Below are 228,810 nucleotides of genomic sequence, written 5' to 3'. Positions count from 1 at the left end.
CTCGGTCCTCATGAGCGACAGGCACATCAGTCAGCACTTCGAGACCCTCGCGATCCACGCGGGCAACACCGCCGATCCCCTCACCGGCGCGGTGGTCCCGCCGATCTACCAGGTCTCGACCTACAAGCAGGACGGCGTCGGCGGTCTGCGCGGCGGCTACGAGTACAGCCGCAGCGCCAACCCGACCAGGACCGCCCTGGAGGAGAACCTCGCCGCCCTCGAAGGCGGCCGCCGAGGTCTCGCGTTCGCTTCCGGACTGGCGGCCGAGGACTGCCTGTTGCGTACGCTGCTCAGCCCCGGTGACCACGTGGTGATCCCGAACGACGCCTACGGCGGCACGTTCCGGCTCTTCGCGAAGGTCGTCGCCCGCTGGGGTGTGGAGTGGTCGGTCGCCGACACCGGCGACGCCGCCGCCGTGCGGGCCGCGATCACCCCGAAGACCAAGGCGGTGTGGGTGGAGACCCCCTCCAACCCGCTCCTCGGCATCACCGACATCGCCGCCGTCGCCCAGGTCGCCCGGGAGGCGGGCGCGCGTCTCGTCGTCGACAACACCTTCGCCACGCCGTACCTTCAGCAGCCCCTGTCGCTCGGCGCGGACGTCGTGGTGCACTCCCTGACCAAGTACATGGGCGGTCACTCGGACGTCGTCGGCGGCGCGCTGGTCACCGGCGACGCGGAGCTGGGCGAGGAGCTGGCGTACCACCAGAACGCGATGGGCGCGGTCGCCGGGCCCTTCGACTCCTGGCTGGTGCTGCGCGGCGCCAAGACGCTGTCGGTGCGCATGGACCGGCACAGCGAGAACGCCACCAAGGTCGCCGACATGCTGACCCGGCACGCGCGCGTGACGAACGTGCTGTACCCGGGGCTGCCCGACCACCCCGGTCACGAGGTCGCGGCCAAGCAGATGCGGGCGTTCGGCGGCATGGTCTCCTTCCAGGTCGCCGGTGGTGAGGAGGCGGCCGTCGAGGTGTGCAACCGCGCCAAGGTGTTCACCCTCGGCGAGTCGCTGGGCGGCGTCGAGTCCCTGATCGAGCACCCGGGGCGCATGACGCACGCGTCCGTGGTCGGCTCGGCGCTGGAGGTCCCCGGTGATCTCGTCCGGCTCTCCGTCGGCATCGAGAACATCGACGACCTTCTCGGCGACCTGCAGCAGGCTCTCGGCTAGAGAGTCTGCCGCTGGAGAGCCGTCCGCCGGTCTTCGGGGTCACCAGCCGGTCAGCGGTGGAGTCGTCTGCGACGGCGGCTCCACCCACGGCTGGGCCACCACCGCCCAGATCGTGAACGCCAGCGTGGCCGCCAGCAGCAGCAGCCACAGCAGCCGCCGGGCGAGCGTCCGGCGGCGCAGTATCCGGCCGCCCCGGCGTACGACGTCCGCGTGGAGTTCCGTCGGTACGTGCGGCGCGGTCCGCTCCATGAGCTGCCGTACGGCGGCCTCCCGCTCGGGCCGGTTCACGACGCCGCCGCCTTTGCCCGGCGCACCGCGGGCGCCGGGCCCCGAGGCGGATGCAGAAGCGTCGCCGTCGCCCGGTCGCAGACCGTGCGGATCCGTTCCACCGGCAGGCCGAGCAGGGCCGCCACCTGTTCGTCGGCGACACCCTCGTAGAGCCTCAGGACCAGGACGAGGCGCTCCTGGGGGGTGAGTCCCGCCAGCGGACCGACGGGGGTGAGCGGCCGGCCGCGGCCGAGGGGCAGAGCGGTGTACCGGTGCCAGGCGCCGTGGGCGAAGCGGGTGGCCAGATGTTCGCGGGCCCGGTTGTAAGGGTCCTCGCCGTGCAGCCGGTCCCAGCAGGCGTACGTGTGCGCGAGGGCGAGCGTCAGCAGGCGCCGCGCGCGCGGGTTGTCGGCCGGGGCCTCCGCCGTGAGCAGTGTGGCGGCGTGCAGCAACCGCCCGCCCGCTCCGGCGACGAACGCTTCGAACTCCCGTGCCCGGCGGGCTTCCCGGGCCGTACGCCGCTCTCGCACACCGAGCCTCCCGCCTGACGGCGTCCCCCTGGAGGGCCATATGCCCCGGTCTCATATGAGGCCAGGGGTGGGCTTTCGGTCAAGAGCCGCGCACGGCCGTCGGAAAGTCGCCGCACGCGCGCGTGCGACCGGTTCAGGAGGCGGTCGACGACGTCTCCGCGCCCGGTACGCCCTGGGCCGCCATCCGGGAGGACAGCGCGGTGTTGAAGCGGGTGAGGAGATCGCAGAACGTCTCGCGCTCCTCCGGCGCCCAGTCGTCCGTCAACTCGGCCATCAACTGGCGCCGGGACGAACGTACTTCCTCCAGCCGGGACTGCCCGCGCGGGGACAGCTGGAGCACCACGGCCCGTCCGTCCTCGGGGTGCGAGGTCCGCTTGACCAGGCCGGTGTCGACGAGCGGAGCCACCTGCCGGGTGACGGTGGACGAGTCGATGCCCATGCTCGCGGCGAGTGCCTTGACGCCCATCGGGCCTTCCTTGTCGAGGCGGTTGAGCAGCAGGTATGCGGCGCGGTCCATGGAGTTGCGCACCTGCCCGACGCCGCCGAGCCGGGTCTGTTCGGCACGGCGGGCGAACACCGCGACCTCGTGCTGCAAGGTGTCGAGAAGACCGGTGTCACCGACGGTCGTCATGTCCATCGACATTTCAGGTGTTGTGGGCATGGCCGGGGGCTCACTTCATGAAGGGGCTGCTGGAATGGGGGACAGAGTACGCGGCTGGAAGGCGGGTCGTACCGACGCTGCGGAAACCGGTCTCGGAGGTTGGTCACAGAGGTCGTGGCCGCCTGTGAACTGCGATGCTGGAGTCATGAGCTACCGCACGGCTGACTCCTTGCGTCCCGTCACCCTCGACGATGTGCGCGGGGCCCAGAAGATGCTGTCGGGTGTGGCGCGGACGACCGCGATGGAGGGCAGCAGGCACCTGTCCCAGCTGGTCGGGGCGCCGGTGCACTTCAAGTGCGAGAACCTCCAGCGCACGGGGTCGTTCAAGCTGCGCGGCGCGTACGTGCGGATCGCCGGGCTGCTGCCGGAGGAGCGGGCCGCCGGGGTGGTCGCGGCGAGCGCGGGCAACCACGCGCAGGGTGTGGCGCTGGCCTCGACGGTGCTGGGTGTGCGCTCCACGGTGTTCATGCCCCAGGGCGCTCCGCTGCCGAAGATCAGCGCCACCCGGGAGTACGGCGCCGAGGTGCGTCTGCACGGTCAGGTGGTCGACGAGACGCTGGCCGCGGCGCAGGAGTACGCGGCGGAGACGGGTGCGGTCTTCATCCATCCCTTCGACCACCCCGACATCATCGCGGGTCAGGGCACGGTCGGCCTGGAGATCCTGGAGCAGTGTCCGGAGGTGCGCACGATCGTCGTCGGGATCGGCGGTGGCGGGCTGGCGGCGGGCATCGCGGTGGCGGTGAAGGCGCTGCGGCCGGACGTGCGGATCGTCGGGGTGCAGGCGGCCGGGGCCGCGGCGTACCCGCCCTCGCTGGCGGCCGGGCGGCCGGTGTCGATCCGCACCCCGGCGACGATGGCCGACGGCATCAAGGTCGGCCGGCCCGGTGACGTGCCGTTCTCCATCGTCGGCGATCTGGTGGACGAGGTGCGCACGGTCACGGAGGACGAGCTGGCCGCGGCGCTGCTGCTCTGCCTGGAGCGGGCCAAGCTGGTCGTCGAGCCGGCCGGGGCGAGTCCGGTGGCCGCACTGCTCAGCGCGCCCGGTGCCTTCGAGGGCCCGGTCGTCGCGGTGCTGTCCGGCGGCAACGTCGATCCGGTGCTGATGGAGCGCGTCCTGCGGCACGGCATGGCGGCGCAGGGCCGCTACCTGGCCGTACGCCTGCGGCTGACGGACCGGCCGGGCGCCCTTGCCACGCTTCTGGGGACGTTGTCAGTGGTCGACGCTAACGTCTTGGACGTGAGCCATCTGCGGACCGACCCCCGGCTCGGGCTGACCGAGGCGGAGGTCGAGCTGCACCTGGAGACGAAGGGGCCGGAGCACTGCGCCGAGGTCGGCCGAGCCTTGCGCGAGGCCGGTTACACCGTCATCGACTGACGCCGACAGGGGCGTCGACCGAGGTCGAAGCCCCGGCCGGAACCCGTTCCGAGCGCGCCCGGAGCCCACCCGGAGCCCGCTTCGAGTCCCTTCGTCACTCGTTCGAGAAAGACCATTGTGAGACGCGATACATCGCGTTATGGTGTGTCTCGCGCCGCTCCCCTCACCTCTCATCGGGCGGAACGAAAAGTACCTACCTAGGCTTTCCGAAGAATCCTCAATGACGTGGAGACTGTTATGCCAGGTGCCATCTATGCCGAAGGCCTGGTGAAGACCTTCGGCGACGTAAAGGCTCTGGACGGCGTGGACCTGGACGTCCCGGAGGGCACGGTTCTGGGCCTGCTCGGGCCGAACGGAGCGGGCAAGACCACCACGGTCCGCTGTCTGACCACGCTCCTGCGCCCCGACCGCGGCCGGGCCGTGGTCGCCGGCCTCGACGTGCTCAAGCACCCCAACGAGGTCCGCCGCTCCATCGGTCTGTCCGGCCAGTTCGCGGCCGTCGACGAATACCTCACCGGCCGCGAGAACCTCCAGATGGTCGGCATGCTGTACCAGATGAAGGCGGGCGCGGCGAAGGCCCGGGCCGCCGAACTGCTCGACCAGTTCGGCCTCGCGGAAGCCGCCGACCGCACGGCCAAGACCTACTCCGGAGGCATGCGCCGTCGACTCGACCTGGCCGCGGCACTGGTCGTCTCGCCGCCCGTGATGTTCATGGACGAGCCGACGACCGGCCTCGACCCGCGCAACCGCCAGATGCTGTGGGAGGTGATCAAGCGTCTCGTCTCCGGCGGCACGACCCTGCTGCTCACCACCCAGTACCTCGAAGAGGCCGACCACCTCGCGCACGACATCGCGGTCGTCGACCACGGCCGGGTGATCGCCCGCGGCACCTCCGACCAGCTCAAGGCTCGCACCGGCGGAGAGCGCGTGGAGGTCGTGGTGCACGACCGCGAACACATCGCCACGGCCGCGGAGGTGCTGGCCGGCTTCGGCAAGGGCGAGACCACCGTCGAGCAGCACACCCGCAGGCTCACCGTGCCCGTCGCCGGCGGCGCCAAGCTCCTCGCCGAGGTCATCCGCGAGCTCGACGGCCGAGGCATCGAGATCGACGACATCGGCCTGCGCCGCCCCACCCTCGACGACGTCTTCCTGTCCCTGACGGGACACGTCGCCGAGACGAAGGCCGAGGAGAGCGAAGAGGACCGACGGGACGCCCCGCGCGGTAAGAGCGGCCAGAGCGGCCAGAGCGAGAGGGAGACCGTCAAATGAGTGCCGTCACCGACGCCGTGCGCGGCGCGGCGCCCAAGCCCGCCCACCCGCTGGGACAGTCCGTCCGCGACTCACTGGTCATCGCGAAGCGCAACCTGATCCGGATGTCCCGCATCCCGGAGATGGTCATCTTCGGGCTCATCCAGCCGATCATGTTCGTGGTGCTGTTCACCTACGTGTTCGGCGGATCCATGCAGATCGGCGGCAGCACGAGCGCCACCGACTACACGAACTTCCTGATGGCGGGCATCTTCGCGCAGACCGTCACCTTCGCCACCGCCGGAGCCGGCGCGGGCATCGCCGACGACATGCACAAGGGCCTCATCGACCGCTTCCGGTCCCTGCCCATGGCGCGTGGCGCGGTGCTCACCGGCCGTACCCTCGCCGACCTCGTGCAGACGGCGCTCACCCTGCTCGTCCTGGCGGTGGTCGCCCTCCTGGTCGGCTGGCGGGTCGGCTCCGACGGCAACACCGACGCCGCCCGGGTCCTGGCCGCCTTCGGGCTGCTGCTCCTGCTCGGCTACGCGTTCACCTGGATCGGCGCCCTGATCGGCCTGAGCGTGCGCACCCCCGAGGCGGCCACCTCCGGCGGACTGATCTGGCTCTTCCCGGTGACCTTCATCTCCAACGCGTTCGTGGACACCAGCAACATGACGCCGTGGCTGCGTCACATCGCCGAGTGGAACCCGTTCAGTGCCACCGTCCAGGCCTGCCGGGTGCTCTTCGCCAACCCGGGCCAGTCGGCGTCCGACGCCTGGCCCATGCAGCACCCGGTCTGGGCCTCGCTGATCTACTCGGTGCTGATCGTCGTGATCTTCCGGACGCTGGCGGTCCGCAAGTACCGCTCGGCGACGGCCTGAGCGTTCCTGACATGACGAAGCCCCCGGCGGCGTGGGCGCCGGGGGCAGGTCACAGCGGGGCGACGGACAGGGGCCGGTCAGCCGCTGTAGGCCTCGGCCTTGAGAATGCGCACGGAGGCCTTCTTGCCGTTGGGCAGCTCGTACTCCGCGTCCTCGCCGACCTTGTGGCCGATCACGCCGGTGCCGAGCGGGGACTGCGGCGAGTAGGTCTCGATGTCCGAGCTCGCGTACTCGCGCGAGGCGAGGAGGAACGTCATGGTGTCGTCCTCGTCACCGTCGAAGGCGATCGTCACGACCATGCCGGGCGCCACCGCGCCGTCGGCGGAAGCCGGGGTCTCGCCGACCTTGGCGTTGTCGAGAAGCTGGGTCAGCTGGCGCACACGGAGCTCCTGCTTGCCCTGCTCCTCCTTGGCCGCGTGGTACCCACCGTTCTCACGCAGGTCCCCCTCCTCGCGCGCGGCCGCGATCTTGGCGGCGATCTCCGTGCGCGCAGGACCAGTAAGGTACTCAAGCTCGACCTTGAGCTTGTTGTACGCCTCCTGGGTCAGCCAGGTGACGGACTCGCTGGTCTGGGTCACAGGTGCTCCTCGTCGGTACTGGGAATACAAAGCATCGCCCTACCAAAAGCATGTTCCTCAGGTGATGGGCGAAACCACGAGCCTAACAATTCAGTGGCCGAAGGGGGAGGACATAAGCCATCAGAATTACGTCACCGCAGGTCAGCGTGTACGTATTGCGGAGGATGCGGTTCGCCCGGCGGCCCCCGCGTCAGTCCCTGCCGGTCGGCGTCAGTCGGCGTGACAGCCGAGCAGCTCGGCCGTCGTGCCCTTGGCCGTCGTACGCAGCGTGACCGTCCGGTCGATACGCGTGTCCGAGCCGGCGAAACGGAAGTCCGCCCGGCCCACCTCGGCGCCGTCGGCCGCCTGCGAGCGCACCGTGCAGTAGCCGCTCGCGCCCGCGTCCTTGCGGACCTCCAGGTGGAGCTGCACCGCCTCGTCCGAGGTCGCCTTGAAGGTGATCACCTCGGCGCTGATCTTGTTCTGGCCGACGTAGTGGTAGGCGAAGTAGCCGACCAGGGCGAGCAGGAACGCGCCCAGTACGGCGCCGGTGATCCTGAGCTTGTGGTCGGCCCGCTCGTCCGAGGAACGGCCGTAGCGGCCCTCGGGGAGTCGCGTGCTCGCCGTACTCATGATCGTCCTCCCGGCACGGAATTATTCGCCTCCCGATTCGGTCACTATAGAAGCCTGCGATCGCGCCGGTTCACACCGGGCGCCGACTTACCGAGGATTGAGTCTTGACTGACCAGCTGCGACTGATGGCCGTTCACGCGCACCCCGACGACGAGTCGAGCAAGGGCGCGGCCACCATGGCGAAGTACGTGTCCGAGGGGGTGGACGTGCTGGTCGTGACCTGCACGGGCGGGGAGCGCGGCTCCATCCTCAATCCCAAGCTTCAGGGCGACAAGTACATCGAGGAGCACATCCACGAGGTACGCAAGAAGGAGATGGACGAGGCTCGCGAGATCCTCGGCGTCAAGCAGGAGTGGCTCGGCTTCATCGACTCGGGCCTGCCCGAGGGCGACCCGCTGCCGCCGCTGCCCGACGGCTGCTTCGCCCTGGAGGACGTCGACAAGGCGGCCGGCGAACTGGTGAAGCAGATCCGCTCCTTCCGTCCCCAGGTGATCACCACCTACGACGAGAACGGCGGCTATCCGCACCCCGACCACATCATGACCCACAAGATCTCGATGGTGGCGTTCGAGGGCGCGGACGACGCCGCGAAGTACCCCGAGGCCGAGTTCGGTCCTGTCTACCGGCCGTCGAAGCTGTACTACAACCAGGGCTTCAACCGTCCCCGCACCGAGGCGCTGCACCACGCGATGCTCGACCGCGGCATGGAGTCGCCCTACGGGGAGTGGCTCAAGCGCTGGGACGAGTTCGGCCAGAAGGAGCGCACCCTCACCACGCACGTTCCGTGCGCCGACTTCTACGAGATCCGCGACAAGGCGCTGATCGCGCACGCCACGCAGATCGACCCCGACGGCGGCTGGTTCCGGGTGCCGATGGAGATCCAGAAGGAGGTCTGGCCCACGGAGGAGTACGAACTCGCGAAGTCCCGCGTCGATACCTCCCTCCCCGAGGACGACCTCTTTGCGGGCATCCGCGACAATGCCTGACATGAGCGCAAGCGTGAGTCTGGCAATGACGCACCTCGTCCCCCTCGCCAAGGAGGTCGACGAGAACAAGGTCACCCCCGGCGTCCTCGGCTTCATCGTCTTCGCGGCGATGGCCGTGGCGGTGTGGGGCCTGATGAAGTCCATGAGCAAGCACATGGGCAAGGTCGACTTCAAGGAGCCGGCGGACCCCGAGCAGACCTCCGCCGCCGGCACGGCGAAGGCGACGGGGAAGCCCTCCTCGACGTCTTGAGGCCAGTGCGAGAACGCACGGCGCGGCGACGCGTGGCGCCGGGGTGAGGGCTGACCGCCTCACCCCGGGGCATGCCCTGCTCCGGCGCCCGCTTCACCCCGGCGCCTGCCGTGCCCCCGCCCCCGGGGCGGGCCTCACCCCCGTGCGCCCCGCCCGGTTCGCGCGCCTACTCGTCGCTGACCGCCACGCCCATGACCTCTCGGCCGTGTCTGCCCGGTACCAGGCCCAGGCGCCAGGCCTGCCAGCCGGATTCCAGGCGGATGCCTCGTTCCAGCAGTAGCCCGTAGGCCTCCAGGCACTCGGTCAGTCGGGTGTCGCGCAGCGGGTGGTGGGTGCGGACCAGCTGGGCCAGTTCCTCCTGGGCCACCGCCGTGCCGACGTCGACCCCGCCCGGGGCCGCGTAGGGCAGCAGGGTGCAGCGCAGGAAGCGGGCCCAGTCCTCGCCGCGCCGGTCGCCGTACGACGCGAACAGGCCGGCCGCCTCGTCGCACAGGGCCAGGGCCGCCTGCGTACGGGCGTTCCCCGCGTCGACGATCGCGAGCTCCACGCAGGTCCAGGCCTCGCCGTGGGCGACGCCGATGCGCTGGAAGTCGGCGCGCGCGTCGACCAGGAGCTGCCGGGCGAAGCCCGAGTTGCGCAGCGAACCGGTCTGGGCGGCGCGCTGGTCCCGGGTCACCCGGGCCGAGTGGTGGCGGGCGCAGGCGAGGCCGTAGACGTCACGCATGCGGGAGAAGAGGGAGCGGGAACGTTCCAGCTCGCGGACGGCGTGGTCCAGGTCGCCCGTCTCCTCCAGGGCCAGGCCCAGGTAGTAGACCGTCCAGGCCTCACCACGCGCGTCCTCGTTGTCCCGGTGCCGCGCCGACGCCCGGCGCAGGTCCTCCGCCGCCGGGCCCTGGTCCCCGGCGATGAGCCGGGCCCGTGCCAGCTGGGTCAGCGCCCAGGCCTCGCCGCGGGCGTCGCGGGTGCGACCGTACAGATCGAGGGCCTCGCGCAGATCGGCCTCGGCCCGCGGGACGTCGCCGCGGCGCAGGTTCAGCTGGCCCAGCTGGAAGTGCGCCCAGGCCTCGCCGTGCACGGAGCCGCCCTCGCGGTGCAGGACCAGGGAGCGGGTGAGCAGGTCGAGGGCCTCGGCGAGATGCCCCCTGTCCCGCTCGACCGCCGCCAGCGCGTGCATCGTCCAGGCCCGGTCCGTGGCCAGCTCGGGCGCGGCCTGCAGGTCCATCGCCTCCCGCAGCTTCGCCGCCGCCTCCGTCAGCTGGCCCTGGTGGTGCAGGGTGATGCCCAGCGAGCACAGGGCGCGAGCCGCCCCCGCGTCGTGGTGGGCCTGGAGATAGAGGTCGACGACCGAGCTGAGCGTCGTACGGGCCTTGTCCAGCTCGCCCAGTTGACGGGCCGCGATACCGGTACGCCACTGCACGGACCGCACCAGCAGGTCCTGACCGACCGACTGCGCCAGCTCGCTGATCTCACCGAGCCGGTAGAGGTCGCCGCGCAGCAGGCAGTAGTCGCACAGGGCGCCCAGCAGGCTCAGTACGGCGTTCTGGTCGACGCCCTCCGCGTGCCGCAGCGTCGCCGTGATGAAGCTCGACTCGTCGTCCAGCCAGCGCAGCGCCTCGTCCAGGGAGGTGAAGCCGTGCGGGGTGAAGCGGTCGGAGCGGGTCGACATGTTGCCGTCGACCAGCCGCAGCACGGAGTCGGCGAGCTCGGCGTAGCTGACGATCAGGCGTTCCTGGGCCGCCGAGCGCTCGGTCTGCTCCTCCTCGTCGAGGAGCCGGGCCTGGGCGAAGGCGCGGACCAGGTCGTGCAGGCGGTAGCGGTCGCCGCGGACGTGGTCGACCAGACCGGCGTCGGCGAGGGCCGTGAGATGGCGGGTCGCCTCCGCACGGTCCGTGGCGAGGAGCGCGGCCGCCGCGGCCGTCCCGAGCGAGGCCCGTCCGGCCAGGGCCAGCCGGCGCAGCAGTCTGCGGGTCACGTCCGGCTGGTCGGTGTAGCGCAGCCACAGGGCGCGCTCGACCGGCTCCACCGGTCCGTACACCCCCAGGTCCGCCGCCAGCGCGCGCGGTGAGCGCGGGCCGAGCGAGGAGCCCACAACGCGCAGCGCCAGCGGCAGCCCGCCGCACAACTCCCGAACGCGGTCGGCGGATTCGGCGTCGTACGGGCCGGATGCGTCCTGGGCGGCCGCGCCCAGCAGCTCCTCCGCGCCCGCCGCGTCCAGGGGCCGCACCGCCAGTTCGTGCACCCACGCGGACAGTTCGGCCGTCAGCTCCAGCGGGGTCCGGGCGGTGACCAGGACCAGGCTGTCGGAACGTTCCGGCACGAGGGCGAGGACCTGTTCGGGGTCCGAGGCGTCGTCCAGGATCACCGTGACCGGCAGGCCGGTCAGGTGCTGCTGGTACAGCTCGGTGAGCCGCTTGACCTGCTGGTCCGCGGAGGAGCGCTCACGGAAGAGGAGCTGTTCGCGGGGTGCGCCGAGCCGGTTCAGCAGGTGCAGCAGGGCGTCCCGGGTGGGCAGTGGCGTCTCCTGCGTGCTGTGGCCGCGCAGGTCCACCACACAGGCGCCGCGGAACTGGTCGCGCAGATCGTGCGCGGCCCGCACCGCGAGGGTGGTGCGGCCGCTGCCGGGAGGCCCGTGCAGCACGACCACCGTCGGCCGTGTCTGCGTGCTGGCGCGTGCCGCCTGCACCCACTGCCGGAGCTGCCCGAGTTCGGTCCGCCGCCCGGCGAACGGGCCCGCCGCTTCCGGTAGTTGGGCGAACGACTGGGCCAGCACGGTCCGTCCGCGGGCCGCCGCGCTCTTGTCGGCGCCGCGCAGCTGCGGTCCCGGCGCCTTCTTCGGTCCGGTCGTCGCGCTCAGCATCCGCTGCTGGTCCAGGAACGGCCGGATGCCCCGCACCTCCAGCGCGGTGAGCCATTGCAGCCGCAGTTGCTCGGCTCCGCCGGGCTGCCCCGCCTCGCCGGCCCGGTGATGCGCGGCCGGCAGATGGGAGCCCGCCACCTTCACCACGGTCGCCGCGGCGCCGACGACGCCGACGGCCACCCCGGCGCCGAGCGCCGTGCCCGGCCCGGTGCCCAGCGCGAGATCGGCGACGGCCGTCGTGACGGCGGCAACACCCGCCACCAGCAGGGGAGTCCGCCCGCCCTCGCGCGCGTACCGCTGTCCGAAGCTGACCTGGTGGGACTCCGTCTCCTCCAGGGCGCGCGCGTACGCCTCGTACTCCTCGGCGGCCGTCTGCGCCATGGCGTCCAGCGCGCCGCGGGCCCGGGTCATCAGCACCTGCCGGTCGCTGCGCCCGCCGGACCGCCGTACTTCCTCCTCCACGGCCCGCGCCAACAACCGCTCGGCTTCCGCCCTATGGCCGTCCCGCATGTCCCGTCCCCCTCCGGAGGTCACAGCTTTCCTTGGTCAAGTGTGCGGCGGGCGGCTCCGCGAAGCGAGGGGGCGAAGAGCCTCGGGTCGCCGGGGCGGTGATCGCCCGGGGGCGCCTGACGTCTGCCGGGCGGGGTACTGCGGCAGGATGGACCCCATGCCGAACCGACTGGCCCATGAGACGTCCCCGTACCTCCTCCAGCACGCCGACAACCCCGTCGACTGGTGGCCCTGGTCGGCGGAGGCCTTCGAGGAGGCGCGCAGGCGGGGCGTGCCGGTGCTGCTGAGTGTCGGGTATTCGAGCTGCCACTGGTGCCATGTGATGGCGCACGAGTCCTTCGAGGACCAAACGACCGCCGACCAGCTCAACGAGCACTTCGTCAGCGTCAAGGTCGACCGGGAAGAGCGTCCCGACGTGGACGCCGTCTACATGGAGGCCGTGCAGGCGGCCACCGGCCAGGGCGGCTGGCCGATGACCGTGTTCCTGACGCCCGACGCCGAGCCCTTCTACTTCGGGACGTACTTCCCGCCCGCGCCCCGGCACGGCATGCCCTCCTTCCGGCAGGTGCTGGAGGGGGTGCGGCAGGCCTGGACCGAGCGGCGGGACGAGGTGGCGGAGGTCGCCGGGAAGATCGTCCGGGATCTGGCGGGACGGGAGATCTCCTACGGGGACGGCATGGCCCCCGGGGAACAGGAGCTGTCCCAGGCGCTGCTGGGGCTGACCCGGGAGTACGACCCGCAGCGGGGCGGGTTCGCCGGCGCGCCGAAGTTCCCGCCGTCGATGGTGATCGAGTTCCTGCTGCGCCACCATGCGCGGACCGGCGCCGAGGGCGCTCTCCAGATGGCCCGGGACACCTGCGAACGGATGGCCAGGGGCGGGATCTACGACCAGCTCGGCGGCGGGTTCGCCCGGTACTCCGTAGACCGTGACTGGGTCGTGCCGCACTTCGAGAAGATGCTGTACGACAACGCCCTGCTGTGCCGGGTCTACGCCCATCTCTGGCGGGCCACCGGCAGCGAGCTGGCCCGGCGGGTCGCCCTCGAGACGGCCGACTTCATGGTGCGCGAACTGCGTACCGAGCAGGGCGGGTTCGCCTCCGCGCTCGACGCCGACAGCGACGACGGGAGCGGGAAGCACGTCGAGGGCGTGTATTACGTCTGGACGCCCGAGCAGCTCACCGAGGTGCTCGGGCCGCAGGACGCCGAGCTCGCCGCCCGCTACTTCGGCGTCACCGAGGAGGGCACCTTCGAACACGGCTCCTCCGTCCTCCAACTCCCGCAGCAGGAGGAGGTCTTCGACGGGGAACGGATCGCCGGGATCAAGGAGCGGCTGCTGCGCGAGCGCGGCGGACGGCCCGCCCCGGGCCGGGACGACAAGGTCGTCGCCGCCTGGAACGGGCTCGCGATCGCCGCGCTCGCCGAGACCGGCGCCTACTTCGACCGGCCGGATCTCGTCGAGGCCGCGGTCGGGGCCGCCGATCTCCTCGTCCGGCTGCATCTCGACGAGCAGGCCCGTATCGCCCGTACCAGCAAGGACGGACAGCCCGGGGCCAACGCGGGGGTCCTCGAGGACTACGCCGACGTGGCCGAGGGGTTCCTCGCCCTCGCCTCCGTCACCGGGGAGGGCGTCTGGCTGGAGTTCGCCGGATTCCTGCTCGATCACGTCCTCGTCCGGTTCGTCGACCCCGAGTCCGGTGCGCTGTACGACACCGCGGCCGACGCCGAGCGGCTCATCCGGCGTCCGCAGGATCCGACGGACAACGCGGTGCCCTCCGGCTGGACCGCCGCCGCCGGCGCGCTGCTGAGCTACGCCGCCCATACCGGTTCGGAGCCCCACCGCACCGCCGCGGAGCGGGCGTTGGGCGTCGTGAAGGCGCTCGGGCCGCGGGTGCCCCGGTTCATCGGATGGGGGCTCGCCGCCGCCGAGGCGCTGCTCGACGGGCCGCGCGAGGTCGCCGTGGTCGTACCCGGCAGGGCCGACCCGGCTTCGGCGGCGTTGCACCGTACGGCGCTTCTGGGCACCGCCCCGGGGGCCGTCGTGGCGTTCGGCACGACGGGGAGTGACGAGTTCCCGTTGCTCGCCGACCGCCCGCTGATCGATGGTGAACCGACCGCGTACGTCTGCCGTAACTTCACCTGTGACGCGCCGACCGCCGACCCGGAGCGACTGCGCACGGCGTTGACGACCGTGGTGAGCGGCTGAAACACCCCCAAAGCGACACGGGAACACCGTGGCTCCGCAGGGAAAGCTGAGCATCTGTTCGGATAAGTCGGCTTACAAGCGGCAGAGTTCCGAAACGATCTATTTATCGGAAGAGTTCCCGGACTTCACAGAGTCCCCCTAGTCTCTCCACAGTGACGCGACGGATGTGACACGCCGTCGCGACAGGGGGCTCTGGGATCTGGGGGGATCTGCTTGCTCACGTCTGTCTTCATCGCTGCCGTCTCACTGGCCTTGTTCTGGATGGCGGCGTTCACCTTGTGGTGGCAGATGCACGCGTGGCGTACGCCCGAAGTGCTCGCGTCCACCCGGTTCAGCAGCCCGGACGGCGACGAACACGTCTCCTTCTCGCTGCTGCTTCCGGCACGGCACGAACAGGCCGTGCTGGACCACACCATCCGGCGGCTGCTGGAGTCCGGCCACACCGACTTCGAGATCATCGTCATCGTGGGTCACGACGACCCCGAGACCACGGCGGTGGCCGAGAGCGCCGCCGAACGCGACCCGCGCGTCCGTGTGGTCGTCGACACCCACGAGAAGAAGAACAAGCCGAAGGCCATGAACACGGCGCTGCCGCACTGCCGGGGCGATGTCGTCGGGGTCTTCGACGCCGAGGACCAGGTCCATCCCGAGCTGCTCTCCCATGTCGACCACGCCTTCCGGACCACGGGGGCCGACGTCGTGCAGGGCGGGGTGCAGCTCATCAACTTCCACTCCAGCTGGTACAGCCTGCGCAACTGCCTGGAGTACTTCTTCTGGTTCCGCTCCCGGCTCCATCTGCATGCGCAGAAAGGATTCATCCCACTGGGTGGCAACACCGTATTCGTACGGACGCACACCCTCAGGGAAGCCGGTGGCTGGGACCCGGACTGCCTGGCCGAGGACTGCGATCTCGGTGTCCGCCTCTCCAGCGTCGGCAAGAAGGTCGTCGTCGCCTACGACTCCGCCATGGTGACCCGGGAGGAGACCCCGGGCTCGCTGATGTCCCTGCTCAAGCAGCGCACCCGCTGGAACCAGGGCTTCCTCCAGGTCTACCGGAAGAAGGACTGGAAGCAACTCCCCGGTTTCGGGCAGCGGTTGCTGGCCCGCTACACCCTCATGACGCCCTTTCTCCAGGCGTTCTCCGGGGTCGTCATCCCGCTCAACGTGGCGATCGCGCTCTTCCTCGACGTGCCCGTCGGGATCGCCTTCGTCACCTTCCTGCCGGCCGTGACGGCACTCGTCACCTTCGTCTTCGAGCTCGTCGGCCTGCACGACTTCGGCAAGCAGTACGGCCTGCGCGTCCGCCTCGTCCACTACCTCAAGCTCGTCGTGGGCGGACCCTTCTACCAGGTCCTCCTCGCGGGGGCCGCGATGCGCGCGGTCTGGCGTGAACAACGCGGCCGTACCGACTGGGAGTTGACCTCGCATGTCGGCGCGCATCTGACCGCCGCCGCCGGGGCCGTAGCCGGGGCCGTAGTCGGTCCCGCGGCCGTGGCCGGGCCCGCTTCCGATCCCGCAGTGATCCGAGAGGACGTTCCTGCGTGACCTCCACCCTTCCCGCGGTGACCACCGGCACGGTCCCCGCGCAGCGCCGGCCTGTGCCAGATCCGCGTTCGACCGGTCGAACCGCTGTGTCCAAGCGGCTGCGCCGGTCCCGTCCCGACCTGATCCTGTGCGGCGTGCTCCTCGTGGCGATCCTCGTCGTGCAGGGCTGGAACATCGCCGACTACCCGACCCTCAGCGACGACGAGGGCACCTATCTGGCCCAGGCCTGGGCCGTCCAGGAGGGCAGGGGTCTCGCCCACTACACCTACTGGTACGACCACCCGCCCCTGGGCTGGATCCAGCTCGCCCTGCTGACCTGGATCCCCAAGCTGGTCAGCCCCGACTCGATGACCGTCGGCGCGATGCGGCCCGCGATGCTCGTCGTCAGCGCGATCAGCGCCGTTCTCGTCCACGTCCTCGGGCGGCGGCTGTCGCTGCCCCGATGGGCGGCCGGGCTCGGCATGGTCCTGTTCGGGCTCTCCCCGCTCTCGGTCGTCCTCCAGCGGGAGATCTTCCTGGACAACCTCGCGGTGATGTGGACCCTGCTCGCGTTCACCCTGGCCGCCTCGCCGAGCCGCCACCTCTGGCACCACTTCGCGGCGGGTGTCGCCGCCGCGACGGCCGTGCTAACCAAGGAGACGATGCTCTTCGTCCTCCCGGCGGTCTTCGTCACCATGTGGCGGCACAGCCACCGCGACACCCGTAAGTTCGCCCTCACCGGCGCGGTCACCGCCTGCGTGCTGATCGGCCTCGCGTATCCCCTCTTCGCCCTGCTCAAGGGCGAGTTGCTGCCGGGCAGCGGCCATGTCTCCCTCTGGGACGGCATCGCCTACCAGATGACCAGACCCGGGTCGGGCTTCATCCTCGACCAGGGCTCGGGGTCCTACGACGCGCTCCGGTCGTGGCTCTACTACGACCGGGTGCTGATCCTCGGCGGCCTCGCGGGCGCGCTGCTGCTCCTGCTCACCTGGCGCTGGTCGGTCACCGCCCGAGCCCTCGCCGGACCGTCGCTGGCGGTGGCGATCCTCGCGGTCGTCGCGATGCGGCCCAGCGGCTACCTGCCCGCGATGTACGTCATCCAGGCGCTGCCCTTCCTCGCACTCGTCCTCGCCGGCGGCACGGCGAGCATCGCCCACGCCGTCCTGCGCAGACGGCGCGGGCCGGACGAGGCACGGTGGCGGACCGGCGGCCGCTACGCCCTCGCGGCCGTCCTCGCCCTGGCTGCGGGCGCGTACGTCGTCCCGCGCTGGTACGACGGCGACCGCACCGCCGTCACCGCCGACGCCAACGCCCCCTACCGGGCCGCCTCCACATGGCTGGCCACCGAGGTCGAGGACCCGGCCGGCACCCGTGTCCTGGTCGACGACGCGCTCTGGTTGGACCTGGTGCACGCCGGCTACCGGCCCGGACCCGGGGCCATCTGGTTCTACAAGGCCGACCTCGACCCCGCCGTCACCAAGACCCTGCCGAACGGCTGGCGGGACATCGACTACGTCGTCGCCTCGCCGACCGTCCGGCGGGACGCGAGCGACCTGCCGCAGGTCGGGGCGGCTCTCGAGCACTCGACGCCGGTGGCCACCTTCGGCTCCGGTGAGGACCGGATCGAGATCCGGCGGATCCAGACCGACTCCGGAGGCGTCCGATGAGCCACGAACACACCGAATACAGCGCTCCCGTACCCGATCTGAGCGCCGCCCAGCTCGCCGAGCCCGGCGCGGTCACCATCGTCGTACCGACCTTCAACGAGTCGGCGAACATCCGCCAACTGCTGCACCGGATCACCGAGTCGGTTCCCTCCCGGCTGCCCTGCGAGGTCGTCTTCGTGGACGACTCCACCGACGACACCCCCGAGGTCATCCGGGACGCGGCGCGCGACTGCCCGTTCCCGGTGACCGTGCTGCACCGGGAGGAACCGGTCGGCGGGCTCGGGGGCGCGGTCGTCGAGGGGATGAGGACGGCCGGCTCGGACTGGATCGTCGTCATGGACGGCGACTGCCAGCACCCCCCGTCCCTGGTACCGGAGTTGGTGGCCACCGGGGAGCGGTCCAACGCCGCGCTCGTCGTCGCCTCCCGGTACGTCAAGGGCGGCAGCCGCGCCGGGCTCGCGGGCAGCTACCGGGTGGCCGTCTCCCGCGGGGCCACCTGGCTCACCAAGTCCCTCTTCCCCCGGAAGCTGCACGGCATCAGCGATCCGATGAGCGGGTTCTTCGCGATCCGGCGCAGCGCGGTCACCGCCGACGTCCTCAGGCCGCTCGGCTACAAGATCCTCCTCGAACTCGCCGTCCGCAGCCGCCCGCGCGCGGTCGGCGAGGTCCCGTTCGTCTTCGAGGAGCGCTTCGCCGGCGAGTCCAAGTCGAGCGCGCGGGAGGGCTTCCGCTTCCTGCGCCACCTGGTCGGACTGCGCACCGCGTCGCCGGTCGCCCGCATGATCGGCTTCGGGCTGATCGGGGCGACCGGGTTCCTGCCCAACCTGCTGGGGCTGTGGGCCCTCACCGCCGCCGGAGTGCACTATGTGCCGGCCGAGATCCTCGCCAACCAGCTCGGCGTCGCCTGGAACTTCGTCCTCATCGAGCATCTGCTGTTCCGCGACCGCCGGGCCCATCGACGCTGGTGGGACAGGGCCGGCCGGTTCGCGCTGCTCGCCAACGCCGATCTGGTGCTGCGCATCCCGCTGATCGCGCTGTTCGTGCACCGGTTCGGGATGGGCGCGCTGTCCGCGACCGCGCTGGCCCTGGTCACGACGTTCGTCGTGCGCTTCGCCGGTACCGAAGCGCTGGTCTACCTCCCCCGCCGGAGGCCGCGGGGGAGCCGCACCGCAAGGAGAGCCGTGTGAACAGACGCCGCAGACGGATCGCCATGCTGGCGGTGACGGGCCTCACCTCAGGCCTGTTGCTGGCCGGCCCGCAACCCGCGTCCGCCGCCAACCTCATCAAGAACGCCGGCTTCGAGACGGCGGGTACGGACGGCATGCCGTACTGCTGGGAGAAGTCGGGCTGGGGCGACAACGACTTCGTCTTCGCGCACACCTCGGACGCGCACACCGGCGCCAAGGCGATGAAGGTGACGCTGACCCGCCGGGTCGACGGCGACCGCAAGGCGCTGATCACCGAGTCGGCGGAGTGCGCGCCCGCGGCGACGCCGGGCAAGCAGTACGACCTGTCGCTCTGGTACAGGTCGACGACCCCCGACACCTCGGTCACCCTCTTCCGGCACGACACGACGGCGGGTTGGCAGTACTGGACGGACCTCAAGACGCTGGACATGGCGTCCGCCTACACCCAGGCCACCGTCCGCACCCCCGCGGTGCCGGCCGGCACCGACCGCATCACCTGGGGCGTCTCCGTCTACGGGACCGGCTCGGTGACCACCGACGACTACACGATGGAGCAGGTGCCGGACGTCCTCCCGCCCGCGACCTGCACGGGCACCGCCGACACCTGCGCGAACGGCCGCTGGGACGTGCTGCCCACGCGGAACCCGGTCCGCTCCATGCACTCCGTCGTCCTCAACAACGGCAAGGTGCTGCTGATCGCCGGCTCCGGCAACAGCGAGGAGCAGTTCGACGCGGGCACGTTCACGTCGGCGGTGTACGACCCGGCGACCGGCAGCTACAAGGTCGTCCCCACGCCGAAGGACATGTTCTGCTCCGGGCACGTGCAGCTCCAGGACGGGCGCGTCCTCGTGATGAGCGGCAACAAGGCCTACCCGGTGGCCGGCGGGCACGGCTACGAGGGCTTCAAGGACTCCTACGTCTTCGACCCCGGCACCGAGACGTACAGCAGGACCAACGACATGAACGACGGCCACTGGTACCCGTCGGCCACGGTCATGGGCAACGGTGACGTGCTGTCCTTCGGCGGGCTGCGCGAGGACTCGACCGGATCGGTGACGGCCGAGCTGTTCTCGCAGGCCGAGCAGCAGTGGCAGCCGCTGTGGAAGGTCAACCAGACCTGGTCGTACTGGGGTCTGTACCCGTCGATGATCCTGATGCAGGACGGCCGCCTCTTCTACTCGGGCAGCCATGTCTTCGGCAACAACATCCCGGGCACGGGTTCGGCGATCTACGACTACGACGCCAACACGGTCACCCAGATCCCCGGTCTGCAGAACAAGGACCAGCGCGACCAGTCGGCGAGCGTCCTGCTGCCTCCTGCGCAGGACCAGAAGGTTCTCACTCTCGGCGGCGGCAACATCGACTCCAACCCGGACGGCAACCGGCTCACCGACATCATCGATCTGAAGGCCGCGAACCCGTCGTACGTCGCCGGACCACCGCTCCCGCAGGGCACGGTGGACCTCGGCAACGGCCCGGTCGCCGAGACGGGCAACCAGGGGAAGATGTACGTCTCCGCCGTGCTGCTGCCCGACGGCAAGGTGCTGGAGACGGGTGGGGCGCTGCACAACCGGGCCGACCCGGTCTTCGAGTCGTCGATCTACGACCCCGGCACGAACACCTTCGATCCCGTCGCCGCCGACCCGCAGGCCCGCGGCTACCACTCGTCCTCGTTCCTGCTGCCCGACGGCCGGGTGATGTCGACCGGCGACAACCCGGGCAACGGCACCTGGAACCACAACGTGTCGATCTACACCCCGCCCTATCTGCTCAAGGGCACCCGGCCGGCGATCACGTCGGTCATCGACACGGAGTGGACGTACGGCGACACCCAGCGCATCACGGTCGACCGGCCCATCGCCAAGGCGGAGCTGATCCGCCCGGCGGCGGTGACCCACTCCTCCGACCCGAACCAGCGCTTCGTGGACCTCCCGCTGTCCGTCGACGGCAACAACGTCGACCTCAACGTGACGAGCAACCCGAACCTGGCGCCGCCCGGCTGGTACATGCTCTTCGCGGTGGACGCGAACGGGGTGCCGTCGGTGGCGAAGTGGGTGCACCTCCAGGGGCCGGCCGGACTCGCCGCGGACTCCGCGTCGACGTTCTCGGTGTCCTCGGGCACCGCGGCCGCACCGCACGTGCACTCCTTCGCCGACGACCTGACCGGCAAGGTCACCGGACCCGGCAGGAAGCGGACCTCGCAAGCGGTCGGCCCGACCGTCTCCGGCTGCGACCGGCACTACGGCTCGATCAACGTGTGCGTGCCGACGGCGTTCCCGGCGACGGTGAAGAGGACGACGGCCGCCCGCTGCTCCTGGCTCAAGGCCAACGACTACGGCCGGCTGAAGGTCAACGGCAAGGACGACCCACTGGGTCTCGACCCCGACCGGGACGGCCTCGCGTGCGGAAAGGGCGACCTGCGCAAGGCCTAGGGCTTGCCCTGTCCCGCGAACTCCGCCAGGGCGCGCTCCACGATGGCCACCAGCTGCTCGTGGTGCGCGCCCTTCCAGTACGCGCGCCCGCAGGACAGGCACTGCGCGAACACGTCGTACGACTGCTGCGTGCCGTGGCGCAGCTGGTCGGCGACCTCCTCCTTGGTGGCCGTGCGCAGCAGACCGTTGCAGGCGGTGCACCTCGTCCAGGGAAGCAGCTCGGGCGCGAACCGGCCGAGGATGTCGCGGAGCTGCTCATCGGGGTCGGTGCTGTAGACGAACGCGCCCGCCCACAGTTCGCGCCGCCGCAGCAGGCCCCGGTCCCGGCTCAGCATGACGCGCTGTTCGGCCGCCGACCGGGTGGCGAGCGCCGGGTCGCCGATGTCGGTCGACTCGTACGCCGTGTCCACGCCGAGCAGACGCATCCGGCGGGCCAGGGTGCCGAGGTGGACGTCGAGGAGGAAGCGCAGCGGCGCTTCCGGGATCCGCTGGGGGCGGGCCACCGGGCGGACGGTCACCGACTCGCCGGCTGCGGGGATGTGCGAGACCGGTACCGCACGGCCGTCGACGAGCAGGGTGCCGACCTCGGTGAGGGGTACCCCGAGTGACTCGACGACATGGCCGAGGGTGGAGACGCCGTCGACGGCGAGCGAGGTGGCTCCGGCACGTCGCGCGGGCGGGACGAACAGGGCCAGCTCCGGGGCGACTTCGACGCGGATCTCGAATGCGTTCACCTGGTCAGGATGGCACGGCCCAGGGGTGCAGGCTCAGCTGTTTTCCTTGCTCAGGCCGTGCTCCAGGACGTCCAGGGTGCGGTCGAGGAGGGCGCCGAAGTCGTCCTCGTGGCCGTGCTCGCCCCAGTACAGGGCCGTCTCCATCAGGCCGCCGAGCAGGGACATCGTGTAGACGCGGACCTCCAGGCTGTCGGGGTCGCGGCCGGAGCGCTCGCCGATCGCGACGCAGAGCATGCGGCCGAGGACCGACATGCTCTCCGTCATCCGCGAGCGCACCGCCGGGACCTGGACCATCAGGTGGGTGCGCAGCCGTGCCGTGTCCGGGTCCTCGTCGAAGCCGAGGCGGGCGCCTTCCCGCATCACGTACCGCATGGTGTCCGCCACCGCCTCGCGGGCGGGCCGGGAGCGCAGCAGCGCCAGCAGGATCGGGTCCTGCTCGTCGGTGAGGACGATGTCCTCCTTGGTCGGGAAGTAGCGGAAGACGGTCGACGGCGAGACCTCGGCGCGCTCGGCGATCTGGTCGATCGTCGTGGCGTCGTACCCCTGCTCCTTGACCAGCGCGTAGGTCGCGGCGCGGATCGCCTCGCGGGTCTTGGTCTTCTTGCGCTCCCGGAGACCCGGCTGCGGGTGGTCGGCGGGAGAGCTGGTGCGTGCGGCCGTCATGGGCTCATTGTCGGGCATCGGCCGCGGGGGTGACCAAGCCGGGACCGGCGTCCTCCGCCGGGCCCTCCACCGCATCGCTCCTGTCGACCTGCGCGGTTCCCGGCGGGAACGCGGCCGCCAGCAGCGCGGAGGCCAGGGCGGCGACCACCGAGTCCCCGGCGGTGTCGGCGGCCCCCGCGGGCAGACCGGTGACGTCGAGGCGGTCGCGGAAGGCGCTCGCGAGCAGGCTGCCGAGCAGCGCGATGCCGATGGCGGCGCCGACCTGGCGCAGGGTCATCAGCAGGCCGGAGCCGCTGCCGGCGCGGTCGGTGGGCAGGGTGCCCAGCGCGCCGGCCATCGCGGGCACGATCGAGAAGCCGAAGCCGAAGCCGAAGCCGAAGCCGAAGCCGACGATCGACAGCCACAGCGCGGTGAAGCCGTAACCGGAGTCGACCGTCGTCCGGCTGCCCAGCAGCATGGAGTGGTTGAGCAGCCGGCCGCCGATGATCGGCCCGAGCGGCAGGCCCAGCGTCGAGCCGGCCGAGACGATGCCGACGGCCCTGGTGCGCTCGTCGGGCGCGAACAGCGAGGGCAGCACCGACAGCGCGAGCGGCGTGACCAGCGCGGCCCCGACGCCCGTCACGGCGCGGGCGGCGATCACCGCGTTCACGTCCCCGGCCAGGGTGCCGACCAGCGAGCCGACGAAGAAGATCCCCAGCCCGGTGATCAGCATGTTCCGTCGGCCGAAGCGGTCGCCCAGCAGACCGGCCGGGAGCATCAGAGCCGCGAAGACGACGATGTACGCGTCCGCCATCCACTGCTGCTGACCGGTGCCGGCGCCGAGCTGTTCCGCCATCGTCGGGAGGGCCACATTGAGGATCGTCGTGTCGAAGCCGAGCGTGAGCATGCTCGCGACCAGAGCCCCCAGGGCCCACCAGCGGCGGGGGTCGGCCCCCACAACAGCAGAGTCGTGACAGCAGCAATGAAATGAGAGTAGCTATCATAAGATGGTGTGTGTCAATTGATATGGTCTCCCGGTATGTGGAACCGGCGCACAGAAAAGGGCCACGGCTCGGAAGCCGTGGCCCGGAGGGGGCGGAGCAGGGGTGCTATCCGTGCTGGTAGGCCACCAGGGAGATGCCGACGTAGTGCACGACGAAGGCGGCGAGGGTCAGCGAGTGGAAGACCTCGTGGAAGCCGAACCAGCGCGGTGAAGGGTTGGGGCGCTTGATGCCGTAGATCACGCCGCCCGCGCTGTAGAGGAGCCCGCCGACGATCACCAGGACCATGACGGCGATGCCGCCCGCCCGCATGAAGTCCGGCAGGAAGAAGACGGCCGCCCAGCCCATCGCGATGTAGCACGGCGTGTAGAGCCAGCGCGGGGCGCCCACCCAGAAGACCCGGAAGGCGATGCCCGCGATCGCCGCGGCCCAGATGCTCCACAGCAGCCACTGCCCCTTCGACTCCGGCAGGAGCAGCAGGGTGAGCGGTGTGTAGGTGCCCGCGATGATCAGGAAGATGTTCGCGTGGTCGAGTCTGCGCAGGACGCCGTCCATCCGCGGGCTCCAGTTGCCGCGGTGGTAGAGGGCGCTCACCCCGAACAGGAGGCAGGCCGTCAGGGCGAAGATTCCGCAGGCGATGCGGCCGCGGGACGAGTCCGCCAGGGCGGTGAGGACCAGTCCGGAGACGAGAGCGGCCGGAAACATGCCGAGGTGCAACCAGCCGCGGAGCTTGGGCTTGATCTCTTCCGACAGGGAGTGCGCGACGGACGCGGGGCCGGCGGCCGGCGAGTCCGTGGGCGCGTCGGGGACGGACGCAGTCATGGGCGAATCGTACCTACGGAACCGTAACTTACGTGTCGGTCCGGCATATCCGGGCGTCAAGAGTGGTCATCGTCTCACGCGGACGGGTCAAGGGGTCGTCGGCCGAACGTCATGTGGACGCAAAACGGCGCCGCTACACGTGGCCATCCTCACTCCGCTCACCTGTGAGGCCCTCTGGACATATGGGCGGTAGCATCGGATGATCAAATGAGTGCGGTCGACACCGGATGAGCGCCAAGGTCACCATCAGAAGCATCCGGGTCGCAGCCCCCACGGGGCCTCCAAACAAAAAATCCCTCATTTAGGAGCAATCGTGGCGCGCGACATCGCGGCTCCCCCCGTCATCCCCACCCAGCACCAGGAACTCGTCTCCTGGGTGAACGAGATCGCCGAACTGACGCAGCCGGACAACGTGGTCTGGTGTGACGGATCCGAGGCCGAGTACGAGCGACTGTGCGACGAGCTCGTGGAGAAGGGCACCTTCAAGAGGCTCGACCCGGTCCAGCGCCCGAACTCCTACTACGCGGCCTCCGACCCCACCGACGTCGCCCGCGTCGAGGACCGCACCTTCATCTGCTCCGAGAAGGAGGAGGACGCCGGCCCGACCAACCACTGGAAGGCGCCCGCCGAGATGCGGGAGATCTTCAGTGGTGACAAGGGGCTGTTCCGCGGCTCCATGCGCGGCCGCACGATGTACGTCGTCCCCTTCTGCATGGGCCCGCTGGGCTCCGACCTCTCCGCGATCGGCGTCGAGATCACCGACTCCGCCTACGTCGCCGTGTCCATGCGCACCATGACCCGCATGGGACAGCCGGTGCTGGACGAACTCGGCACCGACGGCTTCTTCGTGCGTGCCGTGCACACGCTCGGAGCGCCGCTTGCCGAGGGCGAGGCCGACGTCCCGTGGCCCTGCAACAGCACCAAGTACATCTCGCACTTCCCCGAGAGCCGCGAGATCTGGTCCTACGGCTCCGGCTACGGCGGCAACGCCCTGCTCGGCAAGAAGTGCTACGCCCTGCGCATCGCGTCCGTCATGGCCCGCGACGAGGGCTGGCTCGCCGAGCACATGCTGATCCTCAAGCTGACCCCGCCGCAGGGCGAGTCCAAGTACGTCGCCGCCGCCTTCCCGAGCGCCTGCGGCAAGACCAACCTGGCCATGCTGGAACCCACCGTCTCCGGCTGGACCGTCGAGACCATCGGCGACGACATCGCCTGGATGCGGTTCGGCGAGGACGGCCGCCTGTACGCCATCAACCCCGAGGCCGGCTTCTTCGGCGTGGCGCCCGGCACCGGTGAGCACACCAACGCCAACGCGATGAAGACCCTCTGGGGCAACTCGGTCTTCACCAACGTCGCCCTCACCGACGACAACGACATCTGGTGGGAGGGCATGACGGAGGAGACTCCCGCCCACCTCACCGACTGGAAGGGCAACGACTGGACGCCGGAGTCCGGCACCCCCGCCGCCCACCCCAACGCCCGCTTCACCGTCCCCGCCGCGCAGTGCCCGATCATCGCGCCCGAGTGGGAGGACCCCAGGGGCGTGCCGATCTCGGCGATCCTCTTCGGCGGCCGACGCGCCTCCGCGGTCCCGCTGGTGACGGAGTCCTTCGACTGGAACCACGGCGTCTTCCTCGGCGCCAACGTGGCCTCCGAGAAGACCGCCGCCGCCGAGGGCAAGGTCGGCGAGCTGCGCCGCGACCCCTTCGCCATGCTGCCGTTCTGCGGCTACAACATGGGCGACTACATGGGCCACTGGGTCGACGTCGCCAAGGGCAAGGACCAGTCGAAGCTCCCGAAGATCTACTACGTCAACTGGTTCCGCAAGAACGAGGCGGGCAAGTTCGTCTGGCCCGGCTTCGGCGAGAACAGCCGCGTGCTGAAGTGGATCGTGGAGCGCCTGGACGGCAGGGCCGAGGGCGTCGAGACCCCGATCGGCATCCTGCCGACCAAGGACGCCCTCGACACCAAGGGCCTCGAACTCGCCGACTCCGACCTTGAGTTCCTCCTCACCGTGGACAAGGAGGTCTGGCGCGAGGAGGCCTCCCTGGTCCCCGAGCACCTCAACACCTTCGGCGAGCACACCCCGAAGGAACTGTGGGACGAGTACCGCGCGCTGGTGCAGCGCCTGGGCTGAGGCCCACCGAGAACTCCGCGGCCGGCACGGGATTGCCCTGACCAGTGATCGTCACGGCCGGCCGCGGTGCGATGCGGCGAGCCGCGTACAACGGCGTACGTGGCCATGGGCCTGTCGTCGTCTCCCCGTCCGCCCCGACGAGGAGACGACGACAGGCCTTCGCCTATGTGGGGCGCCGGTCGGGCGAACGGTCCTGCAGGTACCGCGTGTGCGTCTCCTGGCGGCGCGCCTCGATCTCCCTGAGCCCGGCCGTCAGCCGCTCGGCCTCCTCCTGGAGGAGCGCCAGCTGGCGCTCCAGGTGCCGCTCCGGTGGTTCCTGGCCGGGGGCCATCCGCGTCCACCAGCGCGTCCGTACGAAGCTGTCGACGGCCTCGGGCAGGTCCTGCCGTACGGTCCGGGAGAGCGTGTGGACGCCCTCCGGGTCCTGGGCGAGGACCTCGGCGACCCAGCCGGGCTCCAGCAGCGCGGCCAGCAGGCCGGTGAGTTCGGTGAGACGTCCGGCGGCGGCCGGCGGCAGCTCGATCTCCGCGAGGTACCCGCCGAGCCGCTCGAAGTCGTCGCGCACCGCGTCCAGCTGGGCCGACGGATCCGGGAAGTCGGGCAGCGGCGGCCGCTCCGGCGGGGCGATCAGCGCGCCCGCGCCGTACAGACCGACCACCACGACGGGCCAGTACGCGCCCGCCGCCCCCGTGAAGGTCGGCACCAGTGCGGCCAGCCCGGCCGCGCTGCCCGCGATGTTCTTGCGGGACTCCAGGTACCCGACGAACCTACTGGTAGCCACGGATCTCCTCGAAGGCGCCGTCCAGCGAGCCCTGCTGCGCGTCGAAGAGCCGGCCGCCGGTCAGCTCGGCGATGTGCTCCAGTTCCGAGCGGTCGGAGTCGCCGAAGAGGATGGGGAAGACGGGTATCCGCCTTCCGGCCGGGGTGAGGTCGTCCCGGTAGAAGGCGTCGAAGTCGTCGGCGTCGTCGCCCTTGGTGTTCTCGCCGTCCGTCATCAGCACGATGGAGGTGAAGGTGTCCCGGTCGGTGCCCAGATGGTCGTAGGCCTTCTCCAGCGAGGTGTAGATCGCGGTCTCGCCGTCGGCCGTGAGCTCCTCGGTGTCCTCGCGGATCGCGGCCGGCCCGGTCTGCGGGTCGGCGGGGCTGACGACATGCGTGGCGACGCTCTTCACGTCCGACCCGAACGGCATCAACGTCACCTCCTCGCGGTCGCGGAAGTCACCGGTGAGATCGGCGAGGGCGTCCTTCAGCCGGCTCAGCCGGTCGCCCTCCATCGAGCCGGAGGTGTCGAGGACGTACACGGTCCGCGACGGGCGGCGCAGCTCGTTCTCGTAGGCGTCGAGCAGCCCGTCGGCGACGGAACGGCTGCCGGGGAAGGGCAGTTCGCGCCGGCGGGTGGTGTCGAGGCCGGCCGCGGGCGGTACGGAGGCCACGACCGGGCGGCGGTGCGTCCGGGTGGTGATCAGCCGCTGGACGGCCTCGGTGCGCAGGGCGTCGGTGACCCGCTTGACGTCTTCGCGGGTCGTCGCGTCGGTCGCGGCGAGGGAGGAGAGCGGGTAGTCGGCGGTGACGACACCGTCCGTGGGGCGGATCACGGTCAGCCCCGGGACGCCCTTCAGCACGGACTCGTAGTTGAGCAGCGCGTCGACGTCACCGCGCCGGGTGTACGCAGCTGCCAGCCAGCCCGACGACCCCGAGGTCAGCTGCTGCCCCTCGAAGAACTCCTTCAGCCTCGGCGTCGCCTTGGTGACGTCCGCGTCGGTGAGCGCCGACTGGGCTCCCGAGAGCGCCGAGGCGACCGAGATCAGCGTGGCGAAGCCGGAGTTGGAGCGGGCCGGGTCGGTCATGCCGTAGGTGAGCTTCCCGTCCCGCACCGCCTGCTCGATCTGTGTCCAGGTGACCTGGCCGGCCGTCCAGCCGAGGGCGCCGAGCTTGGCGGTCCTCACGCCGAGGGCCACCGGGCTCGACATGATCGGTGTCTCCGAGACGACCTTCTTCGCCGCGTCGGGGCGCAGCCGCAGATAGTCGTCGGAGGACAGCCACAGGGCGTCGTACTTCCCGTCGGTGCCGCCCTTCGCCAGCAGGTTCACGGCGTCCAGGGTGCCCATGTAGGTCGGCCTGACCTCGACGCCGGTGTCCTTGCGGACCTGTTCGAGCACCGGTGCCATGTCGCTCAGCTCGCTGGAGGCGAGGATCCGCAGGGTGCCCGGCTCGGGCGCGTCGGGGTCCTCGGCGCCGCTCTGTGCCGAGCAGGCGGTCAGCAGGAGGGCGAGGGCCGTCCACGCCGGGAGGGAACGTCTCATGCGAGCCCGCCTTCCAGGGCGCCCCGCGAGCGGCTGCGGTCCAGATAGCCGCTTGCCTGCCGGAGTTCGGCCGTCAGGTTCTCCACGGTCACCGCCATCGCCTCGGTGGCCTGCACCTTGTAGGTGTCGATGGCGTCGAGGGTGCGGTAGATCTGCTGGAAGGCGGAGCGCAGGGTCTCGGCGCCGACCGCCGGATCGGCGGCGATGCGCTGGATCTCCCCGCTCTGGGTCGCCAGCATCTCCGCGTTGCCCCGGATGAGATCCTCGGTGGTGCCGCGCAGCGCGTTGACCTGTTCGACGACCTTCTTCTGGTGGTCCAGCGCGGAGGCCAGCATCACGGAGATGCGCAGGGCCGCGACCGTGGTCGTGGCCGCTCGGTCGACGCCCTTGATCAGCTCGTCGTTGTTGCGTCGTACGACGTCCATGGCGAGGTAGCCCTGCGCGCAGACCGCGAGCTGGGTGAGCAGGTCCTGGTGCTTCTGCCGGACCGGGAAGAGGACGTCGGCGCGCAGGCCGTCGGCCCGCTCGGGGTCGGTGGCCTCGGCGCCGGCGATCCGCTGCCCGACCGCCGCGTCGAGGGCGTCGGTCAGCACCACGTACTCCTGGAGCTTGCCCATCGTCTCCCAGAGCCGGACGCGTTCGGTCTGCAACGCGGCGTTGTCGCGCCGCAGTTCGTCCTGGCCGCCGCGCAGCGAGCCCACGATCCGGTTGAGCGTGCCCTGTGCGGAGGCGTACTTGGCGACGTGGTCGCGCAGCCTGTTCCCGCCGGGCAGCCGGGACAGGAACTTGCGTCCCCTGGAGGCCGGCAGGTCACGCGGGTCCAGGTCCTCGACCACGCGCCGGAGTTCGACGAGCGAGCCCGCGACCTTCGACTGGGCGTCCCCGCCCGTGTCCGGCAGGCTTCTGATGGTCCGCTCCAGCATGCGGTTGGACTGCGCGGCGGCCGTGCGCATCTCACCGGCGCCGAGCGCGGTGATCTCGCCGACCTTGCCGGCGAACTCGGGCGAGCGGGCGTCGAGCGCGGCGAGCCCCTCGACGTACGCGGCGGCCTTGGTCGCCATGTCCGTGACGACGGAGGCGTCGAGGGGCACGAGCCCGCCGGCCTTCTCGCGCGGCACGGCGGCGACGGCCTCGGGCGGCGTGAGGGTGAAGGTGCTGTCGTCGGTCATGTGCCGTTCCCCCTATCCGCGCGCCCGTCGCGCCAGCTCGTGCAGCACCGTGGAGGTGGGCACGGGCGCCTGGCGGACGCCGGTCAGTTCCTGCTTGAGGTAGGTGGTGGCCGAGGCGAACTCGGCGGTGACGCCCTGCGGACGGAACCCGTGCCGGATCTCCAGCTTCCGCAACTGCGGGTCGGTGGAAAGGAGCTGGGCGAGTGCGCTGCCGCTCTCGGTGAGCGGGACGGCGGTGTGGTCGCTGTTGACGGTGGTGTCCGGGTAGAGCACCACCAGGTCGTCCGGCTGCTGCCCGTCCGCCAGGAGGGAGGCGACCTGCGACTCGTAGACCAGGACGAGCGGATTGCCGGCGCCGCTGACGAAGTCCCGGAAGGCCGCGTCCGTGCTGGACTGCTGGGCGCCCTGGACGCTGACCAGCTTGTGCAGCAGGGGCGCCGTGCGCTCGACGTCCGCGTCGCTCGCGACCACCTTGCCGCCGTTGTCCACGTAGGACGCGGCGGCCAGGTAGAGGGCGCCGGAGCTGGAGGTCTCCGGGTCGGTGCTGGACAGGTAGAGGGTGCCGGTCAACTCCCCGTACTTCCCGGCCCCCTTGAGCTGCTGCCAGGTCCGGTCGGCGCGGGCCGCGTCGAGGTAGGCGGCCATCTTCAGGGTGCCGCGGTGTTCGGCGTCCAGCGTGGCCAGGCCGTTGCCCGCGAGCACCCCGGCGGCGTTCTGGTGCGCCACGACGACGAGGGGCGAGTAGAAGGGGCGCGGGAGGGTCCCCCGCACCTTGTACTTCGCGGCCAGCTCGATGGCGGGCGCCTGACTGGAGGGGAAGGCGAGGTCGTACCCCTTGAGGTCCAGTCCCTCCATGGCCCAGGACCCGGAGGTCTCGGCCTCGACGGTGTAGCCCTTGGCGGCGAGGGTCTTCACCACGTCCGGATCGGCGAAGAACTCCGCCTTCTCCGACCCGATCACCATCCGCACGGTCTTCGTTGCCGTGCCCTTGTCCTCATCGCTGCGGCCCGCGACGACGGCTACCACCACACCCGCCGTCAGCAGTACCGCGAGGACGATTCCTGCGATTCGTCTCACAGGGGGAGCGTGCTCGCGGAACCCCACGTTCCCGGGTGGTCCGGGTGAACGGGGGGTGAAGGGGGTGACCCGGAACGCAACAGGAAGGGGAGGTTCCGACCAGGGCGAACAAAAGATGGCGCCCGGTCCGCGCGTCGCTGCGGGTGCACGCGGACCGGGGCCGTTCACGGTCCCCGGAGGGGAGCCCCGGCCAGGGGCGGTGCCGGGGAGGGGTTCACCGGGAGGGTGGCCCCGGTGAGGGGGTTCAGCCGGCGGTGCTCAGTTCCTGGTCCTCCACCAGGGCGGCGGCGTGCGCGTCCATGCGCTGGGCCGCCAGGATCGCCGCCGCGGTGTCCGCGCGGGACGCGGCGACGAGGAGGGCGCGGCCCGCCAGGGCGTGCGCCCGCTCGTGCAGGACCGCGAGGCGCGGGTCCGCCGGGTCGGCGGCGAGGGTGGAGCGGACCGGCGTCCGCCCGCCCCGCAACCGGGTCACCTGCTGCGCGAGCCGTGCGGTCGCGGTGTCCAGGTCGGCGGACGGTGCCGCCGCGCGGAGCTCGTCGGTGACGGCGAGCAGCGCCGCGAGATGCGCTGCGAGCTGGATGTCCAGCTCCTCCTCGCGGGAGCGGTGGGGGAAGTCCGAGGGCTTGCCGGCCATCGTGGTGTGGGCGGACCCACGGGACGCGGGGGTGCGGATCGGCTCGTACATGAGGATGGCCTCCTGTGCTGTCAGGAAACCATCCTAGCTTAGATCTCGTCTAAAGTTGAGTCGTCCATAAAGCCGCCGCTACGGCTGGCTGTAGCCGTCCAGGAAGCGGGCGATCCGGCCCACCGCGTCCCGCAGGTCCGTCGCCGTCGGCAGTGTGACGACCCGGAAGTGGTCCGGCTCCGGCCAGTTGAAGCCGGTGCCCTGGACGACCATGATCTTCTCCTGGCGCAGCAGGTCCAGGACCATCTGCCGGTCGTCCTTGATCTTGAAGACGGTGGGATCCAGCCGCGGGAAGAGGTACAGCGCCCCCTTCGGGCGGACGCAGGTCACGCCCGGGATCTGCGTCAGCAGCTCGTACGCCGTGTCCACCTGCTCCTTGAGCCGCCCGCCCGGGAGCACCAGGTCCTTGATCGTCTGACGCCCGCTGAGCGCGGCCACGACCCCGTGCTGCCCCGGCATGTTCGCGCACAGGCGCATGTTCGCCAGGATCGTCAGACCCTCGATGTAGGAGTCGGCGTGCGCGCGCGGACCGGAGATCGCCATCCAGCCGACCCGGTAGCCGGCCACCCGGTACGCCTTCGACATGCCGTTGAAGGTGAGGGTGAGCAGGTCCGGGGCGACCTTGGCGGTCGGGGTGTGCGTGGCGCCGTCGTAGAGGATCTTGTCGTAGATCTCGTCCGAGCAGACCAGGAGGTTGTGGCGGCGCGCGATGTCCGTCAGCCCGCGGATCATCGCCTCGTCGTACACCGCGCCCGTCGGGTTGTTCGGGTTGATGATGACGATCGCCTTGGTGCGGTCGGTGATCTTGCGCTCGACGTCGGCGAGGTCGGGCATCCAGTCCGACTGCTCGTCGCACCGGTAGTGCACGGCGGTGCCGCCGGAGAGCGAGACGGCGGCGGTCCACAACGGGTAGTCGGGGGCCGGTACGAGGACCTCGTCCCCGTCGTCCAGCAGCCCCTGCATCGCCATGACGATCAGCTCGGACACGCCGTTGCCGATGAAGACGTGCTCGACGTCCGTCTCGATGCCGAGTGTCTGGTTGTGCATCACCACGGCCCTGCGCGCGGCCAGCAGGCCCTTCGCGTCGCCGTAGCCGTGTGCCGTCGAGACGTTGCGGAGGATGTCCTCCAGGATCTCCGGCGGACAGTCGAAGCCGAAGGCGGCAGGGTTGCCGGTGTTCAGCTTGAGGATGCGGTGACCAGCCGCTTCCAGGCGCATCGCCTCCTCGAGAACCGGGCCCCGGATCTCGTAACAGACGTTGGCGAGCTTGGTCGACTGGATCACCTGCATGTCTGGGAGCTTACGGCCCGGTAACGCTTCCGGGGGCGTGTTTCCCGCCACGTGAGACGGGTGGTTTGGGTCGTTATCGCCGGTAGCTGTCCCAGGAGTCGCTCCTGTCCCTACAATCCGCGGCATGTTCAGGCCAGGTGAGAGTGGCGTGCCTCCGGTGCGGCCGATCGTGTACCACCCGTCCGCCGAGACCGATCCGGCGGCGTACGAGCGGTACACCGATCCGGCGGCCGCCCATGGGTGGGAGAACGCCTACGACGAGACCGCCGAGCTGCCTCGGGTTCGCCCTTCGGAGGGGGAGCCGGGTGGCCGCGCGGAGCGTCGGCGCGCCGTGCGCCGGGCGGGCGGCCGGCCTTCGCGCCGCGTGCTGGCCGCCGCCGGGGCGGTGGGGGCGGTGGCGCTGGCCGCGGTGGTGGCGGGGATGTCCTTCTCCGGGGATCAGGCCGGGGACCAGCGGGGCAGGCAGGGGGACACGCGCTCGGCGACGGACGACGCGGTGAGCCCGTCGGACGGGCCGGCTTCGGCCGCGAGCGGCTCCGCCGGGTCCGCGGGGCCGACTCCGTCCGCCTCGGTCGCTCCGGTGCCGTCCTCGGGGGTCACGGCGTCCGAGGCGCCCTCGGCCGGGTCGTCGGGCGAAGCCGCCGCGAGCCGGGCGGCGAGCGTCGCGCCCTCCGCCTCGGCGTCCGGGTCCGGGAAGGGCAATCCCGGGAAGGGCCGGGGTCGGGACAAGGGGGGCAGGTAGGCCGGGGCGCCCCGGAACCGAGCCCCCCGCGGCAGTACCCCGCGGCTGAAAAGCGACCCTTGTTCTCTCCCCTCCGTGCACTAACAATGCGCATGACAAAACAGCGGGCGGCCGGAAGATCTCCGGTCGCCTTGTCGTAAGAGGGGACCCCCACATGAGAAAGCCTCTCGTTGCCGCGCTCTTCGCCCTGGCCATCGCCGGGGCGGGTGCGGCACCCGCGGTCGCCGCGCCGGTGAGCGCGAAGCCCGCGACGGCCTCCGCCGCCTCCGCCACCGCGGCTTCCGCCGTCACGGCGGACACCGAGGTCGCCGCCGCGCCGACACTCCAGGCCGTCAACCTCGCCGGGACCGTCGCGCTCAGCAACTGCTCCGGCTCGGTCGTCCGCTTCCCCAACTCACTGGACACCGACCCGGCGCTGGTGCTCTCCAACGGCCACTGCCTGTCGACCGGCTTCCCGGAGCCCGGCGAGGTGCTCGTCAACCAGGCCTCCAGCCGCACCTTCGGCCTGCTCAACTCCGCCGGCACCCGGGTCGCGACCCTGCGCGCCAGCAAGCTGGCCTACGGGACGATGACCGACACGGACATCTCGATCTACCAGCTCACCAGCACGTACGCCACGATCAAGAACTCGTACGGGATCTCCGCACTGACCGTGCAGGACACCCACCCGACCGCCGGCACCGCCATCACCGTGGCGTCCGGCTACTGGAAGCGGCTCTACAGCTGCAACATCGACGGGTTCGTGTACCGCCTGAAGGAGGGCGACTGGACCTGGAAGGACTCGGTCCGTTACACCTCCGCCTGCCAGACCATCGGCGGCACCTCCGGCTCGCCGGTGATCGACCAGTCCACCGGCAAGGTCGTCGCCGTCAACAACACCGGCAACGAGGACGGCGCGCGCTGCACGGAGAACAACCCCTGTGAGGTCGACGCGAGCGGCAACGTCACCGTCCGCCAGGGCATCAACTACGCCCAGGAGACCTACCTGATCCCGGCCTGCTTCACGACCGGCAACCAGCTCAACCTGAGCGCGACCGCCTGCACCCTGCCCAAGCCGTAGGGCTCGGGCCACCGGGCGCGGCGTTCCGTCACACGGGACTGCGACGGACCGCCCGCCCCGCCAGTACGTCCGTGCGCCGGCCGTCCTCGATGACGAAGCGGCCGTCGATCAGGACGTGGGGGATGCCGGTGGGCAGGGTGCGCGGGGCTTCGTAGGTGGAGCCTGCCGCCACGGTCTGCGGGTCGAAGAGCACCAGGTCGGCGCGGTGGCCCTCGCGGACCAGGCCCCGGTCCGGCAGGCGCAGGCGGGCCGCCGGACGGCCGGTCAGGTGGGCCACGCACTCCTCCAGGGACAGGATCCCCGACTCCCGAACGTAGTGGCCGAGGTAACGCGGGAACGTGCCGTACGCCCGCGGATGCGGCTTGGCGCCCGTCAGGACGCCGTCCGAACCGCCCGTGTGGACGCGGTGGCGCATGATCGTGCGCACGTTCTCCTCGTGGCCCACGTGCTGGAGGATCGTGGGCGCCAGCCGGTCCTCCAGGAGCAGACGGCGGGCCGTCGTCCAGGGCTCCTCACCGCGCAGGAGCGCCGACGCGTGGACCGTGCGGCCCACATGGCCCGCCAGCCGCTCGTCGCCCACGCCCGAGATCTCGATCGTGTCCCAGTCCACCGGCACCCCGTGGCAGCCGTCCGCGCCGGTCACCTCCAGGTCGTGGCGGATGCGGGCGGCCGTGTCGTCGTCCGCGAGGCGGCGCAGGATCTCCGGCGGACCGCCCTCGCTCGCCCAGCTGGGCAGCAGGGCCGCGAGGGTCGTGCAGCCGGGGGTGTAGGGATAGGTGTCGAGGGTGATGTCGGCGCCGGCGGCCAGGGCCTCGTCCAGGAGGGTCAGGAGCTCCGGGGCGCGGCCCTCGTTCACGCCGAAGTTCATGGTGGCGTGGGCCAGGTGCAGCGGGCAGCCCGCCTCGCGGGTCAGCTCGATCATCTCCGTGTACGCCTCCAGCGCGCCGGCTCCGTAACTGCGGTGGTGGGGGCAGTAGTAGCCGCCGTACCCGGCCACCACCCGGCACAGTTCGGTCAGTTCGGCGCCTCGCGCGTACATGCCGGGTGTGTACGTCAGCCCGGAGGACAGGCCGACGGCGCCCTGTTCCAGCCCTTCCGCGACCAGCCGGCGCATCCGGTCCAGCTCCCGGTCGGTGGCCGGGCGGTCCTCCCAGCCGACGACCAGGGCACGGACCGTGCCCTGGGGGACGAGATAGGCCGCGTTGACGGCGATGCCCCGGCCATCGAAACCGTGGTCCAGTCGGTCCAGGTACTCGCCCACCGAACGCCAGTCGAAGTCGAGGTCGTCGCCGTGGCCGTTCCAGCCGGTGATGGCCCGGCGGACCCCTTCGAGGGTGCCCTCGTCGACCGGGGCGTACGACAGCCCGTCCTGGCCGAGGACTTCGAGGGTGACGCCCTGCGCGGCCTTCGCGCTGTGGTCGGGGTCGCGCAGCAGGGCGAGGTCGCTGTGGGCGTGCATGTCGATGAAGCCGGGGGAGAGGACCAGCCCCTCCGCGTCCAGCTCCCGTACCGCCTTCGGGCGCTGGCAGCCGGCGGCCGCCGCCTCCTTCACGATCGAGACGATCCTGCCGTCGTCGATCGTGACGTCCGCGCGGTAGGAGTCCGCGCCGGTGCCGTCGACGACGTCCGCGTCCCGGATGACGAGGTCTTCCACGTTCCCGCTCCCTAGAAGAATGTGCGGATGTAGTCGACGACGGTGCCGTCCGCCTCGGCCAGCGGGATCAGCGGCCACTTGTCGAAGGACGTGCAGGGGTGGGAGAGGCCCAGGCCGACCCAGTCGCCGACCTCGACGTCCGCCTCGGCGTCGGTGCGCAGCCAGGCGTGCTGGTCGGAGAGCGCGGTCACCGAGACCCCGGTGGCGGGGCGTTCCGTGCCGTCGCGGCGGATCACCTGGGCGAACGGCAGGTCCAGGTCGTAGGCCGCGTCCCGCTTGCCCGCGTTGACGAAGGCCTGGTCGGGGGCGGGGCGGGAGACGACCTGGGTCCACAGCCGGAACGCGGGCTCCAGCGCGCCCTCCTCGGGGACCCGGTTGAACGGGGTCAGCCTGCGGTAGTGGCCGTCGTCGTGCGAGACGTACGCGCCGGAACGCAGCAGCTTCAGCACCGGCAGGGAGAGTGCGGGGATTCCGGCGAAGACCTCGGCGACGGTGTCGAACCAGGCGCTGCCGCCCGCGCTGACCACGATCTCCTCGGCGCCCGCGAACCGTCCCGCCTTGTCGAAGTCGGCGGCGAGGGAGACCAGTCGGTGCAGCCAGGCCCGCACCCGCTCCGGGTCGGCGCGGGGGACCTCGCCCTCGTAGCCCGCGACCCCGATCAGCCGCAGGGTCGGCGCGGCGGCCACCGCGTCCGCGACCGCCGCGCACTCCGTCTCCGTACGGACCCCGGTGCGGGCGCCCTCGCCCGCGGCCAGTTCGACGACGACGTCCAGGGGGCGCCGGGCGCCGCGCAGGGCGGTGTCCATCAGCTCGACCCCGCGCACCGAGTCGACGTAGCAGACGAGGTGGAAGGCGGGGTCGGCGTCGAGCTGCGCGGAGATCCAGCGCAGGGCGGCCGGGTCCACCAGTTCGTTGGCGAGGAAGACCCGCTGGACGCCGTAGGCCCGGGCCACCCGCACCTGGTGCGGGACCGCGAGGGTGATGCCCCAGGCGCCGCGGTCGATCTGGCGCTGGAAGAGCTGCGGGGCCATGGAGGTCTTGCCGTGCGGGGCGAAGGCGAGCCCGTGGCGGGTCGCATAGGTCTCCATGAGGGCGAGGTTGTGTTCGAGGCGCTCGGCGGAGAGGGCCAGCACGGGGGTCGCGAAGCCGTCGGTGAAGAGGTTGCGGCGCTGGGCGGCCAGCTCGCCGACGGTGAGGCCGTCGGCGTCCGGCGGGAGGCCCTTGAAGCGGTGGTCGACGCGTTCCCCGGCCAGTCGGGCGAGCGCCTCGAGTGCCTCGGTACTCATGGAACCTCCTGATCAGGAGCGTTGCACTCACTGCAACGTCCATTGCGTATATCGCTTACTGCTGTCTAACATCTCGGCCAACGCGGGGTCAACGGAGCCTCCCCCAGCCTTCGGCCGGGGGGACCCCATCTCGCTTCGCTCGCCCGCACCAGCACAGGAGCCAAGACGATCGTGACCGCCACCGGACCCTGCAACGCCCCCGACGCCGTGGACGTCGTCGCGCTCGGCGAGTCCATGGTCACCTTCCTGCCCTCCCGGCCCGGCCGCCTCGCCGACGTTCCCGCCTTCGACCGGGGCATCGGCGGCGCCGAGTCCAACGTGGCCTGCGCGCTGGCGGCGGCCGGACACACGGTGCGCTGGGTCAGCCGGGTGGGGGCGGACGGGTTCGGCGACCATCTCGTCGAGACCATCGGCTCCTACGGGGTCGACGTGACCTCCGTACGGCGCGATCCCGACCGCCCGACCGGCGTCTACTTCCGCACCGCCGGCGACCGGGCCACCGACGCGCACGAGGTCGCCTACTACCGGGCCGGGTCGGCGGCGTCCGCGATGTCCGTCGACACCGTCGGCCTCGACGCCGTACGGGCCGGCCGGGTGCTGCACCTCACCGGGATCACCGCGGCTCTCTCCGCCGACTGCCTCGGCCTGCTGCGGGAACTGACGGCCCCCCGGCCCGGCGGCCGTCCCCTCGTCTCCTTCGACGTCAACCACCGGCCCCGGCTGTGGACGGACGGCAACAGCCCCCGGGTCCTCCTCGAACTGGCCCGCGGCGCCGACCTGGTGTTCGTGGGCGAGGACGAGGCGGCCGAGGTGTGGGGCCTGGACGGCGTCGACGCCGTACGGACCGCGTTCCCCGACCCCGAGGTGCTCGTCGTCAAACAAGGGGCGCTCGGGGCGACCGTCTTCGACCGGGAGCGCGTCCTGCACGTCCCCGCCCCGCACGTCGACGTCGTCGCCGCCGTCGGCGCCGGGGACGCCTTCGCCGCCGGGTTCCTCTCCGCCACCCTGCGCGGGCTGCCCGTGCGCGACCGCCTCCGGCACGGGCACCTGATGGCCGCCGCCGCCCTCACCGTCCCCGGTGACCTGGCCGTGCCACCCTCCCGCGACCACGCCGACCGGCTCGCTGCCCTCGACGACGCCGCGTGGGGGAGACTTCGACTCGGCCCCGGCTGGACGCACGCCGAAGACCGGGCCGACGAGGAGGTACCCACCCCATGAGCCAGACCGTCGACCGAGCACTGAGCATCCTGCCGCTGCTCGCCGAGGGCCCCGCCGACCTCGGACAGGTCGCCGACCGCCTCGGCGTGCACAAATCGACGGCCCTGCGGCTGTTGCGCACCCTGCACGAGCACGGCCTCGTCTACCGCCAGTCCGACCAGCGCTACCGCCTGGGCGCCCGTCTCTTCGCCCTCGCCCAGGAGGCGATGGAGAACCTCGACATCCGCGAGATCGCGCATCCGCACCTCGCCCGTCTCAACGAGACCTGCGGGCACACCGTGCACCTCGCCGTGTACGAGGAGGGCGAGGTCCTCTACATCGACAAGGTGGAGAGCCGCTACCCGGTGCGCATGTACTCGCGGATCGGCAAGCCCGTCGCCATCACGGTCGCCGCCGTCGCCAAGCTGCTCCTCGCCGATCTGCCCGAGCCCGAGCGGCGGGTGATCGCCGAGAAGCTCGACTACCCCCTCTACACGGCCCGTTCGACCCCCAACGCCCCCGCTTTCCTGCGCGAGCTGGAAAAGGTGCGCGAACAGGGCTGGGCCACCGACCTCGGTGGCCACGAGGAGTCCATCAACTGTGCCGCCGCGCCGATCCGGGGCGCCGACGGCCGGGTGGTCGCCGCGATGTCGGTCTCCGCGCCGAACGTCGTCGTCACCGCCGACGAACTCCTCACCCTGCTCCCGCTGGTACGCCGCACGGCGGACGCGATCAGCGGCGAGTACTCCGGCAGAACCCCGATCAAGGAAGCCCCGAAGGAATGAGCCCGGCATGACCGAGAAGACCGCCCTCACCCCCAAGACCCACACCACCCCGCCCGCGAAGTTCTCGCACGGGGTGAAGAAGGGCAACATCCTCCAGGTCGCGGGCCAGGTCGGCTTCCTGCCCGCCGAGGAGGGCAAGCCCCCGACGCCCGCGGGCCCCACCCTGCGCGAGCAGACCCTCCAGACCCTCGCCAACGTCAAGGCGATCCTCGAGGAGGGCGGCGCGAGCTGGGACGACGTGATGATGATCCGCGTCTACCTGACGGACACGGCGCACTTCGCCGAGTTCAACGAGCTCTACAACGCGTACTTCGGGGAGCAGTCCCTCACCGCCCCGCCCGCGGCCCGTACGACGGTCTACGTCGGCCTTCCGGCCGGGCTCCTGGTCGAGATCGACGCCCTCGCCGTCCTCGGCTGACCCACACCACGCCGACCGGCCCGATCCGCCGGCCCCACCGGCCCCACCGACCCGGCCGGTCCGGCCGGTCCGGCCGGGTCGGCCGGGTCGGCCGACACATCGTCAACTCCCGCACGTCGTAACGCCTCACGGTGCGGTGTCCCCTCTCGCCGGGGACGCCGCACCGCGATACCCCCTGCCCGAAAGCACCGTGAACCCCAGCAGAGGACCCCCGAATGCCCCTTCCGCTCGCGGCCTCCACCCCCGCCGATGCGCCACCCCACACCGGCGGACTGCTTCTCCTGATCGACGGCACCGCAGGCCTGCTGACGGTCGCCGCCCTCGGCATCGCCCTGCTCCTCTTCCTGATCATCAAGGTCAGGATCCAGCCCTTCGTGGCCCTCCTCGCGGTCTCCATAGCCGTCGGTCTGCTGGCCGGTCTGTCCGTGACCGAACTCTTCGGCACCGTGCAGCGGTCGGACGCCGTCTCCACCATCGAGTCGGGGATGGGCGGCATCCTCGGCCATGTCGCGATCATCATCGGACTGGGCACGATGCTCGGCGCGGTCCTCGAAGTCAGCGGCGGAGCCGAGGTGTTGGCGTCCCGGCTGCTCGGTGTGTTCGGCGAGCGGCGGGCGCCCCTCGCGATGGGCCTGACCGGCCTGATCTTCGGCATCCCGGTCTTCTTCGACGTCGGCATCTTCGTGCTGGCCCCGATCGTCTACGCGGCCGCCAAGCGGGGCGGCAAGTCGATCCTGCTGTACTGCCTTCCGCTGCTCGCGGGTCTGTCGATGACCCACGCGTTCCTGCCCCCGCACCCCGGCCCGGTCGCGGCCGCCGGCCTGCTGCACGTCGACCTCGGCTGGGTCATCCTCATGGGGGTCGTCTGCGGCATCCCGGCGGTGCTGGCCGCCTGGGTGTTCTCGGCGTGGATCGGCCGCCGCATCTTCGTCGCCGTTCCGCAGGACATGGTCGAGGCGGCGGCGGAGGCGAAGCGGGCGGTCGTCGAGGAGCAGCGGACGCAGGGCGTCGTCCCCCGCGAGGACCCGGTACCGCTCGGCACGGTCCTCGGGATCATCGGCACGCCGCTGGTGCTGATCCTCGCCGCCACGTTCTCGTCGATCGCACTGGACCCGTCCACCCTTCGCTCGGTGATCGAGTTCTTCGGCAGCCCCTTCGTGGCGCTGACCATCGCCCTGCTCCTCGCCTACTACCTGCTCGGCATCCGGCGCGGCTGGTCCCGCAAGTCGCTGGAGACGGTCTCGACGGCCTCGCTGAAGCCGGTCGGCAACATTCTGCTGGTGGTCGGCGCGGGCGGGATCTTCGGTGCCGTCCTGAAGGCGAGCGGGGTGGCCCAGGCGTTGTCGGACACCTTCAACGACGTGGGCCTGCCGGTGATCGTCCTGTCCTACCTGATCTCGGTGGTGCTGCGCGTCGCGCAGGGCTCGGCGACGGTGGCGATCGTGACGACGGCGGGCATCGTGGCGCCGCTGCTCGCCGAGGGCGACCACTCGCAGGCCTTCGTGGCCCTCGTCATCATGGCGATCTCGGCGGGCTCGATCTTCGCCTCGCACGTCAACGACGGCGGATTCTGGATGGTGGCCAAGTACTTCGGCATCAGCGAGCGCGACACCCTCAGGACGTGGACCGTGCTGGAGACGGTGCTGTCGGTGGCCGGGTTCGTGATGGCGGCCGGAATGAGCCTCTTCGTGTAGGACTCCGGTAACGAAGTCAGGGGCTGACTGTGTCCGGCACAGGATCTTCGACCATACTGCCCGCTGTGGAGCAGCGCATAGGTTCGAGCAGCCAGCCCCTGGAGGGCGCCGGGTTCGACCCGGCATTCATCCCCGGGCTCACGTCGCCCGTGACCGCGGAGCCGGAGGACAAGAGGCCGGCCGAGGACGACGGCGTCGACGCCGTCGAGCCCGAGGCGGGGAAGGGGGAGTCAGCGGCGCCGGAGCGCCCGGACGGGTCGGCGGAGCCGGACCCGTCCGACGGGCCCGACGGGTCCGAAGAACCGGACGAGTCCGCCGAGTCCGTCGAGGGCCCCGTCTTCGAGGCCTCCGACCGCCGTGCGCGGATCGCCGCCGACGCGCAGGGCGTCCGGCTCCGCCTCGACGAGGAGTCGTGCGAATTCCGCTGGGACGAGATCGGCGCGGTCGAGACCGAGGCACCGCGCTTCGGCAAGCGGTTCACCATCACGGTGCACACTCCCGACCGCCGCTGGTACCCGATCGAGATCGAGGCGACGGCCAGGTCCCGCTTCAAGGAGTGGGAAGAGCAGTTGGACGCCGTCCTCGACGCCTACTTCGAGGACGGGGAAGCCGAAGCGGAAGCGGGCGCCGACGACGAGGCCGTCGAGGCCGTCGAGGCCGACGCCGCGAACGCCGCCGACCCCGACGCCGACGCCGAGGACACCGAGGCCAAGGCCGCCGAGGCCGAGGACGACGAGGTCAAGGGAGCCGACGCCAAGGACGCCGGCGCCAAGGCCGCCGACTAGGCGCGGTACCTAGACGCAGTACTGGGACTGTTTCCCGATGGACCGGTACATGCAGTCCGCGTTCTCGAGAAGCTGAAGCACCGCGTCCCGGTTACGGGAGGTCTCCCGCTCGATGATCTCGTCGGGCGGGTAGAACCCCCCTCCGGAGGCCGACGACGGGTACATCTCGAAGGTGTACGAGAAGATCTTCTGCGTCCCCCAGAGGTAGTCGTCGATCGACCCGTCGGTGATGTACAGGTCGCTCGACTGCTCGGGGGTGTACCCGTTGCTCGCGGCCATCTTCTGCCCGACGGCCTTGAACGCGGCGTTGTCGTCCGCGGTCATCCCGGTCGCCGTGTCCGCGGTGGTGTAGCCGAACGGCCACAGCACCAGCTGGCTGTACGTGTGGAAGTCGATCCCGGCGGTGATCTGCTGCTTCCCGCCCACGATCCGGCTGCGCACGAAGTCGGCGACGACCTTCACCTCGGGCGCGGACTCGGCGGCCGCGCCCCGGTAGGTCTCGGAGGACGTGGACCCCGAAGAGCCGCCACAGCAGCCGAACCTGTAGTTCCAGTTCCGGTTGAGGTCCGTACCGACGTACGAGCTGCCGGAGTTGGGCTGCCGGTTCTTGCGCCACGAGCGGTAGGAGCCGGAGGCGATGTCGTACTCGCCGCCGTCCGGGTTGAGGTCGGGGACGATCCAGATCTCGCGGCCGTTGACCATGCTGGTGACGCGGGAGTCGGAGCCGTAGCCGGCGCCCAGTTCGCGGATCAGGTACAGCGCCATCTCGACGGTGAGGTGCTCGCGGGCGTGCTGGTGGTGGGTGAACAGCACCTCCGGCTCGGCCTCGTCGGTGGCGACGTTGTCGCTGATCTTGACGGCCACGATGTCCCGGCCCTGGTACGACTTGCCGATGACCCGCTTGCTCATGATGCCCGGGTAGGCGGCGATGCGCTGGTCGATCTCCGTCGTCATCTCGGCGTAGTTGTGGTACTTCGAGTCGGCGGTCGGGAAGTCGAAGAGCCGTACCTCGTCCTCGGCGACCCGGTCGGGTGCCGAGCCCAGCAGGGACACCTCGTACCCCTGCGCGCGCAGCTTCCTCACCTGGTCCGCGCGGCCGGAGACCACGACGGTCTCCTCGTCGGCCTCGTCGACGCTCACCCCGGACGCGGCGATCGCGGTGCGCATCTGGGGGGTGCTGTGGTGGACGTGGATCTCGTACTGGCGGATGTCGTCGGCGGAGGGGGCCGCCTTCGGTGCGCTGCCCGCCGCCGCGTCGGTGACCGTCGCCGAGACCGGGGCGGCGAGAGCGAGGGCGAGCAGTGCGGCGAGGACGGCGGTCCGCCTGCCGCTGCGGGCGCTTGTGGCGCCGGCGCCTGAGCCGCGAATGCGAAGTCGCATGAACTCTCCTTGTGGGGAGCCGGGTCGTGGGGGGCTGTGCGCTTGCTGTGTGCGGCGGTGCGGTGCCGCTCATCGTCGAGGCATGGCATGAGCAGGTCAAGGGACGACAAAGGGCCGCTGGCCGAAATCATGCGGAATGCGACGAGCGGCCGGCCGCGCAGTTTATCCGCGCCCGCGCCGGTCGGCCGGTACCCGGGGTTTGACCGGAGTGTGAGCACATCGGGTGGAGATCCCGCACGCACCCTTGCCGGAGCGGCCTCTTTGGGTTTTCTTGACCTCCATGGCGGACACCACGGGACCCCCCACGGGAAACTCCACACACACCGAGGCACCATCCGGCATCGACAACGCGGCCCCCCGCAGATCCAGTTGGAAGTACATCGGCCCCGGCATCGTCGTCGCCGCGACCGGCGTCGGCGCCGGCGACCTGGTGGCCACGCTCATCGCCGGCAGCAACTTCGGCTACACCCTGCTCTGGGCGGCGGTCGTCGGCTGCCTGGTCAAGATCTCCCTCGCCGAGGCGGCCGGCCGCTGGCACCTCTCCACCGGCCGCACCCTCTTCGACGGCTGGGCCAGCCTCGGCCGCTGGACGACGTGGTTCTTCGTCGTCTACGTGGTCGTCTGGGGCTTCGTCTACGGCGCGGCGGCGATGTCGTCGAGCGCGCTGCCCCTCCAGGCGCTGTTCCCGGACGTGATGGACCTCGAGTCGTGGGCCATCGCCTGCGGTCTGGTGGGCCTGGTGTTCGTCTGGTTCAACAAGTACGCCGTCTTCGAGAAGGTCATGACGGTCCTGGTGGGCGTCATGTTCGTGGTGACGGTGTATCTGGCGATCCGGGTCACCCCCAACCTCGGCGACGCCTTCGCGGGCCTCCTGCCGGTCCTGCCGGACGAGAAGGACTCCGTCCTCAACACCCTGGGCCTGATCGGCGGCGTCGGCGGCACCATCACCCTCGCCGCGTACGGCTACTGGGTGAACGCCAAGGGCTGGACGAACACCGGCTGGATGAAGGTGATGCGGCTCGACAACCGGGTCGCGTACGTGACGACGGGTGTCTTCGTCGTCGCCATGCTCTTCGTCGGCGCGGAACTGCTGCACTCCGCGAACGTGGCGATCGCGAGCGGCGACAAGGGGCTCGTCCAGTTGAGCGACATCCTGGAGGCGGAGTACGGCACGGCGACCGCCAAGTTCTTCCTGATCGGCTTCTTCGCCACCTCCTTCACCTCCCTGATCGGCGTCTGGCACGGTGTGAGCCTGATGTTCGCCGACTTCGTGGCCCGCTACCGCGGCCGGGGCGACGCGAGCGGGGCGGAGGTCGCCTCCGGCGAGCGGGAACGCTCCTGGCCCTTCCGCGCGTATCTGCTGTGGCTGACCTTCCCGCCGATCGTGCTGCTCTTCCAGGGCGAGCCGTTCCGGCTGATCATCCTGTACGGCGTGCTGGGTGCGGCCTTCCTGCCGTTCCTGGCCGGGACGCTGCTGTGGCTGCTCAACTCCTCCCGCACGCCCGGCGAGTGGCGCAACGGACTGCTGAGCAACGCGATGCTGGTGCTGGCGGGCCTGCTGTTCCTGGTGCTGTGCGTCAAGCAGGTCTGGGACCAGCCGTGGTCGGAGTTCTTCTGATGATCGCCACGGCTCGAACTTGCGTAACTCAAGCTTGAGTTACGCAAACATCTCTCCTAGGCTGCTGACCCCCTAGGAGAGGTGCCGTCGCCGTGGCTGTGACCGTGCTGGACGACAAGACCGCGCTCGTGCTGATCGACCTCCAGGCCGGCACGCTCGCCGCCCCCACCGTGCCGTACCCGGCGGCGGACGTGGTGGCCCGGGCCGCCGAACTCGCGGACGCCTTCCGCGCCGCGGGCGCCCCCGTCGTCCTGGTCCGCATGTCCACCTCGCCCGACGGCGCCGACGCGGTGCCCGGCCGCAGCGAGGCGGCGCGGGCGGCCGGCGGCCGCTCCCGCCCCTACGACCTCGGCCCGATCGCCGAACCGCTGACCGGCCACGAGGGCGACATCCTGGTCACCAAGCGGACCTGGGGCGCCTTCCACGCCACCGACCTCGACCTTCAGCTGCGGCGCCGGGGAGTGACCCAGGTCGTCCTCGCCGGCATCGCGACCAGCCTCGGCGTCGAGTCGACCGCCCGCGCCGCCCACGAGCACGGCTACCACGTCACGTTCGCGGTCGACGCGATGACCGACATCAACGAGGACGCGCACCGGCACCGGGTGTCGTACCTGTTCCCGCTGATCGGCGAGCCGGGCACGACGCGGGAGATCCTCGACCTGCTGTCGGGCGCCCGAGCCTGAACCCGAGGGCCAGTCCATTCGCGGTCTCCGTCCGTCAGTCCTCGGTGGCCGTCCACCGGGGGCTGAGCGCGACGGCCCGCAGTTGCTCGATCGTGAGGGCGGGCTTCGCACGGGTCGCGGCCTTGTCCTGCTCGGCGGAGTTGAAGGCACTGACGACCACCCGCAGACCGCCCTTGCGCAGGGTGTCCACCGTCCACATCACGACCCCCGCACCGCCCTTCTCGCCGGGGCCCTGCTTCACCGAGACGCGGGTGCCGTCGGGGAGGGTCTCGGTGCCGGAGCCGTACAGCTGACCGGCCACGTCGGACATGTTCGGCTGCACGTTGACCTGGACCAGGCTCGCGCCCTTGCCGTCGTCGACGACGAAGTAGCCGTACCCGGTCTCCTGGCTGCCGTTCCCGACGCGTTCCAGGCCCTTGGGCAGCAGGAGGGCGAGCTTGCGCAGGATGAGCCAGCCGGCCATCTCCGTGGGCCGGGCGGAGGAGCCCGTCGGGGAGACCGGCTTCTTCTCCTCCCCGGGGATGGCGTCGGCGATCCGGCGCCACTCCGAGGCCGCGGCCAGCGTCTTCAACCGGCCAGCCGTCAAGGGGGGTTCGGGGCGAGTGGCGGGCTTGCCCTTCTCCGCCGCGGCGTTCCACTCGATGACGCTCACATGGTGCCCGGCCGGGGTGACCAGGTCCGCGCCCCACGACTTGAGGTTGTCGCGGTGGTCGGGATACTCGTAGCCCTGGTAGACGGTGATCGCGGACCTGTCGGGCAGGAGCTCGGTCTTGCAGCTGTCGAGGTGAGTCTCCTCTTCGTCCGGGCAGGGCATCACGGCGGTGGAAGGATCGACCTCACCCGCGTCCGCCGGGATCCGGGCCAGGCCCACGGAGATGGACCCCTTGCCCTTGCCGTCGTCGAACACGCCCATCGCCAGCGGTGGCCGCTCCTCGCCCGTGCCACGCGCGTCCGTCATGCTGAACTCCCCTTCGGGAAGCAGCTGTTGGAGGGTGCGGATCATGTCGTCGGGGGAGTAGACGGTCTTGGCACTGCTGCTGCCGGACGCGGCGACGGAGGAGGGCAGGGACGCCGGCTTGCCGCCCCACGGCACGAGCAGCGCCCCGCCCACCCCCACCAGGGCGAGGCTCGCCGCTCCGCCCGCGACCGCGGTCCTGCGCCGCAGCCGCATGCGGTCGCCGCGGGCCCGCCCGGCGGCGGCGAGCGCGGCGGGGCTGTCGAAATGGCCGCCGGCCTCACGCAGGGCGGCGGAGAGCTGCTCCTCGAAGGGGTCGCTGTACTGGTCGACGGGCATGGTGAACCACCGCTTTCGGCGAGACGGGTCGAAAAGAGTTCGAAGAAGGGGGGCGGGGGAGGTGCGCGGGGCGCGGTACCGGGGGCCGGGTGCCGGACGGCTCAGGGGCGGGCGTACTCGCCGATGTCCTCGCCCAGCAGCTCCCGCAGCCGCCCCAGCGCCCGCGAGCAGCGCGTCCGCACGGCCGCCGAGCTCGCGTTCATCGCGCCTGCGGTCTCCTCGATCGAGCGGTCCTCCCAGTACCGCAGGACCACGACCGCCCGGTCCTTGGCGGGCAGCCGCCCGAGGGCCTGCATCAGGGTCAGCCGCAGCGGTGTGTCGGTACCGCTGCCGTCGGCCACGTCCGGGAACGCCTCCACGGCCCGCTCGCGGCTGCTGCGCCGCCGCTGGTGGGCGAGGAAGGTGCGGGTGAGGACGGTCTGCGCGTAACCGGCCGGGTTGTCGACCCGGGACACCCGCCCCCAGCGGACGTACAGCCTGCCGAGGGTCTCCTGAACCAGATCCTCGGCGAGGTGGGTGTCCCCGGCGGTGAGCAGACAGGCCGACCGGTACAGATGCCCGGTACGCGCCGCCGCGAACTCGGCGTACTCGTCCGCGCGGGCGGCCTGCCTCATGAGTGTTCCCCCTGTGTCGGTTGCCGTGCTGTCCTCAACTCCCTAATGCGGTGGGGTGCGGGAAATGTTTCAGGGGAGACCGAAAGTGGCCGCACAGGATCGCGGGGGTACTTTTTCGTTGTGACAGACCAGCCGCCCTCCCCTCCGCCGCCGCCGGGCTTCGGCCCGCCCCCGCCGCCGTATGTCCCGCAGCACCCGCAGCACCCGCAGCACTATGCCCCGCAGTACGCCCCGCAGGCGGAGCCGCCGCCCGGTCCGGAGTTCCTCGCGGTCGACAAGCGCAACTCGGTCGTCGTGGACGCGGCGGGCGTCGCCTTCGAGATGTACGACATCACGGTCGAGTTCCCCTGGCCCGAGGTCCGCAGCGTCCACTACAAGGCGAGCCCCGACGGCAAGGCCCTCATGGTCGCCGTGGTGCACGTGGACGGCAGGGTCTACGAGTGCGTGGTGACGGCGAAGCCGAGGGAACGGTTGCAGGGCTGGTTCGCCCAACTGGCCTGGGTGCTGGGCCACTACCGGCCGACGGGGTACTGACGGACTGCCGGGCGGCGGCAGCGCCGGACGCACGGGAGGGTGCCGCCCACGGTCGTCCCGTGGAGCGACACCCTCCGTCACCGGCTACCGGCTACCGGCTACCGCCCCCGCGCCGCTACGGCAGCCCGTGCACATGCGGGCCCACGGCCGCCGACCACGCGTTGCCCGCCGACGCGTCCCAGTTCGTCGACCACGTCATCGCGCCCCGCAGAGCGGGATAGGTCTTCGACGGCTTGAAGGAGCCGCAGCCCGTGCCCTTGGCGAGGCAGTCCAGGGCGTTGTTGACCACCGTCGGCGACACGTATCCGCTGCCCGCGCCGCTCGTCGAGGCCGGCAGTCCCAGGCCCACCTGGGACGGGTCCAGACCGCCCTCCAGCTGGATGCAGGCCAGCGCCGTCAGGAAGTCCACCGAGCCCTGGCTGTAGACCTTGCCGTCGCAGCCCAGCATCGAACCGCTGTTGTAGTACTGCATGTTGACGACCGTGAGGATGTCCTTCACGTTCAGCGCCGTCTGGAAGTAGCCGTTCGACGTCGACTGCATGTCGATCGTCTGCGGGGCCATCGTCAGGACCAGCCCGGAGCCCGCCTTCGACGACAGCGACCGCAGCGCCTGCGACATGTACGTCGCGTTCAGGCCGTTCTCCAGGTCGATGTCGACACCGTCGAACCCGTACGTCTGCATCAGCGCGTACACCGAGTTCGCGAAGTTCGCCGCGGACGTCGGGTCGCTCACCGAAACGGTGCCGTTCTGGCCGCCCACCGAGACGATGACCTTCCTGCCGGCCGCCTGCTTCGCCCTGATGTCCGCCTTGAACTGGTCCACCGTGTAGCCGCCCAGGCCCGCGGAGTCCAGGTTGAAGGTCACGGCACCCGGCGTCGTCGTCGCGTCCGCGAAGGCCACGGCGATGATGTCGTACTGGGAGGGGACGTCGGAGATCTTCTGGACGGTCGCGCCGTTGTTGAAGTTCTGCCAGTAGCCGGTCACCGCGTGCTTGGGCACGGTCCCGCCCCCGGTGCCGACCGCGGTCGTCGTGCCCGTGACCGCCGTCGACTTCACCGACTCGCCGGCCGCGTTGGTCGCCGTGACCTGGAAGCTGTACGACGTCGAGGCCGCGAGGCCGGTCACGGTCGCCGAGGTCCCGGTCACCGCCGTCACCTTCGTACCGCCGCGGTAGACGGAGTAGCCGGTCGCGCCGGAGACCGCGTTCCACGAGAGGGACACGGACGACGAGGTCGTGCCCGACACGGCCAGCCCGGCCGGTGCGCCGGGCACCGTCGGGGCCGGGTCGCCGCCCCCGCCGCCGTCGGGGCCGTAGACCGACACGTCGTCCGCGTAGTACGCCGCCTGGCCGTACCAGCCGTGCGTGTACACGGATACGGACGTGGTCGACGCGCCGGTGGTGAAGGTCGTCGACAGCTGCTTCCACGACGCCGAATCGGGCGTCCAGGTCGACACGTCCGTCGTGCCGGTGCCGGTCACGCCCAGGTAGGTGTAGCCGCCCTGGACCCACGCGCTGAGCGTGTACGTCGAGTTGGGCTTCACGGCCACCGTCTGGGCGCACCTGGCGTTGTCCTGCCCCGCCGGGGTCGCCTTCAGCGCGGCCGCTCCCGCGTGCGTCGGCGAGGAGACGGTCGTACCGCTGCCCGCCGAACAGGTCCAGTTGGTCAGGCCGGACTCGAAGCCGGCGTTCCTCGCGTTGTTCAGGTCCGCGGCGGACGCCTGAGCCGCGCCCGTCATGGACAGGGCGAGGGCGGCGGCGAGGACGCCCGCGGCTCCCGGCCCGAGTCGTGTCGTTCTTTTCAGTGGGGACATGGCAGTAAGTTGGTCCAGACCAATTCTGTTGTCAAGAGGTCCGGCCGTGGAGGGCCGGTGGAGGACGCGCGTGCGTAACCTGCCCCGATTTGACGGGACTTGCGCGAAGAAGAGTTGCTTGGCAGCCAGGGAAAGCTGTTCTCCGGCCACAGAGGCGTGGATACAGTGCTGGGGTAGTCACGCAATGAAGTCACCCCGGTGCACCGGAGTAACGCCGGTGGGCCGGACCGCGGGAATCGGGGAGCTGCGCGTGCCAACAGCCATTGCCGTGACCGGAGCCGACCTGGCGCTGCCGCCGCAGGACGAGCGCACCCTGCCCGCCACCGTTCTCGCCGACCTCGACCGACAGCCGCTGGACCGTGCCCTGGCCGCCGTCCAGGCCCTCGTCGATCAGTACGGACACGTGATCGTCGTGTACTCGCGGTCCGTCCCCGTCGCCGTCGAGCAGCGACTGCACACCATCCGCTCCCTCCTGGAGAGCGACCGCATCGCGCTCTTCCGCCCCGACCTTCCCCCGCTCGCGACGGCCGTCCTCGCCCGCCAGCTGCGTCAGCTGGCCTCCTGCGACCTCGGCCCCGGCGTCCTCGCCTCCGCGGGCCGGCTGCTCACCCACTACCTCCACGCGGGCGCGCTGCTCGGCTCGGTCGCCCGCCTCGACCGGGTGCCCGTGGTCGGCCTGACCTCGCATGCCAGGTCATGGGTTCCGGGTAGTCAGTTCGGTGTGCTCGCCCACCCGCAGCCGGAACTGGTCAAGGCCACCCCCGAAACAGTGCTGCCCGGACCGGAGTTCGGTACCTGGCTGCTCGTCGCCCGCGGACAGCTGCAGTCCGACTGGGTCACCGACGTCCTCGCCCCCGCCTGGAAGGTCCAGGGGCTGCGCGAGACGCATCTGCCCGCCGAGTCCGCCGACTGGTGGGGCACCGGCAAGGCGATCGAGTTCTGCGCCTACCTGCCCGACCTGTCGGTCCTCTACCAGCTGGTCACGTCCGTGCGGCAGAGCGTCTGCCACTGGTGCGGCATCGACGTCATCGGCGACCGCTGCGTCTTCTGCTCCGCGACCCCGCCGCCCGCCTCCGACCTCACCGCCCGTCCCGCCGCCCGCGCGCTCACCGCGGGCGACTGAACCGCCTTGAGCACCCCGTCCCAGGCCCCTGTCCCGTCCGCTCGACCGACCCCCACAAAGCAAAGAAGCGAGGTTGCACGGCTCTTGACTTCCTCCCCCTCCTGACAGAGGGGAATTCCTACGGCTCGCGCCGTGGGGTTTTCTGCTTCGTCGCCGACCGCCCCGTCCGGGAGGACTCCCGTTGAGGTCTTACACCGGCTCCACAGACAGATGCCGTCAGCCCGACGGCCAGAAGGTTCTTCGCCGCATTCACGTCCCGGTCATGGGTCGTGCCGCAGCCGTCGCACGTCCAGGTACGGACGTTGAGCGGCATCCTCTCGGCGAGGGCGCCGCAGTGCGAGCACAGCTTGGAGGAGGGGAAGAAGCGGTCGACCGCGATCACTTCCCGTCCGTACCAGGCGGCCTTGTACTCCAACATGCTCCGGAAGTCGGCCCATGCCGCGTCGCTGATGGCGCGGGCGAGGCTCCGGTTTCTGACCATTCCGCGGACGGTCAGGTCCTCGATCACGAGCGTTTGGTTCTCACGCACGAGCCGAGTGGTCAGTTTGTGCAGCATGTCGCGGCGGCGGTCGGCGATCCGCGCGTGGACGCGGGCGGCCTTGACACGGGCCTTGGTCCGGTTCGCGGAACCCGTGGCCTTGCGGGACACCTGCCGCTGGGCCCTCGCCAGGCGGGCCCGGTCGCGGCGCTCATGCCGTGGGTCGGCGACCTTCTCCCCGGTGGACAGGGTCACCAGGTGACTGAGGCCGACGTCGATGCCGATGGCCGTGCCGTTGGCAGGGAGCGGCTGGACGGCGGGGTCCTCTACGAGGAGGCACACGAACCAACGTCCGGCCGCATCGTGGGACACGGTCACCGTCGAGGGCTTCGCGCCCTCGGGCATGGGGCGCGACCAGCGGATGTCCAGTGGCTCGCTCATCTTCGCGAGAGTCAGCCGCCCGTCGCGGAAGCGGAACGCGCTGGTGGTGTACTCCGCGCTCCTGCGGGACTTCTTCCGGGACTTGAACCGCGGGTACTTCGCCCGCTTCGCGAAGAAGTTCGAGAAGGCGATCTGCAGATGCCGCAGCGCCTGCTGGAGCGGGACCGACGACACCTCGCCCAGGTAGGCCAGCTCCTCGGTCTTCTTCCATGCGGTCAGCAACGCGCCTCGGATGGGTGAGCGCGCTTCCGCTCTGGCGGCCGACCGGCTCTCCCCGCCCCGCTCCGCAGGAGTCCATTTCCTCCCCGGCCTGAAAGCCGGGGTATCCACGGAGGAACCCCGATGAACTCCCGTCAGCGCCGCGGCGTGATTCTCCTGCTCCTGTCGATCCTGTGCGCCCTCGGCGCGTTCGCCGGCGTCCTCTCCGTCATCGACGACGTGAAGTCCAAGGTCGGTCCCGAGGTCACGGCGTACGAGCTGCGTTCCGACGTGGCGCCCTACACCACCCTGAACGCGGGCCAGTTCAAGAAGATCGAGATGCCGGAGCGCTGGCTGTCGGAGAACGCGGTCACCGACCTCGCCGCCATCCGCGGCAAGATCGCCGTGACGACGCTGAAGAAGGGCTCCCTGCTCCAGAGCGACATGATCGTCGACCAGCCCGCCCTCCAGCCGGGCCAGCAGGAGGTCGCCATCATGATCGACGCGGCCACCGGCGTCGCCGGCAAGATCACCCCCGGGTCGTCCGTCAACGTCTACGCCACCTTCGAGGGCGCCCGGGAGAGCGACCCCGACCAGTCGAAGATCATCGTCACCAACGCCCGGGTCCTCGACGTGGGCGAGCTGACCGCCCTCGAGCCGGACGAGAACAACCGCAGCCAGTCGCCCACCGACGCGGTCCCCATCACCTTCGCACTGTCCACGCTCGACGCCCAGCGCATCACGTACGCCGAGTCCTTCGCCAAGCGCGTCCGCCTCGCCCTCGTCGCGCCCGGCGGCGACACCACGGTCCCCGACCAGGACCGTACCTACGAACTCGTCACGGACAAGTGAGAGGCCGCCGCCCATGCCCACGAGGATCCTCCCGGCCGTCGGCGACGCGGACGCGGTCCGTTCCCTCACCACCCTGCTCAGCCAGCTCCCGGACGCCGAACCGGTCGCCCCGGTCTCCGACTCCACCCAGCTCGTGGACACCCTGGCCCGGCTCGCCGCCGAGTCGGTCGACGAACTGCCCGAGGTCGTCGTCGTCCACGAACGCATCGGCCCCGTACCGGCGCTCGAGCTGGTCCGGGAGGTGGCCCTGCGGTTTCCCGCGGTCGGCGTCATCCTCGTCACCACCGACGTGGGGCCCGGCCTGTTCGCCGCCGCCATGGACTCAGGCGCCCGCGGTCTGGTCACCCTCCCGCTGAGCTACGAGGACCTCGCCAACCGCGTCCAGGCCGTCGCCCAGTGGTCGGTCGGCGTACGGCGCCATCTCGGCCACGGGGCCGACGTGTTCACCGGCGTCGGCGGCACCGTCGTCACCGTCAGCGGCGCCAAGGGAGGCGTGGGCACCACCCTCACGGCCGTACAGCTCGCCCTCGCCGCGCAGGCGTCCGGCCGCCCCACCGCCCTCGTCGACCTCGACCTCCAGTCCGGTGACGTCGCCTCCTACCTGGACGTCCAGTTCCGCCGCTCGGTCGTCGACCTGGCCGCCATCACCGACATCTCGCCCCGCATCCTCGCCGAGGCCGTCTTCCGGCACGACACCGGCGTGGCCCTCCTCCTCGCCCCCGCCGAGGGCGAACGCGGCGAGGAGGTCACCGACCGCGCCGCCCGCCAGATCATCAGCGCCCTGCGCTCCCGCTACGAGGTCGTCGTCGTCGACTGCGGCGCCCAGCTGAGCGGCGCGGGCGCGGCCGCCGTCGAACTGGCCGAGCGGGCCCTGCTCGTCACCACCCCCGACGTCGTCGCCGTCCGCGGCGCCAAACGCACCGTCCGCATGTGGGACCGGCTCCAGATCCGCAAGGCCGAGGAGACGACCGTCGTCGTCAACCGCCACACCCGGAGCACGGAGATCCAGCCCCCGCTCATCCAGAAGATCACCGGCACGGCGATCGCCGCGACCACGGTCCCCGCCAACTTCCGGGAACTCCAGGCCGCGGTCGACGCCGGCCGGGTGCACGCCCTCGACGGCAAGGGCACCGTCCGGCAGGCCCTGTGGGCGCTCGCGGCGGAACTGGGGCTGGTCAAGGCGCCGGAGACCGCCCTCGTGCGCAGGGCGGGCGGCCGGGCGCGCGGCGGGGACCGGGGCGCGGCCGGGTTCCGGCGGCGGAGGGAGTGAACGGCATGTGGGGACACAGGGCACGCGACCGGGGCCAGGTCACGATCGAGTTCCTCGGCATGACACCGCTGATCATCGTGACCTTGGTGGTGGTGTGGCAGTTCGTCCTCGTGGGGTACACGTTCACGCTCGCGGGGAATGCTGCCGACGAGGCGGTGCGGGCGGGGACGGCGGCCCCTCCGGGGGAGCGGCTCGCGGCATGCCGACAGGCGGGCCTGGACAAGCTCGGGGACGCGTGGAAGGGGAACGCCGTGGTCGATTGCGGCGGCAGTGGCTATGTCACGGCGGACGTCTCCCTCAAGGTGCCGGTCCTGTTCCCCGGCACCATCGACTTCCCGTTCACGGTGCACGGGCACGCGGGCGCCGTCGAGGAAGAGGACGGCGACTGAGATGGCCCACGGACGCCGCGCACGCGCAGGAGCCCGCTCCCGCGACCGGGGCCAAGTGGCCCTGGAGTACCTGGGGTTCCTGCCGCTCCTGCTGCTGGTCGCGCTCGGTGCCGTACAGCTCGGCCTGATCGCGTACGCGGCACAGCAGGCGGGCACCGCGGCCCGGACCGGGGCCCGCAGCGCCTCCCTCGACGAGGACTACGGCGCCGACTGCGCGCAGGCGGTGAGCAGTTGGCTGGACGTGAGTTGCAGCGCGGCCGGCCTGGGCGACGAGGTCCGGGTCACCTCCACCGTCACCATCCCGTCCGTCATTCCCGGCATCGGGAACTTCGGCCAGGCCCACAAGACGGCCACGATGCCGGTCGACCACTGAGGGAAGGGCATCCGACATGAGCCTGCGGGCACGCATCACCTCCCCCGAGGAGAACGGCGGCCGGGGCGAGGACGGCCACCTGGTGACCTCCTACCGCGCCAAGCTGCTGGAGGAGATCGACCTCGCCGAGATGAGCTCGCTGGCCGCCGCCGAGCGCCGGGCGCGGCTGGAGCGGGTCCTGGGACACATCATCAGCCGCGAGGGCCCCGTCCTGTCCACGGTGGAACGCGCACAGCTGATCCGCCGGGTGGTCGACGAGGCACTGGGCCTGGGCATCCTGGAGCCGCTCCTCGAGGACGCGTCGATCACCGAGATCATGGTGAACGGCCCCGACGCGATCTTCGTCGAACGGGGCGGCAGGGTGGAACAACTCCCCATCCGCTTCGCGTCGAACGACCAGCTGATGCAGACGATCGAACGCATCGTCTCCACCGTCAACCGCCGCGTCGACGAGACCAACCCGATGGTCGACGCGCGGCTGCCGTCGGGCGAGCGGGTCAACGTCATCATCCCCCCGTTGTCGCTGACCGGCCCCACCCTCACCATCCGCCGCTTCCCGCGGTCCTTCACCCTCCACGAACTGATCGGCTTCGGCTCGCTGGACGAGCAGATGCTGTACCTGCTGGCGGGCCTCGTGCAGGCCAAGTTCAACGTGATCGTCTCGGGCGCGACGGGCACCGGCAAGACGACGTTGCTGAACGCGCTCTCCGGCCTGATCCCGGACGGCGAACGCATCATCACCATCGAGGACTCGGCGGAACTCCAGCTCCAGCAGTCGCATGTGATCCGCCTGGAGTCCCGGCCTCCGAACGTCGAGGGCAACGGCCGCATCACCATCCGCGACCTGGTCCGCAACTCCCTGCGGATGCGCCCGGACCGGATCGTGGTCGGCGAGGTCCGGGGCGGCGAGTCGCTCGACATGCTCCAGGCGATGTCGACCGGCCACGACGGCTCCCTGGCCACGGTCCACGCCAACAGCGCGGAGGACGCCCTGATGCGCCTGCAGACCCTCGCGTCGATGTCGGACGTCGAGATTCCCTTCATCGCGCTGCACGACCAGATCAACAGCGCGGTGGACGTCGTCGTCCAGCTCACCCGCTTCGCCGACGGCGCCCGCCGCATCACCGAGATAGCCGTGCTCGACAGCCACGGCGGAGAGCCGTACCGGCTGGCGACGATCGCCCGCTTCAACGCCCAGCCGATGGCCGCCGACGGCCGCGTCTACGGCGCCTTCGAGTACTTCCCCCTCCCACGCCGCACCGCGGACCGCCTGTACATGGCGAGCCAGCCGATCCCGCAGGCGTTCGGGGTGGCGCGCGCGGCACACGAACTGACGACAAGGGAAGCCCGGTAACGCTGATGGACCTCGAGACCCTGATTGCCCTCACCACCGGCGGAACCGTCCTGACCTGCGCCCTGGCCGTCGCGGGCCTGCACGCGTACGCACGCGGCCGGGACCGGCGGGCGGAGCTGGTGGAGCGCCTCTCCTACACCGGCCAGCCTCCCGGCACCGGCCGCCGACGCCGCTTCCGCACCCTGGACCGACGACTGCGCCGTACGCAGACGGGCCGCAGGCTGGAGCTGAAGCTGGCGGCGACCGGCCTGGACGTGACCCCCGGCGAGTTCTTCGTCCACATGCTGGCGACGGTGGCCGGCCTGTGGCTGATCGGCCAGGCCACCCTGGCCCCCTTCTTCGGCCCGATCGCCGGCCTCCTCGGCGTCTGGGCGGCCTGGCAGTTCCTCAACTGGCAACGCCAGAAACGCATCGAGAAGTTCATCAACCAACTCCCCGAACTGGCGCGCATCCTGGCCAACGCCACCCACGCGGGCCTGGCGCTGCGCACCGCGATCGGCATGGCGGCCGAGGAACTGGAGGCCCCGGCGGGCGAGGAACTCGCCAAGGTGGCCAACCAGTTGGCGGTGGGCCACTCCATGGACGACGCCCTGGGCGAACTCGCCGACCGGCTCCCCTCCCGCGAACTGGTCGTCCTCGTCACCACCCTGGTCCTCTCCAACCGGGCCGGCGGCCAGGTCGTCGGCGCCCTGCGCAACCTCACGGAGACGCTGGAGGAACGCAAGGAGACCCGGCGCGAGGTCCGCACCCAGCTGTCGCAGGTGAACATGACGTCCTACGCGGTGCCCGCGCTGGGGATCGGGGCGTTGTTCCTCATGAACAGCGTCGAGGACGGAACGCTGGACCGCATGACGGGCTCGGCCGTCGGCCAGGCCTGCGTGATCATCGCGTTCGGTCTCTACGCGGTCGGCTTCGTCCTCATCCGCCGCATGTCCCGTATCGACGTCTGAGCAGGAGGTGGCGTAGGAGATGGAACTTCTGCTCGCACTCGCCGTGGGCCTCAGCGTCTGGGGCATGTTCGCCGGTATCCGCATGTACCGGGCCGACGTGAAGCTGCCCAGCGACCTCGCGCTGGCCCTGGAGGTCGGCTCGACGCGTACCAGTGCCGTCGGCTCGCTCGTCGACCGCATGGGCATGCGCTACGCCCCCGCCGTCCTGCGGCTGATGGGCCCCAAGCAGGTCACCAGGTACCGGCGCAGGATAGACCTCGCGGGAAACCCGGGCGGCCTGACCATCGACCGCTACGCGGCCCGGCGCGCCGTCTACGGAGCGATCGGCGCGCTCGGCGCGTTCGCCGCGCTGCTCCAGGGCAGCTTCTTCGTCGGGCTGCTCATGCTCGCCTTCGGCGCGTTCTGGTCCGAGGTCGGCATCTGGTCCGCGATCCGGGTCCGCAAGGACGCCATCGAGCGGACCCTGCCGGACTTCCTCGACGTCCTCGCCGTGGTGGTGAGCGCGGGCCTCGGCTTCCGGCAGGCCCTCGACCGGGTGGCGTCCCACTACGCGGGCCCCTGGGCGGACGAGATCCGCATCACGCTGCGTCAGATGGACCTCGGCGTGAGCCGCCGCGAGGCCTTCCAGGAGCTGCGCCGCCGCAATGACTCCGAGCAGGTCGCCATGTTCGTCACGGCGCTCCAGCAGGGCGAGGAACTCGGCGCGCCGATCGTCGACACGCTCGTCTCGATCGCCAAGGACATGCGCCGGACGGACGCGCAGAACGCCCGCCGCAAGGCGGCCCGCGCGGTCCCCAAGGCCACTTTGATGATCACCACGTTCATGGTCCCGGCGACGATGCTCCTCCTCGGCGCGGGGATGCTGCTCGGCTCCGGTACGGACTTCACCTCGATCACGGGCGAGTAGGCGGACGGGATGACGGCCATGACGACGGCGACGACGAGCGTGACGGTGAGCGCGCGGGCGAGGGCACGGGCGCGGGCACGGGCGCGGGCGCGCGGCGGGGTGCTGGGGCGCCGCCCGGAGCGGGAGGCCGGCCCGGTACCGGCGGACACCACGCCGACCGACACCGGCACCGGCTCCGGCACCGGGGTGCAGAAGTCCGAGGTGCGGAAGTCCGAGGTTCCGAAAGCCGAGGTGCCGAAAGCCGAGGTGCCGATACTGGAGGGCGTTCCTCTTCAGGTCAACGCGCTCCAGGCGATGTGCCGGCAGGTGTTCGGGTTCCGGCTGGCCATGATCGCGGTCGCCGCGCCCGCGGCCCTCCTCAACGCCGCCCCGGGCCTGGGCACCCGCCTGGTGGGCGCGGCCGTGGTCGTCACCTTCATGGGGTCCTACGTCCTGTTCCGCGACTGGGAGCGCTTCGGCCCCCTCCTCCTGCGCCACCCCTCGCTGCTGGCCGTGGACACCCTGTTCGGCACCCTGCTGCTGATCTCGGCGGGGCCGGACACCACGCTCGCCTACGTCAGCGTCTGTACCCCGCTGCTGGCCGGCATCGTCTACGGCTGGCGGGGCGCCGCCTGTTTCGCGTCCCTCCAGTCACTGATCCTGCTGCTGGTCCACGCGACCCTCGTGCAAGAGCCCGGCGTCGGCCTCGCCGAGAGACTGCTGCTGCCGGGCCTCTGCGTCATCACCGGCGCGATGGGCTCGTCGCTGCGCCACCTGATGCTCCGCTTCGGCGCGGCCACCCAGGCCCTGACCGCGGTCAGGGCGCGCCTGGCCGGCACCGAGGCGGTCGCCGCCGAACGCGCCCGTCTGGCCCGGGAGATGCACGACTCCGTGGCCAAGACGCTGCACGGCGTGGCCCTCGCCGCGGACGCCCTGGCCCATTCGGCGGGCTCGCCGGGCATGGACCCGGTCATCGTGCGGCAGCACGCCGAGCTGGTCGCCCGCGCCGCGCGCCGCGCCGCCGCCGAGTCCCGGGAGCTCCTCACCGACCTCCGCCGGGAGTCGGACCCGGCGCAGGACGTCGACCTCCTGCCCGAACTGGCGTCCCACGCGGACGTGTTCGGGGACCGGACGGGCCTGCCGGTCAGCTACCACGCCTCCGGCGACCGCGCGACGCTCCCCGTCCCGCCCGCGGTGGCCCGACAGCTCCTCACGATCACCTCCGAGGCCATGGAGAACGCCCACCGCCACGCGGCCCCGACCCATGTGGAGGTGCGAGCGGCCGTGAACGGCGAGCTCCTCACCCTGAGCGTCCGCGACGACGGCCGTGGCCTCCCGCCCGGCGTCACCCTCGAACAGCTGCGCCGCACGGGCCACTTCGGCCTGGTCGGCATGACCGAACGGGCCGCCTCCGTCGGCGCCCGCATCCGTATCGGCCACGGCCACGACTCCCGGGGCACCGAGGTGCGCCTGGAGCTCCCGCTGGCCGCGCTCACAGAGGAGGTCGTCTGATGCCGGACCGACCGCCCCACCGCCCCGGCGCCGAGCAGCCGCTCTTCCCGCCACCGCCCAGGCCCTGCCCCGTACGCGTGGTCGTGGCCGACGACAACCCGGTGGTCCGGGCGGGCCTGACCGCCCTGCTCTCCGGCCGGCAGGACATCACGGTCGTCGCGCAGGCGGCGGACGGCCGCGAGGCCTACGAGGCGGCCCGCCTGCACCGCCCCGACGTGGTCCTCCTGGACGTCCGCATGCCCGGGGTGGACGGACTCTCGGCCCTTCCGCACCTGGCACGGATCGCCCGGGTCGTGATGCTGACGTACAGCCACGAGGCCGAGATCGTCCAGGAAGCCCTGCGCGGGGGAGCCGGGGGCTACCTCGTCCACGGGGAGTTCACCGTGGAGGAGTTGGTGTCGGCGGTGCGGGACGTCACCCGGGGCCGCGCCCACTTCACCCCGACGGCGGCGACAGCGGTACTGGCACAGCTGCGGGGCGATGCGACTGCACACGTGAAAGTGGACCCATCCCCCCTATTTCCAGAGACTTCCACGGAAGTGCTTTCGCAGTTGCAACCAATCGTGAGACAGTCTTCTTCCTCGGTATTCCGGGCGGGGTTCCAACTCAGCGCGAGGGAGGCGGAGATCATGGACCTCATCGCGTCGGGCATGAACAATCAGCAGATCGCCGCCACCTGCTTCATCAGCGAGAAGACGGTCAAGAACCACATCAACCGCATCTTCGCCAAGCTGCACAGCAGCAGCCGCTCCGAGGCCGCGGCCAAGTGGCTGGGCACGGCGGTGACCTCATGAGATACCGCCGGACTTTACTTCTGCCCTCCGACTGGGTCCGGGATTGGGCCCAGGGGCCCTTCTCCGAGGTGGACACACGGTCATACGTTGCCGGTCACGCCACCGATGGAGAGGAACGCCATGAGCGACCTGCTGCTGAAGACCGCCGTCGCGGCCAGGGTCCGGGTGAGCGGCTGGACGAACACGACGGTGCGGGCCGTACGCCGCCGCGCCGACGACGACAGGGGACAGACCGCCGTCGAGTACCTGGGCATCATCGCGGTGGTGGTGGCGATCGTGGTCCTGATCGCCAACACGAACCTGGGCCAGACGATCGTCGACAAGCTGAGGACACAGATCGAAAAGGTGGCCCCCTGATCCGACCTCGCACGTACGGCGACGCAGGGCAGGTCTTCCCCATCTACATCGTGGTGGTGGCGGGCCTGCTCTTTCTCGCGTTCGCCTACTTCGCGGTCGGCCAGGCGGCGGTGAACCGCAACGGCGCGCAGACGGCCGCCGACGCGGCGGCGCTGGCGTCGGCGCAGGAGGCCAGGGACGAGCTCGCCGATCTGTGGAAGCTGGCCGTCCTCGACCCCACGCAGTGGCAGAGGATCTTCGACGGCGATGTGGGACTGAAGCCCTCGTGCTGGCGCGCCTATGAGCTCGCGGCGCAGAACGACGCCAGTGTGGACGATTGCGAAGACGGCTTCCGGACCACGGTCAGGGTGCAGGCGAACAAGCCGGCGGGGGACTCCGTAATCCCCGTCACGAGTACCACGAGGGCACACGCCTCGGCCACCGCGGTGATCGAGTCGCTGTGCACGTTCGAACTGCCCTCCGTGCCACCGTCCGAGCCGCCGGTCGAGCCGTCTGGCGAACCGTCGGGTGAGCCGCCGGGCGAGGATGCCGAAGACGACGTGCTGCCGACGCTCACCTGCAAGGGTGGGGACTGGGAGCTGGACCCGGACGATCCCACCGATCTGCCCGGACCCGAGGACCTCTTCGATGTCCACCTGGCCACCGACTGACGTGCGATCGACGAGTGCAGAAAGAAGCGGAGTGATGAGCATGCGGTTCACTGCGAAAGCCCGCAGGGGGATGGTCGCGCTCGCGGTCGTGACCGGGCTGGCAGTCGGCTCGGCCGCCTGCGGCAGCGGCGACGACGACAAGAAGCCGCAGAGCTCGTCGTCCGCCTCGCGAACCGGTGGGTCGCAGCCGAACCCGCAGGAGGGGCAGTCGGAGGAACCGATCGCCGAGCTGAAGGGCCCGAGCGGGCTCCTGCTCCAGATCACCTCTGCCGTGCGCGACTCAGGCGGCTTTGTCACCGTGAACGGGGCTCTGAAAAACGACAGCGGGACGAAAGTTGTGATCCCGTCCGCGTTGAGCGGCAACGAGACCGAAATCATCAACAATGGCCTCTCCCTGGGTGGCGCTACCCTCGTCGACTCCAAGAGCAAGAAGCGCTACTACGTCCTGCGCGACACCGAGGGGCGTCCCCTCACCACCACGGGCTTTTCGGCACTCAAGGCCGGGGAGTCCATCGACGTCTTCCTCCAGTTCCCCGCGCCCCCCGCGAGCTCGACGGACGTCTCCTTCCAACTCCCGCTGTTCCCCAGCGGGGTCATCAAGATCTCCGGGTGAGGCCGATCATGACCCCACGTCTCACTCTGGCGGTGGCCGCGGCCACCCTCGTGATGGTCGGGACGGCGCCCGCCGCCGAAGCCGACACCACCCCCAGCGTTCCCCCCGGTACCGAGCCCACCGCCACCGCGCCCGTGGAGGTCGACCCCAACGACCCCGACCTCAAGCTCCCCGAGGGCGGCACCCTCGCCGAGCCCAAGGTGCTGGACATCAAGCAGGTCGTCGAGGACGAGTCGGGTGACGAGCGCCGGGAGGACACCAACGCGGACGTGACGTTCGCGCTCCAGGCCGAGGTCCTCTTCGGCAAGGACAGCGCGAAGCTCGGCACGGAGGCGAAGTCCCGTATCGCCACGATCGCCGCGGAGATCAAGAAGCAGAACAACACCACCGTGGTCCGGGTCTTCGGCTTCACGGACAACCTGGGCTCCTCCGCTCACGGCGACGTCCTGTCGAAGCAGCGGGCGGACGCCGTCCAGGCGGAACTCGCGGGAGACCTCAACGACCCGGGCATCACCTTCGAGGTGCGCGGCTACGGCGAGCAGTACCCCATCTCCGACAACTCCACCGAGGCCGGCCGCAAGAAGAACCGTCGGGTGGAGGTCACGTTCCCGCGTACGGCGAGCTGACCCTCACCTCCACCCGCACCCCCACCCGCAACCCCCACCCCTCCATCGCCCCGGCCGCCGCCTCCAGCACATGCCGGGACCGCGGCCGGGGCAGGCCCAGCCGCCCCGGCCGCATGGTGCGTACGGCGATGACGCGGAGCCGCCGGTCCAGGTACGCGACGTCGATGGGCATGCGCATACCGAAGGTGTGCACGCTGCCGGCGGGCGACAACAGCATCGCCCCGTCCACCGAGTCCCGCCCGAGCAACCCCCGGGTACGGGCCCGGTAGGAGGCGGCGATCTCCAGGGGCACCCGAAGGCCGCCCCCGGCCCCGCCGTCCCCTCCGTCCGCGTGGCCCCCCACCACGAGTTCTCCCCACCCGTCCCGCCAGCGCGCCATCCCCGTCTCCCCTCGGTCGTGTGACTACCCTCTCGACCCTCTGGATCGTTCGCACCGTAGCGAGCCGGAACACGAAGGGGACCGTCGTATGGGGAAGATCGTCCTGATCATGTCGATGTCTCTCGACGGGTACATCGAGGGCCCGGACCGCGACATCTCCTGGCACCAGGTCGACGACGAACTGCACCAGCACTTCAACGACATGGTCGGGGAGCTGGGCGCCCTGCTCAGCGGCCGGACCACGTACGAGCTCATGGCCGACTACTGGCCGACCGCGGACGCCGACCCGGACACCCCCGCCACCATGGTCGAGTTCGCCGCGATCTGGCGCGAGAAACCGAAGATCGTGTACTCGCGGACGCTGGCACACGCCGACTGGAACACCACGATCGTCCGGGACGTCGTCCCCGAGGAGGTCGCGCTGCTCAAGGAGCAGCTGGGCGGCGACCTGGGGCTCAGCGGCGCCGACCTGGTCGCCGAGTTCCTGCGCCACGATCTCGTCGACGAGCTTCGCGTCTACGTCCACCCGGTCCTCGTGGGCCGGGGCAAAGCCCTGTTCCCGCACCCCGACGTGAGCATCCCGACCGTGCTCCGCCTCACCGAGTCCCACGCCTTCGGCAACGGGGTCGTGCTGCTGCGCTACGCGTGACGGGCCGTCGTAAACCGGCGGCACCCCGGCGGCCCCTCTGCCACCATCCCCATATGGACGACAAGGGCCGGGACACCGGTGACGACAGCGACCACGCGGACCCCTCCTTCGAGGCACTGCTCGCCGAAGGGGCCGCCGTCCCCACCGAGGGGTGGGACTTCTCCTGGTTCGAGGGACGGGCCACCGAGGCGCGGCCCTCCTGGGGGTATGCGATGTCGCTGGCCGGACGGCTGGCGGGCGCGAGCGCCGCGCTCGACGTGCAGACCGGGGGAGGGGAGGTCCTGGACTTCGCGCTCGGCCGGGCAGCCCCCAAGGCCCCCGTGCTCACCGTCGCCACCGAGGGCTGGCCGGCGAACGTCGCCAAGGCCACCGCGCTGCTGGGCCCGCGTGGCATCGCGGTCGTCGCGTCCCCGGAGGACGCCCCGCTGCCCTTCGCGGACGCCACCTTCGACCTGGTCGCCAGCAGGCATCCGGTGCGGCCTCTCTGGGAGGAGATCGCCCGCGTGCTCCGGCCCGGCGGCACCTACTTCGCCCAGCACGTCGGTCCGCGCAGCGTCTTCGAGCTCGTCGAGTACTTCCTCGGGCCGCAGCCGGAGGAGGTGAGCGGCGCCCGGCATCCCGAGCGCGAGCGCGCCGGGGCGGAGGCGGCGGGGCTGGAGGTCGTCGGGCTGCGGACGGAGCGGCTGCGTGTCGAGTTCCACGACATCGCCGCCGTGGTCCACTTCCTGCGCAAGGTGGTGTGGATGGTCCCCGGCTTCACGGTGGAGGCCTACCGGCCCCGACTCCGCACCCTGCACGAGCAGATGAAGGCCGAGGGCCCCTTCGTGGCGCACAGCACCCGCCACCTCTTCGAGGCCCGCCGCCCGTAGCGCGGGACTGGCCAGGAACCGCCCTCCGACCGCTCTTGCCCCGACCGCTGCCTCCCGCGCTCGGGATCCTGCCTCCACAGAGTTTCCACATCGTTATCGCGATCGGTTCATGTGCCCTGTCGACCTCGCGTAAGTTCTCCTTCGGGCAATTCGCGTGCGCAAAGCTGCGTGGACGTCACCGCGCAGCGGAGGGGGCTGCGCGGTGACGCCCGCGTCAAGCGGGCGTTCACGGCCGGGGTAGCCCGTCGGAGGGACGGACGGGCGACGGGTCGACGGAGCCTCAAGCTGCTCCAAAACCTCAGCTTTCCCTGGCAATCGTGCCCATTCCCCTGGGAATCGGTTGTGTTCCGGCCATGCGCCACCCATGAATCATGCATTCCGCGACCACCGGCGCGTCGCCGCGCGACTCCGGAGAGTAGTTGTGGCGCGCCGATGCACGCAGCATCACTTACGAAGGGTTATGGTGGAAACCCCCCCTCGGGCCGGTCCGTCTCCCCCCCACGGACCGGCCCGTTTTTTTGCCCCGGCACAGTCGCTCGGGCGTGGGCGGCGCCTCCCACCCCCGTCAACGGTCCAAGCCCCGCGGGGGTAGGCTGCGCCCCGCGGGGACCGCACCGTACGGAGGGGCTGACAATCACGTGAACCTGCGCGACAAGCTGCGCGGCCTTCTGGTCAGGCTGTACGCACGCCGGGTGGAAGGTCACCTGGACCACGCTCAGGTGCCGAAGCACATCGGCGTCATCATGGACGGCAACCGACGCTGGGCGAAGGCCTCGGGTTCCACCACCGTGCACGGTCACCGCGCCGGTGCGGAGAAGATCGAGGAGTTCCTCGGCTGGTGCACCGAGACGGACGTCGAGGTCGTCACCCTCTGGCTGCTGTCGACGGACAACCTCGACCGCCCCGACGACGAACTGGTCCCGCTCCTCGGCATCATCGAGGATGTCGTCCGCACCCTCGCCGCCGACGGCCGCTGGCGCGTCCACCACGTCGGCACCCCCGACATCCTCCCCTCCCACGTGCAGACCGCGTTGAAGGTCGCCGAGGAGTCCACCGCCCACGTCGACGGGATACTGGTCAACGTCGCCATCGGCTACGGCGGTCGCCAGGAGATCGCCGACGCCGTGCGCTCGATGATCGTGGACGCGGCGGACCGGGGGACCTCGATGGAGGACCTCGCCGACTCCGTCAGCGTCGACCTGATCGGCCGCCACCTCTACACCGGCGCCCAGCCCGACCCCGACCTGGTGATCCGAACAAGCGGCGAGCAGCGGTTGTCCGGATTCATGCTGTGGCAGACGGCCCATGCGGAGTACTACTTCTGCGAGGTCTTCTGGCCGGCCTTCCGCAAGGTCGACTTCCTGCGGGCCCTGCGCGACTACGCGGCCCGTCACCGCCGTTACGGCGGCTGAGGCACAAGTCGGCGGACGCCCTTCGAGGGCGTCCCGTCTACCCCGTTTGGGGCGGAAGTAACGAGGAGTTCACCGGCGCGCCGTCATATGCCGTGGCATGGCGGCGCATGTTCGAGGGCATAAGCCAAGCAGGTCGACGCCCGAACCACGGGTGTCGGATCTCAGCGGGCGGCACGGGGCCGTCCGCCCGGGAGGCCCTTTTGCACCAGCCCGACCGTGCGGTCACGGCACGGAAGAAGCAGCGGGGGGCCGGTTCTCGGCCCGTGCGAAGCGGCCGGAAACCGGTCCAGCTCCACTCCGTCGCTCCCCGACCTCATCCGAGGGGGTACGTCCTTCCGTGGTGACCAGCACAAAGCGCCGTATGCCAGACCGGCGCACCTATGTTCTCGACACCAGCGTTCTGCTGGCCGACCCGAACGCCCTGACCCGCTTCGACGAGCACGAGGTAGTGCTCCCCATCGTCGTGGTCACGGAACTGGAGGCCAAGCGGCACCATCCGGAGCTCGGCTACTTCGCCCGGCAGGCACTGCGCCTGCTGGACGACTACCGGGTGAAGTTCGGTCGCCTCGACGCCCCCATCCCGATCGGGGAACTCGGCGGCACCGTCCGTGTCGAGCTCAACCACTCGGACCCCAGCGTGCTGCCTTCCGGCTACCGCCTGGGTGACAACGACTCTCGCATCCTCGCGGTGGCCCGCAATCTCCAGGCCGAGGGTTTCGACGTCACGGTCGTGTCGAAGGACCTCCCGCTCAGGATCAAGGCGTCGTCGGTCGGTCTCCTCGCGGAGGAGTACCGCGCGGAACTCGCGATCACGGGCTCCTCCGGCTGGACCGGAATGTCCGAACTGACCCTGTCCGGTGAGCAGGTGGACATCCTCTTCGAGGAGGGGCACATCCACGTGCCCGAGGTCGCCGACCTTCCCGTGCACACCGGCCTGACCATCCAGTCGGAGCGGGGCAAGGCCCTGGGCCGGGTCACCGCCGACGGCAACGTCCGGCTCGTGCGCGGTGACCGCGAGGCCTTCGGCATCAAGGGCCGCAGCGCCGAGCAGCGCATCGCGCTCGATCTGCTGCTCGACCCGGACGTCGGGATCCTGTCCATGGGCGGCCGGGCCGGCACCGGCAAGTCCGCGCTCGCGCTCTGCGCGGGTCTGGAGGCGGTCCTGGAGCGCCGCCAGCACCAGAAGGTGATGGTCTTCCGGCCGCTGTACGCGGTGGGCGGACAGGAGCTGGGCTATCTGCCGGGTTCCGAGGCCGACAAGATGGGCCCCTGGGCGCAGGCGGTCTTCGACACGCTGTCCGCGGTCACCAGCCGCGAGGTCATCGAGGAGGTCACCGCACGAGGGATGCTGGAGGTCCTGCCCCTGACCCACATCCGGGGCCGCTCCCTCCACGACGCCTTCGTGATCGTCGACGAGGCGCAGTCGCTCGAACGGAATGTACTTCTCACCGTTCTGTCCCGGATCGGCGCGAATTCGCGGGTGGTTCTGACCCACGATGTGGCGCAAAGGGACAATCTGCGGGTCGGGCGTTATGACGGCGTGGTCGCCGTCGTCGAGAAACTGAAGGGCCATCCGCTCTTCGCGCACGTCACGCTGAACAGGTCCGAGAGGTCCCAGATCGCAGCACTTGTGACCGAAATGCTGGAGGATGGGCAGATCTGAATGACCCGCCCCAATTGACCGGGGAAAAGCGGTGGTTGGCGCCGTCCGACAAAGGCTGTGAGCCTAGTCGGGCGGCGCCGGCGTATGTGGGGGTTTCGCGAAATCCCCAGGGTCCCCACGGGTGTGAGCTTTCACACGCAACTCGGAATTGCCTTGCACAGTCTGGTTGCGGCAAAGTCTCAGTCCTGTCAGGCCCCGCATGCGACACATCTGTGCCCCCAGCAGTACGGCACCGCTTGAGCATCACCTTCAACTCCATACCGACCGTCGTATGCCGCCCGTGCACCATGTGGCACTCCCTCACCGGGAGTTGCCCACCGGGCCCGTGTCTCCTGTGACCCCGCAGTTCGGAGACCAGCGACAAGGGCACGATTGCGTCCGCCAGGGTCACCGAAGCGGGCGATGCCGGAAGGAAAACCGTGTGAGCCGGATCTCGGTCCGGGGATTCGCAGTGGCCTCGGCCACGGCGGTCACCGCTGTCGGAAGCGTCGTCGGCGTTGCCTCGGGCAGCGTCGCGCAGCCCAACGACGCTGAAGCGACGGCCAGCGACGCGACGCTCCTCGCCGACATACCCGTGGGCCAGCAGGCCCAGGTGCAGACGGCGTCCCTCACGCAGCAGGCCAACGTACAGGCCATCGCCGCGGACGAGGGCGCGAAGAAGGACGCCGAGGAGTCGGCCCGCAAGGCCGCCGCCAAGTCGGCGATCGCGAAGAAGGAGGCCGCCGAAAAGGCTGCCAAGGACCGCGCGGAGGCCAAGGCCAAGGCCAGCCGCAGCGCGGGCGACTTCCCGATCCAGAGCTCCTACTCCATCGCGCAGATCCAGGCGATGGCGGCCCAGATGGTGCCCAGCGGCCAGTTCCAGTGCTTCAGCAACATCGTGGACCACGAGTCCAGCTGGAACTACCACGCCGTGAACGCCTCCTCCGGCGCCTACGGACTCTTCCAGGCCCTGCCCGCCGGCAAGTACGCGTCCGCCGGCTCCGACTGGCAGACCAACCCGGCCACCCAGATCAAGTGGGGCCTGAACTACATGGACAGCCGGTACGGCAGCCCCTGTGAGGCGTGGTCGTTCTGGCAGGCCAACCACTGGTACTGAGTCCACGCGGCCCTGGTCGTGCAGTTCTCCACCCGACGGCACAACAGAAGGAGACCGCGTGAGCCGGATATCGGCCCGGGGATTCGCCGTGGCCTCGGCCACCGCGGTCACCACTGTCGGCGCTGTCATGGGAGTGGCCCAGGGCAGCGTGGCCCAGCCAGGCGACGACGCCGAGGCGACGGCGGGCGAATCGACGCTCCTGTCGGACTTACCCGTAGGGCAGCAGGCCCAGGTACAGACGGCCTCGCTGACACAGCAGGCAGACGTCCAGGCCATCGCCGCGGACACCACCGCCAAGAAGACGGCGGAGGAGTCCGCCCGTAAGCAGGCGGCCAAGGACGCCGTGGCCAAGCAGAAGGCGGCCCTGGCCAAGGCGAAGGCCGCCCAGGAGGCCAAGGACAAGGCGGCCGAGGCCGCGAAGACCAAGGCCACCACCGAGGTCGCCTCGACCTCGTCGGCCGGCAGCTTCCCGCAGCAGGCCTCGTACACCGTCGCCGAGGTCCAGGCCATCGCCCGTCAGATGGTGCCCAGCGGCCAGTTCCAGTGCTTCAGCAACATCGTGGACCACGAGTCCACCTGGAACTACCAGGCGGTCAACCCCTCGTCGGGCGCCTACGGTCTCGTCCAGGCCTATCCCGGCTCGAAGATGTCGTCCGCCGGTGCCGACTGGCGGACCAACCCGGCCACCCAGATCAAGTGGGGCCTGAACTACATGAACGACCGCTACGGCAGTCCCTGCGACGCCTGGGACTACTGGCTGGCCAACGGCTCGTACTGAGCCGCGGCCGCCCTCGGCCGCTCAACCCCGCGCAGCCCCTCCCCGTCCTAGGGGAGGGGCTTTCGCCCTGTACGGTCGGTACGGCCGGGGCCGACGACTCCAGGGGGAGTGGTGGGGGAAGACGGGGGAAGAGGACGGATCATGTCGCGAGTTCCAGGATGGCTCGGCAGGCTCGGTGCCGGACTGAGCGAGATGGGTGAGCGGCTCGACGAACGGCGTGCCGAGGTCGAGCGGGAGAGGCGGGAGAGCGCCGCCGAACCGGAGCCGACACCGCCCGACACCGCCGTACCGGCCGCCGAGGCCTACCCGGAGGAGGTCGTGCCCGCCGCTCCGCGTCCCGACCCCGCCCAGGCCGTGCCGTGGGGGGTCCGGGTCGCCGCCGAGGCGGGCTGGCGGCTGCTGGTGCTCGCCGGGACCGTCTGGGTGCTGATGAAGGCCATCAGCGCGGTCCAGCTGGTCGTCATGTCGTTCGTGGTCGCACTGCTCCTGACCGCGCTCCTCCAGCCCACCGTGGCCCGGCTGAAGCGGGCCGGAGTGCCCGGCGGTGCGGCCACCGCGCTGACGGCGATCCTCGGGTTCGTCGTCATCGGGCTGATGGGCTGGTTCGTGACCTGGCAGGTCATGGCGAACATCGACGACCTCTCCGGCCAGGTCCAGGACGGCATCGACGATCTGCGCCGCTGGCTGCTCAACAGCCCCTTCCACGTCACCGACAAGCAGATCAACGGCATCGCCAAGAACCTGCGGGATGCCATCGGGGACAACACGGACTCGATCACCTCGGCGGGCCTGGAGGGCGTCACCGTCGTCGTCGAGGCGCTGACCGGCATCCTCCTGGCGTTCTTCTCGACGCTCTTCCTGCTGTACGACGGCAAGCGCATCTGGGAGTGGACGCTCAAGCTGGTCCCGGCCGCGGCCCGGCCGGGCGTGGCGGGCGCGGGCCCGCGGGCCTGGGCGACGCTCACGGCCTATGTGCGCGGCACGGTGATAGTCGCGTTGATCGACGCGATCTTCATCGGCCTCGGCATCTACTTCCTCGATGTGCCGATGGCCGTCCCGCTCGCCGTCTTCATCTTCCTGTTCTCCTTCATCCCGCTCGTCGGCGCGGTCGCCTCCGGCGCGCTGGCGGTCGTGGTCGCACTGGTCACCCAGGGCGTGTTCACCGCGGTGATGACCCTGGCGGTCGTGCTGGCCGTGCAGCAGATCGAGGGCCACATCCTGCAGCCGTTCATCCTCGGCCGCGCGGTACGCGTCCACCCGCTGGCGGTGGTCCTGTCGGTCGCCGCGGGCGGCATGGTGGCGGGCATCGGCGGTGCCATCGTGGCGGTGCCCCTGGTGGCCGTCACCAACACGGTGGTGGGCTACCTGCACACCTATTCCCGCGAACAGGCGCTGCGGCACGCACCACGGCCGAGGGGCGCGACAGCGGCGGGGGTGGCACCGGTGGCGACCCCGACGGCCTCCCCGACGGTTCCTCCGGCGGTCCCCGCGGGTTCCGAGACGCCCGAGACGCCCGCGGACAAGGCTCCTTGAGGGAACGGCGGCAGTCTTTCAATCGGTCAAATGGACTCCGAACAAAGCGAATTGAGTCCCTCGACGGAGCAACTTCCGTCAGCTGAGGGCAGGTCGGAAATCCCTCGCTGGAATATGCGTACGGACTGATACACATTCCCTCCTCAGCGCTACGCGTCAGGCGTATGTGCGAGAGGTCCAAGGGGAGTGATGTCGGGCTACCAGCTGCTGGCACGCGACCTTGCCGCGTGCGGCCGGGACGGCTTCACCGGGGAACTGCGCGTTCTCGGCTCGCCCGGCGGCATCTTCCATCTGCACGGCGGGCTGGTCGTCGCGGTCGAGTCGCCGGGCGCGCCCGCCCCCGAGGCGCTGCTGCTGCGCTCCGGCCGGATCGGCGGCGAGGAGTGGGCCGGGCTGGTGCGTGAGTCGGGCGGCGCGCGCTGGCCGGCCGCCGGGCTGATCGCCCACGGCTACGCGGGGGCCGCCCAGCTCCGGGTGGTCTGCGCGATGGCTCTCCAGGACGCCGTGTTCGCGATCGTCGCGGGCAGCGTCGACGGCTGCGAGCGCGGCCCGGCGACCGGGGCGCCGCCCGCCCCGGTCGCCGTGGGCGAACCGCCCACCCGGCTGCTCCAGGTGGCGTCCCGCAAGCTCGGCGCGCTCCTGGAGCAGCCGTACCCCGTGCGCCCGGACCGGGAGCGGCCCGTGCCCGCCTCCCTGTCCTACGCGGCCGGCCGGCTGGGTGTGCTCCAGCGCGAGCTGCTGGCCCACGCCGACGGCCGGTGCACCTCCAGGGACCTTGCCTTCCGTACCGGGCGCGGGGTCTACACCGTGACCGTCGAGGTGGCCCGGATGCTGGGTGAGGGGCTTCTGGAGTGCGTGGAAGCACCCCGGCCGATCCCGGTCCGGCTGCCGCCCGACGGGCACGGCATACGCCCCCGTGAACCGGCTCCGCCCAGGCAGCCGCCGGTGGCGGTGCCGGAGGCGACGGCCCTGCCGCGCCGCCGTCCCGGCGCCAGCGGCATCAACGAAGCCCTCACGACGGAACGGAACGGCACCGGCTGGAAGGAGTTCTTCCGCCTGCGGAACCCCACGGCGAAATAGCGGCCCCACGCAGGAAAGCAGAAACCCCACGTAAGCCCCCACGTAGACCCGCACGAAGAAGACGGTCATATGCGATCAGAATTAGGGGAGTTGCACTCATGGACCACACAGCCCTCGCGCGGGAGATGCGCGGCCTGCGGGAGCAGGTGACCGGTATCACCGACACGGCGCTGGCGGCGGCGGACGGACTGCTCATAGCCGCCGACACCGCCGACACCATCGACCCGGAGGGACTCGCCGCCCTCGCCGCGGCCGGCCTCGGTCTCGCCCGCCGCACCGCGCAGGCGACCGCCCGTGGCGCCCTGCACCGCACGGTGGCCTACGGCAGCCACGGCTGCGCCGCGTTCTACGCGGTCGGCGACACCGCGCTGATGGTCGTGCTCGGCGACGAGGGCATGGACGTGGAGCGTCTGCACCGGGCGACCCAACCCGCCCTCCGCCGGATCGATCTGATCCTGACCGACCGGACCGGGACGACCGTGAAGACCGCCGAAGGAGTCTGAAGGGATGGCGACGAAACGTATGACCCCAGGTTTCTCCGACCAGGTCATGGGCCTGGTCAAGTCACTGCGCACGGATGCCCCCGACTGCGTCGCCTCCGGCGTCGTCGACATGGCCACCGGAATGCTGCTCTCCTACGAGACCGTCGACAACCATCCGCCCGAGGTCCTGGACCTGCTGGCGGGTGCGACGCTCGACCTGTTCCAGGGCCGTACGGTCGTGATGATCGAGGACGTCTTCAAGGAGCGGCGCGGGGTCCAGAGCGAGAACCACTTCTTCCAGGAGATCCTCGTGAACAGTGAGAATCTCACTCACCTGTTCGTGCGGATGACCGAGCAGCAGGACGTCGTCGCGGTGGTCGTCTGCCGCAAGTCCGTCAACGTCGGCATGCTGTTCGCCCAGGTGCGCAGGGTGGTGCGGGAGTACCAGCTCTGAACGCGGAACGGTCCCTCCCCGGGCGGGGAGGGACCGTCTGTTCATCGCGTGCGCACCGCGCTCATTCGGTGCGCAGGCCGTCCGGCCGCAGCAGTTTGAGCAGCGGGGGCAGGCTCAGCAGCGTCACCAGCAGGACGACGGCCGCCCCGCAGCCGGTCATCGACAGCACACTCGCCCAGTCCACACTCACCGGAGTGTCCGTCATCTTCAGCAGGATCGCGCCCAGCGTGATCCCCACCCCCATGGCCAGCAGCAGGCCCAGCCCGATCGGGATCGCCGTCTGCCACAGCACCGACAGACCCAGCGTCCGCCGCCGGGTGCCGAAGGCGACCAGCGACGACAGCAGCTTGCGGCGCTCGCGCAGCTGCTCCAGCTGGGAGACCAGCAGGCTCGCCCCGATCAGCAGCAGCACACAGGCCGAGCCGACGAGCAGACCGGTGCGGATGGTGGTGAACTTCGTGTCCTGCCGGGTGGACGACCACATCATCGGGTCGGCCAGCGGAGCCACGTGGAACGCCGTGTTGCGGGCGTACTCGTAGGCGTCGGGCACGGACTCGTCGATCGACAGGTAGATCTCACCGGTGGCCAGCTTCTCGGCGGCCGCGGGCAGCGCGCTCGGCGTCATCAGGAAGCCGCCGCGCTTGAAGTCGGTGAGGCCCTTGATCGAGTGGGCCTCGGTGATGCCCGCGGGGACGGTCCAGACGACGTCCTGGCTCTCCCCTGAGCCGGCCGGTTCGATGTACAGCTTCTTGCCGGGCTTGTTCATCTGCGGCCCGTCGGCGGAGTACTCGTCGCCGTCGAGGACGAACATGTCGCCGTCCTTGCACGAGGGCAGCTTCGCCACCTCGCGCAGCGCCGGACAGGCACCCACGGTCAGCTCGGTGGAGAGGTTCGGGCCGTTCTCGCTGTTCCAGGAGGAGTCGCCCAGGTAGCCCTCCCACAGGGCCGTGACCTTGCTGACGGCCTTGGTGTCGGCGAACTTCTGGGCGGTCGCGGCCAGCGGAGCGCCGTCCGGCACCCGGACCTGCATCTGTGCCCGGGTGAGGTCCTGGCCGGTGGCCTCGGTGTAGGCGCCGTCCACGCCGGCGAACAGCATCTGGAGCGCGATCGCACCCGCCACCGCCACCGCGATGCCGTTGACCATCCGGGCCGCCGTACCGCTGCTCAACTGCAGCCTGCGTACGGCCAGTTGCCAGGCCACGCCACCGGAGCCGAGCCGTCCGACGACCGTCTCCACGAGCCACGGCAGCAGTGCGGTGATGCCGACGAGGATCAGGACGACGCCGCCGCTCACCAGGTACTGGTTGAAGTCGCCGTTGGTCTGGCCCTGCCCGATCATCGGGTAGAGCATCGCGAAGCCGCCCAGGGGCAGCAGCAGCCGCCACCACAGCCGACGCCGTGCGGGCTTCGCCGTGCGCACCACGCCGAGCGGCTCGATCACCACACCGCGCAGGGCGAAGAGGGTGACCAGGACCGCCGCCGCCGGCACCGCGAGGGCGACCAGCGCCGCCAGCGCGGGGGAGGGATCGAGGTAGCTGGGCCACACGCTGATGCCCATCACCTCGACCGAACCCGCCACCTGGCGGCCGATCAGGAAGAACACCGTGCCGAGGACCAGGCCCAGCAGCGCCCCGGCCATCGCCTCGCCGGCCGCGATACGCCGGGTCATCCGGCCGTCCGAACCGATCAGCCGGAGGGCCGCGAGCCTGCGGTCCCGCCGCTCACCGCCGAACCGCACGGCCGCGGCGATGAACACCGCCACCGGCATCAGCAGCACCACGATGACGACGAGGATCAGCAGGAGCAGCACCGGGTCGGTGTCCTCCTTCGAGGGGTTCGGGTTCCCGAACTCGTTCAACCGGGTCGCCCCGTAGCCCTCCATGTGGGAGGCGAGCTCGGTGGTGCCCGAGTAGTAGGCGAGTTCCTGGGAGCCGATCAGTCCGCTCTCCCCGATGGTCCCGACGATGCGGTACGGGAGCCGTTCCCGCAGCAGCGCCGAACCGTCGGCGGCGAGCAGCTTCTTCAGCGCGGGCGAGACCACCATGTCGCCCTCGGCCGGGAACCGGCTCAGGCCGGGCGGCAGCGGCGCGCGCGATCCTTCGGGTTCCACCAGCCGACCGCGTACGTCCTTGTCACGGAACGTCGTGTCGGCCTGCGCGATCAGCAGGGTGTCGTCGCCCTTGGCCGGCTGCTCGCTGCCGAACGGCCAGTCCAGCCGCGCCTGTTCACGGTCGTGGCGTACCCCCATGGCGCTCGGTACCGCTGTCGTCAGCAGCAGGACCGCCACGCCGAGCCCGACGCCGACCGCGGTCAGCACGGCCCGTATCCAGCCCTCCCGGCCGCCGGCGAAGGCGAACCGGACCCCCAGGCCCAGGTCCCTGGACCTCCCCCACTCTCGGCTTCGCTCGAGCGGGCGGTGCCCCCTCCGCAGGCTCATATGACCCGCTCCATGTCCCGCGACTTCCCGTCCCGTACGACGATCTCGCGGTCGGAGTAGGCGGCCACCCGGGCCTCGTGCGTGACGAGGACGACGGCCGTGCTGGCCGACCGGGCCGCCTCGGTGAGCAGTTCCATCACGCGCTCGCCGTTGAGCGAGTCCAGCGCGCCGGTCGGCTCGTCGGCGAACACCACGCGCGGGCTGGTGACGAGCGAGCGCGCCACGGCCACCCGCTGCCCCTGTCCGCCGGAGACCTCACCGGGTCGCTTCTTGGCCAGGTCGTCGACCTCCAGCCGCTCCATCCAGCCCAGTGCGGTGCGCTCGGCCTGCTTGCGCGCGGTGCCGTTCAGTCGCAGTGGCAGCGCCACGTTCTCCACGCAGGTCAGTTCCGGCACGAGCTGCCCGAACTGGAACACGAAGCCGAACTCGGAGCGGCGCAGTTCGCTGCGCCGGGCGTCGCTCATCGTCGCGAGCTCGCGACCGTCGTACATGATCGAACCCGAGTCGGGCGTGACTATCCCGGCCAGGCAGTGCAGCAGCGTCGACTTGCCGGACCCGGACGGGCCCATCACCGCGACGACCTCGCCGGGGTGGATGGAGAACTCGGCGCCGGCCAGCGCCATCGTCGGCCCGTACGCCTTGTGCAGGTTCTCGGCGGCGAGCAGGGATCCCCCGGGGGCGTTCACGCGATCACCGCGGCCTTCAGCTTGTCGAGCCGGGCGGCGGCGAGTTCCAGCCAGCGCAGGTCGGCCTCGAGGTGGAACAGGGCGTGGTCACAGATCAGCTGGTCGGCGAAGTCGCCGGAGCGCTTGCGGTCCGTGAGGATGCGCATGCTGCGCAGGTGCTCGGCACGCTGGGTGTCGAGGATGTCGGCCGCGTCGCGGTGGGTCAGGAGCGCGAGGACGACCTTGGTGTACAGCGTCGACTGGAGATACGGCTCGGGCTTCTCGGGCGTCGCGAGCCACTGCTCGACGTCGGTGATCCCGGCGTCGGTGATCGCGTACCGCTTGCGCTCGGGACCGCCGCCGGCCTCGATGCCGTCGACCTCGACGAGCCCGTGCTTCAGCAGACGCGACATCGTCGAGTAGACCTGGCCGTAGTGCAGCGGCCGGTCGTGACCGAACTTCTCGTCGAAGGCCCGCTTGAGGTCGTAACCGTGGCGGGGCCCGGACTCCAGGAGTCCCAGGAGGGTGTGACCGATGGACATGGAGAGGACTGTACATGCGGTGTATACCCGGTGTGTATACGTCCCGTGTGCAGGTGGCGGCAGGGAGTGGGAGTGCGCAGGTGAGAGCCGATTGTCACCGTTCTGCCACAGGCCCGGCGCCTGGCCTTGTGTGGGGAGAGGAGGGCGCGGCGAAGCCGGTCAGGCCGGCGGGGGGCCGGGGGGCGAGCCGCCGGGGGGCCGGCCGCGACGCGGGAGGGGGCCGGTGTCGCCGGGGAGGCGTCCGGCCTCCTTCAGCGCCTTGCGCAGCAGGAACTCGATCTGCGCGTTCGCCGACCGCAGTTCGTCCGAGGCCCAGCGGGCCAGCGCGTCGTGGACCAGCGGATCCAGCCGCAGCAGCACCTGCTTGCGCTGCTGCGGCCGACGCTGAGGGGTCGGACCCCCGGCTGCATCACTCACTGGTAGAGGGTCCCGGTGTTCAGTACCGGCTGGGGCGCACGGTCCCCGCACAGCACCACCATCAGGTTGGACACCATCGCCGCCTTCCGCTCGTCGTCCAGCTCCACGATGCCCTGTTCGGCGATGCGCTGGAGCGCGGCCTCGACCATTCCCACGGCCCCGTCCACGATCTCCCGCCGCGCCGCGACCACGGCGCCCGCCTGCTGCCGCTGGAGCATGGCCGAGGCGATCTCGGGAGCGTACGCGAGGTGGGTGAAGCGCGACTCGATGATCCGCACGCCGGCCGCCTCGACGCGCGCGTGCAGCTCTATGGCCAGCTTCTCGGTGATCTCCTCCGCGTTGCCGCGCAGCGAGAGACCGTCCTCGTCGTGCGAGTCGTAGGGGTACTCGATGGCGATGTGCCGGACGGCCGCCTCGGTCTGGGTGGCGACGAACTCCAGGAAGTCGTCCACCTCGAAGCTGGCCTGCGCGGTGTCCCGCACGTTCCACACCACGACCGCGGCGAGTTCGATCGGGTTGCCGTAGGCGTCGTTGACCTTCAGTACGGCCGTCTCGTGGTTGCGGACCCGGGTGGAGATCTTCTCCCGGGAGGTGAAGGGGTTCACCCAACGCAGCCCGTCCTCGCGGATGGTGCCCCGGTAGCGGCCGAAGAGCTGCACCACGCGGGCCTCGCCCGGCGACACCGTGTTCAGCCCGCACATCGCCAGGAACGCGGCGAGGGCGACCAGGATGCCGCCGGTGATCAGCGCCGCCTTGAGGCCGGCCGCGTCCACCTGGGCACCGAAGGCGATCATCCCGGCGCCGGCCAGCAGTCCGGCCAGGCCGAGCAGCAGCGCGAGTCCTCCGGCCACGCTGTGCGCCGGGAACTCCTTCACGCGCGGGGCGGGCATCTCGGGAACGTCGACGGTGTCGGTGGCGGCTTCGGTGGTGGCCGAGGGGTCGTGAGTGGACATGGTGGGTCCCCGTTTCTCGTCGCCGCCCGATTCAGTAATCGGCGGCCTATCTAAGTGATATCACTTTAGCGCCTCATGGCAACCCTGTGCCACTCTCGTACGTCGGACTCGGTGGGGACGTCCGGGCGGTTCCCTCGCGCGGGGTGCTGATTCTCACGCCCCGTGCGGACCGGACCGAGACCCCTTCGTCATAGACAGCGGTGTTAGCTTTCTGAGCTGACCTGCCCCTGCCCCCGGGCACTGGTGTGACTGCCGAGTAGGAAGCGGAGCGAGCGGACTCATGGGACGAGCGGAAGAGAGACGAGCTCGACAGCGCGGTGGGCGCCGCGCGGCGCCCAGGGGCCGCTCGGTGGAGACGGACTCGACGACCCCTTCGACGGCGGAGTCCGTGGCGACCGCCGAGGCGCCCGACGCCGCTCCCGCGACCGGCGGCCGCGCCGCCGCCCGCCGGGGCGCGAAGAAGAGCGGCAAGGGCACCAAGGGCAAGGCCGGCAAGAAGGACAAGAGCTTCATACGCCGGCTCTTCACCTGGAAGAAGATCCTCGGCACCTTCCTCGGCCTGACCGTGGCCGTCATCGGCGCCTTCCTCTGGCTGTACATGAGCACGCCGATCCCCGAGGGCAACCCCGACGCCGACCTCCAGAGCAACGTCTACGAGTACGACAGCGGAGCGATCCTCGCCCGCGACGGCGAGGTCAACCGGGAGAACGTCGAACTCTCGAAGATCCCCAAAGAGGTCCAGCACACCTTCGTCGCCGCCGAGAACAAGTCCTTCTACACCGACGCCGGCGTCGACCTGAAGGGCACCACCCGCGGTGTCCTCAACACCCTCATGGGCAAGGGCGCGCAGGGCGGTTCGACGATCACCCAGCAGTACGTCAAGAACTACTACCTGACCCAGGAACAGACCGTCACGCGCAAGCTGAAGGAACTGGTCATCTCCCTGAAGCTGGACCGGGAGAAGGACAAGGACTACATCCTGGCCGGGTACATCAACACCAGCTACTACGGCCGCGGCGCCTATGGCATCCAGGCGGCCGCCCAGGCCTACTACCGCGTCGACGCCGAGAAGCTGACCGTGCCGCAGGGCGCCTACCTCGCCGCGCTGCTCCAGGCCCCCAGCCAGTACGACTGGACCTCCGCCTCCGACACCGGCAAGAAGCTGGTCACGGCCCGCTGGAACTACGTCCTCGACAACATGGTCGAGCAGGACTGGCTGGACAAGGGCAAGCGCGACGCCATGACGTTCCCGGTGCCCAAGGAGCCCAAGGCAGCGCCCGGCAAGGAGGGCCAGATCGGCTACCTCGTCGACGCGGCCAACACCGAACTGGCCAAGCAGCTGGTGGCCCAGGGCGTCGCCGACGACTACGAGTCGGGCATGGCCCTGGTCAGGCGCGGCGGCTGGAACATCGAGCTCAACATCGACAAGAAGAAGCAGAAGGCGCTGGAGACGGCCGTCAAGGAACAGCTGACCAGCAAGCTGGACAAGAAGAAGCGCTCGGTCGACGGCGACGTCCAGGCAGGCGCGGTGTCGGTGAACCCCAAGACGGGCGCCGTCGAGGCGATGTACGGCGGTACCAGCTACACCGACCACTACACCAACAACGCCACTCGCACCGACTACCAGCCCGCCTCGACCTTCAAGCCGGTCATCCTCGCCGCGGCCTTCGACGAGGCCGCCAAGACGCAGGACGGCGACCAGATCACCGCGAACACGATCTACGACGGCACCAGCAAGCGCCCGGTCGTCGGCAGCGACATCGGCTTCGCCCCGGAGAACGAGGACGACCAGGACTACGGCGACGTCACCGTCCAGACGGCGCTCAACAAGTCCATCAACTCCGTCTTCGCGCAGATGGGCGTCGACGTCGGCATGCCCGAGGTGCTGAAGGTCGCGGCCAACCTCGGCATGGACACCGCGGACCTCAAGGCCGTGCCCGCCCAGACCCTCGGCACCATGGGCGCTAGCCCCCTGCAGATGGCCGGCGTCTACGCCACCCTCGACAACCACGGCAAGCAGGTCACCCCGGCGCTCATCAAGTCGGCGGAGAACAGCGCCCACCCGACGTTCAAGCACACCGACCCCGTCGGGGAGCAGGTCATCAGCCGCGAGGCCGCCGACTCGGTCACCTCGGTGCTCACCGGCGTGGTCGACGACGGTACGGCGAAGAAGTCCGTGCGGGACAACCCGCTGCGCAAGGGCCAGAAGGTCGCGGGCAAGACGGGTACGTCCGACAACAACAAGTCGGCCTGGTTCACCGGCTACACCCCCGACCTGGTCACCTCGGTCGGCCTCTTCGGCGAGTCCGCGAAGGCCCCGCACCCCCAGGTCCCGCTCACCGGTGCGACGAACGGCCTGACCTCGGACGCGGGCCGCGTCAACGGTGGTGGCTTCCCGGCGCAGATCTGGGCGTCGTACACCTTCGGCGTCTCCACCAAGGTCACCAAGTTCGACCTGGACACCGACCAGGGCGCGGCGGTCCAGACCGCGTCGCCGTCCCCGAGCACCTCGCCGTCCGCGAGTTCGTCCCCGTCGTCGTCCCCGTCGACGAGTCCCTCCCCGTCCTCCTCTCCGTCGACGAGTTCGTCCCCGTCCACGTCGTCGAAGCCGAGCTCGTCCCCGTCCAGCACACCGACGGGTGACACCTCGTCGGAGCCCAGCACGGACGCCCCCTCGACCGAGCCGCAGGATCCCGGGGATCCGCTCTTCGGCCAGTAACGGCCGCCGGCGGCGGAAACAGCAGGGAGGGCGCCCGGAGATCTCCGGGCGCCCTCCCTGCTGTCTCTCGCGGCTGCCTCAGCTCCGGTTCAACTCGAACCAGACCACCTTGCCGGTGCTGAGCCGGGTGGCCCCCCACCGCCGGGCCAGCCGGTTCACCAGATACAGGCCGCGGCCACCCTCGTCGGTCGCCCGGGCCTGCCGCAGCCGAGGCAGCTGCGGCACGTCGTCGCCGACCTCGCAGCGCAGCACATCGGTGCGCAGCAACCGCAGGGTCACCGGCCGCGTGGCATACCGCACCGCGTTCGTGACGACCTCGCTGACCAGCAGCTCGACGGAGTCGGTCATGTCCTCCATCTCCCAGCGGGACAGCGCCTGCCGGGCCAGCCGGCGGGCCCGGCCGGGAGCCGCGTCCTCCGGTTCGAGGAACCAGTAGGCCACGTCGCTCGGCGCGATCCCGTCGAACCGGGCGGCGAGCAGCGCGATGTCGTCGTCCCGGTCGCCCGGGCCGAGCATGTCGAGGACCTCGTCGCACAGGGCCTCGAGCGGCGGCGGATGATCGGGGCCGGTCAGCTGGGCGGTCGCGGCGAGCTTCTCCCGCAGCTGCTCTATGCCGGTGGCCACGTCCCGCAGCCGGGACTCGACCAGGCCGTCGGTGTACAGCAGCAGCGTCGCCCCGGCCGGGGCGTCCAGCTCCACCGCCTCGAAATCGACCCCGCCCACGCCGATCGGCGCGCCCGGCGGCACCCGCAGCACCTCGGCCCGGCCGCCCAGGTGCAGCAGGATGGGCGGGGGATGACCCGCGTTGGCGATGGTGATGCGGTGCGAGACCGGGTCGTAGACCGCGTACAGGCAGGTCGCCATGCGGTCGGTGCCCAGCCGCTGGGCCTGCTCGTCGAGATGGTGCAGGACCTCCTGCGGCGGCAGGTCGAGGCCGGCGAGGGTCTGGGCCGTCGTCCGCAGCTGTCCCATGATGGCCGCCGACGTCATGGAGTGCCCCATGACATCGCCCACCACCAGCGCCACCCGGCTGCCCGGCAGCGGGATGGCGTCGTACCAGTCGCCGCCGACCCGCGCGGTCTCGGCCGCGGGCAGGTACCGGGAGGCGAGCCTTACGCCCGTGGGGCGCGGCAGGGTCTCCGGCAGCATCGTGCGCTGCAACTCGTCGGCGATGTACGCCTCACGGTCGTACAGCACCGCCTTGTCGATGCCCAGGGCGCTGTGCGTGGCGAGCTGGGCGGCCACCAGCAGGTCGTCGTTCTCGAACGGGATGCGTTCCGGGCGGCGCAGGAACACCGCGGCGCCGATCACCCGGCGGCGGCCCCGTAGCGGGGCCAGGACGGCCCGCTGACCGCTCGGGATGGCCAAGGTGCTGTCCTCGCCCAGCAGTTCGGGCAGCGCGGCGCGTGCGGCCGGATGGTCGGCGAACACCGGACGCACCCCGCGCAGCACCTCCGCGAGCGCCCCGCCGGGCCGTACCTCGCACAGCTCGCCGACCGCGGCCGACAGCTCGGCGGTCAGCTCGCCCGGTTCCGGGGGCGGCAGGGCGAGCGCCGCGAAGCCGGTCTCGGTGTCCCGTTCCTCCGGAATGCGGTCGGTGCGCCGCAGCCGCAGCATGATGCGGTCCGCCGCGGGCCGCTCGTCGCCCACGGGCAGCGGGTCGCGCAGGTAGACGAGGATCGCGTCGGAGAAGGTCGGCACGGTGGCCCGGCACAGCCCCATCACGATCTCGTCGAGGTCCAGGCCGCGGGCGATCCGCCGGGTCGCGGCGCCCACGAAACGCAGCCGGTCCCCGTCCCGCCGCATCGGCGTGGGACGGCCGGGCGTCAGTGCCCCTCCGGCCCGCCGGTCCTGCCCGTCCGGACCCCGCTCCGGGCGCGCGTCGGTGCCCGGCTGGGCCGGGATGGACTCGGGAGCGGGGCGCGGCCGGTGGTCACCCACGCTCGGCTTGGCCCGCGCGGGAGGAGCTCCCATCGCCTCGTCGGACGCCGACGGCTGGGAGTGCTCGGTGCCGGAACCGGCCTCCGAACCGGCCGCATCCATTCCCGTGGCTCCCTGGCCGCCCATGCCACCCTTTCCGCCCTTGCCGCCCTTGCCGCGCGGCGTCGTCGTACCCGAGGTGTCGGGAGGTAAGGCGGACTGGCCCGGCGCCGGTGCCTGGGTATGCAGCAGTGCCCCACGGGGGTCCGTGGGGTCGACGCCCTGGGGGCGTTCGTAGGAGGTGGGCTGCTCCGTCACGCGTGTCGAATCCGTCCGTCCGGGGCTGCGCGCCGCGCGCGCAGTTGGTCCCGCAGGAAACCCGATACCCGGAATACGTGCCCCCGGAACGGAATTCCCGCGTGGTCAGAGGTTGTTCCTGTGCCACCGGTGGACCGCGCGCGGCCCAGGGGGCCGACGTCGAGCGTCCCGCCGGTGTTGCCCTCGTACCCCTCGCTCACGTGCTGCCGCCCCTCGGTGACGTTCGGTCAGGCCCGGCGTCTGCTCCGGGAGTTACTGCCAGCGTGCCTTGCGGAGGACGATCCTACGTTTGTTGCCCGGGGGCGCATCAAGGGTCTCATGTGGACATGTGCGCGGGCGTACGGTCCCAGTCCTCCGGCAGCAACGGTACGGCCCAGGACGGATCCGGGCGCCAGTGCTGCCATCCCTCGCTGAACGGAGGCCCCCACGCGCGGATCACCTCCACCGCCCTGCTGCCCGCCTCCCTCACCTGTTCGGCGACCGCCCGGTCCATCAGTCCGTCCTGCTGGGCCTGCGCGAACTCGTCCTCGTCACGCAGACCCCAACTGCGGTCCGGGTAGACGCAGATGTCGAGGAAGTGGTCCTCGGAGTCCACGCCGCCGTCCCAACGGGCCAGCGGCGTCTCCAGGTTGACGTACCAGTTCTTGAACTGCCAGCCCTGGTCCCAGAACAGCCACACCGACCACGGCTCGCCGGGCCGGGCCACCTTCAGCACCCCGGTGCCGAGCCAGCGTCCCCGCGCAACGGTACGCGGCTTGGTGTACCGGGTGCGCAGCGGCTCCTGGTGCGGCGGGGTGCCGTCCGCGAGCACCGGCTTGACGCACTGCGTGCCCGGTGCCAGCCACACGGCGAGCAGCTCCTCGTCGTCCCGCACGACGGTCACCGGGCGGGCGATGTGGAAGTTCACCCCGCCGTTCTCCCGGTAGCGCCACAGGATCCGGCTCCCGGGCTCCCAGAAGGCCGCCGCACCACCAGTTCCCACGCGTCTCACCGCTTCACCGTCTGCCATGCACAGATATTAGGTGCCATGGGCATACGACGCTGCGGCGCGCGTCACGGTTCTCGCGCCGGGGGCGCGAAAGCACACGAGGGTTTACGGGTGTGTCATCCGCAGGACATCCAGCGCCTCGTCGAGCTGCTCGACCGTCAGATCGCCGCGCTCCACGTACCCGCCGTCCAGCACCACCTGGCGGATCGTCCGCCGCTCCGCCAGCGCCTTCTTGGCCACCTTCGCGGCCTCCTCGTACCCGATGTACTTGTTCAGCGGCGTGACCACGGACGGCGAGGACTCGGCGTACTCCCGGGCGCGCTCGCGGTGCGCGACGATCCCGTCGACGGTCCGGTCCGCGAGCAGCCGGGACACGTTGGCGAGCAGCCGGATCGACTCCAGCACGTTCCTGGCGATCACCGGCAGCATGACGTTGAGCTCGAAGTTGCCCGCCGCGCCCGCCGTGGCCACGGTCGCGTCGTTCCCGACGACCTGGGCGGCGACCATCAGCACGGCCTCCGGGATCACCGGGTTGACCTTGCCGGGCATGATCGAGGAGCCGGGCTGGAGGTCGGGCAGGCTGATCTCGGCGAGTCCCGTGCGCGGCCCCGAGGCCATCCACCGCAGATCGTTGGCGATCTTCGTGAGGCCCACGGCGATCGTCCGCAGCTGCCCGCTGGTCTCGACGACCCCGTCCCGCGCGCCCTGCGCCTCGAAGTGGTCGCGCGCCTCGGTCAGCGGCAGTCCGGTGGCACGGGCCACCTCCTCGATGACGGCCGCGGAGAAGCCGGGCGGCGTGTTGATGCCGGTACCGACCGCGGTGCCGCCCAGCGGCAGCTCGGCGAGCCGGGGGAGCGAGGCGTTGAGCCGCTCCACGCCGTACCGCACCTGGGCGGCGTACCCGCCGAACTCCTGGCCCAGCGTCACGGGCGTGGCGTCCATCAGATGCGTCCGCCCGGCCTTCACCACGTCGGCGAACTCCGCGGACTTGCGCTCCAGGGCCGCCGCCAGATGCTCCAGGGCGGGGATCAGATCGCGGGTGACGGCCGCGGTGGCCGCGATGTGCAGGGACGAGGGGAAGACGTCGTTGGAGGACTGGGAGGCGTTGACGTGGTCGTTGGGGTGCACGGCCCGGCCCAGCCGCTCGGTGGCGAGCGTGGCGACCACCTCGTTAGTGTTCATGTTGGACGAGGTCCCGGAACCGGTCTGGAACACGTCCACCGGGAAGTGCTCGTCCCACCGGCCCTCGGCGACCTCCGCGGCCGCCTCCTGGATGGCGTCGGCGATGTCCTTGTCGACCACCCCGAGCCGCGCGTTCACCTTCGCCGCGGCCCCCTTGATCCGCGCCAGCGCCTCGATGTGCGCACGCTCGATGCGCTGTCCCGAGACGGGGAAGTTCTCGACGGCGCGCTGTGTCTGGGCCCGCCACTTGGCTTCCGCCGGGACGCGTACCTCACCCATGGAGTCGTGCTCGATCCGGTATTCGCTCATGTCCGGTACAGCGATCGGGGCGGCCGGGATGTTCCGCGGGCTGGGCCGTCCGGATGGCGTCCGGCATGTGACCCAGGTCTCGTCGGGGCCGTGCAGCAGACGGGGGCGCGCTCGCGTCGAGGAGGGGTGACAGGAAGGGAGGAGCGTGTGGAGACGGACTTCCAGGATTTCGTGGCCGCTCGATCGACCGCGTTGTTCCGGGGCGCGCTGGTCCTCACGGGAAACCGTGAGGCGGCGGAGGACCTGGTCCAGGAGACCCTGGAGAAGGCCTGCCGCAGATGGCGCGTCATCGAAGCGAAGGACGCTCCGGACGCCTACGTCCGGCGGATCATGGTGAACCTGGCCAACGACCGCTGGCGGAGATTCCGCCGACTGACCACGACTCACCACCCCGAAGGCGGCGACACCGTCGCCCCGGGGGACGAGTACGGGCAGGTCGACAGCAGGGACCAGTTGGTGCGCGCGTTGCAGCAACTGCCCATGCGGATGCGGACGGTGGTGGTGCTGCGATACTTCGACGACCTCTCGGACGGCGAGATAGCGGCCGACCTCGGCATCACGCCGAGCACGGTCCGCTCCCAGCTGGCCCGGGGCATCGAGAAGCTCAGAAGTCAGTTCCCCGCACTCTCCGACCCTTCACCGCGGCGGCACACGGAAGGTATCCGATGACCTCGTACGGCGATGCACGGCCTTCCGGCCGCTCACCTTTCGAAGAGGAACTGACGCACGCCATGAACCGATTCGCGAACTCCGCCGAGACCCCCGACTTCGACGCGCCGCAGATCCTGCGCCGCACCCGTCGCCGTCGGACCATCGGCATCGCCGCCGTCGCCGCCGCCCTCATCGCGGCGGGCGGCGGAACGGCCCTGGCCACCTCGGTCGCGAGCGACAGCAGCAGCTCGACCCCGGCGGCGGCCGGCACGGACGCCAAGAACGACGACGCCACCACCCTGCTCTACCGCTTCGGTGACGGTACGACCACGCGGCTCCCCCTCGCGGGCCTCAGCCTGGACATGGCCAAGCCGTTGCTCGAAAAGACGCAGACGAAGCTCGGCAGCGTCACCAAGAAGGCCGTCAAGGGCTGCAAGCCGACCTCGGTGCTCGAAGTGACCCCGCACGCCCCGAAGACCATCGAGCCGGGCGACACGGTCGACTTCACCATCTGCGCCGGCTGACCGCACCCTGACCCGACAACGACGCCCGCCCCTGCGTCAATCAGGGGCGGGCGTCCGTCACAGCATCACACGCGTCACACCAGACCCGGGCCCCGTACCGGGATCGACGTGAACGTCGGGGCCGGGGCCGGGTCCTGGCAGAAGTCGTTGCCCTTGGCACTGTTTCCGATGGCCGCCCTCGCACTGCTCGGCCCCGGGGGGCCTCACAGGCTTCGGCCGGCCGCGCCGGACTCCGTCCGTCGGTCGGGTGGCCGCGGGCCGTCTCAGGCTCCCGGCCGCTCCGCGGGTGTCAGGCCAGACCCGGGCCCCGTACCGGGATCGACGTGAACGTCGGGGCCGGGGCCGGGTCCTGGAAGAAGTCGTTGCCCTTGTCGTCGACGACGACGAAGGCGGGGAAGTCCTCGACCTCGATCTTCCAGACGGCCTCCATGCCGAGCTCCTCGTACTCGACGACCTCGACCTTCTTGATGCAGTCCTGGGCGAGCCGGGCGGCCGGACCGCCGATGGAGCCGAGGTAGAAGCCGCCGTGCGTGCCGCACGCGTCCGTGACCTGCTTGCTGCGGTTGCCCTTGGCGAGCATGACCTTGGAGCCGCCGGCGGCCTGGAACTGCTCGACGTAGGAGTCCATACGGCCGGCCGTCGTCGGGCCGAAGGAGCCGGACGCGTAGCCCTCGGGGGTCTTGGCCGGGCCGGCGTAGTACACCGGGTGGTCCTTCAGGTACTGCGGCATCTCCTCGCCCGCGTCGAGACGTTCCTTGATCTTGGCGTGCGCGATGTCGCGGGCCACGACCAACGGGCCGGTGAGGGACAGCCGGGTCTTGACCGGGTACTTGGTCAGCTCGGCGAGGATGTCGTCCATCGGCTGGTTGAGGTCGATGCGGACCACGTCCGACTCGTCGAGGTGCTCGTCCGTGGTCTCCGGCAGGAAGCGCGCCGGGTCGGTCTCCAGCTGCTCCAGGAACACGCCCTCGGCGGTGATCTTCGCGACGGCCTGCCGGTCGGCGGAGCAGGAGACGGCGATGGCGACGGGACAGGAGGCGCCGTGCCGGGGGAGACGGACGACCCGTACGTCGTGGCAGAAGTACTTGCCGCCGAACTGCGCGCCGATGCCGATCTTCTGGGTCAGCTCGAAGACCTTCTCCTCGAGCTCCTTGTCCCGGAAGCCGTGCCCGAGCGGCGAACCCTCGGCCGGGATCTCGTCCAGGTAGTGCGCGGAGGCGTACTTCGCGGTCTTCAGCGCGTACTCGGCCGACGTGCCGCCGACGACGATCGCCAGGTGGTACGGCGGGCAGGCGGCCGTACCGAGCGAACGGATCTTCTCCTCCAGGAACTTCATCATGGAGGCCTCGTTCAGGACGGCCTTCGTCTCCTGGTAGAGGAAGCTCTTGTTGGCCGAGCCGCCGCCCTTGGCCATGAACAGGAACTTGTACGCGCCGCCGTCGGCCGCGTACAGCTCGATCTGGGCCGGGAGGTTGGAGCCGGTGTTCTTCTCGTCCCACATGGTCAGCGGGGCCATCTGCGAGTAGCGCAGATTGAGGTTCAGGTAGGCGTCGTAGATGCCGCGGCTCAGGGCCGCCTCGTCGCCGCCCTCGGTGAGCACGTTCTGCCCGCGCTTGCCCATCACGATGGCCGTGCCGGTGTCCTGGCACATGGGGAGCACGCCCGCGGCCGCGATGTTCGCGTTCTTCAGCAGGTCCAGCGCGACGAACTTGTCGTTGCCGGAGGCCTCCGGGTCGTCGATGATGCGGCGCAGCTGCGCGAGGTGGGCCGGGCGCAGGTAGTGCTGGATGTCGTGGATGGCCTCCTCGGCGAGCTTGCGCAGCGCCTCCGGCTCCACCTTGAGGAACGTCCGCCCGTCGGCCTCGAAGGTGGAGACACCCTCGGCGGTCACCAGCCGGTAGGGGGTGGTGTCCTCTCCCATGGGAAGCAGATCGGTGTACGCGAACTCAGGCATCTCGCCCATTCCTCACTCGACAGACAGCGGGCCCGCCTCCATTGGCGGGCGCTCACCAGCGTAGGACCTGCCGTCGCCGACGAACTTGTGAGGTAAGGCTCAGTTCGTCGGCGCCCGTTCCGAGTCGGGGCTATCGCGATCTATCGTGTTTCGGTACGCTGCTCCTCGTGGACCTTCACAAGCAGACCGCCGCCCCCGCGCCGGCCGCGGAGTTGCGCGCCTCGGACGCCGACCGTGACCGTATCGCCGACATGCTCCGCGAGGCGCTCGCGGAGGGCCGGCTGACCGCCGACGAGCACGCGGAGCGTGTCGAGGGTGTACTGGCCGCCAAGACGGTCGGTGAGCTGGAGGTCTTCGTCCGGGACCTGCCCGCCGCGCACGAGCGGCGCACGGCCCCCTCCACCGCCCCCGGCCGGCCCACCGCGGGAGCGATTCCCGCCGACCCCGACGACAACGTGGTCGCGATCTTCAGCAGCGCCGTCCGCAGGGGCCGCTGGCGCGCGGGCCGCCGTATCCACGCCTACGCGGTCTTCGGTACCGTCGAGATCGACCTGACCGAGGCGCTCTTCGAGTACCAGCAGGTCGTGATCAAGGCGATCTCGGTCTTCGGCAACGTCGAGGTCCGCGTCCCGGAGAACGTCTCGCTGCGCGGCACCGGCGGCGCGGTGCTGGGCAACTTCGAGGTGTACGCGCTCGATTCGCCCCAGCCCGACGCCCCGGTGGTCTACGTCGACGGCTGGGCGGTGCTGGGCAACATCGAGGGCCGGCCGAAGCGGGGCAAGCTCGTCGCGGACATCCTCGACCGGGTCCAGCACAAGGTCGACAGGAGTCTGCGCAGACACCTGGACCGTTGACGGTCGTGAACTTCGCCGCGAGGCCGTGGCGCGGCTCCGCGAGGCCTCGCGGAGCCGCGGCGAGGTGGTGGCGAGGTGGTGGCGAGGCGTCGAGAGGGCGCCGAGGCCCACGGCGGTCGGGAACTCAGTGCATAGGCGCGCGCACAGCGGGTAGGCCTTGCTGCATCGTCTCTCGCTCGCGAAGCCGTCGTCAGGAGTAGACCCGTGCTGCAACCGCCGCATTCGCCCGTGCAGGTCGCCGCTGTTCCGGCCCCGCGGGTACCAGCGCGCGACAGGGATCAGGACGCCCCCTGGCATACCGAGGCGGTGTGCCGACGCGACGAGGCAGGCCTGTTCTTCGCCCCCTCCAAGGAGCCCACGGCCGCCCGGCTCTCCCGCGAGGAAGCCGCGAAGCGGGTGTGTGCCCGCTGTCCCGTCATGGTCGAGTGCCGTGAACACGCGCTTCTCCAACCCGAGCCCTACGGCGTCTGGGGCGGCCTGACCGCCGCCGAACGCCGGGTGGCCCTCGCCCGGCGCCGCCGCCGTGACGTGGAACTGAAGAAGGCGGCACAGTCGGCGGGCCGCATAGCGGCGGCGGGCTGAGCGGCGGGCCGAGATCCTCGGGGCACGCGAAAGGGGCACCCCCACCGCACCGGGGGTGCCCCTCTCACGCACTGCGGGGGCCGTTCGGCCCGATCGGACCACTGCTGGGTTGCTCGGCCCGGTCGGACTACGGGGCTACTTGGCCCGGTCGAAGTCGACCGCGCTGTAGGCCCGCAGCTTGCTCAGCCGGTGCTCGGAGTCGATCCGCCGGACCGTCCCCGACTTCGACCGCATCACGATCGAGTCGGTGGTCGCGGTCTCCGACCGGTACCTGACCCCCCGCAGCAGCTCACCGTCGGTGATACCGGTGGCGACGAAGAACACGTTCTCGCCGGTCACCAGGTCCTCGGTGGTCAGGACGCGGTCGAGGTCGTGCCCGGCGTCGAGTGCCCGCTGCCGCTCCTCGGCGTCCTTGGGCCACAGCTTGCCCTGGATGACACCGCCCAGGCACTTCACGGCACAGGCCGAGATGATGCCCTCGGGGGTGCCGCCGATGCCGAGCAGCAGGTCGACGCCGGTGCCCTCGCGCAGGGCCAGGATCGAGCCGGCGACGTCACCGTCGGAGATCAGCTTGATGCGCGCTCCGGTCGCCCGGATCTCCTCGATGATGCCCTCGTGCCGCGGGCGGTCCAGGATGACGACGGTGACGTCCTCGGGCGTGGCCCGCTTGGCCTTGGCGACCCGCCGGATGTTCACGGCCACGGGCGCGTCGATGTCGACGAAGTCGGCGGCCTCGGGGCCGGTGACCAGCTTGTCCATGTAGAACACTGCGGACGGGTCGAACATCGCGCCCCGCTCGGTGGCCGCGAGGACGGCGATCGCGTTCGGCATGCCCTTGGCCGTCAGCGTGGTGCCGTCGATCGGGTCGACCGCGATGTCGACCTCGGGCCCGGTCCCGTCACCGACGCGCTCGCCGTTGAAGAGCATCGGGGCCTCGTCCTTCTCGCCCTCGCCGATGACGACCACGCCGTTCATCGACACGGTGGAGACGAGGGTCCGCATGGCGCGCACCGCGGCACCGTCGGCGCCGTTCTTGTCACCGCGGCCCACCCAGCGGCCCGCGGCCATGGCGGCGGCTTCGGTCACCCGGACGAGTTCCAGGGCGAGGTTGCGGTCGGGGGCCTCGGAGGGGACATCGAGTTCGGACGGCAATTGATGATGCTCGGTCATCGGAGCGCACCTTTCTGATACGACGACGGCCGGATGAGGGTTCGATCCCGACTCTATCGTCAGTCCGACAAAATGAGCAGGGGACCCCACGGATGAGCGCATCGGGCACCTGCGACGATAGGGGGCGTGGCAGGTTCGAACGGCAAGCAGAAGACAGCCCGCGACATGATTCTCTCCCTCGGGGTGATCATGATCGCGGCGTGGGTCATATACCTCTTCGTCCCGCACGACGATCGCCCTCGCGAGGTCCGGCAGGTCGACTACCGCGTCGAGCTCCTCACGGCGCGTCGCGCGGCGACGTACCCGGTGGCCGCGCCCGAGGGCCTGTCCGACGCCTGGAAGGCGACCTCGGTGAGGTTCCAGGGTGACGACTTCGACGCATGGCACCTCGGTTTCCACGCTCCCGACGGGGAGTACGTGGCGATCGAGCAGTCCACTCAGCAGCGCTCGGAGTTCGTCGAGGAGGCCAGTCAGGGCTCGAAGGCGACCAAGGTCACCGAGCAGATCGGCGGCCGCACCTGGACCCGCTACACCGGCGGCCGCTACGACGCGCTCGTTCTCCAGGGCGAGACGGGCTCCACCACCGTGGTGGCGGGCACCGGGTCCTTCGAACAGCTGTCGGCGATGGCCGGCGCGCTGAAGCTGGCGTGAGCGCCCTGCGACCCGCGAGCGGCCCCGCGCGGTGACATGCGAGGTGACATGCGAAGAGGCCCCCGGCGTGCTCGGCGGGAGCCTCTTCGCATGTCACCGGTCTCAGACGGTGGTGACGACCTCGTCGTACGCCAGGCGCGGGGAGCGCGGGTAGGAGGCGCCCTCGCCCGGCTTGCCGATGTTGACGACCATCAGCGGGGTGTGGTCGTCGTCCAGGAACTCCTTGCGGACGCCCTCGAAGTCCACGCCGGTCATCGGTCCTGCGGCCAGGCCGGCGGCGCGGACGCCGACGATGAAGTAGGCGGCCTGGAGGGCGGCGTTCAGCGCGGCGGCGCCCTCGCGGGCCGGACGCTCGCTGAAGAACAGCTCCTTGGCCTGCGGGAAGGCCGGGAACAGGGTCGGCAGCTCCTGGTGGAACTCGTTGTCCGCGGAGAGGATCGCGACCAGCGGGGCGGTGGCGGTCTTGGGCCGGTTGCCCTCGGCCATGTGCTGCACCAGGCGCTCGCGGGCCTCGGCGGAGCGGACCAGGGTGATGCGCAGCGGGGTCTGGTTGAACGCCGTCGGCCCGTACTTGACCAGGTCGTAGATCGCCTGGACCTGCTCGTCGGTCACCGGCTCGTCGGTGAAGGTGTTCGCGGTGTGGGCCTCGCGGAACAGCAGGTCCTGGGCGGTGGGGTCGAGAACGAGAGACATGCGGGAACTTCCTCGGTGGTGACGTCCGGATCCCGTACCGGACCGCGGTCCGGATAGGCTGACGACACCGACAGTACGCGGGGAAGGTTCAAGGTTCAACAAAACCCGGAGTGGGGTGATCCGCTTCACAGGCTTGCACTGCACGGGTCACCGGACAGGCCCGATTCACCGCCCCCGCCGAGAGCGCCTCGGCTCACTCCCCCTCTTCCGCCTCGCCCTCCTCGGCCAGCGCCGCGTCCAGCCGCGCCCGGGCGCCCTCCAGCCAGCGCCGGCACACCTTGGCCAGCTCCTCACCGCGCTCCCAGAGGGCGAGGGACTCCTCCAGCGTCGTACCCCCCGCCTCCAGACGCCGTACGACCTCGATCAGCTCGTCGCGGGCCTGCTCGTACCCGAGCGCCTCGTCCGTCTTGCTCGTCATGCACCCAATCCCAGTGGTCGTTGTGGTCGTTGTGGACGTTGGTGACTAGTTGCCGACGTCGTCGACCCGGACGGTGAACTCGCCCTCGGCGACCCGCGCGCGCAGGGTCTCGGCGGCCGTCACCTCGGCCGGATCCCGGACCACGTGCCCGTCGGCCTTCTGGAGCACCGCGTACCCGCGTTTCAGCGTCGCGGCCGGTGAGAGTGCCACCACGCGCGCGTGCGTGTGGGTCAGCTCGGAGTCGGCGCGGTCCAGGAGGTGTCCGAGCGTGCGCCGCGAACGGTCGACGAGCGAGGAGACGTGATCGGCCCGCTCGTCGATCATCCGGTGCGGATCCTGTATCACCGGCCGCGCGAGGGCGTGGGCGAGCCCGCGTTCCTCCCGCTCCAGGAACGCCTGCGCGCACCGGCGCGCCCGCCCGCGCAGCATCCGCACCCGTTCCAGTTCCTCACCGACGTCCGGTACGACCTTCTTCGCGGCGTCGGTCGGCGTCGAGGCGCGCAGGTCGGCCACATGGTCGAGGAGCGGGTTGTCCGGCTCGTGCCCGATCGCCGAGACGACCGGAGTACGGCAGGCCGCGACGGCCCTGACCAGTTGCTCGTCGGAGAACGGCAGCAGATCCTCCACGCTGCCACCACCGCGCGCGACGATGATCACGTCCACCTCGTCCAGGCCGTCCAGCTCCTTCACCGCCTGGACGACCTGCGTGACCGCGTGCACGCCCTGGACGGCGACGTTGCGCACCTCGAAGCGGACGGCGGGCCAGCGGTGCCGGGCGTTCTCGAGGACGTCCCGCTCGGCGGCGGAGGCCCGTCCGCACACCAGCCCGATGAGCTGTGGCAGGAAGGGCAGCGGCTTCTTCCGGGCGGGGGCGAACAGGCCCTCCGCGGTCAGGGACTTCTTCAGCTGCTCCAGCCGCGCCAGCAGCTCACCGACCCCCACCGGCCTTATCTCGACGGCCCGCAGCGACAGTTGGCCGCGCGGCGCGTACCACTCCGGCTTCGCATGGACGACGACCCGCGCGCCCTCCCCGACGACGTCCGCGACCGCGTCGAAGACCTGCCGGTAGCAGGTCACGCTCACCGAGATGTCGTGCGACGGGTCCCGCAGCGTCAGAAACACCACGCCGGCACCCGGGCGCCGCGACAACTGGGTGATCTGCCCCTCGACCCACACCGCGCCGAGCCGCTCGATCCAGCTTCCGATGAGCCGCGAGACCTCGCCGACGGGCAGCGGGGCGTCCGCGGACGTGTTCACAGCCATGCGCCCGAGCGTATCGGCCGTCACCGACAATCCGGGGGTCCCGCCCCCCGGGGGCCGGAAAGGGCGGGGGCCGGGGAAAGGGCAGGCGGAGCGGCGGCGTACCCCTAGGCGGCGGCCCGCGGCCGCCCGCGCTGCGCGAACAGCACGACCGCTCCCACCCCCAGCCAGATCAGGCCCACCGCCTGTGCCGTGCCGGACGCCTCCGCGATCACCGCGACCGTGATCGCCGCACCCGCCACCGGCATCAGCACATGCCGCCACCACACCACCGGGCCACCCACCCGCCGCACCGCGAACCACCCCACCACGCTCGCGTGCAGCAAGGTGAAGGCCGTCAGCGCGCCGATGTCGACCACCGACACCAGGTGATCGATCCCGTCGTCGCGGCGCGCCGCCCACACCGCCGCGACCATCGTGACGACGGCCGAACACAGCAGCGCGACCCGCGGCACGCCCCCGTCCGTCCGGGCCAGCACCCGCGGCAGCCGCCGCTCACGTCCCATGGCGAACAACAGCCGGCCGGCCGCCGCCTGTCCGGCCAGGGCGGCGAACGCGGCCCCGATCGCCTTGCTGACCGCCACCAGATCGTGCAGCCAGGTACCGACGGACACGTCCACGGCGTCATAGAACGCCGACCCCTGCCGACCGGGATCGGCGGCCAGTTCGGCGGACGACACCGGCTCCAGCAGCGCCACCAGATACGTCTGCGTCACGAACAGCACGCCGGCCAGCGCCAGGCAGAACAACAGGGCCCGCGCGACCTTCTCCGAGCCCCCGGTGACCTCCTCCGCGAAGCTCGCGATCGCGTCGAAGCCCAGATAGGACAGGACGGCCACCGACACCGCGCCGATCACCGCGGACAGCGCGAACGCCCCCTGCGAGCCGTCTCCGCTCAACGGCGACAGCCAGCCGCGCTCCGCACCGTCGCGCGCGAGGACCACCACCGCGGACACCACGAAGACGACCAGGACGACGATCTCCAGCGCCAGCACCAGGAAGCCCACGCGGGCCGCCGCCCGCACGCCCCACAGGTTGAGCAGGGTGGTGATCACGACCGCGAGCGCCGTCCACACCCACCGGGAGACCTCCGGGACCAGCGCGTTCATCGCGATGCCGGAGAACAGGTACGCCACGGCCGGGATCAGGACGTAGTCCAGCAGCGCCATCCAGCCGGCCACGAACCCGGTCTTCTCGCCGAGCGCCACGCGCGCGTAGGCGAACACCGAGCCCGCCTGGGGGACCACCCGCACCATCTGCGCGTATCTGAAAGCGGTGAACGCCATGGCGACCGTCGCGACGACGTAGACCAGCGCCACCGCTCCGTGCGACTTCGCGTCCAAGGTGCCGAAGATGCCGACCGGCGCCATGGGCGCGATGAACAGCAGCCCGTAGACGACCAGGTCGCGGAAGCGCAGGCTGCGCCGCAGGTGTCCGGGGCCCTCCCGGGCCGGACGGTCCTGGGTGCCGGTGTCGGCGGTCTCGGACATCAGTGCCTCCGCGCGTCGGGTCCTGGCCACCCCCCTCGGCTCACCGCCGGTCCGCCCAGTCTCCCCAAAGCGGTGATCTCCGACCCGTCGGGCGCGGCCTTACGATGGGACGCATGACTGCTTCGCCTGGCCGCCGCCGTGTCCTGCTCGCCGCCCCCCGGGGCTACTGCGCGGGTGTCGACCGTGCCGTGATCGCCGTCGAGAAGGCCCTGGAGCAGTACGGGGCGCCGGTCTACGTCCGGCACGAGATCGTCCACAACAAGTACGTCGTGCAGACCCTGGAGCGAAAGGGCGCCGTCTTCGTCGAGCGGACGGAGGAGGTCCCCCCGGGCAACATCGTCATGTTCTCCGCGCACGGCGTCGCCCCCGTCGTCCACGAGGAGGCCGCGCGCGGGCGACTGGCCACCATCGACGCCACCTGCCCCCTGGTCACCAAGGTCCACAAGGAAGCCGTCCGCTTCGCCAGCGAGGACTACGACATCCTCCTGATCGGGCACGAGGGCCACGAGGAGGTCATCGGCACCTCCGGCGAGGCCCCCGAGCACATCCAGCTCGTCGACGGCCCCGAGGACGTCGCCAAGGTGGAGGTCCGCGATCCGTCGAAGATCGTGTGGCTCTCCCAGACCACCCTCTCGGTCGACGAGACCATGGAGACGGTCGACGCCCTCAAGGAGAAGTTCCCGCAGCTCATCTCCCCGCCCAGCGACGACATCTGCTACGCCACGCAGAACCGTCAGCTCGCGGTGAAGCAGATGGGCGCGGAGGCGGAGCTGGTGATCGTGGTCGGCTCCCGCAACTCCTCCAACTCCAAGCGGCTCGTCGAGGTCGCCAAGCTCGCCGGCTCCCGCGAGGCCTACCTGGTCGACTTCGCGAGCGAGATCGACGAGGCGTGGCTGGAGGGCGTGACCACGGTGGGTGTCACCTCCGGCGCCTCCGTCCCGGAGGTCCTCGTCGAGGAGGTCCTGGCCTGGCTCACCGAGCGTGGCTACGGGGACGTCGAGCTCGTCAAGGCGGCCGAGGAGCACATCACCTTCTCGCTGCCCAAGGAGCTCCGCCGTGACCTGCGCGAGGAGGCGGCGGCCCTGGCGGCCCAGCGGGGCGGCAGCGGTACGGCGTCCGAGGCCGCGTCCGGCACGTCGTCCGATGCGGTGTCCGGTCCGGCGGACAGCTGACCGACACCTCGGCCGAGTGAGTGACTGTCAGTCGACCGTCGTAACGTAGGGCCATGCAGATCTTCGGCGTGGACATCGGCGGTTCCGGGATCAAGGGTGCCCCGGTGGATTTGGACAGGGGCGACCTGGCTCAGGAGCGCCACAAAGTGCTCACCCCGCACCCGGCCACGCCCGAGGGCGTGGCCGACGGCGTGCGGCAGGTCGTCGAGCACTTCGAGTGGACCGGACCGGTGGGCCTGACCTTCCCGGGCGTGGTCACCGGCGGCTCCACGATCCGTACGGCGGCCAACGTCGACAAGAGCTGGATCGACACGGACGCGCGTGCCCTCTTCAGCGAGCGGCTGGGCGGTCTGCCCGTGACGGTGGTCAACGACGCGGACGCGGCGGGCGTCGCGGAGGTGTCCTTCGGCGCCGGCCGCGACCGCAGCGGCACGGTGATCCTGCTGACGTTCGGCACGGGCATCGGCAGCGCCCTCTTCGTCGACGGCGTCCTGATCCCCAACACCGAGCTCGGCCACCTGGAGCTGCACGGGCACGACGCCGAGAAGCGCGCCTCCAGCAAGGCCAAGGAGGACGGCGAGCTGACCTGGGAACACTGGGCCCGCCGGGTCACGAAGTACCTCGCCCACGTCGAGATGCTCTTCTCGCCCGAACTGTTCATCATCGGCGGCGGCGTCAGCCGCAAGGCCGACAAGTTCCTGCACCTCATCGAAGGCATCCGGGCGGAGATCGTCCCGGCCGAACTGCAGAACAACGCGGGCATCGTGGGAGCGGCGATGCGGGCGGCGAAGAGCGAGTAGCCCCCGGCCGCCCGGCTGCCTGCCCGACCTCCAGCCCGGCCGCCCGGCCGCCTGGTAGCCGGTCGGCCCAGTGGCCGACGGCGGTGGTGGTGCTCGGCGCTCGGCGGTGGTGCCGTCGGCGGCGGCGGGTCGCGGCTAGTGGTGGTTTGCGGTCTGTCGGCGGGCCGCTGCCCGGCGCAGTCCGCGCGCCAGGATGGCGGCTCCTGCCACGAGCGTTCCGGCGTACAGCCAGCCGACCTGTGTGGCCAGTGCCGTCACCAGGCCCAACAGCCGCGCCCCGACGCCGTTCCCGCCCTCCGACACGGGCAGCAGTCCCACGGCGAAGGCGATCGGCACGACGACCGGCGCGGACAGCAGGTCGCCCCCGCGCACCCACAGGGCCGTCAGCAGGCACACCGGCAGGAACAGCACGCTGTACACCGTCAGTGAGGCACCGAACAGCAGCTGGTCCAGGCAGCCGATGCCGAACATCAGCACCCCGCTGAACAGCCCGCCGCCGAGTCCGGTGAGCCGGGGGTTCGGCATCCGGCGCGCCGTCCGCCCTGTCCGCGCCGCCCGTTCCAGGGGCGGCGCGGGCCGTCGCCCGGCGGGGGCGGGACGGGGTCCGCCGGAGCGCGGGGCGCCGGCCCGGCCGGGGCCACCCGCCGGGCGCGGCTGCTTGCGGCCCGGATCCCGACCGGCCTGGGGCGGCAGGGGTGGTGGGTCGCGGCGGGTGCCTTGGGCCGGGGGGCGCGTCCTGTGTTGCTCCACCGGACCAACTTAGGTCGGTTTATGTGCCGAATCGGGTGTCGGACACGCCGTGGGGCCGAGCTTGGCCATGCGTTCGACAGGTCCGCCGGGGCGGCGCCGGGCACGCCGTAAACTGGTGGACCGGTCAGCTCTCTGGCCCCTGGCCCTCTCACTCCGGGAACTGGCCTTCCGGCCCTCTCACCACGGGAAGTCGCAACGTGTCGCTCACGATCGGAATCGTCGGTCTGCCGAATGTCGGCAAGTCGACCCTGTTCAACGCCCTGACCAAGAACGACGTGCTGGCGGCCAACTACCCGTTCGCCACGATCGAGCCGAACGTTGGCGTGGTCGGCGTCCCGGACGCCCGCCTCACGAAGCTGGCCGAGATCTTCTCCTCGCAGCGGATCCTCCCGGCGACCGTCGACTTCGTCGACATCGCGGGCATCGTGCGCGGCGCGAGCGAGGGTGAGGGCCTGGGCAACAAGTTCCTGGCGAACATCCGCGAGTCCGACGCGATCTGCCAGGTCATCCGCGCCTTCAAGGACGAGAACGTCGTCCATGTCGACGGCAAGGTCTCGCCCAAGGACGACATCGAGACGATCAACACCGAGCTGATCCTCGCGGACCTCCAGACGATCGAGAAGGTCCTGCCGCGCCTCCAGAAGGAGTCGCGGATCAAGAAGGAGGTCGCGGCGAAGGTCGCGGCGGTCGAGGCGGCGCAGGCGATCCTGGAGAAGGGCGACACCCTCTTCTCCGCGGGCATCGTCCAGGGCTCCGGGCGCGAGGAGCTCCTGCACGACCTGCACCTGCTCACCACCAAGCCCTTCCTGTACGTCTTCAACGTCGACGAGGACGAGCTGGTCGACGAGGAGTTCAGGGCCGAGCAGAGCGCGCTGGTCGCCCCGGCCGAGGCGATCTTCCTCAACGCCAAGCTGGAGCAGGACCTCGCCGAGCTGGACGAGGAGGACGCGATGGAGCTGCTGGAGTCGGTCGGCGCCGATGAGCCCGGCCTCGCCACCCTCGCCCGCGTCGGCTTCAACACCCTGGGCCTCCAGACGTACCTCACGGCCGGCCCCAAGGAGTCCCGCGCCTGGACCATCAAGAAGGGCGCCACCGCGCCCGAGGCCGCCGGTGTCATCCACACCGACTTCCAGAAGGGCTTCATCAAGGCGGAGGTCATCTCCTTCGCCGACCTGGTGGAGACCGGCTCGGTCGCCGAGGCCCGAGCCAAGGGCAAGGCCCGCATGGAAGGCAAGGACTACGTCATGCAGGACGGCGACGTGGTGGAGTTCCGCTTCAACGTCTGACGCTATGTCAGTACCTGTGCCCGACCCGCCTGTTGCTGGGTCGGGCACAGCTGTGTGTCCGCAGTGGGTCCTCGATCCCGCGATGCGGTGACAGCGTTTGGCCGGGCGGCATGGCGGCGACGCGGTCTCAGACCTTGACGACCTCCACGGAAGGGCCGCACAGGAGTGTCAGATCCTCGGGGTCGGAGGTGAGGACGGTGACCGGTTGGGGCGCGTTGCGGGCGATGGCGGCGAGAACGGCATCGATGGCGTACTTGTGGCCGTGAAGGTGATGGGTGCGAAGGAGGACGGCGGCCCGGTCGGTGATCTCCTTGGTGACGTCGTGGACGTCGACGCGGGAGAGGACCCACTTGATGCGGGCCGGGTGAATGCGCTCGTAGTCGGCCTCAAGCGTGGTCATGGCGCTGGTGGCGACTCGGACGCCCTCCTCCGACGCCGCCTGGACCAGGGCCACGACGGTGCGGTCCTTGCGATAGAGCTTCGAGAGTCCTTCGCTGTCGAGCAGGAGGGTGCCGGGCATCAGGCGGCGGCCCCGCCGGCCTGCCGGTGGTCGTGGCGCAGCAGCGCCCGGGCGGCCTCGACCTCCTCGCGGGTGAGAGCCTCGTTGTCGGTCTCGAAGTCGGCGACGATCTCCCGCAGCTTGTCCATGGCGACCCTCTGTTCGAGAGCCTCGGCGACGTAGGCGGAGAAACCGCCGGGCCCGACATGGGCGCGTACGGCCTCGGCGAGATCCTCGGGCAGGCTGATCGAATACTTCCTACTACCGCTCATGGTGCTGATCCTACCGGCGGTCGTAAGCCTGGGGGTGTGAATGACTGACCCGAGGTTCGGTCGGTCCGCAGGGAGCTGCGAACGCTCATCGAGGCCGGGTGTGGGCGGTGGGAAGATGCGGGGAGGGCCAGAGAGGGGCGGGAAGCGTGGGGCGTGGCGAACGGGACACGGTCGCGAGGGGAGCGCGATTGTATGAGGCGGCGCAGGCAGTGGTCGGTGACCACGGAAGGGCGGTGGAGGCGGTACGGGCGGCACTGAAGCCGATCCACGACGCGGCGGTGAAGCAGGAGCTCGACGCCATTCCCGTCGCCCGGCTGCAGGACGTCACCGAAGGGCGGCTGCGGCTGGGGAGCGTCGAGGAGAGCGGACTGCGCACCCTGGGCAGTGTGCTCGAAGCGGGCCCCTATCGGCTGCGGCAGATTCCCGGTGTAGGGCAGCGCACCGTCGACCAGATGCTCGCCGCCGCCCGCCGGCTCTCCGAGGCCGTGCACGAGACCGTGGCCGTCCACATCGACGTGGACCGGCCGGAACCGAGCACCACCGCGCTCGTCGTGGCCCTGCACGTCCTGGTGGAGGCCGGGCCGGACGCCCGGCGTGCGGTCGACAAGGCCACCGCCCTGGCGGAACGCCTCGGTCCGTTGCTGGCCGACGCGAAACCCGCCGCCGGAAGGGTCCGGATGCTTCTGGCCGGCCGGGAGAAGAAGGCTCGCGCGTGGGCGGCGGTCGCCGAGACCCGGTCGCTGGTGGACGAGGCGGAGCAGGCCGGCCTGCCGGAACTGCTCGCCCAGGCGTCGGTGGACCTGCTCCGGGGGCTCTCGTCCGACGTCGTGGCCTGGGTGGACTTCGAACTCCGCTCCGCCGAGTACTACAGCCTGCTCGCCGAGATCTCCGGGCGGTCGCCGGACACGGCTGCCGCAGAGGGCTTTCTGCCGGACGAGATCGCGGAGCGGGTACGGACCCAGCACCTCGACGACACGCACCGGCGGGTCTCCCTGCGCGGTTACCAGGCATTCGGCGCGCGTTTCGCGCTTGCGCAGCGCAAGGTGATACTCGGCGACGAGATGGGCCTCGGGAAGACCATCCAGGCGATCGCCGTCCTCGCCCACCTTGCCGCCGAGACGCGGAGTCACTTCATGGTCGTCTGCCCGGCGAGCGTCCTCGTGAACTGGACACGGGAGATCGAGGCCCGCAGCGCCCTGCGCGTCATGGTGCTCCACGGTCCCGACCGGCACTATGCGTTCGCCGACTGGAAGGGACGGGGCGGCGTCGGGGTGACCACGTTCGACGCGCTGCGCGGCTTTCCGGCACCGGGCGGTGGGGAAGTCGGGCTGCTGGTGGTCGACGAAGCGCACTCCGTGAAGAACCCGAAGGCCAAGCGGTCCCAAGCGGTCGGCCTGTGGGCGGAGCGTTGCGAGCGCGCCCTTTTCATGACCGGAACCCCGATGGAGAACAGGGTCGTGGAGTTCCGCAACCTGGTCCGGATGCTCGACGGCGATGTCGCGGACTCCCTCGGTGAACGGGACGCGTTGGCCGGATCGGTCGCCTTCCGCAAGGCTGTGGCCCCGGTCTACCTGCGGCGCAACCAGGAGGACGTGCTGACGGAACTCCCGAGCCTTCAGCAGACCGACGAGTGGGAGGAGCTGAGCGCTTCGGACGAGGAGGCGTACCGCGAAGCCGTGCGCGCGGGCAACTTCATGGCCATGCGCAGGGCCGCTTACCTGCGCCCCGAGAAGTCGGCCAAGCTGGACCGGCTCCGGGAGATCGTTCAGGAGGCCGGCGAGAACGGGCAGAAGACGGTGGTCTTCTCCAACTTCAAGGACGTGCTGGGCGTGGTGAAGGAGGCCCTCGCGGCCGGGACCGCCAGGGCCACTCCGGTGTTCGGTCCGCTGACCGGCGGCGTCCCGGCCCAGCGTCGCCAGGAGATCGTCGACGACTTCGCCGGTGTCCAGGGTCCGGCGGTGCTCCTGGGACAGATCCAGGCAGCGGGCGTCGGCCTCAACATGCAGGCTGCCTCCGTCGTCGTCATCTGCGAACCCCAGATCAAGCCGACCATCGAACATCAGGCGGTGGCCCGGGCCCATCGTATGGGCCAGGTCAGGCCGGTTCGTGTGCACCGTCTCCTCGCCACCGGAGGCGTGGACGAACGCATGGTGAAGATGCTGGAGACCAAGACGCGCCTGTTCGATGCCTATGCCCGCCGCAGCGCCGTGGCCGAAGCCACCCCGGACGCGGTCGACGTGTCCGACACCGAGTTGGCACGTCGGATCGTCGAGGAGGAACAGGCACGTCTGGGTATGACGGACGAGAGGCCCACGTCATCCGAGTGAGGGTGTCCTCCGGTCCGTAGCCAGTCCGCGGGACACCCGTGAACGGCCGTCGGGAGCCAACGCATGCCAACCGAGAAGTCCCAGTTCAGGGCCCTAGATGGGGCTCCGCCGCAGGTCAGGATCAGTCCGCAGACGTTCCGCTTCAACGTGTAGGCGTTCGGACGCTCCGCGCCGGGCGATTCGTCGGGCGGACAGGTCAGAAGGGGCCGGGCTCATGGAGCCCGGCCCCTTCTGCGTACCCGTACTGCCACCGCGTCGGTGCCGACCTGTCAGTCACGCCGGGGCGGAGTGAGCTTGTCGAGATTCAGGCTGATCTCGAAGGGCACGGGGCGCTCCAGGACGCCCCGGAAGATACCGGCGGGTGCGTAGGCGCCGGTCGGTTCGTCGAGTTCGTAGACGTGGACCACAGGCGCGCCGTCCTCGTCCTCGATGCACCAGTAGTGCGGGATTCCGGCTTCCGCGTACTTGCGGAGCTTCACGGTGCGATCGCGGTGGGCGGATTCGGGGGAGACGACCTCGATCACGAGCCGCACCTCGTCCGGTGCGAACCAGGTGCGGTCTCCGTCGTAGTCGGCCGTCGTCAACAGCAGATCCGGTTCGGGCCGGTTCCGTGCGTCCAGCTTTATGGTCATCTCGCGGCCGACCCTGACATCGGCGGGCGCCTGCTCCATAAGAGCGACGGTGAGCATGGTGACGAGGTGGCCATGCCACCAGCGCTGGGGCGACATCATGAAGACGAGGGCTCCGTCGATGAGCTCGGTGTGGCGGGGCGCCTCGGGGAGGCGGTCCAGGTCCTCCGCGAGCCAGCCTTCCTCGCGCGGCGGGCGCATCCAGTCGGGCAGTGCGGTCATGGGTCAACCCTAGCGATCGCGGCCGTCACGAGGGGTGTCGTCCGCAGTGACCTCGTGCGACGGCATCCGGCCACCCTTCCCGGTCGGGTCGGTCTGGTCGATCCGGGGGACGGCGACGAAGAGGTTCTCGCCGGCCGTGTCGACCGTGGTCCGCAGTTCGCGGGACGGTCGGGACACCCGTCGGAGGCCGACGCAGGCGCTGGGCGGAGGTACTGGCGGAAGTGCTGGTCAGAGGTGTGGGAAGGGCGCCTGGGCAGGGCGGGCTCACGGGCTCTGCCGGCCTCCTCGGGGTGTCGGTCCGGGGCTCGATAGGGCAGGGATAGCCGCTTCGGTTCGGGCGGATAGCGGTGGGCGCAAGAGTGTTTCTCGTCAAGCCACCCCCCACCGGATCGTGAGGACCTGAAGATGACCGAAACCCAACTCCGCCCGGCGTCGGGGGAGGTGACGTCACCGGATGCCGCCGTGCTCAGCGCGGTCGTGAAGCGGTTCGCCAACGCCAAGGGCGAGGAGTTCACCGCTGTGGACGGGCTGGACCTGCGGATCCGGCGCGGCGAGGTCGTGGCGTTTCTCGGACCGAACGGCGCGGGCAAGACGACCACGATCGACATGCTCCTGGGCCTCACCCGGCCCGACTCGGGGCAGGTGGAGCTGTTCGGCGAGGCGGCGCAGCAGGCGGTGCGCGCCGGCCGGGTGGCCGCGGTCCTGCAGAGCGGCGGACTGCTGCCCGACCTGACCGTCGAGGCCACCGTACGGATGCTCGGCTCGCTGCACCCCGGCGCCGACCCGGAGACCGTGATGAGCAGGGCCGGCGTCACCAGGCTGCGGGACCGCCGGGTCTCCGAGTGCTCCGGCGGTGAGCAGCAGCGGCTGCGGTTCGCGATCGCGCTGCTGTCGAACCCGGAGTTCCTGGTGCTGGACGAGCCGACCGCCGGGATGGACGTGGCGGCCCGCCGCGAGTTCTGGGCCACCGTCCGCGAGGACGCCCGACACGGCATGACGGTCCTGTTCGCCACGCATTACATGGAGGAGGCCGACCAGTTCGCCGACCGGGTGGTGATGGTCGACCAGGGGCGGGTCGTCGCCGACGGGTCCGCCTCCTCGGTCCGCACCCGTATCAGCGGCCGTACCGTCTCCGCGCTGATCAGCCCGCAGGACGCGGCCTCGGTGGCCGGCTCGCCGTCCGTCCGGTCGGTCGCGGTCCGCGGCGATCGCCACTACTTCGACGCCACCGACTCCGACGCCCTGCTGCGGCTGCTCGTCACCCGGACCTCCGCCACCGAGATCGAGGTCGCGCCCCGAAGCCTCGAAGAGGCCTTCATGGCCATCACGCAAGCCGGCCGCACCGGCCAGGAGGGCCCGCGATGACCACCTTGACCGCGCCGCCCGCCCGCCCGCGCGCCTCCTCGTTCAGCGGAGTCAACCCCACCTTCGTCCGCTACGAGCTGGCCCGCCGCTTCAACCGTCAGACCACGATCTTCACCCTCCTCCTCCCGGCCGTCCTCTACCTCGCCCTGTTCCGTACCGCGCCGGCCCACGGCACGCTGCCGCACGGCAACTTCGCCGCCTGGATGATGATCGGCCTCGCCGTGTACGGGGCCGCGATGGCCGCCACCAGCTCCGCGGCCACCATCTCGGTCGAGAAGTCGGCCGGCTGGATGCGCACGATCGCGCTGAGCCCGCTCGCCCCGCCCGGATACCTGCTCGTCAAGGTCCTGTGCTCGGTGGTGATGGCCGCCGTGCCGGTGGCCATCGTCGGAGTGCTGGGCCTCGTCACCGGAGCGCACGCCGACGCCGAGGTGTGGGTGACGTCCCTGGTCGTCGCCTGGCTCGGGGCCGCGGTCTTCGCGGCGCTCGGCATCTCGCTGGGCCTGGCCCTCAAGCCCGACGTCGTGATGCACATGCCGGGGCTGACGATGACCGCGCTGGCCTTCCTCGGCAACCTGTTCATCCCGCTGAGCGGCACCATGCTCGAGATCTCGCGGTACACGCCGATGTACGGCGTCTCCACCCTCGCCCGCTACGCCCTCACCGACGGCTACAGCTTCAGCGGCGAGCACTCCAGCCTGGCGGGCGCCGTCTTCAACATCGTCGCCTGGTTCGCCGGGTTCGGCTTCATGGCCGTCCGCCGGTTCGCGAAGAGCACCGGCCGCCAGTAGCCCACCCCACCCGGCGCCGTTCCGCCTCACCTGGCTCCAACTCACGTCACCTCGCCCCACCTCGCCTCGCCTCACCGAAACCCATCCGCATCCCACCGCCCGCCGGCCCGAGCGCCGTGCGACGGGCTCAACACGAAAGGGGGATAGAACACATGTTCGCAATCATGGCGCCGGGTCAGGGCTCCCAGACCCCTGGCATGATGGCCGGCTGGCTGCGCGACCCGGTCCACGCCGAGCGCGTACGGGCCTGGTCCGAGGCCGCGGACTGCGATCTCGTCCACTTGGGCACCCGGGCCTCGGCCGCGGAGATCGCCCGCACCGAGAACACCCAGCCGCTGCTGGTCGCCCAGGGCCTGCTGGCCCACGAGGCGCTGGCGGCGGCGGGCACCGCGGTCGCGGCCGGGCACTCGGTCGGCGAGCTCACCGCCGCCGCCCACGCCGGAGTCCTCACACCCGTCGACGCGGTACGGCTGGCCGCGGTCCGTGGCCGGGCGATGGCCGCGGCCTGCGCCGAGGCACCCACCTCGATGGCGGCCGTGGTCGGCGGCGACGAGGCCCCGGTGCTGGAGCGGATCGCCGAACTCGGCCTGTACGCGGCCACGTTCAACGGTCCCGGCCAGATCGTGGCCGCCGGGCTCACCGAGCGCCTCCAGCAGCTGGCGGCGGCGCCCCCGCACGGGTCGACCGTCAAACCCCTGCCGGTCGCGGGCGCCTTCCACACCCCGTACATGGAGTCCGCGCGGCAGGCCTTCGCCGCCGCGGCCGCCGCCACCGACTTCGCGGCCCCCCGCGGTGCCCTGCTCTCCAACGCCGACGGCGAGGTGGTCGCCGACCCCGGGGAGGTCCGCCGACGGCTCGTCGAGCAGGTGGTCCGACCGGTGCGCTGGGACCTGTGCCTGGAGACCCTCGCCCGCCTGGCACCCGGGCTGACGGTGTCCCTGCCGCCCGCCCGCACCCTCGCCAACATCCTCAAGCGCCGCCACCCCGAACTCGACGTCCTCCCGGTCAACACGGCCCGCGACATCGGCAAGGCCCTCGTGCGCATCGGCGAGAGCACCCGTAAGGAGGAACCCGCCCATGCCGGTGTCTGACCTCTTCGAGCGCGCCCGCGCCGAGCGCCCCGACCACCCCGCGGTCGTCGACGGCGACGGCACCCTCACCTACGCCGAGCTCGGCGCGGACGTCGACCGCGCGGCCGGCTGGCTGCGGGCCCAGGGCATCGCCCCCGGGCAGCGGGTCGTCCACGCCGGTGGCAACGACCGCACCTTCCTTGCCCTCTTCCACGCCACCCTGCGGATCGGCGCCGTCTTCGTCCCCGTCCACCCCGACCTGACCGACCTCCAGGTCGCCGGCATCGTCGAGGACTGCTCGGCCGCCCTGGCGATCTGCCCGCCCGGCGCGGGGGAGCGGGCCGGCCGGACCGTCCCGGTCGGGCAGGCCCGGCAGGAGATCCGGGACGCCGCCGCCGACGGCTTCGCCGCCCGGATCCCGGACGACGGCGTCGCGATGCTGATCTACACCTCGGGCACCACCGGGCGCCCGAAGGGCGTCGTCTGCCCGCACCGGCAGATGATCGCGGCCGTCGAGGCCGTGGGCACCTGCCTCGGCTACACCGCGGACGACGTGGTGCTGTGCCGGCTCCCGCTCTCCTTCGACTACGGCCTCTACCAGGCCCTGCTCTGCGCCCGTACCGGCGGCACGCTCGTTCTCGCCGAACGCGGCGGCGACCGGGGCCTGTTGCGGACGATCGAGCGGCACGGTGTGACGGTCGTCCCGCTCGTGCCCTCGCTGGCCCAGATGCTGGCCCTGCTCCAGAGCAGGCTGCGGCGGCCCACCGGGGTGCGGCTGTTCACCAACACGGGTGCCCGACCGGGCCGGGCCGTCATGGCCGAACTCCTGGAGGTCTTCCCGGGGTCGGAGTTCGCCTCGATGTACGGCATGACCGAGTGCAAGCGCATCTCGATCCTCGACCCCGCCGAGTACGCCGCCCACCCCGACTCCGTCGGGCGGCCCATCCCCGGCGACCTGGTCCGGATCGTCGACGGCGACGGGCGGGAGCTCGGCCCCCGCGAGGTCGGCGAGATCGTCGTGGCCGGCGCCACCGTGATGGCCGGCTACTGGGGCATCCCGCTGGAGGCGCAGCACCGCTACGTCCGCGGCGCCGACGGCGCGCTGGAGCTCCACACCGGCGACCAGGGCTACCTCGACGAGGACGGCCGGCTCTACTTCGTCGGCCGCGACGACGACATGATCAAGCGGCGCGGGATCCGCCTCGGGCTGACCGAGATCGAGGACGCCGCCGAGCGGATCCCCGGCGTGATCGCGGCGGTGGCGCTCCGGCCCGAGACCGAGGACGCCCCCCTGCTCCTGGCCGTGCAGACCTCCCTGACGCCCGAAGAGGTCCGCGACCGGCTGCGGCTGCGCCTCGACCGGGCCCGGCTGCCCGACCGGATCGTCCCTCTCGACGCCGTACCGCTGACCGCGAACGGCAAACCGGACCGCAAGGCCGTCGAGCTGCTGGTCCGGGCCGACGACCCCCGCCCCATCGGACCGACGACACGACAGCCCACACAGACGAGGACCACCCATGAACCAGTCGCAGTTTGACCAGCTCGTCGAGGAGATCTGCGCCGTCACGGTCACCGACCCGCAGACCCCGCTCGTGGACCTCGGCGTGGACTCGCTCCAGACCATCGCCCTGGTGATGGCCGTCGAGGAGCAGTACGGCATCGAGATCGACCCCGAGGCGCTCGCCGACCCGGCGCTCACCTCCTCGGCCGGCCTGCTGGCTTGCGTGCAGGACCAGTTGGCCGCCGCACTGCCGGCCAGAACCGGGAGCTGACCGCCATGTGGACCGACACACGACCCGCGGTGGAGATGCCGCGACTGTTCGAGCGGGGCGGGGACCTGATCTCCTTCGCCGGGGGCCTGCCCGACCTGGACGTCCTGCCGCTGGACGTCCTCTCCGCCCAGCTCTCCCGGCTCCTGCGGCTCGGCGGGAAGCTCGCCCTGCAGTACACGACCCCGCATGTCGCGGGTGCCCTGGTGCCGGCGATCACCGACCTGATGGCTCGTGAGGGCGGGCGCACCCACCCCGAGAACCTGGTCCCGACCGGCGGCTCCCAGATGGGGCTGATGGCGGTGGCCCTGGGCCTCGCCGCCCCGGGGGAGACGGTCCTGTGCCAGACCCCCGCCTACCCGGGCGCCGCGGCCGCCTTCCGCACCGCCGGACTGCACCCGCACGCGGTGCCCGAGGACGCCGAGGGGCTCGACCCCGAGGGACTGCGCGAGACGGTGCGGCAACTGCGCGCCGACGGCCGCACCGCACGCCTCCTGTACTGCAACCCGACCTTCCAGAATCCGACCGGCGCGACCCTCTCCGTCGCCCGCCGGCAGGAACTGCTCGCCGTGGCCCGGGAGCTGGACCTGCTGATCGTCGAGGACAACCCCTACGGCCTGCTCGGCTTCGACGGGCGGACCACCGACACCCTCCAGGGCCTCGACCCCGACCGGGTGATCTATCTCGGCACCTTCTCCAAGGTGTTCGCGCCCGGGCTGCGCTGCGGCTGGATCGCGGCGCCGGCGGAACTCGCGAGCACCCTGCGCCGTACGACCGAGATCATGGCGCTGTCCCCGTCGGCGCTCGCCCAGGCGGCGCTCGCCGCGTTCCACACCCGGTCCGGCTGGACCGACCTCGTCGACGCCTACCGGGCGAGCTACCGGGAGCGGTCGACGCTGATGGCCGACGCGCTGGACGCCGAACTCGGCACCGACGGGCCCTGGTCGTGGCAGCGGCCGGACGGCGGCTTCTACATCTGGCTGCGGCACCGCGACGGCGTCGACACGAACACCTTCGCCGACGCGGCGGCCGAGCACGGGGTCTCCTTCGTGCCCGGCTCCCACTTCGGCATCGGCGGGGAGAACGCCGACGCGCTCAGGCTGTGCTTCAGCCACGTGCCGAAGAAGCGGATCGCCGAGGGGATCTCCCGGCTGGCGGCCGCGCTCGGCCAACGGGCGGCGGAAGGGGCGGCGGCATGACCGGCACGCTCGAAGCGACCCGCACGCTCGACTGGACGGCCTTCGGACCGTCGTACCGGCTGGGCGACAGCGCCTGGCGGGTGTGGGGCGTCGGACTGCTCCGCAGCGCGGGCTTCCCGGTCTCCGGCCTCGGCCTGATCGGCGGACCGCGCGCCGCCCACGCGGCGCGGCTGCTGGAGGCCGGCGGCGGGACGGACGGGCAGGAGGCCTTCAGCGCCGCCTACCGCGCCGACACCGACGCCGAGGCCGGGCGGCTGGCCCGGCTCGCCACCGACGACAAGGTGCGCACCGCCATCGCCTGGCAGAACCGCACCGTCTACCAGATCCTCGACTCCCTCGCCGCGCGCAAGGGCAAGGAGTCCAAGCGCCGGCAGCGGGAACGCACTCTCGCCATGTACTGGCTGCGGTACTGCGCCAAGGCCGACACCATCGGCTTCTTCGGCCCCGGGGCGTGGATCTCCGTCGGGCAGGGGCAGCGCGCCGTCGATCTCGATGTCGGCCCCTCGCTGACCTCGCGCAGCCGTACCTTCCTCGAACGCTGGACGGTGGCCGCGCTGGCCGACTGGATGGCCGGGCAGCCGGGCGCCCGCTGGTGGTTCCCGCCGATGCTGCGGCCCGACGTGCACCTCGACGGCGACCGGCTCGTCATGCAGGGCGGCCGTACGGTGCGGCTGCGCGAGGACGACGTCCGGGTGCTGCGCCTGGTGGACGGCGACCGCGGCGGCGAGGCCATCGCCGAGGCGACCGGCTGGGATCCGGCGACGGCGCGGGAGCGGGTGGAGAAGGTCCTGACCCGGCTGCTGCGGCAGCGGGTGCTGACCTGGGACGCCAACATCCCCGTCGACGTCCGTGCCGAGGAGGTGCTGCGCCGGCGGGTGGCCGGAATCGGCGACCCGGAGCTGTTCGTCCGCTTCGACGCGGTCCTCACCGGACTCGACCGGCTGCGCGACGGCATCGACCGCGCGTCGAGCGCCGAGGAGCTCGTGGCGGCGCTCGACCGGCTCGACGAGTTCTTCGTCCGGACGACGGGACAGTCGGCCTCCCGCGACGAGGGCAAGGCGTACGCCGGCCGCACGCTCTGCTACCAGGACTCCCTCCGGGACTGCCGGATGGACCTGGGGCGGGACTTCCTGGACGGGATCGCCCGTCCGCTGGCCCTGGTCGCGGACGCGGCGGACTGGTTCGGCAACCGGCTCGCCGAGCTGGTGGAGGCGGAGGTCGCCGGGTTCGTCCGCAAGGCCGCGGCCCGCCGCCGCGGGGACGTCACCCTCGCCGACGTGTGGACGCAGGTGCTCGGGCTGTTCTGGGGCGACCACGCCACCCCGGTGCAGACCGCGACCCGTGAACTCGCCGAGAAGTGGCGCGAGGTGCTGAACCTGGCCGAGGCACAGCGGGCCCCGGTCCGCCTGTCGGTGACCGACCTCCAGGAGCGGGCCCGCGAGGTCTTCGCGACCGGTCCGGTGCGCTCACCCCATCTCGCCGTGCACAGCCCCGACCTGCAGGTGGTGGCCCGGTCCGTCGACGCCTTCAACGCCGGCGACTACACCACCGTCCTCGGCGAACTGCACGCCTGCCTGGCCACGCTGGACCTGCCGTTCCTCGACTGGACCACCGACGCCGGCTCGCTGCGGGACAAGGTGAACGCGGCGATCGGCGCCCGGCGCCTGGTGCCGCTGCTGCCGGTCGAGTGGAAGCGCAACAGCGGCCGTATGGTGCCCGCCCCGATCGGCGCCGGCGACCGGCTGATCGGCTTCACCCGGGCCCCGTACGACGACCGCGCCCGCGTCGATCCGGCGGTCTCCGTGGGCCTGGCGGAGCAGGACGGCACGGTCACCGCGACCACCCCCGACGGGGGTGTCTGGAGCATCGCCGAGCTGCTCGCGGTGCCCGTCGCGATCATCGCCGCGGACGCCTTCAAGATCGGCCTGGACCGGCCGCACGCCCCGCGCGTGAGCCTCGACGACCTGGTCCTGTTCCGGGAGACCTGGCGACTGCCGGCCGCCGGAACGGCCCTGCCCGACAAGGCCGAGCGGGAGCGCGACTATCTCGCCGTCCGCCGGTGGGTGGCCGAACACGCCCTGCCCGACCTGCTCTTCGTCAAGTTCCCCGAGGAGACCAAGCCGTCCCTCGTCGACTTCACCAGCCCGACGCTGGTGCTGTCCTTCGCCAACCTCGTCCGGGCCGCGCGCCGGCTCGACCCCGACGCCGTCATCACCCTCAGCGAGCCGCTGCCGGCTCCGGAGGACTCCTGGCTGCCGGACGCCGACGGCGAGCGCTTCGTCAGCGAACTGCGGCTCCAGATCAGCAGAAAGGTGCCGGAATGACCGTCCTCGCCTCCGACGGCGCGGCCCTCGCGGTCCGTGCCACCCGCACCCGGGACCCCGACATCGTCGCGACGATCGGCGGCACCCCGCTGGTCGCCCTCGACCGCCTGTTCCCGCCCGCACGGTTCCAGGTGTACGCCAAGTGCGAGCGCTTCAACCCCGGTGGCTCGATCAAGGACCGCGCCGCCAAGTCGATGATCGAGCACGCCATCCGGACGGGGAAGCTCGTCCCCGGCGTGTCCACGGTCGTGGAGTCCTCCTCCGGCAACCTGGGCATCGCCCTCGCCCAGCTGTGCAACTTCTACCGGCTGAACCTGATCTGCGTGATCGACCCGCGCACCACCCCGCAGAACGCCGCCATCATGCGGGCGTACGGCGCCAAGGTCGAGGTCGTCGACCGCGACCCGGCCACCGGCGAGTACCTGCCGGCCCGGATCGAGCGGGTGCGGTCGCTCCTGGCGAGCGTCCCGGACGCCTACTGGCCCAACCAGTACGCCAACGAGCACAACTCACGGGCCCACCACCACACCATGCGGGAGATCCACGAGGCCCTCCCGGGCGGCCCCGACCACCTGTTCCTCGCGGCGGGCACGACCGGGACGCTGCGCGGCTGCGCCGAGTACATCCGCGACCACGGCCTGGCCACGAACGTGGTGGCGGTGGACGCGGTCGGCAGCGTCATCTTCGGCCCGCCGGAGCCGTGGGAGCTCACCCACCGGCGCACGATTCCCGGACACGGGGCGGCGGTCGTGCCCCCGCTGCTGCGGCCGGGCCTCGCGGACCGGATCGTCAAGGTCACCGACTTCGACTGCGTACGCGGATGCCGGCAGCTGCTCGCCCAGGAGTCCATCCTCGCCGGCGGCTCCTCGGGTGCCGTCGTGGCCGCCCTCCAGGCCGCCGCGTCCTGGATCGAACCGGGCGCGACCTGCGTGGCCGTCCTTCCCGACGGCGGCGACCGCTACCTCGACACCGTCTACTCCGACTCCTGGGTCGAGGACCGCTTCAAGGAATTCCCGCTCACCGACGACAACACCGTTCCCGACACCACCGACCACGAAAGGAGTCAGTCATGAGGATCCTCGGTCGCGACGACGTCGAAGTGGCCCTGAAGGGCCTCGGACCCGCCGTCCTCGACGCGGTCCGCAGCGCCTACGTGCTGCACGGCCAGGGCCACTCGCAGGTGCCGTTCTCCAGCTTCCTGCGCCCGCCGCGGCCCGCCGGCTCGCGCATCATCTCCCTGCCCGCCTACCTGGGCGGCCCGGAGCCCGTGATGGGCCTGAAGTGGATCTCGTCCTTCCCGGCCAACGTCGAGCGGGGTCTCCAGCGGGCCTCCTCCGTCCAGGTGCTCAACGACCTCGACACCGGATATCCGCAGGCCCTGCTGGAAGGCAGCCAGATCTCGTCCTCCCGGACCGCGGCGAGCGCCGCCCTCGCCAGCGGCGCGCTGCACGGCTCCCGTCCGGTGCGCACGGCCGGGCTCATCGGCTGCGGCACCATCAACCAGCGGGTCCTCGCCTTCCTCACCCTGACCCACCCCGAGCTGGAGACCGTGGTGCTCCAGGACGTGGTCCCGGGCCGTGCCGAGGTGTTCGCCGCCGAACTGGAGTGCGAGTACCCGGGGATCACCTTCCGCACCGGTGACGTGGCCGCGGCGCTCGGCGCCGAGACGGTGAGCATCGCGACCACCGACTCGACGTACTGGCTCGACCTGGCCGACCACCCCGACCGCCCGTCCCGCCAGGTGATCCTGCACCTGTCGCTGCGCGACCTGAGCACCGGCTCGGTGCTCGGCGCGTACAACGTGGTCGACGACATCGAGCACGCCGTCCGTGAGCGGACCTCCCTGCACCGGGCCGAGCAGGAGACCGGGCACCGGGAGTTCGTGCACGCAGAGATCGCCACCGTGCTGGGCTGCTCCGAGCCGCCGGCCACGGACGGCACGATCGTCTTCTCGCCCTTCGGGCTCGGCATCCTCGACCTCGCGGTCGCCCAGGCGGTCCTCAAGGCCGCCACCGCGGCCGGCCTCGGCACCGAGGCCGCCGGGTTCGACCCGGGCAGCCACCGCGTCACCGCGGCGATGGCGGGGAGGGCCGCATGAGCACCTTCTTCGCCGAGGGCACCAAGGCCCTCGTCACCGGCGCCTCGCGCGGCATCGGCGCGGCGATCGCGCTCACCCTGGCCGAGCACGGCTGCGACGTGGCCCTCAACTACCGCTCCAACGAGGCGAAGGCCGAGGAGGTCGCCGAGCGGATCCGCGAACTCGGCCGGGAGGCCCTGCCGGTCCGGGCGGACGTCTCCGACGAGGCCCAGGTCGCCGCCATGTACAAGCAGCTGAAGGCGGCCTGGGGGCGTCTCGACGTCGCCGTCCTCAACTCCGGTGTCACCGCCGACGGTCACCTGGCCGCCATGAGCTCCGCCAAGTGGCAGGAGGTCATCGGGACCAATCTGACCGGCACCTTCTACACCGCTCGCGAGGCGACCAAGCAGATGTACGCGAGCGGCGGCGCGATCGTCTTCATCGCCTCCACCAGCGGCATCGCCGGCCGGGCCGGCCAGGCCAACTACGCCGCCAGCAAGGGCGGGGTGATCGCCATGGCCAAGACGCTGTCGTACGAGGTCGCCCCGCGCGGCATCCGGGTCAACGTCGTCGCGCCCGGGTTCATCGACACCGACATGGTCAAGAAGGTGCCGCCGGCCCACATGAAGGAGGCCCTCCAGGTCATCCCGATGGGGCGCATGGGCACCGCGGCCGAGGTGGCCCAGGCCGCCGCCTTCCTGGCCGCTCCCGCCGCCTCCTACATCACCGGCAAGGTGCTCACCGTCGACGGCGGGATGATCCCCAACTAGCCATCAGAAAACAGTAGTTGCACACCATTTATCCCTCTGTGAAAGGAAGCACCGTGTCCGTCGCCACCTTCGAGGACATCCGCACCCAGGCCGAGACCCGCCTGGAGAAGAACATGAAGGTCAAGTCGATGATCATCGACCGCCTTGGCCTGGACGTCGAGCCCGCCGTCGTCTCCGACAACCAGCCGCTGTTCGGCCGCGGTCTGGAGATGGACTCGCTGGACACCCTGGAGATCGTCGTCATGGTCAACAACGAGTACGACGTGCTGATCAGCGACGACGACTTCGAGGCCTTCGGCTCCATCAACGCCCTGGTCGACTTCATCGAAGCCCGCGAGGTCTGAGCATGACGATCGCCTCCGAGGCCCCCGCGAGGCCGAAGCAGAAGCACAGTTACTCCTCCGACGACATCAAGCGGATGCTGCCGCACCGCTGGCCGATGCTGATGATCGACCGTGCCTACGACGTCGTCCCCGGCGTCTCGGGCCGCGGCGTGAAGAGCGTGTCGGTGAACGAGCCCTTCTTCGCCGGGCACTACCCCGACCACTCGATCATGCCGGGCGTGATGATCGTCGAGGCGATGGCCCAGCTGGTGGCCGTCGTGTATGTCGCCGAGATCATCGAGGCAGCCGCGGCGGCCGAGGCCGCCGGTGCGCCGGAGGGCGGCGGCGACCCCTCCGCGAGCGTCGGCTACCTCGGGTCCATCAGCTCGATGAAGTTCTCCCGGCTCGTCGTCCCCGGCGACCAGCTGACCCTGGACGCCAAGCTCGGCCAGCGGCTGGGCGGCCTCCGGCAGGTGTCGGTGCGGGCGAGCGTCGGCTCGGAACTGGCCGCCGCCGGCTCCCTGATCGTCACCACCGGCCGCAAGGCCTGACCCCCTCCGCACGGGTCCCGCCCGAAGAACTCCCGAAGAACCCTCGAAGAAAAGGAGGTGAGGCATGTCCATCACGATCCGCCCGTACCAGGAGGGCGACGCGCATGACATCGCGGCGCTCTACAACCGCCACCGCGACAACCCCAACCCGGTAGCGGGCGGCATCACCGGTGACGAGCTGGAGCGCGAGCTGGCCGAACGGGACACGGGAACCTTCCTCGTGGCCGTGGACGGCGGGCGTGTGGTGGGCACCTTCGGCCTGTTCCACAACACCGGCCGGCGTTCCGCCCGCGCCGGTGAGCTCATCGCCGACATGTTCTTCGTCGCCCCCGCCTACCGCAACGGCGTCATCACCGGCCGGCTGTTCACGGAGGCCGTCGAGTGGATGGTGCAGTCCGGCTGCCTCGTGCTCCGGCTCACCGTCAACCCGGCCAACAGCGTCGCGTTCAAGCTCTACCGGCGCGTCGGCTGCGTCTCCGTGGGCCGGACCGTGCCCGGCGAGGACGGCAACGTCGAACTGCACAACTACATCCCGCTGGTCCTGCGCAGCGTGTTCGCGGACCTGGGGCCGGAGGTCAGGTCGGCCCTCGGAGGTCTGAACAGCTTCGGCACGGTCACCGAGGCCCGGGACGACGAACTGCGCTCCGACGTCCGGCTGGTGGACGGCGTCCGCACGGTCGACTACCACCTGGCGCTGGGCGAGTTCCGGATCACCGCGAGCGTCGACGTCGACCGCGGCGTCGTCCGCGAGGCGGAGGTCACCGGACCCGACGGCACCGCCCGCGCGCTGCGGCTCACCGAACCGCCGTACCACGTGCGCGCGCCGCGGCGGCCGGAGCCGCACCGGTTCGGCTCCGCCGGGCTGGTCTGCGAGGTGGACGGCGACGACGGCACGCTGTCGGTGCTGGCCGAAGGCCACCACGGCCCGCTGTTCGTCTCCACCTGGCCCAGCTGCCGGGCCGACCGCCCGGCGGGCTGGCGCGAGGGCGAGCCCCGCGACCTGGACGTCGTCGCCGTCGAGAACGGGGTCCGGGTCACCGAGCGGTGCGGCGAGGACGAGGTCGTCGGCACGGTCACCCTCACCGAGGGCACCCTGCGGCAGGACTTCGCCTTCACCAGCCGCCCCGGCCGGATCTTCCAGACGGTCGGACTGCGGCAGGGCACCTTCGTCCACCCGGACGGCGAGTGCCACCCGATCGGCCTCGGCCTCGGCGTCCGCGACGCCTCGGAGGCGGTCGCCGCCTCCCAGGTGGTCCCGGCCGGCACCGAGCTGGCCTGGCGTGGAGCGTCGTGGGGCATCGGGCTGCCGGTCCGCGAGCCGGTCCGGCTGATCCACAGCGCTCTGCTGGAGCGCGGCCTGGCGGCCGGCCCGGACGGAGTGGCCCGGCTGCGGACCGACTTCCGCCCGGCGGACGCGAGGACCGACCCGGGGACCGGCGCAAGGACGGAACCGGGGACGGAGGCGGGGACCGAAGCCATACGACCCGGCCGCACCGCCCCGAAGCCGGGCGCCGTCCGCCGACTGGAGCTCACCGCCTCCGCCGCCGGGGTCACCTCGTGGAAGGAGGGCACCACCAAGGTCCTGCGCAGCCCGTACCCGCGCACCCGGGCCTTCGGCTACAACCCCCGCTGGTCGGCGGGCCTGTGGGTCACCGCGGAGAACAGCCGGTTCGGCCGCGCGAGCGGTCTCGGCTGGGGCGTGGCACAGGCCGCCTGGGAGGAGAAGCACCCGCTCGGCCTGTTCGCCCCGCGCGAGCGGATCGGCTGGGAACTGACCGCCCCCGAGGACACCGCCGAGCCGGTCCGGGCCGACATCCAGGCCCCGGACAGCGAGGAGGAGATCGTCCTCTGGCTCACCCCGAACACCGCGCGCGAGACCACCGTGCTGCTCGACTCGGCCGGCACCCGATGGGAGCTCGGCTCGGCCGGCTTCCGCCAGATCTGGGCCACCGCGGCCACCGTACGACTCGCCGACGGCAGCTGGCTCGACTGCCGGCCCGCCGACGGCGCGTGCGCGCAGGCCGAACTCGTCCTCCGTACGACCCCTTCCGGCCTGCTCATCGGCTGCGTGTCCCCGGCCCGCCGGCCGAGCGCCTGGCAGCTGGCCGTGCACAGCGAACCCGCCCGGTCCTGAACGACCGTCCATCACTTCTTTCTCGAGAGGAAACGCCACACCATGACCACCACCACCGTCTCCGCCCTCCGTACCGCCTCGGACGACTACGCCACCGTGCGCACCACCATCGGCGCCTACCGGATCGACGCCCCGCTGGTCCGTGTCTCGGGCGACGAGCGGCTGTCGCTGCTCGACCAGGTCCTGGCCAAGTCGGGCGACTTCGTCGAGCCGGACTCCGTCCGCGAGGTGCTGGCCCTGAACGCCGACGGCACCCCGTTCGCGATCCTGCTGCACTTCGAGATCGGCGAGGACGCCTGGCTGCTGCCCCGCACCCGGGTGAGCGCCGACGAGCTGCGCGGCTACCTCGACGGGCTGGACGTCCCCGAGGGCGTCGAGGTCGACATCGAGCCGGAGGGCTGGGCCGCCACGGCGTTCGAGGGCCCGACGGCCTGGTCGGTCGCGGCGCGCTTCGTCGACTTCGACATCTCGGGCCTGACCCTGCACGCCGTCACCGAGGCCGCGCTGCCCGACGACCCGGCGGCGCTCGCCCACCTGGCCCGCGTCGGCACCACCGGCGAGTACGGCTACCTGCTCATCAGCAACGCCCCCGAGGCCGCCCACCGGGCCGTGCTGGCCGCGGTCCGTGAGGAGGGCGGCGCGCCGGTCGGCGACGAGGGCCTCGCCCGGGTCCAGGCCGAGGCCGGCATGGCCGTCTACGCGGCCGGCTTCGCCGGTCTCTCGGTCGGCGAGGCCGACCTGTCCTGGATGATCGACTGGAACCGGATCGGCGAGTTCCGCGGCTCCGACGACCTGGTCAGGCCCACCGCCGAGACCGCCCGGCTGACCGCCCTGGCCGCCCCGGCGGACAGCCGGTTCACGCCCGGCACGCAGGTGACGGCGGCCGGCCGGGAGATCGGCACGGTCCTGTGGCAGGCGCCCTCCGCCAACCCGGAGGAGGAGCTCGTCTTCGCCCTCCTGGACGCCCCGTTCTGGGTCTCCGGCCTCGAACTGGCCGCCCGGGACGAGCAGGCCGCCGAGCGCCCGCTGCGCACCGTGACCCTGCCCCGTGTCATCGCCCGCTCCCTCACCACCCGGATCGCCTGATGTCCACGCCGAGAATCGCCCTGACGGGCCTGGGACTGATCACCGGTGCCGGTGACGACGTCGAGAAGGGCTGGTCGTCCATCGCGGCCGGCACCTCCGGCATCCGCACCAACACCCTCATGGACACCTCCGAGCTGCTGACCGAGTGGGCCGGCATGGTCACCGGCGAGCAGCCGGCCGACGTCGACCGCTGCTACGGCCTCGCCGCCACCGCCATCCGGGAGGCGCTGGAGAGCAGCGGGCTCGACCTGGACACCGTCGACCGGGACCGGGTCGCGGTCGTGGTCGGCTCCAGTCTCGGCGCCATGCCGACGCTGGAGAGCGTCCACGCGGACCTCGTCCACGAGGGGAAGCTGGACGCGGAGCGGGCGGCCGCCGTCCAACTGCCCTGCGTCGGCGACTACATCGCCGCCGAGTTCGACCTGCGCGGCCCGCGCGTGGTCCTGTCCAACGCCTGCGCGGCCAGCGCCGTGGCCCTCGGCTACGCGGCCGAGCTGCTGTGGAAGGGGGACGTCGACCACGTCATCTGCGGCGGCGTCGACCCCCTCGCCTCGCTCTCGGCGTACGGGTTCAGCGCCCTGGGCGCGCTCGACCCGGAGCCGTGCTCGCCGATGTCGGCGTCCACGGGCCTGACCCTCGGGGAGGGGGCCGGGTTCATGGTCCTGGAGTCGGCGGACCGAGCCGCCTCCCGGGGCGCCCGCGTCCTCGCCGAACTGGGCGGCTACGGCCTCTCCTGCGACGGCTACCACCAGACCGCCCCCGACCCGAGCGGCAAGGGCGCCTGCGCCGCCATGGCCCAGGCCCTGGACACGGCGGGTCTGACCCCGCAGGACGTCGACTACCTCAACCTGCACGGCACGGGCACCCCGGCGAACGACGCCTCCGAACCGAAGGCGGTGAAGCTGCTGTTCGGCTCCTCGGTGCCGCCGGCCAGCTCCACCAAGTCGATCCTCGGCCACACCCTCGGCGCGGCCGGGGCGGTCGAGGCGGTGGTCAGCACCCTGGCCATCGACCGCGGCACCCTGCCGCCGACCATCAACACCCGGGGCGTGGCCCAGCCGTTCGGCCTGGACGTCATCCCGGACACCGGCCGCGTCGGGGTCGGTCCCGAGGTGGTCATCTCCAACTCGTTCGCGTTCGGCGGCAACAACGCCTCCGTCGTCCTCAACCGGCCGGGCCGCCCGAGCTCGGCCCCGCGCCGCACCGAGCAGGTCCACGAGGTCGTCGTCACCGGAGTCGCGGGACTGGCGGGCGGCGCGGGCAACACCGCCGACCTGGTGGCCGCCCTCGGCGACGAACGCGCCTGCTTCACCGCCACCGAACACGTCCGGGGCGTGGGCGAGGTGCCGGTCGGCCGGGTGGACGTCAAGTCGGCGTCCCGGGGCATCAACCCGAGCCGGGCCCGCCGGATGGACCCGCTCAGCCTGCTGGCCGCCGCCGCGGTCGCCGACCTCTACGGCCGGCACGGCAAGCCCTCGCGGGCCGAGGCCGAGGGCACGGGCATCGTCTTCGCCACCGGGTACGGACCGGTCACCTCGGTCCTGCAGTTCCACAAGGGCGTCCTCCAGCAGGGCATCAGCGGCGCCAACCCGGCGCTGTTCGCCAACACGGTCGTCAACGCGGCGGCCGGCCATGTGGCGATGCTGCACCGCTACCGCGGCTACACCGCGACGATCGCCAACGGCGGCACGAGCTCCGTCCTGGCCCTCCAGCTCGCCGCCAGGGTCATCGCGCGCGGCATGGCGGACCGGATCATGGTCGTGATCGCCGACGAGTTCCCCGAGCAGGCGCTGGCCACCCAGGCCGGCCTCCCCGGCTACGCGCGCTCCGGACCGGTGGTCCCAGGCGGCCGCAGCGGCATGGTGCTCAGCGAAGGCGCGGCGGCCGTCCTCCTGGAGAGCGAGCGGTCGGCCTCGTCCCGGGGCGCGGACGTCCTGGCGAAGGTGCGCGGTTACGGCGCCTCCGGCGAGTCGGCCGGGATCGGCCGCATCGGCCGGGACGGCGAGGCCTGGGCGCGGGCGCTGCGCGGCGCGATGGCCGAGGCGCGGGTCACGCCGGACGAGATCGACACCGTCGTCTCGGCGGCCTCCGGCTACAGCCTGGTGGACACCGCCCAGTCCCGGGCCCTGCGCCTCGCGGGCCTGGTCGACCGCCCGACGATCACCCCCAAGGCCCTGCTGGGGGAGACCTACGGCAGTGCGGGCGCCCTGGGCCTGGTGGCGGCGCTGACCGCCCCGACCCGGCAGGGCAGGCTGCTGCTCTCCAGCTTCGCCTACGGCGGCAGCTACGCGGCGGCCGTGTTCGACACGGAGGCGTGATGGGGGCGCTGCTGGGGCTGGTGATGGATCCGGTGGTGGGCGGCGCGGCGCGACCCGCCCCGATCGACTGCCTGGTCACCCACCACCCGCACCTTCCCCGCGACCGCATGGGCCACCGCCTCGACGCCTCCGGCCGTTCGCTGATCATCGAGGCCGTCGCCCGGGTGTACGGCCTCGACATCGGGGCGCGGGACCTCACGAGGGACGTCCACAAGCGCTGGTACGTCCCGGCCCATCACCTCACGGCCTCGGTCGCGCACTGCGACGGCTGGAGCGCCGTGGCCCTGTCGGCCGGTCCGGTGCACCTCGGGGTGGACCTCCAGGACGAACGGGACCGTCCGGCCGCCATGCGGTGGCTCGGCACCCTGCTCGGCCGCCGGCAGCCCGCCGAGATCCGGGACTTCGCCGAGTGCGAGGCGCTCATCAAGGCCTCGCACGTCACCAAGGAGACCTTCGCCGGGGTCCGGCTGCCCGCGTGGCGGCCGGGCTGGCGGCCCACCAACGTGGGCTCGTACCGCGTGCGTTCGACGACGGTGGCCCCGGCGATGCACCTGGCCCTCGCGGCCGACGCCCCCGCCCCCGTCCGTATGCACACCTCGACCCAGGAGCCGGCATGACAGCCACAGCGGCGGCCGTACGGCCCTACACCCGCCGTATCTCGCAGATCGAGCGCGGCTACCTGAACGCCGCGGCCACCGGCACCCCGCAGCTGATCCAGATGATCGTGGAGGGCGAGGGCCGCATCGACCCCGACGCGCTGCGGGACGCGGTACGGTCCGCCACCCTCGCGAGCCCCGGCCTCGCGGTGCGGCGCCGGGGTGCCGGCTGGCGCGCCGACGGCCCGCTCCCGCCGGTCGTCGAACTCCCCGCCTGTGACGGTTTCGACGCCCCCTTCTTCCACCGCGACCTGGACGTCGTCACCGGTCCGGTCTGTGAGGTGGGGCTCGTCGCGGGTCCGTCGGCCCGGCTGGTCGTGCGGGCCAGTCACATCGTCACCGACGGCCGCGGGCTCCGGCAGTGGATCGCCGACGTGTTCCGGGTGCTGCGTGGCGAGGAGCCGGTCGGTGCCGCGTCCGTCGTCGACGACACCCACTTCCGGACGGCCGCCGGGAAGGTGCCGCCCGCCGAGCCGCCCGCCCGGCTGGAGGGGCTGCCCGCGATCCTCGGCGAGGGACCGGCCGACGGCACCCCGCTCTGGATGCGGCGCCGGGTGCGGGCGGCCCCGTCGGCGGTCACCGCCCGGGTGGCCGCCGCCCTCTCCCGCCGGCTGGGCGGCGAGACGGGCCGGCTGATCGTGCCGGTGGACCTGCGCCGCCACGACCGCACGGTCCGCTCCACCGCCAACCTCACCTCCCGGCTGGTGCTGGACCTGCACCGGGACGACAGCTGGAAGAGGCTGCACGGCCAGGTCGTCCGGGCCCTGCTCGGCAAGCGCGAGGTGGCCGCGCTGGAGGGGGACTTCCTGCGCAGCAACCCCTTCGCCAACTCGCTGCGCGAGGCCCAGGAACTGGACGGCACCCGGTTCCCGTGCACGGCGATCATCTCCGACCACGGCCGGATCGACACCGCCGAACTGCGCACCGACCGGTTCCGGCCGACCGGTTTCTCCACGCTGCCGATGCTCGTGCCCTACGCCGAGATGTTCCTGAGCACCTGCCAGGTCGGCGACGAGACCGAACTGACCCTGTCCTGCCGCAGGCGCCCCGGCGCGCCCGAGGCGGCCGGGGCGGTCCTCGACGACATCGAGCACGCGCTGACCGGCACGCGCTGACGGACCCGAGCCGCCGGGCCCCCGGCAGACCCGTGCCGACCGGCCCGAGCCGCCTGCCCGAACCGACCGGTAACGCCTCTACCGGTACGCCTCGACCGGTGCGCGCGGACCGGTACGCCCCGACCTGCGCGAACCGCTGTGGCCCACCGCCCTGTTGACCTCATCGCCCTGCTAAGGACGCCCACCCATGGCACTGACCGAACAGACCAAAGAGGACGCGCCGAGCCCTCCGCGGGCCGCTTCCGGCCCCGCCCTCGTCACGATGGCCGCGGCCATCACGGGCGGCTTCCTCGCCCTGCTCGACACCACCATCGTCAACGTGTCCCTGCACGAGACCACGGCCAGGTTCGGCTCCATCGGCCAGGTCCAGTGGGTGGTGACCACCTATCTGATGGCGCTGGCCGCCACCATGCCGGCCACCGGCTGGCTGGCCAACCGGTTCGGCGTACGGCGCGTCTTCGCCGCCGCGATCCTGCTGTTCGCGCTCGGCTCGGCGGCCTGCGCGGCCAGTCAGAGCCTGCCCGAGCTGATCGCGGCCCGCGGGGTGGCCGGCGCCGCCGCCGGTGTGCTCACCCCCGTGTCGACGATCCTGCTCACCAGTGGCGTGCCCCGCGAACACCTGGGCCGGGTGCAGTCGTTGAACGGCAGCGTCATGCTGATCAGCCCGCTGCTGGGCCCGACGATCGGCGGCCTCCTGGTCGAGGCCGGGGGATGGTCCGCGGTGTACGTCGTCAACGTCCCGCTCTGCGCCGGCCTGTTGTACGTCACCCTGCGCCGGGTCCCCGCGGACCGCCCGAGGGAGGGTGCCGCCAAGCCGCTGGACGTGATCGGCCTGGTGTCCTCGGCCGCCTGCACGGTCTGCACCGTGCTGGCCGTGCACGAGTTCTCCGACCACGCCCTCGACGGGCGGGCGGCCTTCCTGGTCCCGCTGGCCCTCGCCGTGGCGAGCGGTGCCGTGTTCGTCGTACGGGAACTGCGCGCGGCCCACCCGCTGCTCGACGTGCGCCTGTTCGCCCACCGCGTGTACCGGACGGCCGCGATCAACATCTTCTGCCTGGGCTTCGTCCTCTACTCGCCGATGATGCTCATCCCGCTCTACTTCGAGACCGCCCGCGGCGAGACGGCCGTGACGACCGGTCTGCTGATGTCCACGGGAGGCCTCGGCGTGGTCACCGCGGCCTGGCTGTGCCGGGTGCTGATGAAGCGGCTGGGCGGTGGCGGCACCGTCGTCGTCGGCATCACCCTGACGATGCTGGCGACCGTGCCGCTGACCACGCTGTCGTCGGACACCTCGTACGTGCTGCTGTGCGCTAGCCTCGTGGTCCGCGGCCTGGGCACCGGACTGACGATCGTGCCGGCGATGACCCGGGCCTTCCAGTCGGTCCGCCCGCAGTCCATCCCGGACGCCTCCTCCCAGCTCAACCTGATCCAGCGGATCGGCGGCACGGTGGCTCTCGCCGTGGTCACGGTGGTCCTGGAGCAGGCGGCCCGAGAGCGCCACGGACTGGTGCCCGGCGCCTTCGCCCACTCCTTCACCTGGGTCCTCGCGATCTACACCGTCACCCTGCTGCCCGCCCTGGCCCTGCTCCTCGCCGACCGCAAGGAGGCACGCGCCGGCGCGGTGCCCGCGTGACCGTACGGGCCCTGTCGTCGCACCTCCGCCGCCCGCGCCCCGGGCGCGGCGGGCGGGCATGCGACGACAGGGCCCGAGGCGACCGGCCGGTACGGGTCACCCGTGCCGGCGCCCGGCGCTCAGCGCTCAGCGCGACGAGGGCAGCCAGCCGTCCTGGACGGCGTGCACCCCCGCCTCGAAGCGGCTGCGCGCGTCCAGGCGTTCCATCAGGGTGGCGGCGGTGCGCCGGGCCGTGCGCGGGGAGACGCCGAGGCGCTTGGCGATGGCCTCGTCGGTGTAGCCCTGGGCGAGCATCTTGAGTACGGCACGCTCCTGTGGCGGCATGCCGTTCGCCTCGCACTTGGGTGTACTCCCCAGCGCCGTCGCGGTGTTCCACACGCCCTCGAAGAGCGCGCACAGGGCCGCGACCGTCCCCGCCCCGCTCAGCACCACCCCGCCGACCCGGGCGTCGCTCGTGTCCACCGGCAGCACCGCCTTGCACCGGTCGAAGATGATCATCCGGACCGGCAGTTCGGGCACGGTACGGACCTGTCCGCCGCGCGAGTGCAGCCAGCCGACGTGGTCCAGCGTGGGCTGATGGTTGCGCACACTGTCGAGATAGACCGTCCGCATCCGCACCCCGCGGTCGAGCAGCGCGGAGTTGGGAGCACGACTGGCCTGAAGGTCCTCGGCCCGGTGCGCGCCGCCCGGCGCGAACGTGGCGACCTCGACCTGCGCCGACTGGGCCAGTTCCGCGAGCCGTTCCCGGATCGCCTCCAGGCCGTCCAGCTGTTCGGAATCGCTGTCGATGCCCCGTGGTCGTAGCGAGGAGCATTCGGCGATCAGTTGGGCCGCGGCCGCTCTGGATTTCTCCACGCGCATCTGCTGCGCCGCCAACTCCGCCTGCTGGCGCGCCAGCAGCACCTCCATGGCGGTCTCCGGGCCGACGGCCCGGAACCCTATGCCCTTGCGGGCCGATGGCTGGATCAACGCGAGTTCGCTGAGCCGGTCCAGCCCCGCGCGCACCCGTTCCTCCGGCAGCCCGAGCCGGGACACGAGGACGATGATGCCCTCCAGTGGATTGGCCAGCATCCACCGGTAGATGGCTTCTGCCTCGGCATCCAGTCCCAGAACCTCCAACATGATGCAGTCCCCCTGTTGCTGTCACACACTGCACACACTGTGTTCGAAACTTAGTGCCCCCGAGCTTACTGACCTTGAACTGCGGATGGCGGCTCGGCGGCACGGAGGACGGTTCCGGCCAATCGCTCGGCTTTCAACCATCCGTGGTGCCAGAGTGAGGACCACGCCGCGTCCCGGCCGGCGCGAGGCGCCACCCGGCCCATTCGAGGACGGCTTCCGGGACGGCTTTCGACTTCCTTCCGCATGACGCTTCATGCCATGGCATAAAGCGTCCATCGCGAGCCGGTCCACGGCTGCTGAACAGCGCCGAAGATGAAGTCATGTATCTCATCCACGTGCGCCTGCGCGCCCCTGCCGAGGAGTCCGCCCGGCCCGATCTGGCGGCGATCATTTCCTCGTGCGCCGAGGCAGGCGACGGCCTGGAACACGTCTCCGTGCACGAGCACGCCGGCGAGGGCCTCACGCTGGGTCTTTTCCTTCTCGCCGACTCCCTGGCCACGGCCGAGGACAGCGCCGCGCGGCTGTCGCGGCGGGCCGTGGAACACCATCCGGACCTGCTCGGCTACGGCGTCGTGACCTCCGGGGCCGTCCTGGTGCCCGGCCCCTGGTGGGACACGTGAGCCGCACGTTTCCCCAGGTCGGGGTGGACGGGTTAGGTCGCTGCACATTCCGTCCAGCCGTCTGCTGTTCCCTCCGGCCCGCCCGCCGAGCAGAGTTGAGCCATCGACGGAACGAAAGCCGCCGAAGACTTCACCGAAGAGTCCGCTGAATAGTCCGGAAGTATTCACTCCGGAAATCCACTCACTCAATCGAGGAGAAAATCCATGCAGGGCACCCGTGTCTCCAAAATCGTCGCCGCCGCGCTGATCGTTCTCGGCGGAATGGCGATGACGGTGACCGTCACGGATTCTCCGAAGAACATCACGCACGCCGTCGAGAGCGACCTCCGCACCACCGCGGGCGACCACACCGACGGCGATGTCACCTGGGGCCCCTGAACATTCACGGGGGCATGTGCTGAACCGAGTTGAAAGACATCGGGGGACAGAAGAAATGGAATTCCTGGTCCTGGGATCTCTGGAACTGCGTGAGTCGGGCATCCCGATCCGCGTCCGGGGCATGCGGCAACAGCGGCTCCTCGCCCTGCTGCTCCTCAACGCCAACCGGGTCGTTCCGATGGACGCGCTGGTGGACGAACTGTGGGAGGACCCACCGCCGTCGGCCCGTCCGCAGGTGCACAACGCGATCCGCGACCTGCGCCGCATCCTCTCCGCGTCGGACGGGACCAGCCTGGTCACCGTGGACGTCGGCTACCGCCTGGTCGTACCCGAGGACGCCATGGACGCGCACCGGTTCGTCAGCCGGGTGCGCGCGGCCAAGGTGGCGGAGCGCGAGAACCGGTACACCGAGGCCGTCCGGCTGCTCCAGTCGGCGGTGGACCTCTGGCGCGGGGAGGCCTTCGCCGGTATCCAGTGCCCGGCGGTCTCCGGCGCCGCGGTCAAGCTCGCCGAGCAGCGGCTGACCGCCGTGGAGGACCTCGTCGCCCTGCGCCTGAAGCTCGGCGAGACCGGCTCCCTCGTCGGCGAACTGCACGCGCTGATCGCGGAGTACCCGCTGCGCGAGGCCCTGCGCGGCAGCCTGATGATCGCCCTGTGCCGCAGCGGCCGGCAGGCCGACGCCCTCGCGGTCTACGACGAGGGCCGGCGGTTCCTGGTGGACGAACTAGGCCTGGAGCCGAGCCCCCGGCTGCGCGCCCTGCACGCGGAGATCCTCGCCGACTCCCCGGACCTGCACGGCTCGGCGGGACCCGCGCTCGCGGCGGCGGCCGGCGCCGAGCCGTCCGACGACCGCGGGACGGGACCGTCCGCACCGCCCGGGAACGGCAGGCACTACCTGCCCCACGACCTCACGGACTTCACCGGGCGCACCGCGGAACTGGCCACCCTGACGGCCGTCGCCGCACAGGAGCCGGGCGGCTCGCCGGTGATGGTGGCGATCGACGGCATGGGCGGGGTCGGCAAGACGACGCTCGCGGTGCGCCTCGCCCACCGGGTCACCGAGCTCTACCCGGACGGGCAGTACTTCATCAACCTGCACGGCTTCAGCGCGACCCGGTCGCCGGTGCCGACCGAGCAGGCGCTCGCCGTCCTGCTGCAGGCGAGTGGCCTCACCGCGCAGGAGATCCCGCCCAGCCTGGAGGAGCGCAGCGCCCTGTGGCGCTCACGCCTGGCGGGCCGCCGCTGCCTGGTCGTCCTCGACGACGCGGCGGACAGCGCCCACGTCACGCCCCTGCTGCCGGGCACCGGGGGCACGTTGGTGCTGGTGACCAGTCGGCGCAAGCTCACCGCCCTGGACGGCGCGCTGCCGCTCTGCCTCGACGTGCTGCCGTCCGCCGACGCGGTGACGCTGTTCCGGCGGATCGTCGGAGAGCCCCGCGCGCGGCGCGAACCGGCGCAGGTCGCGCGGGCCGTCGAGCTGTGCGGCCGGCTGCCGCTGGCCCTGCGCATCGCCGCGACCCGGCTGCGCGACCGTCCGGCGTGGGCCGTCGCCGACCTCGTCGAGCGCCTCGCGCAACCGGCGCAGCGGGCCCGCTGTCTGCAGACCGCCGACCGCGACCTGATGGCCGTGCTGCGGGTGTCCTACGACCATCTGAGCGCGCCCGAAAGGCGGTTCAGCAGGCTCATCAGCCTCCAGCCGGCCGCCTCCTACGACATCGCGCACGCGGCCCTCGTCACGGGGCTGCCGGCCGGGGACGTGGAACACCACTTCGACGCGCTGATCGAGAACAACCTGATCCGGGAGGACACCCCGGCCAGGTTCTCGTTCCACAGCCTGATCCGGGACTGCACCCGGGAGCTGCTCGTCGAGGAGGCGGGCGCGGCCGCCTGAACCGAATCTCCGTTCCGCCCCTGGTCGTGCCGCGCTTACGATGCGCGCAGTCGTACAACTGCCTGAACCGTCTGAACCAGGAGCACGGTACCCGTGTCCATACCCCCGCCTCCCGGGCCGCACCAGCCCCAGGACCCGTACCAGCCTCCGCAGCCGCAGAGCCCGTACCCGCAGGACCCGTTCGCCCCGCCCCCGCAGGACCCGTTCGCCCCGCCCCCGCAGGACCCGTACGCCCAGGGGCCGTACGGCCCGCAGGGCCCACCGGGCCCGATGGGTCCGGGGCCGATGGGGCCGTACCCGCACCCCTCGTACCCGCAGGCCCCGTACGGTGCGGTGCCCTACCCCGTCTGGGGCCAGGGCTACAGCCCCTACGGCCGGCCCTCGCCGGTCAACGGTGTGGCCATCGCCGCCCTCGTCCTCGGCCTGCTCTGCTTCCTGCCGGGCGTCGGGCTGCTCCTCGGGATCATCGCCCTGGTGCAGATCAGGAAGCGGGGGGAGCGCGGCAAGGCGATGGCGATCGTGGGCACGGTCCTGTCCTCGGTCGGACTCGCGGTGTGGGTCCTCGCGCTGTCCACGGGCGGCGCCTCCGACTTCTGGGACGGCTTCAAGGAGGGTGCGAGCGGCAACTCCAGCTTCGCGCTCGCCAAGGGCGACTGTTTCGACGTGCCGGGTGAGACCTTCGACGAGGACGTCTACGACGTCGACGAGGTCGACTGCTCCGGTGAGCACGACGCCGAGGTGTTCGCCACGGTCCCGCTGACCGGCGACAGCTTCCCGGGCGACGACCACGTCACGGACGTGGCCGACGACAAGTGCTACACGCTCCAGGACGCCTACGCGATGGACCCCTGGGCGCTGACCGACGAGGTCGACATCTACTACCTGACGCCCACCGCCGACAGCTGGAGCTGGGGCGACCGCGAGATCACCTGTGTCTTCGCCAACGTGGACGAGAAGGGCACCCTGACCGGCTCGCTGCGCGCCGACGCGTCGACGCTCGACCCCGACCAGTTCGCCTTCCTCAAGGCGATGGCCGCCGTCGACGACGTCCTCTTCGAGGAGCCGGAGGAGTACGCCGAGGAGGACCTCGCGAGCAACCGCACCTGGGCCGGTGACACCGGCGAAGTGACCGGCAATCAGGCGGACCAGCTGGGCTCGCACCTCTGGATGACGCCGGCCCGGGAAAAGCCGATGGCCGCCCTGGTGAAGGACATGCGGGACGCGGCGAAGGAGTGGACGGCGGCGGAGAAGGCCACCGACGCCGACGGCTTCTACGAGCACTACGACACGGCCTACGCCTACGTCGACGGGGCCACCACGGTCACGGCCCGCAAGGCTCTGGGCCTGGCCACCACGCCGCCCACCTACGACGAGGACTCCGACAGCGGGAGCGGCGGCACGGGCGGGGGCGACAGCGACAGCGGCCTGGATGTGTGATCGCGTCCATAGCGGGGAGAAAGTGCCTGGGTAAAGGGTTTCCCGAGCGCATGTCATCACATCGAGTGATTCTCTGGCCTTTGCTTGCACGGCACAACCCACGGTTGCCAGGCTGTAGCTGTCTGTACAACCTGATGGGAGTGGCCAGTGACATTCGGTGAGCAGCCGGCGTATCTGCGTGTCGCGGGTGATCTCCGCAAGAAGATCGCCGACGGGTCGCTGCCACCGCACACCCGGCTCCCTTCGCAGGCGAGGATCCGGGAGGAGTACGGGGTCTCCGACACCGTCGCCCTCGAGGCGCGCAAGGTGCTGATGGCCGAGGGGCTGGTCGAGGGCCGCTCCGGTTCGGGCACGTATGTGCGCGAGCGGCCCGTGCCACGCCGGATCGCCCGCTCCGGCTACCGCCCCGTGAGCGGCGCCACGCCGTTCCGGCAGGAGCAGGCCGAGGCGCACACGCGGGGGACCTGGGAGTCCAGCAGCGAGCAGGCCGAGGCGGGCGTCTCCGTCGCCGAGCGGCTCGGCATCGCGTCCGGCGACCGCGTGATGTGCACCAGGTATGTCTTCCGGGAGGCCGGCGAGGCGATGATGCTCTCCACCTCGTGGGAGCCCCTCGCCGTCACCGGCCGCACGCCCGTCATGCTGCCCGAGGAGGGTCCGCTCGGCGGGATGGGCGTCGTCGAGCGGATGCGCGCCATCGACGTGATCGTCGACAACGTCACCGAGGAGGTCGGCGCCCGGCCCGGTCTCGCCGAGGAGTTCCTCGCCCTCGGTGGCGTCCCGGGGCATGTCGTCCTGGTCGTCCAGCGCACGTACTACGCCTCGGGCCGCCCGGTCGAGACGGCCGACGTGGTGATCCCGGCCGACCGTTACCGGGTCGCCTACCACCTGCCGGTGAAGTAACCGCCGGAGTGCGCCGGGGGCGTCTCCCGGCGCGGGGCGGGCTCCGCCCCCGGCGGCGTGGGTGAAGCGGTGGGGGCGGGGGTGCCGTCCGGGGCGGTAGCGCATTCCCACGGGCGGCGCACACCCTTCCGGCAGTTGCCCCCGGTATCCGCCCGCCGTGGGCCCGCCCGCGCGCCGTCGGAATCCGGTCGTTTCCGGTTGTTCCCGCAGGTCGTCCCCCAGGTGCCCGGAACCCCGCCGACCGGACGCATCGCGGCGCGCGCACGGCGCGTTCGGCCTCGCGCGCCCCCTGCGTCTTGGCTGGTTGCGTACCTCTTTGTGCAAAGTCGTGTTCGGTGCGTAAAGGTAAGGCGTACGCTCGGGCATATGCGGATTGCGGTTTCCTTAGAGGGCGGGGCGCGAGGCGTGCCGCGGACGGGATCCGGGCGGGCCGGGACGAGAAGGGGGTGTGGGGCTCGATGAACGACAGCACCATCTCCCTGCCCTGGCTCGTCATACGGCAGGACGACAACGGCAATCGCTACCGCGTGGGCAGGTACGCGACCCGGGCCGAGGCCCAGAAGACCGCGGACAGCCTCGACAGTCGCGGCCACAAGCAGCTCTACTGGGTCGAGCGCATCGGCCAGGGCCAGGCACAGGCCCAGGCGCAGAACGGGGACGGCACGCTGAACTGACGTTCCGTGCGGTCCCGTAGGCTCCGGCACATGACGGAACGGATCGTGGTGGTGGGAGCCGCCCTGCTCGACGCCGGCCGCCTGCTCGCCGCGCGCCGCAGCGCACCCCCGGAACTCGCCGGCCGCTGGGAACTGCCCGGCGGAAAGGTCGAGCAGGGAGAGGCGCCCGAGGCCGCGCTCGTGCGCGAGCTGCGCGAGGAACTCGGCGTCGAGGCCGAGACGGTCGAGCGCGTCCCCGGCGAGTGGCCGCTCAGGCCGCCCTACGTCCTCCAGGTGTGGACCGCCCGGCTGTGCCCCGGCTCCGCCGCTCCCGAGCCCCTCCAGGACCACGACGCGCTGCGCTGGCTCGCCCCGGCCGAGATCTGGGACGTCGACTGGCTGGACCAGGACGTACCCGCGGTACGCGAGACACTCTCGAAACTCGGCACCGGAGCCCGCTGAACCGGGCCCCGCCGAACCGGGCCCCGCCGAACCGGCGCCGCCGGGCCGGGGTTCCGTCGACGGGGGGCGCGTCGGGCGGCGGCGGGTTCGATCCGGGGGCGCTTCGACCGGGGGGCGGGTCGCCGCGTACGCCGTTCGTGCCACAGTGCGCCTCGCTGTGCGGTACTGGCCACCAAATATCGGGTATGTGGCCATTAACCCCACGAAACCGGACATGGGTTTACTCGCTGGCCCGGGAAGTGATCGGCGTGATCGACACCGACGGAGAATGCGCCGAGTGGACGTTCCCCGCGGACCCCGGTGCGGTGCGCACCGCCCGCGGTGCCGTCCGCGGCCAGTTGCACAACTGGGGCCTCGACAGCCTGAGCGACATCGCGGCGCTGCTGGTCAGCGAGCTGGTGACCAATGCCCTGCGGCACGCGACCGGCCCCATCGGCCTCCGTCTGGTCCGCCCCGCCGGCCTGGCGGACGTCCTGCTGGTCGAGGTCTCCGACCCGCTGCCCGACCCGCCCCGCGAGCGGGTCGCCCAGCCCGAGGACGAGAACGGGCGCGGACTGCAGCTGGTTGCCTCCTCCTCGCGCCGCTGGGGTAGCCGGCCCGGGAACACCGGCAAGACGGTCTGGTTCGAGCTGGCGGTGCCGGGTTGACGGGGCGTCTCACGGGGATGAGCCGGTGTACGGCGGGGCTCGCGCTGTCGCCCGTCCGGTTCCGGTCTCCGAACGGTCCCGGAAGAGGTGGTTCGACGGCGTGTCCGCTGGTTAGAAGACTGGAAGTGTTGTCGCGGGACGGGCCAAAAAACGCCTGGACCGTGCTGTGATCGTGAACACCGTGTCGTGCGGACCCGTAGTGCTGGATACTGCGGGCAGCCGCCGCCGGTGACCGGTGCCGGACGCGGTGAGCTGGAGGGGACGGTTCGCGTGAGCGAGATACCAGCGAAGGCCACGGAGTCCGAGGACCCGTCGGGCGGCGCGAGGGCGAAGGCCGCGGGTGCGCTCGCCGCCGATGCCGCGCACGGCTTCGCCGACGGCCCGGGCGACGCGGCGACGCCAGGTGACGCCATGTGGCAGAGCAGTCCGCCCGGTTCGATCTACGACTACATCAAGGTCGCCTCGTTCTCGATCGGCCCCGACGGCCTCGTCGACCAGTGGAGCCTGCGCGCCGAGCAGATCTTCGGCATCCCCGCCGACCGGGCCGTCGGCATGGACCCCATCGACGCGTTCATCGACCCCGACCTGCGCGAACGCGGCCAGCGCAAGATGGCCGAGATCCTCGACGGGCGGGAGTGGACCGGCGTGGTGCCGTTCCGGATGCCGGATCCGGTGCCCGGCGGCGGCCGCGGTGAGAAGGGCCTCGCCGAGGTCTACGTCATGCCGACGCGCAGCCTGGACGGCGAGAAGGCCGCCGTGTGCATCGTCGTCGACGTCCGCACGCTCCGCAGCATCGAGACCGACCTCGCCGCCTCGCAGGCCATTTTCGGCCAATCCCCGTTCGGCTTCCTGCTGATCGACCCCGACCTGCGGGTCCGCCGCGCCAACCACCGGTTCGCCTCGATCTTCGGCGGCACCCCCGACGACCACCGCGGCAAGGGCGTCCACGACTACCTGCCCCGGCCCGAGGCCGACCGGGTCAGCGCGACCCTGCGCAGGGTCCTGGAGACCGGCGACTCCATCACGGACATGCACGTCACCGGTTTCGTGCCGGGCTCCGACGAGCGCCGGCACTGGTCGATCAACCTCTACCGCGTGCACAGCGGCACCGGCAGGCCCATCGGCATCGCCTGGCTCGGCACCGACATCACCGCCCGCCGCGCCGCCGCCCGCGAGGCCGCCGCGGCCCGGCGCAATCTCGCCCTGCTGAACGAGGCGGGTGCCCGCATAGGGAACTCCCTCGACCTGGAGACGACCGCGCGCGAACTCCTCGACGTCGTCGTGCCCGGCTTCTGCGATCTCGCCACCGTGGACCTCTACCAGGGCCTCCTGGCCGGCGACGAGACCCCGTCCGGCCTCGCCGACGGCAGCGCCGAACTGCGCCGGGTCGCCTTCTCCTCCGCCGTCTCCGACGCCCCCTTCCCCGGCGCCGGCGCGCCCGTCGCGGTCGGCGCGGTCCACCACTTCCCGTTCAACTCGCCCTGCGCGGACGCCCTGCGCACCGCCCGCCCGCAGGCCATCCCCGGCGAGGAGGGCGGCCTCGTGCAGTCCACCCTCGCCGTCCCGATGGTCGCCCACGACACCGTCGTCGGCCTCGCGCAGTTCTCCCGGACGAAGGGCAGCGAGCCGTTCGGCGACCGGGACCGCGATCTGGCCGTGGAGCTGGCGGCGCGGGCGGCCGTCTGTATCGACAACGCCCGCCTGTACCGGCGGGAGCACGAACGGGCGCTGATACTGCAACGGTCGCTGCTGCCGCCCGGGGACCCGGTGGCCTCGGGCCTGGACATCGCCTGCCGCTATCTGCCGGGCAATGCCTCCACCGGCCGTCCGAGCGAGGTCGGCGGCGACTGGTTCGACGTCATCGAGCTGCCCGGCCACCGCACGGCGCTGGTGGTGGGCGACGTCATGGGCCGCGGTCTGCGCGCGGCGGTCGCGATGGGCGAACTGCGCACGGCCGTCCGGACGCTGGCGCTGCTGGACCTGGAACCGGCCGAGGTCCTCTCGGCGCTGGACGAGATCGCGCGCGGCCTCGGCGCCCCCGGAGGCGTCCAGCAGGCCACCCGGGCCGCCCGCCGCCCCCGCGAGGCCGACCTGTCCGAGGTGTACCTCGCGACCTGCGTGTACGCGGTCTACGACTCGGTGACCCGGCGCTGCACGTTCGCCAACGCGGGCCATCTGCCCCCGGTGCTCGTCGAACCCGGTGAGCCGGCCCTGATGCTCGACGTGCCGCCCGGCCTCCCGCTCGGCGTCGGCGGCGAGCCCTTCGAGGAGGTGGAGGTCGATCTCCCCGAAGGCGCCCTGCTGGCGCTCTACACGGACGGACTGGTCGAGTCGCGCGACCATCCGCTGGACGAGGGACTCAACGCGTTCGTCGGAGCCCTCACCGACCCCTCCAGCCCGCTGGAGGACGTCTGCGACCACGTCCTCAACACCCTCGACTCGCACCACGGCGAGGACGACATCGCGCTGCTGATGGCACGCGTGCAGGGCCTGCCCGTCGACTCGGTCGGCGACTGGACCCTGCCGCGCGAGCCGCGCAGCGTGGGCAGAGCCCGGGAACACGCCCGCGGCCAGCTGCTGGCCTGGGACCTGGAACCCCTTGTCGACACGACGGAACTGCTGGTCAGCGAGCTGGTCACCAACGCCCTGCGGTACGGCGAGGGCGAGATCCGGCTCCGGCTGCTCCTCGACCGCACGCTGGTGTGCGAGGTCTGGGACGCGGGCCTCGTCCAGCCACGCCGCCGCCGCGCCCGGGACACCGACGAGGGCGGCCGGGGTCTCCAGCTCGTGGGCCTGCTGTCGGCGGCCTGGGGCTCGCGCCGCACCCCGCGCGGCAAGACGGTGTGGTTCGAACTTCCGCTGCCGGACGGAGAGACGGGCCTGGCGGACCCGGCGGAGGCGTTGCTGAGCCTGTTCTGAACCCGTTCCGAACCGGCCCTGGGCCGATCTCCGAGCTCGTCCGGAGCTGGTCCGGAGCTGTTTCTGACCCTTCCTGCGGCCCGGCGCCGGTCACTTCCGGTCACTCGGGGCCGGGCCGTGCCTGGGCGGGCGGGCCGGTCCGGCGAAGCCCGCGGGCGTGCCGTCCTCGGGCTCCTCGGCGCGGACGATGCCGCCGAGCACGGCCCCGCCGGTGCCGGCCGTCTCCTCGGCGCCGACGGCACCCACGTACGGGTTCCCGTGCGCGCGTACGTCGCGCTCGGCGAGCTCCCGGGCCTCCAGTGCGAGGAGGTCGGCGGGCGGACGGTCCGCCGGGTCGCCCGTGGCGAGGAGCCGTTCCGCCTCCGCCAGCCGGGTGCGCGCGGTGGCGCCCACCGCGCCCCGGTGCGTCGCGACGAAGTCGGCCGCGGCGGCGGTGGCGGTGCGGGCGGTGATCAGCGCGGCGGCCGGCAGCACCCCGGCCCGCCCCGAGGTGACCGGCACGGTCGCCCGCACGATCCGACGCAGCACCCCGACCGGGTCCCTGGGCTGACCGCCGGTCAGCTCCTGCCGCACGGAGTCGAGCACGGCGTCGACGTGCAGCAGCCGGACCTCGAACCCGCCCGGGGTCGTCCCGGCGGCAGCGGGCGGCGGGCTCGCGTCGGGGCGGGGCTCGACCGGGTGTGGGGTCGCCGGTCCGGGGGCCGACCGCTGTCGCGCCGACGGGTCCCGCTGACGTCTGGCCCAGGCCAGCTCCGCCTCGGCGCCCGTGAGGGCGGCCGGCACGGTCTGCTCGGCCGACCGCAGCTCCGCGGCCAGCCGCTCGACGCCGTCGACGAAGACGGCCGCCTGGGCGACGGCGCCCTCGGCGGCGCGCAGCTGCCGGGCCGCCCGCTCCGGTCGCCCCGAATCGGCCGACTGACGGGCCTGGTTCAGCCGGACGGTGGCGAACAGGAGGCGGTCCTTGGCCTGTTCGACACTCCCGGTGACGGAGGCGGTGGCCGTGGGCGCGTACCGGGCCCGGAGCCCGGTGAGCACCGCTTCCGAGGCCCCCGCACGCCCCGCCAGCTCCCGGAACCGGCCCTCGGCGACTCCCAACGCCTCTCCCAGCCCCTGTTCCAGTCCCCGTAGCCGCCCGAACTCCGCGGCCACGGAGTCCAGCCGCCGACCGGCCTCCGCACACCGTCCGACGATCCCGGCGAGCGCGTGTTCCCGGGCCGCCTCCTCCGCAGGCACGCCCTCGTCGTACCGCTGCCGCATCCGGAACGCGGCGGTGAGTTCCGTCTCCGCCTCACGGACGGCCCGGCGGAAGGTCTCCAGGTCCCGCGCCGTGCACAGCGCCCCGGCGAAGCCGAGCTCGGTGCGTGCCGCGCGGACCCGGTTGTCGGCCTCGACGAGCGCCGCGCAGGCCTGCTCGTCGAGGGCCGCGAGAGGCGGCGACGACCTCGGCGGCGGTGAGCCGCCGGCCCCGCCGGGAGTCGTCCGGACGCGGGTGCGCCGGACGCGTCGTACGTACCCGTATCCGGCGATCGCCCCGGCCGCGCCGACCGCCACGAGCGGCAGCACCAGATCGACGGTGGACCGCTCGTCGCCCTCGGCCGCGGTGGCGCTCGCGCCGGGCGCCGGGTTCTTGATCGCAACCGGAGCGTCGCCACCGGACGTCATCCCTGGCAACACCAGCCACACGACCCCGACCGCACCGCCCAGCACGGCATGCGCCACCCGCACGGATATGTGCGACTTGGCACGCCGCGGCCGGCCCCGATGCAAGGAAGAGGTCACATTTGGGAGCGTATGGCCGCGATTACGGCCACGCGACCGGGATGCACCCGACACGGGGGCGGTGGGGCGGAACGACACGCGAGGGGGAACCGCGATGGAACGGCCACCGGGTCGCACGAAGCCGGAGACGGACACGAACGGGGTGCCGGAGGCAGGGCCGCACGCAGGGACGGGAGTGAAGGGGGAGTCGGAGGCCGAACCGCAGACGGAGAAGGACGCGCGGGGGGAGTCGGAGACCGACCCGCAGCCGGAGACGGACACGAACGGGGTGCCGCAGGCGGAGCCGCAGCCGGGGGCGGGGCAGGCGTCGGCCGGGTCCGTCGCGGCGGGCGGCGAAAGTGCCGTGGGTGGTGCCGGAGGTACGGGTGGTGCCGGAGGTGCCGAGGGGAACGGGACCGGCGACGATCCCGCCGCCGGGACGGCGCCTCGGCGCGGGCGTCGCGGACGGCTGGTGCGTCGCACCGTCCTCGCCCTGGTCCTGCTCCTCCTCGTCCCGGTCCTCGCCGCCGAGACGGCCCTCCGCGTGAACTACCTCGGCGACCCGGCCGACGGCACGTACACCCGCGGCAAGGACGCCATCTGGCTGGGCCACGCCTGGGTCGACGGCCGCAAGACCGACGCCGACGTCAAGGCCCTGGCCGACCGGCTCGGGAAGACCGGTATCCGAGACCTGTACGTCCACGCCGGCCCCCTGGAGCACAACGGCACCCTCCCGGCGTCGGCGTACGCGGGCGCGCCCCGGTTCATAGCCGCCGTCCACCGAGAAGCGCCGCAGCTCCGCGTCCAGGCCTGGCTCGGCGACGTCCTCGCCAGCGAGAGCCCGAACGGCATGCGGCTGGAGCGGGCCGAGACCCGCGCCGCGGTCGTGCGGTCCACCCGCGAGATCCTCGCCGCCGGCTTCCAGGGCGCCCACTTCGACCTCGAACCGCTGCACTCCGGCGACGGCGACTACCTGGGCCTCCTGGACGACCTGCGTGCCGTCACCAAGGCCCGGAACGCCCAACTCTCCGTCGCCGCGCACCAGATCGACCCGGTCCCCGGATTCCACTCCTTCTGGGGCACGACCACCGGCCACCCCAAGTGGTGGTCGCAGAAGTTCTTCGGCCAGGTCGCCCGCCGCGTCGACCAGATCGCCGTGATGTCGTACGACACCATGCAGCCGCTGCAGAGCACGTACGGCGGTTACGTCGCCCAGCAGACCTCGCTCGCCCTGGAGGTCACCCCGGCCTCCACCGACCTCCTGATGGGGCTGCCCTTCTACCACGAGAACCGGTTCGGCCACTGGAATCACGCCGAGACCGTCGCCGCCGCCGTCCGGGGCGTCCGGCTGGGGTTGTCCCGTACGGACGCCGACCGTGCGAACTTCGGCGTCGCGGCGTACGTGGACTTCGCGGCGACCGAGCAGGACTGGACGTCGTACGAGAAGGACTGGGTCCGGTAGCCGCGGCAGATCCGGTAGGCCCGGTCGACCCCTCCCCCGGTCCCGGCCCGGGTGGGATCATGAGCGCATGCTGCACTGGAGTCTGGTGGTCACGGCCGTCGTCTGTGTGACGGTCATGGCGGTGGTCGGTATCGCGGCCGTCATGCGGGGGTGGGTGCCGCCGTTCGGCCGCAGGCGGGTGCTGCGGCCGCGACTGTGGGGTGTCGGCGCCCTGATGAGCGCCCTGGGCCTGGGCCTCTTCATGTTCCTGGGCCCGATGGCCGCCCACGACCTGGCGGTCAACCCGTACGTCCCGCCCGCCGGAATGGCCGTCAACCTCGCCGGGCTCGCCGTCCAGATGCTCGCCCAGCGTCCCGGACACGCGCCCCGGCTGCCCCCGACGCCTACGACGAGCGCCTCCTGATCTTCGAACCCAGCCACACCAGCGGGTCGTACTTGCGGTCGACCGCGCGTTCCTTCAGAGGGATCAGCGCATTGTCCGTGATCTTGATGCCCTCGGGGCAGACCTCCGTGCAGCACTTGGTGATGTTGCAGTAGCCGAGGCCGTGTTCGTCCTGGGCCGTGCGCCGGCGGTCCAGGCCGCTCTCCTCGGCCGCGTCCAGCGGGTGCATGTCCAGTTCGGCGACCCGCATGAGGAAGCGCGGGCCCGCGAACGCCGTCTTGTTCTCCTCATGGTCGCGGACGACATGGCAGGTGTCCTGGCACAGGAAGCACTCGATGCACTTGCGGAACTCCTGCGAACGGTCCACGTCCTCCTGGAACATCCGGTACTCGCCCGGGCCGACCCCCTCGGGCGGCACGAACGCCGGAACCTCCCTCGCCTTGGAGTAGTTGAAGCCGACGTCGGTGACGAGATCGCGGATCACCGGGAAGGCGCGCAGCGGCGTGACGGTGATGGTCTCCTCGCGGTCGAACACCGACATGCGGGTCATGCACAGCAGCCGGGGCCGCCCGTTGATCTCCGCGGAACACGAACCGCACTTGCCCGCCTTGCAGTTCCAGCGGACGGCGAGATCGGGCGCCTGGGTGGACTGGAGGCGGTGGATGATGTCCAGGACCACCTCCCCGTCGTTGACCTCGACCTCGAAGTCCTTCAGGCCGCCGCCCTCGATGTCGCCCCGCCACACCCGGAAGCGGGCCTCGTAGCTGCTCACTCGTACAGCTCCTCTTCGGTGAGGTACTTGACCAGCTCCTCTTTCTCGAAGAGGGCGAGCAGGTCGGGGCGGATGGGTTCGGTGGTCTCGCGGGTGAGGGCGATCCGGCCGCGGACGGGGTCCGTCGCCGCCGGGCCGTCGACGGGGTCGACGGGCGCGCACAGCAGGTTGACGTTGCGCCACGCGCGGTCCATCGTCGGGTGGTCCTCGCGGGTGTGCCCGCCGCGCGACTCGGTGCGTTCCAGCGCCGCCCGGGCCACGCACTCGCTGACCAGCAGCATGTTCCGCAGGTCGAGCGCCAGGTGCCAGCCGGGATTGAACTGCCGGTGCCCCTCGACCCCGGCCCGCCACGCGCGTACCCGCAGCTCCGCCAGCTTCTCCAGGGCGTGCTCCATCTCGCCCTCGCGGCGGATGATGCCGACCAGGTCGTTCATGGTCTGCTGGAGTTCCTGGTGGAGCGTGTACGGGTTCTCCGGCGCGTGGTCCGCCCGGTCCCCGGGGCCCTCCGCGGAGAACGGCCGCAGCGCCTCCGCGGCCGCCGCGTCGACCTGCTCGTCGTCCACCGCCGGGCGTTGCGCACCGGCCCCGGCGGTGTACCGCGCCGCGTGCAGTCCCGCCCGGCGGCCGAACACCAGCAGGTCGGAGAGGGAGTTGCCGCCGAGCCGGTTGGAGCCGTGCATGCCGCCGGCCACCTCGCCGGCCGCGAACAGTCCCGGCACCCCGCGGGCGGCCGCCGTCTCGGAGTCGACCGCGATACCGCCCATCACGTAGTGACAGGTCGGTCCGACCTCCATGGCCTCCGCGGTGATGTCGACGTCGGCCAGCTCCTTGAACTGGTGGTACATGGAGGGCAGCCGACGCCTGATGACCTCGGCGGGCATCCGCGTCGACACGTCCAGGAAGACCCCGCCGTGCGGGGAGCCGCGGCCCGCCTTGACCTCCGAGTTGATCGCGCGGGCCACCTCGTCACGCGGGAGCAGCTCCGGCGGGCGCCGGTTGTGGTCCGGGTCCTCGTACCAGCGGTCGCCCTCCTCCTCCGACTCGGCGTACTTCTCCTTGAAGACGTCCGGGACGTAGTCGAACATGAACCGCTTGCCCTCGGAGTTCCTGAGCACCCCGCCGTCGCCGCGCACCGACTCGGTGACGAGGATGCCCTTCACCGACGGCGGCCAGACCATGCCCGTCGGGTGGAACTGCACGAACTCCATGTTGAGCAGCGGCGCACCGGCGAGCAGGGCCAGCGCGTGGCCGTCGCCCGTGTACTCCCACGAGTTCGACGTCACCTTGAAGGACTTGCCGATGCCGCCCGTCGCGATCACCACGGCGGGGGCCTGGAGGACGAAGAACCGGCCGGTCTCGCGTTCGTAGGCGAAGACCCCGCTCACCCGGGAACCGTCCTTGAGGACCCGGGTGACCGTGCACTCCTGGAAGACCTTCAGCCGGGACTCGTAGTCGCCGGTCTCGCGGTGGTCCTCCTGCTGGAGCGAGACGATCTTCTGCTGGAGTGTGCGGATCAGTTCCAGGCCCGTCCGGTCGCCGACGTGCGCGAGGCGCGGGTACTCGTGACCGCCGAAGTTGCGCTGGGAGATCCGGCCGTCCTTGGTGCGGTCGAAGAGGGCGCCCCAGGTCTCCAGCTCCCACACCCGGTCCGGGGCCTCCTGGGCGTGCAGCTCGGCCATCCGCCACTGGTTGAGGAACTTGCCGCCGCGCAGGGTGTCGCGGAAGTGGACCTGCCAGTTGTCGTGCTCGTTGGCGTTGGCCATCGCCGCCGCGATGCCGCCCTCGGCCATCACCGTGTGCGCCTTGCCGAACAGCGACTTGCAGATGACGGCGGTGCGGGCACCGCGTTCGCGCGCCTCGATGGCGGCACGCAGTCCGGCGCCTCCCGCGCCGACCACGACGACGTCCCACTCCTGGCGGTCGACCACGGACATCAGCAGGCCCCACTCATCTAGAAAAACCTCGGATCGTCGAAGGCACCGGACGCGACGAGATACACGTAGAAGTCGGCGAGCGACACGCTCACCAGCGACACCCACGCCAGCAGCATGTGATGGGCGTTCAGCTTCCCCACGAACCGCCAGGCCCGGTAGCGCACGGGGTGCCTGGAGAAGTGCTTCAGCTGGCCGCCGACGATGTGCCGGCAGGAGTGGCAGGAGATCGTGTACGCCCAGATCAGCGTGATGTTGACCAGGAAGACCAGGGTCCCGAGGCCCATGTGACCCCATGCGTAGTGCTCGTCGCGGAAGGCGAGCACGGTGTCGTAGGTCAGGATCCCGGCGACGACGATCGCTGCGTAGAAGAAGTACCGGTGGATGTTCTGGAGGATCAGCGGGAAGCGGGTCTCGCCGGTGTACTTCTTGTGGGGCTCGGCCACCGCGCAGGCGGGCGGGGACGCCCAGAAGCCGCGGTAGTACGCCTTGCGGTAGTAGTAGCAGGTCAGGCGGAAGCCGAGCGGGAAGATCAGGATGAGGATCGCGGGGGAGAGGCTCCACCAGCTGCCGAACAGGTCCCAGTTGGGGCCGGACCGCATGGTCTCGCAGTTCTCCGCCAGACACGGGGAGAAGAACGGCGAGACGTACGGCGCCGCGTAGTAGTCCGCGTTCGCGAAGGCCCGCCAGGTCGAGTAGACGACGAACGCCAGCAGGCCGGCGGCGGTGGCCGCGGGGGCCAGCCACCAGCGGTCGGTCCGCAGATGGGGAGCGGCGATCGCGGCGCGTCCTGCGCCGCGTACGCCGCTCGGGGGACGGTGGTCGGTGGGCGATGGTTCCGTACCAGTGGCCAACTCAGGACTCCGGTCGGGTCAGGGGGCGTGCCGGGTCAGGGGGCGTGCCGGCCCCGGGCGCCGAGTCCCTCGTCGTCCGTGTCGATCCACAGGGAGTCGTCGTACGGGGTGTCGGGGATGGTGACGAGCTCGGGCCTGCGCGACGAGCCGGGCTGGGAGGCGGCCTCGCGCAGCAGCGCGACGCTCTCCCTCAGATGGTCGGCGTCGGCACGGACCCGGCGCATTTCCAGGCCGGTGCTGCCGAGCTGTTGTTCCAGGCGGCCGACGGACCGGGAGAGGTCGTCGAGGCAGCGCTGGGCCGTTGTCAGGTCGTCGTGCACGGACATGAGCAGTCCTCGCTTCCGTGTGGGCTGGGCCCTGGACGGCAACGTTCATGCGCCTGCGAGTGTTGCGCGTCACACCGGTCGATGTGAAGGCGTGTGCAGCGATTGGCGGGTGCGTTGCTCCGCACGAGTGGCCTTGGCAGGCCCTGCCGCCGTGTCGCCCACGGCAGGCGAACCCTTTCCTCTTCAGTGAGCCTTAGATCTGATCAACTCCAAAATACCGCCAAACGTGATCAAAACGCACCCGCGTCGACGTATGCGCGTCCATGTATGTCGGGGTGTCGGGTCACCGGCGGCAGCGGCTCACCGGAGGTACCAGAGATGTCCCACGACGGCGTCGGCCCGCGCGCGGTGATGCGCTCGGTCGCCTTCCTCACCGCGGGCGCGCTCGCGGTGCCCCTGCTGTCCGGCTGCGGGTCCGCGGACGAGGCAGGCAAGCCCCTGGCCCGCCAGGACATCGCCCCGGTCGGCCGTGCCCAGGTCGCCGAGGGCGGCACACTCAGGTGGGCCGTGGACACGGTTCCGGAGACCTTCAACACCTTCCAGTCGGACGCCGACGCGACGACCACGCGGGTCGCCCAGGCCGTCCTGCCCTCGATGTACCGGCTCGACGCGACCGGGCGCCCACAGCGCGACTCCGACTACCTGGAGTCCGCGAAGGTCGTCGACACCGAGCCCAAGCAGGTCGTCCTGTACAAGCTGAACCAGCAGGCCGTCTGGAGCGACGGCCGGGAGATCGGCGCCGCCGACTTCGCCGCCCAGTGGCGGGCCCTGTCCGGCAAGGACAGCGCCTACTGGACCGCCCGCAACGCCGGCTACGAGCGCATCGAGAAGATCGAGCGCGGGGACAACGACCTGGAGGTCCGGGTCACCTTCAAGCGGACCTACGCCGACTGGCGCTCGCTGTTCTCGCCGCTGTACCCCAAGGACGTCATGGGCACGCCCGACGCCTTCAACGACGGGGCGCGCCGCAAGCTGAAGGTGACCGCCGGGCCGTTCGTGGTGAAGAAGGTCGACCGCAAGAACGACCAGGTCCGGCTCACCCGCAACACCCGCTGGTGGGGCCGGCCGGCCAAACTCTCCGAGATCGTCCTGACGGCCGTCCCGAGGGACGAGCGGGCGTCCGCGCTGGCCGCCGGGAAGATCGATCTGGCCGAGATCGACCCGGCCGCGGCGCAGCGCGTCGACGGTGCCGCGAACGGCACGGCCGGACCGCTGGCCGGTCCCGGCTCCGGGCGCACGGCGGCGAAGGCGCTGCGTTCCTGGGCGCTCGCCCACGGTTCGGACGAGGACACGGCCGAGGACGAGGTCGAGGCCCGCACCGAGCTGCGCAAGCAGGTCGCGAAGTGGGAGGAGCAGCAGAAGGCGCTGCGCGACTTCGAGGTGCGCCGATCGCTGGAGCCGGCGTACACGCAGCTGGCGCTGAACGGCGCGGACGGGCTGCTGGCGGACGAGCGGGTGCGGCGGGCCGTCGCCCGGGCGCTGGACCGCAAGGAACTGGCCAAGGTGGTGCTCAAGCCGCTCGGTCTGCCCGCGGAGCCGGTCGGCAGCCATCTGGCCCTGGCCGGGCAGGACGCGTACGCGGACAACAGCGGGGCGCTGGGCGGCCAGGACACCGCCGAGGCGCAGGCGCTGCTCGCGGACGCCGGGTGGGTGCCCGGAGGCCCGGTCGAGAAGCAGGAGAAGGCCGAGAAAGCGGCCGGCTCGGAGGGGAAGAAGGCGGGCGGCAAGAAGAGCGACTCCGACGACGACTCCGCGGACGGCGACGGCACGTACGTCGTCGGTGAGGACGACAAGGGGTGGACCGCGCGCAGGAGCGACGACGGCCGGCAGCTGGCCCAGGACGGCAAGCAGTTCAAGCAGGTGCACGGCGGCGCCCCCGGCGCCTACGCCCCGAAGGGGACCGCCGCGCCGGCCGCCGCCCCGGCCAAGGCGCTGGCCAAGGACGGCAAGGCGCTCAGCCTGCGGTTCGTGCTGCCGTCCGGCCCGGGGTCGGAGCCGCTGGCGGCGGTCGCCGCGCGGATCACGAGGATGCTGGCGAAGGTCGGCATCGGCACGGACATCACCAAGGTCTCGGACGAGAGCTACTTCAAGGACCACATCGCCTCGGGCCAGTACGACCTCGCCCTGTACTCCTGGCCCGGATCCGCCTTCCCCGCCACCGACGCCCGGCCGATCTACGCCAAGCCGGTGCCGGCCGCCGACGGCTCGCTGAACGTGGAGCAGAACTACACCCGGGTCGGCACCGATCAGGTCGATCAATTGTTCGAACAGGCGGTCTCGACCCTGGACGAGGGCGAGAAGCGGTCCCTGATCCGCAAGGCCGACTCCCGTATCTGGGCAGCTGCCGGATCGATTCCTCTCTATCAGCGCCCCCAGCTCACCGCGGTACGGAAGAGCGTGGTCAACGCGGGTGCCTTCGGCTTCCAGACCCCCGTCTACGAGGACATGGGCTTCCTGAAGAAGGGCGCGAAGAAGGGGGCGAAGGCCTCCGCGAGCCCCTCCGGGAAGTGAGCGCGAAGTGAGCCGAGTGGCCCTGCGGGGGCCGTCCCCCGCCGGGCCACGTACCATGGGGTGAGGCCGTGGCGTGTCAAGCCCGGCAGGGCCCGCGTAACAGACGTACGCAGCAGGGTCGCCCTCACACTCCGGGAGAACGCCGCTTTATGGCCACGCGCCACGACATTCGCAACGTAGCCATCGTCGCCCACGTCGACCACGGCAAGACGACTCTGGTCGATGCCATGCTCAAGCAGGCCGGTGCCTTCGCCGCGCACGCTGCCGAGTCGCTCGACGACCGCATGATGGACTCGAACGACCTGGAGCGTGAGAAGGGCATCACGATCCTCGCCAAGAACACGGCGGTGAAGTACCACCCCAAGGACGGGGGGGACGTCATCACCATCAACATCATCGACACCCCCGGTCACGCCGACTTCGGCGGCGAGGTGGAGCGCGGCCTGTCGATGGTCGACGCCGTCGTGCTGCTGGTGGACGCCTCCGAGGGCCCGCTGCCGCAGACCCGCTTCGTGCTGCGCAAGGCGCTCCAGCAGCGTCTGCCCGTCATCCTGTGCATCAACAAGACCGACCGGGCGGACTCCCGGATCGACGAGGTCGTCAACGAGACCTACGACCTCTTCCTGGACCTGGACGCCGACGAGGACCAGATCGAGTTCCCGATCGTCTACGCGTGTGCGCGTGACGGTGTCGCCTCGCTGACCAAGCCGGAGGACGGCACGGTCCCGCAGGACAGCGACAGCCTGGAGCCGTTCTTCTCCACGATCCTGTCCCACGTCCCGGCTCCGGAGTACGACGAGGCGGCTCCGCTCCAGGCGCACGTCACCAACCTGGACGCCGACAACTTCCTCGGCCGTATCGCGCTGCTGCGCGTCGAGCAGGGCGAGCTGCGCAAGGGCCAGACGGTCACCTGGATCAAGCGCGACGGCACCATGTCCAACGTGCGCATCACCGAGCTGCTGATGACCGAGGCGCTCACCCGCAAGCCGGCCGAGATGGCGGGCCCCGGTGACATCTGTGCCGTGGCCGGTATCCCGGACATCATGATCGGTGAGACCCTCGCCGACCCCGAGAACCCGATCGCGCTCCCGCTGATCACGGTCGACGAGCCGGCGATCTCCATGACCATCGGTACGAACACCTCGCCGCTGGTCGGCCGTGGCGGCACCGGCAAGGGCGCCTCCGCCAAGGCCGCGGTCAAGGACCGCAAGGTCACCGCCCGTCAGGTCAAGGACCGACTGGACCGCGAGCTGATCGGTAACGTCTCGCTCCGCGTCCTGGACACCGAGCGCCCCGACGCCTGGGAGGTGCAGGGCCGCGGCGAGCTGGCGCTGGCCATCCTGGTCGAGCAGATGCGCCGTGAGGGCTTCGAGCTGACCATCGGCAAGCCGCAGGTGGTCACCCAGGAGATCGACGGCAAGGTCCACGAGCCGGTCGAGCGCATGACGATCGACGTCCCCGAGGAGCACATGGGCGCGGTCACGCAGCTCATGGGCGTCCGCAAGGGCCGGATGGACAACATGTCCAACCACGGTTCGGGCTGGGTCCGCCTGGAGTTCGTCGTCCCCTCCCGCGGCCTCATCGGCTTCCGGACCGAGTTCCTGACCGGCACGCGCGGCACGGGCATCGCCCACTCCATCCACGAGGGCCACGAGCCGTGGTTCGGCACGCTGACGACCCGTAACAACGGTTCGCTGGTCGCCGACCGCGCGGGTGCCGTCACCGCGTTTGCGATGACGAACCTCCAGGAGCGTGGCGTGCTGTTCACCGACCCCGGCACCGAGGTGTACGAGGGCATGATCGTCGGCGAGAACTCTCGCGCCGACGACATGGACGTGAACATCACCAAGGAGAAGAAGCTCACCAACATGCGCTCCGCCGCAGCCGACTCGTTCGAGGCGATCGTGCCGCCGCGCAAGCTGTCGCTCGAGCAGTCGCTGGAGTTCTGCCGTGACGACGAGTGCGTCGAGGTGACCCCGGAGGCGGTTCGCATCCGCAAGGTCGTGCTCGACCAGCGTGACCGCGCCCGCACCGCGAGCCGCGCCAAGCACGGCTGATCCGCGGGTAGTTCACCGCCGCAGCACACTCGGAAGCCCGGGTGCCCCCATCGTGGGGGCACCCGGGCTTTCTGCAACCCGTTTTTCGGGGCTCTCGCGGTGACCGCTGTCCGAAATGCGGTGATCCTCGCCCGATAGCCATGTAACAAGTCCGTTTCGCGCCCTTCTCGCGCCAGAGACTTTGTCCGGATTTTGGAAGATCTAGGCGTCAGCTGTGACTGAATTGAGATTTAAAGACGGTGGTCGGCACATGGCGCATGCCAGATAGTTAGCCGCGTAACGCTCGGGTCAATGGGTCTCGCGCTGTGGGGACAGCGCCGACTCGCGAGCACCAGGGGGTGTCTGACCCTCCGTCAGGGGTGTCGGAGGTCGGACGAGCGCCCCCTCCTGTCGGTGAACACGTGGAGTCACAAGGAGGATCCCCATGCCAGTCAACCGGCCCATGCGGTCCATCACCGGTCTGTCCGCCTCCGCCCGCGGCGACTGTCACTGACCTGACGTCCGGCCGCCGACCGCGGCCGTTCGGCTACGCGCGTCCGGCTGCGGCTTCTTGTGAGCCGTCCGTGCGGCGCGCTCCGGCGTCCCTTCATGCACCGATCGGCGATCACGCGGCAGCAGCCCGCGTCCGTCGCCGGCTCGGCACACCCACACCCGTGAAGTGAAATGGGCGAACTGTGACAAGTCCTACCGACATCGAGGGCGGCGGTACGTCGGTCGTGGTCGACGGCGACCAGGAGCCGGCGGCGGCGCCCGAGGCCAAGGTGCCCGTGGGCCGGTCTCCCGGTCAGCTCATGTGGCTCCGCTTCAAGCGGGACCGCACGGGCGTGATCTCCGCCTACGTCGTGCTGCTCTTCTTCCTGGTCGGCCTGCTCGCCCCGCTGATCGCGAAGCTCTACGGCAACAACCCGTACACCGTGTACGCGGACGAACGGCCGGAGTTGTTCGACAGCGCGGGTGTGCCGGTACAGCCCAACGGCGGGATCAGCGGCGAGTTCTGGTTCGGTCTGGAACCGGGCAACGGCTACGACGTCTTCACCAAGTTGCTCTACGGCATCCGCAACTCCCTGGGCATCTCCCTCGCGGTCACCCTCGCCACCGTGCTGACCGGCATCGTCCTCGGGGTCGCGGCCGGCTATCTCGGCGGCAGGACGGACTTCCTGATCAGCCGGGTGATCGACTTCCTGCTCGCCATCCCGGCCCAGCTGTTCTTCATCGCGAGCATGCCGGTCGTGGTCTCCCTGTTCGTCAGCCCGCGCGACGAGACGCCCGTCTACGTCCGGGTCGTCGCCCTGATCTCGGTGCAGTGGTTCCTCGGCTGGATGAGTCTCGGCCGCATCCTGCGCGGCACCAGCCTCGCCCTGCGGGAAAGGGAGTTCATCGAGGCCGCCAAGGTGAGCGGGGCACCACCGGGGCGGATCATCCGCAAGGAGATCCTGCCCAACGTGGTCACGCCGATCCTGGTGCAGGCCACCTACATGCTGCCGAACTTCGTGACCGCCGAGGCCGGTCTGTCCTTCCTCGGCGTGGGACTGGTCGAACCGACGCCGGACTGGGGCCAGATGTTCTCCAAGGCGGCGACCGAACTCGTGATGCAGAACGACATCACCTACATGTTCTTCCCCGGTGTCTCGATGATCATCTTCATCGTGGCGTTCAACCTGCTCGGGGACTCGGTCAGGGACGCCTTCGACCCCAAGACGGCGCGCTGATCCGCACATCACGTCTTTTGGACTCACAGAGTGCTGGACTCAAAGAGATGGGTGGGAAACGAGTGATGGGTAAGGGTGGACGCCGCGCGTACGCCGCGCTCTCGCTGGTCGCTGCCGGAGCGCTCGTGCTCTCCGGCTGCAGCGAGGGCGGCAGCAAGGAAGGCAGCAACAAGGACGACAAGGAGAACGCCCAACGGCAGCAGTCCTCCATCGACTTCGGCGACGCGAAGGCCTCGACCGGCCCGGCCACCGAGGTCCCCGGTGCCAAACCCGGAGGCGCGGTGACCGTTCTCCAGAGAGACAGCTACGCGCACCTCGACCCCGGGCAGATCTACGTCTCCGACGAGATGGCGCTGTCGCAGCTCATCCACCGCGGGCTGACCGGCTACAAGGCGACCGGTGAGGACGGCAAGAAGCACGAGGTCGTCGGCGACCTGGCCACCGACAGCGGGACCACCACCGACGGCGGCAAGACCTGGAAGTACACGCTGAAGGACGGGGTCAAGTGGGCCGACGGCTCCGCGATCACCGCCACCGACGTGCGGCACACCTTCGAGCGGCTGTTCGCGCCGTTCGTCGCCAACGGCCCGACCTTCATCCAGCAGTGGCTCGCCGACACACCGGGCACCGGGTACCGCGACCTGCTCAAGGGCGGCCCGTACGGCGGTAAGCACCTGCCGGACACCGTCCTGGAGACGCCGGACGCGAAGACGGTCGTCTTCAAGTTCAAGAAGGCCAAGCCGGACCTGCCGTACGCGCTGGCCATGGCCGGCTACTCGCTCGTCTCGAAGGCGAAGGACACCAAGGAGAAGTACGACAAGGCCCCGATGACCGCGGGCCCGTACAAGATCCAGGAGTTCAAGTCCGGCAAGTCGATGGTCCTGGTGAAGAACACCAACTGGGACCCGAAGACCGACCCGATCCGGCACCAGTACATCGACCGGTTCACCTTCGCGTTCAACAAGCAGTACGAGGACTCCACCAAGGCCATCCTCGACGACTCCGGGGCCAACGCCACCGCGGTCAGCTTCAACAACGAGGTCGACGCGGGCAACCTGTCCAAGGTCCTCGCCGACGCGACGCTGAAGTCCCGTACCGTCGCCGGCTACCAGCCGTACGTGGGCCAGATCGACATCAACCTGACCCAGAAGGAGATGCAGGACAAGACGGTCCGCGAGGCCATCGCCTACGCCCTGCCGATCACCCCGTTCGTGCGCGCCTACGGCGGCACCGCGGCCCGCGAGGTCGCCGGCGGTCTGATCAGCCCGACCGTCTCCGGCTACAACCCGAACTTCGACCCGTTCGGCAAGAAGAAGAAGCCGGCCGGTGACCCGGTCAAGGCCAAGGAACTCCTGGAGAAGGCCGGCAAGGTGGGCCTGAAGCTGACCTTCGGCTACATCAACACCCCCGAGGGCCAGCAGTACTCGACCGCCATGGCCGCGGGTCTGGAGAAGGCCGGTTTCGACGTCCAGCGCCAGGAGATCCCGGCCGAGACGTACTACGACCAGGTCGGCAAGGTCAAGAACAACTTCGACATCTACCACACCGCGTGGGGCGCCGACTGGCCGAGCGCCTCGACCGTCATCCCGCCGCTCTACGACGGGCGCCAGATCCAGGACGGCGCCGCGAACTACTCGCACGTCAACGACCCGAAGGTGAACGCCGACATCGACAAGGCGAGCACCATCACCGACCCGATCAAGGCCGCGGAGGCCTGGAACAAGATCAACGAGTACATCGTGAAGGACGTCGTCTCCAACATCCCGACGGCGTACTACAAGCAGACCCAGATCGCCGGTTCGAAGATCGGCGGCCTCGTGTACGACGACGTCATCGGCGGCATCGACCCGCGCAGGCTGTTTGTGAAGTAACCCCTTCCCGAGCGCGGCGCCCGGTGCGCCCCGTCCCGCTTCCGCGACGGGGCGCGCCGGCCCGCACGGCCCTTTGAGCCGGCTTCACGAGCCGGCCTCACGAGCCCGAAAGCTGCCACTGAGATGCTGCGCTTCCTCCTTCGCCGGACCCTCGGCTCGCTGGTGATCCTGGTCCTGCTGACCGTCGTCGCCTTCCTGCTGTTCTTCGGCATGCCCCGTGACCCGGCGCTGCTGATGTGCGGCAAGACGTGCACGCCCGACGCGCTGGCGAACATCCACCGCACGCTCGGCATCGACAAGTCGATCCCCGAGCAGTTCTGGATCTTCCTTCAAGGGCTGGTCGCGGGCCGGGACGACTTCGCCCAGGGGCCCTGCCCCGCCCCCTGTTTCGGCTACTCGTACCACACCAACGAGCAGGTCTGGTCGACCCTGATGGACCGGCTGCCGCTCACCGTCTCGCTCGCGCTCGGCGCCACCGTCGTCTTCCTGTTCGTCGGGCTCGGCACCGGAATGCTGGCCGCCTGGCGGCGCGGCACGCTCATCGACAAGTCGTTCACCGCGGGCTCCATGGTGCTCAGCTCGATGCAGATCTACTTCCTGGGCCCGCTCGCCCTCGCCGTGCTGGTGTACCAGACCCATCTCTTCGACGAACCCCGGTACACCGAGCTCACCAAGGATCCCGTCGCCTGGTTCACCGGGCTGATGATTCCCTGGGTCGTGCTGTCCACGATCTTCGCCGCGCAGTACACCCGTATGGCGCGCTCGTCGATGATCGAACAGCTCCAGGAGGAACACATCCGCACCGCCCGCGCCAAGGGGATGAGCCGTCGGTACGTCTTCTTCCGGTACGCCTGGCGCGGCTCCCTCATCCCGATCGTCACCATCCTCGGCATCGACCTCTCCTCGATGCTCGGCGGCGCGATCATCACCGAGTACACCTTCGGACTGCCCGGCCTCGGGCATCTCGCGGTGGAGTCCGTGCAGTTCAGCGATCTTCCGCTGCTGCTGGGCGTGATGCTCTTCGCCGCCGCCGTGATCCTGCTCTGCAACATCGTCGTCGACGCCTGCTATGCCTTCATCGACCCGCGCGTACGGCTGTCCTAGCCGTTTCCCGGACCGTCGTCAGGAGCTTTGTCGTGACCACTGTGACCAAGGAGGCCGGGGCGCCCGTCCCGGCCGGCGCGGGCGCGTTCCTCTCGGTGCGGGACCTGCACGTCAGTTTCAGCACCGAGGACGGATCCGTCCGGGCCGTCGACGGGCTCTCCTTCGACCTCGAACGCGGCCGCACCCTCGGCATCGTCGGCGAGTCAGGATCCGGGAAGTCCGTCACCAACCTGACCGTCCTCGGGCTGCACAACCCGATGTTCACCACCGTCGAGGGCGAGATCCTGCTGGAGGGCCAGGAGCTGACCACGGCCCGGGAGTCGGAACTGGAGAGACTGCGCGGCAACAAGGTCGCGATGATCTTCCAGGACCCGCTCACCGCGCTCTCGCCGTACTACACCGTCGGCCGGCAGATCGCCGAGCCGTACATGAAGCACCGGGGCGCCTCGAAGAAGGCCGCCTGGGAGCGCACGGTCGAGATGCTCGGCAAGGTCGGCATCCCCAACCCCCGGGAACGGGCGAAGGACTACCCTCACCAGTTCTCCGGCGGGATGCGCCAGCGCGCCATGATCGCGATGGCCCTCGTCTGCGACCCCGACCTGCTGATCGCCGACGAGCCGACCACCGCACTCGACGTCACCGTCCAGGCGCAGATCCTCGACCTGCTCAAGGACCTCCAGCGGGAGTTCGGCACCGCGATCATCTTCATCACGCACGACCTCGGTGTCATCGCCGACATGGCCGACGACATCATGGTGATGTACGCGGGCGGCGCGGTCGAGCGCGGGACGACCGAGCAGGTGCTGCGCTCGCCTCAACACCCGTATACCTGGGGCCTGTTGAACTCCATGCCCCGGCTCGACTCGGACCTGGGCACTCCGCTCGCCCCCATTCCGGGTGCCCCGCCGTCGCTGCTGACCCCGCCCTCCGGCTGCCGCTTCCACCCCCGCTGCACCTTCCGGGACCGGGTGGGCGGCAACCGCTGTGTCACCGAACGTCCCCCGCTGGCCCCGGACCGCGCCGCCGCCTGTCATCTCACGGCGGAGCAGAAGCGGACCATCTTCGAGGACGAGATCAAGCCCCGACTGGGGTAGGGGCAGGACCTGAGGAGCAAGCACGTGAAGAAGGCCAGGAGGAGCACGTGAAGAAAGAGGAACTCGTTCTCCCCGCCCCGCGCGAGGCGGACGCCGACGGCGACGGGGAGCAGCTGCTCGTCGTGACGGGGCTCACCAAGCACTTCCCGGTCAAGGGCGGCTTCCCGATCCGGCGTACGGTCGGCCAGGTGCAGGCCGTGGACGGCATCGACCTGAGCGTGCGGGCCGGGGAGAGCTTCGGTCTGGTGGGGGAGTCGGGGTGCGGCAAGTCCACGACCGGCCGGCTGATCACCCGGCTCCTGGAGCCCACGGCCGGGACGATCACGTACCGCGGACAGGACATCTCGCACGCCTCACGCCGGCAACTGGCGCCGATCCGGTCCGAGATCCAGATGATCTTCCAGGACCCCTACTCCTCCCTCAACCCCCGCCAGACGGTCGGCAAGATCATCTCCGGGCCGATGGAGGTCAACGGGATCGAGCCCGCGGGCGGGCGCGAGGCACGCGTGCGCGAGCTGCTGGAGATCGTCGGCCTCAACCCCGAGCACTACAACCGCTTCCCGCACGAGTTCTCCGGCGGCCAGCGCCAGCGCATCGGTGTCGCGCGGGCGCTGGCTCTGGAGCCGAAGCTGATCGTGGCCGACGAGCCGGTCTCCGCGCTGGACGTGTCGATCCAGGCGCAGGTGGTCAACCTGCTCCAGCAGGTCCGGCAGGAGCTCGGCATCGCGTTCCTGTTCATCGCGCACGACCTGGCCGTCGTACGGCACTTCTCGCAGCGGGTGGCCGTCATGTACCTCGGGAAGATCATCGAGGTCGGCGACCGCGACTCCATCTACACCCGGCCCCGGCACCCCTACACCCACGCGCTGCTCTCCGCGGTCCCCGAGGTGAACGTCGCCGGCGGTGAGACCCCCGCCCGGGAGCGGATCCGGCTGGCCGGGGACGTGCCGTCGCCCATCGCCCCGCCCTCGGGCTGCCGGTTCCGGACCCGGTGCTGGAAGGCGCAGGACAAGTGCGCGGCCGAGGAGCCGCCGCTGATCCGGATCTCCGGGAACCACGAAGGCCATCTGACGGCCTGCCACTTCCCGGAGGAGCCGACGATCGAGGCGCGCGAGGAGGACATCGTGCTGGACCCGGCGCTGGCGGCGCTGGAGGAGGGGCGCGGGTGACTCCGTCGGGCCGGCGGCTGATCTCCGGCGTCGCTCCGGCGGGATGCCTGGTTTCGGTGTCGTCCGGCGGGTGCGGGTGCGGGTGCGGGTGCGGGTGCGGGTGCCGGCGCGGGCGCGGGTACGTGGTGGCCGGTCGCGCAGTTCCCCGCGCCCCTGGGGGCCCTGCGGGCCCCGGGCCCCCGGGCTTCCGCTCGGGGCTACCCGGCCGGTGTCGCCACCGTGATGATCTCCGGGCTCGCCCGGGTCAGGGGCCCCCGGTCCCAGTCCCCGTACTGCTCCTCCACCCGCAGCCCCGCCTCCGCCAGGAAACCGGTCAGGCTCCCCGGGGTGAGGAAGCGGAGGGTGGCGCGGCCGGTGTGGCGTCGGGGCCAGCCCGGGGAGTCGAAGGTCTCCGTGAACGTGACCCGGTCGCCGGACGGTTCGTCCGCCACCTCGTGCCAGACCCGTACGACCCGGCCTTCCGCGTCGGTGACCTCGCGGACGCGGTCCGGGGTCCAGCTCTCCCAGGCCCGCGCGGCCGGGTTGCGGGTCTCGAACACGAACCGCCCTCCGTCGCTCAGGGCCGACCGTACGGCTCGTAGCGCGCCGCGCAGCTCTTCGTCACCGAGAAGTACCTGGAAGGCATGGCCCGTCATGATCACGAGGTCGAAGTCGCCTTGCCACACACGGGTGTTGAGGTCCCCCAGCAACCACTCCACGCCGGGCGCCCGACGCCGGGCCTGGACGAGCATCGCGGCCGCCGGGTCGAGGCCCGTGAGCCGCCCCGGATGGCCGTCCGACGCGGCCCGCGCGAGGAGCCGGCCCGTGCCGCAGCCGACGTCGAGCACCGAGTCGGCGGATCTCACCAGGTTCAGATAGAAGTCGTCGTCCGGCCCCCACGGATTGATGCTGTCGTACAGCGCGGCGAGTGTCAGATCAGCGAACGAATGATCGACCACCGCGGCAGTGTGCCACACCTCGGCGCGGCACAGGACAAGATCCAGAACATCCGAATTCCCTCGACAGACGTGCCGGGGCCGGACATGCTCGGCGCGATGACGAGAACAGACGACATGCCTTCCGCGTGGGACGAGCGCACCCAGCTCACCACCTTCCTCGACTACGCCCGCGACACCGCCCGCGCCAAGTGCGAGGGCCTCTCCGCCGAGGACGCCCGCAAGGCGCCCCTGCCGACTTCGCCGCTGATGACCCCGAGCGGCCTGGTCAACCATCTGCGCTGGGTCGAGTACTACTGGTTCCGGGTCGTGTTCCTCGGTGAGGAGGACGAGGGGCCGTGGACCGACGAGGACCCCGACCGCGAGATGCGCATCGCCGTCGACCTCCCGCTCGCGCAGGTGCTGGACGAGTACGCCGAACACGCCGAACGGCACCGCAAGCTGGTCGCCGAGCACGCCCTCGACACCGAGGCACAGCGGGCGACGCGCGACGGCCGTCATGTGGACCTGCGCTGGATCCTTCTGCACCTGATCGAGGAGACGGCCCGGCACAACGGCCACCTCGACATCCTGCGCGAACTGATCGACGGCCGCACCGGCGTCTAGGGGCCGATGCGCGTCTCTCCGTCTCGCGGCGAAGGAGTTTCCGCTGGTCGGGCCAGGGTGAGAGACCGGTGAAAGACCGGTGAAAGATCGCCGAAGGGATCCGGAAAGACGGCTCGGCGAGACTCTTGTCCGGGGCGGGCGACCGACGGGGGACACGCGGCGCCCGCCCCGCCCCGGGCCCGGCCGCCCCGCCTCGTACGGCACCCGGCCGCCACCCCGGCCCCGGCCCCGGAAATTGGCCGGATCCCGACGCCCGGGAATCCGTCGGTTCCCGATCGTGAAGGTCGGCGTTGCCCGGCAGTCGCCCCTGGACTACGTTCTGTGAATGCTCACCCCACGGCCCCGGTTCCGCCTGCTCGGACCGCTGGACGTCGAGATCGACGGACGGGCCGTCGTACTCACCGGCCGGCAACGCGCGCTGTGCGCCGTGCTCCTGCTGCACGCCAACCATGTCGTCTCCGTCGACCGGCTGATTCAGTGCCTGTGGGACGACCGGCCGCCCGGCGCGGGCGCGGCCCGGGTACGGGCCCTCGTCGCGGAGGTGCGGCGTGCCCTCGGCCCGTCCGGGGCGGAGCTACTGACCACCCGTCGGCCCGGCTACGTCATCCACGCGGGCCCGGACGAACTCGACCTGCTGGCCTTCGAGAACCTCATCAGGGACGCCTCGCGGGCCGCGGCCGACGGCGACTGGCGAGCGGCCCGGAGCCACGGTGAACAGGCCCTCGCGCTGTGGCGGGACGAGCCGCTGGCCGACCTGTCGGAGGTCGCGGTGCGCGAGGCCGAGCGCCAACGCCTCGCCGAACTGCACCTCGTGGCCCGCGAAGGCGTGGCCGAGGCGGGGATCGAGACCGGCCGGCACCGCGAGGCCATCGCCGAACTGCTCCGGCTGACCGCCGCCCACCCGCTGCGCGAACGCCCGCACGGCCTGCTGATGCGCGCCCTGCACCAGGACGGCCGCAGCGCCGAGGCCCTGGAGCTGTACACCGCGCTGCGCCGGCGCATGGTCGACGAACTCGGCATGGAGCCCTCGGCCGACCTCAGGGACCTGCACCAGCGGCTGCTGCGAGGCGGCGGTCTGTCCGCAGGCGCCCCGCCCGAGCGGTCCGCCCCGGCGTCCGAGCGCCCCGTGCCGCGTCAACTCCCGCCCACGCCACGCCGCTTCGTCGGCCGCGACCGTGAACTCGACCGCCTCGACTCCTGTCTGCGCACCTCGGAACCGCTCGCCCTGATCGTGGGGCCGGCGGGCGTCGGCAAGAGCGCGCTGGCGCTGAACTGGGCCCACCGGGTCGCCGACCGCTTCCCCGACGGCCAGCTCTTCCTGGACATGCGGGGTTTCGACAACGCCGAGCCGATGACCCCCGGCGAGGCCCTGCCGCTGCTCCTCCAGGGCCTGGGCTGCGCCCCGCGCGACATCCCGCTGGGCGCCGAGGCGCAGACCGCGCTGTACCGGACGCTGCTCGCGGACCGCAGGGTGCTGGTCGTCCTCGACGACGTGGCCGACGCGTCGTACGTACGGCGGCTGCTGCCCGCCTCGGCGGGCTCGCTGACGCTGGTGACGAGCCGCGACAGACTCAGCGGCCTGGTCACCCTGGACGGCGCCTACCGGGTGTCCTGCGACGTCCTGGACAGCGCCGCCGCACTGGAACTGATCAGCGGCGCGGTCGGCGAGGATGCCGTCGCCGCCGATCCGCAGGCCGCGGCGCGGCTCGTCGAACTCTGCGACCACCTGCCGCTCGCCCTGTGCGTCGCGGGTTCCTGGATCGGCGACCGGCCAGGCAGTATCCGGGCTTACGTCCGTGACCTCGCGGACCGGGGGCGACTGGCCCGGCTGCACGTCGAGGGCGAGGAGTCCGTCGCCGTACGGGCCGCGCTCGACCTGTCGTACGGAGCGCTGCCGGACGAGGCCCGGAGGGCCTTCCGCGCGCTGGGCGCGCTGCCGGGCACCGGCCGGTCGGTCCCGGCGGCCGCCGCGGCCGCCGGGACCGACGAACATCGCCTGGCCGACCTGCTGCGGCTGGCCCAGCGGGTCCACCTGCTGCGCGACGTCGAGCACGGCCGCCCGGCCTGGCACGACCTCGTGCACGAGTACGCCCGTGACCGGACGGCCGCCGAGGACTCCCCCGAGGAGCGGGCCGCCGCCGTCACCCGCGTCCTCGACCACTACCTCCAGAGCGTCGTCAACGCGGCCGCCACGGCCGGCCTGTACGTCATGCGCACCCGCCCGCCCGCCGTCGACGGCTCCCTGCCCCGGGAGTTCGACGGCGCGGAGGACGCGTACGCCTGGTTCGACGGCGAGTGGGACGACATCGCGGCCGCGATCGGCCACGCCGCCGAGCACGGCCCCGCGCCGTACGTGTGGTGGCTGGTGGACGCGCTCCAGGACCTCTTCCACCACCGCAGGCCGCTCTCCGACTGGATGCGGCTGGCCACCCTCGCCCGGGAGGTGGCTGCCCGCGGCGGGGACGAGGTCGGCCAGGCCTCCATGTGCCTGTCCCTGGGCAGCGCCCGCTGGCGCAACGGCGATCTGCGGGGCGCGCTGACGGAGTACGAGGAGGCGGAGCGGCTGGCCCGCCGGGCCGGCTGGACGTACGGCGAGGCCGGCAGCCTCCAGGGCAAGGGCGTCACCCTCAAGCTGCTGGGCGAACTGCGCCGCGCGCTGCCCTGCTACGACCGTGCCCTCGCGCTCTACCGCACCCTGGACAACGTCAAGAACGTGGAGATCATGCTGATCAACACGGCGTCCCTGAACCTCGCCCTGGGGCGCCTGGACGCGGCCGAGGAGGCGGCGTGCGCGGCCCTCGACCTGATCGGCGACACGGTCCACCACAACCGCGCGATGGCCCTCGTCAACCTCGCCCTGGTCCGGCACAAGCAGGCCCGGTTCGACGAGGCGACGGCGGCGCTGCGCACCTGCTTCCTGGTCTCCCGCGACTCCGGGTCCACTTATACGGAGGCCGTGGCTCTGGAGGCGCTCGGCCGGGTCCGCGCCGACGCCGGCCGGGACGACCGGGCGCTGCTCGCCTACGAGGACGCCCTCGCCGTCTCCCGGCGGGTGGAGAACCGCAACTGCCAGGTCGACAGCCTGGTCGGGGTCGCCTCCGTGAAGCTGCGCGCGGGCCGCGCCGAGGAGTCGGCCGAACACCTCGACGCCGCCTTCGAGATCGCCGAGCGCACCGGTCACCGGGCGGGCCTCGTCGAGGTCCTGCTGGCCCGCGCCGACCTGGCCCGCGCCCAGGGCCGCCCGGCCGACGCCCTGGACCATCTGGAGCGCGCCGAACGTCTCGCGTCCGACGGCAATCCCCTCACCCTCCCGCGCGTCCACCTCACCACCGCCCTGACGCTCCTCGACACCGACACCGACACCAGCACCGACACCAGCACCGACACCAGCACCGACACCAGCACCGACACCAGCACCGACACCAGCACCGACACCAGCACCGACACCAGCACCGACACCAGCACCGACATCGGCACCGACATCGGCACCGATGTCGCACCCACCCGGGCCCGCGACGCGGCGGCCCTGGCTGCCGCCCTCGCCCGGGACTCCGGCCAGCGTCTCCTGCACGCCCGTGCCACGGCGGCCCTCGCCCGCGCCCACGAGGCGCACGGTGACACCGGCCCGGCGCACGAGGCCAGGACGGAGGCGACCGCCCTGTACGCGGCGCTGGGCGTCCGGCATCCCCCCGGGACGCCCTCCCCGTCCCGCCCGCTGCCCCACCACCGTCACCGTGAACTCCCTCCGGACGCCGAGTCCCGCCTCACCCTCTACCTGACCGAGCACTTCGACGGCTGAGCCGGTTCAGACGGACGTGGCGTACGCGCTGCCGAGCCGCAGCCGCGGGTCGCGGGCGAGGATCCGTTCGTGCAGGGACCGCAGCTCCGGACCCGGTTCGCAGCCCAGCAGGTCGATCATCCGCAGGCGCAGCAGCTGGAAGGCGTCCAGCGCGTCCGCCTGGCGTCCCCCGCGGTGCAGGGCGAGCATCAGCAGGCCCGTGACCTTCTCGTCGAAGGGGTGCATCTCGGCCAGCCAGTGCAGCTGCGGCAGGCACTCCTCGTGCCGTCCCACGCGCAGGTACAGCTCGGTGCTGCCGACCAGCGCCTCCCGGTGCTCACGCCGCAGCGTCACCCGCGTCGACTCCGCCCAGGCCGTGCGTACGTCGGACAGCGGCTCGCCCCGCCACAGCTCCAGGGCCCGCGCGTACAGGCCGAGAGCCGTCTCGGTGTCGCCCCCGCGGGCCTCCTGCTGCGCCTGCCGGACCAGGGCGCGGAACCGCGCGGTGTCGACGCAGCGTTCGTCGATCGCGAGGACGTATCCGCCCCGCTTCCGGATCAGTTCGAAGCCCTCGGTCAGCTGCCCGTCGGCCCGCAGCGCCTTCCGCAGCCGGGTGGCCTGGATGTACAGCGCGTCACGCGGGTGCTGAGGCCGGCGCTCCTGCCACACGCGCTCGATCAGCGTCTCGTCGGCGACGAACGCGCCGGGGGTCCAGGCCAGTGCCGCCAGCAGCAGTTTCGTGCCGTGCGGAAGCGGCAGCTTGCCGCCGGAGCGGGCCCGTGCCTCGACGCAGCCAAGCAGCTGGATTTCCATGTACCCCCCGTACCTCGAACCACTCGAGTCACCACTGTGCGCGCGAGGTGTTCGGCTGGCGCATGGATGCTGCACGGCTGCCGCCGGCTTGGCTCGGCCGGGGACGCGGTGGGGGCGGGCGGGGTTGCGGTGCGTCGGCGGGTGCGGGTGCGTAAGTGGCCGGTCGCGCCGTTCCCCGCGCCCCTGGTGGGCCCTGCGGGCCCATCGGTACGAGTGAAGGCCCGCGCCGGGTGAGCGCGGGCCTTCGTCCCCTGGACCGGACGATCATGGGCTCGGGTCAATGGGCCGAGAAAGTCCGCTCCGAAAGGGGGCGGCTGACGAAAAGGGGTGTGTCAGGCCGCCGCCTCGGGGTCCTTGGCGAGACGGGGAGCCGGCACGGTGGCCGGAACGTCCGCCGTCTCGGGATAGTGGCACGCCGTCAGGTGGCCGGGCTTGTTGCCCTCGACCTGCACCAGCGGCGGGGCCTCGGTCGCGCACTTCTCCGTCGCCTTCCAGCAGCGGGTGCGGAAGCGGCAGCCGGAGGGCGGGTTGATGGGCGAGGGCACGTCACCGACGAGGCGGATGCGCTCCCGGCCCGGGACTCCCTCGTCCTGCACGGTCGCCTCGGGCACGGCGGACAGCAGCGCCCGGGTGTAGGGGTGGCGCGGGTTGCCGTACAGGTCGTCGCGGTCGGCGATCTCGACGATCCGGCCGAGGTACATGACCGCCACGCGCTGCGAGAAGTGCCGTACGACGGCCAGGTCGTGGGCGATGAAGACGAACGCGATGCCCAGGTCCCGCTGGACCTTCTGGAGCAGGTTGACGACCTGAGCCTGGATGGAGACGTCGAGCGCGGAGACCGGCTCGTCGGCCACGATCAGCTTCGGCTCCAGAGCCAGCGCCCGCGCGACACCGATGCGCTGGCGCTGGCCGCCGGAGAACTCGTGCGGGAAGCGGTTGTAGTGCTCGGGGTTGAGGCCGACGATCTCCAGCAGCTCGCGCACGCGTGCCTCGCGCCCGCCGGCCGGGTGGATGTCGTTGATCTCCATCGGCCCGGAGATGATCTTGCCGACCGTCTGGCGCGGGTTCAGCGACGCATACGGGTCCTGGAAGATCATCTGGATCTCGGAGCGGATCGGGGCCAGCTGCTTGCGGCCCGCGTGCGTGATGTCCTCGCCGCGGTAGGCGATCCGGCCGCCGGTCGGCTCCAGCAGCCGGGTGATCAGCCGGCCCGTCGTCGACTTGCCGCAGCCGGACTCGCCGACCAGGCCCAGGCTCTCGCCCTCGGTGACCTGGAAGTCCAGCCCGTCGACGGCCTGCACGGCGCCGACCGTACGTCGGATCGGGAAGCCGCCCTTGATCGGGAAGTGCTTGGTGAGCCCGGAGACGTCCAGGAGGGGAGTGGTGCTGCTCATGGTGGTGAAATCCCGTCTCTTGTACGTCAGTTCGCGGCGCTGCCGGCGAGGTCTGTGAAGAACTCGGCGCGCTGGTCGGCGGTCAGGTGGCAGGCGGAACCCCGGCCGTTCGTGACCTCCAGCGGCGGCTGCTCCGTGGAGCACAGGCCCCCTTCGACCTTCTCGGCGAAGGTGCACCGGGGGTGGAAGCGGCAGCCCGTGGGCGGGTTCAGCAGCGAGGGCGGCGAACCGGGGATCGGGTTGAGCGGGACGTCCACCGGGTGTTCCAGGTTCGGCATCGAGCTCAGCAGGCCCAGCGTGTAGGGGTGCTGCGGGCTCCGCAGCACCTCCCTCTTGGTGCCTCGCTCCACACACCGGCCGCCGTACATCACCAGCACGTCGTCGGCGATGTCGGCGATGACGCCCAGGTCGTGCGTGATGAAGACGATCGAGGTGCCGAACTCCTGCTGGAGGTCCTTGAGCAGGTCCATGATCTGCGCCTGCACGGTCACGTCGAGAGCCGTGGTCGGCTCGTCGGCGATCAGCAGCTCCGGGTCGCACACCAGCGCCATCGCGATCATCGCGCGCTGGCGCATACCGCCGGAGAACTGGTGCGGGTAGTCGTCCACCCGGACCTCCGGCTGGGGGATGCCCACCCGCCTCAGCATCTCGATCGCCCGGGCCCGCGACTGGCTCTTGGAGGCGCCGGTGTGCTTGCGGTACGTCTCACTGATCTGCTTGCCGATCGTGTGGTACGGCGACAGTGAGGCCAGCGCGTCCTGGAAGATCATCGACATCTTGTTGCCGCGCAGCCGCTCGAGCTGCTTCTCGGACGCGGTCAGCAGTTCCTTGTCGTCCAGCAGGATCTCGCCCTCGATCGCCGTGCGGTCGCGGTCGTGCAGACCCAGGATGGCCAGGTTGGTGACCGACTTGCCGGAGCCCGACTCGCCCACGATGCCGAGCGTCTTGCCCTTCAACAGGTCGAAGGAGAGCCCGTCGACGGCCTTGACGATGCCGTCCTCGGTGGAGAAATGGACTTTCAGGTCCCTGACGGAGAGGAAGGGCTGCTGATCGGTGCTCGTCACGGGGACGCTCCTGGGGGGTGATGCGAGAGGTAGGGGGCTTGGCGGAGGTCAGGCGAGCCGGATCCGCGGGTCGATGAGAGCGTAGACGGCATCGACGATGATGTTGAAGAACACGATCGCACCGGCCGCCAGGAGGGTCACGCCGAGCAGCATCGGCAGGTCGCTCTGGTCCACGGACTTCACCGCGAGCCGGCCGATGCCCGGGAGGCTGAAGGTCTGCTCGGTGATGATGGCGCCGCCGATCAGCGTGCCGAGGTCGATGCCGAACACCGTGACGATGGGGCCCATCGCGCCACGCCAGGCGAACCGGAAGAACACGTTCGACCGGGACAGGCCCTTGGCGCGGGCGGTACGTACGTAGTCCTCGCTCAGTTGCTCCACGAGCTGCGAGCGGGTCATACGGGTGTAGTTGGCGGTGAAGATGATCGCCAGGACCAGCCAGGGCAGCAGCAGTCCGGAGAACCAGGCGACCGGGTCGTCGCTGAAGGGCGTCCACGACGGCTGGTCGAGCCATCCCAGCTGTGCGACGAAGTAGTACATCGCGATGTAGCCGACGAAGTAGATCTGCAGCGACGAGCCGAGCAGCGACGCCGAGCTGGCGAACTTGTCCAGGAACCTGCCCTGCTTGAGGGCCGCGAGCATGCCCGCGCCGACACCGAGGACGAGGAAGACGACGGCCGCGCCGAAGGCGAGCGAGAGGGTCGTCGGCAGACGGTCCATGATCGTGTCGAAGACCGGCACGTTGTTGGCGAAGGAGTAGCCGAAGCAGGGCGCGTCGCAGTACCCGTAACCGGCGTAGTCGCGACCGGCGAAGACGCCCTTCAGCCAGTACCAGTACTGCACCGGGATGGAGTGGTCGATGCCCAGGTTCTTCCGGATCTGCGCGAGGTTCTCAGGCGTGCAGTTCTTGCCGCAGGACATCATGGCGGGGTCACGCGGCACGGCGTAGAAGAGCCAGAAGGTGATGGCGCTGATGATCAAAAGAATGACCAGCGCGCCGATGACTCGGCGGACAAGGAAGCGGAGCATGAGGCGTGACTTTCCGGACGGGGCGCCGTCGCCGCGGTAAGGAGAGGGGGGTGGGCCGCAGGGGGGTGGCCGCGGTGACGGCCACCCCCAGGGGGCGTGCGCTTACTTCTTGGCGTAGAGCTTGCAGAGCGCGACGCAGGTGTTGGCGTTGTCCCACAGGACGTTGCCGACCTTGGAGCCGTACAGGTAGTTACGGATCTTGTGGTAGTCCGGAACGACCGCGGCCAGCTCCATGATCATCTTGTCGATGTTGCCCCAGGCCTTGTTGGCCTCCTCGACGTCCGCGATCTGGGAGGCCGCGTCGATGGCCTTGTTGACGCTCGGGTCGTTCAGCTGGGCGTAGTTGCTGCGGCCGTCGCCGATGTTCTTGCCGCTCCAGCAGGGGTAGAACTGCGAGTAACCGTTCGGCCAGTCCGGGCTCCAGCCGGCCGCGAACAGGTCGAAGTCGTTGTCGATCTTGCCGATCTGGGTGTAGAAGGTCGACTTGTCGACCTGCTTGTTGACGACCGTGAAGCCGGCCTCTTCCAGCGCGTTCTTGATGGCGACGGCGGTCTTCACCGCGGTGTCCGACTGCTGGTAGGCGATGACCAGCTTCTGGCCGACCTTGCCGGCCTCCTTCAGCAGGGCCTTGGCCTTCTCGGGGTTGCCGCCCGGCTTCTTGTCCACGCCGTACAGGTCGAACTTGGTGTAGCCGGGAGTCACCGGGGCGAAGATCGTGGTGGCGACCTCCTGGCTGTAGGCGCCGCCACCGATGGTCTGGAGCTGCTGGTGCGGCCAGGCGTAGTTGATGGCCTGGCGGACCTTGAGGTCCGTGATCCGGGTCATGTTGATCGGCCAGTAGTAGGTGACCGTGTCGACCGCGGTGAGGACGCGCTTCTTCAGCTCGGCGTTGGTGAGGACCTGGGCGATGCGCTCGGGCGCGACCTCGTTGAAGATCGGCACCGCGTACTGGTCGGTGCCCTTGTCCGCGATCCAGCGGTCGGTGGACGCGACCAGCTCGTAGCCCATCTGGAACAGGTACTTGTCCGGGTAGGCGTTGCGGATCGCGTCGGTCTTCGGGTCCCAGTGCTCGTTGCGCACGAAGGTCATCGACTTGCCGATGTTGCGGCTTTCGACCTTGTACGGGCCGCAGGAGATCGGCTGCTTGTCGTACTTCTCCTTGGTGTCGTGCTTCTTCGGCACCAGGGAGTAAGCGCGCATCGCGAGCGTGAAGTTGAAGTCGGCGCGGGCTTCCTTGAGACGGAAGGTGATGGTCTTGCCGTCGATCTCGATGGAGTCGAGGCTCTTGCCCTCGTACGGGCCCTTGTACTTGTCGCCGCCGACCAGGAAGTCCTGGACGTAGCGCGGCCCCTCGGTGACGAAGGTGGCGAAGAGGCGCTCGAAGGTGTGGCGGAGGTCGTCCGAGGAGACCTCGGCGCCGTCCTCCCACTTCAGACCGTCCTTCAGCGTGAAGGACCAGGTCTTGCCGCCGTCCTTCATGGTGCCGGCGTCGGTCGCGGCGTCGCCGACCAGGGTGGCGTTGCCCTTGGCGTCCAGCTTGTAGCCGGTCAGACCACGCATGATCGGCACGGTGATGGCGGCCTCGGTCGAGACGTAGATCTGCGCCGGGTCCATGTGGTCCATGTCGAACTGCTGGAGCGAGTAGATCGTCCCGCCCTTGACCGCGCCCGTCACCTCGGGGGCCGGGCCGGTGGAGTCGGCCTTGGTGCCGACCGGGATCTCGACGGTCTTGGCCCCGGTGACCTTGGGGGCCTTGTCCTGCGAGGAGCCCCCCTCGCTGCCGCTGCTGCACGCACTCAGCACCGACGTCGACGCCGCGGCAACGCCGGTGGCGATGAGGAAGTTTCTGCGCGAGAAGGACATGCTGCCTGCCTTGAAGTGGAAGTGATGAGAGAGATCCGGCACCCCGGCGTCCTTGCCGTGGGCCTGGAGACGGCCGGAGCTAGCGCTTGGACTTGGGGTCGAGTGCGTCACGCACCGAGTCGCCGAGCAGGTTGAACGCGAGGACGAAGATCACCATGGACAGGCCCGGGAAGAGCATGAAGGTGAGGTCCTCGGTGTAGAAACTTGCACCCCGCGCGATCATGACGCCCCAGTCCGGGGTCGGGTCGATCATGCCGACTCCGAGGAAGGCGAGACCCGCTTCAGCGGTGACGTACGCCGGGAGCATCAGCGTGGTCTGGATGATGATGGGCGTCCACAGGTTGGGCAGCAGCTCCTTGAAGACGATACGCCCCGGTGATGCACCCGTGACCTTCGCGGCCTCGACGAACTCCCGTTCACGCAGGCCCAGTACCTGGCCGCGCAGCAGTCGGGCGATGGACGCCCATCCGAAGGCGGCGAGGACGATGATCAGCGCTGTGGCCCGCAGCCAGGTCGGGATCTCCTCGTCGGGGGCGACGAAGAGCCCGAACACGACCGGCATGAAGGCGATGAAGAAGAGCGTGGAGGGGAACGACAGCAGGATGTCGATGACCCGGCCCACGAGATAGTCCGTCTTGCCGCCGAGGTAGCCCGCGGTGGTGCCGATGACCACACCGACGACCACGGTCAGCACGGTCGCGGCGAGCGCGATGCCCAGCGAGTTGCGGATCGCGTAGAGCAGGAAGGTGAAGACGTCGCGCCCCAGCTGGGGTTCGATGCCGAACCAGAACTCCGAGCTCATGCCGCCGTTCGGACCCGACGGGTAGGCGAACGGGTTCAGCAGCTCGGGGCGCTGACTGGCGTACGTGGTGTATGGGTCCTTGCCGTACAGCTTGGCTATCAACGGAGCGGCGACGGCGATCACGAAGAAGAAGCCCACGATGCACGCGGACATGACGCCCGTGCGGTCCCGCTTGAAGCGGTTCCACGCCAGCCGTCCGGGGGAGCGGCCTTCGCTGCCCTTGTGGGTGGAGGGCGTGGGCGACTTCTCGACGCTCTCGTCGGTCACCTCAAGCGGGGCAGCCGCTGATGGAGTTGGGGGGGTCATGGTGCTCCTGGCCCACGGGAGGGTCTGATGACTCCGCAGGGCACTCCCTACGGGCTACGCCGGACTTTTTCAACGCAATTCGTTCAGGGTCAATAAATTCTGGTCTCCCTTGGTTTTCTCTTTACTTTCTTTACCGGAGCTTGACCATATCGTAGCTACGCGTGTAGCGCGCCGTGATCGTTCCGTGTCTGAATTCGGGCCAACTGCACTAAACGGGCAAGGGGTTCGATATTCGGACGCCGGGGTGTCGGAATGCGTACATCTCGGGGTCACAATCCAACGGTTCGGCATCGGATGGTGAAGATCCGTTGCGCACTACACCGAAGATCCATTGTGACCTGCGAAGAAGATCCTTTTCGACCCCCCGCCAGGATCCTGCTGCCGGCCTCCGGCGCACTTGTGCCATCCCCCGAATAGCCCTCCGATGGCCTCCCGTTGGGCGCGGCCCCTGTGCGTAATGCACCTTTTAAGTTGATATTTACTGGTAATGGATCAGTGCTTCGGTGCTGACGGCACAGCGCTCAGGTAAAAGCGCGGTCAATGAGGAGGCATCCATGCGTGGAGCCACGCACGCCAAGTGGGCCGCATGCGCGGCGGCGGCAGCACTCGCGGCGACGGCGTGCGGGGGCGGGGGGAGCGACAGCGGCGGCGGTGACGGCGGCGCGGTGCTCAGCTCCTCCTGGGGAGACCCGCAGAACCCGCTGGAGCCCGCCAACACCAACGAGGTGCAGGGCGGCAAGGTCCTCGACATGATCTTCCGCAGCCTGAAGAAGTACAACCCGGAGACCGGCGCGGCCGAGGACATGCTGGCCGAGAATGTCGAGACCACGGACTCCCAGAACTTCACGATCACCGTCAAGGACGGCTGGACGTTCAGCAATGGCGAAAAAGTGACGTCGAAATCCTTCGTCACCGCGTGGAACTACGCGGCGAGTCTGAAGAACAACCAGAAGAACGCCTACTTCTTCGAGTACATCGACGGCTACGCCGCGGCCCATCCCGCCAGTGGCTCGCAGACCACCGACGTCCTGTCCGGGCTCAAGGTCGTCAACGACAGGACCTTCACCGTCAAGCTCAAGCAGAAGTTCTCCACCTTCCCCGACACCCTGGGCTACCCGGCCTACGCCCCGCTGCCGCAGGCCTTCTTCACCGACCACGCGAACTGGGTGAAGAAACCGATCGGAAACGGGCCGTACACGATCGACTCCTACACCAAGGGCTCCCAGATGGCCCTGAAGAAGTGGGACGGCTACCCCGGCGACGACAAGGCGGAGAACGGCGGCGTGACCCTGAAGGTCTACACCGACAACAACACCGCCTACACCGACCTGCTGGCCGGCAACCTCGACCTGGTCGACGACGTGCCCGCGGCCCAGCTCAAGAACGTCAAGAACGACCTCGGCGACCGCTATCTGAACACCCCCGCCGGCATCATCCAGACCCTGGCCTTCCCCTTCTACGACAAGAAGTGGAACACCACCGGCTCGGACAAGGTGCGTACCGGCCTCTCCCGCGCGATCGACCGCAAACAGATCACCGAGACGATCTTCCAGAACACCCGCACCCCCGCCACCGACTGGACCTCCCCGGTGCTCGGCGAGGAGGGCGGCTTCAAGGAAGGCCTGTGCGGGGACGCCTGCGAGTACGACCCCGCCGCGGCGAAGAAGCTCATCCAGGAGGGCGGCGGCCTGCCCGGCGGCCAGGTGAAGATCACATACAACGCGGACACCGGATCCCACAAACAGTGGGTCGACGCGGTCTGCAACTCGATCAACAACGCCCTCGACAACGACAAGGCCTGCGTCGGCAACCCGGTCGGCACGTTCGCGGACTTCCGCACCCAGATCGGCGACCGGAAGATGACCGGACCCTTCCGGGCGGGGTGGCAGATGGACTACCCCCTCATCCAGAACTTCCTCCAGCCGCTCTACTACACGAACGCCTCCTCCAACGACGGCAAGTGGTCCAACAAGGACTTCGACAAGCTCGTCGACCAGGCCAACGCCGAGACCGACACCGCCAAGGCCGTGGAGCTCTTCCAGCAGGCCGAGGAGGTCGTCCGCGACAACATGGCCGCCATCCCGCTCTGGTACCAGAACGGCAGCGCCGGCTACTCGGAACGGCTCTCGAACGTCAAGCTCAACCCGTTCTCCGTCCCGGTCTACAACGAGATCAAGGTCAGCTGACCCGCCATGGGCCGGTATGTGATCCGGCGTCTGCTCCAGATGATCCCGGTGTTCATCGGTGCCACGCTGTTGATCTTTCTGATGGTGAACGTGATGGGCGACCCCATCGCGGGCCTGTGCGGTGACCGGGAGTGCGACCCGGCCACCGCCGCCCAGCTGCAGAAGGAGTTCGGTCTCGACAAGCCGGTCTGGCAGCAGTACCTGACCTACATGGGGAACGTCTTCACCGGAGACTTCGGTACGGCGTTCAACGGCCAGCCGGTCACCGAGCTGATGGCGACGGCCTTCCCGGTCACCATCCGGCTGACGATCGTCGCGATCGTCTTCGAGATCGTCATCGGCATCACCCTGGGTGTCATCACGGGTCTGCACCGGGGCCGTCCCGTCGACAGCGGGGTCCTGATCCTCACCCTCGTCGTGATCTCCGTCCCCACCTTCGTCACCGGTCTGCTGCTCCAGCTGCTGCTCGGCGTCGAATGGGGCTGGATCAAACCGTCGGTCTCCTCGGAGGCCACCTTCGGTGAGCTGATCGTGCCGGGCCTGGTGCTCGCCTCGGTCTCCCTGGCGTACGTCACCCGGCTGACCCGCACCTCCATCGCGGAGAACAAACGGTCCGACTACGTCCGCACGGCCGTCGCCAAGGGGCTGCCCCGCCGCCGGGTCGTCACCCGGCACCTGCTGCGCAACTCCCTCATCCCCGTGATCACCTTCATCGGGACCGACATCGGCGCCCTGATGGGCGGCGCGATCGTCACCGAGCGCATCTTCAACATCCACGGCGTCGGCTTCCAGCTCTACCAGGGGATCCTCCGCCAGAACACCCAGACCGTCGTCGGCTTCGTGACCGTCCTCGTCCTGGTCTTCCTGCTGGCCAACCTGCTCGTCGACCTGCTGTACGCCGTACTCGACCCGAGGATCCGCTATGCCTGAGCCGATGCCGCCGGAGCACCTGCCGGGCGCGGGCCGCACCCCGGAGGACGGAGCCATCGCCGACACCGGCATGGGAGGCGCGATGGACCTGGCCACCGCGGAGGGGGAGACCCTCGAGAAGACACCCGGCGGACCGCAGGGCACCGGGCCCTCCGAGAAGCCCCGTTCCCTCTGGTCCGACGCCTGGCGGGACCTGCGCCGCAACCCGGTCTTCATCATCTCCGGCCTGGTCATCCTCTTCCTGGTCTTCATCTCCCTGTGGCCCGGGGCCATCACCTGGCTGAGCCCCCTCAAGTGCGACCTCGCCAAGGCCCAGGAGGGCTCCCAGCCCGGCCACCCCTTCGGCTTCGACGGCCAGGGCTGCGACGTCTACACGCGCGTCGTCTACGGCGCCCGGACGTCCGTCACGGTCGGTGTCCTGGCCACCCTCGGCGTCGCCCTGCTCGGCAGCGTGCTGGGCGGTCTGGCCGGGTTCTTCGGCGGGGCGGGGGACTCGATCCTGTCCCGGATCACCGACATCTTCTTCGCCATCCCGGTCGTCCTCGGCGGCCTGGTCCTCCTCTCCGTCGTGACCAGCAATACGGTCTGGCCGGTCATCGGGTTCATGGTGCTGCTCGGCTGGCCCCAGATCTCCCGGATCGCCCGCGGCTCGGTGATCACCGCCAAACAGAACGACTACGTCCAGGCGGCCCGGGCCCTGGGCGCCACCCACTCCCGGCTGCTGCTGCGGCACATCGCGCCGAACGCGGTCGCCCCGGTGATCGTCGTGGCGACCATCGCGCTCGGCACGTTCATCGCACTGGAGGCGACCCTGTCCTACCTCGGCGTCGGACTGAAACCGCCGACCGTCTCCTGGGGCATCGACATCTCCGCCGCCTCGCCCTACATCCGCAACGCCCCGCACGCCCTGCTGTGGCCCTCGGGCGCCCTGGCCCTCACGGTCCTGGCGTTCATCATGCTCGGCGACGCGGTGCGCGACGCCCTCGACCCGAAGCTGAGGTGACGGCCGGATGCTGCTCGAAGTACGCGACCTGCACGTGGAGTTCCGCACCCGGGACGGGATCGCCAGGGCCGTCAACGGCGTCAGCTACGGCGTGGACGCGGGCGAGACCCTCGCCGTGCTCGGCGAGTCCGGCTCCGGCAAATCCGTCACCGCCCAGGCGATCATGGGCATCCTCGATGTGCCGCCCGGCCGGATCACCGGCGGCGAGATCCTCTTCCGCGGCAAGGACCTGCTGCGCTTCAAGGAGGAGGAACGCCGCAAGGTGCGCGGCGCCGAGATGGCGATGATCTTCCAGGACGCCCTGTCGTCCCTGAACCCCGTGCTGTCGGTCGGCGACCAGCTCGGCGAGATGTTCGTCGTGCACCGGGGGATGTCCCGGAAGGACGCGCGGACCAAGGCCGTGGAGCTGATGGACCGCGTCCGCATCCCCGGCGCCCGGGAACGGGTCAGGGACTACCCGCACCAGTTCTCCGGCGGTATGCGCCAGCGCATCATGATCGCGATGGCGATGGCCCTGGAGCCGGCGCTCATCATCGCCGACGAACCCACCACCGCCCTCGACGTCACCGTCCAGGCCCAGGTCATGGACCTGCTCGCGGAACTCCAGCGCGAGTACCACATGGGCCTGATCCTCATCACCCACGACCTGGGAGTGGTCGCGGACGTGGCCGACCGGATCGCGGTGATGTACGCGGGCCGGATCGTCGAGTCGGCCCCGGTCCACGACATCTACAAGGCCCCGGCCCACCCCTACACGCGAGGCCTGCTCGACTCCATCCCGCGGCTGGACCAGAAGGGCCAGGAGCTCTACGCCATCAAGGGCCTGCCGCCCAACCTCATGCACATCCCGCCCGGCTGCGCCTTCAACCCCCGCTGCCCGATGGCCCAGGACGTCTGCCGTACGGACGTACCCCCGCTGTACGAGGTCGACGAGTCCGACGCGGACCGCACGAGCGCGTGCCACTTCTGGAGGGAGTGCCTGCATGGCTAGTTCCGCATCGGCCGAGCCGATCCTCGAAGTGAACGGGCTGGTCAAGCACTACCCACTCACCCAGGGCATCCTGTTCAGGAAGCAGGTCGGCGCGGTCAAGGCGGTCGACGGCGTCGACTTCACCCTGCACCGCGGCGAGACCCTGGGCATCGTCGGTGAGTCCGGCTGCGGCAAGTCCACGGTCGCCAAGATGCTGGTCAACCTGGAGAAGCCGACGGCGGGGGAGATCCGCTACAGGGGCGAGGACGTCACCGGCCTGTCGGGCAAGGCGCTGCGGGCCGTCCGGCGCAACATCCAGATGGTCTTCCAGGACCCGTACACCTCGCTCAACCCGCGCATGACCGTCGGCGACATCATCGGGGAGCCGTACGAGATCCACCCCGAGGTGGCGCCCAAGGGCGACCGGCGCAGACAGGTCCAGGACCTGCTGGACGTCGTCGGGCTCAACCCCGAGTACATCAACCGCTACCCGCACCAGTTCTCCGGCGGCCAGCGGCAGCGGATCGGCATCGCGCGGGGGCTGGCCCTGCGTCCGGAGGTGATCGTCGCCGACGAGCCGGTGTCCGCGCTGGACGTGTCGGTCCAGGCGCAGGTGATCAACCTGCTGGACCGGCTCCAGAGCGAGTTCGACCTCTCCTACCTCTTCATCGCCCACGACCTCTCGATCGTCCGCCACATCTCGGACCGGGTGGGGGTGATGTACCTGGGCCGGATCGTGGAGATCGGCCGCGACGCCGAGATCTACGACCATCCGACGCACCCCTACACGCAGGCCCTGCTCTCCGCGGTGCCCGTTCCGGACCCGGAGGCGCGGGAGCACCGGGAGCGGATCATCCTGGCGGGCGACGTCCCGTCCCCGACGAACATCCCCTCCGGCTGCCGCTTCCGCACCCGCTGCTGGAAGGCGCGGGAGCGGTGCGAGCTGGAGGTGCCGGTGCTGGCGGTCCCGGCGGAGTTCCGGCACGCGACCGGCCCGGCGGCACACGACTCGGCATGTCACTTCGCGGAGGAGAAGCAGGTGGTCCCACCGGAGGAACCACGGGAGGAACCACCGGATGATCACACCAACGGCGGTGTATAGCAGCACATTTGCTGAGCAACCGCGTTAACACACAGGCAACTTGACCGACCCGATTCCGATATACGGACGCGCCACTCTGAACAGCGTACGGCCGTGCGGGTGCCGTAAACGGGCCGGGAGCGCCATGTCTCCCGGCCCGTTGCCGTGCCTACGGCACTACGTCAGCCCCAGTGAACGCTTGAGGAAGTCCACCTGGAGCAGCAGCAGGTTCTCCGCGACCTGTTCCTGGGGGGTCATGTGGGTGACGCCCGACAGGGGGAGTACCTCGTGCGGGCGGCCGGCGGCCAGCAGCGCCGAGGAGAGCCGCAGGCTGTGGGCGACGACCACGTTGTCGTCGGCCAGCCCGTGGACGATCATCAGCGGGCGGTGGGGTCCGGCGGGCGAGGAGAGCCCCTCGTCGGTGACGAGCGAGCTCTTCGCGTACGCCTGCGGGGTGGTGGCCGGGTCGCCGAGGTAGCGCTCGGTGTAGTGGGTGTCGTAGAGCCGCCAGTCGGTCACCGGGGCGCCCGCGATGCCGGCGTGGAAGACGTCGGGGCGGCGCAGTACCGCCAGGGCCGCGAGCCAACCGCCGTAGGACCAGCCGCGGATCGCCACCCGGGAGAGGTCGAGGGGATGGCTCTTCGCCAGCTCCTCCAGTGCCTCGACCTGGTCGTCCAGGCTGACCGTGAGGTCGTGATGGATCGCCTTCTCCCAGCCGGGGGAACGGCCCGGGGTGCCCCGCCCGTCGGCGACGACCACCGCGAAACCCTGGTCGGCGAACCACTGGGAGGTCAGGTGCGCGTTGTGCGCGGCGAGCACCCGGGGCCCGTGCGGGCCGCCGTAGGGATCCATGAGCACGGGCAGGGGGGTGTCACCGGGGTAGTCCGTAGGCATAAGCACGGCGCACGGGATGCGCCGTGCGCCCCCTTCGGTGAGCAGTACGCGGGGGGACAGACCGGGATCTTCGGCGTACGACCGGACAGTCGCCGCCGGCTTCCCGTCCCGCAACACCCGCGCCACGCTGCCCGGCCGGTCGAGCACCGCCGACACCAGAACGGTCACGTTCCCCGAGCGCACCGCCGAGTGCACCCCGGGCTCCTGGGAGAGGCGCTCGACGCCGAGTTCGTTGACCCGGTAGACGTGTACCTCACCGGTCTCCGGCGCGGCCGCGTCCGCCCCGGCCGAGGCGGCGACCAGCACGTCGTGGGAGGTGACGTCGAGCACCGCACGTACGTGCAACTGGGCGCCCGTCAGCGGACGTTCCCCGACCGCCAGGACCCGGGCGCCGCCCTCGTCGACGATCCTGACCAACTGTCCCGACGGGCTCCAGCACGGCACGCCAGGGAAAAGATCGAGCCAAATCCGATCTTCGTCGGCGTGCACCATACGGGTCGCCCCGGAGTCGGTGTCCACCGCCAGGAACAGCTGACTGCGCTGGTCGCGCGCCTGTACGAGCAGCAGCGGCGCCCCCGCCCCTGACCAGTGCACTCGCGCCAGATACGGATAGCGCACCCGGTCCCAGACAACCTCCGTGCGCACCCCGTCGAGCCCGAACACGAACAGCCGCACCTCGGCGTTGGCCGTCCCGGCAGCCGGATAGGGCACGTGTTGTGGGTCACGTTTCGGCTGGGCCGGATCAGAGATCCACCACCGCTCCACCGGCGTGTCGTCCACCCGCGTGACCAGCAGTCGATCCGACTCCGGAGACCACCAGAACCCCCGCGAGCGGCCCATCTCCTCGGCCGCGATGAACTCGGCCAATCCATAGGAAACCGTGTCCGATTCCGGCTCCGCCAGCGCCCGGTCGCCGTCACCCTCGGCGCCCACCACCCGCAGGGCGCCCCCGACGACGTACGCGACGAGCCGCCCGTCGGGGGACGGACGGGGGTCGATCACCGGCCCGGGGACCGCGAGTTCGGTCGCCGTACCGGCCCGCAGCTCCGCCGTGAAAAGCCGCCCTGACAAGGCGAAAGACGCCAGCTCGACGGCCTCGTCGGTGGCGTAGCCGATGATCCCGGCGCCGCCCTCACGGCTGCGCTCGCGGCGGGCGAGTTCCTGCGGCGAGAGGTCCTCCGAGATGCCGCCGAGGAGGGCGCGCGGGTCGGCTGCCGGGCGCTCCGTGCCGTCCGCGGGGTCGAGGACCCACAGCGCACCCGCGCGGTCCGTGCCGGAGCCGGAGCGCAGGAACACGACCCGGGAGCTGTCGGGGGCCACCGTGAACGAACGCGGCGCGCCGAGGGTGAAACGCTGGGTGCGGGCGTGTCTGCGGGGGAAGGAGTCGGACTCGGTCGTCATCCTCCGACCATATTGGCCATGCGACCCCCTTGTGCGGCTGTGCGCCGCGAGATGCGCACCCACACATAGTTATGATCACTAGCGCTGTGTGGGTATGAACCTGCTGGCTGATGTATGGATTTACAAGTTCCCTTGTTCTGCTTTTGCCCCCACGTTCCCGGGTCCTTGGAGGTGAACCGCCGTGGCACTCTCGATTTCGGCGGTGGTGCTGCTGGCGATCATCGTCTTCTTGCTGGTCAAGAAGTCGGGGCTGAAAGGCGGTCACGCGGTCGTCTGCATCCTGCTCGGCTTCTATCTGGCCTCCTCGACGATCGCGCCCACGATCAGCGACCTGACGACCAGCGTGGCCAGCATGATCGGCAGCATCAAGTTCTGACGCGTGCCGACCCTGCGTCTGCCCCTGCGCGGGAGATGTAGTCCTGCCTCGTAGGGTTGGCCCCATGACGGAACTCCCCTCCCCCAACCTCCGGCCGGGGGGACCCCCAGCTCGCGCCGCTCGGCGTCTGCTGCTGGTGCACGCGCACCCGGACGACGAGTCGATCAACAACGGCGCGACCATGGCCAGGTACGCGGCCGAGGGTGCCCATGTGACGCTGGTCACCTGCACCCTCGGTGAACGCGGCGAGGTCATCCCGCCGGAGCTGCGGCATCTGACCGGTGCCGCCCTGGGGGAGCACCGGCGCGGTGAACTCGCCGCCGCCATGGCCGAACTCGGCGTCGACGACTTCCGCCTGCTCGGCGGCCCCGGCCGCTACGGCGACTCCGGGATGATGGGCCTTCCCGACAACGACGACCCCGCCTGCTTCTGGCGTGCCGACGTCGACGAGGCCGCCGCGTCCCTCGTCCAGGTCGTCCTGGAGGTGCGCCCCCACGTCCTCGTCACCTACGACGACGACGGCGGCTACGGCCACCCCGACCACATCCAGGCCCACCGCGTCGCCATGCGGGCCGCGGAGCTGGCCGAGGACGCCGGGTGGCGCATCCCGAAGGTGTACGTCAACCGCGTCCCGCGCTCCGTCGTCGGGGCCGCCTTCGCGCGGCTCCGGGAGGAACTGCCGGGACTGCCCTTCGCCAAGAGCGCCGTCGTCTCCGACGTGCCGGGCGTGGTGGACGACGGCCTGGTCACCGCCGCGATCGAGGGCGGCCCGGTGTACGCCGCCGCCAAGGCCGCCGCGATGCGCGCGCACGCCACCCAGGTCGAAGTCGCCCCCGGCGAGCAGTACTTCGCCCTCTCCAACGAGCTCGCGCAGCCCCTGTTCCCGATCGAGTACTACGAACTCGTACGCGGGGAGCCCGCCGGGAAGAGGGAGACCGACCTGTTCGCCGGTACGGGCGACACGACGGAGGTGGCGTGATGTCCGACCGCGGTTCGATGCTCGCCCAGCCGCTGCGGATGCCCCCCGCCGGACGGATCGCCGCCTGTGCGGGACTCCTGCTCCTCGGCGCCGTCACCGGTCTCGCCGGGGCGCTCGTCCAGGCCGGCTGGTTCCCGGGCGGACTGCTCCTCGCACTCGTGGGCGCGGCCGGGCTGTTCCTCGGCGGGGCGCGTGCGCTCGGCAGCCGCGCCGGGGCCGTCGCGCCCGCCGCCGGCTGGATGATCTCCGTCATCCTGTGCACGGCGGGCCGTCCCGAGGGTGACTTCCTGTTCGGCGCGGGAGGCGGTTCGTACCTCTTCCTGCTCGGTGGCATGGCACTTGCTGTGATCTGCGCCACCATTGGTTTGGGGCGGCAACCGGTCGGCCGCGACGTCCGACTTGGCAAGTGACGTACCACTTCACCGTGGCGTGCCCGTGGGAGTCCCGTGTGGGTTTCCCCGGCGGTCGTGGGATACGGGCCAGAAGTGGCCAGTATGGTGGTGCGCGCCGCCGAGCTGCCCGTGAGGCCGTGCGGGCGGCGGAGCCAACCTGGAGAACCTGCCTTGAGCCGTGAAACTGACAGTCCGTCCTCCGGGCCCAACGGGCGCGGCGGAGCCGCATACCCCTCGGGCACGCCGCCGTACGGCACCCCCGTGGTGTCCGACGGCGGTGCGGACGCGGGCCGTTCGTCCGCGCAGCCGGAGGAACGCAAGACCGAGACCACGCTGACGACCCGGATCCGCATCAACATCCCGGGTTCGCGGCCGATTCCGCCGGTCGTGATGCGCACGCCCGTCGCGGACGCCGAGAGCAAGGGTGGTGACGGCCCCGACGGCAACGCCCAGGCCGGTGCCGACGCGCAGTCGGCGCCGGCCGCGCCCGCCGTCGGCCACTCCTCGTCCGACACGGGCTCGTTCGAGCTGCCCGCCGAACCCGCGCCCGCCGCGGAGACGAGCAACTGGTTCGCGCCCCGCAAGTCCGGGCCGGGCAAGGGCGGGCAGGGCGGCGGCTCCACCAACGGCGCGGGTCTGCCGGGCGGTTCCGCCGCCGGTACGGGCGCGCCCACGGGTGCCCCCGCCGGCGCGGCGGGACCGGGTGCCGCAACCGGCGCAGGTGCGCCCGGCGGCGCGCGGCCGGGCAACGGACGTCCCGGCGGTGTGGTCGGCTCCATGAGCGTGCCGGGCGGCTCGCGTCCCGGCGGCACCAACGGCGCCGGGGTCCCCGGTGGCGCCACCGGCGGTCCCGTGGCTCCGGGACACGGCGGCGGCACGGGCTCCTTCGACGTCACCGAGGCACTCGCCGCGGGCCCGCTCGGCAACGGCCCGCGGCCGGGCCAGCCGGGCCAGCCGCCGGTGCAGGGACAGGGGCCGGGGCAGGGCGCCGGCGGTGCCGAGCCTCGGCGTGACAACCTGCCGTACTTCTCCGACAACGGCCGGCAGGGTCAGAACGGCCAGTACGGTCAGAACGGCCAGCAGGGCTTCGGCGTGCCGAACGGCACGCACGGCCAGGGCCCCCAGGGCGGTCTCCCGGCCGGTCCCGGCGGCTCCTACGACTTCAACGGCCCGGACGGACCCGGCGGTCCCGGCGGCCGTGGCGGCCCGCAGGGCGGCCCCGCGGGCCCGACCGGCGGTCCGGTCACCGGCGACGGCCCGATGGTGCCTCCGATGGGCGGCGTCCCGCACGGCGCTCCCGGCGCTCCCGGTGTGACGCGCCCGCCCGGCGCCCCCTCCGGTCCCGGTGGCCCCGGCGGCCCGAACGGCCGTGGCGGTCCGGGTGGCCAGGCAGGTCCCGGCGGTCCGCGTGCCCTCGGTGCCGGCCCCGGACCCGGACCCGGCACCGGTCGTCTCCCCGGCGGTGGCCTGAGCGACGACACCGCGATCCTCACCCCGCAGAAGCCCGCCCCCGAACCGGGCGCGGGCGGCTACGGCGGCCGTCCCGTCGACAACGTCTCCGGGAACACCGTCACCAGCGGCATCCCCGTCGTGCCCGGCGGCCAGGGCGGTACGCGCACCGACGGTCCGCTGCCGCACACCCCGCCGAAGGGACCGGCCCCGGCCCCGCAGAGTTCGCCCGCGGGCGAATCCAGGAACTCACAGAAGAAAAAGAAGAAGGGCCGCGGCAAGCTGCCCCTGCTGGGTGGCCTGGTGGTCGTCGCGGGGATCGGCCTCTACGGCGCCGGTCTGCTGATGAACCACTCCGACGTGCCCAAGGGCACCACCGTGCTCGGCGTCGAAGTCGGCGGCGGCACCAGCGACGACGCCGTCAAGAAGCTCGACGACGCCTTCGGCAAGCGGGTCACGCAGGCACTGAAGCTCTCCGTCGACGGCGACACCGTCACCCTGAAGCCGGATCAGGCGGGCCTGCAGTTCGACCTGCAGGCCACCGTCGACGACGCCGCCAAGAGCGACTACAACCCGGTCTCCGTGATCGGCTCGCTGTTCGGGCAGCACCGTGAGGTCGAGCCGGCGATGCCGGTCGACGAGGAGAAGCTCCAGGCGGCCCTCGAGTCCGCCGCGGGCGGCTCCGGCTCGGCCACCGACGGCACGATCAAGTTCGAGTCCGGCAAGGCCGTCGCCGTCTACGGCAAGGCGGGCAAGGGCATCGACGCGGCGCAGGCCCAGGAGGCCGTCGTCGAGGCCTATCGCACCCAGGTGGAGACCGGCACGGCCGCCGGGGTGAAGGTCCCGACGACCGACAAGCAGCCGACGATCTCCAATGCCGAGGTCGACCGGATGATGAAGGAGTTCGCCGAACCGGCGATGTCCGGCAAGGTCACCGTCATGACCGACGCGGCGCACACGGTCTCCTTCAGCCCGAAGAACTCCCTCTGGAAGTTCCTCCAGGTCAAGGCGGTCAACGGCAAGCTCGTCGAGAGCTACGACCAGGCCGCGCTCACGGAGCTCTACGGCGGCACCTTCAACGGTGTGCTGATCACCCGCGGCACCGGTCAGAAGACGGCCGTCACGGTCCAGGACGTCATCAGCGCCCTGCGCCCGGCCCTGAAGAGCGAGACGGAGCGGACCGGGGTCATCGACACCGACCCGAGCTGATCCGACGGCGGTGCCGCATGACATCTGTCATGCGGCACCGAGGACGGCAGACACTGCCGCCCACCCGGCCCCCGGGGCGACGATCGCTGTCATGACGACGACAGCACCGGTGGTCGGGTTCGACCAGGTGAGCAAGAGTTTCGGGGACGTGCGGGCCGTGGACGGCCTGACACTCGCCCTGCGCCCGGGGGAGACCGTGGCGCTGCTGGGCCCCAACGGCGCGGGCAAGTCGACCACCCTCGATCTGCTGCTCGGCCTCAAGCAGCCCGACAGCGGCACGGTCCGCATCTTCGGCACCGGCCCGCGTGAGGCGATCGTGGCCGGCCGGGTCGGCGCGATGCTCCAGAGCGGCGGCCTGATGGACGAGGTCACGGTCGCCGAACTGGTCGCGCTGGCCTGCGGACTGCACCCCAGGCCGTACCGGGTCGCCGACGTGCTGGCCCGCGCGGGCGTCACCCAGATCGCCGACCGCAAGGTCGACAAGCTCTCCGGCGGCCAGGCCCAGCGGGTCCGGTTCGCCCTCGCCACCGCAGGCGACAGCGACCTGATCGTCCTGGACGAGCCCACCACCGGCATGGACGTCACCACCCGGCAGGCGTTCTGGGCCACCATGCGCGAGCAGGCGGACCAGGGCCGCACGGTCCTGTTCGCCACCCACTACCTCGAAGAGGCCGACGCGATCGCCGACCGGGTGCTGGTCCTGCACCGGGGCCGGCTCCTGGCCGACGGCACGGCGGCCGAGATCAAGGCCAAGGCGGGGGCGCGCAGGATCGCCTTCGACCTGGCGGACGGGATCGACGAGGCAGCGCTGCGCGCCCTGCCGTTCCTCACCAGCCTGACGGTGTCCCCCAGCGGCTCCGGCGCCGGCTCCGGCCGGACCGTCCGCATCCAGTCCACCGACGCCGACGCCACCGTCCACGCGGTCTACGGCCTCGGGCTCTACCCCCGCAACCTCGAAGTCGCCGGGCTGGGCCTGGAGCAGGCCTTCGTCGCCCTCACCACCGCCGAGGAGGCGAAGTCCAAGTGAACGGCCTGATCAAACTGGAACTCACCCGCGCCCTGCGCAACCGCAAGTTCCTGTTCTTCTCGGTGATCTACCCGTCGGTCCTGTTCCTGCTCATCGCGGGCAGCGCCGACGGCGCGGAGAAGGTCGACGGCACGGGCCTGACCCTGCCGACCTACATGATGGTCTCGATGGCCTCCTTCGGCGCCCTCACGGCCGTCCTGATGGGCAACAGCGAACGCATCGCCAAGGAGCGCCAGAGCGGCTGGGTGCGGCAGTTGCGTCTGACCACGCTCCCGGGCCGCGGTTACGTCCTGGCGAAGACGGCGAGCGCGGCCGTGGTCAGCCTGCCCTCCATCGTCGTGGTCTTCGCCGTGGCCGCGGCCGTGAAGGACGTACGGCTGGACGCCTGGCAGTGGTGCGCCCTCACCGGCGCGATCTGGGCCGGCAGCCTGGTCTTCGCCGCCCTGGGCGTGGCGATCGGCTACCTCGCGAACGGGGACGCGGTCCGCCCGATCACGATGATCACCTACTTCGGCCTGTCCATCCTGGGCGGCCTGTGGATGCCGACGACGACCTTCCCGACCTGGCTCCAGGACATAGCCAAGTGGGTGCCGACGCACGCGTACGCTGCCCTGGGGCAGTCCATCGAGCAGAGTCAGGCCCCGCATGCCAAGGACATCGTCATCCTGGTCGTCTTCTTCGCCCTGTTCACGGGCGGCGCGGCCTGGCTGTACCGGAAGGACACGCTGAAGGCGTGAGCGTCATGACGGACGACCAGCTGACCGAGAAGGCCCGGGGCGGACCGCCGATCGCGCTGGGCCGGACCGCCCGCACGACGGGCGAGCTGTGGCGGCGCAAGGTGCTGTGGATCGGCGTCTGGCTGGTGTTCCTCAGCTCGCCGGTCCACGACCTCGTCTCGGGTGACCACACCACCGGCGGCACGGTGGCCGGCTGGCTGGGCCTGGCGGTGTTCGTCACCGTCTACCTGTCGCTGCTCTTCCGGGACATGGGGGCCGCGCCCTACCCCGACAGGCTCGTCGCCGCCCTGATCGGCTCCATGGCGGTGCTCGCCACCGTCCTGTGCCTCACCCTCGGCTCCGCCTGGCTCGGCCTGTACTGCTACGTCTCCGTGGCCTGCGGGATGGTGCTCCCGCTGCGGGTGGCGTTCTGGACGATCCCGGGCACCGCCGCGGTGATGCTCCTCGTCGGCCTGCGCACCGACGAGGACGAGGCGCTCAACCTCCTCCTGCTGGTCCTGCTCATCGGCTTCGCGATGACCGGGGTGAGCCAACTGGTGCGCACGACGGTGGAGTTGCGCAAGGCCCGCGCGACGGTCGCCCAGCTCGCCGCCAACGAGGAACGGCTGCGACTGGCCAGGGACCTGCACGACCTGCTGGGCCACTCGCTCTCCCTGATCACCCTCAAGAGCGAGCTGGCCGGCCGGATGCTCCCCGGCCATCCAGAGAAGGCCGCCGAGCAGGTCGCCGACATCGAACAGGTCAGCCGCCAGGCCCTGGTGGACGTCCGGGAGGCCGTCACCGGTTATCGGCGGCCCCGCCTCGCCGCCGAACTCGCGGGCGCACAGGTCGCGTTGACGGCGGCCGGCATCATCGCCGTGATCCCCGCCGAACCGGACCTCGACGACGTCCCCGAGGAGAGCGAGTCCGCCCTCGCCTGGACCCTGCGCGAGGCGATCACCAACGTCGTACGGCACAGCGGCGGCGCCCGCTGCACGGTGGACCTGGTGCGGCGTCAGACCCTCGACGGCCCCGTCCTCGAACTCTCCGTCGAGGACGACGGTTCCGGTGGTTCCGGCAAGGGCCCCGGCAACGGCCTCACCGGCCTCACCGAGCGCCTGGAGAAGGCCGGCGGCACCCTGGAGGCGGGCCGCGTCCGGCGCGGCTTCCGGCTGACGGCCCGGGTCCCGGCCGGCCCGGTGCCGGACGTAGGATCCGGCTCATGAGTGGTGGCATGATCAAGGTCCTGCTGGCCGAGGACCAGTCGATGGTCCGCGAGGCCCTGGCGGCCCTGCTCGGCCTCGAGGACGACATCGAGGTGGTCGCCCAGGTGGCGCGCGGCGACGAGGTCCTCGCGGCCGCCCGCGCCCACGACGTCGACGTGGCGCTCCTCGACATCGAGATGCCGGGCGCGACGGGCATCGAGGCCGCCGCGCAACTCCACAAGGAGCTACCGGGGTTGAAGCTGGTCGTGCTCACGACCTTCGGCCGCCCCGGCTATCTGCGCAGTGCCATGGAGGCCGGCGCCGACGCCTTCCTCGTCAAGGACGCGCCCGCGGCGCAGCTCGCGGAGGCGGTCCGCAAGGTCCTGGCGGGCGAGCGGGTCATCGACCCCACGCTCGCGGCGGCGGCCCTGGCGGGCGGCGCCAACCCCCTCACCGACCGCGAACGCGAGGTCCTGCGCGCGGCGGCCGACGGTTCGACGAACGCGGAACTGGCGGCGGCCCTGCACCTGTCCCAGGGCACGGTCCGCAACTACCTGTCGACGGCGATACAGAAACTGGCGGTACGCAACAGGGCCGAGGCGGTGCGGACCGCGAGGGAGAAGGGCTGGCTGTGAGGGGCAGCGCCCCCACCAGCCTCCGACGACCCTCCCGCTGGCCTGCGACGGGCCTCCGGTCAGCTCGGGGCGGCCCTCCGGTCAGCCTCCGGGGCCTCCGGCCAGCCTGCGACGGGCCTTCCTCGGGGATACGACGAGCCTCCGGTCAGCCTCCGACGGGCCCGTGACGGGCCTTCGGTCAGCCCGCGACGGGCCTCCCACAGGCCTCAGTTCAGCATCGCCCGCGCGGCGAACGCCTCCTTGCGCACCCGCTCCGCGGTCCCCTCGTCCACGACCTCCACCAGCCCCGCGTACTCCTCCAGCTCCACGGCCCCGCCGACGAAGTCCCCCCGCTGCACCAGCAACTGCCCCTTCTCGTACCGCAATCGCGCCGGATGGGAGGGCACCGCCAGCGCCAGCTCCACGGCCCACAGCGCGACATCCGACCGCTCCGGCCGGGCCAGGGCCCAGGACCGGATGTTGTTCAGGATCCGCATCACGACGTCCAACGGCTCCGCCGGGACCAGCATCGACGGCTCGAGCGGCGCCCCCGTCGCCGCGGTGACCAGCGACTCCGCGTCGTCGCCCGACAGGATCCGGCCCCCGTCGAAGGGATCGACGAGCACCTGGCGCTCCCGGTCCGCGGGCGGCCCGAACCCCACCACGAAGTGCCCCGGCAGCGCGACCCCGTACACCGGCGCCCCGGCCCGCCGCGCCACCTCCACCCACACCACGGACAGCAGGATCGGCAGGCCCCGCCGCCGTACGAGCACCCGATGCAGCAGCGACGACTCCAGCCGCTCGTAGTCCGCGGCCGCGCCATGGAACCGGTACCGCTCGCCGAGCAGCTCCCGCAGCGCCACCGCCCACTCCCGCGGCCCGCCGGGCCGGTACGGCAGCTCTCCCGCCAGCCGGTCCAGTTCGATCTGCGCGGCGTCCAGTGCGGCCTCGTCCAGCTCCCGGTCCGGCTCCGCGCCGATCAGCAGGCACAGCAGGGCCAGATCGGGCCGCTCGGCCCGCGCCTCCTCGGCGAACCGCCGCCGCGCCTCCCCGGCCTCGAACCCGCTCACGCATGCTCCCGATAGTGGTGGTAGGCGTGATGCGCCGCGAAGCCCATCCCGGCGTACAACGCCCGTGCTCCCGCGTTCTGCTCCTCCACCTGGAGCCAGGCCGCCGACGCGCCCTCCTCCAGGGCCCGCCGGGCGAGTGCGGCCATCACGACGGTGGCCAGCCCCCGCCGCCGCTGCGCCGGATCGACCTCGACCGCCGCGAACCCGGCCCAGCGCCCGTCCACGACACACCGTCCGATGGCGGCGGGAGCCTCGCCGGGCTCCCCGGGTACCGAGGCGAACCACACCGAGGCCCCGCTCCCCAGTACCTTCAGGGCCACCTCGCTCACCCCCTTGCGCTGATACCGGGCCAGCCACGCCTCGTCGGCCTCCCGGGCCAGGGCCACCCCCTCAGCCTCCGCCCGGTCGGCGAGCGGCGCCAGTGCCCCGATCCACAGCTCGGCGCTCACCTCACGCACCCACCCGCGCCGCTCCAGCTCCGCGCACAGCAGCTCCTGGGTGCCCTCGGCCCCCGTCGCGGTCTGTACGTAGGCGGGCAGCCCGCGCTCGCCGTACCAACGCCGTACGACGTCCAGGGCCTCGTCGAGAGGGACGCCCGGCGCGCCGAGCGGCAGCACCGAGTTGGCCCGGCGGGTGAAGCCGGCGGCGGCCCGCAGCTCCCATTCGCCGAGCCGCGCGCTCTCCAGCGGACGCCAGGCCCGGGAGGCGGCCTGCGCGAGCTCCTGGTAACCGGCGGCGGGGCCTCGGCGGCGGGCCGGGGCGGCCGGTACGACCTTCCCGGCGACCAGCGAGGACGCGTCAACGCGGACGCTCTCGCCACTCTTCCGTGTGATCACCAGCACACCGGCGTCCCATGATGTGAGAACACCTACCGTGTCGGTGAATTTCCCCCCGGCGGTGCCCGCCTCGGTCAGGCATCGTACGGAGACACGTTTGCCCACGTCAGCAGTGGTGATGCGGACCTCGAGGCGTCCGGCGGCCGAGATTTCCACAGGTCAGTTCACCCCTCCTGTTCGGATCATGCCCAGGAACGGAGATACTAGAGGCGGGCATCGACGACGCCGCGCTCCCGCGCGCCAGGCGGCGGAGCCTGAGGAGGCCCGCCAGCGCCCTATCGAGGAGGAACGACAGCGTGACCTACGTCATCGCGCAGCCTTGTGTCGACGTCAAGGACAAGGCGTGCATCGAAGAGTGCCCGGTCGACTGCATCTACGAGGGCCAGCGGTCCTTGTACATCCACCCGGACGAATGCGTCGACTGCGGCGCCTGTGAGCCGGTCTGCCCGGTCGAGGCGATCTTCTACGAGGACGACACTCCGGAGGAGTGGAAGGACTACTACAAGGCGAACGTCGAGTTCTTCGACGAGCTCGGCTCGCCCGGCGGCGCCAGCAAGCTGGGGCTGATCGAGCGCGACCACCCCTTCGTCGCCGCGTTGCCGCCGCAGAACCAGTAAAGCGGCCCGCACCTCGTGCCGCCTCGGTCCCGTACGGCCTGATCGCCTCAGATCGCCGTGCGGGGCCGAGGCGTTTGCCGTAAGGGGCAGCTCCCGTACCAGAAAGTGAGCCAGAAGCCGTGTCCGCAGTCTCCGACCGTCTCCCCACCTTCCCCTGGGACAAGCTGGCGCCGTACAAGGCGACGGCCGCGGCCCACCCGGACGGCATCGTCGACCTCTCCGTCGGCACCCCCGTCGACCCGGTCCCCGAGCTGATCCAGAAGGCCCTGATCGACGCGGCCGACTCGCCCGGCTATCCGACGGTCTGGGGCACGCCCGAGCTGCGCGACGCGATCACCGGCTGGGTGGAGCGGCGGCTCGGTGCCCGCGGTGTGACCCACCGGCACGTGCTGCCGATCGTCGGCTCCAAGGAACTGGTCGCCTGGCTGCCGACCCAGCTGGGCCTCGGCCCCGGCGACCGGGTCGCCTACCCGCGCCTGGCCTACCCGACCTACGAGGTCGGCGCCCGCCTGGCCCGCGCCGGGTACGAGGTCTACGACGACCCCACGGACCTGGACCCGGAGGGGCTGAAGCTGCTCTGGCTCAACTCGCCGTCCAACCCCACGGGCAAGGTGCTCTCCAAGGACGAGCTGACCCGGATCGTGGCCTGGGCCCGTGAGCACGGCGTCCTGCTCTTCTCCGACGAGTGCTACCTGGAGCTGGGCTGGGAGGCCGACCCGGTCTCGGTCCTGCACCCGGACGTCAACGGCGGTTCGTACGAGGGCATCGTCTCGGTCCACTCGCTGTCCAAGCGTTCGAACCTGGCGGGCTACCGGGCGGCCTTCCTGGCGGGCGACCCGGCCGTCCTGGCCCCGCTCCTGGAGATCCGCAAGCACGGCGGCATGATGACGTCGGCGACCACGCAGGCGGCGGCCGTGGCGGCCCTCGGTGACGACGCCCACGTCCGTGAGCAGCGGGAACGCTATGCGGCCCGCCGCACCGCGCTGCGCGAGGCACTGCTCGCCCACGGCTTCCGCATCGAGCACAGCGAGGCCAGCCTGTACCTCTGGGCCACCCGGGACGAGTCCTGCTGGACCACCGTCGCCCACCTGGCGGACCTGGGCATCCTGGTGGCCCCCGGCGACTTCTACGGCGAGGCGGGCGAGAACTTCGTCCGCGTGGCCCTGACGGCGACGGACGAGCGGATCGCGGCGGCGGTCGCCCGGCTCGCCCGCTAGGACGCCTCCCGCGCCCGACCGGCCCGCCGCGACGACGAGACGGGGCCCAGGGAACACCCTGGGCCCCGTCACCGGCTCGACGGCCGCGGTCGTCAGCCGAGCGGCAGGCTCTTCACCGGCAGGGTCTCGGCGCCGGGCAGCCCGCCCTTGGTGAGCGAGTCCGTCGGCAGTCCGCCCTTGGTGGCGGTCGACGCGGTGTCCCCGAGGAGGCCCCCGGCGGAGCCCGCTGCCTCGCCGGCCGTCTTCTGCGCCGCGGGCGCCGCCTTCTTCACGGCCTTGCCGCCGGTCTTGCCCGCGGCCGGCACCGTCTGCTTGACGGCCTTGCCACCGGTCTCACCCGCGAGTCCGGTGACGTTCTGCGCCGCGCCGTCGACCGTGGTGCCGACACTCGCCGCGTCCAGGGCGGTCAGTCCGCCGAGGTTCGGAGCGGCGGGAAGGCTGGGGGCCGCACTGGCGGAGCCGGCCGCACCGACCCCGGCGGCCGCTCCCGCAGCGACAAGCAGCGCGGCACGGGCGATCCGGCGGGTCAGGGGGAGGGACATGATGCTCCTTCGACGGGAGAGAACAAGGACTGTCTGTGACTGCTGTGACTGTCTGTCTGTCCGGGCCCGGACGCAGTGACTACCGCTCGAAGCCTGCGAAGGTTGCGCACGGCCAACGTAAAGAGTTGGCAATGCGTCGCATTATCGCCTGTGGATAAAAACGGGCAAAAACCGCCCGATGTGAAAGTCCGTCAAACCCCTGTAGCCCTTTGTCCGCAAGGGATTCGTCGGATGCGGGGGTGATGGCGCGAAAACCTGAGCACTAGGTCGCCCGAACGGTCCGTACGTGACCCCACCGAGTGACGACCCGTACTGCTGCGCGGTCTACTGCGCGGTGACGATCCGTACGCTGCCGCTTCCGCCGCCCGCCCCGGTCGCCCCGGCGGCCTCCGCGCTGGTCGAGCCGATCGCCCGCCACCGGCTGTCGGTGTTCCCGGAGACCCACTCCCGGCCCGCGTACGACACGCTCTCGATGCGCAGCGCCGAGGCGTTGGCCACCGCCCAGTGCGCCAGCTGCCAGCCGCGCTCGCCGACACTGCGCCCACCGGAGGTGGTGTCCTCGGTCACGGGCAGCGTCACGGTCCGCCCGGCGCTCTCGGCGGCCGGCGCGTCCTGGTCCGCCGGGGGAGTGGACGAGACGCCCTGCGCGTCGGCCTCCGAGCCCGCCTGCTGCAGCGCGTCCCGCCCGAAGTCCCGCACCAGCGCCGCCCGCACCGCGTCCGGACCGGTGGTCGTCGGTGTGGTGGCAGAGCGGCCGTTGCAGGTCAGCGTGGCCGCCGCCGTCCCGGTCAGCGCGGCGGCCAGCACCGTGGCGTCCGGCTCGTGCTTGGCGTACGCCTCCGGGTAGCCGCTGCGCTGCACGCGTTGTGCGGCGACGGTGAGCGGGAGCTCGGTGTAGTCGCGGACCTTCGCGAGGTGCTCGTAGAAGATGTTCGCCGCGTACGCCGGGTCCGTGACCTGCTTCTCGGTGCCCCAGCCCTGCGAGGGCCGCTGCTGGAACAGGCCGAGCGAATCCCGGTCGCCGTGGGTGAGGTTGCGCAGCCCCGACTCCTGGAGGGCGGTCGCGAGCGCGATCGCCACGGCGCGCTCGGGCATGGCCCGGTTGGTGCCGACGGCGGCGATCGTGGCCGCGTTCACCGCCTGCTCCGGCGTGAACTCGTACGTCGCCCCCTTCGCGCCGCCCGAGACGACCCGGCAGCCCGGATCGTCGGTGCCGCCGGTGACGTACTGCACCACGACATAACCCGCGACGGCGGACAGGACCACGCAGGCCGCCCCGAAACGGAGGAGGCGGCCGCGGCGCTTGGGAGAGGGTGACGGCTCTGGCACGCGTACAAGGTACTGGAGAGTACTGAGGAGTAGGAGGCCCGTGCGCTGAACGCGGAAAAGCCGGCCGCGCAGCGGGCGCGTTAGGGTCGACGGCATGGCCGACACCACCCTTGACCTCACTCTGGACGCCGCCGCACTCACCGCGCGGCTCGTCGACTTCCGTTCGGAGAGCGGCACCGAGAAGCCGCTCGCGGACGCGATCGAGGCCGTCCTGCGCGCGCTGCCCCACCTCAGGGTGGACCGCTACGGCAACAACGTGATCGCCCGCACGGACCTGGGCCGCGCGGAGCGTGTGGTCCTCGCCGGCCACATCGACACGGTTCCGATCGCCGACAACGTCCCCTCGCGGCTGGACGAGGACGGGGTCCTGTGGGGCTGTGGCACCTGCGACATGAAGTCCGGGGTCGCGGTCCAGCTGCGCATCGCGGCGACGGTCCCGGCGCCCAACCGCGACCTGACCTTCGTCTTCTACGACAACGAGGAGGTCGCCGCCGACCTCAACGGCCTCAAGCACGTGGCCGAGCACCGTCCGGAGTGGCTGGCGGGCGACTTCGCGGTGCTGCTGGAGCCCTCCGACGGCCAGGTGGAGGGCGGTTGCCAGGGCACCCTGCGGGTCCTGCTGAAGACCAAGGGCGAGCGGTCCCACTCGGCGCGCAGCTGGATGGGCTCCAACGCCATCCACGCGGCGGCCCCGATCCTGGCCCGCCTCGCCGCCTACGAGCCGCGCTACCCGGTCATCGACGGCCTGGAGTACCGCGAGGGACTCAACGCGGTCGGCATCACCGGCGGGGTGGCCGGCAACGTCATCCCCGACGAGTGCGTCGTCACCGTCAACTTCCGCTACGCGCCGGACCGGAGCGAGGCGGAGGCCGTCGCCCACGTCCGCGAGGTCTTCGCCGACTGCGGGGTGGCGGAGTTCGTCGTCGACGACCACAGCCCGGCCGCCCTCCCCGGCCTCTCCCACCCGGCGGCGGCGGCCTTCATCAAGGCGGTCGGCGGCACCCCGATGCCCAAGTACGGCTGGACGGACGTGAGTCGCTTCTCCTCGCTGGGCGTCCCCGCGGTCAACTACGGTCCCGGCAACCCGCACTTGGCGCACAAGCGGGACGAGCGCGTGGAGACGGCCAAGATCCTGGCGGGCGAGGAGCGGCTGAGGGCCTGGCTCACCGCCTGAGGAGACGTTCGGCGCGCGGGCGCTTCAGGGCGGACACGCCGACGTCCCCCCTCCGTAACCCGCGTAGATCTACGCTGAGGTGGAACGAACTCCCCGGCTCTCGGCTTCGCCCGAGCCGGGGAGGCCCCAATCGCGGAGGGAGCTCACCATGGCTACAGGGAACCCCGAGGGCAAGAAGCAGCCACCGGACGAGCAGCGCCTGGGACCCGTCCTCCGTAGGCGGGACCAGGTGCAGTCGAGCACCACGGACCAGCGGCTGCTGGACGAACGGGCGCCCTCCGACTGGGTGCACACGGACCCCTGGCGGGTGCTGCGGATCCAGTCGGAGTTCATCGAGGGCTTCGGTACCCTCGCCGAACTCCCTCCCGCGATCAGCGTGTTCGGTTCCGCACGCACACCGGTGGGCTCCCCGGAGTACGAGGCGGGCGTACGGCTCGGCAGCGCCCTCGTCGACGCCGGCTGGGCCGTGATCACGGGCGGCGGCCCGGGCGCGATGGAGGCGGCCAACAAGGGGGCGTCCGATGCGGGCGGCATCTCGGTGGGCCTGGGCATCGAGCTCCCCTTCGAGCAGGGCCTCAACCCGCACGTCGACATCGGCCTGAACTTCCGCTACTTCTTCGTGCGGAAGATGATGTTCGTGAAGTACGCGCAGGGCTTCGTGGTCCTGCCCGGCGGCCTCGGCACCCTGGACGAACTCTTCGAGGCACTGACCCTCGTCCAGACCCAGAAGGTCACCCGCTTCCCGATCGTCCTCTTCGGCACGGAGTACTGGGGCGGCCTGATCGACTGGCTGCGCAACACCCTGATCGCCCAGGGCAAGGCCTCCGAGAAGGACCTCCTCCTCTTCCACGTCACGGACGACGTGGAGGAGGCGGTGGCCCTGGTGTCGAAGGAGGCGGGCCGCTGACGACTTAGCCTGTCCGGCGCTTGAGGACGAGGCCCTTTCGGCGGAAGGCGGGGGTCTGGGGGGCGACGGCCCCCAGGTTCGGGACGGGAAGGGGCGGCGGCGGGGGCGGGGAAACTACGCGAGCCCCCGCCGGGCCACCGCCGGCGCCCGGTGCCCGGCGATCGACGCCACCATGTCCAGCACCTGCCGGGTCTCCGCCACCTCGTGCACCCGGTACACCTGCGCCCCCAGCCACGCCGACACGGCGGTCGTCGCCAGGGTCCCCACCACCCGCTCCTTCACCGGCCGGTCCAGCGTCTCGCCCACGAAGTCCTTGTTGGACAGGGACACCAGCACCGGCCACCCCGTCTCCACCATCTCCCCGAGCCGCCGGGTCGCCTCCAGGCTGTGCCGGGTGTTCTTCCCGAAGTCGTGCCCCGGATCGATCATGATCGACTCCCTCGGCACGCCCAGGTCCGCCGCCCGCTCCGCCAGCCCCACGGTCACCCGCAGGACGTCGGCCATGACGTCGTCGTACGTCACCCGGTGCGGACGGGTCCGCGGCTCGGCGCCCCCCGCGTGCGTGCACACCAGCCCCGCCCCGTACCGCGCCGCGACCTCCGCCAGCCGCGGATCGACGCCGCCCCAGGCGTCGTTGAGCACATCGGCCCCCGCCTCGCAGACCGCCTCGCCGACCTCGGCCCGCCAGGTGTCCACGCTGATGACCACGTCCGGGAAGCGCCGCCGCACCTCGGCCACGAAGCCGACGGTCCGCCGGGCCTCTTCCTGTGCGGTGACCTCTTCACCGGGCCCGGCCTTGACGCCGCCGATGTCGATGATGGCCGCACCCTCCGCCACCGCCTGCTCCACGCGTGCGAGGGCCGGCTCGTCACGGAAGGTGGCCCCCTGGTCGTAGAAGGAGTCGGGGGTCCGGTTCACGATCGCCATGATCACCGGCTCGTGCGCGCCGAATTCACGCCTGCCCAGCCTGAGCATCCCCTGTGACCTCTCCTAGTACGTCCTGCACATCCACCGCCTGCGACCCTAACTGTCGGACCCGCATGGCACGATCGGACCCAAGCACATCCACTCCGAGCACACCGAGCGTGGGGACCCACCGATGGTTATGTTCTTGTTCCTGGTCATCGCGCTCGCCGTCGTGGTCGCCGCGGTGACACTCGCCGTGGTGGGCGGCGGCGAGGGCACCGGCCCGCTGCCGGAGGCCGCCCCCGAGCGGCTGCACGACCCGCTGCCCCCGGACCGCCCGGTCGACCGCTCCGACATCGACCACCTCCGCTTCCCGCTGGCCGTCCGCGGCTACCGCATGGCCGACGTGGACGACGCCCTCAACCGCGTCGCCGCCGAACTCGCCGAGCGTGACGCGCGCATCGCCGACCTGGAGTCCGCCCTGGCGGGCGCCAGGACCCCGGCCGGCGGCGGCCACGTCTCCATGGAGAAGCCGGCCCCGGAGGACCAGCAGTGAGCGACGGGAGTGCCCTCGCCGGCGCGGACGGCGCGCCGCGCTGCCCCTGGGCCCTGTCCACGCCGGACTACGTGACCTACCACGACGAGGAGTGGGGCCGCCCGGTCCACGGCGACGACGCGCTGTTCGAACGCCTCAGCCTGGAGGCCTTCCAGTCCGGCCTGTCCTGGATCACGATCCTGCGCCGACGCCCCGGCTTCCGCACCGCCTTCGCCGACTTCAAGATCGCCTCGGTCGCCGTCTTCACCGACGAGGACCGCACCCGCCTGCTCGCCGACCCGGGCATCATCCGCAACCGCGCCAAGGTCGACGCCACCCTCGCCAACGCGCGCGTGCTGGCCGACTGGGCGCCCGGCGACCTGGACGAGCTGATCTGGTCGCACGCTCCCGACCCGGCCGGGCGGCCGGTCCCGAAGACCCTGGCCGACGTGCCGGCGGTGACGGAGGAGTCGACGGCCCTGTCGAAGGCCCTCAAGAAGCGGGGCCTGCGCTTCGTGGGCCCGACGACGGCGTACGCGCTGATGCAGGCCTGCGGTCTGGTGGACGACCACCTGGAGACCTGCGTGGTGAGAACCGCCCCTTGAGGGGCACGGGGAACCGCGCGACCGGTCATGCCGGTCCCGCAGCCCCCGAAGCTCCCGAAGCCGCTCCTGCGACCGGGCTCAGCGGCCCAGATACTTCGGCTCCTCCTTGTTGACGAAGGCCCGCACGGCGATCGCGTGGTCCTCGGAGGCGCCGGCCCGCGTCTGCAGCTCGTCCTCCCGGTCCAGCGTCTCGGCGAGCGAGTGGGAGGACCCGTAGGCCACCGCCTCCTTGATCGCCGCGTACGCCACCGTCGGCCCCTCGGCCAGCATCCGCGCCAGTTGCTCGGCCGCCGTGCGCAGCGAGGCCGCCGGTACGACCCGGTTGGCGATGCCCAGCTCGTGCGCCTCCTGGGCCGTGATGCTGCGCGGGAAGAGCAGCAGGTCGGCGGCGCGGCCCGGACCGATCACCCGGGGCAGGGTCCACGAGACTCCGGAGTCGGCGGTGAGCGCGACCCCCGCGAACGAGGTGTTGAAGGATGCCGTGTCGGCCACGACGCGGTAGTCCGCGGCCAGCGCGAAACCGAAACCGGCTCCGGCGGCGACCCCGTTCACGGCGGCGACCACCGGCTTGGGCGCCTCCGTCAGGGCCCGCACGATCGGGTTGTAGTGCTCGGCGACCGTGCTCATGACCTGCTTCGAGCCCTCGGCCAGCAGCCCGATGTGCTCCTTCAGGTCCTGCCCCACACAGAACGCCCGCTCGCCGGCGGCGGTCAGCAGGACGGCCCGCACGGCGTCGTCGGCAGCCGCGGACTGGACCGCGTCCCGGAGGGCGACCTTGGTCGCGACGTTCAGCGCGTTCATCGCCTCGGGGCGGTTCAGCGTGATCGTCGCGAGCCCGTCGCTCACCTCGTAGAGCACGGTGTCGGCCATGGCGTTTCCCCTCCGTGTCGCGGCTCCGGCGTACTACTGGTCAGTACGTCCGGTGTACGAGGACAGCATGGCGGAGATCACCGTCCAGGGACCGGACCCGACATGTGACCTGCGTCAAAGAATTCGGGACGGTTTCCGGTGCGCGGAAGTCCGTGCGGCGGTGCAGTATCGCAGTCACATCGCCGAATTGAGTGGTTTTGCTCGCGCGCGTTGCCCAAGCGATGCCGACTGATGTTGGTCATCGGGTCCTGAGATGCGGGATAATGGCCTGGAAGCAATGTGTTCGATGCCGGTGTCGTGTGTCCCACGCTGGACCGCGGCTGCCCTCCACGGGGCCGTCGGCTTTGGCGATGAGCTGGTTTCAGGAAGGGGAACGAGCATGGCGGCCATGAAGCCGCGAACGGGTGACGGCCCGCTCGAGGTGACCAAGGAGGGGCGGGGCATCGTCATGCGCGTTCCGCTCGAAGGCGGCGGTCGACTCGTCGTCGAGCTGACCCCCGATGAGGCCGACGCGCTCGGCGACGCCCTCAAGAAGGTCGTCGGCTGACGCGCAAGCGACCCTACTCTTTCGACCGCTCCGGCATCCTTCAGGGTGCCGGAGCGGTTGTTTTCTCGGCTTTCCCACGGTCCGTCCTCCCACGATCCGCCGGGCCGCATGGCCCGAAAGGCCCAAGGGCCGACCACGGGTCTGCCGGCCACGATCCGCGCACCCTCGGACTCAGCGTTTGACCGCGCACAGCAGTCCGTCGCCCACCGGGAGCAGCGAAGGCACCAGCTCCTGGCTCTCGCGCACCGCCCGCAGCAGCTCCCGGATCCTTATGACCTCCGTGGGCTGGGGTCCGGAATCGACCGTGCGGCCGTTGGCGAAGACACCCTCGAAGACGACGAGTCCTCCCGGCCGCAGCAGGCGCAACGATTCAGCGAGGTACTCCAACAGTTCCAGGCGGTCGCCGTCGCAGAAGACGAGGTCGTAGCCCGCGTCCGCGAGGCGGGGCAGGACGTCGAGCGCGCGGCCGGGGATGAACCGGGCCCGGTTGCTGGCGAAGCCGCAGGCGCGAAAGGCCTGGCGGGCGAACTGCTGGTGCTCCGGCTCGGGGTCGACGGTCGTCAGGACGCCGTCCGGGCGCATCCCGTGCAGCAGGTGGATCCCGGAGACGCCGGTGCCGGTGCCGATCTCCGCGACCGCCTTCGCGTCCACGGTGGCGGCGAGCATCCGCAGCGCGGCGCCCGTGCTCGGCGACACCGAGCGCAGCCCTGCCTCGCGGGCCCGGTCACGGGCCCAGTGCAGCGCTTCGTCCTCGGCGGCATAGGCGTCGGCGAACGCCCAGCTTGCCTGCCGGTTGCCGCTAATGACCCTCTCCTGTCCCCGTGGTTGCCTGGGCGTGACTGTATCCGTTGCCGCCGGGAACCCGCAGATGGGACCGCGCGTTTGAAGGGGTGGGAACGACAGCGGGGGGACACAGTTGGATCACGACGAGGGACCGGGTGTCGAGCAAGTGCTGACGCAGCCGTATGAGCCGTATCAGCACAGATCAATTTCTCGTAAAACCGCTTATCCGGAGCTAACGGGCGAGGTGGCTATGGTAGGGGCTCCACTGGACATCACCACCAGAGCCGACAGGGGAGGTGCGGCCGCGCCCGTGGATCGGGGAGGAGTGCTGCGGCGCTTTCTCGGTTCGGCAGGCAGGCCGAAATCCGTGAACGACACCGCTGCTGACCACAGCCAGGCCGCAGGCACCGCCGCCGGCCCCGCCCAGACCGCGACCTTCTCCACCGACGCGGACGGGCAGGCGTGGACTCCGCCCACGTGGGAGGAGATCGTCAGCATGCACAGCGGCCGGGTCTACCGTCTCGCCTACCGTCTGACCGGTAACCAGCACGACGCCGAGGACCTCACCCAGGAGGTCTTCGTCCGCGTCTTCCGCTCCCTCTCCACGTACACCCCGGGCACCTTCGAGGGCTGGCTGCACCGCATCACCACCAACCTCTTCCTGGACATGGTCCGTCGCAAGCAGCGCATCCGCTTCGACGCGCTGGGCGACGACGCGGCCGAGCGGCTGCCCAGCAAGGAGCCCACCCCTCAGCAGCTCTTCAACGACGCCCACTTCGACGCGGACGTCCAGCAGGCCCTCGACACCCTCGCGCCGGAGTTCCGCGCCGCGGTCGTCCTCTGTGACATCGAAGGCCTGTCCTACGAGGAGATCGCCGCGACCCTGGGCGTCAAGCTGGGCACGGTCCGCTCGCGCATCCACCGCGGCCGTTCGCAGCTGCGCAAGGCCCTCGCGCACCGCTCGCCCGAAGCGCGTGCCGAGCGCCGCTCCTTCGTACCCCGCGTGCCCGCTCTGGGAGGAGGAAGGGGAGCGACCGCGTGAGTGGATCCCGACACAACTCCGCCGAGAGGCTCCTCGCCGAGCAGCACCTCGGAGACCGGCTCTCCGCCCTGGTGGACGGCGAACTCGGTCACGACACCCGCGAGCGGGTGCTGGCACATCTGGCGACCTGCCCGAAATGCAAGTCGGAGGTCGACGCACAGCGTCGGCTGAAGAACGTCTTCGCGGAAGTCGCCCCGCCGACCCCCTCCGAAAGCTTCCTGGCCCGCCTCCAGGGGCTCCCCGGGGGAGGCGACCCGGACGGCGGCGGCCCGCCGCTGGGCGCGGGCGGGTTCGGCGACGGAGTCTTCGGAGTCAGCGGAACAAGACGGGACGAGCCGTTCGAGTTCGGCTACGTACCCGCCCATGGCCACGGCTCCTTCCTGTCACCGGCCTCGGACCGGGGCTTCCGTATCCACCCCGTCGGCCGTGGCGACCGCCATGACGCCGAGCGTTCGCGCGGCATGCGGTTCGCGTTCGTCGCCGCCGGCGCGGTGTCGCTGGCCGCGATCGCGCTGGGCGGCATGACGACCGTCGCGCCGATCGACACCACCGCGGACGGTCGCGGGGGCGCGGGCTCCGGGAGCAATGTGACACCGGCCCGCACCCCGGGCACGGGCTCGGCGACGTCGCCCGAGAACCAGCGCCGCCGTTCCGTCGGCCCGCTGCTCTCCCAGGGCGGCCAGCTCGGCGACACCCCGGTCGCCCCGACCGAGGTCTCCGCACCGCTGCTGCCCGGCGTGCCCGCCCCGGCCGCCGGTCCGGTCGAGCAGGCCCTGCACCGGCTCACCTCGCCCATGGTGGCCGGCGCCGCGGTGATGTCCCCGCTGATACGCCCGCTCGGCACCACCCCGCCGATCACCCTGACCTCCCTGACCACCGCTCCGGAGGTCACCGGGCTCGGTCTGCTCGCCGCACCCGTCCCCGCCACCACCACCTCGCCTTCCTCGCAGAACACCCGCTGACCCGGGCCCTGCGCCGCTCCGCCACGAACCTGGTTGAATCCAGGGAGGATCCGGGGAGGACCGCGCCCTGCCAGGCAGCCGGGCGCGAAGGCGGGTGGGGGAGAGCATGGACGACGGGAAGCCCACGAGGGCGAAGTGGTGGAGCCGGCCTCGACCGCAAGGGTCCCCGGGGCGACAGAGTCCCGCGGACCCGGTCGACGCCACGACGGCGGAGTCGGCCCCCGAGGAGACCGTCGGCCCCGGGCCGTCGACCAGGACCGATGACGAAGGCGACTTCGAACTGGCCCGACCCGAACGGCCGGCACCCCCCACCGACGACGGCGACTACGAACTGAGCCGCCCCGCAACAGAAACCGCCCCTCCGCCGACACCCCCAGCCCCGTCGCCTGCTGCGCCTGCTGCGCCTGCTGCGCCTGCGGCGCCTGCGGCTCCGGCTGCCTCGGAAGCCCTGGCTGTTCCGGTTCCTCCGGTGGCCCTGGCTGTCCCGGACGCCTCCGCTGCCTCGGAGGCCCGGGCTGCTGAGGCTGCTCCGGAGGCCCTGGCCGGCCCGGGTGCCCCGGCGGAGCGGGTCGGCCCGGAGGTTCCGGCCGGTCGGGCCGACGCCGTCACCTCCGTCGAGGTGCCTGTCACCGAGCCGCCGTCGGTCACTGACGAGCGGCCCAAGCCCCTGCACGACCCCGACCCCTACAGCACCCCGCCGTACGGCGAACCGGGCCCCTGGGCGCCCGCGCCGCCGGTACAACACCCGACGGCGACCTCCACGCCCGCTCCGGCCGCACAGGGCGCCGCGCCGGCCACACCCGCGCCCGCGCCCACCGCGGTGCCGATGACGGTGGAACCCACGGGCCCCGGAACGACGGCCACTGCGCCTACCGTGCCCATCGCGTCTGCCGAGCCCGCCGGGCCTGTCACGCCTGCCGCACCTGCCATGTCAGCCGCCCCTGCCACATCTGCCGTGCCGCCCGCACCCGTCCCACCCGCCGTAGCTGCCCCACCTGCCGCACCCGCCGCTTCGCCCGGCGCGCCTGCCGTCGGTTCCGTCGGGGGGCAGGTCTCTGGCGGGGATCCCGGTGTCGCGCTTCCTGCCGACCCCTGGCAGCGCTACGACCCCTGGTCCGCCGACCCCCTCGCCGGGGCTGCGGCTTCCGGAGGTCCGGGGCGCGGCGCGCTCGTCGGCGGGCCGCTTCAGTACCAGGGTGCGGGCGGGCTCGTCCGGCACCCCGGGGCGGGCTTCCTCACCGACTCCCGGCAGCGCGGGCGGCTGCGGGGGCGGCTGGTCGGTGGAGCGTTGGCGATCGCGCTGGTCGCCGGTGTGCTCGGCGGAGCCGTGGGCGTCTACCTGGAGCGCAACGGCGGGCTCGACCCGGTGGAGCTGCCGCAGGCCGCCGCGGCGCCCACCGGGCGGTCCGCGGACAGCGTGGCCGGGATCGCCGCGCGCGCCCTGCCCGGCGTCGTGACGCTGCACGTCAGCGGAAGCGAGGAGTCCGGCACCGGTACCGGCTTCGTGCTCGACTCGCTCGGCCACATCCTCACCAACAACCACGTCGTCGAGCCCGCCGGAGGCGACGGCCGGATAACCGTCGTGTTCAACGGGGGCCAGACCGCCGAGGCCGAGGTCGTCGGCCGGGACAGCGGTTACGACCTCGCCGTGGTGAGGGTGACCGGGGTGAAAGGGCTGAAGCCCCTGTATCTCGGCAACTCCGACAACGTCCGGGTCGGTGACCCGGTCGTCGCCATCGGCGCCCCCTTCGATCTCGAAGGCACCGTCACCTCCGGCATCATCAGCGCCAAGGAACGGCCCATCACCGCCGGCGGCGGGAGCGGCGACGGGAGCGACGTGTCGTACGTCGACGCCCTCCAGACCGACGCACCGATCAACCCGGGGAACTCCGGCGGCCCCCTCCTCGACGCGCAGGGTCATGTCATCGGCATCAACTCCGCCATCCGTTCCGCCGACGACGGCACCGGCTCCGGCACCGCCCGGGCCGGCTCGATCGGCCTGGGTTTCGCCATCCCGGTCAACCAGGGCAAGCGCGTCGCCGAGGAGCTGATCAACACCGGCAGGGCGACCCACCCGGTCATCGGCGTCACGCTCGACATGGACTACGCGGGCGACGGCGCCCGGGTCGGTACGGCGGACAGCACCGCGGGCGACCCGGTCACCGCGGGCGGGCCCGCCGACCGGGCCGGCGTCCGCGCGGGGGACGTCATCACGGAGATCGACGGCCGGCGCGTCCACTCCGGCGAGGAGCTGATCGTCAAGACCCGCGCCCACCGTCCCGGCGACCGGCTGGCGCTGACGATCGAACGGGACGGCGGGGAACGCACCCTCACCCTGGTCCTCGGCTCGTCCGGCGGCGGCTGACGCGGCCCGCCCCCTTTTCCGGCGCTTTCCCGGGGATTGACAGAAACGTCACAGGTCGGGCCCCGAAACCCGGCCCCACAAGGCAAACAACGCGGAAAACCGGCCGCGTACAGGTACTCGGACGCCCCCGGACGGTACCGGTCGGACAGGTGTGACAGGTACCGTGGACCCGGCCCGGACCACGGAAGACCCGACTTGACCACCGAGGGCCGAGAGCCGAGGGCCGCGGACATCGCAAGGAGCTTCAGGTGTTCAATGACATAGGACCGCTCGAGCTGGTGACGATCGTCGTCCTGGCCGTGCTCGTCTTCGGTCCGGACAAGCTCCCGAAGGTCATCCAGGACGTGATGCGTACCGTCCGGAAGATCCGTGAGTTCTCGGAGAGCGCCAAGGCGGACATCCGCAGCGAACTGGGTCCTGAGTTCAAGGACTTCGAGTTCGAGGACCTCAACCCCAAGACGTTCATCCGCAAGCAGCTGGACAACGACGAGCTGGGGCTCAAGGAGATCCGCAACGGCTTCGACCTGAAGAAGGAGATGGCAGAGGTCACGGACGCGGTCCACAGCCGCGACACGGACGCCGCCGTCTCGGGTTCGGCCGCCTCGGCGATTTCGTCGGGTTCGGCGGCGTCTTCGGGGGACGGTCGTATCGACATGACCAAGAAGCCCGAGGAGCCCGCCAAGGACGACCGTCCGCCCTACGACGCGGACGCCACCTGAGTGACTCGCGCTCCCCGATGTGAGGGGGCGCACGCCGTACGCGCCGGGCGGCTTCCCGGCGGCGCGGAGCGGGGTGGCTATGCTGCCTGGTTGTTGTGCGGAGCGGACGAGTACGCCCGAAGGGGGGCGGGCCGGTCGTTCCGTCGAGAACGAGGAGGCGTCCGGGCACATGGAGACGACGAGTCGGGCAGTCGAGCAGACGCCGGCCGCGGAGGGCGGACAGCAGGTCCCCTCCGCGCGGCGTACGGTCGACGGCTACTTGGAGGCACCCTTCCCCTGGTACGGCCTCGACGAGGCCTTCACGGGGCCGCGTTGGCTGATGCAGGTGGGTGCGGCGGCCGACGGGGCCGTCGAGCACGGTTCCATCGGTCACGGTGACGAACCCTCCGTACGGCACGAGACGGCCGGTGAGGACCGCGGGAAGTTCGCGGTCGTGGTGACCGTCGCCGCGAACCCCGTACGGCGCAGCCCGGACGGCACGGGCCTGCTGGAGGCCACCTCGGTGTCCTCGGCGGCCTGGCTGGCGGGGGTGGGCCTGCTGACCTTCACCTGGCCGGGCCAGATGGACCACAGCCTGCGCGACGACTGGCTGGACCAGCAGACCGAGACGGCGTGGGTCCTCGCCGACGATCTCGCGGGGCCGGACTGGTCGACGCTGTCCCTGCCGGTCGACGGCGTGCCGACGTCCTTCCACTACCGCGAGTCGGAGTTCGGCTGGGTGCTGGCCGGCTCGACCTCGCAAGGGGTGCACGTGGGGGCGTACGGGAGGGGCATGAGCGCGTACGGCCTCGGTTTCGCCATGATCAAGGACATCGAGACCTACACCTGATCAGCCGTACGAGAGCGGGGGCGCCGGCCGTGCTGGACGGCGCCCCCGCTCTCGTGGGAAGGCGATGTACGGGACTCGCGGCCGGGCCGGAGCGCCGGGCTAGAACTTGTTCCTGGGCGTGATGCCGAGCGACAGTCCCGAGAGACCGCGCTGCCGGCCGCCGAGCTTGCCCGCGATGGCCCGCAGGGCGGAGCCGGCCGGGGACTCGGGGTCGGTCAGGACGACCGGCTTGCCCTCGTCGCCGCCCTCGCGCAGCCGGACGTCGATCGGGATGGAGCCGAGCACCGGGACGTTCGCGCCGGTCGTGCGGGTGAGGCCCTCGGCCACCGACTGTCCGCCGCCGGTGCCGAAGACGTCGACCATCTCCCCGCAGTGCGGGCAGGGCAGGCCGGACATGTTCTCGACCACGCCGACGATCTTCTGGTGGGTCTGCACGGCGATGGAGCCCGCCCGCTCGGCCACCTCGGCCGCCGCCTGCTGCGGGGTCGTCACGACCAGGATCTCGGCGTTCGGAACCAGCTGCGCCACGGAGATCGCGATGTCGCCGGTGCCCGGCGGGAGGTCGAGCAGCAGCACGTCCAGGTCGCCCCAGTACACGTCGGCCAGGAACTGCTGGAGCGCGCGGTGCAGCATCGGGCCGCGCCAGACGACCGGGGCGTTCCCCGGGGTGAACATGCCGATGGAGATGACCTTCACGCCGTGCGCGGACGGCGGCATGATCATGTTCTCGACCTGGGTGGGACGGCCGTCCGCGCCCAGCATGCGCGGCACGCTGTGGCCGTAGATGTCGGCGTCGACGACACCCACCTTCAGACCGTCGGCCGCCATCGCCGCCGCCAGGTTCACCGTCACCGAGGACTTGCCGACGCCGCCCTTGCCGGACGCGACCGCGTACACCCGGGTCAGCGAGCCGGGCTTGGCGAACGGGACCTCGCGCTCGGTCTGGCCGCCGCGCAGGGCGTTCGCCAGCTCCTTGCGCTGCTCGTCGCTCATGACGTCGAGAGTGACGTCGACGCGGGTGACGCCGTCGACCCGGGAGACCGCGTCGGTCACCCGCTGCGTGATCGTCTCGCGCATCGGGCAGCCGGAGACCGTCAGGTACACGGTGACCGCGACCGTCCCGTCCACGCCGATCTCTACCGACTTCACCATCCCCAGTTCGGTGATGGGCCGGTTGATCTCGGGGTCGTTCACCGTCGCCAGTGCCTCGCGCACCGCGTCTTCGCTAGCCATAAGGACGATGGTACGGCGCTGGACGGGGGCGCAGGTAAGCCCGTCACCGGTCTTCTACGTCACGTCCCCGCGACCGTTCTGCCGGGAATACGGCATGTTCGCGATGGCCGTCCCACCGTTCCTCCAGTTCCTTGACCACGTCCTGGAGCTCCGAGCGGATCCAGTCCCGGGTGGCGACCTCGCCGAGACCGATCCGCAGGGCGGCGATCTCCCGGGTCAGATACTCGGTGTCGGCGATGGACCGCTCGTTCTGCTTGCGGTCCTGCTCCAGGTTGACCCGGTCACGGTCGTCCTGCCGGTTCTGCGCCAGCAGGATCAGCGGGGCCGCGTAGGAGGCCTGGAGCGACAGCATCAGGGTCAGGAAGATGAAGGGGTAGTTGTCGAAGCGCAGGTCGCGCGGGGCGAAGATGTTCCACAGGACCCAGACGATGATGACGATCGTCATCCAGACGATGAACCGTCCGGTGCCCAGGAACCGCGCGATGCGCTCCGACAGCCGCCCGAAGGCCTCCGGGTCCCACTCGGGCAGGATCCGGTGCCGGGGCGGCCGCGGTTGGTCCAGCCGGGCCCGGGGACGGCTGGTCGCCGTGGCGCCGACCGGGGTGCGCTCAACGCGCCCGCTCTCGCGCTCAGGAGCCATGCGGGCCCACCTCCTCGGTCGTGTCCTCGTCGAGGTGGAACTCCGTCTCCCGCCAGTCCTCCGGCAGCATGTGGTCCAGGACGTCGTCCACGGTCACCGCGCCCAGCAGCGAGCCCGCCTCGTCGACCACGGGCGCCGAGACCATGTCGTACGTCGCGAAGAACCCGGCGACGACGGGCAGCGCCGCGTCCGGCGCCAGGGCCTGGAGATCGTCGTCGAGCATCGAGCTGACCAGCGTGTACGGGGGGTCGCGCAGCAGCCGTTGGAAGTGCACCGTGCCGAGGTACTTGCCGGTCGGGGTCTCGTCGGGCGGGCGGCAGACGTAGACCTGCGCGGCGAGGGCGGGGGAGAGGTCGCGGTTGCGCACCCGCGCGAGGGCGTCGGCGACGGTGGCGTCGGGGCGCAGGATGATCGGCTCGGTGGTCATCAGCCCGCCCGCGGTGTGCTCCTCGTACGACATCAGGCGCCGCATGTCGGCCGCGTCGTCGGGCTGCATCAGGCTCAGCAGCCGCTCCTGGTCCTGCTCCGGGAGTTCGGAGAGCAGGTCGGCCGCGTCGTCGGGGTCCATGGCCTCCAGGACGTCCGCCGCGCGCTCCTCCTTCAGCTTGCCGAGGATCTCGATCTGGTCGTCCTCCGGGAGTTCCTCGAGGACGTCGGCGAGACGGTCGTCGTCGAGCGCGGCGGCGACCTCCGCGCGCCGCTTCGGCGACAGATGGTGCAGGACGTTGGCGAGGTCGGCGGGGCGCAGCTGCTCGAAGGTGGCGAGGAGGCTCTCCGCGCCCTGTCCGTGCTCCTCCAGCGAGAACCCGGTGACCGCCGACCACTCCACGGTCAGCGTCTCGCCCTTCGCCCGCCGGAAGGCGCTCGCCTTCTTCCCCTTGCGCACGAAGACCCGGTCGAGCTCCCAGTCCCGGCGGGCCGGCAGCTGCTGCACCGACACGTCGAGGACGGTGACCTCCTCGCCGGTCTCGCCGAGCGTGACGCGCCGGTCGAGCAGTTCCCCGAAGACGAGGCGCTCGGTGGGCCGCTGTTCGAAGCGGCGGACGTTGAGCACGCCGGTGGTGATGACCTGGCCGGACTCGATGCCGGTCACCCGGGTCATGGGCAGGAAGATGCGGCGCCGGGTGGACAGTTCGACGACCAGTCCGAGCACCCTCGGCGGCCTCCGCCGCACCCGCAGCACGACGACCAGATCGCGTACCCGCCCCACCTGGTCGCCGCTCGGGTCGAAGACCGGAACGCCGGAGAGGTGCGAGACGAAGATCCGCGGGGCGCCCGCCGCCATGCCGCACCTCCTTCTTCTGTTGCCGGTGATGTTCTTTTCCCAATTGCCCGCTCGTGCGGGCTTCAGGCTAGCCCGTCCCGATCGGATCCGCCCTGGTGGGCGGTCCGGACGGACTGGCTCCGCTCGCGCACCGCGACCCCGGTACGCTGCCGTACGCCGCTCAGCACACCCCCGCAGAAAGGCGGCCTTCTCTGTGACTGCGATTCCCCAGGGCCGAACTCGCCGCGCCTCGCTGGTGAGCGCGATGTGCGCACTGGTCGTGGGCATGGGACTGACGGGATGCGGCGAGGATCCGGACGCGGGCACGAACGGGGTGGGCAAGCTGTCCGCCGCGCAGATCCAGGCGAAGACGAAGGCCGCGGCCGGCGCCGTGGACGAGGTGCGGCTCTCCGGGAGCGTGGTCACCAGCGGGCACACGTACAAGCTGGACATGAGCCTGAAGGCGGACGGCGGCACCGGTTCGGTCACTGCCGAGGGTGCCACCTTCCACCTGCTGCGGGTCGGCGAGCAGCTGTACCTGAAGGCCGACGCGGCGTTCTGGAACAAGGAGGACGGCAAGTCCGGCGAGGACGGTTCGGACACGGCGGCCGCCGACAAGCTCGACGGCAAGTACGTGAAGGTGCCGACGGGAGACCCCTCGTACAAGAAGTTCAGCGGCTTCACGGACAAGGACCTCCTCCTCGACGGTCTGCTGACGCTGCACGGCTCGCTGGCCACCGACGGCCACCACGAGCAGTCCGGCGTCCGGACGATCCGCATCACGGGCGACGGCGGTTCCGGCGGCAAGCTGGACGTGTCGCTGGAGGGCAAGCCCTACCCGCTGCGCCTGGAACGCGCCGGCGGAGCAGGAACGCTGAGCTTCTCCTCCTGGGGCAAGGACTTCGCGCTGAAGGAACCGGCGAAGGACGAGACGGTGGACTACGGGAAGCAGCTCCCGACCTCGTGAGCCGCCGCGCGCGGCACCGGCCCCCCGACCGCTCGCGGTGCCGGCTACGCGCGTTTGCGCCTGCGCAGCAGCAGCTTCGGCAGCCCCGCCGGCGCCGGCTCTCGCGTGGTGGCGGGCGAGGGCACGGGCCGTGCCGCCAGATCCCCTTCGGGCAGGGGCAGCGTGGTCCCCGTCGGCTCCAGGCGGAGCACCCGGCACTCGCGCGCCCAGCGCTCGGTCATCGCCTCGCCGTCGGGCGCGTTCAGCCGCTTGCCCTTGAGCTCGGCGACGGCCGCCTGCCACGCCTCGGAGCCCGGCGCGAGGGTGACGACCTCCGCCGTCCAGCAGACCAGCCGGCCGCCCTTGTCCTTGCTGCGGACGGTGACCTCGGCCGCACCGCCCTCGGTCAGCCCGGCCAGCGGCTGCTCCCCGGGCCCGTCGCCGACCAGGCAGACGGCGCCCTCGTGCCACACGTGCCACAGCGCACGCGCGGCCGGTTCACCGGCGCCCTGGACCCAGACGAGGCCGGACTTCTTGGTGGCCTCCTCGACGAGGGCCTGGTCGAGCAGTAGCTCTCTTGTCATGGCTCAACCCTAGCCAGCCGGTACCGGGGCCCTCACAGCCAGCCGTTGCGCTTCAACGTGCGGTGGATGCCGACACAGAGCGCCACCATGGCCGACATGACCACGGGATAGCCGAACTTCCAGTGCAGTTCCGGCATGTAGTCGAAGTTCATCCCGTACACCCCGCACACCATCGTCGGTACGGCGATGATGGCGGCCCAGGACGTGATCTTGCGCATGTCCTCGTTCTGCGCGACGGAGGCCTGCGCGAGGTTGGCCTGGAGGATCGAGTTGAGCAGCTCGTCGAAGCCGATGACCTGCTCCTGGACCCGGGCGAGGTGGTCGGCGACGTCCCGGAAGTACTTCTGGATGTCGGGGTCGACCAGCCGCATCGGCCGCTCGCTCAGCAGCTGCATCGGCCGCAGCAGCGGCGACACCGCGCGCTTGAACTCCAGTACCTCACGCTTGAGTTGGTAGATCCGGCCGGCGTCCGTGCCGCGCGGGGTGCCCTTGCGTCCCGGCGAGAACACCTCCGTCTCGACCTCGTCGATGTCGTCCTGGACGGCGTCCGCGACCGCGATGTAGCCGTCGACGACGTGGTCGGCGATGGCGTGCAGCACCGCCGAGGGGCCCTTGGCGAGCAGCTCGGGGTCGTCCTGGAGGCGGTGGCGCAGCGCGCGCAGCGAGCCCTGGCCGCCGTGCCGGACGGTGATGAAGAAGTCCTTGCCGGTGAAGCACATGACCTCACCGGTCTCGACGACCTCGCTGTTGGCCGTGAGCCGGTCGTGCTCGATGTAGTGGATGGTCTTGAAGACCGTGAAGAGCGAGTCGTCGTAGCGCTCCAGCTTGGGCCGCTGGTGCGCCTGCACGGCGTCCTCCACGGCCAGCGGGTGCAGCCCGAACTCGCTTGCGATACCGGCGAATTCGGCCTCGGTCGGCTCGTGCAGGCCGATCCACACGAAGCCTCCGTCGCGCCGCACCCGGCGCATGGCCTCCTGCGGGGTCGGGGGCTGCGCGTAGGTGACGCGCGCGCCGTCGCGGTAGACCGCGCAGTCGACGACGGCCGACGGCGTCGCGGGGTCGCGGGTGGTGTCGTAGGCGCCGGTGTCCGTACGCCCGCCCCCCTTGCGCAGGGAGGGACGGGCCGGGCGGACAACGGCACGGAGGTCGCGGATCATCGACATGGCAGGCTCCTTCGCGACTAGCAAAGAAAGACCGCCACGACGGGTGGAACTGCCCGGAATGAGGACGTCCTGAGAGCGGAGGTTTGGCACGTCCACAAAGCGGGGAGCACCGCTCCGTCGCGGTGGCGAGCTTCGCTACTGAATCAGACCGGAGAGATCTGGCGGATCAGACAGATCGAGCAGATCAGGTGAAAAAGGAAACGAAGTGCTCTTCCGCATGAAGATGAGCGCGAGAGGTGGCGACCAGCCGGGGGCCAAGAAGCCGGAGCAGCTGCGTCAGCGGCAGGAAGAGCGAGTGGTACTGCACGGGTGACTTCGATCCATGACAGCCCCACCTCCTCCAGCCGGTCCCTCGTAAGGGAGTCTCGTCTGGGTCGGGGCAAGATCGCGACGCTTCTGCGTGCTGCCCCGAACCACCGGCTCAGAATAGCAGTCGACTGAAGTGTCAAGGCGCTGCTTTGCCCAGCACCGACGAGTTCTATGCTCGCCGCATGGTTGATGTTCTTCCTCTGGTCGAGGCTCGTTTGCGCAGCGCGCTGGGCGAACCGGACGCCCGCGCCGCGGTCACCTTCCTCGGTACGGACCGCCTCGAGGTGCTGCGTTTCCACGAGGGCGACGTCGTCCGCTACGCCACGCTCGGCATGTCCGCGCAGCCGATGAGCGACCCGACGGCGATGCTCGCCGACCCGGTCGAGGGGCCGCGTGCCGAGCTGGTGCTGTCCGTCCGGCCCGGCGCGTCCGACACCGACAAGGTGCTCCGCCCGCTGGCCGTGCTCGCCGCGTCCCCGCAGGTCGAGGGTGTGGTCGTGGCTCCCGGCAGCTCCCTCGACGTGGGTGAACCCCTGTGGCCGGGCGCCCCGTTCACCTCGGTCCTGGTCGCCGAGCCGGGCGGTCTGGTCGAGGATCTCGACCTCGACGAGCCCCTCGATCCGGTCCGCTTCCTGCCCCTGCTCCCCATGACACCCAACGAGGCCGCCTGGAAGCGCGTGCACGGCGCCCAGGCCCTCCAGGAGCGCTGGCTGACGAACGGGACGGACCTGCGGGATCCGTCCCGCAGGTCCGTCCCGCTCGATTGAGGTTCGGGTGACCGATGTCACCAACCCTCGGGCTTCGATCGTCAGTTGATGCCCGGTCGGCTCAGTCGGCGAAGACCGAGACCCCGTCCTGCGTCGCGTGCCGCGCTTCCAGTTCCTCGGCTTCGCCGGTGAGCGCCTTGCGTCGGACGACGACCACGACCGCGCCGAGCAGCGCGGTGACCGCCGCGACGGCGAACGGGACATGGATGTCGGTCCACTCCTCGATCTTCGGCGCGAAGTAGGGAGCGGCCGCGGCGGCGAACCACCGCACGAAGTTGTAGCCGGCGCTCGCCACCGGACGCGGGGCGTCCGAGACGCCGAGCGCCAACTCGGTGTAGACGGTGTTGTTCACGCCGATGAACGCGCCCGACAGGATCGTGCAGACGATCGCCGTGGTGTGGTCGCCGTACCCGAGGACGAACACGTCGACGGCCAGCAGCACCAGCGAGCCGCCGAGCACCCTCAGCGAGCCGAACCGCTCCTGGAGCCGCGGCGCCACGAGAACCGAGAAGACGGCGAGCAGTACGCCCCAGGCGAAGAACACCGCCCCCGACTTGTAGGGGGTCATGTCCAGCACGAACGGGGTGAAGGCCAGCACGGTGAAGAACGTGTAGTTGTAGAAGAACGCCGAGGCCGCGGCGGAGGCGAGACCGCCGTGCCCGAGCGCCTTGATCGGGTCCAGGACGGAGATCTTCCGGGCCGGCTTCGGCTGGTCCTTCAGGAACACCGTGATGCACAGGAAGCCGATCGCCATCAGGAACGCGGTGCCGAAGAACGGGTAGCGCCAGCTGGCGTCGCCGAGCAGCGCGCCGAGCAGCGGTCCGCACGCCATGCCGAGGCCGAGGGCGGACTCGTACAGCAGGATGGCGGCCGCGCTGCCGCCGGCCGCCGCGCCGACGATCACCGCGAGGGCGGTCGACACGAACAGCGCGTTGCCGAGCCCCCAGCCCGCCCGGAAGCCGACGAGTTCGCCGACCGAGCCCGAGGTGCCCGCGAGGCCCGCGAAGACGACGACGAGGGCGAGGCCGACCAGCAGAGTCCTGCGGCCGCCGATCCGGCTGGAGACGAAGCCGGTGACCAGCATCGCGAACGCGGTGATCAGGAAGTACGAGGTGAAGAGCAGGGAGACCTGGCCGGCCGTGGCGTCCAGCCCCTGGGCGATGGACGGCAGGATCGGGTCGACGAGGCCGATGCCCATGAAGGCGACGACGGACGCGCCGGCCGTCGCCCACACCGCCTTCGGCTGTCGCAGGATGCTTCCGGCTCCGGCATCGAATGGGTCCATGGTTCCGCTCACCCCTCGGAAGGTAGTTGGTATATACACACGATAAGTTAGATCACCTAATTAATGCAAGTTGCATCTATATCGGGGCGGGGAGTGGCTGACAAGGCGGCCGAGGGGTGGCCGGGGCGGTCGCCGGGAGGTCACTTCCGTCCGGACGGGTGATCGTCCTTGACGTGGGCGTGCTCGGGTAGGACCGTGGGGCTCTATGAGGGGCGAACCCAGTTGCCCGAAGTGTGGTGGCCGGGTCAGGGCTCCCGGACTCTTCGCCGATTCCTGGCAGTGCGATGTGCACGGGACGGTGCATCCGCTTCAGCCCGTGATCCCGCCCAGCGTCGAGGCTCTCAGCGTCGTCGTGCATCGCACGCAGGTGCCGGTGTGGATGCCGTGGCCGCTGCCGGTCGGCTGGCTCTTCACGGGCGTGACGTACGCGGGGGACGACCGCAGTGGAGGCCGTGCCACCGCGGTGGCCTGCTCCGGTCCCGGCCCCCTCGGCGGTATGGGTGAGCTGATCCTGGTCGCCGAGGAGCTGGGGGTCGGGCTGGGCGCGCGTTATGCCGGCGTCGACGGGCCGGACCCGGGTCCGTACATGAGCGTCGAGAAACCCCCGCAGGCCAAGGTCCTGGCCGCCGGCCGGCCCACCCCGCTCTGGCATGTCTCCGCCACCCCGGACGACCGGGCCGTCTTCGCGGGGGAGGCGCGCGGGCTGTGGCTGTGGGCGGTGGTGTGGCCCGAGCAGTCCGGGCTGCTGATGTACGACGAGCTGGTGCTCACGGATCTGCGGGACGCCGGGGCCGAGCTGGAACTGGTGCCGTGCGGGGCGCTGTCGCCGCGCCTGCTGAAGCCTTAGCGTTCCCCCGCGTCCGGCTGGCGGGGGTGCGTTGCGCTTCCGGTCCTGGTTGACTGCCGCGCCGTCGTGGCTGGTCGCGCGGTATCCCGCGCCCCTAGGGGGTGGCCGGTGCCGTACGTGTGTTGTGGGTCGGGGGTTCTGTGGGGTGCGTGTAGGGGGTGCTTGGTGGTTTTGGGTGTGACAGGGGTGCTGTGATTACCGGCTATGCTGGAGCGTCCCCTTCCGTCCCGTCACCGCCTGGAGCCTGCGTCGTGCGCATCGATCTGCACTGCCACTCCACGGCCTCCGACGGTACGGACACCCCGGCCGAGCTGGTCCGCAACGCGGGTGCCGCCGGTCTGGACGTCGTCGCGCTGACCGATCACGACACCACCCGGGGACATGCCGAGGCCGTCGCCGCGCTGCCGCGGGGGCTCACGCTGGTGACCGGAGCCGAGCTGTCCTGCCGTGTCGACGGCATCAGCATGCACATGCTGGCGTATCTGTTCGACCCCGAGGAGCCCGCCTTGCTCGCCGAGCGTGAGCTGGTGCGCGACGACCGGGTGCCGCGGGCGCGGGCGATGGTCGCCAGGCTCAACGAGCTGGGCGTCCCCGTCACCTGGGAGCAGGTCGCGCGGATCGCGGGCGAGGGGTCCGTCGGGCGGCCGCATGTCGCCACCGCCCTGGTGGAGCTCGGCGTGGTGCCGACCGTGAACGACGCCTTCACCGAGGACTGGCTGTCCGACGGCGGCCGGGCCCACGTCGAGAAGCACGAGACCGACCCCTTCGAGGCGATCCGGTTGGTCAAGGGCGCGGGCGGGGTCACCGTCTTCGCGCACCCGGGCGCGAGCAAGCGCGGTCGTACGGTGCCGGAGTCCGTGGTCGCCGAACTGGCTGCCGCCGGCCTGGACGGTATCGAGGTCGACCACATGGACCACGACGCGGACACGCGCGCGCGGCTGCGCGGGCTCGCCGCCGATCTGGGGCTGCTGGTCACCGGCTCGTCGGACTACCACGGCAGCCGCAAGACCTGTGTGCTCGGCGAGTACACGACCGACCCCGAGGTGTACGGGGAGATCACCCGGCGCGCCACCGGCGCGTTCCCGGTGCCGGGCACCGGCGGAGCCTGAGGCTCACCTCCACGCGTCCCGGCCCACCCCCTTTCCCGCAAGGCTTCCGTACTGATGTTCGACGTCGCCGTCTTCGGCTCCCTCTTCCTCACCCTTTTTGTCATCATGGATCCCCCCGGGATCACTCCGATCTTCCTCGCGCTGACCGCCGGACGCCCCGGCAAGGTGCAGAAGCGGATGGCCTTCCAGGCGGTCTGCGTGGCCGGCGGAGTCATCACCCTCTTCGGGCTCCTCGGGCACCAGATCCTCGACTATCTGCACGTCTCCGTCCCCGCGCTGATGATCGCGGGCGGGCTGCTGCTCCTGCTGATCGCGCTCGACCTGCTCACCGGCAAGACCGACGAGCCGAAGCAGACCAAGGACGTCAACGTCGCGCTCGTCCCGCTCGGCATGCCGCTGCTGGCCGGGCCCGGTGCGATCGTGTCCGTCATCCTCGCCGTGCAGAAGGCCGACAGTGCGGCGACGCAGGTGTCGGTCTGGGTGGCCATCCTCGCCATCCATGTCGTGCTGTGGCTGGTGATGCGCTACTCGCTGCTGATCATCCGGGTCATCAAGGACGGCGGCGTGGTCCTGGTGACGCGGCTCGCGGGCATGATGCTCTCCGCGATCGCCGTGCAGCAGATCATCAACGGGATCACTCAGGTGATCCGGGCCGGCTGACCGGGCCCCGGTACGCGCAGAGACCCCCCATGGCATCGCCGTGGGGGGCCTCTGAAACCTGTTGGGGGACCCGCGTTACGAGGCCGAGGTGTCGGCCGGACGGATCCACAGCCGCTGCCCGATGGCGGCGGCCTGCTGAACGATCCGATTGACGGAGGCGGCGTCTACGACGGTGCTGTCCACGGGTGTGCCGTCGACGTCGTCGAGTCGCATGATTTCGAAGCGCATGGGCTTCTCCCTTCGTCTGGTCATCCTCCTGAGGAGAACTACTTGGTTACACAGGGAGTCAACGGGATGCGTGTTACAAACATTCCCTACGCTAAAGAAATTTTTCGAACGACTAATTACTGACGAGTAAGTGGGTTTGCGGAGACTGAACGGGACCGGTTGTGTTCGCAGCGTGACCACCGGAACAATGGAGGCGATGAACGACGACCTCCCGGCCCTCGCCGACCGTATCGACCGCACGAACGCGCTGCTGACACGCATGCTCGCCGAGGTGGCCAAGACACCCTCGACCCACGCGATCTTCGTCGACGCGGGGTATCTGTACGCGGCAGCGGGGCGCCTGGTGGCCGGGACCGAGGACCGCAGGGCCTTCGATCTCGACGCCGAGGGTCTGATCGAGGCGCTCATCGACCGCGCCCGCTCGATCTTCGCCGACAGCCGGCTGCTGCGCGTCTACTGGTACGACGGCGCCCGGCGCCGCATCCACACCTCCGAGCAGCAGTCCATCGCCGAACTGCCGGACGTGAAGGTGCGGTTGGGCAACCTGAACGCCAACAACCAGCAGAAGGGCGTCGATTCGCTGATCCGGACCGACCTGGAGTCCCTGGCCCGGCACCGGGCCATCAGCGACGCGGCCCTGCTGGGCGGCGACGAGGACCTGGTCTCGGCGGTGGAGGCCGCGCAGGGGTACGGCGCCCGGGTGCACCTCTGGGGCATCGAGGCGCCGGAAGGCCGCAACCAGGCCGATCCGCTGCTCTGGGAGGTCGACAGCCAGCGCACCCTCGACCTCGACTTCTTCAAGCCGTATGTCTCACGGCGCGCCGCCCAGGCCTACGAGGGCCCCGGCGCGAACAGGCCCACCCGTGAGGCCGTCCGCTTCGTCGGCGCGCAGGTGGCGGCGAAGTGGCTGGCGGCGCGGGGCAGGGAGTCGCTGGCCGAGTTGCTGCCGGGCCACCCCTACCTCCCCGGCTCCGTCGACCAGGATCTTCTCGTGGAGGCGGAAGGCATCCTCCAGTACTCCCTGCGCGGCCAGGCCGACCTGAGACGCGCCCTGCGGGACGGCTTCTGGGAGCACGTGCAGACGCAGTACTAGGGGCTGTCCTGGCCATGGTGGCCGTATCCCTGGTCGGCGCGCCCTCGAACAGCAGGCCCGCAGCCTGCCCGCAGCCGCGCGAAGTCCGCAAACCCGGGCCCGGTGGCGCCCGCAGGAACGCGCGCACCACCGACGGACGCGTCACAAGTGCGCGTTCTACTCGTTCGGATCCCAGTCTGCGAGCTGCTCCATCGGCTCGGTGTCGCCGGTGGTCTCCAGGCCGTCGAGCGGGACGCGCTCGTAGAAGTAGAGGACCAGTTCGCTCGCTGCGCCTCGCATCGCCATGTCGCCCGGCTCCGCGTCGGCGGCGAGGTCGCCGCAGCGGACGCCGTCGGCGTTGAGGGTCAGGCGCCAGGAGCGGCCCTCGGTCGTGTGCAGGTCGATGGTTGCCGGCTTGAACGGCCAGGGGACGGTCGTCGCCGAGACGGTCGTCAGGAACTCGTCGACGCCCTCGACCGCGACGTCCGTCGGCAGCGGCCGTGCGGCGCCCTGGGTGAGCTGGGCGTCGTAGGTGTGGACGGCGAGCTCCTGGATCTGGTGCCGGGCCACGGCTCCGCTGGTCTCCGGGGCCTGCGAGCGGCCCCACCAGGTCCAGCAGCCGCGGTCCGGGCCGGCCGCGCGCATCGCGTCGAGCATGAGCTCGGTCGACTCGGCGAGCCAGGCGTCCAGGGCTTCGCGGTCGCGGGGCGCGGTCGGGGCGCCCTTCGGGTCTGTCTTCGCCGGGGGCTCGGCGCCCGGGCCCGCCGCGACGATGGCCGCCTGGCGGCGGCGGCCGTCACCGAGGTGCTGCGCCAGTTCGCGCAGCGTCCAGTCCGGGCAGGTCGGGACCTGGACGTCAAGATCGGGGGCGGAAGCTATCGCAGCGCGGAACGCGGCCGAGCGGTCTTCGATCAGCCGCAGGACCTCGGGGAACTCCAAGATGTTTTGCACGGCGGTTGTGTACCACGGGGCTCCGGCCGCCGGGTAGCGAATTACTCGGACGAACGCGTCGACGGCCGGGCGGAGCGCCGGCGCCGGAGCCGTCCTGAAAGTCCGCGCACCGCTCGCCAACGGCGACTTCGACCACGGCGTCGGCGTCGGTCGGCGGATGGAACGTGGGAGCGGCTGCTCCAGCGGGTGCAGGCCGAGGCGGACGCGGCCGGGGACATCGACCGGGACGTGCCCGTGGACTCCACCTCCGTGCGCGCTCACCAGCACGCGGCCGGTGCCCGCCAGCGTCAGCGCCGGCAAGGGCTACGGCAACCGTCGCACCCGCGCCCACCTGCGTGGACGCGGGATCCGGCACGTCATCCCGGAGAAAGATGACCAAGCGGCCGGCCGTCTGCGGCACGGGACACCGGTGGCCGGCCAGCCGGCTTCGACCAGGAGCGGTACGCCAAGCGCAACACCGTCGAGCGGGCGATCAACAAGCTGAAACAGTTCCGCGCGGTCGCGACCGGATACGACAAACGCGCCTACGTCCACCTCGGCACCGTCACCGCCGCGGCACTCGTCATCTGGCTCCGCTCATGATCGCCAGGACAGTCCCTCGGGCGTGTCCGACAATTCCCGCCGGACGCGCCCTAGGGCTTGACCGGCCCGACGGGCCCCCGGCACCCGGGGTGACGGTCCCAGAAGTCGGCGAGCGCGTGGGCCGTCGGCAGCGGCTGGTCCTGGTTCGGCGAGTGCTCGGCGCCCGGGACGACCGTCCGGTGCGCCCGCAGCTCCACGGCCATGTCGTCGAGGAGGGGCACCGGCCAGGTGTCGTCCCGCGCACCCGACAGGACATGGAACGGCAGGGGAACGGCGGCGAGTTCACCGACCCGGTTCGGCTCCACGCACAACTGGCGCCCGGTCACCAGGAGTTGGGCAGGCTTGTGATTCATCCAGCGTCGGCGCAACAGCTCGGGGTCGCCGGGGCCGCGGGCCGGACCGCCGACCTCCTCCGGCGGACCCATCGCCAGGATCGCCTCCCACACCTCCGGCATCGTCATCACCGCGAGCGCGTCGTGCAGCAGCTTCACGCGCTGCTTCTGGGACTCCGAGATCTCGGCCGGGCCCGAGGCGACGAGCGTGAACGACAGGAAGGGGGAGTGGTCGAGAAGCACGGCGGCACGGGCGATCTGACCGCCGAGGGAATGCCCCATCAGGTGCACAGGGGTGTCGAGAGCCGCCGCCTGCGCCAGCACGTCCCGAGCCAACTCTTCGCGCGCGTAAGCGGATTCGTCGACAGCCGGTCCGTCGGACTCGTTCTGACCGCGTCCGTCCACGGCGACGGTCCGGTAGCCGCGGGCCGCTAGCGGCTCGTGCATCCGGTGGAAATCTTCCTTGCTGCCGGTGAAGCCGGGCATCAGCAGCGCGACACCCCGCTGCTCGACACCGGCGGGCACGGGCGCGTCGACGACGGCGAACTCGCCGCGCTCGGTCCGCAGCGGATACGAGAGCGCGCCCGGGGGCGGCGGGAAGGGGCTGCTGGTGCTGGGCCTGGTCACGCCCCGAGGCTACCGGGAGGGCCCACCGCACGCCGTCCCTGGTACCTCTCCCGGAACGCTCTTCCGAACGCTCCCTCGGGAACGCCGACGGCCCGGCCCCTCGCCGAGGAGGGACCGGGCCGTCGGGCCGTCATGCCATGCCGGTGGATCAGCCGTCCGCAGGCTCCGCGGCAACCGTCGCCTTGCGGGTGCGACGCACCCTCGGCTTCGCCTCCGCCGTGTCGACCGCGGTCTCGGCCTCGGCCGGGGCCGGGGTGGTGGCGGCGGTCTTGCGGGTGCGGCGCGGCTTGGTGGCTTCCGCTTCCTGGGTGGCCTGGGCCGGGATGTCGGCCGTGCCGGCCGCCGTCTCGGTGGCCTTGCGGGTGGTGCGGCGGCGGGGCTTGGCCTCGGTCGCCTCGGCCGTGTCGACGGCTGCTTCGGCCGGGGCCGCGGCTGCCGTCTTGCGGGTGCGGCGCGGCTTGACCGCGGCGGCGGCCGCCGCGGCGGCCGCCGCGATCGGCTCCGTCGCCGTGGCGGCGGCCTTGCGCGTGCGGCGCGGCTTGGCCTCGGTGGTCTCGACCGTGTCGACCGCGGCCTCGGCCGGAGCCGCTGCCTTGCGGGTGCGGCGCGGCTTGGCCTCGGGCTCGACGGCCGCGGGGGCCTCGACGGTCGCCGTCGCCGTGGCGGCGGCCTTGCGCGTGCGGCGCGGCTTGGCCTCGGTGGCCTCGACCGTGTCCGTCGCGGCTTCGGCCGGGACCGTCGCCTTGCGGGTGCGGCGGCGCGGCTTGGCCTCCGTACCCTCCGCCGTGTCGACCGCGGTCTCGGCCTCGGCCGGGGCCGGGGTGGTGGCGGCGGTCTTGCGGGTGCGGCGCGGCTTGGTGGCTTCCGCTTCCTGGGTGGCCTGGGCCGGGATGTCGGCCGTGCCGGCCGCCGTCTCGGTGGCCTTGCGGGTGGTGCGGCGGCGGGGCTTGGCCTCGGTCGCCTCGGCCGTGTCGACGGCTGCTTCGGCCGGGGCCGCGGCTGCCGCCTTGCGGGTGCGACGCGGCTTGACCACGGTCTCGGCGGCCGCGACGGCCTCCGGGGCCTCGACGGTCTCGACCACGGCTTCGGCCGGAGCCGTCGCCTTGCGGGTGCGGCGGCGCGGCTTGGCCTCCGTCGCCTCAGCGGTGTCGACAGCGGCCTCGGCGGCCGGCGACTCCGCCACCGTGACCGGTGCGGCCGCCTCGGTCTGCACGGCCTGCACGGCCTGCACGGTCTCCGCCGTCTTGCGGGTACGGCGGCGGCGCGGCGCGGCCACGGTCTCCGCAGCTGCCTGCGGAGCGGTGTCCTCGGCCGTCGCCACGGCCGCCACAGCCGCTTCCGCGACCTCGGCGACGGGCTCGACAGCCGCAGCGCCGGCCGGCACGGCCGTCACGACGGCGGCCTCGTGCGCGGACGCGTTGCGGGTGCGGCGCCGACGGCGCGGAGTACGCGGGCCTGCGGCCTCCTCCGCCACGGGCGTCGGCTCGGCCACGGGGGCCTGCTCGGCCGCCGTGGTTCCGGCGGGCGTCGCGTCGAGCGGGGAGCCGTTGCGCGTACGACGACGGCGACGGGGCGTACGCGCCGAACGCTCGCGCTCTTCGGTCTGCTCCGCGGTCCGGTCGCCGGTACGGGAATCGCTGCGGCCACCGCGGTCGTCGCGACCGCCCCGGTCACCACGGCCACCGCGGTCACCACGGCCGCCCCGGTCGCTGCGACCGCGCGCTCCGCGGCCGCCCGGCTCGCCGAGGTCCTCGAGCTCCTCCGCGTCGAGCCCGGCGCGGGTGCGCTCCGAGCGCGGCAGAACACCCTTGGTGCCCGCGGGGATGCCGAGTTCCTCGAAGAAGTGCGGAGAGGTGGAGTACGTCTCCGGCGGGTCGCTGAACTCGAGCTCCAGCGCCTTGTTGATGAGCTGCCAGCGCGGGATGTCGTCCCAGTCGACCAGCGTGACCGCGATGCCCTTGGCACCCGCGCGGCCGGTACGGCCGATGCGGTGCAGGTAGGTCTTCTCGTCCTCGGGGGACTGGTAGTTGATGACGTGCGTGACGCCTTCGACGTCGATGCCGCGGGCGGCCACGTCGGTGCAGACGAGGACGTCGACCTTGCCGTTGCGGAAGGCGCGCAGCGCCTGCTCACGGGCGCCCTGGCCGAGGTCCCCGTGGACCGCGCCGGAGGCGAAGCCGCGCTGCTGGAGCTGGTCGGCCAGGTCGGCGGCGGTGCGCTTGGTACGGCAGAACACCATGACCAGGCCGCGGCCATCGGCCTGGAGGATGCGCGCCACCATCTCGGGCTTGTCCATGTTGTGCGCGCGGTACACGTGCTGCTTGGTGTTCGCGACGGTCCTGCCCGCGTCGTCCGGCGACGTGGCGTTGATGTGCGTGGGCTGCGACATGTAGCGGCGGGCGAGGCCGATGACCGCGCCCGGCATGGTCGCCGAGAACAGCATGGTCTGACGCTTCGCCGGAAGCATGTTGATGATCTTCTCGACGTCGGGCAGGAAGCCCAGGTCGAGCATCTCGTCGGCCTCGTCCAGGACAAGCGACTTGATGTGCTTGAGGTCGAGCTTCTTCTGGCCCGCGAGGTCCAGCAGTCGGCCCGGGGTGCCGACGACCACGTCGACGCCCTTCTTGAGGGCCTCGACCTGGGGCTCGTAGGCCCGGCCGCCGTAGATGGCCAGGACGCGGACGTTGCGTACCTTGCCCGCGGTCAGCAGGTCGTTGGTGACCTGCGTGCACAGCTCACGCGTGGGGACGACGATGAGCGCCTGCGGGGCGTCGGTGAGATCCTCGGGCCGGGCGCGGCCGGCCTCGACGTCGGCGGGGACGGTCACGCGCTCGAGGAGCGGGAGTCCGAAGCCGAGCGTCTTGCCGGTGCCGGTCTTGGCCTGGCCGATGACGTCCGTGCCCGTGAGGGCCACCGGGAGCGTCATCTCCTGGATCGGGAAGGGACTGATGATGCCGACGGCCTCAAGGGCCTCAGCGGTCTCGGAAAGAATGCCGAGCTCTCGGAACGTGGTAGTCAGGGTGCTGCCTCTTCTGTGTGCGCGGTGCGAGGCGAGCGCGGGGGTCGTGTCAGGACCGTGCCGGGGGACGTCGACTGCCTCACGGGCCAGCCGTCAGGACACGGGACCTCTGCCGACGCTCTAGCGCTCGTACCGCTGAGGGGGTCCCCTCCGGGTTTCCGTACGCACAGTGCCGTACGGGCGAGGAGGGCTGTCGGGTCGGAGCCGATCGGGCCACCGACCGGGCATCCTCATACGTGCGGCCCGTCGAATATTCGGCAGGCGCATTACCACCATACCCCGGAATCGCGCACACGCGATGGCCGATTCGGTCACGTTGTGGTTGTCACAGTGCCGGGGGTGGTCCCGTACGTCTTCGTTGTCACACTGATTGACCAGGGACTTCCCCCGTGCGACGAGCGGGCTATTGTGCGCTTCATGACGACCTCTGACAAGCCTGAGAACACCGCCACCGGGATCGCCGCCCAGGACTGGACCACGGCCTCGGCCGACCCGCAGTACCGGGCGGCGGTCGTGGATCTGCTGGGTGCGCTGGCGTACGGCGAGCTGGCGGCGTTCGAGCGGCTCGCGGAGGACGCCAAGCTGGCGCCGACGCTGGAGGACAAGGCGGAGCTGGCGAAGATGGCGTCGGCCGAGTTCCACCACTTCGAGCGGCTGCGCAACCGGCTGACCGAGATCGGTGAGGAGCCGACGCTGGCGATGGAGCCGTTCGTCGCCGCGCTCGACGGCTTCCACCGGCAGACTGCCCCGTCGGACTGGCTGGAGGGCCTCGTCAAGGCGTACGTCGGCGACTCGATCGCCAGTGACTTCTACCGCGAGGTCGCGGTGCGCCTGGACACCGACAGCCGGGCCCTGGTGCTGGCCGTGCTCGACGACACCGGCCACGCCGGCTTCGCGGTGGACCGGGTGCGTGGCGCGATCGACGCCGACCCGCGGGTGGGTGGACGGCTCGCGCTGTGGGCGCGGCGGCTGATGGGCGAGGCCCTGTCGCAGTCCCAGCGGGTGGTCGCGGACCGCGACGCGCTGTCGACGATGCTCGTGGGCGGTGTCGCGGACGGTTTCGACCTCGCCGAGGTCGGCCGGATGTTCTCCCGGATCACCGAGGCGCACACCAAGCGGATGGCGGCACTGGGGCTGGCGGCCTAGGGCCTTTCCGGCCGGTCGAGTCGCGGGGGAGCGGCAGCACGGGCCCCTCCCCTCCGGCTGTCACCGGTCGTCGCCGGGCTCAGGCCGGGGCCGACCGCCGGCGGAGTCGGCCGGCCGGGCGCAACAGCAGGGAGAGCGAGGCGGCGGAGACGATCCCGGCGCCGAGGAGACTCGCCAGGGCGGTGCCGGGGCCCAGCGCGCTGTGGGTGACGAAGTCACCGAACAGGGCTCCGGCGACGCCCGTCGCGAAGACGAGGGTGCGCACCGGCAGACGGTGCGAGAAGCGGTGGACCGCCGCCCACGCGAGCACGAGACCGAGCACAGCGGAGCCGAGCGCTTCCAAGATCATGTGGGTCCCTCCCGGACGGTTGGGGCTGTGCACCAAGGTCGTAGCCCGTCATACCCGTGACCTGCGGAATGCAATCCTCCTCTGTGGCCGACTTGTGCTCCATCTGTGGAGAAGACGCCGACAGCGAAACCGGCCGGGCGCCCGACGGCGGGAATGTCCGGCGGGAATGTCCGGCGGGGATCTCCGGTGGGGATCTCCGGCGGCAGGAACGCAGGTGGGCCCGGCGACCATCTGGTCGCCGGGCCCACTCGCGTTGCTTCGCCTACAGAGCGCCGAAGCCCACCTTGCGCGGGGCGGGCTCGCCCAGCTCGACGTAGGCCAGGCGGTCGGCCGGCACCAGGACCTTGCGGCCGTGCTGGTCCACGAGGCTGAGCAGCTGCGACTTTCCGGCCAGGGCCTCGGCCACCACGCGCTCGACTTCCTCGGGAGTCTGACCGCTCTCCAGAACGATCTCGCGGGGTGCGTGCAGCACGCCGATCTTGACCTCCACGGCTATGTCCCTCCGACGGTCATGAGGTGCGCGGGCGTCCGCGCCGTACGCTGCACACATTAGCCCGGTGAGGGGACGTTCACGGCGTGGCCGTCCACGCCAGGAGCGAACAGCGGGCGGGAACAAACGGCCGGGCGCCCCCGCGGTCAGTGCTGATCGGTGCCGTGCAGCGGGAAACCGGCGATGCCCCGCCAGGCCAGCGAGGCCAGCAGCTGCACCGCCTGGTCGCGCGGCACGCTGCGGTCGCTGTGCAGCCAGGACCGCGCCACGACCTGGGCGAGGCCGCCCAGACCGGAGGCGAGCAGCATCGACTCCGCGCGCGAGAGGCCGGTGTCCTCCGCGATGACCTCGCAGATCGCCTCGGCGCACTCGGTGGTGACCTTGTCGACGCGCTCGCGCACCGCGGGCTCGTTCGTCAGGTCCGACTCGAAGACCAGGCGGAAGGCGCCGCCGTCGTCCTCGACGTAGGCGAAGTACGCGTCCATCGTGGCCCGGACCCGCTGCTTGTTGTCGGTCGTCGAGGCGAGCGCGCCGCGCACGGCCTGGATGAGCGACTCGCAGTGCTGGTCCAGCAGGGCCAGGTAGAGGTCGAGCTTGCCGGGGAAGTGCTGGTAGAGCACCGGCTTGCTGACTCCGGCCCGCTCCGCGATGTCGTCCATGGCGGCGGAGTGGTAGCCCTGCGCCACGAAGACTTCCTGGGCGGCGCCCAGCAGCTGGTTCCGACGGGCACGACGCGGCAGGCGGGTGCCTCGCGGGCGTGCCGCCTCTGTCTGCTCGATGGCTGTCACGCCGCCTCCCAAAGTGGTCCTCATGCGGTGAGCGCCGCGACGCCATCGTACTTTTCGGTAACCGTGCTGTGCGCGGTGCGCGTGCAGAATTTCACGGACTGGACGACGACAAAAGCGGTGTAAAGAGGTTTGAACCGGGATGTTACGGGCATACTCCGCCGCGCTCCAGCTCGGCCCATGTCAGCGATAGTCGTCCTCGTCGAGGGAGACGACGCGTGCCTGTTCGACGAGATCGGCTTCGTCGGCCCGGGCGGGATCCACGTCCTCCAGGGGGTCGTCGCGCTTCGGGGTCACGTCCTGGGCCTGCTCGGCGGCGTCGTTCTCCGGCGCCTCGACGTCGATCTCCCCGAAGTCGTCGTCCTCTTCGAACGTCTCCGGGTCGGTGGGGTCAACGGCCATGGTGGGCTCCCTTCGTACGAACGTCCCTGCAAGGTGCAGGGGTCACAAGCGGGTGCCCTCGGTACGAGCCTAGGAGACACCCGTTTCGGACGCCATGCGATCGCTGTGTGGAGTGCCCCCGATTCGCGCGGGTATGGCACCGGCGCGGTGCCGGGGCGGTGTGCGTCCCGCGCGCGTGCGACCCGCGCGTGTGACGGCGAACACACAAAGGCGGGCGTGATCGTCTCGTAACATTGCCGGCATGTCTTCGACCGAGCTGCCTTCCGTGCCGCCCACCAGTGTGCTGCCGAAGGCGATCGCGGTCCGGGTGGCCGAGGGCGAGCGGCTCCGGTCGGTCGGGCTGCCGGGCGTCACGCTCACCATCCGCTCCAGGCCGCCCGCGCGTGAGGGCCTCGCGCCCGCGCTGTACGTGCACGGCCTGGGCGGTTCCTCGCAGAACTGGTCCGCGCTGATGGCGCTGCTCGACGGGGCGGTGGCGAGCGAGTCCCTGGATCTGCCCGGCTTCGGCGACTCCCCGCCGCCGGACGACGGCAACTACTCCATCACGGCACACGCGCGTGCCGTCATCCGCTATCTCGACGCGGTGGACCGAGGACCCGTGCACCTGTTCGGCAACTCCCTCGGCGGTGCGGTGTCCACGCGCGTCGCCGCGGTCCGGCCCGACCTCGTGCGGACGCTGACGCTGGTGTCACCCGCGCTGCCGGAGCTTCGGGTGCAGCGCACGGCGGTGCCCACCGGACTGGTCGGGCTGCCGGGCGTGGCCGCGCTCTTCACCAGGTTCACCCGGGAGTGGACAGCCGAGCAGCGCGTCCGCGGCGTCACGGCGCTCTGTTACGGCGATCCCGGGCGCGTCAGCCCGGACGCGTTCCACCATGCGGTGGAAGAGCTGGAGCGGCGTCTTCGGCTGCCGTACTTCTGGGACGCGCTGACGCGTTCCACGCGTGGCCTGCTCAGCGCGTACACGCTGGGGGGTCAGCACGGGCTGTGGCGCCAGGCCGAGCGAGTCCTCGCGCCGACCCTCCTGGTCTACGGTGGTCGCGACCAACTCGTGGGTTTCCGCATGGCGCAGCGGGCCGCCCGTACCTTCCGTGACTCCCGCCTGCTCACGCTGCCCGACGCCGGGCACGTGGCGATGATGGAGTATCCCGAGACGGTGGCGACGGCGTTCCGGGAGCTGCTCGCCGACACCACGACCGAGACCTCGGGAGGCTGAGACCTACGTGGGACGCCACAGCCGGCGTGGACCCGCGCCCAGGAGTGCCGCCAAAGGCGGCTCCAAGGGCGCGTCGCAGGGGGCTTCTCCGGAGCCGTCCCCCCAGGGGGACCCGCGTGGCGCCCGCGTCCAGGTGCCGCCCCCGGGGTACGACGGAACCCCCTCGCACGGAGTGCCCCGCTTCCCGTTTCCCGACGGAACTCCGGCCCATGGGTTTCCGCAGGTGCGGGGCGGTCACCCCGAGCAGCGTGAGGGTGGGGGCGGCTGGGGTGACTTGAGGGGACGATCAGCGGGTACCGGGCAGCCCGTGATACCGCGTCAGCGACCCATACCCCAGGACGGTCCGCGTCAGGGCCCTCGCCAAGGTTCCCGTCAGGGCCCGCGTCAGGAGTACCTCGACGCCTTCGGCGAGGACGACGAGGACGTCTTCACGCGCGCGAGGACGCGGTCCGCCGCCACGCGCGTGCGTGAGCAGGAGCCTTACTCCACCGACACCGACCGGGAGGCTGCCTTCCGTACCACCGGCCCGGCCGCCGTCGACGGCGGCGACGCGCCGCCCACCGGCGAGCCCGCGACCACCCCGGGAGTCAAGGGGCGGGCGTTCGCCGGTATCGCGGCCGCCGCCGTCACCACAGTGCTGGCCGTCGTGGTCGCCGGACAGGTCGCCACCGGCCGGGACGACGACTCCGTCCGGTCGCAGTCCGCCTCCGGGCAGACCCGTGAGGCCGTCGACGACGACGCCGCGCGCGGGGAGGACCGGCCGAGCCCGTCCGTGTCCGCCGGTGCGCCCGGCGCCGCGGCCACGCTGACGTACGCGCAGCGGATGGACATGAAGTACACGCTCGGCGCCGAGCTCGAGGGGTCGGGAAAGTTCGACGCCGTCGCGGGCGTCGACAAGGCGCCCGGCAAGGGGCAGAAGTACACCTACCGCGTGGACGTGGAACAGGGCCTCGGGCTCGACGGCGAACTCTTCGCGCAGGCCGTGCAGAAGACGCTCAACGACGCCCGCAGCTGGGCCCACGACGGCGCCCGTACCTTCGAGCGGATCCAGTCGGGCGAGGCCGATTTCGTCATCACGCTCGCCAGTCCGGGCACCACCGCCGTGTGGTGCGCCAAGTCGGGTCTGGACACCACGGAGGACAACGTCTCCTGCGACTCGGCCGCCACCGAGCGCGTGATGATCAACGCCTACCGGTGGGCCCAGGGGTCGGAGACCTTCGGCGACAAGATGTACGCCTACCGGCAGATGCTGATCAACCACGAGGTCGGCCACCGCCTCGGCTACAGCCATGTCACCTGCGACAAGGACGGCGACCTGGCGCCCGTCATGCAGCAGCAGACGAAGTTCCTCGACCACGACGGCATCCACTGCCTGCCCAACGCCTGGCCCTATCCGGGCAGTTGAGCCTCAGAGATGGACGGGTGTCTCATGGGGCGCGTGACGGAACTGCTGGAGCGTGTGGGACTCGAAGCCGCGCACCACGACCGCTACCCGCACGAGTTCAGCGGCGGGTAGCGCCAGCGCGTGGGCATCGCGCGCGCACGCGCGGCCGACCCGCGCGTCATCGTGTGCGACGAGCCGGTCTCCGCACTCGACGTGACCACCCGGGCCCAGGTCGTCGCCCTGCTCGGCGAGCTCCGGCGGGAACTCGGTGTCGCGCTGGTCTTCGGCGCCCATGACCTGGCCGTGGTGCGCCAGGTCAGCGACCGGGTCGCGGTGATGCGGCGCGGCCGTGTCGTCGAGGAGGGGCCCGCCGACGAGGTGTACGAGTCGCCTCGGGACCCGTACACCCGGCAGCTGTTGGCCGCCGTACCGGCACTCGACCCGGCGGTCGCCGCCCGCCGACGCGCCGAACGGCGGAAGCCGGCCCTGGCCTGAGACCCGTGTGGCGCGTGTGACGTGACGTTTCGCAGTCGGATGATCTCCTAGCGCGACCGAACGCGACCCGCACGGGAAAGTTACGACCGTTCACCCCTTTTGGTGGTGCGACGGACAACCGTCCGTCGCACCACCACCTTGTCCGCATACGTTCGTCCCGCTGCGAGCCGCCGGGTCAACGGCGGCTCCCCAAACGGGAGATCGGGAGTGCGCGTGCGCATCGGACTGCTGACGGAGGGCGGCTATCCGTATCTGAGCGGTGACGCCGGGCTCTGGTGCGACCGGCTCGTGCGCGGGCTCGGGCAGCACGAGTTCGACGTCTACGCGCTCAGCCGTGCCGAACACCAGGAAGAAGCGGGCTGGGTCGAGCTTCCGCCGCAGGTCAGCCGGGTGCGTACGGCACCGCTGTGGACGGCGGAGGACGACGGCGTCGCCTACGGCAGGCGCGCGCGCCGGCGCTTCACGGAGTCCTACGGCGAGTTGGTGACCGCGCTGTGCGAGGGGGACCCCCCGGACCCTGCGGGCCCCCAGCGGGCCGCCGAGGCCGCTGAGGCGGACCGTTTCGCCAACGCGCTGTACGGCCTCGCCGAACTCGCCCGGGACGAGGGCGGCCTGGTGGGGGCACTCCGTTCGGAGAGTGCCGTGCGCGCTCTGGAACGTGCCTGCCGCGCGCCCGGCGCGCTGCGTACGGCGCGCGAGGCGCGCGTACCCGAACTGCTCGCCGTCGCCGCGCACCTCGAACGCGCCCTGCGCCCCCTCTCGCTCGACTGGTACGGGGACGAGAGCGGCGGCGACGGGGACGAGGGCCTCGGCGCGGTCGACCTGTGCCATGCCACGTCCGGCGGTGCGGCGGCCCTGCCCGGGCTGCTCGCACGGCACTTCTTCGACGTGCCGCTGCTGGTGACCGAATACGGGGTCCGGCTGCGGACGCACTATCTGAGCTCGGGGACCGGCCCCTCGCCGGCGGGGCCCGCCGGGCCCGCGCCCGCGCCGTCCGCCGAGGCGGCTCCCGCCGTACGCTCGCTGGTCGCCGCCTTCCACGGTCGGCTCGCCGCCGAGGTGTACCGACAGGCGGCGTGCGTCACCCCCGGCAACGCGCACGCCCGCCGCTGGCAGGAGCGATGCGGTGCCGACCGCGCCAAACTGCGCACCGTCTACCCGGGCATGGACGCGTCCCGCTTCGCCGAGGCGGGCGACTCCCTCGACACCGCCGATCCGCACACCCTGGTCTGGGTCGGCCGGGTGGAACCGGCCAAGGACCTGGTCTCCCTGCTGCACGCCTTCGCGGAGCTGCGCAAGCAGGAACCGCGCACCCGCCTGCGGATCATCGGCGCCGCGGCCGGGGCGGAGGGGCAGGCCTACCTCGGCCACTGCAAGGTGCTGGCCGCACAGCTCTTCCCCGACGAGGCGGACGGACCGCACGCCGTCGGTGACAACCCGGTGTCCTTCGAGGAGATCGGCGGCCCGGACGCGCCCACCCTCGCCGAGGCGTACACGGCCGGCGCGGTGGTCGTCCTGTCCAGCGTCGTCGAGGGGTTCCCGGTCGGCCTGGTCGAGGCGATGTTCTGCGGCCGGGCGACCGTGTCGACCGACGTCGGAGCGGTGGTCGAGGTCATCGGCGGCACGGGACTGGTCGTTCCGCCGCGCAATCCGCGGGCGCTCGCCGAGGCGTGCGTGGCGCTTCTGCGCGACCCGGAGCGCCGTGCACGCCTGGGCGCGGCCGCCCGCGCCCGAGCCCTGGAACTCTTCACGGTCGAGCAGAACGTCACGGCATTTCACGGCATTTACCTGCAGCTCGTCGCCAGGGCCCCGGCGCGGCGATTCCTCTTCGACGACGGCGATCCCCGTCCGTTCGCCGTCCCGGCCGAGGCGTGTCTGACGGGTCACTGGGCCGGTCCGGATGTGCGTGTCACCGCCCGCGGCGGACCGAGCTGGGCGGCGGGGCCGACGGCACGGGACACCCCGCCGATCGCCGCGAGGGAGGGTGCACGATGAGCGGGCTCGAAGAACTGGACCGGCCGGGTACGCCGGGGGAGCCGGGAACGCCGGGTACGCCGTCGCCGGGAACGCCCGCAGCGCCGGGGGCTGCGGAGGCGCCGGGGAGATCCGGGGCGCGCGTCGACGCCGGCGCCCGGGGGCGCGCACCGGCCGCTCCCCGCCGGGGTGCCGCGGACCCGGTGAAGGCCCTGATGCACCGTCACCGTGAGCTGTGCGAACGCGCCGTCGACCCGTTGGAGATCGCGGCGGGCCTGGAGGCCCACGGGGTCACCGACCGCACCGCCGCACGCTTCCGGCACCGGGACGTCTTCTCCCTCGCGGAGGAGATGTACGCGCGCGTCCCCCGCGACGGCGACGCGCCCCCGCCCCCTACGGTCACGGCGACCCCGCGGCCCCGCCTGGACCGGGCACTGCTCACCCTGCTGCCCGGCGTCCTGTGCGCCGCCGTCGTGACGGGTGTGCGCCTCACCCATGGACGCACCTGTCTGCTCGTCGCCGCAGCGGGCATCCTCGCCGTCGCCCTCGCCCTGCGTGCGGTACTGCGCCGGGGCCCGCTGAGCCCGCACCGCGGCGCCCAC

General features: G+C 71.2%; 207 protein-coding genes and 3 pseudogenes (1 of these 210 running past the window's edge). 131 read left to right on the top strand and 79 right to left on the bottom strand.

The window, feature by feature from the left end; genetic code table 11:
* The first annotated feature begins 10 nt into the window (after window positions 1–10).
* Window positions 11–1,165, top strand: coding sequence for a cystathionine gamma-synthase (locus OHU34_RS15835; protein ID WP_020128098.1), 1,155 nt, complete (start codon window positions 11–13; stop codon window positions 1,163–1,165).
* Between the two features lie 39 nt (window positions 1,166–1,204).
* On the opposite strand, the gene OHU34_RS15830 is transcribed toward OHU34_RS15835, so the two are convergent.
* The 3 genes from OHU34_RS15830 to OHU34_RS15820 form a co-directional block, all read right to left on the bottom strand.
* Entirely contained in the window at window positions 1,205–1,453 is a 249-nt protein-coding gene (locus tag OHU34_RS15830; protein ID WP_142265929.1) for a hypothetical protein, read from the bottom strand.
* On the bottom strand, window positions 1,450–1,962 hold the full coding sequence (locus OHU34_RS15825; RefSeq protein WP_142265930.1) for a sigma factor-like helix-turn-helix DNA-binding protein: 513 nt from the start codon (window positions 1,960–1,962) through the stop codon (window positions 1,450–1,452). The genes OHU34_RS15830 and OHU34_RS15825 overlap by 4 nt, the downstream gene beginning before the upstream one ends.
* A 133-nt stretch (window positions 1,963–2,095) precedes the next feature.
* A complete protein-coding gene (locus tag OHU34_RS15820) occupies window positions 2,096–2,605 on the bottom strand; it encodes a MarR family winged helix-turn-helix transcriptional regulator (RefSeq protein ID WP_142265931.1) in 510 nt (169 codons plus the stop codon).
* A gap of 163 nt (window positions 2,606–2,768) precedes the next feature.
* On the opposite strand from OHU34_RS15820, the gene ilvA reads away from it, so the two are divergent.
* The 3 genes from ilvA to OHU34_RS15805 all read left to right on the top strand — a co-directional run bounded on the left by ilvA (window position 2,769) and on the right by OHU34_RS15805 (window position 6,127).
* Window positions 2,769–3,998, top strand: a complete 1,230-nt coding sequence (gene ilvA, locus OHU34_RS15815; RefSeq protein WP_142265932.1) for a threonine ammonia-lyase — start codon at window positions 2,769–2,771, stop codon at window positions 3,996–3,998.
* Window positions 3,999–4,235: 237 nt separating this feature from the next.
* Entirely contained in the window at window positions 4,236–5,267 is a 1,032-nt protein-coding gene (locus OHU34_RS15810) for an ATP-binding cassette domain-containing protein (RefSeq protein ID WP_142265933.1), read from the top strand.
* Window positions 5,264–6,127: an ABC transporter permease gene (locus tag OHU34_RS15805; RefSeq protein WP_142265934.1), complete on the top strand. Its 864-nt coding sequence runs from the start codon at window positions 5,264–5,266 to the stop codon at window positions 6,125–6,127. Before OHU34_RS15810 ends, OHU34_RS15805 begins: the two co-directional genes overlap by 4 nt.
* Window positions 6,128–6,204: 77 nt before the next feature.
* On the opposite strand, the gene greA is transcribed toward OHU34_RS15805, so the two are convergent.
* Both greA and OHU34_RS15795 read right to left on the bottom strand, forming a co-directional pair.
* Complete coding sequence (gene greA, locus OHU34_RS15800) at window positions 6,205–6,705, bottom strand: transcription elongation factor GreA (RefSeq protein ID WP_020128091.1); 501 nt, start codon at window positions 6,703–6,705, stop codon at window positions 6,205–6,207.
* 210 nt (window positions 6,706–6,915) lie between these two features.
* Complete coding sequence (locus OHU34_RS15795; protein ID WP_142265935.1) at window positions 6,916–7,317, bottom strand: DUF4307 domain-containing protein; 402 nt, start codon at window positions 7,315–7,317, stop codon at window positions 6,916–6,918.
* A 125-nt stretch (window positions 7,318–7,442) separates the two neighbouring features.
* Between OHU34_RS15795 and mca the strand changes: the two genes are divergently transcribed.
* Both mca and OHU34_RS15785 read left to right on the top strand, forming a co-directional pair.
* A complete protein-coding gene (mca, locus tag OHU34_RS15790; protein ID WP_200839943.1) occupies window positions 7,443–8,303 on the top strand; it encodes a mycothiol conjugate amidase Mca in 861 nt (286 codons plus the stop codon).
* On the top strand, window positions 8,296–8,553 hold the full coding sequence (locus tag OHU34_RS15785; protein ID WP_078615601.1) for a hypothetical protein: 258 nt from the start codon (window positions 8,296–8,298) through the stop codon (window positions 8,551–8,553). The genes mca and OHU34_RS15785 overlap by 8 nt, the downstream gene beginning before the upstream one ends.
* Before the next feature lie 166 nt (window positions 8,554–8,719).
* Here OHU34_RS15785 and OHU34_RS15780 read toward each other — a convergent pair whose 3' ends face one another.
* Window positions 8,720–11,920: a tetratricopeptide repeat protein gene (locus tag OHU34_RS15780; protein WP_230194790.1), complete on the bottom strand. Its 3,201-nt coding sequence runs from the start codon at window positions 11,918–11,920 to the stop codon at window positions 8,720–8,722.
* A 157-nt stretch (window positions 11,921–12,077) separates the two neighbouring features.
* Between OHU34_RS15780 and OHU34_RS15775 the strand changes: the two genes are divergently transcribed.
* The 5 genes from OHU34_RS15775 (at window position 12,078) to OHU34_RS15755 (ending at window position 20,933) form a co-directional block, all read left to right on the top strand.
* Window positions 12,078–14,123: a thioredoxin domain-containing protein gene (locus OHU34_RS15775; protein ID WP_142265938.1), complete on the top strand. Its 2,046-nt coding sequence runs from the start codon at window positions 12,078–12,080 to the stop codon at window positions 14,121–14,123.
* A 213-nt stretch (window positions 14,124–14,336) separates the two neighbouring features.
* Complete coding sequence (locus OHU34_RS15770) at window positions 14,337–15,668, top strand: glycosyltransferase (protein WP_405766859.1); 1,332 nt, start codon at window positions 14,337–14,339, stop codon at window positions 15,666–15,668.
* Complete coding sequence (locus OHU34_RS15765) at window positions 15,665–17,314, top strand: phospholipid carrier-dependent glycosyltransferase (protein ID WP_230194788.1); 1,650 nt, start codon at window positions 15,665–15,667, stop codon at window positions 17,312–17,314. The genes OHU34_RS15770 and OHU34_RS15765 overlap by 4 nt, the downstream gene beginning before the upstream one ends.
* Window positions 17,311–18,501 (top strand): glycosyltransferase family 2 protein, encoded by a 1,191-nt coding sequence (locus OHU34_RS15760; RefSeq protein ID WP_230194787.1) that lies wholly within the window; start codon window positions 17,311–17,313, stop codon window positions 18,499–18,501. Before OHU34_RS15765 ends, OHU34_RS15760 begins: the two co-directional genes overlap by 4 nt.
* Before the next feature lie 23 nt (window positions 18,502–18,524).
* Window positions 18,525–20,933 (top strand): galactose oxidase-like domain-containing protein, encoded by a 2,409-nt coding sequence (locus tag OHU34_RS15755; RefSeq protein ID WP_405772264.1) that lies wholly within the window; start codon window positions 18,525–18,527, stop codon window positions 20,931–20,933.
* Here OHU34_RS15755 and OHU34_RS15750 read toward each other — a convergent pair.
* The 4 genes from OHU34_RS15750 to OHU34_RS15735 all read right to left on the bottom strand — a co-directional run bounded on the left by OHU34_RS15750 (window position 20,930) and on the right by OHU34_RS15735 (window position 24,132).
* Window positions 20,930–21,667, bottom strand: a complete 738-nt coding sequence (locus OHU34_RS15750) for a Mut7-C RNAse domain-containing protein (protein WP_142265943.1) — start codon at window positions 21,665–21,667, stop codon at window positions 20,930–20,932. The two genes, OHU34_RS15755 and OHU34_RS15750, sit on opposite strands and share 4 nt — an antisense overlap.
* A 33-nt stretch (window positions 21,668–21,700) precedes the next feature.
* Window positions 21,701–22,330 carry a TetR/AcrR family transcriptional regulator gene (locus OHU34_RS15745; RefSeq protein WP_142265944.1) on the bottom strand — a complete coding sequence of 210 codons (630 nt, stop codon included), beginning with the start codon at window positions 22,328–22,330 and terminating at the stop codon, window positions 21,701–21,703.
* Between the two features lie 4 nt (window positions 22,331–22,334).
* Window positions 22,335–23,267 (bottom strand): MFS transporter, encoded by a 933-nt coding sequence (locus OHU34_RS15740; protein WP_142265945.1) that lies wholly within the window; start codon window positions 23,265–23,267, stop codon window positions 22,335–22,337.
* 151 nt (window positions 23,268–23,418) lie between these two features.
* Entirely contained in the window at window positions 23,419–24,132 is a 714-nt protein-coding gene (locus tag OHU34_RS15735) for a hemolysin III family protein (protein ID WP_054242575.1), read from the bottom strand.
* A 313-nt stretch (window positions 24,133–24,445) separates the two neighbouring features.
* On the opposite strand from OHU34_RS15735, the gene OHU34_RS15730 reads away from it, so the two are divergent.
* Window positions 24,446–26,269, top strand: a complete 1,824-nt coding sequence (locus OHU34_RS15730; RefSeq protein WP_142265946.1) for a phosphoenolpyruvate carboxykinase (GTP) — start codon at window positions 24,446–24,448, stop codon at window positions 26,267–26,269.
* Window positions 26,270–26,432: 163 nt separating this feature from the next.
* Here the strand turns inward: OHU34_RS15730 and OHU34_RS15725 are convergent, their stop codons facing one another.
* The 7 genes from OHU34_RS15725 to OHU34_RS15695 form a co-directional block, all read right to left on the bottom strand.
* Entirely contained in the window at window positions 26,433–27,050 is a 618-nt protein-coding gene (locus OHU34_RS15725; RefSeq protein WP_142265947.1) for a hypothetical protein, read from the bottom strand.
* Window positions 27,037–28,572 (bottom strand): VWA domain-containing protein, encoded by a 1,536-nt coding sequence (locus OHU34_RS15720; RefSeq protein WP_142265948.1) that lies wholly within the window; start codon window positions 28,570–28,572, stop codon window positions 27,037–27,039. Before OHU34_RS15720 ends, OHU34_RS15725 begins: the two co-directional genes overlap by 14 nt.
* The gene (locus OHU34_RS15715) at window positions 28,569–29,741 is read right to left on the bottom strand and encodes a toxic anion resistance protein (RefSeq protein WP_405766851.1); all 1,173 of its coding nucleotides are present in this window, start codon (window positions 29,739–29,741) and stop codon (window positions 28,569–28,571) included. The genes OHU34_RS15720 and OHU34_RS15715 overlap by 4 nt, the downstream gene beginning before the upstream one ends.
* A 12-nt stretch (window positions 29,742–29,753) precedes the next feature.
* Complete coding sequence (locus tag OHU34_RS15710) at window positions 29,754–30,818, bottom strand: substrate-binding domain-containing protein (protein ID WP_142265950.1); 1,065 nt, start codon at window positions 30,816–30,818, stop codon at window positions 29,754–29,756.
* Window positions 30,819–31,062: 244 nt separating this feature from the next.
* Window positions 31,063–31,503 carry a hypothetical protein gene (locus tag OHU34_RS15705; protein ID WP_230194782.1) on the bottom strand — a complete coding sequence of 147 codons (441 nt, stop codon included), beginning with the start codon at window positions 31,501–31,503 and terminating at the stop codon, window positions 31,063–31,065.
* Window positions 31,504–31,581: 78 nt separating this feature from the next.
* Window positions 31,582–32,793: a pyridoxal phosphate-dependent aminotransferase gene (locus tag OHU34_RS15700; RefSeq protein ID WP_020128071.1), complete on the bottom strand. Its 1,212-nt coding sequence runs from the start codon at window positions 32,791–32,793 to the stop codon at window positions 31,582–31,584.
* Window positions 32,794–33,231: 438 nt separating this feature from the next.
* Complete coding sequence (locus OHU34_RS15695; protein WP_405766847.1) at window positions 33,232–33,522, bottom strand: hypothetical protein; 291 nt, start codon at window positions 33,520–33,522, stop codon at window positions 33,232–33,234.
* A gap of 167 nt (window positions 33,523–33,689) precedes the next feature.
* Between OHU34_RS15695 and OHU34_RS15690 the strand changes: the two genes are divergently transcribed.
* Window positions 33,690–34,595, top strand: a complete 906-nt coding sequence (locus tag OHU34_RS15690) for a serine protease (protein WP_142265953.1) — start codon at window positions 33,690–33,692, stop codon at window positions 34,593–34,595.
* 28 nt (window positions 34,596–34,623) lie between these two features.
* On the opposite strand, the gene OHU34_RS15685 is transcribed toward OHU34_RS15690, so the two are convergent.
* Window positions 34,624–36,249 carry an amidohydrolase family protein gene (locus OHU34_RS15685; protein ID WP_230194777.1) on the bottom strand — a complete coding sequence of 542 codons (1,626 nt, stop codon included), beginning with the start codon at window positions 36,247–36,249 and terminating at the stop codon, window positions 34,624–34,626.
* Between the two features lie 11 nt (window positions 36,250–36,260).
* A complete protein-coding gene (locus OHU34_RS15680; RefSeq protein WP_230194776.1) occupies window positions 36,261–37,535 on the bottom strand; it encodes an amino acid deaminase in 1,275 nt (424 codons plus the stop codon).
* A 171-nt stretch (window positions 37,536–37,706) separates the two neighbouring features.
* Between OHU34_RS15680 and OHU34_RS15675 the strand changes: the two genes are divergently transcribed.
* The 5 genes from OHU34_RS15675 (at window position 37,707) to OHU34_RS15655 (ending at window position 42,414) form a co-directional block, all read left to right on the top strand.
* Complete coding sequence (locus OHU34_RS15675) at window positions 37,707–38,753, top strand: sugar kinase (protein ID WP_200839785.1); 1,047 nt, start codon at window positions 37,707–37,709, stop codon at window positions 38,751–38,753.
* Complete coding sequence (locus tag OHU34_RS15670; protein WP_020128061.1) at window positions 38,750–39,517, top strand: IclR family transcriptional regulator; 768 nt, start codon at window positions 38,750–38,752, stop codon at window positions 39,515–39,517. Before OHU34_RS15675 ends, OHU34_RS15670 begins: the two co-directional genes overlap by 4 nt.
* A 7-nt stretch (window positions 39,518–39,524) precedes the next feature.
* Window positions 39,525–39,935 carry a RidA family protein gene (locus OHU34_RS15665; RefSeq protein WP_142265957.1) on the top strand — a complete coding sequence of 137 codons (411 nt, stop codon included), beginning with the start codon at window positions 39,525–39,527 and terminating at the stop codon, window positions 39,933–39,935.
* Window positions 39,936–40,150: 215 nt separating this feature from the next.
* A complete protein-coding gene (locus OHU34_RS15660; RefSeq protein WP_142265958.1) occupies window positions 40,151–41,629 on the top strand; it encodes a GntP family permease in 1,479 nt (492 codons plus the stop codon).
* A 65-nt stretch (window positions 41,630–41,694) separates the two neighbouring features.
* The gene (locus tag OHU34_RS15655) at window positions 41,695–42,414 is read left to right on the top strand and encodes a hypothetical protein (RefSeq protein WP_405766841.1); all 720 of its coding nucleotides are present in this window, start codon (window positions 41,695–41,697) and stop codon (window positions 42,412–42,414) included.
* Between the two features lie 9 nt (window positions 42,415–42,423).
* On the opposite strand, the gene OHU34_RS15650 is transcribed toward OHU34_RS15655, so the two are convergent.
* A complete protein-coding gene (locus OHU34_RS15650; RefSeq protein ID WP_020128057.1) occupies window positions 42,424–43,794 on the bottom strand; it encodes a M14 family metallopeptidase in 1,371 nt (456 codons plus the stop codon).
* Window positions 43,795–44,074: 280 nt separating this feature from the next.
* On the opposite strand from OHU34_RS15650, the gene OHU34_RS15645 reads away from it, so the two are divergent.
* Window positions 44,075–45,412: an Nramp family divalent metal transporter gene (locus OHU34_RS15645; protein ID WP_142265960.1), complete on the top strand. Its 1,338-nt coding sequence runs from the start codon at window positions 44,075–44,077 to the stop codon at window positions 45,410–45,412.
* Between the two features lie 92 nt (window positions 45,413–45,504).
* Window positions 45,505–46,095 (top strand): isochorismatase family protein, encoded by a 591-nt coding sequence (locus OHU34_RS15640; RefSeq protein ID WP_142265961.1) that lies wholly within the window; start codon window positions 45,505–45,507, stop codon window positions 46,093–46,095.
* A gap of 34 nt (window positions 46,096–46,129) precedes the next feature.
* Here OHU34_RS15640 and OHU34_RS15635 read toward each other — a convergent pair whose 3' ends face one another.
* Both OHU34_RS15635 and OHU34_RS15630 read right to left on the bottom strand, forming a co-directional pair.
* Window positions 46,130–47,389: a hypothetical protein gene (locus tag OHU34_RS15635; protein ID WP_405766836.1), complete on the bottom strand. Its 1,260-nt coding sequence runs from the start codon at window positions 47,387–47,389 to the stop codon at window positions 46,130–46,132.
* A 101-nt stretch (window positions 47,390–47,490) separates the two neighbouring features.
* Window positions 47,491–48,003, bottom strand: coding sequence for a SigE family RNA polymerase sigma factor (locus tag OHU34_RS15630; RefSeq protein ID WP_142265963.1), 513 nt, complete (start codon window positions 48,001–48,003; stop codon window positions 47,491–47,493).
* A 120-nt stretch (window positions 48,004–48,123) separates the two neighbouring features.
* Here OHU34_RS15630 and OHU34_RS15625 point away from each other — a divergent pair, with 120 nt between their 5' ends.
* Entirely contained in the window at window positions 48,124–48,537 is a 414-nt protein-coding gene (locus tag OHU34_RS15625) for a hypothetical protein (RefSeq protein ID WP_142265964.1), read from the top strand.
* 115 nt (window positions 48,538–48,652) lie between these two features.
* On the opposite strand, the gene OHU34_RS15620 is transcribed toward OHU34_RS15625, so the two are convergent.
* Window positions 48,653–50,350, bottom strand: coding sequence for a chitinase (locus OHU34_RS15620; RefSeq protein WP_142265965.1), 1,698 nt, complete (start codon window positions 50,348–50,350; stop codon window positions 48,653–48,655).
* 250 nt (window positions 50,351–50,600) lie between these two features.
* Between OHU34_RS15620 and OHU34_RS15615 the strand changes: the two genes are divergently transcribed.
* The gene (locus OHU34_RS15615; RefSeq protein WP_230194768.1) at window positions 50,601–51,473 is read left to right on the top strand and encodes a hypothetical protein; all 873 of its coding nucleotides are present in this window, start codon (window positions 50,601–50,603) and stop codon (window positions 51,471–51,473) included.
* A gap of 118 nt (window positions 51,474–51,591) precedes the next feature.
* Here OHU34_RS15615 and OHU34_RS15610 read toward each other — a convergent pair.
* A pseudogene (locus tag OHU34_RS15610) lies at window positions 51,592–52,617 on the bottom strand (RNA-guided endonuclease InsQ/TnpB family protein); the annotation flags it as partial.
* 117 nt (window positions 52,618–52,734) lie between these two features.
* Between OHU34_RS15610 and cpaB the strand changes: the two are divergent.
* From cpaB to OHU34_RS15545, 13 genes are all read left to right on the top strand, one after another.
* A complete protein-coding gene (cpaB, locus tag OHU34_RS15605; RefSeq protein ID WP_142265967.1) occupies window positions 52,735–53,442 on the top strand; it encodes a Flp pilus assembly protein CpaB in 708 nt (235 codons plus the stop codon).
* A gap of 13 nt (window positions 53,443–53,455) precedes the next feature.
* Window positions 53,456–54,712: a CpaE family protein gene (locus tag OHU34_RS15600; protein WP_405766832.1), complete on the top strand. Its 1,257-nt coding sequence runs from the start codon at window positions 53,456–53,458 to the stop codon at window positions 54,710–54,712.
* Window positions 54,713–54,717: 5 nt separating this feature from the next.
* Window positions 54,718–55,101 (top strand): TadE/TadG family type IV pilus assembly protein, encoded by a 384-nt coding sequence (locus tag OHU34_RS15595; RefSeq protein ID WP_142265969.1) that lies wholly within the window; start codon window positions 54,718–54,720, stop codon window positions 55,099–55,101.
* Window position 55,102: 1 nt separating this feature from the next.
* Window positions 55,103–55,474, top strand: a complete 372-nt coding sequence (locus OHU34_RS15590) for a TadE/TadG family type IV pilus assembly protein (protein WP_405766828.1) — start codon at window positions 55,103–55,105, stop codon at window positions 55,472–55,474.
* Window positions 55,475–55,490: 16 nt separating this feature from the next.
* Window positions 55,491–56,828 carry a CpaF family protein gene (locus OHU34_RS15585; protein WP_142265971.1) on the top strand — a complete coding sequence of 446 codons (1,338 nt, stop codon included), beginning with the start codon at window positions 55,491–55,493 and terminating at the stop codon, window positions 56,826–56,828.
* A gap of 5 nt (window positions 56,829–56,833) precedes the next feature.
* Complete coding sequence (locus OHU34_RS15580; RefSeq protein ID WP_142265972.1) at window positions 56,834–57,778, top strand: type II secretion system F family protein; 945 nt, start codon at window positions 56,834–56,836, stop codon at window positions 57,776–57,778.
* 19 nt (window positions 57,779–57,797) lie between these two features.
* Entirely contained in the window at window positions 57,798–58,685 is an 888-nt protein-coding gene (locus tag OHU34_RS15575) for a DUF5936 domain-containing protein (protein ID WP_142265973.1), read from the top strand.
* 9 nt (window positions 58,686–58,694) lie between these two features.
* Entirely contained in the window at window positions 58,695–60,176 is a 1,482-nt protein-coding gene (locus tag OHU34_RS15570; RefSeq protein ID WP_230194767.1) for a sensor histidine kinase, read from the top strand.
* A complete protein-coding gene (locus OHU34_RS15565; protein WP_142265975.1) occupies window positions 60,176–60,970 on the top strand; it encodes a response regulator transcription factor in 795 nt (264 codons plus the stop codon). The genes OHU34_RS15570 and OHU34_RS15565 overlap by 1 nt, the downstream gene beginning before the upstream one ends.
* Before the next feature lie 120 nt (window positions 60,971–61,090).
* Entirely contained in the window at window positions 61,091–61,327 is a 237-nt protein-coding gene (locus OHU34_RS15560; protein WP_405766823.1) for a Flp family type IVb pilin, read from the top strand.
* Window positions 61,327–61,977, top strand: coding sequence for a pilus assembly protein TadG-related protein (locus OHU34_RS15555; RefSeq protein ID WP_405772261.1), 651 nt, complete (start codon window positions 61,327–61,329; stop codon window positions 61,975–61,977). The genes OHU34_RS15560 and OHU34_RS15555 overlap by 1 nt, the downstream gene beginning before the upstream one ends.
* A 34-nt stretch (window positions 61,978–62,011) precedes the next feature.
* Window positions 62,012–62,590 carry a hypothetical protein gene (locus OHU34_RS15550; RefSeq protein WP_405766822.1) on the top strand — a complete coding sequence of 193 codons (579 nt, stop codon included), beginning with the start codon at window positions 62,012–62,014 and terminating at the stop codon, window positions 62,588–62,590.
* Window positions 62,591–62,598: 8 nt separating this feature from the next.
* Window positions 62,599–63,216, top strand: a complete 618-nt coding sequence (locus OHU34_RS15545) for an OmpA family protein (protein WP_142265978.1) — start codon at window positions 62,599–62,601, stop codon at window positions 63,214–63,216.
* Here OHU34_RS15545 and OHU34_RS15540 read toward each other — a convergent pair.
* Complete coding sequence (locus tag OHU34_RS15540; protein ID WP_230194764.1) at window positions 63,191–63,595, bottom strand: DUF192 domain-containing protein; 405 nt, start codon at window positions 63,593–63,595, stop codon at window positions 63,191–63,193. The genes OHU34_RS15545 and OHU34_RS15540 overlap by 26 nt on opposite strands.
* A gap of 88 nt (window positions 63,596–63,683) precedes the next feature.
* Between OHU34_RS15540 and OHU34_RS15535 the strand changes: the two genes are divergently transcribed.
* The 10 genes from OHU34_RS15535 to OHU34_RS15490 all read left to right on the top strand — a co-directional run bounded on the left by OHU34_RS15535 (window position 63,684) and on the right by OHU34_RS15490 (window position 73,611).
* Window positions 63,684–64,244 carry a dihydrofolate reductase family protein gene (locus tag OHU34_RS15535; protein WP_230194763.1) on the top strand — a complete coding sequence of 187 codons (561 nt, stop codon included), beginning with the start codon at window positions 63,684–63,686 and terminating at the stop codon, window positions 64,242–64,244.
* A gap of 53 nt (window positions 64,245–64,297) precedes the next feature.
* A complete protein-coding gene (locus tag OHU34_RS15530; protein WP_142265981.1) occupies window positions 64,298–65,113 on the top strand; it encodes a class I SAM-dependent methyltransferase in 816 nt (271 codons plus the stop codon).
* 638 nt (window positions 65,114–65,751) lie between these two features.
* On the top strand, window positions 65,752–66,525 hold the full coding sequence (locus OHU34_RS15525) for an isoprenyl transferase (protein WP_020128033.1): 774 nt from the start codon (window positions 65,752–65,754) through the stop codon (window positions 66,523–66,525).
* Between the two features lie 337 nt (window positions 66,526–66,862).
* A complete protein-coding gene (locus OHU34_RS15520; RefSeq protein ID WP_028806556.1) occupies window positions 66,863–68,188 on the top strand; it encodes a PhoH family protein in 1,326 nt (441 codons plus the stop codon).
* Between the two features lie 421 nt (window positions 68,189–68,609).
* A complete protein-coding gene (locus OHU34_RS15515; RefSeq protein ID WP_020128031.1) occupies window positions 68,610–69,284 on the top strand; it encodes a transglycosylase SLT domain-containing protein in 675 nt (224 codons plus the stop codon).
* Between the two features lie 58 nt (window positions 69,285–69,342).
* Entirely contained in the window at window positions 69,343–70,062 is a 720-nt protein-coding gene (locus OHU34_RS15510; protein ID WP_142265982.1) for a transglycosylase SLT domain-containing protein, read from the top strand.
* 141 nt (window positions 70,063–70,203) lie between these two features.
* Window positions 70,204–71,595, top strand: a complete 1,392-nt coding sequence (locus tag OHU34_RS15505; RefSeq protein WP_405766818.1) for an AI-2E family transporter — start codon at window positions 70,204–70,206, stop codon at window positions 71,593–71,595.
* A 189-nt stretch (window positions 71,596–71,784) separates the two neighbouring features.
* On the top strand, window positions 71,785–72,675 hold the full coding sequence (locus OHU34_RS15500; protein WP_142265983.1) for a MarR family transcriptional regulator: 891 nt from the start codon (window positions 71,785–71,787) through the stop codon (window positions 72,673–72,675).
* A 98-nt stretch (window positions 72,676–72,773) separates the two neighbouring features.
* Window positions 72,774–73,178, top strand: coding sequence for a roadblock/LC7 domain-containing protein (locus OHU34_RS15495; RefSeq protein WP_200839787.1), 405 nt, complete (start codon window positions 72,774–72,776; stop codon window positions 73,176–73,178).
* A 4-nt stretch (window positions 73,179–73,182) separates the two neighbouring features.
* Window positions 73,183–73,611: a hypothetical protein gene (locus OHU34_RS15490; RefSeq protein ID WP_142265984.1), complete on the top strand. Its 429-nt coding sequence runs from the start codon at window positions 73,183–73,185 to the stop codon at window positions 73,609–73,611.
* 61 nt (window positions 73,612–73,672) lie between these two features.
* On the opposite strand, the gene OHU34_RS15485 is transcribed toward OHU34_RS15490, so the two are convergent.
* From OHU34_RS15485 to OHU34_RS15465, 5 genes are all read right to left on the bottom strand, one after another.
* Window positions 73,673–76,048 (bottom strand): ABC transporter permease, encoded by a 2,376-nt coding sequence (locus OHU34_RS15485; protein WP_142265985.1) that lies wholly within the window; start codon window positions 76,046–76,048, stop codon window positions 73,673–73,675.
* Window positions 76,045–76,734: an ABC transporter ATP-binding protein gene (locus OHU34_RS15480; protein WP_020128024.1), complete on the bottom strand. Its 690-nt coding sequence runs from the start codon at window positions 76,732–76,734 to the stop codon at window positions 76,045–76,047. The genes OHU34_RS15485 and OHU34_RS15480 overlap by 4 nt, the downstream gene beginning before the upstream one ends.
* On the bottom strand, window positions 76,731–77,255 hold the full coding sequence (locus OHU34_RS15475) for a PadR family transcriptional regulator (protein WP_020128023.1): 525 nt from the start codon (window positions 77,253–77,255) through the stop codon (window positions 76,731–76,733). Before OHU34_RS15475 ends, OHU34_RS15480 begins: the two co-directional genes overlap by 4 nt.
* Window positions 77,256–77,414: 159 nt before the next feature.
* Window positions 77,415–77,672, bottom strand: coding sequence for a hypothetical protein (locus tag OHU34_RS15470; protein ID WP_020128022.1), 258 nt, complete (start codon window positions 77,670–77,672; stop codon window positions 77,415–77,417).
* On the bottom strand, window positions 77,669–78,625 hold the full coding sequence (locus OHU34_RS15465; RefSeq protein WP_230194760.1) for an SPFH domain-containing protein: 957 nt from the start codon (window positions 78,623–78,625) through the stop codon (window positions 77,669–77,671). Before OHU34_RS15465 ends, OHU34_RS15470 begins: the two co-directional genes overlap by 4 nt.
* Before the next feature lie 280 nt (window positions 78,626–78,905).
* On the opposite strand from OHU34_RS15465, the gene OHU34_RS15460 reads away from it, so the two are divergent.
* Window positions 78,906–81,344 carry a transglycosylase domain-containing protein gene (locus OHU34_RS15460; RefSeq protein WP_200839788.1) on the top strand — a complete coding sequence of 813 codons (2,439 nt, stop codon included), beginning with the start codon at window positions 78,906–78,908 and terminating at the stop codon, window positions 81,342–81,344.
* 78 nt (window positions 81,345–81,422) lie between these two features.
* On the opposite strand, the gene OHU34_RS15455 is transcribed toward OHU34_RS15460, so the two are convergent.
* The 3 genes from OHU34_RS15455 to OHU34_RS15445 all read right to left on the bottom strand — a co-directional run bounded on the left by OHU34_RS15455 (window position 81,423) and on the right by OHU34_RS15445 (window position 86,061).
* Window positions 81,423–83,582: a SpoIIE family protein phosphatase gene (locus OHU34_RS15455; protein WP_405766812.1), complete on the bottom strand. Its 2,160-nt coding sequence runs from the start codon at window positions 83,580–83,582 to the stop codon at window positions 81,423–81,425.
* A gap of 316 nt (window positions 83,583–83,898) precedes the next feature.
* The gene (locus OHU34_RS15450) at window positions 83,899–84,591 is read right to left on the bottom strand and encodes a DUF402 domain-containing protein (protein ID WP_037734821.1); all 693 of its coding nucleotides are present in this window, start codon (window positions 84,589–84,591) and stop codon (window positions 83,899–83,901) included.
* Between the two features lie 84 nt (window positions 84,592–84,675).
* The gene (locus OHU34_RS15445) at window positions 84,676–86,061 is read right to left on the bottom strand and encodes an aspartate ammonia-lyase (RefSeq protein WP_142265988.1); all 1,386 of its coding nucleotides are present in this window, start codon (window positions 86,059–86,061) and stop codon (window positions 84,676–84,678) included.
* 147 nt (window positions 86,062–86,208) lie between these two features.
* On the opposite strand from OHU34_RS15445, the gene OHU34_RS15440 reads away from it, so the two are divergent.
* A complete protein-coding gene (locus OHU34_RS15440; protein ID WP_142265989.1) occupies window positions 86,209–86,730 on the top strand; it encodes a SigE family RNA polymerase sigma factor in 522 nt (173 codons plus the stop codon).
* A 62-nt stretch (window positions 86,731–86,792) separates the two neighbouring features.
* Window positions 86,793–87,236 (top strand): hypothetical protein, encoded by a 444-nt coding sequence (locus tag OHU34_RS15435; RefSeq protein WP_235034555.1) that lies wholly within the window; start codon window positions 86,793–86,795, stop codon window positions 87,234–87,236.
* A gap of 289 nt (window positions 87,237–87,525) precedes the next feature.
* On the opposite strand, the gene OHU34_RS15430 is transcribed toward OHU34_RS15435, so the two are convergent.
* Window positions 87,526–89,190: a fumarate hydratase gene (locus OHU34_RS15430; RefSeq protein ID WP_200839789.1), complete on the bottom strand. Its 1,665-nt coding sequence runs from the start codon at window positions 89,188–89,190 to the stop codon at window positions 87,526–87,528.
* A 167-nt stretch (window positions 89,191–89,357) separates the two neighbouring features.
* Here OHU34_RS15430 and OHU34_RS15425 point away from each other — a divergent pair, with 167 nt between their 5' ends.
* Both OHU34_RS15425 and OHU34_RS15420 read left to right on the top strand, forming a co-directional pair.
* Entirely contained in the window at window positions 89,358–90,044 is a 687-nt protein-coding gene (locus OHU34_RS15425; RefSeq protein WP_142265992.1) for a DUF1707 domain-containing protein, read from the top strand.
* A 204-nt stretch (window positions 90,045–90,248) separates the two neighbouring features.
* Window positions 90,249–90,626, top strand: a complete 378-nt coding sequence (locus OHU34_RS15420; RefSeq protein WP_082412888.1) for a WhiB family transcriptional regulator — start codon at window positions 90,249–90,251, stop codon at window positions 90,624–90,626.
* 135 nt (window positions 90,627–90,761) lie between these two features.
* Here OHU34_RS15420 and glpX read toward each other — a convergent pair whose 3' ends face one another.
* On the bottom strand, window positions 90,762–91,796 hold the full coding sequence (gene glpX, locus OHU34_RS15415) for a class II fructose-bisphosphatase (protein ID WP_142265993.1): 1,035 nt from the start codon (window positions 91,794–91,796) through the stop codon (window positions 90,762–90,764).
* Window positions 91,797–91,922: 126 nt separating this feature from the next.
* Between glpX and OHU34_RS15410 the strand changes: the two genes are divergently transcribed.
* Entirely contained in the window at window positions 91,923–92,447 is a 525-nt protein-coding gene (locus OHU34_RS15410; RefSeq protein WP_230194757.1) for a DUF4245 domain-containing protein, read from the top strand.
* Window positions 92,448–92,549: 102 nt separating this feature from the next.
* On the opposite strand, the gene OHU34_RS15405 is transcribed toward OHU34_RS15410, so the two are convergent.
* From OHU34_RS15405 to OHU34_RS15390, 4 genes are all read right to left on the bottom strand, one after another.
* Window positions 92,550–93,140 carry a malonic semialdehyde reductase gene (locus OHU34_RS15405; RefSeq protein ID WP_142265995.1) on the bottom strand — a complete coding sequence of 197 codons (591 nt, stop codon included), beginning with the start codon at window positions 93,138–93,140 and terminating at the stop codon, window positions 92,550–92,552.
* Between the two features lie 193 nt (window positions 93,141–93,333).
* Window positions 93,334–93,558 (bottom strand): exodeoxyribonuclease VII small subunit, encoded by a 225-nt coding sequence (locus tag OHU34_RS15400; protein WP_020128007.1) that lies wholly within the window; start codon window positions 93,556–93,558, stop codon window positions 93,334–93,336.
* A 45-nt stretch (window positions 93,559–93,603) separates the two neighbouring features.
* Window positions 93,604–94,821, bottom strand: a complete 1,218-nt coding sequence (xseA, locus tag OHU34_RS15395; protein WP_142265996.1) for an exodeoxyribonuclease VII large subunit — start codon at window positions 94,819–94,821, stop codon at window positions 93,604–93,606.
* A gap of 104 nt (window positions 94,822–94,925) precedes the next feature.
* Window positions 94,926–96,308, bottom strand: coding sequence for an APC family permease (locus OHU34_RS15390; RefSeq protein WP_405766803.1), 1,383 nt, complete (start codon window positions 96,306–96,308; stop codon window positions 94,926–94,928).
* Between the two features lie 104 nt (window positions 96,309–96,412).
* Between OHU34_RS15390 and OHU34_RS15385 the strand changes: the two genes are divergently transcribed.
* A complete protein-coding gene (locus OHU34_RS15385; protein WP_142265998.1) occupies window positions 96,413–97,480 on the top strand; it encodes a 4-hydroxy-3-methylbut-2-enyl diphosphate reductase in 1,068 nt (355 codons plus the stop codon).
* Window positions 97,481–97,533: 53 nt separating this feature from the next.
* The gene (ppgK, locus tag OHU34_RS15380; protein WP_142265999.1) at window positions 97,534–98,280 is read left to right on the top strand and encodes a polyphosphate--glucose phosphotransferase; all 747 of its coding nucleotides are present in this window, start codon (window positions 97,534–97,536) and stop codon (window positions 98,278–98,280) included.
* Between the two features lie 135 nt (window positions 98,281–98,415).
* Here the strand turns inward: ppgK and OHU34_RS15375 are convergent, their stop codons facing one another.
* Window positions 98,416–98,805: a DUF6542 domain-containing protein gene (locus tag OHU34_RS15375; protein WP_142266000.1), complete on the bottom strand. Its 390-nt coding sequence runs from the start codon at window positions 98,803–98,805 to the stop codon at window positions 98,416–98,418.
* Between the two features lie 422 nt (window positions 98,806–99,227).
* Between OHU34_RS15375 and ychF the strand changes: the two genes are divergently transcribed.
* Window positions 99,228–100,316 (top strand): redox-regulated ATPase YchF, encoded by a 1,089-nt coding sequence (gene ychF / locus OHU34_RS15370; RefSeq protein ID WP_142266001.1) that lies wholly within the window; start codon window positions 99,228–99,230, stop codon window positions 100,314–100,316.
* A 127-nt stretch (window positions 100,317–100,443) separates the two neighbouring features.
* Here the strand turns inward: ychF and OHU34_RS15365 are convergent, their stop codons facing one another.
* Together OHU34_RS15365 and OHU34_RS15360 are read right to left on the bottom strand one after the other, a co-directional pair.
* On the bottom strand, window positions 100,444–100,836 hold the full coding sequence (locus OHU34_RS15365; RefSeq protein WP_142266002.1) for a type II toxin-antitoxin system VapC family toxin: 393 nt from the start codon (window positions 100,834–100,836) through the stop codon (window positions 100,444–100,446).
* Complete coding sequence (locus OHU34_RS15360) at window positions 100,836–101,087, bottom strand: hypothetical protein (RefSeq protein WP_018845686.1); 252 nt, start codon at window positions 101,085–101,087, stop codon at window positions 100,836–100,838. The genes OHU34_RS15365 and OHU34_RS15360 overlap by 1 nt, the downstream gene beginning before the upstream one ends.
* 146 nt (window positions 101,088–101,233) lie before the next feature.
* Here OHU34_RS15360 and OHU34_RS15355 point away from each other — a divergent pair, with 146 nt between their 5' ends.
* Entirely contained in the window at window positions 101,234–103,414 is a 2,181-nt protein-coding gene (locus OHU34_RS15355) for a DEAD/DEAH box helicase (protein WP_405766796.1), read from the top strand.
* A gap of 269 nt (window positions 103,415–103,683) precedes the next feature.
* Here the strand turns inward: OHU34_RS15355 and OHU34_RS15350 are convergent, their stop codons facing one another.
* Complete coding sequence (locus tag OHU34_RS15350) at window positions 103,684–104,265, bottom strand: Uma2 family endonuclease (protein ID WP_230194752.1); 582 nt, start codon at window positions 104,263–104,265, stop codon at window positions 103,684–103,686.
* 9 nt (window positions 104,266–104,274) lie between these two features.
* Window positions 104,275–104,442 (bottom strand): hypothetical protein, encoded by a 168-nt coding sequence (locus tag OHU34_RS15345; RefSeq protein ID WP_160160001.1) that lies wholly within the window; start codon window positions 104,440–104,442, stop codon window positions 104,275–104,277.
* 228 nt (window positions 104,443–104,670) lie between these two features.
* On the opposite strand from OHU34_RS15345, the gene OHU34_RS15340 reads away from it, so the two are divergent.
* From OHU34_RS15340 to OHU34_RS15255, 18 genes are all read left to right on the top strand, one after another.
* A complete protein-coding gene (locus OHU34_RS15340; RefSeq protein ID WP_142266005.1) occupies window positions 104,671–105,630 on the top strand; it encodes an ABC transporter ATP-binding protein in 960 nt (319 codons plus the stop codon).
* On the top strand, window positions 105,627–106,421 hold the full coding sequence (locus OHU34_RS15335; RefSeq protein WP_020127997.1) for an ABC transporter permease: 795 nt from the start codon (window positions 105,627–105,629) through the stop codon (window positions 106,419–106,421). The genes OHU34_RS15340 and OHU34_RS15335 overlap by 4 nt, the downstream gene beginning before the upstream one ends.
* Window positions 106,422–106,573: 152 nt before the next feature.
* Window positions 106,574–107,512 carry an ACP S-malonyltransferase gene (locus tag OHU34_RS15330; RefSeq protein ID WP_142266006.1) on the top strand — a complete coding sequence of 313 codons (939 nt, stop codon included), beginning with the start codon at window positions 106,574–106,576 and terminating at the stop codon, window positions 107,510–107,512.
* A complete protein-coding gene (locus OHU34_RS15325) occupies window positions 107,499–109,028 on the top strand; it encodes a class I adenylate-forming enzyme family protein (RefSeq protein ID WP_142266007.1) in 1,530 nt (509 codons plus the stop codon). Before OHU34_RS15330 ends, OHU34_RS15325 begins: the two co-directional genes overlap by 14 nt.
* Complete coding sequence (locus OHU34_RS15320) at window positions 109,009–109,263, top strand: acyl carrier protein (protein ID WP_020127994.1); 255 nt, start codon at window positions 109,009–109,011, stop codon at window positions 109,261–109,263. The genes OHU34_RS15325 and OHU34_RS15320 overlap by 20 nt, the downstream gene beginning before the upstream one ends.
* A gap of 5 nt (window positions 109,264–109,268) precedes the next feature.
* A complete protein-coding gene (locus OHU34_RS15315; protein ID WP_230194751.1) occupies window positions 109,269–110,459 on the top strand; it encodes a PLP-dependent aminotransferase family protein in 1,191 nt (396 codons plus the stop codon).
* Window positions 110,456–112,783: a lantibiotic dehydratase gene (locus OHU34_RS15310; RefSeq protein ID WP_142266009.1), complete on the top strand. Its 2,328-nt coding sequence runs from the start codon at window positions 110,456–110,458 to the stop codon at window positions 112,781–112,783. Before OHU34_RS15315 ends, OHU34_RS15310 begins: the two co-directional genes overlap by 4 nt.
* Window positions 112,780–113,856, top strand: a complete 1,077-nt coding sequence (sbnA, locus tag OHU34_RS15305; protein WP_142266010.1) for a 2,3-diaminopropionate biosynthesis protein SbnA — start codon at window positions 112,780–112,782, stop codon at window positions 113,854–113,856. The genes OHU34_RS15310 and sbnA overlap by 4 nt, the downstream gene beginning before the upstream one ends.
* Window positions 113,853–114,881, top strand: a complete 1,029-nt coding sequence (sbnB, locus tag OHU34_RS15300) for a 2,3-diaminopropionate biosynthesis protein SbnB (RefSeq protein ID WP_142266011.1) — start codon at window positions 113,853–113,855, stop codon at window positions 114,879–114,881. Before sbnA ends, sbnB begins: the two co-directional genes overlap by 4 nt.
* Window positions 114,878–115,630, top strand: a complete 753-nt coding sequence (fabG, locus tag OHU34_RS15295; protein WP_020127989.1) for a 3-oxoacyl-ACP reductase FabG — start codon at window positions 114,878–114,880, stop codon at window positions 115,628–115,630. The genes sbnB and fabG overlap by 4 nt, the downstream gene beginning before the upstream one ends.
* Window positions 115,631–115,683: 53 nt before the next feature.
* A complete protein-coding gene (locus OHU34_RS15290) occupies window positions 115,684–115,974 on the top strand; it encodes an acyl carrier protein (protein WP_142266012.1) in 291 nt (96 codons plus the stop codon).
* A gap of 2 nt (window positions 115,975–115,976) precedes the next feature.
* A complete protein-coding gene (fabZ, locus tag OHU34_RS15285) occupies window positions 115,977–116,504 on the top strand; it encodes a 3-hydroxyacyl-ACP dehydratase FabZ (protein ID WP_142266013.1) in 528 nt (175 codons plus the stop codon).
* Between the two features lie 64 nt (window positions 116,505–116,568).
* Window positions 116,569–118,638, top strand: coding sequence for a GNAT family N-acetyltransferase (locus OHU34_RS15280; protein ID WP_405766788.1), 2,070 nt, complete (start codon window positions 116,569–116,571; stop codon window positions 118,636–118,638).
* Window positions 118,639–118,680: 42 nt separating this feature from the next.
* Window positions 118,681–119,724, top strand: a complete 1,044-nt coding sequence (locus OHU34_RS15275; RefSeq protein ID WP_142266015.1) for an aminomethyltransferase family protein — start codon at window positions 118,681–118,683, stop codon at window positions 119,722–119,724.
* Window positions 119,724–122,042: a beta-ketoacyl-[acyl-carrier-protein] synthase family protein gene (locus tag OHU34_RS15270; RefSeq protein WP_142266016.1), complete on the top strand. Its 2,319-nt coding sequence runs from the start codon at window positions 119,724–119,726 to the stop codon at window positions 122,040–122,042. The genes OHU34_RS15275 and OHU34_RS15270 overlap by 1 nt, the downstream gene beginning before the upstream one ends.
* Window positions 122,042–122,659 carry a hypothetical protein gene (locus OHU34_RS15265; protein WP_142266017.1) on the top strand — a complete coding sequence of 206 codons (618 nt, stop codon included), beginning with the start codon at window positions 122,042–122,044 and terminating at the stop codon, window positions 122,657–122,659. Before OHU34_RS15270 ends, OHU34_RS15265 begins: the two co-directional genes overlap by 1 nt.
* Entirely contained in the window at window positions 122,656–123,813 is a 1,158-nt protein-coding gene (locus OHU34_RS15260) for a hypothetical protein (protein WP_405766785.1), read from the top strand. The genes OHU34_RS15265 and OHU34_RS15260 overlap by 4 nt, the downstream gene beginning before the upstream one ends.
* A 187-nt stretch (window positions 123,814–124,000) precedes the next feature.
* Entirely contained in the window at window positions 124,001–125,446 is a 1,446-nt protein-coding gene (locus tag OHU34_RS15255) for a DHA2 family efflux MFS transporter permease subunit (RefSeq protein WP_142266019.1), read from the top strand.
* Between the two features lie 126 nt (window positions 125,447–125,572).
* On the opposite strand, the gene OHU34_RS15250 is transcribed toward OHU34_RS15255, so the two are convergent.
* On the bottom strand, window positions 125,573–126,568 hold the full coding sequence (locus tag OHU34_RS15250) for a helix-turn-helix transcriptional regulator (protein WP_020127980.1): 996 nt from the start codon (window positions 126,566–126,568) through the stop codon (window positions 125,573–125,575).
* Between the two features lie 320 nt (window positions 126,569–126,888).
* On the opposite strand from OHU34_RS15250, the gene OHU34_RS15245 reads away from it, so the two are divergent.
* From OHU34_RS15245 to OHU34_RS15205, 9 genes are all read left to right on the top strand, one after another.
* On the top strand, window positions 126,889–127,188 hold the full coding sequence (locus OHU34_RS15245) for a hypothetical protein (RefSeq protein ID WP_230194744.1): 300 nt from the start codon (window positions 126,889–126,891) through the stop codon (window positions 127,186–127,188).
* Between the two features lie 204 nt (window positions 127,189–127,392).
* Window positions 127,393–127,566, top strand: coding sequence for a hypothetical protein (locus OHU34_RS15240; RefSeq protein WP_020127978.1), 174 nt, complete (start codon window positions 127,393–127,395; stop codon window positions 127,564–127,566).
* Window positions 127,567–127,621: 55 nt separating this feature from the next.
* Window positions 127,622–129,457, top strand: coding sequence for a BTAD domain-containing putative transcriptional regulator (locus OHU34_RS15235; protein ID WP_405766782.1), 1,836 nt, complete (start codon window positions 127,622–127,624; stop codon window positions 129,455–129,457).
* A gap of 93 nt (window positions 129,458–129,550) precedes the next feature.
* The gene (locus OHU34_RS15230; protein ID WP_405766779.1) at window positions 129,551–130,894 is read left to right on the top strand and encodes a DUF4190 domain-containing protein; all 1,344 of its coding nucleotides are present in this window, start codon (window positions 129,551–129,553) and stop codon (window positions 130,892–130,894) included.
* 147 nt (window positions 130,895–131,041) lie between these two features.
* Window positions 131,042–131,794 carry a GntR family transcriptional regulator gene (locus OHU34_RS15225; RefSeq protein ID WP_020127975.1) on the top strand — a complete coding sequence of 251 codons (753 nt, stop codon included), beginning with the start codon at window positions 131,042–131,044 and terminating at the stop codon, window positions 131,792–131,794.
* A 458-nt stretch (window positions 131,795–132,252) separates the two neighbouring features.
* Window positions 132,253–132,468 carry an SPOR domain-containing protein gene (locus OHU34_RS15220; protein WP_142266023.1) on the top strand — a complete coding sequence of 72 codons (216 nt, stop codon included), beginning with the start codon at window positions 132,253–132,255 and terminating at the stop codon, window positions 132,466–132,468.
* Window positions 132,469–132,498: 30 nt separating this feature from the next.
* A complete protein-coding gene (locus tag OHU34_RS15215; protein WP_405766776.1) occupies window positions 132,499–132,909 on the top strand; it encodes a (deoxy)nucleoside triphosphate pyrophosphohydrolase in 411 nt (136 codons plus the stop codon).
* Between the two features lie 185 nt (window positions 132,910–133,094).
* Complete coding sequence (locus OHU34_RS15210; RefSeq protein WP_142266025.1) at window positions 133,095–133,556, top strand: ATP-binding protein; 462 nt, start codon at window positions 133,095–133,097, stop codon at window positions 133,554–133,556.
* A gap of 270 nt (window positions 133,557–133,826) precedes the next feature.
* Window positions 133,827–136,475, top strand: coding sequence for a SpoIIE family protein phosphatase (locus tag OHU34_RS15205; RefSeq protein WP_142266026.1), 2,649 nt, complete (start codon window positions 133,827–133,829; stop codon window positions 136,473–136,475).
* Window positions 136,476–136,565: 90 nt separating this feature from the next.
* Here the strand turns inward: OHU34_RS15205 and OHU34_RS15200 are convergent, their stop codons facing one another.
* On the bottom strand, window positions 136,566–138,254 hold the full coding sequence (locus OHU34_RS15200) for a hypothetical protein (protein WP_405766771.1): 1,689 nt from the start codon (window positions 138,252–138,254) through the stop codon (window positions 136,566–136,568).
* Between the two features lie 268 nt (window positions 138,255–138,522).
* On the opposite strand from OHU34_RS15200, the gene OHU34_RS15195 reads away from it, so the two are divergent.
* Complete coding sequence (locus OHU34_RS15195; protein ID WP_405772259.1) at window positions 138,523–139,695, top strand: hypothetical protein; 1,173 nt, start codon at window positions 138,523–138,525, stop codon at window positions 139,693–139,695.
* A gap of 67 nt (window positions 139,696–139,762) precedes the next feature.
* Entirely contained in the window at window positions 139,763–140,098 is a 336-nt protein-coding gene (locus tag OHU34_RS15190) for a hypothetical protein (RefSeq protein WP_405766769.1), read from the top strand.
* Here the strand turns inward: OHU34_RS15190 and OHU34_RS15185 are convergent.
* From OHU34_RS15185 to OHU34_RS15170, 4 genes are read right to left on the bottom strand one after another with little or no spacing between them, the layout of a single operon-like run.
* Window positions 140,079–140,849, bottom strand: a complete 771-nt coding sequence (locus OHU34_RS15185; RefSeq protein WP_142266029.1) for a succinate dehydrogenase/fumarate reductase iron-sulfur subunit — start codon at window positions 140,847–140,849, stop codon at window positions 140,079–140,081. The two genes, OHU34_RS15190 and OHU34_RS15185, sit on opposite strands and share 20 nt — an antisense overlap.
* Window positions 140,846–142,783, bottom strand: coding sequence for a fumarate reductase/succinate dehydrogenase flavoprotein subunit (locus OHU34_RS15180; protein ID WP_142266030.1), 1,938 nt, complete (start codon window positions 142,781–142,783; stop codon window positions 140,846–140,848). The genes OHU34_RS15185 and OHU34_RS15180 overlap by 4 nt, the downstream gene beginning before the upstream one ends.
* Before the next feature lie 17 nt (window positions 142,784–142,800).
* Window positions 142,801–143,634, bottom strand: a complete 834-nt coding sequence (locus tag OHU34_RS15175; protein ID WP_142266031.1) for a hypothetical protein — start codon at window positions 143,632–143,634, stop codon at window positions 142,801–142,803.
* Between the two features lie 35 nt (window positions 143,635–143,669).
* Window positions 143,670–143,960, bottom strand: coding sequence for a hypothetical protein (locus tag OHU34_RS15170; protein ID WP_054242666.1), 291 nt, complete (start codon window positions 143,958–143,960; stop codon window positions 143,670–143,672).
* Window positions 143,961–144,278: 318 nt separating this feature from the next.
* On the opposite strand from OHU34_RS15170, the gene OHU34_RS15165 reads away from it, so the two are divergent.
* The 7 genes from OHU34_RS15165 (at window position 144,279) to OHU34_RS15135 (ending at window position 155,475) form a co-directional block, all read left to right on the top strand.
* Window positions 144,279–146,471, top strand: coding sequence for an ABC transporter family substrate-binding protein (locus OHU34_RS15165; protein WP_405766765.1), 2,193 nt, complete (start codon window positions 144,279–144,281; stop codon window positions 146,469–146,471).
* A 149-nt stretch (window positions 146,472–146,620) separates the two neighbouring features.
* Window positions 146,621–148,528 (top strand): translational GTPase TypA, encoded by a 1,908-nt coding sequence (typA, locus tag OHU34_RS15160; RefSeq protein WP_142266033.1) that lies wholly within the window; start codon window positions 146,621–146,623, stop codon window positions 148,526–148,528.
* A gap of 674 nt (window positions 148,529–149,202) precedes the next feature.
* Entirely contained in the window at window positions 149,203–150,237 is a 1,035-nt protein-coding gene (locus OHU34_RS15155) for an ABC transporter permease (RefSeq protein WP_020127961.1), read from the top strand.
* A gap of 65 nt (window positions 150,238–150,302) precedes the next feature.
* Complete coding sequence (locus tag OHU34_RS15150; protein WP_142266034.1) at window positions 150,303–152,108, top strand: ABC transporter substrate-binding protein; 1,806 nt, start codon at window positions 150,303–150,305, stop codon at window positions 152,106–152,108.
* A 123-nt stretch (window positions 152,109–152,231) separates the two neighbouring features.
* A complete protein-coding gene (locus tag OHU34_RS15145; protein WP_020127959.1) occupies window positions 152,232–153,212 on the top strand; it encodes an ABC transporter permease in 981 nt (326 codons plus the stop codon).
* A 32-nt stretch (window positions 153,213–153,244) separates the two neighbouring features.
* Complete coding sequence (locus OHU34_RS15140; RefSeq protein ID WP_142266035.1) at window positions 153,245–154,306, top strand: ABC transporter ATP-binding protein; 1,062 nt, start codon at window positions 153,245–153,247, stop codon at window positions 154,304–154,306.
* A gap of 47 nt (window positions 154,307–154,353) precedes the next feature.
* Window positions 154,354–155,475 (top strand): ABC transporter ATP-binding protein, encoded by a 1,122-nt coding sequence (locus OHU34_RS15135; RefSeq protein ID WP_142266036.1) that lies wholly within the window; start codon window positions 154,354–154,356, stop codon window positions 155,473–155,475.
* 197 nt (window positions 155,476–155,672) lie between these two features.
* Here the strand turns inward: OHU34_RS15135 and OHU34_RS15130 are convergent, their stop codons facing one another.
* The gene (locus tag OHU34_RS15130) at window positions 155,673–156,413 is read right to left on the bottom strand and encodes a trans-aconitate 2-methyltransferase (protein WP_142266037.1); all 741 of its coding nucleotides are present in this window, start codon (window positions 156,411–156,413) and stop codon (window positions 155,673–155,675) included.
* 96 nt (window positions 156,414–156,509) lie between these two features.
* Between OHU34_RS15130 and OHU34_RS15125 the strand changes: the two genes are divergently transcribed.
* Together OHU34_RS15125 and OHU34_RS15120 are read left to right on the top strand one after the other, a co-directional pair.
* Window positions 156,510–157,016, top strand: a complete 507-nt coding sequence (locus OHU34_RS15125) for a DinB family protein (RefSeq protein ID WP_142266038.1) — start codon at window positions 156,510–156,512, stop codon at window positions 157,014–157,016.
* Between the two features lie 325 nt (window positions 157,017–157,341).
* The gene (locus OHU34_RS15120; protein WP_405766760.1) at window positions 157,342–160,815 is read left to right on the top strand and encodes a BTAD domain-containing putative transcriptional regulator; all 3,474 of its coding nucleotides are present in this window, start codon (window positions 157,342–157,344) and stop codon (window positions 160,813–160,815) included.
* Between the two features lie 6 nt (window positions 160,816–160,821).
* Here OHU34_RS15120 and OHU34_RS15115 read toward each other — a convergent pair whose 3' ends face one another.
* From OHU34_RS15115 to OHU34_RS15090, 6 genes are all read right to left on the bottom strand, one after another.
* On the bottom strand, window positions 160,822–161,607 hold the full coding sequence (locus tag OHU34_RS15115) for a BTAD domain-containing putative transcriptional regulator (RefSeq protein ID WP_142266040.1): 786 nt from the start codon (window positions 161,605–161,607) through the stop codon (window positions 160,822–160,824).
* A 332-nt stretch (window positions 161,608–161,939) separates the two neighbouring features.
* Window positions 161,940–163,001 (bottom strand): ABC transporter ATP-binding protein, encoded by a 1,062-nt coding sequence (locus OHU34_RS15110; protein ID WP_142266041.1) that lies wholly within the window; start codon window positions 162,999–163,001, stop codon window positions 161,940–161,942.
* A gap of 26 nt (window positions 163,002–163,027) precedes the next feature.
* Entirely contained in the window at window positions 163,028–164,065 is a 1,038-nt protein-coding gene (locus OHU34_RS15105; RefSeq protein WP_230194736.1) for an ABC transporter ATP-binding protein, read from the bottom strand.
* Window positions 164,066–164,113: 48 nt separating this feature from the next.
* Window positions 164,114–165,094 carry an ABC transporter permease gene (locus OHU34_RS15100; RefSeq protein WP_057603253.1) on the bottom strand — a complete coding sequence of 327 codons (981 nt, stop codon included), beginning with the start codon at window positions 165,092–165,094 and terminating at the stop codon, window positions 164,114–164,116.
* Between the two features lie 102 nt (window positions 165,095–165,196).
* The gene (locus OHU34_RS15095; protein WP_142268046.1) at window positions 165,197–166,957 is read right to left on the bottom strand and encodes an ABC transporter substrate-binding protein; all 1,761 of its coding nucleotides are present in this window, start codon (window positions 166,955–166,957) and stop codon (window positions 165,197–165,199) included.
* A gap of 79 nt (window positions 166,958–167,036) precedes the next feature.
* Window positions 167,037–168,026, bottom strand: a complete 990-nt coding sequence (locus OHU34_RS15090) for an ABC transporter permease (protein WP_142266043.1) — start codon at window positions 168,024–168,026, stop codon at window positions 167,037–167,039.
* 593 nt (window positions 168,027–168,619) lie between these two features.
* Here OHU34_RS15090 and OHU34_RS15085 point away from each other — a divergent pair.
* The 5 genes from OHU34_RS15085 to OHU34_RS15065 are packed head-to-tail and all read left to right on the top strand — an operon-like array spanning window position 168,620 to window position 174,256.
* Window positions 168,620–170,251, top strand: a complete 1,632-nt coding sequence (locus tag OHU34_RS15085) for an ABC transporter substrate-binding protein (protein ID WP_405766755.1) — start codon at window positions 168,620–168,622, stop codon at window positions 170,249–170,251.
* 6 nt (window positions 170,252–170,257) lie between these two features.
* Window positions 170,258–171,181, top strand: a complete 924-nt coding sequence (locus OHU34_RS15080) for an ABC transporter permease (protein WP_020127946.1) — start codon at window positions 170,258–170,260, stop codon at window positions 171,179–171,181.
* Window positions 171,174–172,184, top strand: coding sequence for an ABC transporter permease (locus OHU34_RS15075; RefSeq protein WP_052183756.1), 1,011 nt, complete (start codon window positions 171,174–171,176; stop codon window positions 172,182–172,184). Before OHU34_RS15080 ends, OHU34_RS15075 begins: the two co-directional genes overlap by 8 nt.
* 7 nt (window positions 172,185–172,191) lie before the next feature.
* Window positions 172,192–173,175, top strand: a complete 984-nt coding sequence (locus OHU34_RS15070; RefSeq protein WP_057603257.1) for an ABC transporter ATP-binding protein — start codon at window positions 172,192–172,194, stop codon at window positions 173,173–173,175.
* Window positions 173,168–174,256 (top strand): ABC transporter ATP-binding protein, encoded by a 1,089-nt coding sequence (locus tag OHU34_RS15065; protein ID WP_142266045.1) that lies wholly within the window; start codon window positions 173,168–173,170, stop codon window positions 174,254–174,256. Before OHU34_RS15070 ends, OHU34_RS15065 begins: the two co-directional genes overlap by 8 nt.
* A gap of 156 nt (window positions 174,257–174,412) precedes the next feature.
* Here OHU34_RS15065 and OHU34_RS15060 read toward each other — a convergent pair whose 3' ends face one another.
* A complete protein-coding gene (locus OHU34_RS15060; protein WP_142266046.1) occupies window positions 174,413–176,530 on the bottom strand; it encodes a S9 family peptidase in 2,118 nt (705 codons plus the stop codon).
* Window positions 176,531–176,711: 181 nt separating this feature from the next.
* Here OHU34_RS15060 and OHU34_RS15055 point away from each other — a divergent pair, with 181 nt between their 5' ends.
* From OHU34_RS15055 to OHU34_RS15020, 8 genes are all read left to right on the top strand, one after another.
* Window positions 176,712–176,906, top strand: a complete 195-nt coding sequence (locus OHU34_RS15055) for a hypothetical protein (protein ID WP_020127941.1) — start codon at window positions 176,712–176,714, stop codon at window positions 176,904–176,906.
* Between the two features lie 64 nt (window positions 176,907–176,970).
* The gene (gene mshB, locus OHU34_RS15050) at window positions 176,971–177,885 is read left to right on the top strand and encodes an N-acetyl-1-D-myo-inositol-2-amino-2-deoxy-alpha-D-glucopyranoside deacetylase (RefSeq protein ID WP_142266047.1); all 915 of its coding nucleotides are present in this window, start codon (window positions 176,971–176,973) and stop codon (window positions 177,883–177,885) included.
* Window positions 177,885–178,295 carry a DUF6113 family protein gene (locus OHU34_RS15045; RefSeq protein ID WP_020127939.1) on the top strand — a complete coding sequence of 137 codons (411 nt, stop codon included), beginning with the start codon at window positions 177,885–177,887 and terminating at the stop codon, window positions 178,293–178,295. The genes mshB and OHU34_RS15045 overlap by 1 nt, the downstream gene beginning before the upstream one ends.
* Before the next feature lie 153 nt (window positions 178,296–178,448).
* Window positions 178,449–180,935 (top strand): hypothetical protein, encoded by a 2,487-nt coding sequence (locus OHU34_RS15040; protein ID WP_405766749.1) that lies wholly within the window; start codon window positions 178,449–178,451, stop codon window positions 180,933–180,935.
* A 91-nt stretch (window positions 180,936–181,026) separates the two neighbouring features.
* Window positions 181,027–181,962, top strand: coding sequence for an ABC transporter ATP-binding protein (locus OHU34_RS15035; RefSeq protein ID WP_142266049.1), 936 nt, complete (start codon window positions 181,027–181,029; stop codon window positions 181,960–181,962).
* The gene (locus tag OHU34_RS15030; protein ID WP_054242691.1) at window positions 181,959–182,699 is read left to right on the top strand and encodes an ABC transporter permease; all 741 of its coding nucleotides are present in this window, start codon (window positions 181,959–181,961) and stop codon (window positions 182,697–182,699) included. Before OHU34_RS15035 ends, OHU34_RS15030 begins: the two co-directional genes overlap by 4 nt.
* The gene (locus OHU34_RS15025) at window positions 182,696–183,904 is read left to right on the top strand and encodes a sensor histidine kinase (protein ID WP_405766745.1); all 1,209 of its coding nucleotides are present in this window, start codon (window positions 182,696–182,698) and stop codon (window positions 183,902–183,904) included. Before OHU34_RS15030 ends, OHU34_RS15025 begins: the two co-directional genes overlap by 4 nt.
* On the top strand, window positions 183,901–184,518 hold the full coding sequence (locus OHU34_RS15020) for a response regulator transcription factor (RefSeq protein ID WP_230194734.1): 618 nt from the start codon (window positions 183,901–183,903) through the stop codon (window positions 184,516–184,518). The genes OHU34_RS15025 and OHU34_RS15020 overlap by 4 nt, the downstream gene beginning before the upstream one ends.
* A gap of 206 nt (window positions 184,519–184,724) precedes the next feature.
* On the opposite strand, the gene OHU34_RS15015 is transcribed toward OHU34_RS15020, so the two are convergent.
* Window positions 184,725–185,567: a transglutaminase-like domain-containing protein gene (locus tag OHU34_RS15015; protein WP_142266051.1), complete on the bottom strand. Its 843-nt coding sequence runs from the start codon at window positions 185,565–185,567 to the stop codon at window positions 184,725–184,727.
* Window positions 185,564–186,559, bottom strand: a complete 996-nt coding sequence (locus OHU34_RS15010; protein WP_405766741.1) for a GNAT family N-acetyltransferase — start codon at window positions 186,557–186,559, stop codon at window positions 185,564–185,566. Before OHU34_RS15010 ends, OHU34_RS15015 begins: the two co-directional genes overlap by 4 nt.
* Window positions 186,560–186,699: 140 nt before the next feature.
* On the opposite strand from OHU34_RS15010, the gene fdxA reads away from it, so the two are divergent.
* Together fdxA and OHU34_RS15000 are read left to right on the top strand one after the other, a co-directional pair.
* Window positions 186,700–187,020 carry a ferredoxin gene (gene fdxA, locus OHU34_RS15005; protein WP_003973842.1) on the top strand — a complete coding sequence of 107 codons (321 nt, stop codon included), beginning with the start codon at window positions 186,700–186,702 and terminating at the stop codon, window positions 187,018–187,020.
* Window positions 187,021–187,139: 119 nt separating this feature from the next.
* Complete coding sequence (locus tag OHU34_RS15000) at window positions 187,140–188,237, top strand: bifunctional succinyldiaminopimelate transaminase/glutamate-prephenate aminotransferase (RefSeq protein WP_142266053.1); 1,098 nt, start codon at window positions 187,140–187,142, stop codon at window positions 188,235–188,237.
* Between the two features lie 92 nt (window positions 188,238–188,329).
* Here the strand turns inward: OHU34_RS15000 and OHU34_RS14995 are convergent, their stop codons facing one another.
* Together OHU34_RS14995 and OHU34_RS14990 are read right to left on the bottom strand one after the other, a co-directional pair.
* Window positions 188,330–188,779, bottom strand: a complete 450-nt coding sequence (locus tag OHU34_RS14995; RefSeq protein ID WP_020127930.1) for a hypothetical protein — start codon at window positions 188,777–188,779, stop codon at window positions 188,330–188,332.
* A 324-nt stretch (window positions 188,780–189,103) separates the two neighbouring features.
* The gene (locus OHU34_RS14990; RefSeq protein ID WP_142266054.1) at window positions 189,104–190,108 is read right to left on the bottom strand and encodes a heavy metal transporter; all 1,005 of its coding nucleotides are present in this window, start codon (window positions 190,106–190,108) and stop codon (window positions 189,104–189,106) included.
* 94 nt (window positions 190,109–190,202) lie between these two features.
* On the opposite strand from OHU34_RS14990, the gene dapE reads away from it, so the two are divergent.
* Both dapE and OHU34_RS14980 read left to right on the top strand, forming a co-directional pair.
* Window positions 190,203–191,282, top strand: a complete 1,080-nt coding sequence (dapE, locus tag OHU34_RS14985) for a succinyl-diaminopimelate desuccinylase (protein WP_405766739.1) — start codon at window positions 190,203–190,205, stop codon at window positions 191,280–191,282.
* Between the two features lie 148 nt (window positions 191,283–191,430).
* The gene (locus tag OHU34_RS14980) at window positions 191,431–192,189 is read left to right on the top strand and encodes a TIGR00730 family Rossman fold protein (RefSeq protein ID WP_142266056.1); all 759 of its coding nucleotides are present in this window, start codon (window positions 191,431–191,433) and stop codon (window positions 192,187–192,189) included.
* Between the two features lie 114 nt (window positions 192,190–192,303).
* Here OHU34_RS14980 and folP read toward each other — a convergent pair whose 3' ends face one another.
* A complete protein-coding gene (folP, locus tag OHU34_RS14975; protein ID WP_405766736.1) occupies window positions 192,304–193,164 on the bottom strand; it encodes a dihydropteroate synthase in 861 nt (286 codons plus the stop codon).
* Window positions 193,165–193,288: 124 nt separating this feature from the next.
* Here folP and OHU34_RS14970 point away from each other — a divergent pair, with 124 nt between their 5' ends.
* Window positions 193,289–193,651, top strand: a complete 363-nt coding sequence (locus OHU34_RS14970) for a DivIVA domain-containing protein (protein ID WP_057603274.1) — start codon at window positions 193,289–193,291, stop codon at window positions 193,649–193,651.
* Window positions 193,648–194,235: a DNA-3-methyladenine glycosylase I gene (locus tag OHU34_RS14965; protein WP_142266058.1), complete on the top strand. Its 588-nt coding sequence runs from the start codon at window positions 193,648–193,650 to the stop codon at window positions 194,233–194,235. The genes OHU34_RS14970 and OHU34_RS14965 overlap by 4 nt, the downstream gene beginning before the upstream one ends.
* 78 nt (window positions 194,236–194,313) lie before the next feature.
* Here the strand turns inward: OHU34_RS14965 and OHU34_RS14960 are convergent, their stop codons facing one another.
* Window positions 194,314–195,105, bottom strand: a complete 792-nt coding sequence (locus OHU34_RS14960; RefSeq protein ID WP_142266059.1) for an enoyl-CoA hydratase/isomerase family protein — start codon at window positions 195,103–195,105, stop codon at window positions 194,314–194,316.
* Between the two features lie 379 nt (window positions 195,106–195,484).
* Between OHU34_RS14960 and OHU34_RS14955 the strand changes: the two genes are divergently transcribed.
* A complete protein-coding gene (locus OHU34_RS14955; protein WP_003966491.1) occupies window positions 195,485–195,652 on the top strand; it encodes a DUF3117 domain-containing protein in 168 nt (55 codons plus the stop codon).
* Between the two features lie 171 nt (window positions 195,653–195,823).
* Here the strand turns inward: OHU34_RS14955 and OHU34_RS14950 are convergent, their stop codons facing one another.
* The gene (locus OHU34_RS14950) at window positions 195,824–196,522 is read right to left on the bottom strand and encodes an O-methyltransferase (protein WP_142266060.1); all 699 of its coding nucleotides are present in this window, start codon (window positions 196,520–196,522) and stop codon (window positions 195,824–195,826) included.
* Between the two features lie 238 nt (window positions 196,523–196,760).
* On the opposite strand from OHU34_RS14950, the gene sigE reads away from it, so the two are divergent.
* From sigE to OHU34_RS14925, 5 genes are all read left to right on the top strand, one after another.
* On the top strand, window positions 196,761–197,477 hold the full coding sequence (sigE, locus tag OHU34_RS14945) for an RNA polymerase sigma factor SigE (RefSeq protein WP_078615598.1): 717 nt from the start codon (window positions 196,761–196,763) through the stop codon (window positions 197,475–197,477).
* Window positions 197,474–198,439, top strand: coding sequence for an anti-sigma factor (locus tag OHU34_RS14940; RefSeq protein WP_142266061.1), 966 nt, complete (start codon window positions 197,474–197,476; stop codon window positions 198,437–198,439). The genes sigE and OHU34_RS14940 overlap by 4 nt, the downstream gene beginning before the upstream one ends.
* A gap of 469 nt (window positions 198,440–198,908) precedes the next feature.
* Window positions 198,909–200,804, top strand: coding sequence for a trypsin-like peptidase domain-containing protein (locus tag OHU34_RS14935; protein ID WP_405766733.1), 1,896 nt, complete (start codon window positions 198,909–198,911; stop codon window positions 200,802–200,804).
* A gap of 248 nt (window positions 200,805–201,052) precedes the next feature.
* A complete protein-coding gene (locus OHU34_RS14930) occupies window positions 201,053–201,523 on the top strand; it encodes a sec-independent translocase (protein ID WP_020127918.1) in 471 nt (156 codons plus the stop codon).
* A gap of 169 nt (window positions 201,524–201,692) precedes the next feature.
* On the top strand, window positions 201,693–202,352 hold the full coding sequence (locus OHU34_RS14925; RefSeq protein ID WP_142266063.1) for a hypothetical protein: 660 nt from the start codon (window positions 201,693–201,695) through the stop codon (window positions 202,350–202,352).
* Window positions 202,353–202,451: 99 nt separating this feature from the next.
* Here OHU34_RS14925 and OHU34_RS14920 read toward each other — a convergent pair whose 3' ends face one another.
* The 3 genes from OHU34_RS14920 to OHU34_RS14910 are packed head-to-tail and all read right to left on the bottom strand — an operon-like array spanning window position 202,452 to window position 205,510.
* Window positions 202,452–203,585, bottom strand: a complete 1,134-nt coding sequence (locus tag OHU34_RS14920; RefSeq protein WP_054242707.1) for an Mrp/NBP35 family ATP-binding protein — start codon at window positions 203,583–203,585, stop codon at window positions 202,452–202,454.
* Window positions 203,586–203,628: 43 nt separating this feature from the next.
* A complete protein-coding gene (locus tag OHU34_RS14915; protein ID WP_142266064.1) occupies window positions 203,629–204,225 on the bottom strand; it encodes a DUF1003 domain-containing protein in 597 nt (198 codons plus the stop codon).
* On the bottom strand, window positions 204,215–205,510 hold the full coding sequence (locus OHU34_RS14910) for a magnesium transporter MgtE N-terminal domain-containing protein (RefSeq protein WP_142266065.1): 1,296 nt from the start codon (window positions 205,508–205,510) through the stop codon (window positions 204,215–204,217). Before OHU34_RS14910 ends, OHU34_RS14915 begins: the two co-directional genes overlap by 11 nt.
* 193 nt (window positions 205,511–205,703) lie before the next feature.
* On the opposite strand from OHU34_RS14910, the gene OHU34_RS14905 reads away from it, so the two are divergent.
* Window positions 205,704–206,456, top strand: a complete 753-nt coding sequence (locus OHU34_RS14905; protein WP_142266066.1) for a hypothetical protein — start codon at window positions 205,704–205,706, stop codon at window positions 206,454–206,456.
* Between the two features lie 44 nt (window positions 206,457–206,500).
* Here OHU34_RS14905 and OHU34_RS14900 read toward each other — a convergent pair whose 3' ends face one another.
* Both OHU34_RS14900 and OHU34_RS14895 read right to left on the bottom strand, forming a co-directional pair.
* Entirely contained in the window at window positions 206,501–207,019 is a 519-nt protein-coding gene (locus tag OHU34_RS14900; RefSeq protein ID WP_142266067.1) for a hypothetical protein, read from the bottom strand.
* Between the two features lie 32 nt (window positions 207,020–207,051).
* Complete coding sequence (locus OHU34_RS14895; RefSeq protein ID WP_020127911.1) at window positions 207,052–208,182, bottom strand: magnesium and cobalt transport protein CorA; 1,131 nt, start codon at window positions 208,180–208,182, stop codon at window positions 207,052–207,054.
* 491 nt (window positions 208,183–208,673) lie between these two features.
* Here OHU34_RS14895 and OHU34_RS14890 point away from each other — a divergent pair, with 491 nt between their 5' ends.
* Complete coding sequence (locus OHU34_RS14890; protein ID WP_142266068.1) at window positions 208,674–209,258, top strand: suppressor of fused domain protein; 585 nt, start codon at window positions 208,674–208,676, stop codon at window positions 209,256–209,258.
* Window positions 209,259–209,319: 61 nt separating this feature from the next.
* Here OHU34_RS14890 and OHU34_RS14885 read toward each other — a convergent pair whose 3' ends face one another.
* A complete protein-coding gene (locus OHU34_RS14885) occupies window positions 209,320–210,543 on the bottom strand; it encodes an MFS transporter (RefSeq protein WP_142266069.1) in 1,224 nt (407 codons plus the stop codon).
* Between the two features lie 205 nt (window positions 210,544–210,748).
* On the opposite strand from OHU34_RS14885, the gene OHU34_RS14880 reads away from it, so the two are divergent.
* The 3 genes from OHU34_RS14880 (at window position 210,749) to OHU34_RS14870 (ending at window position 213,159) form a co-directional block, all read left to right on the top strand.
* Window positions 210,749–211,390 (top strand): DUF6758 family protein, encoded by a 642-nt coding sequence (locus tag OHU34_RS14880; protein WP_028806532.1) that lies wholly within the window; start codon window positions 210,749–210,751, stop codon window positions 211,388–211,390.
* Window positions 211,391–211,641: 251 nt separating this feature from the next.
* On the top strand, window positions 211,642–212,499 hold the full coding sequence (locus tag OHU34_RS14875) for a PHP domain-containing protein (protein WP_142266070.1): 858 nt from the start codon (window positions 211,642–211,644) through the stop codon (window positions 212,497–212,499).
* Between the two features lie 54 nt (window positions 212,500–212,553).
* Window positions 212,554–213,159: a MarC family protein gene (locus OHU34_RS14870; protein ID WP_405766728.1), complete on the top strand. Its 606-nt coding sequence runs from the start codon at window positions 212,554–212,556 to the stop codon at window positions 213,157–213,159.
* A gap of 75 nt (window positions 213,160–213,234) precedes the next feature.
* Here OHU34_RS14870 and OHU34_RS14865 read toward each other — a convergent pair whose 3' ends face one another.
* Entirely contained in the window at window positions 213,235–213,387 is a 153-nt protein-coding gene (locus tag OHU34_RS14865) for a hypothetical protein (protein ID WP_007384531.1), read from the bottom strand.
* Between the two features lie 196 nt (window positions 213,388–213,583).
* Between OHU34_RS14865 and OHU34_RS14860 the strand changes: the two genes are divergently transcribed.
* Window positions 213,584–214,480, top strand: a complete 897-nt coding sequence (locus OHU34_RS14860; RefSeq protein ID WP_200839947.1) for an NYN domain-containing protein — start codon at window positions 213,584–213,586, stop codon at window positions 214,478–214,480.
* 156 nt (window positions 214,481–214,636) lie between these two features.
* On the opposite strand, the gene OHU34_RS14855 is transcribed toward OHU34_RS14860, so the two are convergent.
* Window positions 214,637–215,410: a maleylpyruvate isomerase family mycothiol-dependent enzyme gene (locus tag OHU34_RS14855; RefSeq protein WP_405766726.1), complete on the bottom strand. Its 774-nt coding sequence runs from the start codon at window positions 215,408–215,410 to the stop codon at window positions 214,637–214,639.
* A 159-nt stretch (window positions 215,411–215,569) separates the two neighbouring features.
* Between OHU34_RS14855 and OHU34_RS14850 the strand changes: the two are divergent.
* Window positions 215,570–215,992 (top strand): annotated as a pseudogene (locus OHU34_RS14850) (transposase); the annotation flags it as partial.
* Window positions 215,993–216,042: 50 nt separating this feature from the next.
* Here OHU34_RS14850 and OHU34_RS14845 read toward each other — a convergent pair.
* The gene (locus OHU34_RS14845; RefSeq protein WP_142266074.1) at window positions 216,043–216,951 is read right to left on the bottom strand and encodes an alpha/beta fold hydrolase; all 909 of its coding nucleotides are present in this window, start codon (window positions 216,949–216,951) and stop codon (window positions 216,043–216,045) included.
* Window positions 216,952–217,099: 148 nt separating this feature from the next.
* Window positions 217,100–219,877: a DEAD/DEAH box helicase gene (locus tag OHU34_RS14840; protein WP_200839794.1), complete on the bottom strand. Its 2,778-nt coding sequence runs from the start codon at window positions 219,875–219,877 to the stop codon at window positions 217,100–217,102.
* Between the two features lie 501 nt (window positions 219,878–220,378).
* On the opposite strand from OHU34_RS14840, the gene OHU34_RS14835 reads away from it, so the two are divergent.
* Window positions 220,379–221,116: a ferritin-like fold-containing protein gene (locus OHU34_RS14835; protein WP_020130833.1), complete on the top strand. Its 738-nt coding sequence runs from the start codon at window positions 220,379–220,381 to the stop codon at window positions 221,114–221,116.
* Between the two features lie 79 nt (window positions 221,117–221,195).
* Here the strand turns inward: OHU34_RS14835 and OHU34_RS14830 are convergent, their stop codons facing one another.
* From OHU34_RS14830 to OHU34_RS14815, 4 genes are all read right to left on the bottom strand, one after another.
* On the bottom strand, window positions 221,196–221,465 hold the full coding sequence (locus OHU34_RS14830) for a hypothetical protein (protein WP_020130832.1): 270 nt from the start codon (window positions 221,463–221,465) through the stop codon (window positions 221,196–221,198).
* A gap of 262 nt (window positions 221,466–221,727) precedes the next feature.
* A complete protein-coding gene (locus OHU34_RS14825; RefSeq protein ID WP_020130831.1) occupies window positions 221,728–221,955 on the bottom strand; it encodes a DUF3107 domain-containing protein in 228 nt (75 codons plus the stop codon).
* Between the two features lie 146 nt (window positions 221,956–222,101).
* Window positions 222,102–222,743: a TetR/AcrR family transcriptional regulator gene (locus tag OHU34_RS14820; protein ID WP_020130830.1), complete on the bottom strand. Its 642-nt coding sequence runs from the start codon at window positions 222,741–222,743 to the stop codon at window positions 222,102–222,104.
* A gap of 180 nt (window positions 222,744–222,923) precedes the next feature.
* Window positions 222,924–223,142, bottom strand: coding sequence for a hypothetical protein (locus OHU34_RS14815; protein WP_142266076.1), 219 nt, complete (start codon window positions 223,140–223,142; stop codon window positions 222,924–222,926).
* A 241-nt stretch (window positions 223,143–223,383) separates the two neighbouring features.
* On the opposite strand from OHU34_RS14815, the gene OHU34_RS14810 reads away from it, so the two are divergent.
* The 5 genes and pseudogenes from OHU34_RS14810 to OHU34_RS14790 form a co-directional block, all read left to right on the top strand.
* Entirely contained in the window at window positions 223,384–224,355 is a 972-nt protein-coding gene (locus tag OHU34_RS14810; RefSeq protein WP_405766723.1) for an alpha/beta fold hydrolase, read from the top strand.
* Window positions 224,356–224,362: 7 nt separating this feature from the next.
* Window positions 224,363–225,760: a DUF3152 domain-containing protein gene (locus tag OHU34_RS14805; protein ID WP_142266078.1), complete on the top strand. Its 1,398-nt coding sequence runs from the start codon at window positions 224,363–224,365 to the stop codon at window positions 225,758–225,760.
* 24 nt (window positions 225,761–225,784) lie between these two features.
* A pseudogene (locus OHU34_RS14800) lies at window positions 225,785–226,234 on the top strand (ATP-binding cassette domain-containing protein); the annotation flags it as partial.
* A 213-nt stretch (window positions 226,235–226,447) separates the two neighbouring features.
* Entirely contained in the window at window positions 226,448–228,229 is a 1,782-nt protein-coding gene (locus OHU34_RS14795) for a DUF3492 domain-containing protein (RefSeq protein WP_405766721.1), read from the top strand.
* Window positions 228,226–228,810, top strand: the 5' portion of a protein-coding gene (locus OHU34_RS14790) for a hypothetical protein (RefSeq protein WP_230194726.1). Its footprint extends 675 nt past the window's final position; only the first 585 of its 1,260 coding nucleotides appear in the window; it begins with the start codon at window positions 228,226–228,228; its stop codon lies beyond the right edge, outside the window. The genes OHU34_RS14795 and OHU34_RS14790 overlap by 4 nt, the downstream gene beginning before the upstream one ends.

Origin of the sequence: Streptomyces sp. NBC_00080 (assembly GCF_045041255.1) — a bacterium.
GTDB lineage: Bacteria > Actinomycetota > Actinomycetes > Streptomycetales > Streptomycetaceae > Streptomyces > Streptomyces coriariae.
Note: the sequence above shows the minus strand (reverse complement) of the source record. Positions and strands in the feature narration are given on the sequence as shown.

Coding starts and splice junctions, on each gene's coding strand:
- sbnB (WP_142266011.1), top strand. CDS start 113,853: ATGAGGATCCTCGGTCGCGACGACGTCGAAGTGGCCCTGAAGGGCCTC.
- OHU34_RS15275 (WP_142266015.1), top strand. CDS start 118,681: ATGACCACCACCACCGTCTCCGCCCTCCGTACCGCCTCGGACGACTAC.
- OHU34_RS15775 (WP_142265938.1), top strand. CDS start 12,078: ATGCCGAACCGACTGGCCCATGAGACGTCCCCGTACCTCCTCCAGCAC.
- OHU34_RS15645 (WP_142265960.1), top strand. CDS start 44,075: ATGGCGGACACCACGGGACCCCCCACGGGAAACTCCACACACACCGAG.
- OHU34_RS15085 (WP_405766755.1), top strand. CDS start 168,620: ATGCGTGGAGCCACGCACGCCAAGTGGGCCGCATGCGCGGCGGCGGCA.
- OHU34_RS15580 (WP_142265972.1), top strand. CDS start 56,834: ATGGACCTCGAGACCCTGATTGCCCTCACCACCGGCGGAACCGTCCTG.
- OHU34_RS15680 (WP_230194776.1), bottom strand. CDS start 37,535: ATGAGTACCGAGGCACTCGAGGCGCTCGCCCGACTGGCCGGGGAACGC.
- OHU34_RS15540 (WP_230194764.1), bottom strand. CDS start 63,595: ATGGCGCGCTGGCGGGACGGGTGGGGAGAACTCGTGGTGGGGGGCCAC.
- OHU34_RS15260 (WP_405766785.1), top strand. CDS start 122,656: ATGACAGCCACAGCGGCGGCCGTACGGCCCTACACCCGCCGTATCTCG.
- OHU34_RS15550 (WP_405766822.1), top strand. CDS start 62,012: ATGAGCATGCGGTTCACTGCGAAAGCCCGCAGGGGGATGGTCGCGCTC.
- OHU34_RS15690 (WP_142265953.1), top strand. CDS start 33,690: ATGAGAAAGCCTCTCGTTGCCGCGCTCTTCGCCCTGGCCATCGCCGGG.
- OHU34_RS15820 (WP_142265931.1), bottom strand. CDS start 2,605: ATGTCGATGGACATGACGACCGTCGGTGACACCGGTCTTCTCGACACC.
- OHU34_RS15020 (WP_230194734.1), top strand. CDS start 183,901: ATGAGTGGTGGCATGATCAAGGTCCTGCTGGCCGAGGACCAGTCGATG.
- OHU34_RS15560 (WP_405766823.1), top strand. CDS start 61,091: ATGAGCGACCTGCTGCTGAAGACCGCCGTCGCGGCCAGGGTCCGGGTG.
- OHU34_RS15215 (WP_405766776.1), top strand. CDS start 132,499: ATGACGGAACGGATCGTGGTGGTGGGAGCCGCCCTGCTCGACGCCGGC.
- OHU34_RS15465 (WP_230194760.1), bottom strand. CDS start 78,625: ATGTCCACTCACGACCCCTCGGCCACCACCGAAGCCGCCACCGACACC.
- OHU34_RS15490 (WP_142265984.1), top strand. CDS start 73,183: ATGGCGACGAAACGTATGACCCCAGGTTTCTCCGACCAGGTCATGGGC.
- OHU34_RS14980 (WP_142266056.1), top strand. CDS start 191,431: ATGGCTACAGGGAACCCCGAGGGCAAGAAGCAGCCACCGGACGAGCAG.
- OHU34_RS15500 (WP_142265983.1), top strand. CDS start 71,785: ATGTCGGGCTACCAGCTGCTGGCACGCGACCTTGCCGCGTGCGGCCGG.
- OHU34_RS15120 (WP_405766760.1), top strand. CDS start 157,342: ATGCTCACCCCACGGCCCCGGTTCCGCCTGCTCGGACCGCTGGACGTC.
- OHU34_RS15325 (WP_142266007.1), top strand. CDS start 107,499: ATGCCGGTGTCTGACCTCTTCGAGCGCGCCCGCGCCGAGCGCCCCGAC.
- fabZ (WP_142266013.1), top strand. CDS start 115,977: ATGACGATCGCCTCCGAGGCCCCCGCGAGGCCGAAGCAGAAGCACAGT.
- sbnA (WP_142266010.1), top strand. CDS start 112,780: ATGACCGTCCTCGCCTCCGACGGCGCGGCCCTCGCGGTCCGTGCCACC.
- OHU34_RS15620 (WP_142265965.1), bottom strand. CDS start 50,350: ATGTCCCCACTGAAAAGAACGACACGACTCGGGCCGGGAGCCGCGGGC.
- OHU34_RS14840 (WP_200839794.1), bottom strand. CDS start 219,877: ATGACGCTCCCGGTGGCCCTCACGGGCACGGACGTCATCGGCCAGGCC.
- ppgK (WP_142265999.1), top strand. CDS start 97,534: ATGCAGATCTTCGGCGTGGACATCGGCGGTTCCGGGATCAAGGGTGCC.
- OHU34_RS15265 (WP_142266017.1), top strand. CDS start 122,042: ATGGGGGCGCTGCTGGGGCTGGTGATGGATCCGGTGGTGGGCGGCGCG.
- OHU34_RS15365 (WP_142266002.1), bottom strand. CDS start 100,836: ATGCCCGGCACCCTCCTGCTCGACAGCGAAGGACTCTCGAAGCTCTAT.
- OHU34_RS15545 (WP_142265978.1), top strand. CDS start 62,599: ATGACCCCACGTCTCACTCTGGCGGTGGCCGCGGCCACCCTCGTGATG.
- ilvA (WP_142265932.1), top strand. CDS start 2,769: ATGAGCTACCGCACGGCTGACTCCTTGCGTCCCGTCACCCTCGACGAT.
- OHU34_RS15595 (WP_142265969.1), top strand. CDS start 54,718: ATGTGGGGACACAGGGCACGCGACCGGGGCCAGGTCACGATCGAGTTC.
- OHU34_RS15475 (WP_020128023.1), bottom strand. CDS start 77,255: ATGTCCATCGGTCACACCCTCCTGGGACTCCTGGAGTCCGGGCCCCGC.
- OHU34_RS15110 (WP_142266041.1), bottom strand. CDS start 163,001: ATGAGCAGCACCACTCCCCTCCTGGACGTCTCCGGGCTCACCAAGCAC.
- OHU34_RS15245 (WP_230194744.1), top strand. CDS start 126,889: ATGTATCTCATCCACGTGCGCCTGCGCGCCCCTGCCGAGGAGTCCGCC.
- OHU34_RS15590 (WP_405766828.1), top strand. CDS start 55,103: ATGGCCCACGGACGCCGCGCACGCGCAGGAGCCCGCTCCCGCGACCGG.
- OHU34_RS15235 (WP_405766782.1), top strand. CDS start 127,622: ATGGAATTCCTGGTCCTGGGATCTCTGGAACTGCGTGAGTCGGGCATC.
- OHU34_RS15400 (WP_020128007.1), bottom strand. CDS start 93,558: ATGACGAGCAAGACGGACGAGGCGCTCGGGTACGAGCAGGCCCGCGAC.
- OHU34_RS14895 (WP_020127911.1), bottom strand. CDS start 208,182: ATGTCGATGATCCGCGACCTCCGTGCCGTTGTCCGCCCGGCCCGTCCC.
- mshB (WP_142266047.1), top strand. CDS start 176,971: ATGACGGAACTCCCCTCCCCCAACCTCCGGCCGGGGGGACCCCCAGCT.
- OHU34_RS15315 (WP_230194751.1), top strand. CDS start 109,269: ATGTGGACCGACACACGACCCGCGGTGGAGATGCCGCGACTGTTCGAG.
- OHU34_RS15745 (WP_142265944.1), bottom strand. CDS start 22,330: ATGACGGCCGCACGCACCAGCTCTCCCGCCGACCACCCGCAGCCGGGT.
- OHU34_RS14860 (WP_200839947.1), top strand. CDS start 213,584: ATGAACGACGACCTCCCGGCCCTCGCCGACCGTATCGACCGCACGAAC.
- OHU34_RS15270 (WP_142266016.1), top strand. CDS start 119,724: ATGTCCACGCCGAGAATCGCCCTGACGGGCCTGGGACTGATCACCGGT.
- OHU34_RS15430 (WP_200839789.1), bottom strand. CDS start 89,190: ATGCCTGAGTTCGCGTACACCGATCTGCTTCCCATGGGAGAGGACACC.
- OHU34_RS14880 (WP_028806532.1), top strand. CDS start 210,749: ATGAGGGGCGAACCCAGTTGCCCGAAGTGTGGTGGCCGGGTCAGGGCT.
- OHU34_RS14915 (WP_142266064.1), bottom strand. CDS start 204,225: ATGGCTCCTGAGCGCGAGAGCGGGCGCGTTGAGCGCACCCCGGTCGGC.
- OHU34_RS15310 (WP_142266009.1), top strand. CDS start 110,456: ATGACCGGCACGCTCGAAGCGACCCGCACGCTCGACTGGACGGCCTTC.
- OHU34_RS15660 (WP_142265958.1), top strand. CDS start 40,151: ATGCCCCTTCCGCTCGCGGCCTCCACCCCCGCCGATGCGCCACCCCAC.
- OHU34_RS15665 (WP_142265957.1), top strand. CDS start 39,525: ATGACCGAGAAGACCGCCCTCACCCCCAAGACCCACACCACCCCGCCC.
- OHU34_RS15060 (WP_142266046.1), bottom strand. CDS start 176,530: ATGACGACCGAGTCCGACTCCTTCCCCCGCAGACACGCCCGCACCCAG.
- OHU34_RS14890 (WP_142266068.1), top strand. CDS start 208,674: ATGGTTGATGTTCTTCCTCTGGTCGAGGCTCGTTTGCGCAGCGCGCTG.
- OHU34_RS15630 (WP_142265963.1), bottom strand. CDS start 48,003: ATGAGGCAGGCCGCCCGCGCGGACGAGTACGCCGAGTTCGCGGCGGCG.
- OHU34_RS15210 (WP_142266025.1), top strand. CDS start 133,095: ATGTGGCCATTAACCCCACGAAACCGGACATGGGTTTACTCGCTGGCC.
- OHU34_RS15755 (WP_405772264.1), top strand. CDS start 18,525: ATGCTGGCGGTGACGGGCCTCACCTCAGGCCTGTTGCTGGCCGGCCCG.
- OHU34_RS14920 (WP_054242707.1), bottom strand. CDS start 203,585: ATGGCTAGCGAAGACGCGGTGCGCGAGGCACTGGCGACGGTGAACGAC.
- OHU34_RS15220 (WP_142266023.1), top strand. CDS start 132,253: ATGAACGACAGCACCATCTCCCTGCCCTGGCTCGTCATACGGCAGGAC.
- OHU34_RS15035 (WP_142266049.1), top strand. CDS start 181,027: ATGACGACGACAGCACCGGTGGTCGGGTTCGACCAGGTGAGCAAGAGT.
- OHU34_RS14910 (WP_142266065.1), bottom strand. CDS start 205,510: ATGGCGGCGGGCGCCCCGCGGATCTTCGTCTCGCACCTCTCCGGCGTT.
- OHU34_RS15320 (WP_020127994.1), top strand. CDS start 109,009: ATGAACCAGTCGCAGTTTGACCAGCTCGTCGAGGAGATCTGCGCCGTC.
- OHU34_RS15600 (WP_405766832.1), top strand. CDS start 53,456: ATGCCCACGAGGATCCTCCCGGCCGTCGGCGACGCGGACGCGGTCCGT.
- OHU34_RS14815 (WP_142266076.1), bottom strand. CDS start 223,142: ATGGCCGTTGACCCCACCGACCCGGAGACGTTCGAAGAGGACGACGAC.
- OHU34_RS15795 (WP_142265935.1), bottom strand. CDS start 7,317: ATGAGTACGGCGAGCACGCGACTCCCCGAGGGCCGCTACGGCCGTTCC.
- OHU34_RS15385 (WP_142265998.1), top strand. CDS start 96,413: ATGGGACGCATGACTGCTTCGCCTGGCCGCCGCCGTGTCCTGCTCGCC.
- OHU34_RS15350 (WP_230194752.1), bottom strand. CDS start 104,265: ATGACCGCACTGCCCGACTGGATGCGCCCGCCGCGCGAGGAAGGCTGG.
- OHU34_RS15805 (WP_142265934.1), top strand. CDS start 5,264: ATGAGTGCCGTCACCGACGCCGTGCGCGGCGCGGCGCCCAAGCCCGCC.
- OHU34_RS14995 (WP_020127930.1), bottom strand. CDS start 188,779: ATGTCCCTCCCCCTGACCCGCCGGATCGCCCGTGCCGCGCTGCTTGTC.
- OHU34_RS15835 (WP_020128098.1), top strand. CDS start 11: ATGAGCGACAGGCACATCAGTCAGCACTTCGAGACCCTCGCGATCCAC.
- OHU34_RS15535 (WP_230194763.1), top strand. CDS start 63,684: ATGGGGAAGATCGTCCTGATCATGTCGATGTCTCTCGACGGGTACATC.
- OHU34_RS15190 (WP_405766769.1), top strand. CDS start 139,763: ATGCTGCACTGGAGTCTGGTGGTCACGGCCGTCGTCTGTGTGACGGTC.
- OHU34_RS15735 (WP_054242575.1), bottom strand. CDS start 24,132: ATGACTGCGTCCGTCCCCGACGCGCCCACGGACTCGCCGGCCGCCGGC.
- OHU34_RS14865 (WP_007384531.1), bottom strand. CDS start 213,387: ATGCGCTTCGAAATCATGCGACTCGACGACGTCGACGGCACACCCGTG.
- OHU34_RS15375 (WP_142266000.1), bottom strand. CDS start 98,805: ATGCCGAACCCCCGGCTCACCGGACTCGGCGGCGGGCTGTTCAGCGGG.
- dapE (WP_405766739.1), top strand. CDS start 190,203: ATGGCCGACACCACCCTTGACCTCACTCTGGACGCCGCCGCACTCACC.
- OHU34_RS15250 (WP_020127980.1), bottom strand. CDS start 126,568: ATGTTGGAGGTTCTGGGACTGGATGCCGAGGCAGAAGCCATCTACCGG.
- OHU34_RS15575 (WP_142265973.1), top strand. CDS start 57,798: ATGGAACTTCTGCTCGCACTCGCCGTGGGCCTCAGCGTCTGGGGCATG.
- cpaB (WP_142265967.1), top strand. CDS start 52,735: ATGAACTCCCGTCAGCGCCGCGGCGTGATTCTCCTGCTCCTGTCGATC.
- OHU34_RS15760 (WP_230194787.1), top strand. CDS start 17,311: ATGAGCCACGAACACACCGAATACAGCGCTCCCGTACCCGATCTGAGC.
- OHU34_RS14955 (WP_003966491.1), top strand. CDS start 195,485: ATGGCGGCCATGAAGCCGCGAACGGGTGACGGCCCGCTCGAGGTGACC.
- OHU34_RS15330 (WP_142266006.1), top strand. CDS start 106,574: ATGTTCGCAATCATGGCGCCGGGTCAGGGCTCCCAGACCCCTGGCATG.
- OHU34_RS15045 (WP_020127939.1), top strand. CDS start 177,885: ATGTCCGACCGCGGTTCGATGCTCGCCCAGCCGCTGCGGATGCCCCCC.
- OHU34_RS15530 (WP_142265981.1), top strand. CDS start 64,298: ATGGACGACAAGGGCCGGGACACCGGTGACGACAGCGACCACGCGGAC.
- OHU34_RS15095 (WP_142268046.1), bottom strand. CDS start 166,957: ATGTCCTTCTCGCGCAGAAACTTCCTCATCGCCACCGGCGTTGCCGCG.
- OHU34_RS15340 (WP_142266005.1), top strand. CDS start 104,671: ATGACCGAAACCCAACTCCGCCCGGCGTCGGGGGAGGTGACGTCACCG.
- OHU34_RS15170 (WP_054242666.1), bottom strand. CDS start 143,960: ATGTCCGTGCACGACGACCTGACAACGGCCCAGCGCTGCCTCGACGAC.
- OHU34_RS15100 (WP_057603253.1), bottom strand. CDS start 165,094: ATGCTCCGCTTCCTTGTCCGCCGAGTCATCGGCGCGCTGGTCATTCTT.
- OHU34_RS15505 (WP_405766818.1), top strand. CDS start 70,204: ATGTCGCGAGTTCCAGGATGGCTCGGCAGGCTCGGTGCCGGACTGAGC.
- OHU34_RS15125 (WP_142266038.1), top strand. CDS start 156,510: ATGACGAGAACAGACGACATGCCTTCCGCGTGGGACGAGCGCACCCAG.
- typA (WP_142266033.1), top strand. CDS start 146,621: ATGGCCACGCGCCACGACATTCGCAACGTAGCCATCGTCGCCCACGTC.
- OHU34_RS15180 (WP_142266030.1), bottom strand. CDS start 142,783: ATGTCCGTGGTCGACCGCCAGGAGTGGGACGTCGTCGTGGTCGGCGCG.
- OHU34_RS15700 (WP_020128071.1), bottom strand. CDS start 32,793: ATGCAGGTGATCCAGTCGACCAAGCTCGCCAACGTCTGTTACGAGATC.
- OHU34_RS15240 (WP_020127978.1), top strand. CDS start 127,393: ATGCAGGGCACCCGTGTCTCCAAAATCGTCGCCGCCGCGCTGATCGTT.
- OHU34_RS14970 (WP_057603274.1), top strand. CDS start 193,289: ATGGTTATGTTCTTGTTCCTGGTCATCGCGCTCGCCGTCGTGGTCGCC.
- OHU34_RS15635 (WP_405766836.1), bottom strand. CDS start 47,389: ATGCCCGTCGACCAGTACAGCGACCCCTTCGAGGAGCAGCTCTCCGCC.
- OHU34_RS15070 (WP_057603257.1), top strand. CDS start 172,192: ATGCTGCTCGAAGTACGCGACCTGCACGTGGAGTTCCGCACCCGGGAC.
- folP (WP_405766736.1), bottom strand. CDS start 193,164: ATGCTCAGGCTGGGCAGGCGTGAATTCGGCGCGCACGAGCCGGTGATC.
- OHU34_RS15715 (WP_405766851.1), bottom strand. CDS start 29,741: ATGACCGACGACAGCACCTTCACCCTCACGCCGCCCGAGGCCGTCGCC.
- OHU34_RS15565 (WP_142265975.1), top strand. CDS start 60,176: ATGCCGGACCGACCGCCCCACCGCCCCGGCGCCGAGCAGCCGCTCTTC.
- OHU34_RS15780 (WP_230194790.1), bottom strand. CDS start 11,920: ATGCGGGACGGCCATAGGGCGGAAGCCGAGCGGTTGTTGGCGCGGGCC.
- fabG (WP_020127989.1), top strand. CDS start 114,878: ATGAGCACCTTCTTCGCCGAGGGCACCAAGGCCCTCGTCACCGGCGCC.
- xseA (WP_142265996.1), bottom strand. CDS start 94,821: ATGGCTGTGAACACGTCCGCGGACGCCCCGCTGCCCGTCGGCGAGGTC.
- OHU34_RS15460 (WP_200839788.1), top strand. CDS start 78,906: ATGGGACGAGCGGAAGAGAGACGAGCTCGACAGCGCGGTGGGCGCCGC.
- OHU34_RS15570 (WP_230194767.1), top strand. CDS start 58,695: ATGACGGCCATGACGACGGCGACGACGAGCGTGACGGTGAGCGCGCGG.
- OHU34_RS14885 (WP_142266069.1), bottom strand. CDS start 210,543: ATGGACCCATTCGATGCCGGAGCCGGAAGCATCCTGCGACAGCCGAAG.
- OHU34_RS15075 (WP_052183756.1), top strand. CDS start 171,174: ATGCCTGAGCCGATGCCGCCGGAGCACCTGCCGGGCGCGGGCCGCACC.
- OHU34_RS14870 (WP_405766728.1), top strand. CDS start 212,554: ATGTTCGACGTCGCCGTCTTCGGCTCCCTCTTCCTCACCCTTTTTGTC.
- OHU34_RS14830 (WP_020130832.1), bottom strand. CDS start 221,465: ATGATCTTGGAAGCGCTCGGCTCCGCTGTGCTCGGTCTCGTGCTCGCG.
- OHU34_RS15145 (WP_020127959.1), top strand. CDS start 152,232: ATGCTGCGCTTCCTCCTTCGCCGGACCCTCGGCTCGCTGGTGATCCTG.
- glpX (WP_142265993.1), bottom strand. CDS start 91,796: ATGACCGAGCATCATCAATTGCCGTCCGAACTCGATGTCCCCTCCGAG.
- OHU34_RS15405 (WP_142265995.1), bottom strand. CDS start 93,140: ATGTCTCTCGTTCTCGACCCCACCGCCCAGGACCTGCTGTTCCGCGAG.
- OHU34_RS15390 (WP_405766803.1), bottom strand. CDS start 96,308: ATGTCCGAGACCGCCGACACCGGCACCCAGGACCGTCCGGCCCGGGAG.
- OHU34_RS15080 (WP_020127946.1), top strand. CDS start 170,258: ATGGGCCGGTATGTGATCCGGCGTCTGCTCCAGATGATCCCGGTGTTC.
- OHU34_RS15165 (WP_405766765.1), top strand. CDS start 144,279: ATGTCCCACGACGGCGTCGGCCCGCGCGCGGTGATGCGCTCGGTCGCC.
- OHU34_RS15065 (WP_142266045.1), top strand. CDS start 173,168: ATGGCTAGTTCCGCATCGGCCGAGCCGATCCTCGAAGTGAACGGGCTG.
- OHU34_RS15670 (WP_020128061.1), top strand. CDS start 38,750: ATGAGCCAGACCGTCGACCGAGCACTGAGCATCCTGCCGCTGCTCGCC.
- OHU34_RS15445 (WP_142265988.1), bottom strand. CDS start 86,061: ATGAGCGAATACCGGATCGAGCACGACTCCATGGGTGAGGTACGCGTC.
- OHU34_RS15435 (WP_235034555.1), top strand. CDS start 86,793: ATGAACCGATTCGCGAACTCCGCCGAGACCCCCGACTTCGACGCGCCG.
- OHU34_RS15255 (WP_142266019.1), top strand. CDS start 124,001: ATGGCACTGACCGAACAGACCAAAGAGGACGCGCCGAGCCCTCCGCGG.
- OHU34_RS15335 (WP_020127997.1), top strand. CDS start 105,627: ATGACCACCTTGACCGCGCCGCCCGCCCGCCCGCGCGCCTCCTCGTTC.
- OHU34_RS15650 (WP_020128057.1), bottom strand. CDS start 43,794: ATGCGACTTCGCATTCGCGGCTCAGGCGCCGGCGCCACAAGCGCCCGC.
- OHU34_RS15360 (WP_018845686.1), bottom strand. CDS start 101,087: ATGAGCGGTAGTAGGAAGTATTCGATCAGCCTGCCCGAGGATCTCGCC.
- OHU34_RS14960 (WP_142266059.1), bottom strand. CDS start 195,105: ATGGCCGACACCGTGCTCTACGAGGTGAGCGACGGGCTCGCGACGATC.
- OHU34_RS15705 (WP_230194782.1), bottom strand. CDS start 31,503: ATGTACGAGCCGATCCGCACCCCCGCGTCCCGTGGGTCCGCCCACACC.
- OHU34_RS15785 (WP_078615601.1), top strand. CDS start 8,296: ATGCCTGACATGAGCGCAAGCGTGAGTCTGGCAATGACGCACCTCGTC.
- OHU34_RS14900 (WP_142266067.1), bottom strand. CDS start 207,019: ATGACAAGAGAGCTACTGCTCGACCAGGCCCTCGTCGAGGAGGCCACC.
- OHU34_RS14810 (WP_405766723.1), top strand. CDS start 223,384: ATGTCTTCGACCGAGCTGCCTTCCGTGCCGCCCACCAGTGTGCTGCCG.
- OHU34_RS15485 (WP_142265985.1), bottom strand. CDS start 76,048: ATGAGCCTGCGGAGGGGGCACCGCCCGCTCGAGCGAAGCCGAGAGTGG.
- OHU34_RS15150 (WP_142266034.1), top strand. CDS start 150,303: ATGGGTAAGGGTGGACGCCGCGCGTACGCCGCGCTCTCGCTGGTCGCT.
- OHU34_RS15115 (WP_142266040.1), bottom strand. CDS start 161,607: ATGGAAATCCAGCTGCTTGGCTGCGTCGAGGCACGGGCCCGCTCCGGC.
- OHU34_RS15280 (WP_405766788.1), top strand. CDS start 116,569: ATGTCCATCACGATCCGCCCGTACCAGGAGGGCGACGCGCATGACATC.
- OHU34_RS14925 (WP_142266063.1), top strand. CDS start 201,693: ATGGAGACGACGAGTCGGGCAGTCGAGCAGACGCCGGCCGCGGAGGGC.
- OHU34_RS15585 (WP_142265971.1), top strand. CDS start 55,491: ATGAGCCTGCGGGCACGCATCACCTCCCCCGAGGAGAACGGCGGCCGG.
- OHU34_RS15810 (WP_142265933.1), top strand. CDS start 4,236: ATGCCAGGTGCCATCTATGCCGAAGGCCTGGTGAAGACCTTCGGCGAC.
- mca (WP_200839943.1), top strand. CDS start 7,443: ATGGCCGTTCACGCGCACCCCGACGACGAGTCGAGCAAGGGCGCGGCC.
- OHU34_RS15495 (WP_200839787.1), top strand. CDS start 72,774: ATGGACCACACAGCCCTCGCGCGGGAGATGCGCGGCCTGCGGGAGCAG.
- OHU34_RS15450 (WP_037734821.1), bottom strand. CDS start 84,591: ATGGCAGACGGTGAAGCGGTGAGACGCGTGGGAACTGGTGGTGCGGCG.
- OHU34_RS15720 (WP_142265948.1), bottom strand. CDS start 28,572: ATGAGACGTTCCCTCCCGGCGTGGACGGCCCTCGCCCTCCTGCTGACC.